Below are 230,686 nucleotides of genomic sequence, written 5' to 3'. Positions count from 1 at the left end.
ACGGAAAAGAGCGGGATCATGGTGCGGATACAACGACAATTGCGCGATGTCCGCTGGCCTCATCGAAGAAGCGAGCCGGGACGGCACAGGGCGTACGCCGCCATTCAGAACTGAAAGCGCAACGAGAAGCCAGACACATTGCCGAAGCCCCTTTAATCCCATGTGCAGCGATCCTGAGATGCTGCACAACAGTGGTTCAGATCACGCATTCCTCATCGTGCGGCGTCAGAAAGGCGTCTACATTGCACACGGTCAAATGTCACCCGCCGCCGGTCGCGATCGGCGTAGGTCACTATGGTTCGAAAAGATCCGACCTCTCACTCGCAGACCGGTGCAGCTCGGCGACGACCTGATCGAGATGGTCATGCATCGCTTTCGCAGCCGCGTCGGCCTTGCAGCTGCGAATGGCTTCGAAAATACCCTCGTGCTCCTCGAGCGTGTGCACAAGCCGCTCAGGACTCGCCAGCAATTGCCTGGCGCGATCCAGCGCGTTGCGCGACACCACAGCGATTTCCTTCACTCGCGGCAGGTTGATCGAGTCAAAGAGGATTTCGTGAAAGGCCAGATCCAGTACGTGAAATCTCAAGCGTTGGCCACTCGTGACCGCTTCGCGCTGCTGATCGAGATTGAGAGCCAAGGCCTCTAGCGTCGCACTATCACGCGAGAGCGCGACAGTGCGCACCGTTTCGACTTCGAGTGCACTGCGTATGAATAGATGCTGACGGATGTCCTCGAGGGAGATCGGTTTGACGCGCGTGCCGCGCTGCGGCAACACTTCGACGAGGCCCGCGTGCGCAAGCCTTGCCAACGCGGCCGAAACCGGAAAGCGCGATACCCCCATCCGTTCACAGACCGCCAGCTTGTCGATCATCATTCCGGGTTCCAGCACCAACGTCACGATCGCTTCTTTCAGCGCCTGTTCGACCGCGTCGGTCAGACTGCCTCGTTCGCCGCCCTTGATCTTTTGCAATGCACCATACGGGTTGCTGGCGGCACTCTCTACCACGGATGAAGAGTTCACGGCGCGCTTGATTTGCATTGAAGATGCTAGCATGCTAGGAAGTGGATTCAGCGTTGTCAACGCGGGCGAATACTTAGAGAGACGCCGGTATGTAAGCACATGTCGCAATCGCAAGTACGAGGCCAATCCGTCTTCGTTCGCAGGCGGAAGTCGATAATCATCGCCCGCGGAGGGTGCAAAGATGACCACGATCACAAGGCTGTCCGTCCGGGACATTCGCTTTCCCACCTCGCGTTCACTCGACGGCTCTGATGCGATGAACGCCGCGCCGGATTACTCCGCCACCTACGTGACGCTCGAAACCGATTCGTCGGAGGCGCTCACAGGCCATGGCCTTACCTTCACGATCGGGCGTGGCAATGAGATCTGCGTGAGTGCGGTACAGGCGCTCGCCCCGTTGATCGTTGGCAGGACCCTCGAGGATATCTCAGCGAACATGGGCGCTTTCTGGCGCGCGTTGACGTCAGACAGCCAGTTGCGCTGGATCGGTCCGGACAAGGGCGCGATTCATCTGGCGACGGCGGCCGTCGTGAATGCCACCTGGGACCTGTGGGCAAAAGCGGAAGGCAAACCGGTATGGAAGCTGCTCGTCGACATGAGTCCGGAAGAACTCGTGCGTTGTCTCGACTTCCGCTATGTGACCGATGCAATTACACCTCATGAAGCCATCGCGATGTTGCATCGCCATTGGCAGACCAGGCGCGAGCGCGAAGAGGAAATGCTCGCTCACGGCTATCCGGCCTACACAACCTCGGCGGGCTGGCTCGGCTACGATGACGACAAGATTCGCCGGCTCGCACGTGAAGGTGTCGCTCAGGGCTGGACGCACTTCAAACAGAAGGTGGGTGGCAATCTCGAAGAAGATGTGCGCCGAGCCCGCATCCTGCGTGAAGAACTCGGCGGAAACCTGAAACTGATGATGGATGCGAACCAGGTGTGGGATGTCGATGAAGCGGTCGCGAACATGCGGCGCCTCGCGGAATTTGATCCGTGGTGGATCGAGGAACCCACGAGCCCCGACGACATTCTCGGCCATGCGGCCATCCGGCAGCGGCTTCGACCCATTGGCGTCGCGACCGGCGAGCATTGCCATAACCGCGTGATGTTCAAGCAATTGCTGCAGGCACACGCAATCGACTTCTGTCAGGTGGATAGCTGCCGCCTGGGCGGTTTGAACGAGGTGATCGTCGTGCTGCTGATGGCGGCGAAATACGGCGTGCCGGTGTGTCCGCACGCGGGAGGCGTCGGCTTGTGCGAGTATGTCCAGCATATTTCGCTTTTCGACTATATCTGCGTGTCGGCTTCGCTGGAAAACCGCGTGCTCGAATATGTGGATCATCTGCACGAGCATTTCGTCGAGCCTGTTCTGATCCGCAACGGCCGTTACATGCCGCCGCAACGTCCCGGTTATAGCATCGAAATGCATGCGGCATCGCTTGATCAATATTGCTTTCCTGAGGGTCCGGTCTGGCGAAACTAAAGCAGTCCACAGCCGGAGTGCGGCCGTCGTGACCGGTCGGCGATGCGGGAGGCCTACTCGGCAGAAATCGCCAAGGTTCGAAAGGAGCGTCCCGGCATACGCGTCGTTGTCTTTGATCACTCATTCGAAGGCAAGCGCGCGTGGTTGCGCTTCGCGTTCAGCAGGTAGCAAGCGTTACGACATGGCGGACTGGCCTTCACGCTGTCTGCCAGGGTCAACGAGTTTGTATAACCTCATGGTCGAGACCATCGCCAAGGATTTCACGCCAATGCCCGCCTCCATCCGCAACTCGCTCGCGTGGATCTTCGAAGCGTTCGAGCGCGATTCCACCTACATTCACAAGCGGATGTTCGGCTGCGATGCCGCATATGTCGACGGCCTGTTGTGTCTGGTTGCCGCCGATCGCGGTGAGCCGTGGAACGGCTTGCTGGTGTGCACGTCGCAAGAGCGCCACGCCGCTCTCGTTGATGAAATGCCGGCTTTGCAGCCGCATCCCGTGCTCCGAAAATGGCTTTACGTACCGCAAGACGATCCGGCGTTTGAAACCATCGTGGAAAGGATGACGGCGCTCGTGCTCGCGCGCGATCGGCGCGTGGGTGTCGAGCCGAAGCCACGCGGACGTGGCGGAAAATCCGCGTTTTCAAGAAGATAGGGCGTCGCGGCCAGCAGTCCCGCCAAATGAAGTCCTGGCGCTCACCTGCCAACGCATATACTTTTATTTGAGACCGCAACAATGGAGATAAGGCGATGAACACTGTAAAGACCAAGGACGGCATCGACATTTTCTACAAAGACTGGGGCACCGGACAGCCAATTGTTTTCTCGCACGGCTGGCCACTGAGCGCTGACGATTGGGACGCGCAGATGATGTTCTTCCTGAATCATGGCTTTCGGGTCATTGCGCATGACCGCCGCGGTCACGGGCGCTCGACCCAGACTGCCGACGGCCACGATATGGATCACTATGCCGATGATCTCGCGGCTGTTACCGCGCATCTTGATTTGAAGAACGCCGTCCACGTTGGCCATTCCACAGGGGGCGGCGAGGTCGTGCGTTATCTGGCGCGTCACGGCGAGAGTCGCGTGGCGAAGGCCGTGCTGATCAGCGCCGTGCCACCGCTAATGGTCAAGACGGATGCGAATCCTAGGGGCCTTCCCAAGGAAGTCTTCGATGGTTTCCAGGCACAGGTAGCCAGCAACCGGTCGCAGTTTTATCGCGACGTCGCCGCGGGACCGTTCTACGGCTATAACCGGCCGGGCGCCAAAGCGTCCGAAGGGGTCATCCAGAACTGGTGGCGCCAAGGCATGGAAGGCGGCGCCAAGGCGCATTACGATGGCATCGTCGCCTTTTCCCAGACGGATTTTACCGAGGACCTGAAGAAGATCTCGGTCCCGACACTGGTCATGCATGGCGACGACGACCAGATCGTGCCCTATGCCGACTCAGGGCCGTTGAGCGCCAAACTGCTGCGCAATGGGATGTTGAAGACCTACAAAGGCTTCCCGCACGGCATGCCCACCACGGAAGCCGAAACGATCAACGCTGATCTACTGGCGTTCATCAAGTCCTAAGCCGTCGGGTATTCCTGCGCGGTCATACCGGCTGGCAGCAACGTCGGCAGTTTGCAGAGGGTAACCGCGTTTGCTCCCGCAACGCGGCCTTCCGTGAACCGCCCGCACGATTCGCGAACTTGCGCGAAACGGGGATTCGTGGAAATCCCTTTCCATAGCTTGTGTTTCGCCATCGCGCGAAAAGCCGCAAGCCGTTGCCGGCAGGCAATCCGGCCGATCATTTCGCTTCAGCAGGAGGTGTTCACGGCCCGTATGCCTCCGCTGGCTCGGCTTCCGGCAACTCGTCGACCGCTTCGTTGGTTACGCCTTCCGTGCTTTGGTGGGATCGTTCCGGCGCGTTGACCACTGGGCCGGGCATCTTTCCCATACCTTCGTCGATTCGCTGCTCGACATACGGAAAGAAGGGATTCGACGCGATCCGGAACATGGCGTCAAGCGTGAGAATCAACGCGCCGCGCTCCCCGCGCGCAGCGAGCGCCCCGAGATTCACGTTGAAATCTTCGTCGGTGCCGGGTGAAGTTCCGTAGAGCGCGTCGGTCACAGGGAATGGTAGGGCAATGTGTGATAACGAGAAAATATCCGGCGGATAGTCGATGCCCAACGGCCGCACGTGTTCTTTGACTTCGCTTGCCTCAATGGTGCGCTCGACGGTCTGTGCCGAGTCCGGGCCAGCGTTGGCGATGATCGTCGTCCGGTAGTTCTGCGGCCCGGCGCGTACAAGCCGGTCAAGCGCGCCGTAGGATGCCGTGCGTAGAAAGGTGCGGAATTTCACGCCGCGGTTTACGTCGAACAGCACAATCTCGCTGCCGTTCTCGGGTAGCTGATCATAGAGCCCCGACATCAGCGCGGGGGTACTAACGGTGGAATCGATGACAGACTGGAACGTCAGGACCGGTGGCAGTTCGACCAGCCGGTTCTCGCGGTGCAAACGCTGTATCTGATCCTGAAGTGCCTGGGTCAGCAGGAAAGACTGACGTGCACCGTTCACCGGAAAGGAATTGTATTTAAATGGGTTGAACTCGGGCACGACCCCCATCCAGGCGGCCCTGGCGAACGCCGGTAAAACCGCCGGAAGCCCGGCCAGTCCCGCGAAACGAGCGAATCGAGTCACTCCGATCATGGGCGAGATCAGCACAATTCGACTAGCGCGCGTCAGAGATTTATCGTCAATGGCGTCCAGCGAGTACTGCAGCGCGAGCGCTCCTCCATTTGAGTATCCGACCAGTTCCAGCGGCTTGTCCGGGCCGACGCGCCGGCGTGCTTCGCGTACCGCGAGCCGCGTCGCTGCCGCCCAGTCGCGCCACTCGACCTGGGTGAGCGCCCCTGGAACCGTTCCGTGTCCCGGCAGGCGGATGCCGATTGCGACAAAGCCATGATCACGGTAGTAGCGGGCGATGTGACGCAGGCTATAGGGCGAGTCAGTCAGGCCATGCAGCAGCACCACTGCACCGACAGGCTCGCCCTTCGGTTCGAGCACATAAGAGCGATTCCAGTTGTGCGCAAAGTGTTCCGGATAGATCGGCGAGCCCTCGTAATACCGGTTCGACGGGACGCGCGAGGCGGGGTCCAGTTTCTCGACGACATTGGTGCGAACCTCGTCGAATATCCGGGACTCCGCCGCCAGGTAGCCGTTCCAGTTGCTCGCGTCAATTTCCTTGACTGTCATTTCATGCGGTACGTAGGTATGCCAGACGGCGAGGCCCGGTCCGCGCTGCGAAGACCACACGCGAAAGCCCAGCGCGCCTATGATCAGCAGGACAACGATCAAGACGCTTATTCTTACCACTTTGAGTGCTGTGCGCCGCATTGTTGTCCTCTCATCGGGGTTGCGAAATTCCCGTCATATTCTGCACGGATCGGGGGGCCATCGCTCGTCCGCCGACTCAGATCGTCAAACTGCCGGTAGCGGGACCATAAAGCCATAGTTGTCCCTCATTCCGGCCGTGACCAGTCGCGACTGACGGCCACCTCGCGCGTCTCCCTCGATCGCGCGCCGACCAGGGATTCCCCAATCGGCACGACGACCCAGTGGTGACGGCAGATTCGAGCGAGGTGCACTGTGCAATTCGTTTGCCTCAGATACCCACGATTTTTTGCCGATTTATTGAGCATTATTTTCTGACTTTTTTTCGTCTACTTTGCAGCAGGTGGCAGTGCATGCATTGCATACGCAGAGCGAACCGGCTGTCATTGCCCCTTTCAGAATCGCGGCGAAGTCATTGAGGCGAAATCATGACGACACCCCTTGAAAGTCTCCATTTGCCTGCGGATGTGCAATCGCGCAGCGCTGATCGCCCAAGGTATCGGATCTGTGCCGCGTGCAAACGCACGCGAACATCGACATCGCGATTGGCGACGATTCGACGGACGACCGGACACAACGGCTCATCGACTCGCAATACCAGCATGACCCGCACATCCGCTACGTGAAAAACGAGCCGCCGCTCAGCCAGGCGCGCGAATGAGTGCAATACCCTGACGTTCAAGAGGTGTCTCGATGACAAGCACGCCCTCTCGTCTCAAATTCGTTGGACTAGTCGCCACGGTGATGTTTGCCGTTTCGACCGGCTCAGGCGCTCAGGCGCAGACCCCGGCGGCAACGGCGCCCGTACCCCTCGTGCCTCACAGTCATCCTGGACCTGCCTCAGGACCCGAGGTGCCGCCCGCGAGTGCACTCGATGGATCGCCTGTGAGCCAGCAGAATCTGGGCAGCGGCATGAATCCGGACAGCGTTCCGAGCGTGACGGGACCCGTGGTGGATGCGCCGCTTCTGGCTCCCGCGAATGCGAGTGCCGCGACGCGCGCACTGACACCAGGCGCTGCCGCTGCTCTTTCTTTCACCGCGACAGACTGGCCCACGTTCGGCATGAACGCCCAGCGGACCGGGAACAATCCCGTCGAGACCGTGCTTGCGACATCGAATGTGGCGAGTTTGCGGACCCACTGGACGACGGATCTCGGTGGCCCCATGCTGACCCAGCCGACACTGGCGGCAGGCGTAAGCATCAACGGGGTGCTGACCGATGTTGTCTATGCAGCGACGCTGCAGGGGGACATGTTCGCGCTGAACGCATCCACCGGGGCGATCATCTGGACGCAACACGTCACGCCCGTGCACACCACCTGCAGCGACTTTGCTGCATCAGGCGGCAACATCGGGTTCATCGGAACGCCTACTATCGACCGTACCAGGAACCAGCTGTACATCGTGAGCGGGGACGGTTTTCTGCACGCGTACAATCTGGCCACCGGCGCGGACCTGCCCGCGCTGCACGTGATGATCCCCGATGCAGCGAACGTGGCTCCGAAGACCTACGTCTACGGCAGCCCGACCCTCAGCGTCAGTACGCGATATGGCACCTCGCTGTACCTCACGACGGCCAGCACCTGTGATATGACGCCGTACCACGGACAGGTCGTGCGCGTATCGATCCCCGACGGAGCGATCCTGCAGCGCTGGTACCCGACCGGTGCAACCGGGCCAAATGGCGGTGGTATCTGGGGACCGGGAGGCGTATCGGTCGTGCGGGGCGGGTCAGCGGTCTACGCCCTGACGGGCAACGCATTCGCCAACCCGCAGAACGCCGCGTTTGCAGAACACGTGGTCCAGCTCACCAGCAGCCTCGCAGTGACCGCGTCAAACTCGCCGATGCCTCCGGCCACGCGAGACGCGGACTTCGGTGCGACGGCACCGCTGTTCCAGCCTCGTGGCTGCCCGCCAATGCTTGCAGCGTTCCAGAAGACTGGCAACCTGTTCATCTATAACCAGACCACCATCCAGTCCGGCCCGATACAAACGCTGAATATCAGTCAGCCCAGAGATTCTGGGACCAACATCGGTCTGCCAGCGTTTGACCCGGTGCTGAAACAGCTATATATGGCGGCTCCGTCCCATTCGCCCACCGGCTTCGATAACCACGGGCTCCTCGCTCTGGGCATCAGCGGCACCTGTTCCGTCAGCCTGGCCTGGCAGCAGCCGGTCGGCAAAGATTCGATTTCTGACAACCCGGCGATCTCCCCTGTGGTCGCAAACGGGGTGGTGTATTACGCCGACGGTATCTCGAAGCAGGTGTTCGCCGTCGACGCGAAGAGCGGACAGATACTCTGGAGCAGCGATAACCTCCCGGTTGCTGAGCGGCCTACGAGCGCCATCCTCACGTCGCCGACGGTCGTCAACGGACAGCTTTTCGTCGCGGGCATGGACCACATGCTTCGCGCCTTTGGTCTCTAGCCCGTCACATGGGCCGGGACCATAAGTGTGGGGATGTCATCGACAGTTCGATTACATGGAATCTAGTCCGACGCTGCGGTTACGCGTGCGACGGCTCCGACTGCCCCAGGAGTCCAGCGATAAACAACAATGCTGGACCCTTTGTAGTTGTCCTTCGTGATTACGTACTCCCCGGTCGATCGCAGGTATGACCTGAGGCCGTACACCGAATCCACGTCATTGCCGACGTCCACCCTGGCGGGGTTGGTATTGATCAATGTGATGTCCAGGCTACCTGTGTTGAGATTGAAGGCGTCGATGTTGGGCACGGTGTGTACGTATCCGACGAACAGATAGTTACCTGCTGCCGTGATTGACTTGGCGTTGGGGCTGGTGATGTTGATCACCGGATTCGGCGAGGTGTGGTTTCCTGCGCGCCAGCCGTGATACACCTCGACCCTCGCTCCTATCGACGTCCAGTCTGCGCTCCCGACAATGCCTTGCGCCAGGATCATGGTGTCGCTGTCCGCGAGGTAGATTATTCGCGTCATGGGTCTGATGGACCTCGGCGTGGGGTACTTCACTGCTGCTCCCCAAGTCGGCTTGCCGTTGGCATCAAAACCAGTCAGCGGGTAGTAGTAGATGTGGTTCGTCCTGTCGAGGCCAGCCCAAATGTTTCCGTTGCTGTCGAGGCAGAATCCGTCTGTGACCTGTGCAGTCGTATTGAACGCCGCACCCGGCAGCGACGCGTCCGGTATAGCGATGTAGCCATTGGCCGCATTGAAGTGGAAGAAGTGGAAGATGCCGGGATTCTGGCCGGCTGCCACAAGAATCCGGTTTGCGCCGACGGTGGCGATTTGCGCGAAGTGCTGGCCGCGCTGGCCATCATTGATGTCGATTCGTGGATCGGACGGATAGTCGAATGGATCGACGGTGTTGGCCACGAAAGTTCCGCCGGCGGTGCCGGTGTAGACGTTGAAGCCTCCGTAGAAGTACGCGCCGTCTGTACCGGGGTCCGGAGCGGCGTTGCCTTCAAAGTTGAGTGCCTGAAGCTTCCATCTCAGGTTGCCCGCGCTGTCGTAGGCGTGAATGTCGGTGTTGCCGTTGCGGCCGAGGTCCCAGGTTCCACCCCATGGGTTGTTGAGTACATACAGGTTGCCGGCGGCGTCTTTGCCGATGCCGGCAACGCGGGTGAACCGCTTGTCGCCGATCTGACCTTTGATTCCAGCGGTCGTGTCGAGATATCCGCCCTGAATGCCGAACGTGCCGACCTGCGTTGGTCCGCCCAGGATACTGTAGATCTTGATGTTCATGTCGGGCCCCTCGTCGCCAGCCATGAGCTGTCCTGTCGTCGCGTCGAAATACAGCGCGGACGGTCGAGAGGCAGCGGACATCTGAATTGTGTTCAGCGGGGATCCGGCCGGATTGAATTCGAGGATGGTGCCCGCGCTCTTCTGGGCAACCCAGATATTGCCGGCGCCGTCCACGGCGAGCGCGCCAGGGCCTGACACATTGATATCACGCTGCCAGACGCCGTCGGTACTGAAGACCCGGACGCGATTTCCAGGAAAGTCGCTCGCATAAAGGAGTGAGCCTGATGTCGCGAGTCCCGTGACGACGTCGGCACGCGCCTCAGTCGTTGTCGCGCTAACGGGAATCACCAGGTCGCGAGTTTGACTCGTCCGGTTGTATCGCCCCACCCTTCCACTGCCGTCCTTTCTGCCGAACTGCAAAGCAACGAAGATTGAAGTTGCATTACCCGTAATGGCGCTACCCTGAAAGTCGTTGTGCAGCCCCATGGAACCCACGCTCTGGCCGTTCCGGTACAGGGCGACTCCACCTTCGCTTTCATCCCACAACGAGGACGTATAGATGACGCCTTCAGGCGCTACCCACATGGAACGTGCGCCGTTACCGACGTGGGCGGCAATCGTCCCAAATGTGTTCGCCAGCCAGTCGGTGGTGTACTGCGCCTGACATGCCGGTGCAATCGTCGCGATCAGTACAACGGCAGCCAATACGGCACGGATGCGTTTCGTAATCATGGCGATGTTCTCCTGAATGGTCGGCGAGCCTCGAGGGACGACGCACGCAACGAAGCTTCCTGGAGCGATCTTCAAACGGCCTCGGCGCTTGATCGCTTCGAGCGCGGGCATTGAGCAGGGTCTTGTCGGGAGCGGGTATGCTGATTGAGGCTGGGTGAATGCCGGGACGAGAACGCTACGCGGGCTGTCGGGTGCAGTGATTTGAATGGCGCGAATTGCGGGCGTCTCTGCGGCGAGCCCATGCGGAGCAATGGAAGCTGACTCCGGATAAAGGGGAAGGACATCGGCGCTCGTATCCAACGGGCGATGTTTTCGCTTACGGTCGATGCAGTTTTGGAGCGCATATGTCTTTTGCCCGTTGCGCTTTTAAAAACGGCTGAATCCTCTCGAAAACCGTCCGATAGCAATTTTGTAGCCGCCGGGAGGAATAGCGGCGACAGTTGATCGTACATCGAAAATGTTCGGACACGCCGTCACATAAATAAACAATATAAGGCGAGCCTGAATCTGATGTCATGGGCGCGAATGTGTCACGGCCGCCTGGGTCGGACCCTGCGAAAACCGGACATGAGGTAGCGGTTAAACCATGCGGTAAGTCTTCCGCCTGTGTTTAAGATTCTATGGTTTTCGTCAACACGGGTTAGCGCCGGCGAAGTGTTGGGCGTCGAATGATTGTCCAGATTTGCAGGCCGCGAACGCGGTGCGCAGCAGCTTTCGCGAGAAGATATCCAGGGCTTGGGTCGTCGAGACTCCGCGCGCACGGAGAGCAGCATAGATCGACCGTCCAACTTTGGTCCGGCTCGCCGCAGACGCAGCCAGGTAAATTTGCCTGCGCATCAGACTGGATTAAGCGTGGAAAGACGTCACGGAGCCCCTTGCTGCGGCAGCAACGCCCACTCGATCCGCTCGTTATCCGGGCCGCCTCGAAGCGGGTCCGAGCGCAATGCCGTCGAGGATCATCGCCGCCGCCTTTTCCGCGACCATCATCGTCGGCGCATTCGTATTGCCCGACGTGATGTTCGGAAAGATCGAGGCATCCACCACCCGCAGGTTGGCCACACCATGAACCTGAAGCTGGTCGTTCACCACCGACTCCCGCGCATCGCTTCCCATCGCGCATGTGCCGCAAAGGTGATACACCGAGCCGCTCTGCTCTCGAACGAACTGCAGCATGCTGGCTTCATCGAAGACGGCTGCTGCCGGCCGGGTTTCCTCAGCAGTCACCTGCAAGAGTGCCTGAGTGGCCGCAAGACGACGCACCAGCCGGGCGCCGGCTACGGCTTCCTGACGGTCGTGCTCCGTGGACAGGTAGTTCGGATCGATGCGAGGGGGTTCGTGGATGTCGGCGCTCGTGAGCTGGACGCTACCCCGGCTGGTAGGCCGGCATGGGGAAAAGATTGCAGCAGCATGCCCCGTGAACGTTTGACCATCGTCTTTCTCCAGGCAAGGTCGCCCAAAGGTTGGCGGAAGAGATGGGATCGCTGCGATGCCCCCACAGCGCACGCGCTCCCCGGCATATTCTAGGCCGTCGTTCGCAGCCGGGGCGCCTGAACCGTGTTACAGGACGCGAAGAACAGAACATCAGTGGCGACCCAAACACGCAATGATTGCATCCAGGTCAACAGCGCGCGACATGGAGTTGGCCGCTATCGAACTAGGCGTCTTCCATTACGATTCAGGTTCGGATGGTGCTGGAGCACCATCCGGTCCGCCTGTTCACAAACTTCTGGCGAGCATTGTGCTGACTTCTTCTTTGTGTTTTCCGTGACTCCATTCACTCGAGAGCTGGAGTCTCCGGAAAACCGGGCGCGGTTTCATGCCTACGCTCCAGAGCCGGTCACGATGGCGAGGCTTGGGCAATAATGCGTTGCGCTCAAGTATGGCGCTTGCTGTGAGCGGACTCCAGCAGCGTTAGACGTGGGTGGGTCGATAAAAACTGACGCATTGTTCGATCCCTCGGGAGCGGCGAGGGTCATCGTCACTTTCCACCAGTTGCCCGATTTCACCGCGCTCAGCGAAGTTGGCTGTCCGGCGCCCCATGTCCCTCGCACTACAGTGCCCGTATTCGTATTGAGGACCCAGCCAAATTCGGTCCCGCTCGGGTCATCGGTCTGGATTGATCCGCCAGGAAAGACCGTCGCGCTAGCGGTAGCGAGAACGTAGTCAGTGAAACTATACGATTGACCGCCCTGAACCCTGATGATTTCGTGGATATTTGAGACTGACGAGCCGTTCGTGCTGGTAACCGTTGCCGCCCCCTTGTCCACGCCCGATATATCGGGCGCAGGCACAGCGGTGCCGCCATTCTGCTGCGACCATGCATCGGGTGTGGCGAGACTCAGCGGCGAATTGAACAGGTTGGTTGCATAGCAGGCGGCCACGGCCTTATCAGCCGGGGGTCCATAAAAGCTTGCAATGCTCGCCTGGATCGCGTTGTCGGTCGTGTCGGATGTCGCCTTGGTGATCACCGCTCCTTCGAAGAATTGAACGGGAGCAGCGCTACCGTCGCCGCCTTCGCCAAGCGACAGACCGCCTTGCCATTGCCCGTTAAATGCATGGCCCGCGTCGTTGCCAAAGTTCAAGGCTTCTGGGGGCGCCTGGTCATAGAGTGCTGTGAGTACACTTTGCGAGGCAGAGCCGCCTTTGACTACGAAGATATTTGACGCGGTCACCGGTGAGTATTTGGAAAGCACCGTGACGAACTTTTCTCTTGCAGGCTGCTGCGGGCCGTAGAGATAAACGCCCGCCTCTGCGTCCACGCCCGGCCAGTTAATATCGAGTGCGTTGCATACGGGGTCTTTTACGTTGGGTGCCTGGTTTGAGTCACCATCACAATAGCCAAAAACAGCCGCGTTGCCGTTTGAGAATGCCAACGCGAACATTTCGCCTTCGACTTCTCCATGTGCATAGGTGCTGGAGTTGGCGCTGCTTTCCATATTTCCGTATGTCCCGCAGCAAGTAGAGGACTGGCTATAGTGCGCCCCCGCCACCATATATTCGGCGATATCGCTGTCACCGATCGACTGGTTCACCGTGCCGAACCTGTTGCGGTACGCTTGTCCCGCCAAAGTACCCAAAGCCGGAATCTGGGCGCCTTGCAGCGACACGAAGCCCAGCTTTGCCGGTGTGCCAGAGAGCGCCGGCAAATCGTTCCCGATAGATAGCTGGAGGGTCGGTGACTGGTTGGTGAGCGCGGTGGGGGGCTGGAGCAGTTGAACGGTCAGTGTTCCACCGGTTCCTGGAAGCGTGATCGTCGCAAAGCCGTTGAGGACCGGAACAGTCATCGTTTTTTGCGACCCTGACCCGCTATCAGGAACGGTCAGTGACTCCGTTCCGTCCTGGTTGAGTGTGAGGGTGGCCGGCACATTGCCAAACGCTCCTCCTTTGAGGGATGCAACCAGGTCGATCTGATCGTAAATGTAAGTGACGGAACAGGTTGTATTGGTGCAGAACGCGTTTGCGCTTTTGACATTGGCTGAGCCAATCAGCGTGTGGTCACCGCCGTTCGGCAAGGTACTCGACGTATAGGGATAGATGTCCTGCGTTGCATTGTCAGACGCCCGTTGAACCTGGAATAACGGACCCCTGTAGTTCCTTGTTAGCAAGCGTGTCACGCTGTGAGCCGCGGAGCACGGCGTGTTGGCAGTCGCGGCGACGTCGCAAGGTAGCGAAACGTTCGTCTCTTGCGTTGATGCACTGAAATTTGACTGGGCTGCGGCATTCGTCGGTGACGAACTTACATTCGACACACCTGCCGCTTGAGATGCGGACGTGCCGCTACTCTCTCCATTACATGCGGCAAGCCCGACTGTCATCGCCAACAAAACAGCAATTGATCCAATTCCTCTGGACATCATGACCTCCTCCTATGAAACCGCGCTTCCGATTGGATTCACACAACTTAGTTATGCAAACTGAGTTACAAAGAATCGTCATTGGTCAAGCAGGTATTCCTCGGAACTGTCATTCATTCCCTGCGGGTTAGAAATTGCGCTGCCGAGTGACGCAACGCGCCGTCTCGGCCGGGCTGCGCCTTCATCGGACGCCAGGCGATCCCGCACAGGTGCGGCTCGTGGCCGAAAAAGGCTCTCTCGGCCGCGCTACGCCCGGAAATGAGGTTGATCGTTTGGCAGACTGCAAAGATGTCAGCATGCTGCGCGGCGGTCGGACTGTCGAACCGCACAGCCTGACCGTCAGGCGGAATCTCGCCGGCGGCTTGCGGCAGCATGGCGCTCCTCGCGTTCGCTGGTGCCGGTGGCTAGTACACGGGGTCAGCGGGCAGCATCGTCACCATCCCTTGCAGCACTCCGCGGCTCACCATGGTCGTCTCCATTGTCGTTGCATCGATTGTCTGCCCAGAGGGGCAGTATCAGATGAAGCGCGGCGGTACGGCGGCCTCACAAGGTGATAATATTAGTCAAGAATATCACTTCGCCGCCTCGGGACAATCCCTTATGTCTGCATAAGGAGATCAAGCAAGTGCGCCTAGATATTGCGGCAAGCACGCGTATAGCCGTGCGTTTTAGCAATATTATTGCTCATATTAAAACTAATAAACTGACCGGTCTGCCTTCTGCCGCTTGCCGCGCCTCCTGTTTTTCTGGACACAGATTTGGGGTAAAACGTGGGTCCCAAACTGGAGTTGTTGATGTTGAAGAAAACAGATGTAAACGGGGTTGCGCCAGAGGCGCTGGAAGGAGCGCGTAGCGCGACTGGAAGCGCCTCTGGCGCCGCCGAAGTCAAGCGTTGGTCGACCGGTCGCAAACGCGGCGTGGTGCTTCGGTTGCTGCGTGGCGAACCCGTCGACGCCGTGTCCCGTGAAGTCGGTGTGACGATCGCCGTGCTCGAGCAATGGCGTGAGCTGGCACTGGCCGGCATGGAGGCCGGCCTGAAGGCACGCACCAGCGATCCCCTGGAAGCCCGGCTCAATGACGCCGTGCGGCGCGTCGGCGAGTTGTCTATGGAAAACGAGATCCTGCGCAAGGAACGTGAACTGCAGGCCCGTCGCCCTTTGACCGCTCGGAGATCGTCGACATGAGCCGCGCGATCTCCGTTAGTGCGAACAAGCCCTTTGGATTGCAACGGGTTTGCCAGGTGCTCGGATTCCCCCGCTCGACGATCTATGCTGTCCGCGCGAGGACAGCGGACAACGTGGTGCCGATCATCCCGGGCCGCCGCGGCCCGAAACCGAAGATGCCCGATGCTGACCTGCTGAAGGCCATCCGCGACGATCTGGTGGCTTCCCCCTTCATCGGCGAGGGGCATCGCAAGGTCTGGGCGCGCTTGCGTATCCTGCACGACATCCGGGTCTCCCGGACCCGCGTGCTGCGACTGATGCGCGAGCACAGCCTGCTGTCGCCGCACCGGCAAGCGCGAGGCGAACCCAACCTTCACGATGGCCGGATCACAACCGATTGCCCGAATGAGATGTGGGGCACCGACGGCGTGCGCATCGCGACCGTGGACGACGGCATGGTGTGGATCTTCTCGGCCGTTGATCATTGCGACGGCATGTGTACCGGCATTCATGCCGCGAAGATTGGCGACCGCTTTGCTGCCCTCGAGCCGATCTCCCAGGGGCTGCTGGACGAATTCGGTTCCGTGCTCGCCGATGCGGGCCGCGGGCTGTCGCTGCGTATGGATCACGGTTCGCAGTACACGTCGGACGACTTCCGTAACCAGATCCGGTTCTGGGGCATCGCGCCGAGCTATGCCTTCGTCGCCGAACCCCAGACCAACGGCGTCGCCGAGCGATTCAACCGGACAATGAAGGAACAGGCTATTCATGGACGCATCTTCAAAAACCTGGAGGAAGTTCGTGCCGCCGCCATCGCGTTCAAGGATCGATACAATCGCGACTGGCGTCTTGAAAAGTTGGGCTTCAAATCACCCCTCGAAGCCCGTCAGGAACGGCTGATGAAGCTGGCCGCCTGAGCTGCAAAAGCGTGTCCAGACAACCGGAGCCGGTACATGCCTTCTGCCGCTATTGGCGACAAACTTGTGCCCGGAACCTATGCGATTTCTCGTATGGAATAACGTCTCCGTAATTTCGGGGCTGGTAGTGATGCTTGCCGGTTGCTCCGTGAGTAGCGACGACTCGAATACAACCGGAACACGGTATTCCGGTCAGCTACGTCACCTGCAAAATCAGGCGCGCGCGATCGTGTTGCCTCATCTCGATGACGCGGTGGCGAAAGCCATTGGAGAAAAGAATCCAGTCGGCTTATTGGGTCGTCTTACCGGTGCGCCTGCGCATCGTTCATTGCGAATGGCTTTCATCATGAAGACTTGCGGACCTTGCTTGCCCATTCGCAACGAACGCACGGTATCGCTTCGAATAAGGATTTAAACGCATTTCCCCCGACGCCCTGGGCTGTCCACGTTATGTGCGTCAGGCCACAGAACCGCCCCGCACAGCGACGTACATTGGAAGCGCCACAAAACGCGGCTGCGCGCGGCGAACACCCGTCTGCCACGCTCCGACGTCAAGTCATCGCACTCCCGCCAGACGGGTTGCGCCTCTGTCGAACGGTGACCAATAAAACAGTTCGTCGGGAGACTCGAAATGAACAGGTTGCTTGCCACTCTGCTCTTGATTCCCGCCGCCACTGCTTTTGCACAGGGAACGGGATTCCCCGACGGCGCCACCGCTCCCAGCGCGGTCGACATCCAGCAACGCCTCACAGGCAAGGCGTTCGATCTCAAACTCGCCGACGGCAGCATGTGGCATGTCCAGTACGGCAACAGCGGTGACTACGACTTCAAGTCGAGCAAGGGATTCGCCGATCACGGCGACTGGAAGGCGGAGGACGGCAGGATCTGCAGCAAGGGCATCAAGATGCCCTACTCTTGCAACGACGTGCGCATGAAAGGCGACGACCTGTACCTCAAGCGCGATAGCGGCGAGATCGTGGAGTTTGTCGAGGCGCATTGAACGCCACCGCGAAAGAAGCGATCGCCCGAACGGGCGGCGTCGAGACGGCTTCTCGGCCGAGTAATCGCACCCTTCACCTCGGACCTCCGCCGGTGACTTGCGGGAAACGAGAGTTTGTCAAAGACCAGTAAGGCGAGTCGAGACGTGATGAGCGTCGCAACGCATTGGTCGTGCCGCCCGTCATTCCAATCGATTCCGTCATGAACAAACGCATAGGGCTATTCCGTTTTAGTTACGCGACTCGGCCGCCAACGCGTTTATTGGCCTGGCTGCTGGCGATATCTTTGATCGCGCCTTGCTACCCGTCCCGCGCTCAATCACTCCCCAAGGTCGTCGACATCCCTACCCGCCCCGGAGTCACCCAGCGGTTTCTTTTCATTGCGCCGGATGCGCCAAAAGCCGCAGCGATTCTCTACGCCGGTGGGCACGGCGGCTTGCAGTTGGACCGGTATGGGACGTTCGGCTGGGGGGAAAACAACTTCCTCGTCCGTACCAGATTGTTGTTCGTCAACGATGGGATTGCTGTGGCCGTCATTGATGCACCGAGTGACCGGCAGTCAGCGCCGTACCTGAATGGCTTTCGACTCACGCTGGAACATGCCGAGGACGCTCGCGCCGTAATCGCCTGGCTGCGGGAGCAGTTGCACGTGCCGGTCTGGCTTGTCGGAACCAGTCGCGGCACACAATCTGTGGCTGCGATTGGAATTGCGCTTGCCGGCGGCGGGCCCGACGGCATTGTGTTGACCTCGACCATCTTACGGGACGACAAGGGAGGTGACCCGGTCACCAGTATGAATCTGGCTGCCCTCAAGATTCCCGTGCTGGTGGTGCACCATCAGGACGACGGTTGCAGGTATTGCCCCGTGTCCGAAGCGGATACGCTCATGCGCAAACTGACCGACTCACCCAGAGAGAACCTTATGATCGTGTCAGGGGGCTCTTCCCAGGGGGACCCATGCGAAGCGTTCCCGTATCACGGACGGCGTAGAGGGTGACGTGATCCATAGCATTTCGGCGTGGATGCTCGCACGTTGAACGCGCCACATGAAGAGTGGCGCCGAAAGCGGACATTGCCGCTGCGCGTAGATGAAGGGCAATCGAAGTTCGCTATCGGGCCGGGTTCCTTGGGTACATTGCGCTGACGAGGCAGCAAGATGCGACAACCCTGTTGGACGCGATCGATCAGATCGAAAACCTTCAAAGAGCGCTGGTGGAAAAACAGACGGAAGTCGACGTGCTTACCGAGGCACTCGACTACGCGCGGCATCGCCTCCTGAAGGCCGCCGATTAGCGGGTTTCATGGGTGGTGGCCCAGTCACCACCACGTCTCGCCGCAGTTTTACGGCGTGCTCTTCGCTGCGGGCATCGTCGGCATCATGATCACGAATCAGATCAACGCCAGACTGGCACCACGGTTCGGCAGTGATGCGCGCCGGCGCGCTCGGCGCGGCAATCGCGGGCGTGGTGCTGGCAATCAATGCGTGGACCGACTGGGGCGGACTACCGGGCCTTGTGATCCCCCTTTTCCTGTTCATCTCCGCGGCCGGCTTCATTGTCGCCAACTCGATCGCCGGTGCGCTCGGCACCTTCCCCGCGCGCGCCGGCGCCATGTCGGCGCTGATCGGCGCGATCCAGTACGGCACCGGCATCTTTGGATCGGCACTGGTCGGTTTTTTCGCCGACGGGACGCCCTGACCGATGGGCGGCGTGATCGCGCTGATGAGCATCATGAGTCTGCTTTGCGCAATGCTTCTCATACCGCCTCCCGTCGCGATATCCAGCGAAGCGACGGTGGCCAGATGAGCAACAGCGGGATCGCCGGATCAGACGATCCGCAGGGATGATTGCAACAACCACAGGAACATTGACGATGTCACAACGCACATGGTTTATCACGGGTGTCAGTAGCGGCTTTGGCCGCCAGCTCTCCGAACAGCTTCTCGAGCGCGGCGACCGCGTGATCGGAACCGTCCGCGACACAAGCAAGGTCCGCGACCTGCCCGCACGCTATCCGCAGACGTTCCACGCCGAAATACTGGACGTGACCAATACGGCGGCGGTCCGCGAAACGGTCAATCGTGCGTTCGACCAGCACCAGCGTATCGACGTCGTCATCAGCAACGCGGGCTATGGGCTGTTCGGCGCGGCCGAAGAACTGACCGACGAGCAGGTCGAGCATATGATCGCCACCAACCTGGTCGGCTCGATTCAACTAATCCGCGCGGCGCTGCCACACCTTCGCGTACAGGGTGGTGGACGCGTCATCCAGATCTCGTCTTACGGCGGATAGGTGGCCTTCCCGGGCAACTCGATGTACCACGCAACAAAATGGGGAATTGAAGGCTTCGTGGAGTCCGTGGCTCAGGAGGTCGAATCGTTCGGGATCGGTATGACGATCGTCGAACCGGGCGGTGCGCGCACCGAATTCCGCTGCGGCAGCGCACAGGTGGCGAAACTCATGCCCATTTACGACGCAACGCCCGCGCACAGTTTCCTCCGCATGCTCGATCCCGCGAGTGGTCTTGCGGCGGGCGATCCGGCTCGAATGGCGGCGTGCATCATCGAAAGCGTCGACATCGAGCCCGCGTCGTTGCGGATGATGCTCGGCTCCCAGGCGCTGGACAGCACCATCGCGACACTGCGCAAGCGAATCGCTGGCTTCGAAGCACAGTCAGAACTCGCAGCGTCCACCGACTTTCCTCCAGGTGAGTGAAGCGCATTTGCACCGCGCACCTGACGAAGAAGGAACTTTGCCTGTCGTTGCGCGGAACGACTGCGATATCGCTCCGGCAGGAATCCTTGCGTGTTTATAACGCCTTCCAACCCGTCCTGAAGATCAGGAATAGTTCATTGAACTGGGTGACCAGTTCAAAGGACAAAAGAAACGCCAGCATATAGGCAGGCCCCGGATAACCGTTCATCCATCGCAGGACCGGCCCAGCAAGACGTGTCCTGATAAAATCTCGCGTCGCGATACACGTGATGGCTACGCCGATGGCCGCTCCCGCGAGAACATCAGTCGGATAATGCAAACCAAGGTACACCCGCGGCAAGCATATGAAGATAGCTGTGTACAGCAGCGCGAGCGTACCGACGCGTCGTGAGACAAGAAAGATGCCCGTCGCAATCGACATCCATAGCATCGCATGGTCGCTAGGAAAGGAACTCCACGTGCGCACAACGGCGTCATGCAGGCCGACGGAGGGAAAGTCCAGGTGCAGTTCCGGGTTGTAGAGCGGCCGCTGCCGGAACGGCAAGCAATATGCGAGAAGTCTGCCGCTCGCAAGTGATAGAAGACCACTTGCGACGGTCGCGATGATCATCTCACGCTTCCATTCACTACGCGGACCCGGTTTGAACCACATCCACCACAACACGGGTATAAGGACGAGGCCCTTGAATATGACCTGGCCCGCTATCACCCTTATCGCGTGATTCATTGCCGCCGAGCGGAAGGCGTTGTGCGTCAGGAAGATCTGCACTGCTGTATCGAAACTGTTCATTGCGGCGCCGATATTTCGGTTCTCAGCAGTAGGTGCAACAGTCGGGGTAATGGATTGGAATTGGAACCGTCTTGAAGACTACCACGCCAGCATTCGGCTCGAGCAATAGATTCGTCAACGGAGCCGGAGCCGCGACGAGGCTATTTTCGCCAGCCGTGCCCGTAACCGCCGAAACCGATGCCGACATCGAGGGAAGGCGCTGCGTAGTACGCTGGCGCATATCCATAAGCAGGCGCAGGCGCATAACCGTACGGTGGAGCGACAATGCAGCCTGACAGGCTTGCCGCCAGCGCAACGACACACAAAAGTTTGATCATGTTTTTTCTCCGTGCGCGGATTTTAGATGGCGGAAGTATTCTGAATCGCAACGAAGTGTGTCCGAACGTAACCGGTCAGGCCCAGACCCTTGATCAGTTTGCCAAATGGCGTTTACGTGTTCGTCCGGTTGTGACGGTTTGCATTCGCCGTGAGCGCGACATGAACTGCCGTGGCGGGGTTGACGGCGTTCTCAGCAATGCGGAATGACGAGCAAGGTCTGGGCAACTGCCGTTCAGTTCGGGGCGGCGATTGGCCCCTTGTGTGGTGACGCCCGCAGACCGAATCGCGGAAGTTGAATCAACGAAGGTCATGGTGGACCGGTTCAATCTCAAGCCTGAAAGACTCATCGCCGAAACAGCGTATGGAGCGGCGCCGATGCCTAGCTGGCGTCGGAGAGGACTTTTTCGGATTCGGCGGAAGAGATCTTCTTCGTTGCATATCCTATTTTGACATCCTTATATGAACACGTCCGGCTCGTGTTCTGCGGTGGCACGGCGATGAGGTAGCCGCCATTCCACACCAGCTTGTAGTCCAGTTGGCGGCGGAACTCGAACCAGCCCTGATTGAGGATTGACTTGTTCAGGCCGGACTTGGCCCGAACGTTCTTGCCCGGTTGCCCGGTGTTGCCTGCCGCCGACCTGGACATGTTGCGCACCTGCAAGTCCTCGATACACACCATCGCGTGGTTTTGGCTGATCGTGATCGTGGCCTTGTGCAGGTAGTCGCGGCGAGCGTTGCCGATCCGGGAATGGATGCGCTGGACGCGGGCTTTCGCCTTCTTCCAGTTGCTGCTGAACTTTGTCTTGCGGCTCATGGCCCGCTGCGCGCGGCGCAGTCGGGCTTCGTGCCGCCTGAAGCTGTTGAGCGGCGCGAGGTCATTGCCGTCGCTCATCGTGGCAAAGCGGGTAATTCCCATGTCGATACCGACTGCGCTGGTGGCTTGCGGCAACGGCTGATCGACATCGCGCCCGGTCTGGATGCTTACATACCACTTGCCGCCGCTGGCCGACACCGTGACCTGCCTGAGCGTGCGGGGCACATCCCGGCTGTTGCGATAGCGCAGCCAGCCGAGCTTGGGCAGGAAGATGGGGCTGTTAGCCTGATCGAGCTTGACCTGCTTCGGGTCGGGGTAGCGAAAGCTGTCGCCTTGGCCCTTCTTCTTGAAGCGCGGGAAGTCGGCCCGTCTGGCAAAGAAGTTGGAATAGGCGCGCTCCAGATCCTCGAGCGTCTGCTGAAGCGGGTGTGTCGGCGCATCCCTGAGCCATGGCGTCTGCGGGCCATTACGCCATTCGGTGAGCAACCTGCACAGACCGGCATAGCCCAGCTTCTTCTCGCCCTGTTCGTAACGCTCCTTCAGCAACGCGAGCGCCTTGTTGAACACGAAGCGACACGCCCCGGCGAAGCGGAGCATGTCGCGCCGCTGTTCGCCGGTTGGCATGAGTTCGTATTTGAAGGCTTGGAGGCGATGCATGCGGATAGTATAGTTTGGTCTATGAGCACCGACAACGATATCCGGCGCGGAAGACACTGCGTTTTTCTGATGCATGTCCATTTGGTCTTCGTTACCAAATACCGCCGGGAAGTGTTCACCAGGGAAATGCTCGGCGACCTGCACAGCATCTTTTCCAGCGTCTGCGCCGACTTCGAGGCGGAACTGGTCGAGTTCGATGGCGAGGAAGATCACGTCCACCTGCTGGTGAACTACCCGCCGAAGGTGGCGGTCTCGGCGTTGGTGAACAGCCTGAAGGGCGTGTCCAGCCGGATGATCCGCAAAAGGAACTACCCGGGCATCCGCAAGAAGCTATGGGGCGGTGCGCTATGGTCGCCGTCCTACTTTGCCGGTAGCTGTGGAGGTGCGCCCATCGAAATCATCCGCCAATACATCGAACAGCAGCAGACGCCGCATTGACCGCTCAAAGGACGCCTATGGCGTCCGTGCTATCCTTCCCCGGCCTGAAGGCCTAGGCTTGCCGCGCACCGGGTCAATGCCGATCCAATTCGAGCGCTCAGCGCTCTTAATGTGTTGCGGGTGACGCTAGCCCCGCGACCTTGCGCTTAGGAGCAGCACATGACTACCGCCACGCTAGACGCTTATCGCCGGTTACAACAGCAGATTAGATCGGATATAAGTGCGCGCAAGGACGAACACAGGCGCCAGTTGAAAGACGCGCGAAAAAACGTTGCAGGGACGCTCGTACAACCGCTAAACCTGTTGGCGGACGGCGATTCGTGGTTCGACTATCCCGTGCCCTCGCTCGGGCACCTTCCTACCGACGTAATCGTATCGCTGACAGACCTGTTGAATCTCAATCCAAAGCCACTTAAGTTGGCGCATTACGCCGATGCTACAACCGCGTTACTCGGTACGTCGAAGCGCGACGTTTTGATTTCCACACTCAAGGATCCAGCGCACGCTCCTTTCGACGCGATTCTGTTTTCAGGCGGAGGCAACGATCTCGTCGGCGATGCGTTCAGGTTCTGGTTGAAGGACGCCGCGTCCGTCGGCGGAGATTTCACGCATGCCGTGAACTATGACGCACTGTCGGACATTGCCGATATCGTTCGGCGCGCATATCTAGACCTGATCGCCGTGCGCGATGCGTACGCTAACGGGTGCTATCTCGTCTTCCATCAATACGACTACGCTACGCCGACGAACGCATCCATTTGCGACGGACTCGTCGGACCATGGCTGCAACCCTCGTTCGTCGATCGAGGCTGGGCGTCCCCTCCCGTCGACGCGCAGTTCCTGGTGAACGGGCGTAGCGTCGTCGCGGAGATTCTTGGTTATTTTGCGAAGATGCTCGATGGCTTGTGTACTGCGACGAATAAGGTCGTGGTTGTGAAAACGCAGGGTACCTTGAATCCAGATACCGATTGGGCCAACGAATTGCATCCGGCGTACGACGGATTCGGGAAGATCGCCGGGAAGTTTCAGCAGGCGCTGCAGGCGGTGTTCGGGGAACGGGCGGCGGTGAACTAGGAAGCGTCGCGCGGGCGGCAGCGAAAGTTCGCTGTTGACGAAACCGAGGAACGCCCATACGCAGAATATCCCATTCCGGCTCCTCCATTCGCGCCACCGCGGCGGTCAGCCTCCAGACCGCTTACGACGTTTTGGCTGCAACTTCTGACCCTGCCAACTCTCTTCGTCGAGGAGACGGTCGAACAGCCTGTTGCGAGCCGAATCACCCAACGGCGACAGTCCCAACAGAGAGTGAAAGGCAAGGCCGCTGGCAGCAAAGTATCGCAACAACGACAGATCCAGGTCGGTCGCTTCATCTTGCAACGCCTTCATTTTCGCCGCGTCAGACGTCTTCATGTCTTCAAGCAAGGTTGGACTCTCGACAAGCGCTGCGAGAACTGCCCGTGCCACCGAATGCGGCTGATTGATGGATTCCCGATAAATTGCAATCTGGGCCGCGAGGTTCGGTTCGGCCTTCGATGCGCCTTCCTTCGCCATATAGTCACGGGCAATCTGCTCAAACTGCTGCCGCTGATATTCCAGCAGAGCGCAAAGCACCCCTTGCCTGGTGCGGAACTGATGTAGCAATCCGCCCTTGCTGATGCCACTTTCGCGCGACAACGAATCGAACGTAAGTCCACCGATTCCCTCCCGGGTCAGGATGATGAGGGCGGCATCAATTGCCTTCCTGCGGGAAATTTCCGAACGGGTCTGGTTATCCATTATCGATACTGATGACGTCGCGACGATTGCGGTGCTGGCCCGATGGCTGCCGCCTCGCTATGGTGTTTGGCAAGCAATTCGGTGCAGTGAATCTGCTTCGGCGAGCGGCCCCGCGGACCACCGGCGCAGGAGGCATTCGCTCTGAAGGGTGGAATTGTACCGCTTGTATCGCTCCGTGCGCAGCATAAACAATCCGGATAGACGGTTTACATCTGAATTCGGCGATGCTACTGTTCGGCCTCATTGGTTCTCGACTTACCTGGACGCCGCCCGGCACTCAATTTGTCTTTCAAGGAGCACAGAATGGTCATGAACAAACTCGTCCCGCGCCTTTTCATCGCCGCAGCGGTGTTGACCCTGTCGGGGTGCGCGGGTGTGCAGCCCGTCGCCTACACGGACATCGCATCGTCGTCGCAGCTGAAGCAGAACCGGGATGACGATTCGGGCAAGGAGCCCTACAAGTATGCCACCCCCGTGGTCTGGTCCCGATACACGCAGGTCATGCTGGACCCTGTTGTCGTGTATCAGGGCAACGACAACCAGTTCGGCGCCATGAAGGACGCCGACCGGGCCGCGCTTGCCGACTACATGGGAGAAACGTTCTCGAAGAAACTGGCGAAACGGTTCGACGTTGCCAAGCATGCCGGTCCCAACACCCTGCAGGTCAAGCTGACGCTAACCGGCGCCGAAACGACAACGCCGCTTGTCGGACAGTTCATGCATTTCGACCTCGCGGGCAATCTCTACAACGGTGTGCAGTCGATCCGCGGGGGCCAGGGGGCATTCAGCGGCTCGGTCTCCTACGCCGTGGAAGTCTATGACAGCGCCAGTGGCCAACTGCTGAAGGCATATGTTTCGAAGCAGTATCCGAACGCCATGAACCTGCCGGCGGCCTTCGGTTCCCTGAGTGCCGCAAAGACCGGCCTCGACAAGGGAGCCGATGCCCTTGTGTCACAGCTTCATTGACGGGATTGCTTTGCGTTGCATCGCTCGCGGTCCGAAGGTGATGCACGGCGGGCAACCGTCCCAACTTACCGGTCTGCGGAGCTCGGCACAGCGATAGGGCGGCTGGTTTGAATTACTGCGAGGTCTGTGCATGCACGCATTTGCCGACGTCGTTGTCTCATTCGCGCCCCCGCCTTTGATGGTCGCCATCGTGTTCTCGGTCGCATACCTGCTGGTAGGGATTCCGGTCCATTTCATGCGCGGCACAGCCGCAAGGGACGTATTCGGCACCCTGGCCGGGGTCTTCGCCGCCCTTGTCTATATCACGCTAGTCGTGGGCTTCTATCCCGATGTTCACACCGCTTCACGCTTGCGCCGCAGGTCTCTTCAGAAGGTTCGGACAATGCGCCCGCAGCATCAGGGAACCCTGCAAACCCGAGGTCAGACCAAGGCTTCCAGCCCGCAAAGTCTGAAGTACGAGGTTGTCGCGCGTCCGGACTCGATCGGCGGTGGCATCGCGCGCCGGATGAAACGCCTGCTGCGTTATCTGGGTACGGGCTACCTGCATGTTTGCCGGCTTGCGAGAGATGTATGCGACGTGGCCTCCGGAAGACTGTAAATGCGAAGTCGCCCGCTAACGTCAGCCCTGTGGCTTATCCCTCTTGCTGTCGCTTTGATCTGTCTTGCATTCCTCGCTCCCCTCCTCACACAACCGGGTCCTGAGGTCGCCGTCAGCTTTGTCACCGCCGAAGGGCTCGAGAGTGGCAAAACCCGCGTGCGCTACAAGGATGTTGAAATAGGCAAGCTGGCGGGACTGCAGCTGTCGGACGACCGGACACGCGTCCTCGCCGTCGTGCAACTCGAGGCGTCCGCCGAACGGTTCGCGATGTGCGGCACGCGATTCTGGGTAGTCCGTCCCCGGGTCGGCATGACGGGTGTCTCCGGGCTGGCCACAGTCATCTCAGGTCCATACATCGCAGTGGATGCTGGACGCTTTTCCACAAGATGCAGGGAGTTTGTCGGTTTGGAGACACCGCCTTCGGTTACCAGCGACCAGATCGGAGGAAGATTCGTTCTGCGCGCCGACTCCCTCGAATCGCTCAATGTGGGTTCGCCAATCTATTTTCGGCGCGTGCACGTGGGGCAGGTGCTCAACTATTCGTTAGCCAGAGACGGCACCGCGGTGGACGTCGATGTGTTCGTGAAGACACCATACGACCGTTACGTCACTTCGGGCACGCGATGGTGGCACGCGAGCGGAATCGACCTGCGATTCGATTCCAGCGGATTTAATCTGGACACCCAGTCCATAGCTACGCTCCTCTCCGGAGGCATTGCTTTCGACTTGCCTGAATCATCGGTTCCCGAGCGCCGCGCTACCGACGGCACCGTGTTCGCTCTTGCAGCAAGCAGGACCGAGGCCATGCACCGTGCCGACGATGGACCTGCCGCATCTGTGCGTATGAGGTTCAACGGCTCAGTGCGCGGATTATCAGTTGGCGCACCGGTCGACTTCGATGGCGTCGAATTGGGCGAGGTCACCGCAATCGACGTCGATTTCAATCCAACAGGTGTTCGCTTTGATATGGTTGTGACACTCAACCTGTACCCCTATCGTCTCGGGCGACGTTACAGGGAAGCACTCGGAAAAGGCTCAAGCGAGGCCGGCAAGGTGCTTCTGCACCAACTGGTTGCTCAAGGTCTGCGCGGGCAGTTGCGCACGGGGAGCCTCCTGACCGGCCAACGATATGTGGCGCTGGACTTTTTCCCGCACGCGCCGGCTGTCAGCATTGACACCCGGCGCACGCCGGTCGAACTGCCGACCGTGCCCAATACACTCGAGGAGCTTCAGGACAAACTCGCCAACATAGTGAACAGGCTCGACCGTGTCCCCTTCAAGGAGATCGCCATCAACCTCAACCAGAGTCTCGTGAACGCCAATTCCCTGTTCCGGCGAATCGACACGGAACTGGCTCCACAGGCACGCACAACACTGGCGGTTGCCGAGCAGTCGTTCAATGCTGCGAACGCCACGCTGCAGCAGAACTCTCCGATGCAGTCCGATATTCACGAGGCGTTAACTGAACTGCGCCGGACGCTTGCGAACCTGCATGCATTTTCGGATTACCTGGAACAGCATCCTGAATCTCTCATGTGGGGGAAATCGGCGGACACGCAGCGTTAGTCCACACCTTGACGGGTCGAGGTGGAATTGGCGAGAGTGCCCGGGCAGTATTCCTGCGTGAAGACGCCGGACGGGGCAAACAATGCGATTGCAGCTTCGGCATGAAGGAAGAACCAGGCCAGTTCACGGTCCGGTGCGGCCCTTCAAGCCCTCTGCAGAATGTCCACCGCCTTTTCGGCATCGTCCGACGAGTCGACCGCAAGATAGGCAATGAACTGTGTGCCAAGTACAGCGGCGGAAACGCCACGGAGGTTGATTCCTCCTTCTGCCAACATCTGGGTCAATTGCGCGATGATCCCCAGTTGGTCCAGACCCATTACACGGACGGAGTGGAGGCTCGGGGTAACGGCGAACCCCACCTGTGTCGCGGCACGGATCTCCCTCTCCCCCTGCAGCGGAGCGACAAACACGACCCCCTTTCCGGAAACTTCCGGCGTGCGACGTGCGACGACGAACTGCAAGTCAATGCCAGCATCCCGCAAAGCGCTTAATACTTGCGCAAGGCCACCCGGTTTGTCCTCGATGGTAGCCGCCCAAACATCGACGCGTTCTATGCTCAGTTCCATGGCAGTCCCTCCCGCCTGATGCACGTCCAAATCAAAATCTAGTTCACCAACGGTTCGCGAGCAAGGCCGGCAGCAGCAGCGACGCACGGGAATGCCGGGTTTCGCGCGCAATTGCAACGCAACTGACTTGGGCGACGGAGCAATCGAAAGATCGAAGCCCTTGAGCACGCTCGTCGGCCGAAGCTTTTCGTGATCGATCGTGCTTCCAGCAGGAAAGTCCGATAGTTCATTCCTGTCTCCTGCGTAGTTGTTGCGCTGCGCAATTCAGGTGTGTGGCTGGAGCCAGACCGCGTCTCAGCCTGCAGCGTTAGCATCGGCCTCGTTTCAAGGCTCGTTGCCGACACTTCACGATCGCTATGGCATCTCGACCTCGACGATGTCCGAAGCAATCAAGGGTTGGCTGTCTTGAGCCGAATGGAGTCTCGCCCAAGACGTCAAACTCAAGCGGCCGCGGCCTCGTCGTGGTATCGGCGATTGCTCAATCGATTGTCAGCCTGGAAGACGCCACACGCAATCCGCTTTCTCAGCAGCAACATGAGATTTACCCGGTAAAAGGCAAGCGTCTGCAGGGTAGGTATACGGGGCGCGCAAACTTGTGCGGCACCTTACAGACTACTTCGCGACCTGCGTGTGCCGCCCGGCCCGAACGTCCTGCACGCGCCGTTGTCTATGCACTCACAGCGCGGGACTTTTCGACCGAAGCCGATAAAGGAGACGATGACATGCGACATGCTGAACAACAACGCGTCTATGGTGTGCTGGTCGGCAGCGTGAAGGACGGCCAGATCGATCCAAGCGGACGAACACCGCACTACGAAATCTGGGTGCAGGGCAATGGCATGGACTATCGCGTCGCGGTCAACGTGATCTCTCAGGACGGGAGTGAGGTGATGGCCTATTTCGATCCCGACTACAGGTCGCCTGATCCGCATAAGCTCAATCTGGCGGCTCTCGCCAGTGGCACAGCAGGCTTTGCCCAACTGACAACGGGGCCTACCGGAACGGGCCTGGACTATCTGCGGGACAAGCTGTTTCCGCTCGACAAGATGTCGGTCATTCCGCCGGAGGGCGCCGGCGTCACGCTCAAGAACCTGCTCGATGGCCAGATCGAGCGCGCAAAAGCGGATACCGGCGCCGTCGCGATTGCCTTCGGTGAGTCGTTCCAGGATCCGACGCCCGATCAGACCTTCGGCTTTTCGCCCGAACGAGGTGTGCACGACATTCACCTGATGCAGGGCGACAGCGGCACGTTCGCCGGTGACGATCGCGTAAACGGCGACGGCGCCCTCTTCATCAGGTTCACTAGCGGAGAGACGGCGGCTTTATTCGTCCGTTTCAGTACACAGGATATTTCCGCTGCCGGCGGAGGAGCGGGAGGATCGTAGTCGCAGCGAAAATCACCCCTGCGGAGAAAGCATAAGCGCGTGGATGAATGCGGACATGACACGGCCAATCGAAATCCAGTCCGTCGCCATCGCAAAGCTTCGAACACCGACTGGAGTTAGACAGTGCTACCAGGCGAGGCTTTTCGCAGGGACCAGACAGCGACGACGAATGCGACCCACCCTGCCCGGATGGGTCGCTGCGTCGACGCGCGGCCCGATATTTTCGTGCCTTATCGACGGCGCGTGACAGTCACAAGTCGACCGTTTCTGCCGTTGATCAATTCCCCTCACAGACAGAGACCGGAGATGCGGCAACCTGATCAGGTGTTTTTGTCTCCGTCGGTGCCGTGCCGGATTCGCTACATAGCGTGCCTTGCTGCTGACTTTCGCGCATTCGCCGTAAGAGGTCCAGCGGGTCGAACGCTCAAACCCGAGCGAGCGTTTAACCCGCTATCAAGCAAAGGCAAGTCATCGCAATTTTGCATTGTCATTAATTTGCCTCGCTATTTAATAAGTTGAAACAAGGCACTCCGTAGACTAGAGTGGTCGGTAACTTCTATCTGCATACATATCCTAATCTCCAACACGAAAAGCGGATAACAGACTATCTCGTCACTGATCACGGTGACCCATGGTGGATCAGCTCTAACGTTGTGCCGGCCAGCAATCCGCACTAACCATGGCCGCTTTCCAATGCAAGCCAGCGCAATTTATCCTGATACAGATGCGCGAACGGGATATATAGCGATTTTTATTTTGCAAAAGACTCGACATTCTTTCGATCTGCGTGCCGCATATGAATTTATCGCGATTCGGGTTTTATTCCATGAAAGGGGATCACTATGCAATCCGCATACAAGGTGATTGGCAATGTGCGCTATGTTCGCCGCGCCCTGATTGTTTTCACTTTGGTCGCGGTCGCTGCATTCCAGCCTGCCGCAGGCCAAAGTCTCACCATCAAAGATCTCGGCGCGCTCCCCGGCGAATATAACTACAGCAACGCTCTCGGGATCAACGAGCGCGACCAGGTGGTCGGCTTCTCGATCACGGCGGGCGGGTACACGCACGCTTGTCTGTTTGAAAACGGGGTGGTGACCGACCTGGGCACGTTCCCCGGTGGCAGCTACAGCTCAGCTAACGCGATCAACAATCGCGGCCAGGTGGTCGGTTACTCGAGCACCGCACGCGGGGAAGACCACGCCTTTCTGTTCGAACACGGCGTAATGACCGATCTGGGTACGCTCCCCGGTGGCAACTTCAGCGTAGCTTCCGGGGTCAACGAGCACGGCCAGGTCGTCGGTTCCTCGTCCAACCTGCGCGGGTACGTTCACGCTGCCCTGTTTGAAAACGGAGTGGTGACCGATCTGGGTACGCTTCCCGGTGGCAGCGACAGCGGAGCTCTGGCGATCAACAATCGCGGCCAGGTGGTCGGCTATTCGTCCACCACAAGCGGGTACGCGCACGCATTTCTGTATGACCACGGGGTGATGACCGACCTCGGCACGCTCCAGGATACCGGACTCAGCCATGCTCAAGCGATCAACGATCGCAGCCAGGTGGTCGGCATATCGTCATCCGCAAGCGGGGACGTGCACGGTTTTCTGTATGAAAACGGGGTGATGACTGACCTGGGCACGCTCCCTGGTCGCAACAATAGTAACGCTTTCGGAATCAACAATCGTGGCCAGGTGGTCGGCGAGTCGGATGCCGGAACCAACCCGTACTTGCCGCACGCGTTTTTGTTTGAACACGGGGCGATGACCGACCTGGGCACGCTCCCTGGGGACAACTTCAGCGAAGGTGTCGGGATCACCGGGCGCGGCGACATCGCGGGCAACTCCACGTTGCACGCTATCCTGTGGACACGAGAAAAATGATTGCCGGTCTCTGGCTGCACAACTCTCGTCGTCTTCGAATTTGCTTTGAGCGTCGCGCCGACATTCACAAAGCATTCCTCAAACTCGGTTGCTTCCTCGCCTGCTGGAACATCTTCAGGCATACGGAGCAGTTTTTTGAAACGGTCTCAAGAGTCGGAACCGTCATGTGCGACCGTGTGGCGTCACAAAGCGGCGTTGGCCTGAACGGAAGCGGGTGCCGCTCTGGGCGACTGAAGCTTGCGTCTGCGATACAGGTGTGGCACCAGGCCACCGACGACGGCCCCAATAATCGCTGCGGTCAGGAGCAGCTTCGGCTGACTGAGTTTCGCGGCGAAATCCGGCGCCGATGCTTCCAGCAATGCAAACGTCATCCACTGTGCCGCGACGAATACCAAACACATTCCGGTGCTCTCTGCGGGACGCAACCATGCAGGAATGTTTTCTGGCGAGGCTGAGCGGTTATCGGCCGTCCAGGCAATTGCAACGGTTGCGATGAACGTCGTGACGAGCCATGGCGAACGCTGCACCGAAACTTCAAACGCCTTTCGAAATGCCCCAGGCGTCGAAATGGTCTGAAACAGATTTCCCGACTGGTCGAATACGAACCTGAACAACAGTGAAACGAAAAATGCCGCCACTACTGCTGCGAAAGCAGAAACGACATAGGCGGCGACGGGCCGGATCCCAACCTTGCCAATATCTGCGACGTTCCAGACAGCCTTCGGATATATCGCTGCGACGATGGCAATTCCATAGATGATGCTGACCAAAACGGCAGTACGGAAGTTCTGACCGAGCGGCGTAGGCTCGAAGAACCTTCTGGTAGCAAGCGTGATGAACATCATGGCGAGAAAGATCAGTCCTGTAATGAGCACGACCTCGTGCAATCCAAGCGCGTGTCTCGGCTTGTCAAGGTCTCTGAAGCCCATTTCAACAAGCCTCGCATAGCGTTGGCCGAACGACCATTCCGTCTCCAGCACGCCGGCGCTTACATAGTCGCAAAGCATTTCGTGCAAATCCTCGATGTCCTTGCGTACCTTCTTCTCCAGATGCCTGGCGAGCGGCGAGCCTCTCGCGTCATCGAGTTGAACGAGAACGCTCGCCTCGACGCTTTGCAGAGATTCAAAACGTCGCTCGATTTCAGCGAGCACATCTTTCCGGCTATCGGCAAAACGGAGAAAGCCCTTGGGCATCATGCCTGTCTTGATCGTCAAGTACAGCGCCGCTGTACACGCCCAGATTTGCGCGAGCGAGCCCAGCGGGGCATCGAGCCACTCAGGGTCGATGCCCTCCTCTTCCAGGTCGAGGCGCACTCTCACGAGGCGATCCTTGGACGGCTTGAACGCACTGCCCTTTAACCGCAGGCTTAACTCGCGGACTTCGAAGGGGATATTGCCGACGCGCTGAAACCACACCTTGATGATCTCGTCGACCCGTTGCAGGAATGGAGCGTTTGGCAGCAATGAGGTAAGAATCAGGGCGGCGAGCAGAGGACCAGGTGGCTGGTCGGCCATCCTGATTGCGGCACTGATCTGCAGTAAGTCGAAGATCTGTTTGGGAAGGTCGGTGCCCGCTCCCCCTAGCACGATGAAAAGAAGCAGCATGCTACCCGCGTAGCCCGTCTTCGCAAGCCAGTATTGCCAGAAGGTCGTTGTCGCGCGTGTAGGGCCGGGATTCTCGAAACGTCGGAATGCGTAAAAGCAGACGACGGCGCCGCCGAACAGCCATTGCAGCAGCAACCCTTGATCTGAAACCAGTTGCTCGTCCATGATTACTCTCCCCGATTCATTCCCGGGTCGCCAGGTGTCCTCTGACTGTATGACGGCCTTCTCAACGGACAAGACGACTTGTCAACGCGCCGTTTGAAATGATCCTGGCTTGAATTGCGAAAAATCACTGCGGGACAGGGATCCGGGACAAGCGCGGTCCCGTGGCTTACCGTGCCAGCGGCGCGATCGACCCCATTTCGATCGAATTCGGGCCGAAATCATAGTGACCTTTAATGAGTCTCTGATTATCGGAGAGCGGCGCAATGGTGCACGAGTTCGACAAGCTTTATGCGATCAGTGACCTGCATCTGGGAGGTGAGACCGGGCGCCGCGTATTTCCGGAAACTGATGCTGAGTTTTATTAATTAAAATGTCCGGCCGATTAAGATTAGCATGCTACCCCCTCCTTGCCGCAAGCCGGTCGATGGCCTTTTAGAAGGCCCGTTGCGCAAGCAAGCAGGCTCGGTGCGGTAAGCCGATCGGTTTGTAGCGCTGCGCGAGTGTTGATGCCTGTCAACGAATGAGGACGTTTGCCGATTGACGGCTCGTTGCCGCGCATCGACCATTTGATATTTCAACATCAGCGTCCCTTTGTGGCCGAACCCGGTCTGACATAAATCGGCCGGCGTGGTCGGGTCGTTGATCGGCTGCGACGGTCAGCAGCCGGACCCGTTGCTGTCACTCGACAGTTCACCTCGCCAACGCCCGCAACGAGGAGTAAATCGGACACTGCGCGACGGGCTACTCTAGAGCGGCCTTTGGGTCCGCACCATGCATTGGCGGCTCCCAACTCCTCGCTCACCGCCCCCGGTCCTTCAGTCTTCCGCCGAACTGGGGACGCTACACGCATTACCTTTGCCAGTCGCCCGAACTTGATGGCGCTGATGGTCAGTCATCTTCTTCCAGCGGCGGGTCTCTGATATCAGGTATGCAAGCCGCCGAAGCAGGGTCCGGTTCTGCCGTCGAAAGAGCACACTTCAATGCACGACGACTTGACGGCTATCGCTCAAGTCGCAATGCTGGTGCGCCGTGCTTCTGCAAGTGCATACATGCTCTAGCCGCTCTTCTGCAAGCCCTATACCACGTCAGCAGCGGTGAGGAAATCGCGTAATGAACTGACATTCGCAATGAATTTTTCATACATGTGTGGCTGCCGCGAACTAGTGTGTTTCTGTAGATGCATCTCTCGATGGGCGGCGGCGATTGGTGGTTTTGCGGTAGGGCCAGTCGTTTTCGAACATGGATCGACCGATCACAGCGCGAGAGTCATGGTGCCGGAGTTGTACAGCCGGTTGTAGCAAGGCGTTTTATTCTTTTCGTGAGGAACAAGAATGAAATCCGTTTCCAGACGCCTATCCCGTTTTGTTTCCCGGAATCTCGCAGGCAGCAGCGTCATCGCGCTCGCGTGCGCGATCGGCCCAGGCGCGCAAGCGCAAACGCTGGGATCGCTGGCCCAAGTGGCCGCGGGCGATCCGTTCAGCGCATGCACTGCCGACCAGCTTAACGCGCAGCAGTCCGCATTCGGGAGCGTCCTTTATCCAGCCACGTCAATCGAGCCCTGGGTGGCGGTCGATCCGACCGACACGTCGCGCCTCCTCGTCGGTCACCAGCAAGACCGCTGGGACGACGGTGGCGCACGCGGACTTGTCGGCGTTGCCTCCAATGATGCGGGGAGCACGTGGGCCAATACGATTCCGCCCGGCGTGACTGACTGCACCGGAGGGAAGTTCCGGCGCGCTTCCGATCCCTGGGTAGACTTCGCGCAAGACGGCACGGCCTTCTTCTTCTCGTTGGTGTTGGATCCCATGAAGCCGACGACCCCGTTTGGCGCGCGAAATAGCGGGATGCTGGTCAGCCGCTCTGTCGACCATGGCGCGACCTGGCAAGCACCGGTGACGCTGATCCGCACCAACTCGCCGCACGCGCTCAATGACAAGAACTCGCTCACCGCCGATCCGACGGCGAACGGTTACGTCTATGCGGTGTGGGACCAACTGAGCGTTTTCCCGCCAAGCCAGGCCGGCGATCAGTTGCTCGCGGGAAACGATGGTGTCGAAATCGCGCGTCAATTGCGTAACGCTGCAGCGGGTGGTGCCCCATCCTTCAAGTTCAATTTCACCGGCCCCAGCTTCTTCTCGCGATCCACCAACAACGGCGTGACCTGGAGCACGGCCGCCCCGATCTACCAACCGGGCACGAATGCACAGACGATCGACAACATCGTACGGGCGTTACCTGACGGGACCCTGCGCGACTTCTTCACCGCGATTAATGTCACACCGTCGGGTCTAAGCATCGGCTATATAACGTCCACGGATAAGGGCGCGAACTGGAGCGCGCCGGCGTTCATCAGCGATATTAAGGTGCGCGCAGCGGGAGTGGTCACCCCGGACACCGGCCAGCCGATACGCGATGCCTCCATTCTCTATAGTGTCGCTGTGAACCCGGTCACGGGGGCAATCTATCTCGCGTGGCAGGACAATCGCTTTTCTACAGCCACCTGCACCACGCCGGGTGCTGGGTCAATCGCGATCGGCGGGATCGTCTTCAGCGAGTCGGATAACGGCGGGGCCACCTGGTCGACGCCTGTAATGATCAACAAGACGCCGGCAAACAGCACAAACCCATGCCGTCAGCAAGCCTTCATCCCCGCAGTCGTGGCGTCGGGCGACGGCAAGACGGTCGTGGTGACCTACTACGACTTTCGTAACGACACGAACACACCTGTCGGCTTCGAGGGCACCGACTATTTCGCGCTCTTCTGCACCACAGGGTGTACGAACCCCGTCAACTGGGGCAATGAGCGGCAACTGACCACAGCCTCGTTCAACATACTGAATGCTCCGGTGGCGCGTGGCCATTTCCTCGGCGATTACATGGGCCTGGCTGCTAGCGGACACACGACCGTGTACCCGCTATTCGGTGTAGCTACGGGTCCCAACGTTACGGCCGAATACACCCGCCAAATCACATTGCCATGAGCGCAACGGGCGGCGAAGGGAGGTCGCCGCCCAGTACTCCGTGACGCGCCTTTTTTTATTCAAAAAAGGTCCGACCGCATTTGAATGCCAATCAGCCGTTTCAATGACCGCGCGCTAGCGCGAGCGAAGGACAGTTCCTGGCCGATCACTGCCTCACGCGTTCGACATAGATTGGCCGGCCCCTGCCGTTCTGCAATCGGCTGCAGTCAACCAAAAGGGGGCGCCGATGGCCTCGTCTCGACTGCTTCTCAGGGGAAGATCGGTGTCGTGGGCTCCGCGCCTTCGAGATCGGCCTTCGGAAAATGCTGCGCGACCATCTGCTCGATCTCTTGTTCTCGCGATCCAGGCACGTCGGCCATGATCAAGAGCTGGCCGTCACGTATGGCGCCACGAAAGCGCTCGAGTCGTGCATTCGGTTCGTCGACGCCGATCATCGTGGCCGTCCAGGCCCCGAAGCCGGCACCTGCCAACGTCAATGCCACGACGGCGCCGCCCGCAATTGCGAGCTCCGCGGGAGGAAACACCAGTGCCACGAGGCCGAGAAGCGCGCCGGTCGCACCGCCGAGCGCCACGCCGCGTTCGAGCGAGTGCACGACGTCGCTGCTTTGCAGCAAGGATGCCTCAGGTAGCTGTTCGAGTGCGACACTGTGATTCGCGAGGACATGGATATGTCGCCATGTGATCCGCGCCCGCAGCAAGTCGTCTACGATCGCCTTCGCCGTCGTCGTGTCAGGTACGAGGAAATAAAGACGTCTCATGTCGCTCTCCATCAATCAAGCACTCCCCCAACGGGTCCATACTGTTTTATCGTACGCCGATCGTGCTGGAATTCTTCTGGTCGACCATGGTGCTCAATGAAAGTCCGTGGCGACCGACCCACAAGATCGCGGCGATGGTGATGGGCCCGAGTGCGCTCGAACAGATGTCGCTCCTCAGCCGCTTTGCATTGCATCGCAGCAAGTGACTCCTCCATTCGCGCGATCCGTATATGGGGCGCGGTTCCCCCTTGCGCTGCCTTGCACGATGCAGAGGAGAGGACTACCTTTGCTATAGAGCCGCTTACAATGCTCAGCGAAGCGGTCCTGGCAGACGTGCCGGCGCAGACAGTACGAAGTACGGCAAGGCGGCACAACGATGCCAGGAGCCTTTTGTTAGCGGTTCCAGCGAGTGACACGCAGTGAGGTGGCCTATGGCGCTTGCGATTGCCCTGAGCCTGATCATCGTATTGGCGGTAGGGTTTCACTTTGCCAGTCCCTGGTGGATCACGCCGATCGCCTCGAACTGGGTGCGCATGGACGACATGCTGACGATCACGATCGTCATTACCGGCGCGCTCTTCATCGCGATCAACCTGTTCATCGTGATCGCACTGGTGCGCTACCGCCACCGCAGGGGTCATCGCGCTGCTTACGAGCCGCACAACAAGCGGCTGGAATGGTGGCTGATCGGCCTGACCTCTGTCGGCGTGGCAGCGTTGCTGGCACCGGGGCTCTTCGTCTACGCGGACTACGTACGGCCGCCGCCCAACGTGCTCCAGATGGAAGTGTTCGGCCAGCAATGGCAATGGCGCTTCCGCTTTGCCGGCCCCGGTGGCAAGCTGGGCACGACGGACGTGCGCTACATCAGCAACGACAACCCTTTCGGCCTGAACCCCGCCGACCCCAATGGCCGTGACAACTACCTGATCGAAACGCCCGAGGTGCACCTGCCGCTCAACCGGCCGATCCAGGTCCTGACACGGTCGCGCGACGTGCTGCACGACTTCTACGTACCGGCGTTCCGTGCGCGCATGAACATGGTGCCCGGCATGGTGACCACCTTCTGGTTCACGCCGACCAAGGCAGGGCGTTACGACATCCTGTGCGCGCAGCTTTGCGGTATCGGGCACTCCAACATGCGCGGCGTGGTGGTGGTGGAAGACGAAGCATCGTTCTCGCGCTGGCTGGCGCAGCAGAGCACGTTCGCGCAGCGGCAGCAGGCCACAGTGCAGGCCGCATCCGCCGCTGCAGGCGGCAGCGCCAAGGCGCTTGCCGACCAGGGCAAGACGCTCGCAGAGGGCAAGGGCTGCTTCGCCTGCCATACCGTGGACGGCAGTCCGCGCGTGGGCCCCACCTGGAAGGGCCTTTACGGCAAGACCGAAACGATGGCCGACGGCAGCACCGCGAAGGTGGACGAAGCCTATCTGCGCGCCTTCATCCGCAACCCGAAGGCCCGCGTCGTGAAGGGCTTCGCACCCATCATGCCGACCTTCGACCTGAGCGAGCAGGAGCTGACCGCGCTGGTGGCCTACATCGAATCGCAAGTCGGCCCGGCCGCCAGCAACGCAACCAATCCCTAGCGGAGCAGACGCAATGCCTTACGCGCACACTGACCACGCCCCACAAAGCTTCTGGACCCGCTATGTCTGGAGCCAGGACCACAAGGTCATCGCCGTGCAGTATTCGCTGACGGCCATCGCCATCGGCCTGGTCGGTCTTGTGTTGTCGGACCTGATGCGGTTGCAGCTCGGCTTTCCGGGCAAGTTCAGTTTCATCGACGCCAACCACTACTACCAGTTCGTCACCATGCACGGGATGATCATGGTGATTTACCTGCTGACGGCGCTGTTTCTGGGCGGCTTCGGCAACTACCTGATCCCGCTGATGTTGGGTGCGCGCGACATGGTGTTCCCGTTTCTCAACATGCTGAGCTACTGGGTCTACCTGCTGGCCGTGCTGGTGCTGGTGGCGAGCTTCTTCGTGCCAGGCGGGCCGACCGGCGCGGGCTGGACGCTGTATCCACCCCAGGCCATCCTGCCGGGCACGCCGGGCGTGGAATGGGGCATCGTGTTGATGCTGGTGTCGCTGGCGATCTTCATCGTCGCGGCAACGATGGGCGGCTTGAATTACGTCACCACCACGCTGCAGGCGCGCACGCGCGGCATGACGCTCATGCGCATGCCGCTCACGGTGTGGGGCATCTTCATCGCGACCATCCTGGCGCTGCTGGCGTTTCCGGCGCTGTTCGTCTCGGCGGTGATGATGCTGCTCGACAGGACGCTCGGCACCAGTTTCTTCATACCGGCCGTGGTGTCGATGGGGCAGACGCTCAAGCATGCCGGCGGCAGCCCGCTGCTGTTCCAGCACCTGTTCTGGTTCTTCGGGCATCCGGAGGTCTACATCGTCGCGCTGCCGGCTTTTGGCATCGCATCGGACCTCATCAGCACGCACGCGCGCAAGAGCATCTTCGGCTACAAGATGATGGTGTGGGCCATCATCGCAATCGGTGCGCTGAGCTTCGTGGTCTGGGCGCACCACATGTTCATCGCCGGCATGAATCCGTACTTCGGCTTCTTCTTTGCCACCACCACGCTCATCATCGCCATCCCGACCGCCCTCAAGGTCTACAACTGGGTGCTGACGCTGTGGCGCGGCGATATCCACCTGACCGTGCCGATGCTGTTTGCCATCGGCTTCATTAGCACCTTCGTCCTGGGTGGGCTGACCGGGCTCTATCTCGGCAACGTGAGCGTGGACATTCCACTGTCGAACACGTACTTCGTGGTCGCGCACTTCCATATGGTGATGGCCGTGTCGCCGATCCTGGTGGTGTTTGGCGGCATCTACCACTGGTATCCGAAGGTGACGGGCCGCATGCTCAACGACACGCTCGGGCGCGTGCACTTCTGGGTCACCTTCCTCGGCACCTATGCGATCTACTTCCCGATGCACTATCTCGGCATCCTGGGCATGCCGCGGCGGTATTACGCGTATGAAGGCTTCAGCTTCATTCCACAGTCGGCGCAGACGCTCAACACGTTCATCACCGTCGTTGCGCTGATCGTTGCAGTGGCGCAGTTGCTGTTCCTGTACAACCTGGCATGGAGCCTGGTGCGCGGCAAGCGTGCCGACAGCAACCCGTGGCGAGCCACCACGCTGGAATGGCAGACGCCGCAAACGCCGCCAGTGCATGGCAACTGGGGCGCCGCGCCGCCCGTCGTCTACCGCTGGGCGTACGAATACAGCCCGCCGGGGCAGCAGGAAGACTTCGTCCCGCAAAACCAGCCGCCTGAGACCGCGCCTGAACCGGCCCATCCGACGCTTCAACCTGGCGAGGCACGCGAATGACCACACTGCGCAGTTCCTTCGTGCCTGACGCGCCGCCTGTCGTGCCGAATGCGAGCCGCATCGGCCTGATCGTCTTCATGGCGGTGGCAACGACATTGTTTTCGCTGCTGCTGTTCGCCTATGCAATGCGTATGCGCGAGCCCGACTGGCAGCCGATCCCGCATCCGGCGCTGCTGTGGTGGAACACCGGCGCGCTGGTGTTGGCAAGCATTGCCATGCAGCGTGCCCGGCAGATTACCTTACACCGCGCGGCGTGGCTGGTGTCGGGCGGTGTGCTGGCGGCCGTGTTCGTAATCGGACAACTGGCCGCCTGGCGCATGCTGTCGGCGGCCGGGCAGACCGTCACCGTCAATCCTTCCAATAGCTTCCTCTACCTGCTCACCGGCCTGCACGGGTTGCATGTGCTGGGCGGGCTGGTGGCCTGGGCCGTGACGATCGCGCTTCTCCAGCGCGCGGACCCCTTCCGAACCCACCGCGCCATCGCGCTTTGCGCCATCTACTGGCATTTCCTGCTGGCTGTCTGGCTCGTGCTGCTGGCGGCGATGTGGTGGATCACCCCTGAGTTCGTCGCCGCCATCTGCGGGCCGGTGTATGGAGCCGCGCCATGACCACGCCCACGCTCCCCACCGAATCCGCTGGCACCACGCCCACCGACGCCGGGCCTGACGGCTGGCGCGGCATCGTCACGGACTGGTCGGCCGACCGCGAAGCCTTCAAGGTGCCGTGGGGCAAGGCGATGATGTGGATCTTCCTGCTATCGGACACCTTCATCTTCAGCAGCTTCCTGATCGGCTACATGACGGTACGCATGTCGACCACGGTGCCGTGGCCTGACACTTCCAAGGTGTTCGGGCTCACTGTGGGCGGCGTGGATGTGCCATTGCTGCTGATCGCCATCATGACGTTCATCCTGATCAGCAGCAGCGGCACCATGGCGATGGCTGTCAACTTTGGCTACCGGCGCAACGCAAAGCGCGCCGCCGCACTGTTGCTGGCGACCGCGCTGCTGGGCGCGACCTTCGTGTCGATGCAGGCCTTCGAATGGACCAAGCTGATCGTCCATGAAGGTATCCGCCCCTGGGGCAACCCGATGGGCGCGGCGCAGTTTGGCGCGTGCTTCTTCATGATTACCGGGTTCCACGGCTTTCACGTGACCTGCGGTGTGATCTACCTGCTGCTGATCGCACGCAAGGTCCTGCAGCCGGGGTTCACCGAGCACGGCAACTTCCAGATCGTTGAGATTGCCGGCTTGTACTGGCACTTCGTCGACCTGGTGTGGGTGTTCATCTTTGCGCTGTTCTATTTGTGGTGAGGCAGACCATGGACCACACCGATCCAGCCCATCGACCCGACGCCGCGCACGGCCAGCAGCATCCGATCGGCATCTACCTGAAGATCTGGGGCCTGCTGTTCGTACTGAGCACGATGTCGTACCTGGTGGATTACTTCCACGTGCAGGGCCTGCTGCGCTGGGTGCTGATCGTCGTGCTCATGATCGCCAAGGCCGGGCTGATCGTGTCGATTTTCATGCACATGATGTGGGAGCGGCTGGCGCTGGTGTACGCCATCCTGATGCCGCCCCTGGGCCTGCTGGTGCTAATGGTGCTGATGGCTGCCGAAGCGCATCACACCTTCGGCATGCGGGAACTCTTCTTCCACTGACCCCTGCGCCGACCGTACCTCAGGCGACGGCCGTTGCGTCCCTCGCTCCTCGAAGAGCTCGGCCTGAAGTCGTTCTGCAAAACGAGCGGCGGCAAGGGCCTGCCTGGAACGCACTGCTCTGAAAACAAAACGACCCGACAAATGCCGGGCCGTTTTTGTTTCCTGGCTCGCTGAAAATCTCAGCGAAAAACACCTTCGAATCAGGCGTGCTTCTCACTGAATTCGTTGAGCGGCACAGGCGGCTTGAGCGGATCGAAGTCGGCCCACCGCCCTTGTTGCCAGCGGCCGGTCGCGCGTTCGATTGCCGCGCCTCCCGCATCGCGCAGCACCCGTGCGGCGTCCAACTGGCTGTCCGGCGACACATGTACGGCCACCAGCACGCCGGAATCACGGGTTTCTTCGTCGCTGGCTTCACGCGTGCTCACGAGCGCGCCGACCAATGAACCGGCATACGCACTCACCCCGGCCGCGATCAGCAACACGATAGGCGGCGCCGAAAACACTGCGAAGATCCCGACGCCGACCATGGCGCCAACCACTGTGCCAATCGTGACGCCTATCCCGGCACCCTTCGGCGCCCCCCTCGCGTTTGCGTCGGTGATGGTCTCGAATCCGTGCTGGCCGCACGGATTGACGAAAAACAGCGTGACGTCCTCCTCGACGAAACCGGCATTGAAGAGCCGTTGCGCCGCGTCTTCAGCGGCGGGGAATGTCGTGAAGCGTGCTGCGACGATGAGTGACATGTGGCCTCCTTCCATCGTTGACTAGCGGTTGCAGACTATACCGCCCCATCTCACCCGCGCCGAGACAGAGGTGCATGCGGTGGCACGCGCCGGGACTATGCCGTGGTGCCGCGATCGGGTTCCATGCCGTCCACTCTGAACAGTCCGCTATGTAACACTACTCCTTGCCGCCGTTCTGGTCGATCGTTTCCGCGCAAACCGAACGGATACGATTGCGGCCGTTGTCGAAAGCAGCCATTAAGGCGGATTCCAGCGCGGAATGGGCGCCGAAATGATCTTCCAGCGCCTCGGCGGTAATTGCCGCATTCAACCGGCTCGCCGTCGACGCGCGCCGTAAAGCGCACTGTCAGATTCGCTCGCGAGCTGGAGGACTATGTTAGCGTCGGCGTCAAATTCGTCCAAAACGGACGGTTTGAAATTCACATTGATGAAGCGATAACGTGGTCGTGACGCGCTGGTTCTGCGCCACGGCTGACCTCGGGAATCTATCTGGTCAGAATGCGGCAACCACAAGGGAAATAAGGGAAAGGAGCGAAGAAAAACCAGGTTGTAGATAAACCGGACCCGAAGAAGACGAACCAGGAAAAGTCAGTTCCACGCAGTGAGTTTCACACCGTCGGGTTTTGACGACATTCAAGTTGCCGATGACAGACTAGAATGAATTATTCGAATCAATCGGGAGACAAATTGTGCAACTTCACATGGATTCCCATCATTTCACGCACGGCCAGCTCGACTGGCGGGCAGCCGTGCTGGCAGGCGTCATCGCAGGCGCTGTGTTCCTGGCGTTAGGGGTTATCCTGATGGCACTGATGGCGGGCGGAAGTCTGCTGGAGCCCCCACGCATGGTCGCCGCGATCATGCTGGGACGAGGCGCATTGCAATCGCCGCAAGCAGTCTCAATTGGCATCGTGCTCGCGGCCTTTGTGGTGCATTTTGCCCTTGCCATCGTATTGGCGCTTATCCTCGGTCTGATCATGACGTCATTCAACCTTGACTCGAGCGTGGGGATGGCTTCACTGGCGGGTGGCGCTTTCGCTGTAGCCGTTTACCTGATTAATTTCTACGGCATGACACGGCTTTTTCCGTGGTTCGCAGAAGCGCGCAACTGGGCCAGCCTGTTCAGTCACATCGTCTTCGGTATCGTGGCGGCGAACCTGTACATGAGACTGGAGCGCAACACATCCCGCAGGGTGGAGGCGGGCGGCCCGTCGTAGTCCGGTGCCGTGCTGATCGACCGGTCTCCAGAGCAGATAAGGCTCGCCGCGCAACAACATGAGCACCTCGTCGAGATCGTCATGCTCTACCACTCCGGTGAAAGCGCCGGTCGACATGTGCGAGGGCTTACGAACGCAGAGAGACAGAGCGGCACGCGCATTGCGCGTCACGGATGGCTCCACGACGCGGGACTTTCGATCATGTACGCATACTTCAGACGGTCGTACGGGCCTGGCCCTTTCGACGGCGAGGGAGGTGTGCCGAGCCGCGAGTGGCGCATCAAGCGCAACTGCTCCCTCACGCCGCGGCAGTCGCTCGCCGCGATCGCGTTCCTCATGGCGCTCGTCCTCGCGATCGGCGTGGCAGCGGCATTCGCATTCGGCGTGTGGCTCGCGCTGCCCTTCTCGATGCTTTGCACCGTGGCCGTCGGCATCGCCTTTATCGCCTACTCCAGGCACGCGACGGACGGCGAGGTGCTGACGTTAGCGCCCCCGTTCGTGATCGTCGAAGTACACGAGGGCGGACGCCGCACGATGCATCGGATGAATGCGGCCCGCGTGGCCGTGTCTCTCGGCGACAGCGATGGCGCCGTCTACCTTTGCGACGGCTGGCAGCGTATTCCCGTCGGACGGCAACTGCCTGCCGCCGCCCGCACGGAGTTCGCGCGTCAATTGCGCCGCTTTATCGTGGCCGACTGTTGACATGCCGGCCGATAATCGCCCGGCATGTCTGATCGGCCTCACACCAACACGCCGAGCGCACCGACGATGCCGATGCCGCACGCGATGCTCACTCCAATGATCGGCGCCACGCGAAATGCGCCGCGCACTTGCTCTGCAGCGGGCAACACAGTGCCGCTCGCCAGCGCGATCAGCCTTCCTGCAACCAACGGCAGCAGCAAAGCGTTGAGCACCTGGGTGGCGATGTTGAGCGACTGAACGTCCGGCACGCGCGCGACGAACACCGCACTGCCGGTCACCGTAGACCCCGTAGAACCATCGCGCCTTGAACGGATGCAAGGCCAGTGAACGGCGCTAGCCTGCGATTTCACCGAAGCCCCGCGCGAGGGCGAGGGGCGACACAGCGCAGCCACCATCGTGGCGCCGAGCGCGCCCATACAAAGACCGCCCCGCCCAGCAGCGCATAAAGCGCGTCGGCGATCTGTCCGACGTCATGCAGCGGCACATGCCCGGCGTTCTTCGCTCCGCTATCGTGACCAGCACGGCCGCGGTCAGCAACTGGGTCAGCACGGCACCGAGCGCGGTGTCGCGACGCTCGGCATCGCTGTCTGCGGCCGACAGGCCCTTCGACGACCGCCGACGCTGATAGGGGGCGCTTCAGAAGACGGAAAGGAAAGCACATTAGCGACAGGTGATTGTCGCAAAACGACCCTGAACGGTCATCGGTCGGCCGATTGTGACCGTCCGTTCCACAGTCGACAGAAGACGCACGCGGCAAACCGCAGAGCCATCTCCCTGAGGAGGGCTCGCATCGAAACTGCCGGTCTTGATCGGAACCAGGATGGAAGGGAAGCACATATCGGAACCGGGGGAACGTTCACACCTTCAACGTCTGGCAGCAATGTCCGTTTGCGTCGTCAGCCGTGCACACCCCCAAGGATTCGCGTCCTACATCCTTGCGGCTTACCAGGTATATTTCACGCCACCGCGCGCGGCGAACTGATAATAACTTTGCGCGCCCCATTCGCCGGACACATTGGCCCAGCCCGTCCAACGCTTGCCAAGGTCAACATTCAGGCCCAGCTTGAGCTCAAATCGGTTAGACGGATAGAGACTGCCAACCGCTACCTGATTGAACGAGATGCTGCTGTTTGCCGTCGTATGCCACCAGTTGACCGTTGCATAGGGCTGTATCTTCCGGCCGTCGTCGTGCTGAAACATCCGCTGGAACCGCACGCCCAGCCGCGTGATCAGTCCGTTCGAATCGGCTCCGGTCACGCGCGTGCCATTAGGCTCGCTGATGTCACCTTCGTTGTAGCTCACGTAAATGATTTGCCCTTGCGGCTCGATCACCCAGTCGTGGGGCAAGGGAATCGCATAGCCACCTTCACCGGAAATGGCCCATCCCTGAGCGTTGTAATTCACAGTGGGCAGTTCGTTCCCTTCGACCCGGTTGCTGAACCAGCCATACTGGAACCAAGTATCGACGTAGGCGCCAAGCTTGTTCCTGTCGTTCTGATACCACGTCCCATAGGCGCCGAGGCTGAAGCCTTCCACCGTGCCATGTGCACGCGCCGGATTTCCCGCGGCTTCAGCATTACTGCTGGAATAACCGTAGGTGCCCATCAGACCCACGTGAATCCGGTCAGCGTCAGTGGCGAACTTCCATTTCGCCAGTTCGGCCCCGCCCTGAAGCTGGAAGGTGTTGCTGTCGATCTGGAAGTTGCCATCCTGGCTGTGACTTCCCTCCCAGTTCCCGACCACCCGTACCCACGCCGATCGCGGCTTGTCCTGCTCAGGGTCGAAGCCCTGGCCTTCGACGTACTGGGACTCGCCCAGCCGGTCGTGCAGGCTGTGCACGAACATCTGGCCGGCCAGATTCTGGTTGGCCAGGTAAGCGGCAACCTCCGGACGGAAAAGCGCCTGCGGCTGCGGCTGCGGCTGCGACGGCGGCTGCGGCTGTGTGGAGCCGCTCGATCCTGAAGGGGGCAGGGGCTGCTCCGAGCGCAAATACCAGTTGTCGTCGGCCGGGTCCGGACTGGAACCTCTGAACAGCCGATACTCATACGCGCCCGCCACTGCCCGTCCATCCAGCGTAAAGGCCGTGGGTGCGGTTGTGCCGCCATTGACCGCATCCACCACCAGAATGCCATTACCCGTCGTGAATGCCCCCGCACCGCCCGCATTCGTGATGTGCAGCTTTGCACTGCCGGTGGCGGGACCCCCGTCGATCACAAGCCTGTCAGATGGGGAACCGTCTCCCGCCAGCACGGTATAAAGCCCGATCGTGCCGCCCTGGCCGACCCAGTTGCTGGCCGTCAGGGTTCGTCCCGCACTCAGGGGCAGCGCGGCAGGCGCGGCAAAATTGATGGCACCCACCAGATTGACGCTGTCGACCTGGGAACTGGCCGTCATGTTCCAGGTGCTGGTCGCGTCGATGCTGACGGCTGTCGGGTCAATCCAGCCAGTCAGGACCGCGCCGTTTTGCAGGCTCAGGCGGGTGCCGCTGGTGCCCGTGATATTGCTGGCCAACTGCGCACCACCCACCACGCCATCGAGCACGAGCTCACCGCCTTCCAGCCGGGTGGCGCCCGTCCAGCCAGTCTGCCCGGTCAGGCTCAGACGGCCGGCGCCGCCCTTGACGAACTCGCCGGCGCCGCCAATCGCATTGGCCAGGGTCCAGTCGGTCGTGGTGTCGACATTAAGGGTGCCGGCATTGCTGATCGCCGCCGTACCCAGGTTGCTGGCGCTCGAGACGCTCAGGCGGGTGCCCGCCGCCGTGTTCCAGTTGCCCGACAGGGTGTTGCTGCCCGTTGCCGTCACGTCGGCGCCCGTGGTCAGGTTGACCGCGCCCGTGCCGGCAATGGCGTTGCCCAGCGTGCCCGTAGCGCCATTGAGCACCAATGCGCCGTTATCCATGATCGTGCCGCTGCCCAGGCCGCCCACGTTGTTCAGACTGATGGTGGCGCCGCTGGCGATAGCAGTGCTGGCGCTCAGGCCCGTGTTGGCCCCTTGCACACCCAGCGTGCCGCCGCCGAGGTTCAACTGGCCCGCACCGGTCAGCGTGCCCGCTGAGGTGCCGCCGTTGCCCACGCCCAGCGTGCCGCCATGCAGGTCCAGGGTCGAACCCGCTGCGCCATTGAGCGAACCGACCGTCTGGGTCTTGCCGTTCAGGTCGAACCCGGTGGTGCCGGCCAGGTTGAGCGCGCTCGTCTGGCCCAGGGCCTGGTCGCTGTCCGCCCGCAGCGTGCCCGAACTAACGCTCGTCTGGCCGCTGTAGTCGTTGCCCGAGTTCGACAGGGACAACGACCCCGTGCCTGCATCGATGGCCAGACTGCCCGTGCCCGTGATCCTCGCCGACATGTCCGCCGCGGTGCCGGTCGCTCCGCTATCCTGGGCCAGCACCAGAGTCTGACCCGCTTGCAGTTCCAGTTGCTTGAGGCCGTAGTTCAGGTACAGGCCATCCGCCGCCGCGCCCGTGGTCAGCCGGTAGTCGTAGCTTCCCTTGGCCACCGTGTTGCCGTTCTGGCTGATGTCGATCTGGCGCCCGGCCGTGATGGCATTGCCATTCTGGTCCACAGGAACGAGTGCTCCGGCGCTGCCGGTCACCGTGCCCGCACTGACCAGTCGTACGCCAACATTCGCGTCATCCTGCATCAGCAGGTTGAGCGCATTGTTCGTGTCCGGGGGGCTGGCGACATAAGGCATGGGCAGATTGATGCCCACCGCGCCGGCATGACTGACGTCCAGCGAGCCAGCCGTGATCAGGCTGGCCGCCGACGCCTGATCGGGTGCCGTGACATTGAACTGCACCGTGCCGCCATTGATGTTCAGGCCACGAATCGCCTGATTGCCATCGCCCACCCTGGTCACGTTGCCCGTGCCCACCTCCAGCGCGGCACCCGTCACGGCCGTCGTGTTAGTGCCCGACAGGGCGAAAGTGTTGTTCGTCAGTCTGAGCGTGCCGGCGAAGCTGCCGCCTGCACCGGGGCCGAACGAGAACGCCTGGTTGCCGCTGGATGCGTTCAGCGTGCCGGCACCGGTCAGGGCGTTGGCGAAGCTGAAGGCGCCCGTCGTCTGCACATTGACGGTGCCGGCGACATTGACCCCGCCGGTGCCGAGGTTGGCGGTACTGGTCGTGGCCGTGTTCGACACGGCCAGGGTGCCCGTCGCGGTCACGTTCCACTGGCCCGTGTAGGCGGCGCTGGCGCCCGTGATCGTGGCCTGTGCCCCGCTCACCGTGGTCGCGCCCGCGCCCGCCAGCACGTTGCCGAAGGTGCCGGCCGATGTGAAGGCCAGCTCCAGGCCGGTCGTGCCGGCCGGCCTGGTGATGGTTACTCGGCCCGTGCCGGCGCTGCTGGCGTTGGTCAGCACGATCGAGCCGTTCGTGATCGTGCTGCCGCCGCTGTAGGTGCTGGCGCCGCTCAGCGTGACACGGTTGTTGGCGATCTGCTGCACCGAGCCGGGGCCGGAAATCGCGCCGGCGATGCTGATATTGCTGTTGGTGCCGGTGTTGAAGAGGACCGCGCTGCTGGTGTTGTTGATGAAGATATCGCCGGCGAACGTAGTCCCTGGCCCACCGTTGCCGATCCGCAGGGTGCCCGCGTCGATGAAGGTGCCGCCGGTGTAGGTATTGGCGCCCGACAGCGCGAGGGCGAAGCCGGCGTTCGTCAGGCGGAGCGAGCCGGCGCCGGAAATCGGGCCGAATCGGACGACGGCGCCAGTCCGGTTGTAGACCAGCGTGCCGTTGTCGACGATGGCGGCATTCGCGCCGCTGCCCAGCTGGCCTGTGGCGCCGCCATTGCCAACCTGCACGGTCGTACCGGCCGAGATCGTCGTCGCGCCCTGGTAGTTATTGTTGGCGGTCACCACCAGAGTGCCGGGGCCGCTGGCGGTGAGCGACGCGCCATCGCCCGCGCTAGCGCTTGTAATCAGGCCGCTGAAGGTGGCGGTGACGCCCGCTGCCACGTCGATGCCACCGCCGCCGCCCGTACCCGGACCCAGCAAGACGTTGCGGTTCGTCGTGAAGCCAGCGCCCGTGATCGCCAGCGTGCCCCTGCTCGTGGCGTCGCCCAGCTGCAGACCGTTGGCCGACGCTGTGGGCGCCGCACCCAGATTGCTGTCGCTCGCCACCCGCAGTGTGCTGCCCTGGGTGACGTTGGTGCTGCGGTAGGTGCTGGCGGTGAAGAAGTTGCCGTTGGTGGTGTTGGCGTAGGTGTTGACGCCGCCCAGCACCACGGTGCCGCCGCCGTTGACGATGAGGGGGTTGCCGGTGCCGGCGATGACCGGGTTGATCGTCGCGGTGTTGCCGCTGCCCACGCTGATCGTCCGGCCGACTGTTGCGGCCGATGCGCCGTTGTTGATCGTCCCGCCCGTGAGCGTATAGCCGCCGACACTGAAATTCAGGTTCTGCACTGTCACCGGGGTAAGCAGGTTCACGGTCCCCGCGGCACCGCCGAATGTGGCATTGCGTCCCGCCGCGTTAGTCCACGGCGCGAGCGTCACGCCGTTGTACCAGGAACTGCTGGTGAGATCCCAGTTCCCGCTCCCCCCGGAATTCGCCCCCGAGGGGGACCAGCTGAACGCCTGGGCGTGAGCCTGTCCACAGCAGGCCAGCGCGATCACCGGTGGCAGCAGGGCCGCGCCGCGGCCGGCCTTCTCCCGCGTCTTCCTGCCGCCCGCTTTTGCCAGTTCGGATACGACCACCCAGGCCTGCGTGGCAACGCTCCAGATGATCCTGTACAAGCGGTTCATTCCCCTCCCTGGCCTTGGCCCGCCTGGCCGCGAAGCGCGTGTAGCGCTGCGTAGTGGGCGTCGGCTAGCGTTGAAACTGATCCGCGAGCTGAGGATTTCTGAAGCGAGTCGGCTCGAGCGACCTGTTAGCTATCTTTACCGCCCACGATTCGCGCATCAGGTGGGAGGACCAGAGCGATGGCCTGGCGATTAACGATGTATGTGCGGGCCGCAGCATTACCTCAGCTAATCGCACTTGTTCCTGTTTTTCGAATTGCTGGTCCGCATCGGCTTGCCAAGGTAGTCCGCCACCCAGATCAGGCAGCACAACGACAACTCAATATGGGCAAGGGAATGTAAGGATCACGATACGTAAACCAGCGGCAGTTGGCAAGGCCAGAGCACCATGAGGCTAACCCTCCAGCGGAATATGAGCGGAAGGATGAATTCAGGAGGCGAATACATGGCGGCCAACTCAAACTCTCAGCGGACGGCAAAGCCATCCGCTGGGGCGACCGATTGAATCCACATCGGGGAGCCTTATGGATGACACTTACTCAACTCCGGAGTTCTGAAGCAGTCCCTCCATCGAGAGGATCTGCTCCTGCAGCCCGGCCCCACGTCAAACGTTGAGCATCTGTTTTTGGGTAGAGGGAGTGGGAGCGCGAAGGCCCGCTACAGCCCGGAGATCCGGTTCGCAAACCGCTATAGCAGTCGCTGGCCAGTACCTGTTGAGGCAATCTACGATCATCCGCTTGATTGCAGGCGGCAGCCCGGTTCGGCCGGTGATGCGCCGTGCGTCGTCGCTCCACGATCGGCTGATAGCTGAGTGAAACCGGCACTCGAATGTCCGACGTATGCCTGATGGCGACAAGTAGCAGCCGCCCCTAACCGGACTCAAGTGAGGCATCATCCAACGTCCGTTTGCCGTCGAATATCGGTAGTTTGCGCACCCACGAGAGTAGATGGACGATGCGCTCAGGGATGAGTTGAAAAATAGGCGCCAGATACTATTCTTTACCGTGGCATCGTGATTCCGAGCGTTCGCCCCTCGCGTCGGTGCAGGTCTTCCATGCGGACAGTTACCACGGAACTTGCGAGATGATAAAACGGTTGTCGCTCATTTCAGCTTCTGTCGCGCTGGGCTGTATTGCTACAATCCTGCCCGTGCTGACCAGCATCTATGTCGCAGACGAAGATGCCGAACGTCGCGAGCAGGACGATCTGCAGCAATTGGCCGCGAAAGCCGTGATGCGCACGGAGCTTGTCACCTACCAGGCATTCGCCGCGATCGCCGACATGGAGGCGGTACCCGGCGGACCCTGCTCGCCCGCCTACATCGCTCAGCTTGCCCGCGTGATTTTCAACTATCGCTACGTGCAGGATGCGGGCGCTTACGGCGGCGGACAATACCTGTGCTCGCCGCTTGTGGGAGACGTTCGGGCGCAGCATCTGACAATGCCGCCGCCCAGTTGGCGAAGCAACGACGGCTATCTGATCTGGTTCCGGCAGAAGAACCCGCTCAGTGATGTACGTCAGGACATTCAGATCGGTCGCAATGGAAACTATGTCTCGATCGATCCGCAGTCCTATGTTGATCTTATCGACCCCGCCCGAAGACCGATTGCCGCGATCAATTTCGAGACAAACACGATATTGGCCTTGTCGTCCGGCGCGGATGGCAACGACATGCTCAACGCATGGAAACTTGCCGGGCACGTGAACAGCGAACAATGGCATTACGCTGTCGCCCGTTCGGCGACCCGCCCGCTCGGCGTGGTAGTCAAATCCCCACGTAGTAGCCTTCTGGGCAACTGGACCGGTTTGCTTGTGATGTGGCTATCGGTTGGTGTCATCGTTGGAGGCTTGCTCGGTTGGCTTGCATTCAGGCGGATCTCGCGACAGATCTCCTTCCCCGCAACATTAGAATGGGCTATCTCACGAAGAAGGATTGACGTGTATTTTCAACCGATCGTGAGCCTCACGAGCGGCGAATGCGTGGGCGTCGAAGCACTGGTCAGATGGCAATTGAATGGGCATTACATCTCGCCAGAAATCTTTGTTGCAGTTGCCGAGCAGAACGGCCTCATTCAACCGTTGACGGACCTCGTACTGGACAAGACGATTGACGAACTGTCGAAGCTTTTGCGCGCGCGTCCTTCGTTCTATGTTTCTATCAATGTGAGCAGCGAAGACTTGCGAACGCGCCGCTTCCTCTACGTCCTCACTGCCCGGCTGAAGGGAACGGGCATCCACCCCGCGCAGATCAGAATCGAAGCGACGGAGCGAAGCTTCATGGACGCCGACGCAACGCGGGAAACAATAGCGGCGTTCAGGAATGCCGGTCACCCGATCTATATTGACGATTTTGGAACTGGATATTCCAGCCTTTCGTATCTGCAAACCTTCACGGTCGACGTCCTGAAAATCGACAAGTCATTTATCGACACCATCGCACAGGACGCAGCGTCGAGCGTCGTCGCGCCTCATATCATCGAGATGGCACACGAACTGGGTGTGGAAATCGTGGCCGAGGGCGTCGAGCGCGATGTCCAGGTCGAATATCTTGTACAGAGAGGCGTCCAGTATGGACAGGGCTGGCTGTTCGCGAAGGCAATGCGTGTGAACGAACTCATCCTCTGGCTTAGTGAAAGCAGATCGACGCTTCAGCCGACAAACTAATACCCCGCGTACGCAATGAAACAGTGCGGCGCCGCGTATGCCAATACACGTACGAACTTCAACTGGCTAACAACAGCATCGACTTGTCGAGGCGTCAAAAGCGATCGTCGTCTATGCGTCGAACTGCGGACGTCCGCGCAATTTGTCTGGATGTCCGGAGCTGGCCGGGAAGCGCCTGTCGCGCCTACGCGCGCAATTGCAGCAGCGGTCGGCCGTCCTGCCTGATTGAACGACGATCGTCCGTCCGAACTCAGCATCCCATCAGGTTCCCGGGCCTAATATGATTTTCCGCTACGGTCGAGCGGCTCTCATCACATGCCCGGATTGACATCGTCGATCGCCGGCATGACGCAGTGAGCCCGGGAGGATTTCCATGCGAACGATCTGCGTGGTGTTTGTGCTATCCGCCTATTGCGCCGTGCCGGGTGCGGGCGTCTCATATGGACAGGCGTCCGTGCCCGCCATGCCTCCTGGCCAGCGCCCGGCACCGGTCGAGAAGAATCCTCCAGGCGACATTCCCGACAACCAGGTTTTCGTGCTCTACCGGTCGCCGCTTGGATTCTCGATCAAGGTGCCGGAGGGGTGGGCCCGTCGCGAAACAACGGATTCGGTCACGTTCACGGACAAGTACAACGTCGTGGGGATCATGGTGTCGCCGCGCGCGCAACGGCCGACACTCGAAGACCTCCGGACCGGCCAGGTCAGGGAACTGCAGGTGACCGGTCGGGCGATCAGTGTGTCTGCGCTCAAGTCGGTTGGTTTGCCGTCGGGCCGTGTATTCGTCGTGTCCTACAGATCGAACTCCGAGCGCAATCCGGTCACCAACAAGGAGATCAGGCTCGACAACGAACGCTATTTCTTCTGGAAAGACGGCAGGCTGGCGACGCTCACAGTATCCGCCCCGTCCGGGGCGGATAACGCCGACCAATGGCAACTGATGGCGAAGAGCTTCGGGTGGCAGTGACATGGCGATCCTCATCGCTTCGGACCTGTACCGGTTCTTCCACACGCGAGAATTCGAGACGCTCGCTTTGCGCGGTGTCAGTCTCGCGCTGGAGGCCGGCGAACTGGTCGCCGTCACGGGGCCGTCCGGGAGCGGCAAGTCGACACTGCTGGCCTGCCTCGCCGGGCTCGATGAGCCGGACGGCGGACATGTCGAGGTGCTCGGCAAGCGTCTCACGCGGCAGCCGGAAGTTGACCGGGCGCGCATTCGGGCCGAGGCCGTCGGCATGCTGCTGCAGTGCGGCAACCTTTTTTCGACGCTCACCGTTGCCGAGAACATCCTGCTGCCGATGCGGCTGGCCCGCTGTATCGACCCCGTTCGAATTGCGGAACTGCTGTTCCATGTCGGGCTCACGGAGCGCCGCGACGCGCGACCGGGGCAGCTGTCCGGGGGCGAGCTTGCACGCGCCGGACTCGCCGTCGCGCTCGCCGCCAGACCGAAGGTGTTGCTGGCAGACGAACCGACCGGCGAAGTCGATGCAGGCACGGAAGCCCGCATACTCGAACTTTTGCGGCGGGAGTGCGACGCTGGCACCGCGGTCCTCATCGCGACCCACAGCCCCGGCATCAGCTCTTGCGCCGATCGCATCATAAGACTGCGGGATGGGAGGGTTGCCCATGCCTGATGTCTTGGTCCGTGGCATCGATGTCACGCGGCGCTTCCAGCACGGCAACGTCCGGGTCGATGCGCTTCAGCCGGCTTCGTTCGCCGTGCGAGGCGGTGACCGGATTGCGATCGTCGGGCCATCCGGCAGCGGCAAGTCGACACTACTGCATCTGATTGCCGATCTCGACCGGCCGAGCAGCGGTGAGCTCACGTGGCCGGCACTGGGACTCCCGGGAACGCTGCGCCCGGCATGTATCGGCATCGTGTTCCAGGCGCCGAGCCTGCTCCCGGCGTTGAGCGCCGTGGAGAATGTCGAGCTTCTGCTGCGGCTCACCGGCAGAATGTCATCCCCTCGCCGCACCGCCATGCGGGCGCTGCATGCGGTCGGACTCGGCACCGTCGCTGGCAAATATCCGGACGAATTGTCGGGCGGCCAGGCACAACGGATTGCGGTCGCCCGTGCGATTGTCCTGCAACCGAAGCTCGTTCTCGCCGACGAGCCGACTGGACAGCTGGACCAGCGGACCGCGCAGGAGACAGTCGATGCATTACTTGCGGCGGTCGAGGGAACCGGTACAGCCATGGTCCTCGCCACCCACGACCCATCGATTGCACAGCGTATGAGTCTCACGTGGCACATCGAGCACGGACGCCTGCGCACGCCGGACACCGACTGCGGGCCGGCAGCCCCGGGATCCGACCCGAACGCGTCAGTCAAGGTGCGGCGATGATGCTCTGGCTCAGGGCGATCTTCGCCGGACAGGCGGGCCGGGTGGCCGGCACGGTCAGCGGTCTGGCGTTGACTGTCGGCCTGCTGGGGACGCTCGGGGCGTTTGTTGTATCGTCATCGGAGCGCATGGCGCGCAATGCCACTGCCAGCCTACCGGTCGACTGGCAAGTCCTGCTGGCGCCGGGCGCGGATGCGTCGGCGCTGATTCCAGCCGTGGCGGCCGCCACGCCCTGGTCGGCACTGCAGGTGGTGCAATACGCGGACACCTCAGGGTTCACGGCGACAGCTGGCGGGACCACGCAGACTACCGGTCCTGGCAAGGCGCTCGGGGTGGAGCCGGGCTACGCAGCTCGATTCCCCGCGCAGATCCGCTTGCTGCTCGGCTCGCCGGACGGCGTGCTGGTCCTGGCACAGACAGCGGCCAATCTGCACGTGTCGCCGGGCGATACGATCACGATTACGCGGGTCGCTGCGCCGCCGGTTGACGTCAGGGTCTCCGGCATCGTCGCATTGCCCAACGAGGACGCGATGTTCCAGGCAATCGGCACGCCGAAAGGTCTTGCGCCTCAGGCGCCGCCGGACAACGTGCTGGTCATGCCGGGCGATCTCTGGCATCGCGTATTCGATCCGCAGCGCGTGGCGCGTCCCGACACTGCAGCAACACAACTGCACGTACGGATCTCGCACGGGCACATGGCGGCGGATCCCGACACCGCGTTCATCGACGCGCAGAGAACCGCCAACAACTTTGAGGTGCGTGCGGCAGGGCGAGCCACAGTCGCGAACAACCTCGCAGCCCGACTCGACGCCGTACGAGCCGACGCGCTCTACGCAAAGATGCTGTTCCTCCTCCTGGGTGTCCCCGGCGTGGCACTGGCATTGCTCGTGACATTGGCTGTAGCAGACGCTGGATCGCAGCGCCGGCTTCGAGAGCAGGCGCTGCTCCGCATCCGCGGTGCGTCGATTTTGCAGATATTGCGGCTTGCGTGGCTGGAGGCGGCTGTGATGGGCGTCATGGGCGTGATAGCGGGCCTTGCACTTGCCGCCGCGTTTGCAGCTGCAGGGTGGCGAGCGACTGACCCGCGACTCGTCATGCCATGGTTTGCAGGCGCCGCGCTGCTCGGTTTCGCGGCGGCAGTTGCGGCCTTCCTGTTGCCGGCATGGCGCCACGCGACCGGCTCGACAGTACTGGAGGCGCGAGCCGTCAGCGGCCCACGCGCGGCACCCCGGTGGCAGCGCCTCTACCTGGATGTCGCGCTGCTGGCGATCGGCATCGTCGTGTTTCGCAGCATTAGCGGTCCAGGCTACCAACTGGTGCTTGCGCCCGAGGGCGTGCCGCAGACGTCGATCCGCTACGAGGCATTTATCGGGCCGTTATGCCTGTGGGTCGGCTCCGGTCTGCTGTGGCTCCGGCTTGTTCGGCTCGTACTGGGTCGCGCGAAGCCTGGCGTCAGGGCGGTGGTGGCACCGTTCGCGCACGACCTGGCGCCGTTGATCGCGGCCTCTCTGTCACGCCAGCGTGACCGCATTGCCAAAGGCGTGGCGCTAGTCTCGCTGGCTTTCGCGTTCGCGGCGTCGACGGCGATCTTCAATACCACGTACAACGCGCAGTCCCGAGTCGACGCGGAGCTGACCAACGGCGCCGACGTGACCGTGACGGGCACCACGGTACGGCCTGCGGCCGCGCTCCTCTCGCGGTTGCGGGCGATCCGCGGCGTGGCCGATGCCGAGCCGCTGATGCATCGCTATGCCTACGTCGGTGCGGACCTGCAGGATCTGCTTGGTATCGATCCGTTGCGGATCAGCCGGGCGACAACGCTTTCGGATACGTATTTCGCGAATCACGATGCAGCGAAGACGCTGGAGCAGCTGGCGCACACGCCCGATGGCATTCTGGTGTCCGAGGAGACCGTCACCGACTACCAGCTCAAGCCTGGCGACCAGTTGAACCTGCGGCTGCAGAACGTCGTCGATCACCGGTACCATGCGGTCACGTTTCGTTTCGTCGGCGTCGCTCGCGAATTTCCGACTGCACCGAAGGACTCGTTTCTCGTTGCGAACGCGTCGTATGTTGCACGGCACACGGGTTCCGACGCCGCCGAAGTGGTGCTGGTCCGCGCGCCCGCAGATGTGGACGGCGTCGCTCGCGCGGCGCGTGACATGACTGCCGCGACGCCGGAGCTCAAGATCACGACGCTTGGCGAGATTCACGCCTTCGTCAGCTCGAGCCTGACCGCGATCGACCTGGCCGGCATCACGGTTCTCGAACTGGCGTTTTCGGTGCTGATGATCGCCGGCGCGACCGGCCTGGTGCTGGGCCTCGGCCTGGCAGAGCGGCGGCGCAGCTTCACGATCCTGTCCGCGCTTGGCGCGCGCCCGGCGCAACTGGGAGGCTTTCTATGGAGTGAGGGATTGTTTGTCATCGTCAGCGGCGCAGTGATGGGACTCGGCACGGGCGCAGGCATTGCGGGCGCGCTGGTCGCGATACTGGCCGGTGTGTTTGACCCGCCGCCCGAAACGCTTTCGGTACCGTGGGTTTATCTGACGTTGACCGCCGTCACCGGTGTGGCGTGCGGAACGGTTGCGGTCGGCCTCGTACATGCGCTGTCGACGAAGCCCGACCTCGAAGCGTTACGAAGCGGATAGCGGACTCATTTTGTCGCGTGGTCGAGCACCATGGGTATCTGTCTGTCTCGACTCGCTGCGATCGGTTGAGCGACGGGGCCTGGCGGGCCCGGCGCCGCGGTTGCGTCGGATGCAACTTTGGTTGCATGACGCGCAATGCGTCCCAGAAACCGCCGACGCTTCAGCCAGTCGGCGTCCGCGTACCAGGTTATCCACAGCCTTGTGAACAAATTCTGTGTATAACCTGACGCGACGAAGCGTTGTGTGCGGGGATGCCACATAGGCGTTATCGCCGTGTCTGCCAATAACTGCGAGCGTCAGAACGTCAGGCCGATGGCCGTCGTGCGCCCGCCGTCTCGTCATTTGGACCGGGACGTTTAAATTGGCCGTAAGCAGACTCGCGGTCACCTCAGCGCTCCATCAGCGCCGCCTGTTGCGGGTTAAGCTTGCGCTAAGAATACAAGCCTATCCTGAGTTCATCGAACGCCCTGATGCCATTTCCGCTCACGCGGGTCGCAGGTTGACCCGTCTCCGCAGCCGCGCTTATGTGCGGACCGCCCTGGACGTGATGGCAGGCGCAGCGCGTTCGCTTCTCACGTCCACGTGGATGGTCAGCGTCGCACGGTCAACAAGGCATTTCGGTGCCCAATTGGCCCGAGGCGACAGCCATCCCTTATAGGGCCCGACAGTACGTCCGGGTCCATTTTTTTGTCTGCATGGAAAGGAGATTGCAGTCTGAACGCCCGCCGACGGCTGGGTCTGTCTGTTGGCGATCGGCAGGACACGACCCTGAGCTGTCATCCGTTTTTCCTGAAAACGGACATCGGACGAACGGTCCGGGCCTGCTGATCAGCCGAAGAATTCCACCGCGCCCGTTCCAATGTTGTACATTGCACCGGTAATCTTGATCCTGCTTTGGGTTTCCAGTTCTGCGAGCACCGGGCTATCCCTGCGAATGTCCGCCACTGTCAGCTCGACGTTCTTGCGTGCCACGGCGTCCACGAAATCGTAGTTCGTCGCGGAACGATCACCTGTGTAGGTCGTAGCCTCCACCGCGGGTTTGATCCTGGCCAATAGTCCGGTGAGATTGCCTAGTTCAGCGTTGGCGATCGCACCCTTGACGGCGCCACACTTTGTGTGACCCATCACCAGGACGACCTTTGCCCCAGCCAGTTTGCATGCGAACTCCATGCTGCCAAGAATGTCGTTGTTTTCGACGTTGCCCGCGACACGGCAATTGAAGATATCACCGATACCGAGGTCCATGATCACTTCAGCTGGCGCGCGCGAGTCGATACAACTAAGCAGCACGGCTGCGGGGTACTGCCCACTGGCGCTCGCCCTCTGCTCGTTCAGGTAATTGCGTGGTTTCCTCTCGCCCCTCTGGAAGCGCGCGTTCCCCCGCTTCATTGCCTCGATGATCTGCTCTGGCGTCATGCTGTCGCGCTGTGCCTTGGTCAACGCATCGGCGTGTGTCGGCCCTGAGAAGAGCCCACCACCGACAAGCCCGAGCACCGTCGCGGTACTGGCCAGCTTGAGAAAATTCCGGCGACCTGAGCCGCCATAGTGTCGGGGATATTCATCTATGTCGCACATGATTTGGCTACCTATTTGACAATTGACATCTATCCAATTCATCAAGCCGGGTCCTGGCCGAACCGGTCGGTCGCAAGGTTAATTAGCCGAATATAGACGATCGCTGACAGCGTTCAAGCGAAATGTAACGGTCAGGGACCGCTTATGGCCGCGCAGAGACCTGCCTACCCGGAGTGCCTCCGATCGGCCTATTGTGAAGCGCGAGGGGGCATCTTCGCGCGTCGCTGGTAGTGACGGATCTATTCTCCGAGTTGCCACCCGGTGAATTAACAGAAGTAGTAATTACAGCAGCATGGCCGGCACGCGAAGTGAAAGCTCTGTCGCCGGAACGGTGAGACTTTTATCCGCCCCAAGGTTTGCCTTTTGGGAAGCGGCCTCTTGATGAAGTTCGTTCGTGGCTTGCTGGGCAACTGACTTCATCGCCTACACTATAAGCGACACGTAGACAGCACCGTCCGCCACAAAGATGCGCCCATCTGTTTCCGGGAACGGGATGCCCCCGGCTCCGCCAACGATCCCCCGTGTACGACTGCGTGTCCCTTTGGGAGGAAAAGATCATGACTACGGCATGGAAAATGAAGGGGGACTATCTCAAGAGCTGCAATTGCATCGCTACCTGCCCCTGCGACACGATGGGCGTGCCCTATCCAGACAAGGGCTGCGAGGGGATGGCGGGCATGCGTATCACTGAGGGCTATTTCGGCGACGTCCGCCTGGAAGGTCTCATCTGGGCCGCTACCTACCACTGGCCCGGCGCGCTGCACGAGGGTAACGGCACGATGCAGCCGCTGATCGATGAGCGCGCCACCCCGGAACAGCGCGACGCGCTTCTGCAGATTCTTGGCGGACAACACGGTGGTACCTTCTTCGAGATTCTGGCATCGATCGTCACGACCTTCCTCGACCCGCAGTTTGTTCCCATCACGTTCGAGTTTGACAAGGCTCGTCGCAAAGCGCACGTGATTGTGCCGGGCATTCTGGATACCGAGTCCGCACCGCTCATCGTGCCCGCCACCAGCGAAGAGCAGCGGGTCGTAGTACAACTTCCGAATGGGTTTGAATACCGGGAGATGGAAGTTGCCCAGACCGTGACCTTAAAGGGGACCGGCGCGATAAAGTTCAACCACGCCGGCACCCACAGCTCGCTGGCTCAGGTGGAGCACACGCCAACAGGCCTCGCCGGCTGATTTCGAAGCTGTCCATTGGGGAACTATGGCTGTGGCGAGAAACACGCCGCTGGAAGCGCAGCCGGCCACTGAGCGTCGGATCATGGGGTCGCGATGTCGGCAGTCAGTCCCACAAGGAGCAACAGATGGCAGGAGATGCCAATAGATCGCGTAGGACCTTGCTTGGAGCCGTGAAGGACAGATCTCGGCAGTGTGAACTTCCGGCATGAAACGCCAGCGAATACGAATACCGCAGATAAAGCCCCTGCCGACTCATCCGCTCGCGCCACGCCAAACACCTCTCGCGACAGAATTCGCACGGTTCGTCGCATGCTCCTCGAAAACAATCCGGCCTCCGGACAGACTCCAGCCATCGAGTCCGCTCATCCTGCCAGGGGGCCAGCATGTCTACCGCTATCGCCGTGCATATAGCCGCTGCAACCCTTTCTGTCATACTGGGAACGGCCGTGCTTCTGACCGACAAGGGAACCCCGCGGCACAAGTGGCTCGGCCGTCTCTGGGTGGCGGCGATGTTCGCCACTACGCTCAGTTCGTTCGACATCCGGGAATTGAATCCGGGGCATTTTTCCTGGGTGCACGGGCTGTCGTTACTGACGTTTGTAAGCCTCGGGCGAGCGATCTGGGCTATCCGGCAAGGCAACGTTCACGGTCACCAACTCGCCATGCGCGGATCGTTCATCGGCCTCGTCCTGGCCGGTATCGCCGCAGTGGCTACGCCGCACCGTTTGCTGAATATCGTCGTGACGGGATGGATCGCATGATTCCTGGCAGCAACGTCAGATTTCCCGATGCGTCCGCCGGACTGCCTGTCCCGGCGAAACAACTGCTGGCCGAGTTTGCCCGCGAGGCCGTGCTCGTCGTCATTGGCAACGCATTGATTGCGGCTGGCCTTACCGCAGTCGGCATCGGCAAAAGCCTCGGAGAAAACCTTGTCTTCAGCGAGGCGATCGGGCTGTCGATCATGCTGCTGCTCCACGTCGGCCGCTTTCATCTTCAGCGCAGGAACGCGCTCACTGCGCCCAGGCTTGCCATCGTGATGGTCGTCGCCATCATCGCAGGCGCCGCGATTGGGCGGGTCGTTGCGAGCGCGCTGCTCGGCCTCGACATCGGCAAGACGTTCGCCACCAAAGAAATTGCTACGACTGGCTGGATCGCGCTGGTCGCGACGCTGCTGGTGACCTGGTATGGCTGGTCGCGAGCCCGGATCGCCGGTCTGAGCGAGCAGGTGGCTCGCACTGCGTGGCTGCAGGAAGCCGCCGAAAAAACCGCGCTGCGTGCCCGTCTACAGGCATTGCAGGCGCAGATTGAGCCGCACTTTCTCTTCAACACGCTGGCGACCCTCGATAGCTTGATCGTGTCCGATCCGCAGCGCGCACGCGCACTGCTCGTGAGTCTCAACCGGTTTTTGCGGGCAACGCTGGAAGCGTCGAGAACCGAAAGCGAGACCCTGTCGGTTCAGTTTGCGGTGCTGGACTCGATGCTTGCCGTGCACGCGATGCGCCTTGGCCCGAGACTCGCGTATTCGCTCGATCTTCCGGTCGATTGCACAAATCTGGCGGTGCCGCCGATGCTGCTGCAACCTCTCGTCGAAAACGCACTGAAGCATGGTATCCAGGCCGCGGTGGCAGGCGGACGGATCGAGGTGCGGGCAAAGCGCGGCGAACAGGACGTCGAACTCACCGTCACCGACACGGGCCCCGGCTTCGGTGCCACGCCGGGTACGCACGGCACAGGCATCGGACTCGCAAACGTGCGGGACCGGCTTGTCGCGCTCTATGGCGAGCGCGCTTCGCTGACCCTCATAGAGAACGCACCGCACGGTATTGTTGCGAGAGTCCTGCTACCGGCGGACGATGCTCATCGACTGGAAGGGGTTGGGAGCGCATGAAGATCCGACAGCCACGCACCGCGGCACAGCATAACGACGGCAAGTTTCGTTCGCCGGAGGTGTCTCGCGCTCCCACTGCGCTGATCGCCGAGGACGAACCGCCGATTGCTGCCGCGCTTCAGCGGGAGCTGGCAGCGGCGTGGCCTGAGTTGCAGATCGTCGCGACGGTCGGCAACGGCCACGCTGCCATCGAGCAAATTGGCGCATTGCAACCGGACGTTGCGTTCCTCGACATCTCGATGCCGGGCGCGACCGGTCTCGATGTTGCGCGCGCGTGCGCGAATCTCGCGGCTCCGCCGCAGATCGTGTTCGTGACCGCGTACGACGAGTACGCGCTGGACGCGTTTGACGCCGCCGCCATCGACTATCTTCTGAAGCCTGTCGATGCCGCGCGGCTCGCGCGCACGGTCGACCGGTTACGGGTACAGCTTGCCCGTGCGCCAACGGATGGGGCGCCCGGCGCGCAGGTGCAGGCGGATCTGCAACGCCTGCTCGGTCAGTTGGAGCAGATCACGCGCGGCGTCCAACTAGGGAACCGCACGCAGGACACGGGACGCAATGCGCCGCTACGCTATCTGCGCGCATCCAGCGGACGTGACATCAGGATCGTGCCGGTGGAAGAGGTGTTGTACTTCGAGGCTGCCGACAAGTATGTCGTGATCACGACGCGCACTGGAGAACTGCTGATTCGCACGAGCCTCAAGGAACTGTGCGTGCAACTAGACCCGGCGCGCTTCTGGCAGGTGCACCGAAGCACTGTGGTGAATGTCGACCAGGTGGAAAGCGCATCCGTCAGCGCACTAGGGACAATGTCACTCAAGCTGCGCGGCCACAGTGGCGCGGTTACGGTTAGCAAACAATACGCCCATCTGTTCCGGCAGATGTGAAGCGGCAAGCGTTGACGGTGACGTGTTGAGTACGCACATGGCGCTTGCGCTTCAGTGGAGATCGGGAATCAAACGTGATGTGCGCGCGCAGTACGCGTCATACCGCGGCCGAACTGCGAGCACCGTGAGCAGTACACGCATATCTCTGCATCTTGTGCAAGACAGCGGGCTTGTGTGGGCTCGCGGCACGATGCGGGACCGCCAGACTTGCCCTCGCGTTGCGTCGCGCCTCGCGCGGGCACGCCCTTGGTCAAGCGAATCGCGACAGGCGCCTGCGAGCCGCCATCAGGCCATGGGATCGTGCTCGAGGTCCGTATGCCATTTTGTCAGGAGATCCCGGTACCAGGTCTGCCTGTCGTCATCCAGACGGATGACCAGCACCTGCCAGTCGCTCGAATCTCGGTCGAGATCGGCCAGGTTGAGCCTGTCATGAATGTTGCCGATCGGCTCGCTACTTCTCGACTCGCTGCTTTTCCGCTCTTCCTTTTCCACCACGAGGGATCTGGCCTCGGATGCCGTGCCCATGTAGACGTGCGATGACGGCATGACGTCCCTCGGCGGAGCGCTCCCGTGGGCAATTTCGTCCTTCAACCTCTGCAGCACGCCCTTGCAGCCGCGCTCGCGGCACTTGTTGAAGACGGTCGATTCCTGCACCCTGTCGCAAACGCTGCACTTCCAGGCCTTCTCGAGTTTTCCAACGCAACCGCGCTGGTTGCACTTGCCGCTGGTGGTCTTCTTCTGGATGGCATGACAGGTCTTGCAGATCCTCAGCATCGTGTTCTCAGATTGATTCGATATGCATGAGACTTCCCGCCTGGACGCGCGCCGCAAGATAGCAATCTTCGGGTGGTGTCGAGACACCCTCGCCCTTCCATTGCCGAGTCCGCTTTCGAGGAAGCGTCGCTCGTGCTTGCGGTTTAATGGCTATGGGCCATGCGAGCTTTACTACATCGTACGGTTCCTTATCAGTGTCGCTGTCAGTGAGGCGAAGATCCCACTGGATCTGTTATAGGCTAAATCCCCAGACGCGCAGTAGGAGAGGCTGGAACATTTCGAGAAAAGCGTGCCGCGCCTGCGTTGATCGAGTTTTTGCGCAGGACTGGCACGAACGATCCGCTTTCTGTCGACCCGGAAGATCAGTGGCCACCCAATGCGGGTGGCCATCGGCCGCGCAGGCATGGTCGATCGATCATCAACAGCTGCACTTCCATTGTGGCTGCTGCAGTGTCATGCCATGCTGCCCCTTGTACGCGGCGACGGGTGGCGACGCCCATCCATCCAGCATCTGCGGTGCAAGCCGGTATATCTCGATGCCGAGTGGTCGGCACACCTCCAGCGGATCGCGTGCGTCCGGCCCCCACATCGGCAACGAGAGATCGCCGCCCGGACAGGTCGACAGCGCGCACAGCAAGTCGATCTCGGCAAAGAATTCGAGGTAGTCCCCCTTCTTTGCTGGGCACGCTTTCATGAAATATTTGTCTTCGAGATTCAGGCCGGTGCACTGGAAGACGTTGAGCACATCATGGACGTCGTATTCGGTCAATCCGTACGGAGCGATCGCGCGTGTGAGGTTGGAGTGGCAATGGAAATGGAAATCTTCGCCGGTCAGCATCCGGTTTACATAGGGATCGCACCGCGTACCGAGCAGGTCGTGGACACGGCCACCATGCTCGTCGACGCCGTAGTCGGCCAGGCTGTCATCCGTGATCGTCACCATCGGGCGCAGGAACGGTAGCGTCGACCACAGACGGTCGAACGTGCTCACATGCGCCTGCTGCAACTGGCGCGTGCGCGAGGCCCACATGCGCTCGCGCGGGTTGTGCAGGCTCCACATATTGAGGTCCGCCACCTGCGGCCCTTCGATCGTCACGATGCGAAACACATGGCCGGCCGGCACGGTCCACGCCTGACCCGAGCGGATCGGCACGACGATCGATTCGACCAGCGTGCGGGTGTCGTGCTGTGAAGCGACGCGTTGATAGAACGCCTTATCGACGTCGAGTGCGGAACCCTTGGTGGATTGATAGGCGGCAGGGTAGTTCAACATGTTGAATGCTCCTAGATGAGACTAACGTGCAGTCCGCACCCGGTCAAGCGGTGACAAACGGGCGGCGGTGTTCGATGTCGGGTGAAATGAATCAAAGATAGTCGAACAACGCGTGCCATGGAGCAAAATATGTTCGGGTGCAAAATTTGTAGCTTGGATCCCGAACATTCATATCGATCAAGAACGCGCGCAACTGCTGGTGGCCCCTGCAGAACTGCGGAGGCGAGGTGAATCGTTGGTGCGGTATGCCTGACAGGTTTCCCCTCCCGGTTCCGACTGGATGGCCGCGGATCAGCACGAAAAACATCGTGCACTTTTTGGCCTGGAATCGGACATCACCCAATGCCGCCATGAACCAGTCGAAGAGGCATATATGTAATGGGAATTTATCTGTTGAAAAGCTACGAATCGATCGCCCGGAATGGCGAGCCCGATACGGTGACCATCGACAAAAGCGGCACCAATCGCGCCGCGCTCGAAACGATCAAGCGACGAACGCGACCAATGCCGGGGTTCAAAAGGTTCCGCTGTGGCAAACCTTCCGTCTTCTATTCCCCGCTATTTTCCTGACTGCATGCCATCCCCTCGCATCGCTCCGACAGCGCTTCGTCAAGAACGACCTCCAACCGGTTTGCAACCACCCGGACCGGGAAAGTCCTCAGGCGCAATCCGCCTGATCCCGGCATGCCGCCAGTTGTTACATCGAAACGCAAACCGTGTGCCGGGCAATGCAGCACCGTCCCCTCCAGCTGACCGTTCGCGAGCGAAGCTCCGTTGTGCGGACATGAGTTGTCGATGGCACTGACCGTGCCGTCGATATTGAACAGTGCGATGCTGCGGCCATCCGCGAACACCAGCTTGCGCTGGCCGGGCGCGAGCTCATCAATTGAGCCCGCTTGCAGGCAACGTGTCATGTCTAGTATTCCTTCGCCATTTTCGTCACTGACTCTCTGAGGGCACACATGATCGCGTGCAACATCGCCTCAGAAGATTGCGCCCCCGACAGTGAGAATCTGCCGTTGAACACGAAGTACGGAACGCCGTCCACACCGCGTTGAGCCTCGAGCGAGCGCCGCTCGGGCAGGCGACTCCCATCCGGCTGCTCCCGCAGGTGCAGAAGCCACGCATCGCGATCCAGACCGCATTCGGCACCGATCTGCGCGAGCACACCCGGATCGGAGATGTTCTCTCCATGCACGAAGTAGGCCGCAAACAGTCGCTCGACAACCGCGGCCTGCCCGGCGGCAATGCCCTGCGCGCGCGCCCAGGCGAAGAGTCTGTGCGCACCGGTTGTATTGGGCAGCAGTTCGATCCGGTCGAATGCAAACCTGACGCCGGCGGCGTCGCCGGCGCGTTGCACCTGGGCACGGCGCGCGGCGACGGCCTCGGGACTGCCAAGGCGAGCAACATAAAACGACTGGTAAGGAATACCGCTCGCGGGTGTATCGGGAAGAAGCTGGTGAGATATCCACGATACTTCGACGCGCACATCCGGCCGCACTTCGGCAAGCTGACGGATAGCCGCCTCCAGATTGCGTTTCCCAATCAGGCACCACGGGCAAATGAAATCGAAATAGACTTCGACCGTCAACCCGCGAGGTTCGCCAGCGGCAGCGCCCCGCTCCAAATCATCCAAGTTCACTGATCAACGTCTCCGCCTGCGGCCATGGGCCATAACCCGCTGCGGGGTTCAGGTGCCCAACTTCGCCAAGGTCGACGAGGCGGCTGCCCCAATCGGCGGCCATCGCCGCAACACGGTCAAACTGCGCGAGCGGATCGTTGCGGCTCGCCCCGACTATGCTCGGGAACGGCAACGGCAGACGCGGACATGGCAACCAACCGTTCGCGGCCAGCACCTCGTGCGTGGGGTAGCCGTCCGGCAGCGGCTGCTCCAAATCGGCAGGCGTAGCGAGCAGCGCACCTTGAATCGGCCGGTTGTGTCGTTGCGCCCAGTGCACCGTAATCATCACACCCGCGCTGTGTGCGACGAGAATCACCGGACCGGCGATCTTCGCGAGGGCTTCGTCCAGCGCGGCAACGCGAGCGGCACAACTGAGCTTGTCGTGTTCGAGCGGCGGCACCGACACCGCCTTCGGTAACTTCTGCTCGAGCAACGTCTGCCAGTGTTCAGCGACATGATCGCGCAGACCGGGCACGATAAGAACAACAGGTTTCGTGTCTAGCGTCATGCAGTTCATCCATTCAGATCAGTACGGCTTGTCGCCGATAATGCCCGCGCGCTCCATCTTGCGATGGCAAGGCGGATAGTCCATCACGGCGTAATGCTGCGTGCTGCGGTTATCCCAGATAGCAATGCTGTTGGGCTGCCAGCGCCAACGCACCTGGTACTCCGGGATGCTCGCCTGGCTGACGAGATAGCGCAGCAGGTCGGACGCGCCAGGGTTCGCATCCTGGCCGAAGCGCACCCGTTCCGGTGTGTGGTAGTTCGTGAAGTGCGTTGTGAACGCATTGACGAACAGCACCTTCTCGCCCGTCTCGGGGTGCGTGCGCACGACCGGATGTTCCGCATCAGGAAACTGCGCCTTGAGCGCGAGCCGCTTCTCGATCGGCATGACCGCGCCGAAACTGGCCTCGATACTGTGGCGCGCGCGCAGGTCCGCAATCTGGTTCTTGACGTGCTCGGGCAGGTTCTCGTACGCGAGGACCATGTTGGCCCACATTGTGTCGCCGCCTACCGGCGGACATTCGACACATCGCAGCACGGCACCGAATTGTGGCGCTTCGCGCCAGGTGGCGTCCGCGTGCCACGCGTTTTCGTAGCGGTCGTTGGGCTGGTCGGGTGTCTTGTAGATTCGCACGAGACCTGGATACTCCGGATCGCTGCCTGCGACGGGGTGATCTTCGAGTTCGCCAAAGCGCCGCGCGAAAGTGACGTGCTCCGATCGCGTGATGTTCTGATCGCGCAGGAACAGCACACGGTGCTTGAGCAGCGCGGAGCGGATTTCGCCGAACAGGCCGTCGTCATGGATCGCATCCGCGAGATTGACGCCAGTAATTTCAGCGCCGATCGCGTAGGTGACTTGTTCAATACGCATGGCGTGCCCCTCAGATGACGAAGACAGACGAGCCCGTCGTCTTGCGAGCTTCGAGATCGCGATGCGCTTGTGCCGCATCCTCGAGCGCATAGCGCTGGTTGATCTCGATCCGGATCCCGCCTGCTGCGACGTGCCCGAAAATTTCACCGGCCAGATCGGCCTTCTCGGCCGGGTCCGCAATGTAGTCGGCCAGCGCCGGACGCGTCAGGTACACCGAACCCTTCATGGCCAGCAACTGCGGATTGAATGGAGGGATCGGGCCGGACGCCGTGCCGACACAGACGACGAGGCCGCGTCGCTTGACGGAGTCGAGCGACGCCTCGAAGGTATCCTTGCCGACGCTGTCGAGCACCACGTTCACGCCGACGCCATCGGTCAACTCGCGAACGCGTTTGGCCACATCCTCACGCCCGTAGTAGATGATGTGATCGCAGCCGTGCGCGCGCGCGACTTCGCCCTTGGACTCGTTCGATACGGTCCCGATGACGGTCAGACCAAGCAGCTTCGCCCATTGCGACACGATCAGTCCGACGCCTCCGGCGGCCGCGTGCAGCAGGATCGTGTCGCCTGGCTTGTAGTCGTACACGCGGCGCATCAGATAGGCCGAGGTCAGGCCGCGCATCGTCATGCCAGCGGCCGTCTCGCATGAGATGCCGTCCGGCAACTTGATGAGCGGCGCTGCCGGGATCAGGCGTTCGGTGCTATAGGCGCCGAGTGTGTTCACAAAGCCGGTGTACGTGACGCGGTCGCCTACGGCAACGCTGGTCACGTCGGGACCGATGGCTTCGACCACACCCGCGGCCTCGACACCCATGCCGGAAGGCAGCGGCACCGGATACAGACCGGTGCGGAAGTATGTGTCGGCGAAGTTCAGGCCGACAGCCTCATGGCGCAAGCGGACCTGCCCAGGACCGGGCTCCCCTACTTCGACGCTCTCATAACGCAAGACCTCCGGACCACCGGTTTCATGGAAGCGAACAGCTTTCGCCATGGTTCATTCTCCAGTTGATTACTCAATTACAAAAAAGCCTCGTCTGCCCCAGGAATATCAGATCCCGTCAGCCGACGACAATGACGGGGGGCAGTGGCTCGAGGGCGCCCCGCGTTGCACGTCTGCGTACTGACGCGGGGCTCGAGCCGGCGACTGGCCGTGTTACGGTGCGGCCTGTTCCCGCAATGCGTTGACGCGTTCGAGGTCGCGGGCATAGTTGCGCCAGCCGACGAAAAACGCGATGGTTGCAATGAGGGGCGCCAGAGGCACGATCTGCATCGCACCAAGCAGGCCGATGCGATCGGCGATGATTCCCGTCAGCACAGCGGCGGGTGCGAGACCCAGCAGGTTGTTCGCCAACGTCAGCGTCGCGAATGCCGACGCATGAATCGACGGCGGCGTGAGATTGGCCACCACGGCACCCGAGGGGCCCGTGGCGCCAGCGCTGAAGAACATGCCAACACCAATCAGCACGAGTTGCAACGGGCCCACCGGCAGACGAAACGCCAGTCCCATCAAGACGAAGCACGCCAGACAGAACGCAATCGCCGTGAGCCACTTTCGTTGGGGCACCTTCCGGTTGAGACGATCGGCGAGGTTCCCGCAGACGATCATGCCAAGGCCAGTCACCAGCACGAACAAGGCCGCACACATGGCCGCCTTGCCAGGCGCCATGCCGTAATAGCGGTTCAGGAAGCTCGGCATCCACGCCCACACGGCCGCCGGGACGAGCAGATGGATACCGCTGCCCACATAGGCGCACACGACGGACCGGGTGGAGAACAGCCCCTTCATCACCGCACGCAAGCTCATGCGCACGCCAAGGCTGGTCGAGCGTCCGACGCCCGCGGGTTGCAGCGAAGCGAGCCTTTCTTCCGTCACGACGAAGCGGTAGAGGACAACCAGCGAGAAACCCAGACAGGCCATGGCGGCGAACGACCAGCGCCAGCCGAGGGTCGTCGCGACGGCGCCACCGAGCGCCATGCCCAGCACCGAACCGAATGCCCCACCCGCCATGAAGGCGCCTGTGAGCGTCGCGCGCAGCCGCACCGGGAAGATGCTCAGTACCACGGCAATGCCAACGCTGCCGTAAGCCGCCTCGCCAATACCGACGAAAGCGCGCGCGAGCAACATCTCGCCATAGTTGGTGGAGATGGCGCATGCCAGCGTCGCAAGACTCCACATCACCGCCATCAGCGTGATGCTCTTGACCCGGCCCCAACGGTCCGCAAGTACGGACAGCGGAAAGGTGAGCACACCGACCATAAGCGCAACGACGCTGCTGAGCGAGCCGAGGCGCGTATCGGAGAGACTCCACGCGGCCTTGAGAAACGGAAATACGGCATTCAGAACCTGCCGCGACATGTAGTCGGAAAGCAGCAGACCGACGGTCAGTGCAAAAACCACCCATGCGTACGGCCGCACATCCGATTTCGCGGCCAAAACTTCGCCCGTGGTGGGCTCGGCATGCTGCATAAGCATGATCATCTCCTTGGCGCCTAGCGCCGTGCGGTCCGCTTTGCCGAAATGGGCTATGCGGCCGTCTATTTTTTGTCTGTTACCCTACACCGAGGTAACCGGTTCCGTCGCCCGACACCGTGTGGCAACGCCACCCGGATGTCGGGCATCAGTGTGTTACGCCGCGCGCAACGGCAGGTTTCTGACACCCGTCGCACGATTCGGCGCCATGCCGTTGGCGGCGAGCGTCTCGTCGATCGTCTCGTACTGCACGTCGATACGATAGATCTTGCGCGCCTCCTTGCCGGTGGCGATCTCACGACCCAACTCGTGTGCCACGCGCACGCACTGTTCGATCTGCTGCACCGAGGTCATCCGTTTACCGTGCTGATCGACAATCGTATCCTCGATACCGCAGCGCGGGTGCAGGCCCATCGCCATCGCCATCATGTTGAACGGCAACACGTTCTTCAGCAGCGACTCCGCCGTCATCGTGCAGCCATCCGGCGCACGGTGCACGAAGTTAAAGAAGTTGAACGGATTCGGACCATCAAAGCCACCGCCGATGCCAATCCACGTCAGGTTCAACGGCCCCTTGTACGCGCCCTTGCGCACGAGACGATCGAGCGTCTCCAGCGCATGAATGCCCGTGAGCTGGAAGTGCGGCTGAACGTTCGCGGCCTGCAGGCGGCGCAGGTGCTCCTCTACCCACGCCGGACCAGCCGGTACGGTCATCTCGCTGTAGGCGGCCTGATACGCCGGGTGTGCGAGGGAAGTGCCTTCCAGATACTCGGGATAGAGCAACTCCATGATATTCATCTGCGTGGTGTTGATCGCCACCGTCACCTGGTCCGGCTTCGGATCGAGGTCGGCCAGCATGTGGCGCGTATCGTCCGACAGCCATTTTGCAGCCTGCCCTTCGTCTTCCGGCGCGAACGAGATCGAACCGCCCACCTGAATGATCATGTCAGGCACTGCGGCACGCACGCCAGCGATCAGTTCATTGAACTTCGACAGGCGCTTCGAGCCCTTGCCGTCCAGTTCACGCACGTGCAGATGCAGGACCGTCGCGCCCGCGTTGTAGCAGTCGACGGCCTTCTGGATCTGTTCTTCCATCGTCACGGGAATGTCTTCCGGGAAGTCTTCCGGCATCCATTCCGGGCCATACGGTGCGGCGGTGATGACGACTTTGTCCTGATTCTCAGGGTGCAGCGAATCGTCGAGAAATTGCATCTCATCCTCCAGAGGTGATTGATGACCTTCCCATCGGTCACGCGGATTCGCGTCAGGACCACGGGAAATATTGAACACGATGGAGTCACACAATACGGGAACGAGGCGCTACACTTTTCTTTTTACGCGCCACCGTTTTATGATTTCGCGCCAGTAAGTGTTAACACCGACCTCGACATATGCCCGTGAGCGTCATGTCGAGGTGCCTGCCACGTGTTCCTGAAGTGCCTACGAACATGGTTTGTCGAGATCTCAATTCGATCAGGCAGACGCAGGAGATCACTTACGATTTTCAGCATAGATCGTGTGTGAGTTAGCGAGCGGAGATACCTGATGCAAACAATGCTGAGGTCGGCGTCCATGAGTGGCTACTTTGACGTGACAAGACGACTCGGACTGAACCCGTTCGAGCTTGTCCAGCTGGTGGGACTCGATGCCGCAGCGCTCGCCAACCCCGACGACCACGTTCCCGTCTCCGCCGCCTGCCGCTTGCTGGAACTGACGGCACAAAAGGCAAAGTGTCCAACCCTGGGGCTGCGGATGGCAGAGACACGCCAGCAGTTCGGTACTGGCGTGGTCAACGTGTTGCTTGCACACAAGCGCACCTTGCGCGAGGTACTGTTTGCGGCCGCGCAGTATCGACACCTGCTCAACGAAGCGCTGGCTGTCTACGTCGAAACGACGGGCGATACGGTGACCATTCGGGAAGAAATCGTGGTTGAACCCGGCACGCCCACCACTCAGGCGATCGAACTGGCTATTGGCGTGCTGACGCGACATTCGAGCGCACTGTTGGGGGCACACTGGAATCCGTGGGGCGTCCATTTCACGCACCAGGCACCTAAGGACCTGACCTTTCATCGACGCTTTTTCGGCTGTCCACTGACCTTCGGCAGTGATTTCAATGGAGTGGTTTGCGCCGCAGCGGATCTGGACTACCCGAATCCAGGCGCCGACCCTGAACTGGTGCGTTATGCCGAAAGCCTGATCAATCCGCACAATGCCTCGAAGACCGATTCGATAGCACTTGACGTACGCCAGGCGATCTACCTGCTGCTCCCGCTCGAGCAGGCCACGGTCGAGCCAGTAGCCCGTCATTTGGGGCTAAGTGTGCGCACCATGCAGCGTCAACTCAAATCGGTGAACACCAGCTTCAGCGATCTTGTAGAGGACGTGCGCCATGATCTGGCCGAGCGATACATGAGCAACCCTGGTTATCCCATTGGACGGGTCGCTGCGTTATTGGGCTATACCCAACAGGGATCGTTCACGGCCTGGTTTGCCTCTCGCTTTCAAATGACACCTCGTGAGTGGCGAGTTCGTCACACGAAATGATTGCGTGCCGGCTCCTGCCGTTCCGCTTGCCGCCACCCGCGACCCGAAGTGTGCCAATCGCGAGGCGGATTTCTTTTTGCAGGGGCTTTCTCTCCCGGCGGCCCACGTCGTCCCCCGTACTGCGTTCGCGCCCATGTCAGACTCCTGGGAGGATTGCAAGGCATGCCAATGGCACGACCCAGTCAAGGCTCAGTCAAGGCACAGAAACGGGCCATGATTGTCCATCCAGTCGTAGTGTTCGCTTGCGGCAGTCCACGCCCAGCGTGGCGACGGCTGAAACGAGGCGCCACGTGTGCAATGTTTTTCGCCCGAATGGACGTCATGCTCCTGACCGTCATCAGGTGTTTCATCGGAGATTGCGGGTTTTGCCATGCCTGATTCGTAGCTCATCTTCACGCTCCAATTGAAAAAAGACGGGTGTCAGGCGCACGACACGCTGCACACCTGATTGCATTCCTGCATGGCCGATCGCTCGAACGGATACCCTGTACCCGACGGTCACCTCGCATCAGATTGAAGTCTTTCATCCCTCATGGACTTCGATGCATGGCCGATACCCGATGCCCGATAACTCAAGCTCGAGGCGAATATCCCGCAAAATCGACGTGCCAACCCCTCCCATTAATGGAGGGGAACCGGGAATCACACCTCAGCCACTGAACCTTCTTACGACTAGAGGCGGGTCGCAGTTCCGTCTCCTCTAGCGCGCCGACGAGGCGCGCTTGCAGCGTGTAGACATACTCTTGATATCGCCTTGCGGGTTCCCCTCTATCTCGCGGAACATATTTCCGCTGCTGTTTCTGGGCATGACTGAACGCCCACATACAAGCACATACACGCGGTCATTCATCTGGTATGCAGATCAAAACGGCACGCTTTGTCAATACAACGGCAGGTTTAGATACCGGAATCAAACGCCTTGACAGTACGATAGCCAATCCTGACGGACGGACGGATCGGACCCACTGGCCGATTCAGATTCGTCTGCGTACCACAAGATTGTCGAAGCGGGCAAACCCGGCCCCGGCATATGGAAGAACGATGAACGAGCTAAACGGATACGACTTTGAAGACCTGCAGCCTGGCATGAGCGCCCGCTTTGCCAAAACCATCACGGAAGCAGACATCCTGCTGTTCGCCGGGGCATCGGGAGACATCAACGCGGTTCACATCAACGAGCAATTTGCGCAAACGACGTGCTTCAAGGGACGCATTGCGCACGGCATGCTGACCGCGAGCATCATCTCCGCGACGATCGCCGGCCAGCTGCCGGGTCCTGGCACGATCTATCTTGGACAGAACCTGCGCTTCAAGGCGCCCGTTCGTCCAGGCGACACGGTTCAGGCAGAGGTGATCGTCAAGGAACTGATTCCCGAAAGGCGTCGCGTGGTGTTATCCACCATCTGCACGGTCGGCGGCAAGGTAGTCATCGATGGCGATGCCGTGGTCATGCCGTCTTCGCGTGGCGGTGAGGCCTGCGAGCGCACCGCTTCGGCGGCGAATAACGGGTAGTGGTGGGGTTCAGAATGAAAATGCTGTTCAGCGTGCCCGACGAGTTCGCCATGGGCTGGTTCAAGGCCGGATTCAATTTCTGGCGATCGCTTCCGCTAGCGGGTGGGCATGGCGATGCGGTACTCGACGCCGAAGGCAAGGAGATTTATCGTGCGTCATCTGGCGCGCAAAACGTCGTCATGCACGCGAGCGTCAATTTCTGGCGACAGCAAGCGGAGCTTTGGAGCAGCGCCCTGGCAGGTGCGATCGGCGCGCAGCCGGGCCTGAAGTCCGTGGCCGAACCCGAGCGCGGCGACCGGCGGTTTCACACGGAAGACTGGTCCGGCAATGGCTGGCACAATCTGCTGAAGCAAAACTACCTGATCAATGCCAGGATGCTTGAAGACGTGGTGGAAGCGAGCACGCTGGACGATAAGGAAAAGCACAAGCTCCGCTTTTTCACACGCCAGTTTATCGACCTGACGAGCCCTTCGAATTTTCCTGCCACCAACCCGGAAGTGATCCGGCATGCCCTCGACTCAGGGGGTAGCAGCCTGCTGGCAGGTCTGACGCATCTGCTGGAGGATATGAAGCAGGGCGCCATTTCAATCACGGATCAAAGCGCGTTCGAAGTGGGCCGGTCCGTCGCGGTATCCGATGGCGCGGTGGTATACGAGAACGAGCTGTTCCAGTTGATCCAGTATGCGCCGCTCACACCGAAGGTCGCGCACCGTCCGCTCGTGATCGTGCCGCCGTGCATCAACAAGTTCTACATCCTGGACCTCCAACCGGATAACTCCTTCGTGCGCTTTGCCTGCGAACAGGGGCTCACGGTCTTCCTGGTCTCCTGGCGCAATCCGGATGAAACGATGGCGCATACCGATTGGGATGCTTACCTCGGCCAAGGCGTCATGAAGGCGCTCGATGTGGCACGCGCAATCAGCGGTGCCGACAAGGTCAACGCATTGGGCTGGTGTGTCGGCGGCACGATGCTGTCGTCCGCACTCGCCGTGATGCGCGCAAACGGCGACGAGTCGGTGGCCAGTCTGACGTTGTTGACGGCGTTGCTCGACTTCAGCGAACCCGGTGATCTGGGTGTATTCATTGACGAGCTGGGGGTGTCGACGCGCGAGCAGACGATCGGCAGCGGGGGGCTCTACCCCGGGCGTGAACTCGGATTCGTATTTCAGTCGCTGCGCGCCAATGACCTGATCTGGCCGTACGTCATCAACAACTACCTGAAAGGCAAAACACCGGCCGCATTCGATCTGCTTTACTGGAACGCGGACACGACCAACCTGCCTGGTCCGATGTATAGCTGGTATCTGCGCAACATGTACCTCGAGAACAATCTCTGCGTGCCGCGCAAGCTGACCATGTGCGGCACCGAAGTGGATCTCGGATGCATCGATATGCCGAGCTACCTGCTTGCAACGGAGGAAGATCACATCGTTCCATGGCAATCGGCCTGGCGCTCGACGCATCTGTTGGGCGGCAAAACCGAATTCGTGCTGGGCGCAAGCGGTCATATCGCTGGCGTCATCAATCCGGCGTCGAAGAACAAGCGCAGCTACTGGGCGGGTGGGACTTCCGGAAGCAACGCAGAAGAATGGCGCACATCCGCCAGGAAACAGGCGGGTAGCTGGTGGAATCACTGGATTGGCTGGGTCAGGCAGCACGCAGGTGACGAAGTGGGAGCCCGCACGACGCTGGGCAGTTCAAGTCACATGCCGATCGAACCCGCGCCCGGCCGGTATGTGACAGTTCGCGCAGGCTGATTCCCGTCACGCCCCTCACAGCGGCTGGCACTTCCAGACAATCGAGTGAAGCGGCGAAAGCCGCTTCGCCGCTCTGGAAGCAGCGGCCGCGAACACGCCCTGCCCGACCTGCCTGAGGTTTAACCGGCAGCCTTGCACGCGCCCGAATACGCTAAAAGCTCACCGCTAACCCGAACGACACGCCATGCACATTGTGTCCAAATACATATCTCACGATTGCGCGCGTGCGGGTGATGATGATTGGATATTTGCTGCTGTCCAGTTCGAGCCCGACGCCCAACGACGTGAGGTCGTTGAACCCAAGCACCCCGGCACTGTCACCAAAATAGTGTGAGTAAGCGGTTTCGAGCACGTAGCGGATCGGTCGGTCAAGTGCGTGCCAACCCGTCGGCGCGCGCCAGCGCGCCCATACGCTGAACTGCTGCGCCATGGCCGAACCCTGCACAGCCTCGGAAGTCCCACCGAAACTACGCAGATAGATATCGGTCGCGCGCAATTCGACATCGATCTCATAGTTTTCACGGTAGTGCTCGTAATCGAGCATCAGCGATCCGCCATAGCCGTATGCGTCCAGCGATCCGTTGTCGAGAAACTGGAGATTGCTGTCCGTGACGTGATTGATGATCGACTGCCCCACCCTCAGATCGCTCGAGACGCGTCCAATGGTGCCATTCAGGATGGGGCGAAACACCAGCTCATCCGTGATGCGGAAATCCCAGCCAATCCCGATTGTGCTGCTGAAGGTGTTCCATCGGGTCGGCAATGGTCGCTGCTCGGCGCCATCCGTGGCGATGAAGGTCGGGTCATAACGACTGTACGCGAGCGTACCCTCCAAATACAACGGAAAGGACCTGCTGAGTGTGAAGCCGCCTCCGAGTTGCGTCTGGCCAAAGCCAGGATTGCCGGTGGAGCCGTTGTTGATCGACAGTGAGCTGGTGGTCACATCGGGGACCGTCGTATACGTCATGATGGACAGCACAGCATCAGCATGCTGCTTTACATTTCCTCCGATAACGGTACGGTTCGACAGGCCGTTCAACGTTACCTGCGCGTGCGACTGGACGGACAGCAAAGCCGCGACGAGGCCAGCGCACGCCACACATGACGCGCGACATGACCACGGCCAGAACATCCCCCGGCTTGTCAGACTACGTGGCCAACCTTCCAGCACTCGGCAGGCTGACTCCATGGTCCTGACGCGCATACACACTCCCATCAGTTGCGGTACCTTGCAGCCCTCCTTGAGCCGCCGGTCTTTCACTTCCCAGGGCGCGACGAAGTCAGTGCTGTGCGCCGGACCGGTGAGCGGCTTCCTGGACACCCCGGACTGCTGCGGCGGTGAGCAGGCCTGTCATGAGCATGCCGATCACGCCAAGCAATACCGCATCTATTCGCCCGAACGTCGTGGTGGGTACCACGTCGCCGTATCCGATTGTCAGCGCCGTGATAGCGCAAAAGTACACGGTCTGCCCCAACGGCGAGGGTGTTCGATTCACCGTCTCAACCGGACCACCGTAGTAGTACATTCCGAGCGTCAATAGAACACACAGCACCAGCAGGCCTGCGAGGATCAGACGCAGGAACCACAGGGTCACGCCAAATTCCCGCACGATCTCACGGGCCCGCACGGGGGCAGCCGCATCGCCTGTTGCCTTATTCATGGAGAATACCTCTCGGGACGTACTTAACTGCCTGAACGCGAATTGCCGAAACGCCGATTGCGCGTACTGTCGTCATTGACGCCGCACTCCATCCGGCGCGTCACTGTACTCGCCTGCGATACTCGAAAATCTGAAGCATCAGGCACGCGTAAACGGTCACAGCCACAAAGAGCCCCATACGCACCGCGAACGCCCTGTAGACGTCTTTGCCCGCCGCGCTGTCCTCTACGGATTGACCAAGCAGGATGATCATCGTGACCAGGCTGTTAAGCCAGAAACCCGGCGAATACCGGGTCGGGCTGATGCGATAGAGCTTGCGCCCAACCAGCAAGCCGAACAGCAACATCCACAGAAAAAACATCCAGAGATGAACGAAGAACCGGAGCGAAAACCAGAATGCGATCGCGAGCAGGCCGCCCGTCAGCGTGGAGCCGAGCAACTCGCGCGCGGCACCCCGGGCCGTCGTGCCGCAGCTTTGTCTGCCGAGGCTCACTGACTTCATGATGATCGGCATGTAGCCGGCTGGATCGCTCATGGCAAGCAGCCAGGCAGGCATGACGACAAGCGCAGCGCGCAGGGCGATCCGGCTCGCCGGATCGCCCTGCGCGTTGCGCGCCGCGGGCTCCGGCCGAGCATTCATGGGTTCGGGAAACAGCCAGTGCGTCAATGCCAGCATCAGCACCGCGAGCAACAGGCCTTTTACCAGCGCGCCGACGACGGTCATGGCCAGCTGGAAGTCAGCCGTACCTGCGGCGGAAATCATCGTCAGTCCCGCCACCAGAAAGGTCGCAACCAGGTTGTTCCCGCCGCGCAGGCCATAGCGGAACGCGAGGAACAGTGCGAGCCCGATCAGCAGCACACCAGCAGCCGGGTAATAGCGCAGCACCGGCACAAGCAGCAGGCCAGTGCCCGTCGTCAGCGCGACGACCAGCGCGAAAGCCACGCCTGTCTTGAACGACATCGGCCGGTTCTGCGTCGCGAGCAGAAACACGGCGAACACCGGCGCGACCACGGGAATGGGCAGGTCCAGCGCGAAACTGGTCGCGAGACACAGTGCCGTGCCGATTGCGAACCGTAGCGTACGGCGACTAAGGCGCTGCTGGAACTCCATCTGCATAATTCTCTCAGTAGAGGTACGAAAGCAGGCTCATCACATACAGGAACATTCGGCCGAGCGGATTGAGCGGATTGCCCTCCGTCGGAAACGCCATCACTTCAGCCTGCCCGCCCACCCGAATGTTGCGTAGTCGCGCATTTTCGCCTTTCGCGAACTCGACGATGACCGGAAAGCGTTGCGCTGGGCGCAGCCAGTCACGGCTGTTCTGGACAGTGGGCAGGGTTCCCGGCGGCGTGCTCTGGCCCACGCTCACACCGTATCCGATGCTGCGCAACCGCCCTTCGAATATCTCGCCGGGCAGCGCGTCCAGCGCGATGGCCACAGGCATGCCCGGCCGAAGGTGGCCAAGATTGTTTTCGGTCATATCCGCGCTGACCCAGACGTCGTGAATGGCGATCAGCGTCATGACCGGGTTGCCCGCCGCCGCGAACTGGCCGACTTCAGTGCGCAGATCCGTGATGACGCCAGCTGAGCGCGCCCTGATCCGGGTATTGGCAAGATCGAGCTCCGCTTTTTCCAGCGCAGCGGCGGCGCTGCGCAGCTGCGCATTCTCCGCGTCGGTGCCGCCTTGCTGTTCGCGCGCGCGCTCCACTTCGGCACGGGCGGCAGCAACCTGGCTCTGGGCCTGCTCGTGGGTCGCACGCGCGACTTCCAGGCGTCGCAGCGAAACCGTGCCCTCGTCTTCCCGGTAAAGCCGTTCGAGCCGGTCGCTGTCCTGACGCGCCTTGACCTCGTTCGCGATGGCCGCCCGCAACGAAGCGAGTGCCGAATCGATACCGGCCGTGCTCGCGCCGATCTGCCGGCGCGTCGACTCGAGGTCGGCCCGCGCGCGATCGACGGAGATGCGGTACTGCGTGTTATCGACCTCGAACAGCACGTCGCCCGCGTTGACTTCCTGGTTGTTGTGGACGAGCACACGTGTCACCCGTCCCGAAGCTTCCGCGGCGACGGGCACGACGTAGGCCTGAACGCGCGCCTGTTGCGTATAAGGCGTGAAGCGGTCGGCGAGCAGATACCAGATCAGGCTCACGACGATCAGGCCGACGACCCACTTCACGGCCTTGCCCGATGAGTCGGCGGCAGGCGCCGGCGAATCCGGCGGCGGGGTGGTGGTGGGCGTGGGCGTGTCGCTCATCGGGACGGACCTGCGGAAGGGCTGGCGGTGACGGACGGCGCATCCGGTTCGTTCAGCAAGTCGCCCCAGTCGGTGCGTTGCTGCATTTGCTGGCGGGTCGCCGGATCGACGAGCGGCCCCTCGCCGTACCAGCCTCCACCGACCGCCTTATAGAGCGCGATCAGACTGCCCACGGCGTTGCTGCGGTTGACGATGTAAGCATCCTGTTGAGCGAACAGCGCGCGCTGCGCATCGAGGACGCGCTGGAAGTCGGAGTACCCTTCCCGATATATCGTGTTGGCAAGGGTCAACGAGCGCCGCGCAGCGCCTTGCGCGTCACTTAGGATACTGTCGCGCTGCAACGCCGCGATGAGCGACGTCGCTGCGTCGTCGGCTTCGCGCGCGGCCTCGCGCACGGTGTTCTGATAGGCAACGATCAACTGCTGCAGGCGGGCATCCTGCACGCGCACGTTGTTCTTGATCTTGCCGTGATCGAACAGATTCCACGTGACGCTCGGGCCGCCCGCCACGCCGAGCGTGTTTGGTGAGCCCGAGAGCGAGCTGGCGCTCCATCCCAGAGAGCCCACCAACGATATGGACGGGTACAGGTCCGCCTTCGCCACGCCGATCAGCGCAGACTGCGCAGCCATCTGAAACTCGGCCGCGCGAACATCGGGGCGGCGCAGCAGCAGACTGGCCGGCACGTCCTGCAGCACGGCGCGATCGACTAGCGGAATCCAGCCTTCCTTGCCCGACTGCGCATCGAGCTCCGGCAATGGGCCCGGTGGCCGGCCAAGCAGCACGGACAGCGCATGACGCGCGAGCACGATCTGGCTCTCGAGGTCGGGGACGCTGGAGAGCGTGCCGAGATACTGCGTCTTCGCCTGCTGAAGATCGAGTTCGTCGCTTTCCCCGCTCTTGAAGAGCCGCTGCGTGATCTCATAACTGCGCTTTTGCAACTGGGCGTTCTCGCGCGCGATGCGTAGCCGCGCCTCTGCCGTGCGCAGTGTGTAATACGTATCGGCAACCTGCGCGTGCAGCAAGACCAATACGTCGTCGCGGTTGGCCTGGGAGGCGAAAAACGCGGCGTCGGCCGACTCGATCGCGCGGCTGAAACGCCCCCAGAAATCCAGCTCCCAACCAATGCTGAAACTCGCACCGTACTGCCAGTAGCCGCCGGAGCGAGGGTTGAATCCACCGGAGCGTTTGCGCGCGGAATAAAGCACGTCGGCGTTGGCCTGCTGTACCTGTGGGTAACGTCCTGCCTCTGCGATGCCCAATTGGGCGCGCGCCTCGATGACCCGCAGGCCGGCAATCTTCAGGTCGCCGTTGTGCTCATCTGCCTCGGCAATCAGACGGTCGAGATTCTGGTCCGCGAAAACCTGCCACCACTGCCGCGCGTCGGGTTGCGTTGCCTGCTCCGTGGTCTGCTCGATCGAGGCGCTGCTCCAGTGCTCGCTCCAGCTCTCGTGCTGCGGTTGAAAGTCCGGTCCCACGCGCATGCATCCACTCAGGCAGCCTGCCCCAAGCAGTACCGCCATCCCGTATGGACGCATGAAAGGGGACACGGAACCGTCTCCACAGCTTCAGGACTGCTTTTGTTCCTCGACGCTCTGGCGCTCCGGCTGGTCTCTCACCCAGCGCCAGAACAGCTGATAACCCACCGCGAGCATGACGGGACCGATGAAGAGGCCGATCACGCCACCCGTCACCATGCCGCCGAGCGCGCCGATCAGCACCACGGGCATCGGCACCGCGACGCCACGGCCGAGCAGCAAGGGTTTGAGCACGTTATCTGCCAGACCCGCGATGAAAACATAGACCGAGAAGACAATCGTCCCCGTGCTGACCCCCTCCGTGACGATCACGAAGATGATGACGGGAACCGTGATCAGCGTGGCGGGCAACTGCATGATGCCGATCAGCAGCACGGCGAGCGCGAGCAAACCCGCGCCGGGAATACCCATGACGATAAACGCGACGCCAATCAGCAACATCTGGATGAACGCAATACCGACCACGCCCTGGGCGACCGCGCGGATGGTGGACGTGCACAGATCGGCAATTTGCACGCCGTTCTCAGGACCGGAGATACGCGAGAAGATCTGCACCGCGCTGTTGTAGCCTGTCTCGCCATGTGCCATGAAAATGCCCGCGACGATCAGGGCGACGAAGAAAATCAGCAGCCCCGCGCTAAGGCCGGTGACAGTGCCGAGCAAGGCGAGGCCGAAGTCCTTGAGTTGCGGTGCAAACCGCTGCGCGAGACCGGTGAGATCCGTCGAGGCTTGCTGCCAGAAGTCATACACGCGATGACCGACCAGCGGCCAGCTGGCGATCGATTCGGCAGGCGGTGGAATACGGAAGCTGCCGCTCTTGAAGATCTCCATCCCTCTCTCGATCGAGTCGGCTACGGCGACGCCCAGCAAATACGTCGGCACGAGAATGATGACAAACGAGACAAGGATGATCAGGGTGGCGACCATACCTTCCTTGTTGGCGAATCGGCTTCGGAGTCTGACCTGCAACGGATAAAGCGTGATCGCGAGGATCAGCGCCCAGACCATCAGGTTGAGGAATGGTACGAAGACCCGGAAACAGAACACGGCCAGAACGGCAATCAGCCCTGCACGGATCAACGCGTCGAGCAAGTCTCGGGAAAGTGTCCTGGGGGCAGTCGGGGTGGGCAGCATCGGTTGTCTCCTCGCGGGTCGCCGCGAGGGGATCCCGACGGCAAACCAGGCTTGCCAGGAACCCGCGATGGCCTCGACTGAGCCACACCGCTGTTACCGGCGCTTTCGGGGTAAAACGTCACCAGAAACCATGTACAAGAAAAACCGTCCGTCGCGATCCGCTATTGAGGCGAGCCCGCCTGAATGACCGCGGCTATATCGTGGCTCACCGCACCAAGCGCCCTGTCGGCCGCCGACACCAGGGCGTCGTTGCCGTGCCCGTCCATCTGCTGGCGGACAAGCGACCTCCCGACGACGGGTACCGATTTGCCCGGCGCAACCAGTGCCCACAATGCCTCGATCGTCACCGCCTCACCGGGCGTCGCATCAAAACGCATCACGTCCACCCTTACGCGCCATGTATTGGCCGGATCCATGCCCGCATCGAATACCGATACGCGGTCCGATCCCAGCAACCTGGCGAGATCGCCGGCAATCGCACGCGCGATGTTTGCCTTGAGCGGTTCACCCCACCGGGCGAATTCGTCGAGCGCCACCTGGTTGTCGCCCACAAGGGTCACAATCTGGGGCCGATCGACCACGCCGGGGATGGTCACCGCACTGATCACGACCTGGACAGGCTTAGCCGGCGCCGTCGACACCATCGGCGCCAGTGCGGCATCGGACTTCAGCGTGTAGAAGCTCGCCGTCGGCGAACTGCCGCAGGCGCCCAGCAACACGCCTGAGAGCACGACGAGGATGACCAGAGCAGTGCGCGTCACGGTTTGTTCTCCGACTTGCCGCGTACGAGTGCCTCAGGATGTCGTTCGAGGTAGTCCGCCAGCGTGCGGACGGCGGCGGCCGTCTGCGCCAGTTGGCCCATAGCATCGGAAACGTTCTGCTGCAGTTCGGAATCCGGCTGCAGGGCACTGTTGGCCGAATTCATCACCCCATGTGCGGCATTCAGGGTGTCCTTCGCTGGAGGCACAATATCCTTGTCGACATGGGTGAGCAACGCATTGGCGCTCTGCAGGGCCTGTTGCGTGTTCTTGCCGATCGCGTCGAACGGAATCGTATTCAGTTTCGTCATCAGGCGCGACATGGAATCCTGAAGGGTTTGCAGTGTGCCTGGAACGGTCGGAAATTCAGCTGGATCCTTGCTCCAGTCGATTTTCGCTTTCGGCGCATCCGGGAAAAAGTCGATGGCAAGATAAAGCTGACCGGTCAGCAGGTTGCCGGTCCTCAATTGAAGGCGCATGCCCCTTGCGACCAGATAATCCGCAAATTCGTGCGCGTTCTCCGTCTCGACGGCCGGGCCGCCGGTCGGGCCGCTCTCATACCGGTTCGTGAAGCGTTCGGGATAGTATGCGACTTCAACCACGATACTCAGCTTCCTGGTTTCGCGGGAGAATCGGGTATAGATGCCGGTTACCTCGCCAACCGTGATTCCGCGAAAATCGAGCGGCGCGCCGATCGTCAATCCACGTACCGAATCGGTGAATTCCGCGACGTACCGGGTGACGATGCGGTCGTGGCGCTTCATGGCATCAACAAAGCGCCCGAACAACGTGAAGGTGGTCCCCACCGCGGCTGGCGGCTGGTCGATCGAATGATCCGGCGTGTCGAATGCGACGCCACCAATAAGGATCGACGCGATCGATTGCATGTTGACCCGCACGCCGTCGGTATCGAGCGCCACGTCCACCCCGCTCGCATGCCAGAAGCGCGTATCGGGTCTGACGAACCTGTCATAGGGCGCATTGATGAAGGCGTGCAACGTTACGCTCCTGCCGTCCGGATCGAGACTGAAGGACGTGATCTGTCCCACCTGCAGCCGGCGGTAAAAAATCGGCGTGCCGACATCCAGCGAGCCCATGTCCGGGCTTTTGAGCACGAAATCCCGGCCGGGTACATCGCTCGCAATCACAGGTGGAATCTCAAGGCCGGTGAATTTGTCGCGCGCCTTCGGCGAGGCTCCCGCGTCCATGCCGACGAACGAGCCGGACAGGAGTGTCCCGAGGCCTGACACCGTGCCGCCTGAGATGCGCGGACGCACGACCCAGAAATGCGTGTCGTCGACGAGCAGATCCGACGCATCCTTGACGACCTCCGCGGTTGCAACCACATGCTTGTGATCTTTCGAGAGGGTCACTCCCTTGATGACTCCGATATCGACGTCCTTGAACTTGATCTTCGTCTTGCCTGCCTCCAGTCCTTCTCCGGTCTTGAATGTAATGGTGATCGTCGGCCCCTGTTCGAGGACCGACTTGACGGCGAGCCACCCGCCGATCAGGACGGCGACGATCGGCACGAGCCATACCACCTGGAACCGCCAGCGCGCGCGTGGCGCGGGTATGGCTTCAGGGAGATCGGGCAGGTCAGGAGGTTTCCGGGGATCGGACATGATCTTGCTTCGCTGCGTCCCAGATGAGGCGCGGGTCGAACGACATGGCGGCGAACATCGTCAGCACGACGACGGCGCCGAACGCAATGGCGGCAGGACCCGCCTGGATGGTAGCCAGCGCCTTGAACTGGACGAGAGCGACCAGCATCGTAATGACGTAGATATCGAGCATCGACCAGCGCCCGACCAGTTCGACCACCCGGTAGATGCGCGTGCGCTGTTCGGGGCTCCAGGAGGAGTGAAGCCGGGTCGAGATCGCCAGGAAGGCGATGGCGATAATCTTCAGCATCGGGACCGCGATGCTCGCGATGAACACCACGAGCGCGAGTGGCCACGAACCGGACGTCCACAGGTAGACGACGCCGCTCAGGATCGTATCCTTCTGGGCGCCGAACAGCGAACTGGTGTACATCACCGGCAAGGCATTGGCCGGCACGTATAGCACCATCGCGGCGAACAGCAACGCCCACGTGCGCGTCAGGCTATCCGCCTTGCGGCGATGCATCGAGGCACCGCAGCGAGGACAGCGCAGTTCATGCGCGTGCGCGGGCACCTTCGCCAGCAAGCCGCAGTCATGACACTGAACCAGCCCGCACTCCGACGCGCTCACCCAGTCATGCAGCACAGGGCGCGCGTCGTGCGGCTGGCCACCGGTATGCTGCAGCGTAGCGATGCGCGCCCACAGTTCGCGTGAATCGAACGACGCAGCCGCGGCGGCGAGCACCAGCATCAGCGCGCCGAACGACCACAGTCCGACGTCGACCACGACGCTGGCGATGTGGGCCAGCTTGACGAGCGCAACCAGCAGGCCAAGGATCAGCACCTCGGTCATGCCCCACGGCTGGATGACGCGAGACAGCCGGAACACGGGCGCAGCCCCCCAGGGCACGCGGTTCAGCCGCAACGGCACCAGCATCCACAGGATCGACGCGGCCTGCAGAAAAGGGGTGAGCACCGTGGTGGCGAAGACGAGCCCCGCGAGCGGCCACATCCCGTCCTTGTAGAGCACGACTACTGCCCCAATCAGGGTCGTCTCGACCACCGTGCCGTTCACCGACAGCCCGACAATCGGATACGCGTTGGCGATCAGCAGCAGCACGCTCGCCCCCAGCGCAAGCGCAAACGCACGGTCGAGCGCGTTGGCGCGATTGCGGTAAAGCTCCCCATGACAGCGTCGACAACGCAGCACGCCCCCTTCGGGAACCTCTGCATCCAACTGCAGCAGGTCGCATTCATGGCATGCAAGAAGGCCGGCGCGGTTCATGGCTGAGCCTCCGATGCCGGCACACCCGCCACCGGCTGGGCAGGAGCCGGCGGCTGCGTCATCTCCTCCGCCTTGACGACCCAGCCGCCGCCCATCGCCTTGTACAGGCTAACGAATGACGTCAGCTCGGCACCCTGTGTCTGCGCATAGGTCAACTGCGCGTTAAACAGACTCCGCTCGGCGTCGAGCACCTCGATGTAGCTCGTATACCCGCCTTCGTAGCGCAGCCGCGCCAGGTGCGCGTAGGTTGTGAGCGAGGTCACCTGGTCGGCCTGCACGCTCAGTTGCTCGCGTGACTTCTGCAGGGTGATGAGCGCATCCGCGACTTCCTGGAACGCAACCTGGATCGCCTTCCGATAGGAGAAGAGCGCTTCCTGTTGACGCGCCTCCGCCTGGTGGACCTGCCCTGCGATGTTGCCGCCGGTGAAGATCGGCAGCGATACCGAACCGGCAAACGACCACACGCGAGCCGGCCCGGTGAAGAGCTTCGAGAATTCCGTGCTGACCGAGCCGAACAGCCCCGTCAGCGAGATCGACGGAAAATACAACGCACGCGCGGCACCGATCAGTGCGTTTTCCGCCACCAGGTTCTGCTCGGCCTGCAGCACGTCCGGACGGCGTTCGAGGAGATCGGACGGCAAACCGGCGGGAATCGTAGGCGCGGCTAGTGCATCCAGTTCCCGACCACGCACGATGGGCTCGGGGTTGCGTCCGAGCAGCACGGCAAGTGCGTCTTCCTGCACCGCGATCTGAGATTCGAGCTGCGGAATGGTGGCCAGCGCCGCCTGATATTCGGACTGGCTCTGCGCCAGTTCCATCTGCGATACTTCGCCGCCGTGGAAGCGCAGCGTGAACACGTGGACCGAATCGGCCCGGCTCTCAACGGTGGCTTTCGCGATTTCGAGCTGCCGGTCGAGGCTGCGCAGATTGATATAGGACGAAGCGACCGAAGCCACCAGCGTGAGGATCGTCCCGCGGCGGCCCTCTTCGCTCGCCAGCAGGTTCGCCCGCGCCGCTTCGGTCTCGCGCCGGATCCGACCGAACAGATCGATTTCCCACGATGCCGACACGGACGCGTCGAACAGGTTGTAGACCGGACTGACACCGGCCGGTATTGGCGTCGCCCCGACCTCCGTCGCGCGCTGACGTGAAGCATCGAAGTTCGCCCCGACCTGGGGAAACAACCCGGAACGGGTACTCACGAACTGGCCGCGAAATTCTTCGACGCGTGCGGCGGCAACCTTGACGTCGAGGTTATCGGCGAGCGCAGCGGCAATCAGGTCATTGAGGACGGGATCCTGAAACTGCTCCCACCACGCGGTGTTGGCGGTGTCGGTTGTCTCCTGAATGGTGAAGCGGAAGTTGGCCGGCACATCGACCTTGGGCCGCACGTAGTCCGGTCCGAGCAGACAGCCATTCAATGTGAGCACGAGGAGCGGTGCGAGAAGGCGCGCGAATGCCGTTGCACGCATGTCAGTCACCCTCATGCTGCGCAGACGGCGTGGCCTTCGGTGCGCCCGGACCGCCCGCTGGCGGCGTCGCGCCGCCCGGGGTGTCGGCACCCGGCCCTGGCTTCGTCTTCGGGCCGCCCTTGCGTGACGACAGGGACTCGAGCAGGAAGTAGAACATCGGGATGAAGAAGACCGCGATGACGGTCGCGCCGAGCATCCCGCCGATCACACCGGTCCCGATCGAGTGCCGGCTGTTCGCCGATGCGCCAACCGCGATGGCAAGCGGCACGCAGCCGAGAATGAAGGCGAGCGACGTCATCACAATCGGGCGTAGCCGCTCTTCGGACGCACGCACAGTCGCATCCAGCACCGACGCGCCCGCTTCGCGGTTGATGACGGCGAACTCGAAGATCAGAATCGCGTTCTTCGCGGCGAGCGCGACCAGCATGGTGAGGCCGATCTGGAAGTAGATGTCGTTGTTGAGACCGCGCATCATGATGGCGAGCAACGCGCCGAACAGCGCGAACGGTACCGCCATGATCACACCGATCGGCAACGACCACTTTTCGTACTGCGCAGCGAGGATCAGGAACACCATCACGAGCCCGAATACGAACACCGCGCCGGAGGTTCCGCCGGATTTTCGCGCTTCGTAGGCCTCACCGCTCCACGCGACGCCGTAGCCGGGCGGCATCGCGGTGGCAAGCTCTTCCAGCGTGCTGATCACCTGGCCCGAACTGTAGCCTGGCGCGGCATTCGCTGTAACGAGGACGGCCGGGAAATTGTTGAAACGGGTAATCAGATCGGGACCTGTGACATACCGGTACGTCGCGACCGCCCTGAGCGGGACCATCGCACCGGTCTTGCTGCGCACGAAGATCTGGTCAAGATCCTGAGGCTTGAGACGGTATGTCGGATCGGCTTGCAGGATCACCTGCCATAGCCGGCTCGAACGGTTGAACTGCGACACATAAAGCGAACCGAACATCGTCTGCATCGAGCTGTAGACATCCTCGATCGGCACCCCGAGCGTCTGCGCCCTCTCCCGATCGACCTCGACCAGCAACTGCTGCGACGAAGCATTGAAGGTCGTCGTGACGCGTGAGAGTTCGGGCCGCTTCCTCGCCTTCTCGATGAACTGCTGGACGACCCCGGCGAGCTGGGCAATCGTCGCGTCGCCCTGACTCTGGATCCACACTTCAGTGCCGCCCGTCGTGCCGAGGCCCGGGATGGACGGTGGATTGACCGGAACCACAATCCCGGCCGAGATCTGCGACAAGGTCTTGTAGGCGTCCAGCAGCACGGTTCTTGCGTTCTGCGTCGCGCGGTTCGCCCGCGTGTAGCGCTCGTCGAAACTCTTCAGGCCGACGAAGAAGGTGCTGGCGTTATTCTTGTTCTGCACGTCGAGCAGGCTGTATCCGTCGACCGTCGTGATGCTGCCGACGGCATCCTGTTTCATGAAGTACTCGGTGACCTGATCGGACACGGCCCCCGTGCGATCGAGACTCGCGGCATCCGGCATCTGGACCGCGCCAAGCAGATAGCCCTGGTCCTCTGGCGGAAGGAAAGCACCGGGGATCGACTTCATCATGACCACGGTCAGCACGATCATGCCGCCAATTAGCAGAAGAGCCAGCACGAAGCGCTTGATGACGAACTGGATCGCGCGCGAATAACTCGCCGTCAGCCGCGCGAACGAATTTTCAAACCAGCGGAAAAAGCCCTTCTTCTCCTTATGCGCGCTCTTGAGCAGCAGCGCGGCCAGCGACGGCGACAACGTCAATGCGACGATGCCCGAGATCACCACCGAAATCGCGATCGTGATCGCGAACTGCTTGTACAACTGCCCCGTAATGCCGCTCACGAACGCCACCGGCACAAACACCGCGCACAGCACGAGCACAATCGCGATCACCGGCCCCGCCACCTCGTCCATCGCCACTTTGGCCGCGTCCTTCGGATTGAGCTTGCGCACGGTCATCGTGCGCTCGACATTCTCGATCACCACGATCGCATCGTCGACCACGATGCCGATGGCGAGCACCATCCCGAACAGCGTCAGCATGTTGATCGAGAACCCCAGCAGCGCCATGCCCATGGCGGTGCCGACAATCGAAATAGGCACCGCCAGCACCGGGATCAAGGTCGCCCGCAAGCTTTGCAGGAAGACGAACACGACGATCACCACCAGCACCAGCGCTTCGAAGAACGTGTGGACCACGTCGGAGATGGACGCCCGCGTGAACTCGGTGGTGTCCATCGCAATTTCGTATTTGATCCCCTCCGGAAACGACTTGCCAAGTTCGGCGAGCGCGGCGCGCACCTGCTTCGAGACGTCGAGCGCGTTGGCGCCCGGTTGCTGGTAGACCGCGATGATCGTGGCGGGCTTGCCCTGAAAACGGCTGCGAATCGAGTAATCCTTCTGCCCCAGCTCGGCCCGGCCTACGTCCTTGAGCCGCACGATGGCCGACCCTTCGCTGGCGGCACGCAGGATGATGTTCTCGAACTGCGCCGGCTCCGCGAGACGGCCCGTGGTCGTGACCGCGAACGACTGTTCAACGGGTTCGCCCGTCGGCGACTGCCCGATGCGTCCGACCGCGAACTGCTGGTTCTGGTTCGCGACCGCGTTTTGCACATCGGTCGCCGTGATGGCGAGTTGCGCCATGCGGTCGGGCTTGAGCCAGATGCGCATCGCGTAATCAGGCGTACCGAAGATACTCGACTGGTTGGCGCCTGGAATCCGCTTGAGGGCATCGAGCACATAGATGTTCGCGTAGTTGGCGATGTACGTGCTGTCGAAGCGCTGGTCCGGCGAGTAGATCGCGATAACCATCATGAACGCCGACGACTTCTTCTGCACCTGCACGCCCTGCGCCTGAACGGACTGCGGCAGTTGCGGCAGCGCCAGGTTCACGCGGTTCTGCACGTCGACCTGCGCGAGTTGCGGATTGGTGCCGATTTCGAAGAACGCGTTGATCGTCAGATTGCCGGTGGATGAACTCGACGAGTTCATGTAGATCATGTTGTCCGCGCCGTTCACCTGTTGCTCGATTGGCGCAGCCACGTTGTTCGCGACAACGTCCGCACTCGCCCCCGGATAAGTGGTCGAAATTGTGATCTGCGGCGGCGTGATGTCCGGATACTGGGCGACGGGCAGCGCGAGCATCGTCAATGCACCGCCCAGGGTGATGACGATCGAGATCACGGACGCGAAGATCGGTCGGTCGATGCAGAAGTGGGAGATGCTCATCGCAGCCGTCCTTCACTGGGGCGCGCTGGCGCCGGAGGCTGGCGCCGGCGGGGCTTCGACTGACGGCGCGGCGGATGTCGCGGATGCGCCTGCCTGAGTGCCTGCCTGAGTGCCTGCCGGTTGCGCCGGGCCGCCCGAGCCCGACAGCCGCTGGACGATCTTGAGCTGCGTATCGGGCGTGACGCGGATCGCACCGTCAACCACGACGCGCTCGCCGGCCTTCAGTCCGTCGATGACGAACCAGTCATCGCCATGCCATTCGCCAACTTCGACGACCCGCTGATGGCCCTTCGACTCGTTGTCCACCACCCAGACAAAGTGACTTTTCGAGCCTTGCAGCACCGCGCGCTGAGGCACGAGAATCGCGTTCGGCCGGATCGCTCCGCCCACGCGCGCCCGCACGAACTGTCCCGGACGCAACACCGCTTTGGGATTGTCGAACACGGCTCGCACCAGAAAGGTCCCCGTTTCCGTGCTGAAAGCGGGATTGGCGAAGTCGATAGAGCCGCGTTCCGAATAGAGCGAGCCGTCCGCGAGGACGAGCGACACGGTGAACTCTTTATTCGGCGGGAAGCGCAGCAGTCCTGCGGCAATCTGGTCCCGGTATCTCAGCATTTCATTCTCGGAGATGCTGAAATTCACCCACATCGGATTGAGCTGATACACGGTGGTCAGCAACCCTGACTGGGTCGCCGTGACATAGCTGCCGTCCTGTTGCTTCGCAAAGCTCGACAGGCCGGTCAGAGGGGATTTGATGTTCGTATAGCTGAGATTCAGCTCGGCGGTCTCCACTTCGCCCTTGGCGGCGATGACGGCCGCGGCGGCCTGCGCCTCGCCGCCGATAGCATCATCGAGATCCTTCTTGCTCAACGCGTTCTGCGCGACCAGCGGTTGCACACGGGCGAGATTGGCCTTCGCCACCTGGTACCTCGCCTGCTGCTGGGCCAGTTGCCCTTTTGCCGTCTGCAACGCGGCCTCGAACGGCTTGGGGTCCATCAGAAACATGGTCTGGCCCACCTTCACCAGTGCCCCTTCGTCATACGTGCGCCGCTCGAGAAAGCCGTCCACGCGGGCGCGGATCTGGACTTCACGCGAACTCTCGGTCTGCGCGGTGAATTCGAATTCGACCGGTGTATCCCGCGGCGTGACCGTCATCACCGTGACCTCGGGCGCACTGGCTACCGGCGGCGCTTCCTTCTTGCCGCATCCGGCGACGAGCGTGAGCAGCGCGATAAGCAGCGTCAAGGCCACTGTGCCAGGCGGCATGGCCCTCCAACGCCACGGATGCGGGCTTCGAACGAGAAGAAGTAGCCGTGGGAGTAGCGGCACCGGCGTGCCGTGAACAGCAACCTGGCGCGCCCGCGTCGGATCGCTGGCCGCGCCAGCCAGTCTCTCAGGGGCCCGCGCCGGCCGCCCCGGCAGCGCGGCTGTAGCGGAGGCAGTATTCATCGCGTGATCCAACTGAGTGCGTCCGGGTTCTTCATATCCGTGTTCTCCGGATGGCGTCAGCGTGGCTGACGGCTGCGTGAATTCCAGTGTGGTCACCCCGTGAAGCCAGGACAATCAGACTTTGGTCCCATATGACCATGGCGTGCGCCGTCCCGCCCCATCGGAGCGAGGAGAAAATGGCGTCAGGGCGTGGGCGGGAGCCCCATCGCGCCCTGAACGATGCGAATCAGGACAGAACCGTTGAAGGGCTTGCGCAGGTAACCGACGGCGCCTGCCGCCAGTGCCTGCTCACGCGCGAGCGCGTCGTCGCCAGCCGTGATCATGATGACTGGCATCCCGCGGCCCACCAACTGGTGCTGAATCTCCAGGCCGTTGGTACCGGGCATCTGGATGTCGAGGATCACACAGTCCGGCTGGTACGAAGGCAGGGACGACAGCGTGTCCAGAAACGCCTCACCGCTGGTGAATACCTCCGCCTCTATGCCAACCGACCTCAACAGGCGCTTGATCGCCCTTCCGACAGATTCGTCATCGTCGACAACGGCCGCAGTTGGTTTGAGGTTACCCATAGGGGGCTTCCGGACCTTTCAGTCGGTCTCGCAAGGATAATCCTGCAGACCAAGCCTAGCGGACTCGCGTAAAAACGGGAATAGGACTTTGGTCCACCGCCCTCGATGGATCGCGTGTGACTACCGACGGTACCGGGCGCGACCGGACGCCGATGGGTATCCACGTGCGACAAGGGGTAGTCCGAAGGAAATGACGAGGAACACAGGCCTGATCCGCACAGGCACGCGGGCGCGATGCCTGGTTCAGACGACGCATGCTCGTGCCGCACTATTGGCCTGCGCCTTTCGTCGGTGCAAAGTCGGCCTTTTCGGCGAGACGAACCAGCTCGGCAAGCGAACCGGCTTTCATCTTTTCCATCACCCGTGCGCGATGAATCTTGATCGTCTTTTCTGCCGCGCCCAGCTCGCTTGCAACCTGCTTGTTCAAATAGCCCGCCACCACGAGCGTCATCACTTCGCGCTCGCGCGGCGTGAGATGATCGAGCCGGTTCTGAATGTCCGCCCGTTTCGCGCGCGACTCGAACATCTGCCGCGCCCGTTCGAGCGCCTGTTCGAGCACGTCGAGCAGGACGCTTTCACTGACCGGCTTTGGCAGAAAGTCTGTCGCGCCCGCCTTCATTGCATCGACAGCGGAATTCAGGTCGCTGTGCCCGGACATGAATATGATGGGCAGCCACTCATGCAATTGGCGTTGCAGCGCCAGTCCACTCAGACCCGGAAGTTGCAGGTCGAGCAGCAGACAGGCCGGGTGGCCCTCGAGATCGGCCCGTGCAATAAACGCCTCCGCGCTGTCGAACGTCTCCACGCGATACCCGGCTGAGCGAATCAGTCGTCCGAGGGCGATGCGCACGTGTTCGTCGTCATCGACGACGAACACCACTGAAGCGGGTCCGCTCACTGGGTCTGGCGCGTGTCCGGAGCCTTCAGCCGCGCTCGCTGATGGAAGCAGGACGTGGAACGTTGCGCCCCGGTCGCTGTTGCTTTCGGCCCACAGGCGTCCGTGGTGCATCGAGACGATCGAGCGGCTGATCGGCAGGCCAAGCCCCAGCCCTTGCGGCTTCGATGTGGTGAAAGGCTTGAATACCTCGCTGATCTGATCCGCAATCAGGCCAGGGCCGCGATCGCTCACCGTGATTTTGACCCCCTCTCCTTGCGGCGCGGCACTGATTTTCACCGACACCAGGCGATCCTCCGCACGGCATCCCTCTATTGCGTCGAACGCGTTCAGCAGCAGATTGATCATGACTTGCTGCAACTGGATGTTGTCGCCGCGCACCGTCGGCACATTCCTGGCGACATCCAGCGTCACGCGTACGCCCCGCATCACCGCATCGCGACGCAAGAGGTGCATCACCCCGCGGACGAGGTTGCCCAGATCGAGCGGCAGCGTCTCGGGAGTGCCCCTCTTGACGAAGTGCCGCAGCTTGCGGACGATTTCAGTGGCCCGCCAGCCATCGGCCACGATGTCCGCCAATGCTTCTCGCAAGTCGGAGAGATCGCTCGGGGTCGACTCCAGGAATCGCTGCGCAGACTGTGCGTTGCTCAGGATGGCGGTAAGAGGCTGGTTGACCTCATACGCAAGAACGGCCGCCATCTCGCCCAGCTCGGATAGGGACGCAAGATGCGCCCTTTGCAGGTCAGCATGACGGGCTTTCTCCTGCTCACACGGGTCGACCATCATCATCACGATCCACAGGGATGCGTCATCAGGTGCGTATCGCGTGCATTTCATGCTGACCGCACGTTCGCCTCCATCCTTGCACCTTGCGATGGCCGTTCGTAACTCACCGGAGTCTGCCAGGCCATCACACGGTGCGCCGGGTGCAAACGGTCCGGATCGGTCTTTCGCGTCATTGTCGGCCATGCGGGGAAACAATTGGGCGAAGGACATGCCGCCCAGCTCCTTCGATGTATAGCCGAAAAGCGCCACCGCACGTTCATTGACCAGTACTACCCTGAGAGCCTTGTCAATGACGATCACCGCACTGGGCACCATGTCGAGCAATGGCTTCAGGCCATCGGCTCCAGGGTGGAGTGTCGCTCCTTCGGGGCGACGGCCCGACCAGGGGTATCCAGCCAGCGTCGCAGACACCGGATAGTGCTCGCCCGGCCGGGCAGGCCATGAGTTCGTGAACCACCCAAAAGTTGACACGACTTCCGTCACTACATTGGCTTGATCCTGCGTGGGGATATTCATGACCGGACTCTCCGTGCTGTGCCTTGCGGTGTCGGGCAGCAACATTTTATTCGCAGCAGGCCTGCGGCTATTCATGCCGCATCGCCCCGAACACCTGACTGATCAATCCAGCAATGATCCCTGAACGGACCCGGTATTGAAGTGTCCGCCCACAACTGGCGTGAGCGTCACGCTTCCGCGTCTGTTAGTAATATATGAAATTTATTGGGACTATTGGAATTCAGCCCGTTATTCTGAAAAATCCTCTGCCTTGCCTTGTCTGGTGTGTCAGGTCAAAACAGTCGAGAAATCCGCTGTTTTCTCGGGACGCTTACTAACATCTTCCGCACGCTGTTCGAAAAGACACGGCCTCCCGGCAGAAGCCACGGGAAGCCGCGGAATACTTCAAATGGTGGATGTGCCGTTGAGATGCAGAAAATGCATGCACGGCACCCTCGAAGGTCAGGCGCAAAGCGAAACAGCCCGCCTGTTCTGAGTCGCGTGCGCAGCCGCTCTCAGAACTTCTCGGGCACGTACTTGTACGGGTAGTCTGGATCTTCATAGCCTCGCGATTTCTGTCGCGGCGGCAAGGAAACCTTCTCGCGTGGGACGGCTTGATAAGGAATCTGGCTCAGCAGATGAGTGATCAGATTCAGGCGCGCGCGCTTCTTGTCGTTCGACACCACGACATGCCACGGTGCGAATTCGGTATCCGTCATCACAAACATTTCATCGCGCGCGCGCGAGTAGTCGTACCAGTGGCGATAGGATTCGAGGTCCATTGGCGACAGCTTCCATATCTTCCGCTCGTCGTGCATCCGCGATTCGAGCCGCCGGGTCTGTTCTTCGGGGCTCACCTCCAGCCAGTACTTGATCAGGATGACACCTGACTGGATGACTGCATGTTCGACAAGCGGCACGACCCGCAGAAACTCCTGCACCTGATCGTTCGTGCAGAAGCCCATCACGCGCTCGACCCCCGCCCGGTTGTACCAACTGCGGTCGAACAGGATGATCTCGCCCGCCGCGGGCAGATGCGGCAAATAGCGCTGAATGTACATCTGGCTCTTTTCCCGCTCGGTCGGTGCCGGCAGCGCGACGACGCGGAAGATGCGCGGACTGACGCGTTCGGTGATCGCCTTGATCGTGCCGCCCTTGCCTGCGCCATCGCGCCCTTCGAATATCACGCAGACCTTCGCGCCGCTCTTCACCACCCACTCCTGAAGCTTGACCAGTTCGGCATGGAGCCGCGCCAGTTCCTTCAGATAGGTCTTGTTGTCGACCTTTTGTGCGTGCTTCGGGCCGTTTGTCTTCCCCTCATCTGCCGTTCTGGACATGATCTCGCCTCCCTGCCTTCTGGTCGCAGCCGGATTGCATACCTTGACGACTATTGTCGCCGGGTGGCCGGCGGGCAATAGGACCTTAGGCTGATGATGCCGTGCAGCCTGATCCTCTACCTATGGGATCTCGATCGCTTGCGCCAACATCAAGGAGACAAGCCATCGATACCGATCCGGTCAGGCGATCCTGCTGCATCGGGGCAAGCCGCTCGATCCCTCACAGGTTGAGCCGGGTGACCTTGGCGCCGTTCACTGACGCATCCGCCATCAGACCGGTATTGGTGAGCACAAGGGCCACCACCTGCGAGGAAGCGGAAGTCGTATCGATTGAACCGTTCGCGCCCACTTTCACAACCGATACCGCGACGTCGCCGCCGGCCGACCAGCCAGCCGAGCTCTGGAAGTTCGCAAGCGCATCGTGCGTCATGAAGAGGAAAATGATGGCGGTCGACTGGGCCCCGGCCTGGAATCCAAAGGACGCCGCCGCTGTGCTGTAGTAGCCAACCGTCTTGCCACCGACACGCAACGCGCCTTCGCCATACGCGGCGCCAACGATGAAGGCCGCCTTCTTCACATCCGGGAACACCAGGATCCCCTGGGCCTTCGCGGCGAGTTCGTGTGAACCGCCTACCTGCGCGAAAAGCCGTGACAAGGTGCCATCAACACTCGCGTCGATCGCCTGACGCTTCGAGGCATCGGTTTCAGGGCTCTTGCCGCTGCCTGAGGTCGCGGTGCAACCCGCAAGGGTCAAACTCGCAGCGGCTGTGGCCGCCGCGGTCTTCAGCACAAAGTTCCGTCTGTTCATTATCGTTCTCCATTGTGGTTCCGAGGCGAATCCCCGGCGTGTGGGCCTAACCACTGCATCCTTCGATCCGGTTCCAGCTTGCTGTCGGACAGTCGGGCGCAACAAGCTTCGTCGCGACTTCCGATAAGACGCGCTTCATGGATTCATCTGCTGTATGACGTAAGCTTGCACCGCGTGCCACTCCTGCTTCGGGCAACATGGGATGTTGTAACGGCGGGATAGGCATAGGCGCGGCAAGGGGCCATGATATGGGTCAAGGCTGTCCGGGTAGATGTTGGCTGACAAGCGCGGCGCGCGGCCTTTTCCCCGGGGTTCCTCCGGCAGAAACAGGCGGGATCGGACACCGGCCAGGTCACCCTTAGCGGACGCCTCGCGCGTGACACGCTGATGCCCAGACAACCCGTCACATCCCTCTCCCAGACGATGTCTCCATCTCGCGCCTCTCAGCCAGCGGCAGCCACGCGGAACATGCCGGACGGTCACGTTACCGGCGACTGCTGGTCTTCACCTGATTACATAATGGCATGCCGGCGGATTGCGGGAATCGGACTTTAGTCTTACGACCCTCGAATACCCGCGCCTCCGGCAGTCTATCGTCATCCTGATCAAATTGAAGACCTGTACATCGAGAGGGGTAACGGGAAATGCCACTGAAGATCCGAACGCTGCTCCACTTGTCAGGTTGAGCGGCGTGTCGGATCACGCGATTACGCACACGCCCGCTCACCGCAGCGTGCGCTCAACGCCTATTTAACTGTGTAACCGCGCCCCGACATGCAAGCGCCCCAGGCTCGATAAAAGGTATCCATTGCCCCTTGGGTCTGCGCCTGGCTATTAGCCGCGGCGGCCTGCTGATTGTTGCGAGCCCGCGCCCCGCCCACCATCGTGCCGCCCACCGCGCCAATCGCGGCACCCTTGCCTGCATCGCCCGCGATTGCACCGATCGCCGCGCCGCCGGCCGCGCCACGCGCGGCGCCCCTGAGGCGTTCACCGCCGCCCACCGTCGGGCCTGAAGGCGGCGGCGGGGTCGCGGCCACTGCCGCTGGATCGATGCCCGTGTTGCTCTTCGCCCACGAATAGCATGCGCCTTCATCCTGCTGCTGCTGGTTTTGGCTTTGCCCTTTGGCGGGATAGGCGACCGGCCTCGCGTGCACGACGGAGCCGAACAGCACGCCGTTCACGATGGCCGCGCAAATGCAGCATTTCCTGTAAGTGTTCACAGCAACTCCTCAATTGTGCGCGCGATGACCGCATCACATCGCGTGCTAGTGCCCCTCGTGCCATTCAACCGGCAACCTGTGTGCGGTGCCGTTGACGCATATCGTGCGGAGTGGCGCTGACGGCTTCGCCGCCACGCTGAAAGCCCGAAGTCTGTCAGCGATCCTCAGCGACCTGTGCAGCCCGCGTATACCCTGCCTGCCGCAAAACGCTTCCGCGCGCCCCGCCATGCGCGGAGCAAACCCGGAGAAACCACGGTTCTCCTTTCATGATTGCGTTCCGCCTCCAGCGAAGACAATGGGACCATGGTCTTATCCGCCAGACGAGGCACTGTCGGCGCCGCATCGAGTCAAGTATCGCTCGAATCTCGAGGCGATTACACAGCGGATCGTCAGAACCTGCAATCACCAAGGCCCGAAGAGAGCGACTGCAAGACAGGATCGCGGCTACTACAAGAGCGAGGCGATAATCGCTTGCCATGAGGCCGGAACAAGCGTGTTCGTTCCAAAGAAGTGACATCGAGCGCAACGGCTCGTGGCCGCTTCGGCATGGTCGGAGATCGCTTCTCAGGCGTCCACGGACGTCGATGCTGCATGCACCTGGACCAAAGTCCGATGTCCGCCCCCCCTCGCACGGGCTACGCTGGAACAGCGACATACGATTGTCGGCGTCAACGCGTCCGCGTCCGGACAAGGAGAGCTCAATGAAGAACGGAACAATTCTGGTCATCGCCGCCCTGGTGGCCATCACGCCAGCCGCATCGGCACAGGCGCAAACCACCATGGAAATGTCAAAAGCGATGGGTCAGGCCACCATCAAGGGCACCACCCGCGTGACGGCCACGGTGGAGAACATCGATCCCGCAACGAGAACTGTCGTGCTGAAAGGCAATAACGGCAAGATCGTCGAAGTGGAGGTTGGCGAAGAGGCGCGCAACTTCGACCAGCTCAAGGTGGGCGACGTCGTCACGGTCGTTTACCGGGAATCGCTCAGCCTGAGCCTCAAGAAAAACAGCGGCGCCCCGGCCTCAGTCGAAGAGCAGCCGTCGATGGAGCGCACGCCCGAGGGTGCCAAACCCGGCGGCACCCTGGGCCGCCAATTGACTATCGTCGCTGACGTCGTCGCGGTCCACCCCCAAAGCAGGATGGTCACGTTGAAAGGTCCCAAGGGCAACACGGTAGATCTGCATGTGGAAGACCCTGCGCAGTTCGCCAACATCAAGAAGGGTGATCAGGTGCAGGCGGTGTACACCGAAGCGCTCGCCATTTCCGTGGAGCCGGCCATGAAGAAGTAGCGGGCCCTCGCCGGCCCTGGCCATCGCGGGCGGCCGGTTCGAGGGTTCGGCATGGTTCGGCGTGCATCCGGTCTCCGATGCGGGCGTCGGCACAACCCTTGCCGGTTCGATCTGCCGCGCCGGCTACAGCGCCCGCATGGCCGCGTCGATATGCAATCCCGCCGGCAGCAACTCGGCGCGAGGATAGCGCACGAGTGCAAAGGCGCGCATTTGCGGCGGATTGCCGGGAAGGCGCGCGATGTCGAATTCAATCTCATGACCGCCTTGCGTGACGTTCTCCTGCACCACGTTCATCAGATCGATGCGTACCCGCTTCTTCGTTACGTAAAGGTGGGTGGACGGATCGGACAGCACCTTACAGACGCGCTCGAGTTCAAGTTCGATCAAGTCCGTCGGCACCCTGAGGGCCGCGAGATTGCTGGCGTTTTCTTCGATCCTCGCCTGCACGCGGGCCAGTTCCTCCGCATCGTCCTCCGGCTCTTCCCCCACCATCGAGCCCACGCCGACGCCGCCCTGGCTCTGTAGCAAGGCCAGCCGTTCACGCAGCAGTTCGCGGCCCTGCGCCACCAGTTCACGACGATCGGCATCCAGCATTTCCAGCCCTTCGAGCGCCAGCTGATCGACCAGCAGCCGTCGGATTTCCTGACGAAGCTCGGCCTCCGTGCGCCCGCAGATTCTCGCGCGATGGTCGCGGAAGCAAAGTGTGGTCTGCGCGACATCGCTGCGGATCGTATCGCCTTCGAGCGCGACACCCAGCACATGACGCTCGGTCATCGCCATCCCCAGCACCGCATACGCTTGCGCCGAATCAGGATACCGTTCGAAATGCGCGCGCAGCTCTCTTGAGCGGCTGAATGCGCGCGGTATATCGTCGGACGTCGCGAAGAAAGCGCGGATGCACGGATCCGACGACCAGGCCGAGACGCTCGCGTCGTGCGGCGCCGGCAAGCCCCCGACCAGGCTGTCTTCGTAGCGCACCGATATCGTCACCGCCTCGGCAAGTCGCTCGCGGTAGCGCTGCGCCATCTGCAACCGCGGATTGATCGCAAGGATGCGTTCGATCGCCTCCATGACCCGTTCGCTTTCCTGTTGCAAGGCCCGTTCTTCACCGCGATGAAGCAGCCAGTCGAGGATACCCATATGCCTCCCGTCAGGTCATTGCGTCGGACCGGCCGGTCATGACGTGCACCTCAGGATCATCCTGTCCGTCGCGGCGCGAGAAGCTGGTCACACTCGACGACTGTAGACGAGCGGCGCCGCATGGACAAGGAAGTAATCAGCGTGGACTGGCGCACGGGCTCAGAGAACACCCCGCACGAACCTGGGCGGTCAGACGCGGGGAGACATACGTTGACGACGTCGTCGTGTGTCATCACGCGCGGATCCTGGCGGGTTGTAAGACTAAAGTCCGATTCCCCCATTCCACCGCCATGCCATCATGTAATCCGTCGGAAACTGGGAGTCGCCGGCAACGTGACCGCCCGACATGGCCAGACTCACGCACCGCGGATTCGCCTCGGAACCACGACGGAGAACGATAATGAACAGACGGAACTTTGTGCTGAAGACCGCGGCGGCCACAGCCGCTGCGAGTTTGACCCTTGCGGGTTGCACCGCGACCACAGGCAGCGGCAAGAGCCCTGAAACCGATGCCGCGCGGCGTCAGGCGATCGACGCGAGTGTCGATGGCACCTTGTCACGGCTCTTCGCGCAGGTAGGCGGTTCACGCGAACTCGCCGCGAAGGCCCAGGGGATCCTGGTGTTCCCGGATGTGAAGAAGGCGGCCTTTATCGTTGGCGCCGAGTATGGCGAAGGCGCATTGCGTGTCGGTGGCAAGACGGTCGGCTACTACAGCACAACGGCGGCGTCCTTTGGATTCCAGGCCGGGGCCCAGTCGACCGCCGTCATTTTCCTCTTCATGACCCATGATGCGCTCACCAACTTCCAGAGCTCGTCTGGCTGGGCGGTGGGCGGTAACGTGACGGTATCGGTTGTGAAAGTGGGCGCGAACGGTGCAATCGACACGACCTCCGCCTCCTCGCAGGTGGTGGCCCTTGTGCTCACCAATACCGGTCTGATGGCGGATGCGTCAGTGAACGGCGCCAAGGTCACCCGGCTCAGCCTGTGACGGATTCAACAACGTCGAGATGGTCGCAGCCGGGAAGATCGGCATCGAGAAGATTCGATTGCTGCCAGTATTCATTTGATTTGATGCAGGTCTCGGGGCCTCGTCCATGGGAGATCACATCATGCCAGGAAGGACCCCTGGTTTTGCACCGTGGTAGCTGCGATGCTTCTGGCAACCTTGTCGGAAGCGTCCTGGGCTACGGAGCAGGCGCAACAACGCCGTGCCGGGCGTGACGTCCGCCAGGAGACGCGGCAGGGTTCACGACACACCAAGCAGGAATGCCGCGCCACCAACCAGCAAAGCAATTCACAGCGCCGGCAGGATAAAAGGCAAACCAGGCAGCAGGGGCGTCAGACGGCCCGGGATATCAAGTATTGAGCAGAGAGCGCTAAACAAGACGTGACGCCACAAAGGACAGGATCGCTGCCCTCCGCCGGGGGCCGCATACCGGGACAGGAATTTGTACGCTGCAGGGCGTCGCGTTCAGCCGAGGGAAACAGCGATGACTCTATGGGGCAAGCGACAATCTCACGCGGTCAGGGACAATGTCATTCGAGTCCGGTCCGTAACGGGCGAGGGTGTCGCCTTCCGGCGCCTCCTGCTCATCAGTGTCTGCGCCTCGTTGCTGCCACTGGCAGGATGCCCCTACTACGCGGTGCCTGCCGGAACCGTCGTCACCAGACCAGCCAGCTTCGACCGATCCTTCTCCGCCGCGTCGGGCGCAATGCACGACGAAGGGCTGGCGATTACGGTCCAGGACCCAGGCAGCGGCACCGTCGTCGGCGGAATAAACGGCAGCACCGTAACGGCGAGCGTACGCCAGCAAGCAGATGGCAGCGTTGTCGTGCAGTTCAACTCATCTGATGCACGCGATCCCACACTGCTCGATCGCATCTCACGCAGCTACGATCGGCGTATGGGACGCTGAACGCCCTTTTTTCCGGGGACGACCACGAATGAGGTAAATCGGTTGGGTATTTGCGTAACAAGAGCTGTCGGATGTTCTAACATCAAATCGGGTAGATCTTGCACGATCATGCATAGGATTCTGTCATTCGACGTCGTTCGCAGCAGGCCTGATTAGTTCAGGTACCTGTCAACCAGTCTGAAGGAGCGGCCATGTCCCAGTGGAATCACCGATGGGCCACAGCGCTATGCTTGTGGCTGCTTGTCGCGCTGACCGTGGGGGCGGGCGTTGCGCGTGCCCAAACCCAGCCGGAGTCGGCGCCCGAGCCGTTCAAGCCGGAAGAAATCGAGGCGCTGGTCGCGCCGATCGCCCTGTACCCCGACTCCGTGCTTTCGCAAGTCCTGATGGCGTCGACCTATCCGCTGGAAATCGTGCAGGCCGCGCGCTGGGTCAAGGCCAACCCGAACGTCAAAGGCGACGCGGCCGTAAAGGCCGTCGAAAACCAGTCATGGGACGTCAGCGTGAAATCGATGGTTGCTTTCCCGCAAATTCTCGAACCGATGAACGACAAGCTCGACTGGACCCAGAAGCTCGGCGACGCATTCCTGGCGCAGCAAAAAGACGTGTTCGCCGCCGTGCAGCGCTTGCGCGCCCGCGCCAAGGATTCGGGCAACCTCAAGTCGAACGAGCAGCAAAACGTGGTCGTCGAGCCAGCGCCCGCTGGCGGGCAGACCATCGTGAAAATCGAGCCGGCCAACCCGGAGGTCATCTACGTGCCGGCCTATAACCCGACCGTGGTGTACGGCGCGTGGCCTGCTCCCGCCTATCCGCCGACCTACTGGCCGCCGCCCCCGGCCTACTATCCGGGCGGGGCACTGATGACGGGATTCGCGTGGGGAGTCGGGCTGGCTGCCGCCGGTGCGATCTTCAGCAACTGCAACTGGGGCGGCGGCGACGTGAATATCAACGTCAACAAAGCCGCGAACATCTCTCGCAACTTCGACCGTTCCAAGGTACAGGGAGGGACCTGGAAGCACGACGGCAGCCATCGCCAGGGCGTCGCCTACCGCGACAATGCGACCCGCCAGCAGTACTCGCGCAACGTTTCGGGCGCTGAAGGACGGAACGATTTCCGTGGCCGCGATACCGGGGCGGGAGGACGCGCCAATACAGCCGACCGAGGCGCGGCCGCGGGCAATCTCGCGGGAACGGCGGACCGGTCGAATGCCGGTAATCGCGCAGCGACCGCGGACCGGTCGAATGCCGGGAATCGCGCGGCGACTGCGGACAGGTCGAACGCAGGCAATCGCGCAGCGACCGCGGACAGGTCGAATGCCGGGAACCTTGGCGGCGCGTCGAACCGCGCGGGCACCAACGACTTTTCACGTGCGAGCAGCCCCGCGGGCGGCGCGGGTGGCGGCGGCTTCAGTGGGGGTCGCGACAACGCATTTCAGGGCGTGGGCTCCGGCGGCGCGACACAACGCAGCGCCGACCGCGGACGCTCCAGCATGCAGGGCTCGAGCGTCAACCGACCGAGCGGCGGCGCCAGCATGCGGGGTGGTGGTGGTGGCGGCGGCGCACGCGCTGGAAGACGCTAGGGAGATCAGAACATGACATCACCGTCACGATTTCGTCCGGGTGCAATGACGGGTGCGCTACGCACCGTCGCCGTTGCGTGCGTGCTGGGTCTCGGCGTCCTGCCTGCGGCTCACGCCGAGAAAGACTTCAGTTCTCCAGATGCGGCGATGAACGCATTGGGCGAGGCCGTCACCAACAACGAAGAAGCCACGCTGCAATCCATTTTCGGCCATGACTTTCGCAACCTGATTCCACCCGCCGACGCTGAATTACGCGGCCGCTTCCTCGATGCATGGGGCAAGTCGCACGCAGTGGAACAGATCGACGACCACCATGCGCGTATTGCAGTCGGTGACGACGGCTGGACCCTCCCGATTCCGCTCGTGAAGAACGCCCATGGATGGCATTTCGACATGCAGGCGGGCGCCAAGGAAATGCGGCTGCGCCGCATCGGCCGCAATGAGCTCGCCGTCATAGAGACGATGCTGGCGGTCTACGACGCGCAGCGTGAATACGCGCAGACCGATCATGACGGCACTGGCCTGATTTCGTATGCGTCGAAGCTGTCGAGTTCGCCGGGGAAACAGGACGGCCTGTACTGGCCGACGCCGCCGGATGCACCACCGAGTCCCCTCGGGGCCGCCTTCATCCAGGAGACCACGCGTAACGCTGGAGCCGCCGGATACCACGGCTATCACTACAGGCTGCTCACGTCGCAGGGCCCGCACGCGCCAGGCGGCGCTTACGACTATCTCGCGCACGGCAAGCTGTTTGGCGGCTTTGCCGTCATTGCGTGGCCGGTGAAGTATGGGGACACCGGCATCAAGAGCTTCATGGTGAGTCACGCGGGCCAGGTCTACGAGCGCGACCTCGGCCCCGATAGCGAGGCGAAAGCGAAGGCCATGCCGTCGTTCGATCCCGGGCCGGGCTGGGCGAAGGTGCAGCCACAGCCTTAATATAGAGCATGGCGCTGGCCCGGCTGCCCGCTGGCAGCCGGAGCCCGCCATCGTCCGCCCATCCGGCCTGCAATAACCTGTCCGCCTCCGCCTTCCGACGAGGCAACTCCCTTTCTCTCCCCACGTTCACAGGGCCAACCGACGCATAGAGCGCTTCAGTACCGGGAGGCAACATGAAACGTTGCGCCTCTTGCCTTGCTACGCTGATCGTCACACTGGCGGCCGCGACGGCGGCCAGTTCCGCGATACGTCGTGATCCCGACTACGGTCCGCTGCCAGCCAATCCCGCCTTCGCGGCAGCACCGACCGACGCCCGACGGGAGGACCTGGGGGCCATCCTTTCCGGGAGTGGCATTGACCCGGACTCGAACAAGGCCCGCATTATTCTCGGATGGGTGCAGAAGATCCAGCGGGACCCCGTTATCGCCACGGGCATCTCAGGTGGAGCGCGGCGCATCGGACGGATCTTTCTCGATCCGGCAGCGCGCAACGAGCTCATGTCGAGCGGGATCGCGCGTCTTGCGCCCGCGGATCGTCTCGAGTACGTCAAGCTGATCGCGAAATTTCTCGACGAACTGGTCCCCGTCAACTGCTATGGCCTCGCTGACATGAGCGCCGTCATGAACCGCGTCTCGCTGCGCGAGATGTCGGAATCCGATGTCGACCAGTACTTCAGCCTGATCTACAAGATTCTGGTCAGCGATGCGTCGAATGCGCCTGTATCTTTCCCGACACCGCAGCAGTATGCCGCTGCGGTGCGTCAACTCACGCGCACGCTGATCGCCGAACTTCAGGGCGACCAGACGGACATCGAGCGATTCGCGCTCTATTCGTCCAATCCGTCGCTGGCAACGCCGTTGGATGTGTGCTGGACGACGCGAGTGACCTTGCACGCGATCATCGCGATGCCTGACCCCGAACGGGATCTTGTGCTGCTTCGGGCCATGGGGCCGCAAGGCGGGCGCGATCCCACTTCGGCGCGGCGCCTGGGAACACCGGGCGCAGCCGGGCCATTGCCTGCATCATCGAAGCCTGGCACGCTCAACGCGCCGTAGCGCGTGCGCATCGACGGCCCCTTCTCGCTGTCTCTGCAAGCGCTCGCTCAGCGAGCGTGCCCGACAGCGCTACGAAACCGGATAAAACCGGATTCCGGGCTCACGCACGCTGATCCTCGTACCCGCGGTGCCTTGCGTGATCGCGACGATGTCCGGAAGCGCGCCGATCACGGCGTCCTTGCCGGTCTTTCGCGCGAATTCGTTGGCCGCCTGCACCTTGGGTCCCATCGAACCCGCCGCAAAGCCCAGTTTTTCGAGTTCGTCGGGATGCGCCGCGGCAATGGCTTTTTGCGTCGGCTTGCCCCAGTCGACATAGGCTGCGTTGACATCGGTCGCGATAACCAGCAGGTCGGCCTCGAGCTCCTGTGCAAGCAACGCGGAGCACAGGTCCTTGTCGATCACAGCCTCCACACCGTGCAGCTTGCGATTCTCGTCGTAGCAGGTCGGGATACCACCGCCGCCTGCACAAATGACCACTGTGCCTTTTTCGAGCAGCCATTTGACCGGACGAATTTCGAAGATCCGCTGTGGCCGCGGGCTCGCGACAACACGACGATACTTGTCGCCGTCCTCTGCGATGCTCCACCCCTTTCCCTGCACGAGCCGCTGCGCATCTTCCTTCGAATACACCGGCCCGATCGGCTTGGTTGGATGCTGGAACGCGGGGTCGGCGGAATCGACTTCGACCTGGGTCAGGATCGTCGCAAACGGGACTTCGAATGGCAGAAGATTGCCCAGTTCCTGCTCGATCATGTAGCCGATCATTCCTTCCGTCTCGGCACCGAGCACGTCGAGTGGATACGGCGAAACTTCCTTATATGCCGCGCCTTGCAGCGCCAGCAACCCAACCTGCGGACCATTGCCATGCGCGATGACCAGTTCGTTGCCCGTTGCCACCTGGGCAATCTGCCCGACGGCAACCTTGACGTTCTCGCGCTGCTGGCTATCCGTCATGGGCTGACCGCGCTGCAACAGCGCGTTTCCGCCCAGCGCAATGACGAGGCGCATGATGTACCCTCCTGCACAACGCGTCGCTGCAGCACGCGTGTGCCACAGCGACGAACATGGGCCGAAGCCGATACGCTCAGATATCAGCCAGCGTCGAAACGAGGATCGCCTTGATCGTATGCATGCGGTTCTCCGCCTGCTCGAATGCAATGTTGTAATCCGACTCGAAAACGTCATCCGTCACTTCGATGCCATTCGCCAGATCAGGATGGCGCTCCGCAATCTGCTGACCGACCTTGGTTTCGCAATTGTGGAACGCGGGCAAGCAGTGCATGAACTTCGTTCGCGGGTTGCCTGTCGCCTCGAGAAGCGCCCGGTTCACCTGATACGGCAGTAACGCCTTGATTCTTTCGTCCCAGGCTTCGACCGGCTCGCCCATCGACACCCACACATCGGTGTGGATGAAATCGACCATCTTCACTGCTTCCTTCGGATCCTCGGTGAGCGCCATGCGGGCCCCGCTCTCCTTCGCAAACTGCTGACACGCGGCAATGTGCTCCTCGTTCGGCCATAGCGACTTCGGCGCCGCAATACGCACGTCCATGCCGAGCTTCGCGCCGATCAGCAGCAGGGAATTCCCCATGTTATTGCGCGCATCGCCGAGATAGGCATAGCTGATGTCGTGCAGCGGCTTGTCGGCGTATTCGCGCATCGTCAGGACATCGGCGAGCATTTGCGTCGGATGGTATTCGTCCGTCAGGCCGTTGAAGACGGGCACGCCCGCGTAACGTGCGAGTTCCTCAACGATTTCCTGACTGAAGCCACGGTATTCGATCGCGTCGAACATCCGGCCCAGCACGCGCGCCGTATCCTTCATGCTCTCCTTGTGGCCGATCTGGGACGACGTCGGATCGATATAGGTCACGTGCGCCCCCTGATCATGCGCCGCGACTTCAAACGCGCAGCGGGTACGGGTGGATGTCTTCTCGAAGATCAGCGCAATGTTCTTCTGCTGCAAATGCTGCTGCTCCGTGCCCGAGTATTTCGCACGTTTGAGATCGCGTGACAGATCCAGCAGATAGCGCAGTTCACGGCCACTGTGATGCATCAGGCTGAGAAAGCTGCGGTTTCGCAAATTGAAAGCCATGAATTGTCTCCGTCTATTGGACGGCCGCGCCGATTCCGCGGCGCAGCACAACTACCTCAGTAATCGACAGCATCGCGCGAGATCGGGCAGGTCATGCAATGCCCGCCGCCGCGTCCGCGCCCAAGCTCGCTGGCGGCGATCGTGATCACTTCGATCCCGGCTTTGCGCAGAAGCGTATTCGTGAACGTATTCCGGTCATAGCCGACAACGACGCCGGGTTCGACACAGACCATGTTGTTGCCGTCGTCCCACTGCTCCCGCTCTGCAGCAAACCGGTTCCCTCCGGTTTCGACGACACGGAGTTCCTTGAGACCCAAAGCATCCCCGACGGCTTTGACGAAGGGTTTGTCCTCACGCTGGATGCTCATCCCATAGCGCGTTGTATCGTCGGGCCGGATCGTGAACGTGACGATCTGGCCGACCACTTCCGGGAAAATCGTCACGAGATCACGGTCACAGAAGCTGAACACCGTGTCGAGATGCATCGCCGCCCTTGACTTTGGCATGCCCGCGACCAGCACTTGCTGCGCCGCACCTTTCTCGAACAGCGATCGTGCAAGTTGACCGATCGCCTGACGCGAGGTGCGTTCGCCCATACCGACCAGCACAACGCCTTTACCAATTGGCATCACGTCGCCGCCTTCGAGCGTCGATGCGCCGTGATCCTTGTCAGGATCGCCATACCAGATCTCGAAGCTTGCGTTGGCGAATGTCGGGTGAAACTTGTAGATCGCTGCTTCGAGCAGCGTTTCTTGCCGCCGCGCGGGCCAATACATCGGATTGAGCGTCACGCCGCCGTAGATCCAGCAGGTCGTATCGCGCGTAAAAACCATGTTCGGCAACGGCGCGAGCAGGAAGTTGGAGTAATTCATGTACTCGCGAAACAGCTTCATAACAGGCGCATCGCTGCCAGGGATGTCCTCGATCGACACGCCGCCGATCAGAAATTCGGCGAGCTTGCGCGAGTCCAGTTCGTTCATCCAGGCACGCACTTCATCAGTCAGGCCTATGCCCACGCTGTCGTCGCTGATCCTACGATCCAGCACCCATTTACGGGCTTCCGGATTGTCCATCGTCTGCGCCAGAAGGTTGTGCACATCCAGCACTTCCACCCCGCGATCACGCATCTTGCTCACAAAATCAAAATGATCGCGCTTTGCCTGGTTCACCCAGATCACATCATCGAACAGCAGCTCGTCGCAATTGCTAGGCGTCAATCGTTGATGGGCAAGCCCTGGCGCGGAAACCATCACCATGCGCAGCTTGCCAACCTCGGAGTACGCTCCGAGCCTCGTGACTTCCGTATTCATCGTGTTCTCCCAAATTCAAATCAGAGCGTGAGGTATCCGATGTAGGGATCGACGGCTGCCGCTTTTGCTGCGATCGACACAGCGGCAAGCGGCAAAATCAGCAACAAGTACGTGATAGAGGCTTAAACCCGGAAATTTCGCGCTGCGTCATGGAACGAACCCTTAGCATATGTGCCTCGGTCGATTCAAAGCGGGGAGATTCCGTTTGCTTCCGTTTTCTTTCGTTCGCATTTGCGACGAGATCCCCTAACATACCGTGGGTATGCGTTAAGCCCGTTTTTATTTATGCAGTTGCATGTCAATACGCCGCGGCATTCTATCGAATGCTGACGAAAGACCTGTCATTTAAATATTCTGCTAAGTAGTACTTTTTATGTAACCAGCACATCATATGCAAAAAATTATCGTTTATAAAAACCCATTGTTCAAGATGCCTGCTTGTTTCGCCTTTCATTCGTTCTGCACCCATTGATTCTACCTATACGTCATCACTGGCCGTCATCACCGTGTCCGTCAGCATCAGTCTGGAAAATTACACGGTCTTTTCCGGATTTCGCTCTCCATATGGGTGCGCTTGTCCAAGTACAACTTCCGGACAGCGACAGGATGCGAAGCGAATGTCACGATGGCGCAACGGATAACGGAAAATGTGAGCGTGCCTGCACCAGCGTGCGATGACAGAAACATGACATGAGGCCGCCTGCATAGAGAAATGACGGCTTGTTTAGACGACATGTTGCGCCGCCACACGTGCACCGCATATTAGAAACGGCGCGAAGAGCCGATACGCATACACCCCTCGTAGCTTGCGATTCGCATAAGGGGATTAACCGGAAAATCCATTAATTGGTGTCAATACCTGAGATCGCGATCATTCGGCGGTCGGTAGCAACTGCGAATGATAATCAAACACCTTTGATCGCCATACTCAGACGATATCTGCAACACACTTTCGTCATCCGAACCTTATAGGACAAGTCTGAAGTATCAACATAACCTTATCCTGACGGATGAACCGTTTGTAACTGCGCGAGCGACCCGCGTCACGCTTTTTGCACACGTTTTTCTATAAGACCTCATTTTCAAAAACTTGCATTTAGCCAAAAGCTCGCCAACTATATATAAGTAGTACATGAGATGCCCGGTACATCAACGCACCTTTGGTGGTCCGCTACCGGACATCGACAAAATGCGAGAGACCCGCCCAAAGGTATCGACATGCCGCGCGCTGCCACGTGTGATCCACCCTCCCATCACTCTTCGGCCGAGAAATAGCATGCACGCGCTGCCGAATGCTGCCGCCGTATGAGCCTGTGCCCGTGGTCTGGTTGTGAGCAACCCGCCTCGGCTATGGACCAATCTGACTCGCGAATCTCGCTGACGAAGGAGTAGTCATGGTCTCTGGACATATGAAGGCGCCGATCATCCCGATACCCTTTCACAATCTCCTGAAGGTGGTCGCGATCGTGGACCGAAACGACGCGCAGACCAGCGAGTTGCTGGAACACATCACAGCGGAGCATTTCCGCGTCGAAGTCACTGAAAGCCTGACACGGGACGTCAACGAAGACGCCGACGTAGGCGCCTACATCGTGTTGATCGATGGCCCCCGCCTCGAAGCAGCGCGCAAGCTTGCCGCCTCCGTGCGCTCGCTGGGGTTCCGCACGCCACTCTGGGCGCTTGCGAACTCGCACCGTCTGTCGAATCTCGCGGTAACGGGCCGATTGGGCGAAGTTGATGGCTATATCTATCTCGGACAACAGACACCTGCTTTCTACGCGAAGCAGGTCATGGCAAGCCTCGTCAAATACGGACTGAGCCTGCTGCCACCTTTCTTCGGCGGCCTCGTCGCCTACGACGCCGAAGCTAATATCGCATTCGATTGCCCGGGACATCAGGGTGGCCAGTTCTATCGGAAATCGCCCGCCGGACAATTGTTCTTTAAGCATTTTGGCGAAAACATTTTTCGTAACGACCTTTGCAATGCCGACGTCGATCTGGGCGACCTGCTGATTCACGAAGGGGCGGCCGCAGATGCGCAGCGTCATGCCGCAGAGATCTTTGGCGCAGACCAGACGTACTTCGTTCTGAATGGCACCAGCACCTCCAACAAGATTGTGACGGGCGCCGTGCTCAAGCGCGGCGACCTCGTTCTGTTCGACCGGAACAATCACAAGTCGCTGCATCAAGGCGCGCTTGTCCAGGCGGGCGCCATTCCCGTCTTCCTGCCCACTGCGCGCAATGCTTTCGGCATGATCGGCGCCGTCGACTGGTCGGCATGGGATGAGAACGCCCTGCGCGAGCAGATCCGCAACCACCCGCTCGTGAAGGATCCGGCGCGCAGCACTGCGGAGCGCCCATTCCGGCTCGCCTGCATTCAGCTCGCCACCTACGACGGAACGATCTACAACGTCCGCAAGGTACTGGAAAAGATCGGCCACCTTTGTGATTACGTGCTGTGGGATGAAGCGTGGATCGGCTACAACGCATTCCATCCGCTGTTCGACGATCACAGTCCGATGCGACTGAAAGATCTGACGCCGCAGATGCCCGGGCTTTTTTCGACCCAGTCGGTTCATAAGCAGGGGGCCGGTTTCTCTCAGGCCTCGCAGATTCACAAGCGGGATGACCACATCCGCGGACAAAAACGCTTTATCGAGCACAAGCGCTTCAACGAATCCTTCCTGATTCATGCAAGCACGTCGCCGTTCTATCCGCTGTTCGCCTCCCTCGACGTCAACGCAAAGGTGCACGAGGGAAAGGCGGGCGAAATGCTGTGGGACGGCTGCATCGAACTGGGCATCGAAGCGCGCAAGAAATTCCGCGAGTTCGCCCGCCACTATGAAACGACGGGCAAGACGGCGCAGGAACAATGGTTCTTCGATCCTTTCGTGCCCGACGTTGTCGACATCAAGGACTCGAAGTTCATGCCCGACGCGTCGAATGTCGCGTGGGAAGATATTCCGACAGACGTCATCAAGCGCGAGCAGCAGTGCTGGGAATTCCGTCCGGAAGCCGCGTGGCACGGCTATACGGGTTATGCCGACGGTTACGTGATGGTCGACCCGAACAAGCTGAATCTGCTGACACCCGGCATCAACCGGACCACGGGCGACTACTTGGACTTCGGCGTGCCCGCGACGGTCGTGGCGAACTACCTGCGCGAGGAAGGGATCATCCCCGAAAAATGTGACCTGAACAGCATCCTCTTTCTGATGACGCCCGCGGAAGACGAGAGCAAGCTGAACACGCTGATTGCCCGGTTCGTCAAATTCAAGAACCTGTGGGACCGCGACGCTCAGCTTGCGGAGGTGCTGCCGACGCTGTGCGCCGCGCACAGCGAGCGCTACGAAGGCTACACGCTGCGCCAGGTCTGCAACGAAATGCACAGCTTCTATCGCGTGGCCAACGTCAAGAATCTGCAGCGGCTGTGCTTCCGCGCGTCAAGCTTCCCGGAACTCGCGATGTCGCCGGAAGAAGCGTATGAGGCACTCGTCGCGAACAGGGTCGAGTATGTCCCGCTCGACCAGGTCAAAAACCGCGTCTCCGCCACCCTCGCGCTGATCTATCCGCCGGGAATCGGTGTCGTGCTACCGGGCGAACGTTGGGATGACCGTGCCCAACCGATGCTGGATTATTTCATGGCGTTCCAGGAATCCTTCAATCGTTTCCCCGGATTCAATTACGAAGTTCAGGGCGTATTCCAGGAACGCGAAGACGGTCGTATCCGGTTTTATACCTATGTGGTCAGTGAATAAGCGATAGCGAAAGCCACTAAGGAGTGTGCGCCATGGCTGATCAACCCAAGAAGATGAACGTCGTCCAACTGACGTTCATCGTTACCGTGAACATGATGGGGTCGGGCATCATCATGCTGCCGACCAATATGGCGAAGGTCGGGGCCATCTCGCTGCTGTCGTGGGTGGTGACGGCACTGGGCTCGATGGCAATTGCCTACGGCTTCGCACAGGCCGGCATTCTCAACCAGCGCGCGGGCGGTATGGCTGCATACGCCGAAGACGCGTATGGGAAGCCCGGATATTTTCAGGTGTTCTTCCTGTACTTCCTTTCGCTGGCCATTGCGAATGTCGCGGTCGCCAGTTCAGCGCTCGGCTATCTCGCTGCGTTCTTCCCGGTCCTGACGTCGTCGCCGATCGCGACCTGCATCGGTGTGATCGCGCTGCTGTGGATCACCACGGTCGCGAACTTCGGCGGTCCGAAGCTGACGGGACGCATCGGCTCCGTGACGGTCTGGGGCGTCATTCTGCCCGTGGGTTTCATGTCCTTCGTCGGCTGGTTCTGGTTCCACCCCAGCATCTTCGCGGCTGCCTGGAACCCGCAGGGGCTGCGACTGATAGAAGGCATGGGCTCCAGCATCTCGCTAACCCTGTGGGCATTTCTGGGGATGGAATCAGCCGTGCAGAACTCGTCGGCCGTCGAGAATCCGAAACGTGACGTGCCGCTTGCGTGCCTGTTCGGCACGCTGGGCGCGGCAGTCGTCTACGTTCTGTCGACAACCGTAATCCAGGGCATCGTACCCAATGCGGATCTCGCGAAATCGACGGGGCCATTTGGACTCGCCTTTGCGCATATGTTCAACCCGGCGGTCGGTTCCATCGTGATGGGGCTCGCGGCGATGGCGTGCGTCGGATCATTGCTCGGCTGGCAGTTCACGCTTGCCCAGACCGCGAAGGACGCCGCGGACAGCAACATGTTCCCTGCAATTTTCAGCAAAGCGAGTCATGCGGGCGCGCCGATAGCCGGCATGATCATCATGGGCATCGTCCAGTCGTTGATGGCCCTGTCGACGATGTCGCCCAACCTCTCCGAACAGTTCGCGGCGCTGGTCAATCTCGCGGTGGTCACCAATGTGGTGCCTTACATCGTCTCGCTTTCCGCGCTGTTCGTGATGATGCGCGAAGCGGGCACCGAAGCCGCCGCATACCGACGCAATGCGGTCATTGCTGTGATTGCGATGGCGTATTCGGTCTACGCGCTTTATGCGTCGGGCAAAGACGCGGTGATGGGCGGCATGCTGGTCATGGCAATCGGCTACATGATCTATGGCTTCGTCGCGTCACGCCGTGGTCTGCGGGGTGCCAAAGCGGGCAAACCCGCCATCGCAGCGGCCAGCATCATTGCCTTTCTGGTCCTGTGCGCGCCCGCTCCTCGTCCGGCGCACGCAGCCGAAGCAGGGGGCGCCACGCCGGCAGCCACGGCAGGTGCGCTCGCAAGGATCAAGCAGTCCGGCAAGATGAACATCGGCTATCTCAACGGCGCCAGCCCGTTTGTGTACCAGGACAATTCAGGCCATGCCGCAGGCTATCTCGCCGGGCTGTGCCAGAACATTGCCGATCAGGTCAAAAGCGAACTGGGGCTTCCTTCGTTGGCCGTGAACTGGACACTGGTCGGGGTTGATGACCGCTTTCGCGCGCTGCAGGAACATCGGATCGACATGCTGTGCGGCGGCGCTGAAACGCTGACCGGCCGCAGGTACATCAGCTACTCGCTTCCCGTCTATCCCGGCGGCGTTGGCGCGCTGATGCGTTCCGACGCGTCACCCGCACTCAGGGAGGTGCTAAGCGGCAACACGCAGCCGCAGCGGCCCGTATGGCGTGGATCGCCGGCCCAACTCCTGAATGCACAGACGTTCTCGACCGTAAAGGGCTCGCCCACGGAGCGCTGGCTGGCAGACCGGATCAACCAGTTCCAGCTGACAGCGAACGTCGTCAACGTGTCGAGCTATGACGAAGGCGTGCGGCGGGTGCTCGACCGGAAAACCAACGTCTTCTTCGCGGAGCGCCAGGTCTTGCAAGACGCCGTCAAGCGTAGCCCCGCGTCGGACGACCTGTATGTCATGCAGCGCCGTTTTACAGACGTGCCGGTTTCGCTGGGCGTCGCGCGAGACGATGAGGACATGCGTCTTTTCGTCGACCGCGTACTGAGCAGGATATTTTCTTCGGGTGCGTATCGCGGACTCTATGTGAAGTGGTTTGGAGAGCCAGACGAAGACACGAAGAATTTCTACCGCCTCACCGTGTTGCCTGAATAGGGACTCAAGCGTGGGCGAGGCGCCCGGATACGCTGTGCGCCTCGCCGCCTGCCGTCACCGCGTCAATCCCGGGGGAAATGCACATGCCCGCCTCGTCCAAATCCGTCTATCGCCGCCTCGGCATGAAAGCGCTGCTGGTTCATCACGAAGTCGATGCCCGCACGGCAAGCGGGCGCGCCGCCCAGTCGCTCAGCGCCGAGCTGGAAGAACGGCAGGTGCGGGTCTTGACCGCGACCTCGGCTGACGATGCCGTGTCGGTGATCAAATCCGATCCGTTGGTTCAGTGTCTGCTGCTGAGCTGGGAACTCGAGAACGATGATAGCCACGAGCAGGCGCAGCGCGTGCTCGATGCGCAACGGGTGCGCAGCGCGACTGTGCCGATCTTTCTGCTGGCGAGTCGCACGAGCGTCGCAACGGTGCCCGTCGACGCCATGCAGAAAGCGGACGACTTCATCTGGATGCTGGAAGACACCACCGCCTTCATCGCCGGACGGATCATCGCGTCGATCGAGCGTTACCGCGAGACCGTGCTGCCGCCGATGTTCGCTGCGCTGGCGCGCTTCTCGCGCGTATACGAATATTCGTGGCATACACCCGGGCATACGGGCGGCACCGCCTTCATGAAGTCGACAGTGGGGCAGGCATTCTTCGAGTTTTTCGGGGAGCAACTGTTTCGCTCGGACTTGTCCATTTCGGTCGGCGAACTCGGCTCACTGCTGGACCACAGTGGGCCGATAGGCGAAAGCGAGCGTTATGCGGCGCGGGTGTTCGGCTCGCATCGCACCTATCACGTGACAAACGGTTCATCGATGTCGAACCGCGTGATCCTGATGGCGAGCGTGACGCGCAACCAGATCGCGCTGTGCGATCGCAACTGCCACAAGTCGGCCGAGCACGCGATGACCATGTCCGGCGCCATACCGACGTATCTTATTCCGTCGCGCAACCGCTATGGCATCATCGGGCCGATCATGCCCGAGCGGCTCACGGCCGCGGCGATCCGTCTCCTGATCGAGCAGAATCCCCTCGTCAAGAATCGCCCAGGCGTGGAACCCAGGGCCGTTCATGCGCTCGTCACGAACTCGACGTACGACGGACTCTGCTACAACGTGACGCGCCTGGAGGAATTGCTTGGAGAAAGCGTCGACCGTCTACATTTCGACGAAGCCTGGTACGGCTATGCCCGCTTCAATCCGCTGTACAAGGATCGTTTCGCGATGCATGGCGATCCCGCCGACCATGACGCGTCGAAGCCGACGGTATTCGCAACGCACTCGACCCACAAGCTGCTCGCAGCATTGTCGCAGGCATCGTTCATCCATATTCGTGACGGACGCAACCCGATCGACCATGCGCGCTTTAACGAGTCGTACATGATGCACGCATCGACCTCGCCACAGTACGCGATCATCGCCTCCAATGATGTGAGCGCCGCGATGATGGACGGAGCCGGCGGCGAGGCACTCACGGGCGATGCGATTCGCGAAGCGATCGCGTTTCGTCAGATGCTCGCCAGACTGCACGCACAGTTCGATGAGCAAAGCGACTGGTTCTTCAATGGCTGGCAGCCCGATGTCGTCCTCAATCGCACTACCGGCCGGCGAACACCGTTCCACGAAGCCGATGAGGAACTGCTGGCGACCGATCCATCCTGCTGGGTTCTGCACGCCAACGATACATGGCACGGTTTCGGCGAAATCGAAGACGGCTACTGCATGCTGGACCCGATCAAGGTGTCGATCCTGACGCCAGGCGTCGCGCCACAAGGCGGGCTGACGTCGGTCGGCATTCCGGCCTGTGTCGTGACGGCGTACCTCGATCGACATGGCATCGTCGTCGAGAAGACTACTGATTTCACGATTCTGCTGCTGTTTTCCATCGGCATCACGAAAGGCAAATGGGGGACGCTCGTCAATACGCTGCTCGACTTCAAGAGAGATTACGACACCAATCTTCCGCTCGATCAGGCGTTGCCGAATCTGGTGTCGCGATATCCGGAACGGTATAGCCGCCTGGGTCTGCGCGAGCTTTGCGACCTCATGTTCCAGGCGATGGGCGATCTGAAAACAACCGAGATGATGTCTCGCGGCTTCTCGACGCTCCCTGATCCGGACTACAGCCCTCAGGAGGCGTTCGAGTTGCTGGTGCACAACCAGGTGGAAACGCTGGATCTGTCGCAAATGGAGGGGCGCACGGTGGCCAACGCCGTGGTGCCCTACCCGCCCGGCATCCCGTTACTGATGCCGGGTGAAAACGCGGGTCCTTCGGACGGCCCACTGCTCGGCTACCTGAAGGCGCTCGAACAGTACGACCTGCGGTTCCCCGGCTTCACTCACGATACGCACGGAGTCGAAGTCGAGGACGGCGTCTATCGCATCGCCTGCATCAGGAAACAGTAGGCAGGCGCGGCGTGCTAACGGCAATTCTCCTACTGGGAGGATTGCCGCACCGTTGATCAATTCGCTAGAACCTGCCGCGCAGGCTGGGATCGCGTGCCGGGTCAGGCGCCTTCTGTGTTTGTCGCAGGATGCCCTGATCGTCGAAGTAAAAGTGGAACAGCATGTGCTGGATGTTGTTTTCCTGATAGCGATACGACCACACCTCCCGTTTCATCAGCGGGAAGTAGGACGTCTCGAAGGGACGCCCGAAGTTCATGAGAACATCATCGTGCGTCCACTTGCCGACCTCGGCACGATAAAACTCGTTTTCCTGAAGCACCTGACGCGAACTCACCACCTTGCCGGAAGCATCGATGTCGACAGCTATCGTCGTGCTTCCCATGGGCTGTGTCGGCCACATCAACCGCTTGCCGCCACCCGGCAGGTTGTATGTTTCCTTTGGAGGTCCGAGGTGCGCAACGACTGCCGCCTGATCCGAACCAGTCTCGATCTTCTGATACGGTTGGACGCAGCCAACGAATACCAATACCGACAAACATACCAATACAAGTTGGGCCCGGTGATCCATGATCCTTCTCCGGCGATGACGTCTGGTCGTGGATGGCGTGACTGAGGCACATCGCAAAGGACAGCTTCCCGTGACGACAAGGAGCCACCTGGGTAATGCATGAATGAGTTATAGACCTTATTGATTGAGCGGTCAGGTTTCCGACACACACGTGAGATGGAATGCGGTTGAAGATGCGCTCGACCGTCGCGACCACCCCTAGCTAAACTGAACGGTCAACCGCACCGACTCGAGCAGATCATCGAGACCGAGCCAGATGATCTGAATTCCAATGCAGAACAGCACAAACGCGAAGAGGCGCATCGCAACAAGCGTACCGATCGGACCCAGTAGCCTCTGGACATTTACGGCGAAGCGCACGCATACGTAGATGCTGCCGCACAGTAAAACCATCGCGATGGCCACGCCGATCACGTTGACCAGGGAAATCCCGGCACGGGGCCTACCCGTACCCAGTGCGATTGCAACGGCGATTGAGCCGGGACCCACCGTGACGGGTAACGTGAGGGGATAGAAGGCCTTCGCCTGCAGTGTGGCCTTGCGGGCTGCGTCCGACACCGCCCTGTGCTCCGCGCCGCGATCAGCGTCGGCCGGCTTGTTCAGCAGAGTCCAACCGGCGAACGCGATGACCAATCCGCCTGCGACCCGTAAGACCGGTATCGAAATCCCGAAGAACGACAGCACGTACGCGCCGATTACAAGAGAGACAAGCAGGATAATCAGGCTGTTGATCGAAATGGCTCTCGCCAGATAGGCCCGTTCCTCCGGTGTTGCATGTGGCACGAGGCTGAGCACGATAAATCCGGCCGCTGGCGGATTGACGACCGGAAACAGCCCAGCAACGACGAGTAGAATCGTATCGGCAAGTTGATTCAGCATCTGCTATACCTCTCGAAGGCTCGTTACCTGGAATATCAAGTTGCCGGGCGCATTTCTCGCAGGCCAGTTAAGCCAGGATCAGAAATGAGGAGTACGTTAGCTGTCGAGTCCAACGCAGGGTAACTCAGGTAGCGACGACTTACACCGGCTGCTAGAGTTTTTTAGCGTCTGGGTATATGCGGGTCAGTCCTCGATTGTCTTCATCGCACGCGGCGGTGTGGATGACAGCAGCCGCCCACTACCACTGACGATGGTCCGGGAGTCGACCATGGCACGCCTTGCACAATGCGGCGTAGCGGTTCTGGCAGCCTGCTTTGTTTTTCTGTGGGCCGTGGCAACCGATGCGTGCGCGGCCGCCGGTGATACGCTCGCCCAGATACGCGAGCGGGGCATTTTGCGCTGCGGTGTCAGCGAAGGTGTCCAGGGGTTTTCCATCAAAGACAGCGCCGGACACTGGTCCGGAATCGATGTCGATTTCTGTCGCGCGGTGGCCGCCGCGGCGTTGGGCGATCCTTCCAAAGTGGCTTATGTGCCGCTCAGGGCATCTGAGCGCTTCCCCGTTCTCGAGGAAGGTATGGTCGACCTTCTCGCCCGCAACACGACGTGGACGCTGCTTCGCGAAGCGGCACTCAAGGCGCAGTTTGCAGGCGTCATCTTTTACGACATGCAGGCATTTCTGGTGCGCAGACCAGGCGGGGCACAGACAGCAGGCGACCTCAAAGGCGCAACGGTATGCGTTGAAAAAGGTACGTCCACACAGGTGCATCTGCGTGAATACTCCGCTGACAATCAGCTGGGCATCAAGCCATTGGTGATCGACTCTGCCATCGAAGCGCGCGAAGCTTTTTACGCCGGACGTTGCAGCGCCTATGCCGCAGATGCATCGCATCTCGCCGCCGTGCGCCTCCAGGCGCCAGGCGGACCGCAGATGGCCGAAATCCTGCCTGAGCGAATTGCCCAGGAACCGCTCAGCCCCGTCGTGCGTGGTGGTGACCAGAGCTGGCTCACGCTCGTGCGCTGGGTCCTTTTTGCCCTTGTGATTGCGGAAGAGCTCGGTGTGAACCGCGACAACGTGCAAGCGCGACTGAGCGATCCTGCTGTAAAGCGCGCACTTGCCAGTGACGATGAAACCGATCGCAGTCTCGGAGTCGAACGAGGATGGATGGTTCGTGCCGTGCGGAGCGTCGGCAATTACGCGGAAATGTTCGATCGGAACCTTGGGCCTCGTACGCCGCTGAAACTGGAGCGCGGCCTGAACCGGCTGTGGACGCAGGGTGGTCTCATGTATGCACCGCCTGTCCGTTAAAAGAACAAGGCGGTGAAATGAGCCAATTGCAGATCTATATCACGGTCGCTGTGTTCGCAGCGGTCATTCTGCTGATCGCGTTCAACCTGCTCGATATGGCTATCGCGGCCTTGACGGGCACATGCATCCTGATCGCGCTCGGCATACTGGACGAGCAGGACCTTCTGGGTGCGACGCGTGCGGCTGCCGGGCCGCTCGGCTTGCTGTTCGGCGGAATGGTCGTGGCGCGGATCCTCGCGACCACCGGCCTTTTCGACGTCATCGGAGACGTCTATCTGCGCGCGACGGGCGGAAGCGGAGCACGCTTTCTGCTCATGCTGATTGCGCTGGTCGCACCGGTATGCGCGCTTCTGCCCAATGCGACCACCGTCATTCTTTTGGCGCCAGTCATCGTTCGCGTGTGCATTGCGCTCGAGGCGGACTTCGTCAGACCCATGCTGCTCGCAGCAATTATCAGCAACTCGGCCGGTTTGCTGACGATAGTGGGCGACCCGGCGACCTTTCTCGTCGGCAGCACCATAGGCATGACCTTCGGAGAGTACCTGCGGCGCGTGTCGCTCGGCGGACTGGTCGCGGTTCTTGTCATCGTGCCGCTTCTGCCGGTTCTGATGCGAGACCTGTGGACGCTCAAGCGCACCTTGCCGCCGCGCGCACCAGCAAAACGCATCGAACGACCGGTGTATGCCGCGCTCGCGGGCGTCGTTCTGTTCGTGATGATGGCGCTGTTCGTGTTTGGCGAGGATCTGCCAACGCACATCGTGCCTCCCGCTGTCGCGATGATCGCAAGTGCGCTGGCGCTCCTGGTCGGATTTGCCGCCAGAGTCGAGCCAACTGACAATGTGCTGCGGGACGTCGACTGGAAGACACTGGTCTTTCTTGCGAGCATCTTCTGTTTGGTGCAGGCGGTGGTCAAGACAGGACTGCTTCAGTTGCTGGCGGTGCAGCTTTATCAGGTGTTTGGCGGACAGCTGACCCTCGTTGCGTTGATGCTGCTCGCGGGCGTCGGGCTGCTGTCGAGCCTGCTTGCCAATGTGCCCGTAGCTGCCGCGTCGATCATCATGGTCAAAGGTTACCTTGTCATGGCCGAAGTGGTGCCCGACACGGCGCTTTCGTCAGGGTTTTCCGAATGGCCGACCGTTTCCATTCCCGTCTTCATCGGACTGATGTTCGGTGCAACCCTCGGGGGAAATGCAACGCTCGTCGGCGCGGCGGCCAACATCGTCGCCGCGGGAGTTTGCGCACGCCAGGGAACGCCCATCACGTTTGGCACGTTCCTTCGATACGGGCTGCCCATCACGGTGGTGCAGCTTGCAGCGTCGGCTGTGTACGTGCTCGCCGTGACCCGCCTGTTGCACTGAAGTACGGCTGGATGTATCGCGCCGAGCGCCTGTTTGCCGTAGATGTGTCAGGGACGCTGTGCGCGAATGCCTCGAAAGCGGCACCTCGAGGCTCCAACCATTTCACGCCGCGGAACCCGCCGCTGGGGGGTCGTCGAAACCCGCTGCGATTGCAGCCCAGTCGGCCTCGCACAGATAGCGTCGCGCCGCGGGCAGAACGACACCCTCCTCTCTGCCCATACGCTCCCAGACGAATTGCGCGTAGGCGCGCACCGCCTGTTCGAGGTGGTCACACGACAACGCGAGTTGCGTTTCGTCTTCGACCATGCCGGCCAGTTCGTCGAGGATCTGGCCGGCGTACTGGTCTTGCCGTTCGAGTTCGTCGAGTTCCGCATCAGCTGCGGAACTAGATTGGCGCAGCAGGGCGAACAGTGATGCATTGTCTCCCCGACGATATCGCTGGGTCTGAAGTTCATGCAGGCGTCCCACGATCTGACGCATCACCTGTCGCCCGGGTGCAGTGCCGCGAGCGCGAGCGGCACGGATGACGGCCAGCCACCCGTGCAGCGTGTCCGCAATCGACCGATGCTGATCGAGGAGCCGGCCGGTTGCACGCGTGACCACAGGCCGCCTGTCCCTTGCACAAACCAGCACAGGGACGTCCGCCGCGCCGACGACGCTGTCTGCCGGCCCGCGGGAATCTCCGGCGTTCATCTCATACTGGTGCCGCCCGATGCAGATCAGGTCGCAGCCATGCTCACGCGCGGCATTGACGATGGCGACGGCCGACGATGCACTGCTCATGCCGGCGGACAGACACGGCACGCCTTGAGCGCGAGCGGCAGCACTGGCCCGCGCCACCAGTTCCGAGGCGCATTCCTCGTCGGGGTACGCGCATGGCACGTCATCCATGTCTGCGAAAGACTCGCCGGCATGCCAGCGCAGCAAGGGCAAGAACGTCACGCGCGCGCCAATCGACTGAGCAAGTTCAAGCGCTTGACCCATCGATTCAACGCCCGGGAAGCTCCCGTCGAAGGGGATGAGAAGATGGCGATACATCCCGCCCTTACCCGACGCTCGATGGTCGCGCGGTCATGGTGGCCATGGTGGCCGTGGCGGCCTGGGTCGATGTCATGCTTGTCTCCTCACGTCGGACTTCCATTGCAGTCATCGTAGTGCTGCGGTCCTTGCGGCACCCCTCTCTGCGCGGGAGGGGGTTGACGCGCGCCGCCGGTTCGACCCATCCTGTATGTTCGTTCTCTTCCGCAGCCACGCCGTACAGGCGGCTACGGCACACCGATCTTGCCAGATGGCCTCCATCGCTCCAGGCGCGGACATCGCCGGCACTGAAATTGTCCTGAAGACCATCGCTCCCCGCGCGCCGCAGCATCTGCTGGCGCGAACCCGGCTTGGCGCCGCCGAAGCAGACTTTCGCGACCGGCAGATCGTGCTCGTGCAGGCACCGGCCGGCTATGGCAAGACCTCGCTACTCGCCCAATGGCGCCGCGAACACCTGGCGCGCGGCGGTGCGGTCGCGTGGCTGCGGGCGGACGAGCGCGATGAGGCCGGGCGGTTCCTGCTCGGCCTCGTGCACGCGGTAAAAAGCGGCTGCGCGCGTCCTGCGTTTGGGCGTCTGCTGCTGGACGGCGCCATTGCGTCCGTAAGCGAACTGGACGGCGCGACGGCATGGCTTGCAGAAGTCGCACAGCTTTCGCTCGATATTCTTTTGATCGTCGACGAAGTGGAACGGCTGCCCGCTGCCGGCGCAAAGGTGCTCGCATATCTGCTGCACAACGCGCCCCAGAATCTGCGCTTCATGATGGCCGGGCGACGCGGTCTCGAAGCGCCCGTCGCCGATCTGCTCGCCTATGGACAAGGCGTGCTGATCGGCCCCGAGTTGCTGCGCTTTCGCCTCGACGAAACGATTGCTCTCGTTGGCGAGCGTTTCGGCTCGCGCATCGGTACGGACGTGTGCGCGCGGCTTTTCGAAGCCACTGACGGCTGGCCGCTCGGCCTGCAGCTTGCACTCGCCGCGATGACGCACGCGACGGACCCTCGCCAGGCTGCCGTGGCGCTGGCCTCGGGCCCGGCCAGTCTGCGTGATCATCTGGTCGGCGCGCTCTTCGCGAAGCTCTCGCCAGAAGACGATTCATTTCTGACCCGCATCAGCGTGGTGGACCTCCTGCATCCGGACCTGTGTCATGCGCTGACGGGCGACCCGCACGCTCCGGAGCAACTCGCCCGCCTCGTGCGCGAGACGCCGGTATTCGTCACCGCCGAGGCCAGCACATGGTGCCGCCTGCACGCGCTGGCGCGCGACGTCCTGCGCACCCGTCTCGCGGGTCTTCCCGCGCCCGTACAGGCTGAATTGCATGGACGCGCCGCGACCTGGCTGGCCGGGCAAGGCATGCTCGAGGAAGCCGCGCGCCACGCGCACGCGGCCGGCCAGCATCAAACCGCCTACGAACTTGCCGAACGCAGCCTGCATGATGCGGTGCAACAGGGGCACCTGAGCGCCGTGCTCGACTGGCTCGACCTGATTCCCGACGCCGAACTGGAGAAGCGCCCGCGGCTGCGGCTGGCCGCGGCGTGGGCGCTCGCGCTCGGGCAGCGTCATGAAGAAGCCGGCCGCCAGGTCAAGCGCATTCTCGATAGTCCTGGCGCCGACGACACTGAACTGCGCTACGAATGCGCGATGATTCTGAGCGCAGCCGCGTACTTCGCGGACGAACCCGACCGCTTCCTCGAGATCTTCGAGCCATGGGCCGCGTGGACGCCAGGCGGCGAATCCTGGCTTGCCCAGAGCCACGCGAACCGGCTTGCAGCACGGGCGATGCTGCTCGGAGAGCCGGCCCAGGTCCGTCGTTGCCAGCAACTCGTACCCCGCGCCGAAGTGGGCAAGGGACTGGGCTATCTGGTGCGCTGGGGTGACCATATTGTCGGTCTGAGTTACCTCGCGGAGGGCCAGCTGCGACTCGCGGAGGAGGTCCTGCTGCCTGCGCTCGCCAGCGCCGAAGCCGATCTCGGCCGGCGTCACCCGCTCGCCTGCATGTTCGCTGCCACGTGCGCGGCGATCGCCTATGAGGACGATCGTATCGACGAGGCCGCCGCGTTGCTCGCAAACCGGCTGGATATGCTGGAGCGGTCCGCGATACCAGAAACGCTGAGCGTCGCTTACTGCACGGCCGCCCGGATCGCCGCCCTTCAGGGCATCGAGCACCGCGCACTCGACCTGCTCGAAGCGATGTACGCGATGGGCGTGACCCGGCGTCTGCCGCGCCTGTGTATTGCCAGCCTGACGGAGCAGGTGCGCATGCACGCTGGCCGCTATCGGGCGCAGACATGCGAGGCGCTGGTGCACCGCATCGACGACATCGTTGCGCAGGAAACCGTGCTTCACGGGCCGTTGTGGCTGCGGACGGTGACGCTGCTGCAGTCGTTGTCGCACGCAGGCGCGGCCATCGCGGCGCGCCGCTGGCAGCAGGCGCTCGACGCGCTCGCGAGCGCCGGCGAAATCGCCGAATCGATGAAGATGGGCCGCTACCGCATCGAAATCATGGCCTTGCGGGCTTTGGCGCTGGACCAGTCCGGTGGCGAAGGCCGCGCACTGCTCATCGAAGCGATCAATCTCGCGCAGACGTTCAATCTCACGCGCCTGCTCGCCGATGCGCATCCCGCCCTCGCGGAGTGGGCGAGGCAGGTGAGCGAGCAGGAGGCGCAGAAGAATCCGGGCATTCCCGCGATGGCGGCGCCGCACATCGTGCGCGCGGACGCGCGCTCGGCGTCGGGCGGGCTGCGCGCGCTGCCGAGCGTCGTGCTCACGCCCAAGGAACGGGAGATTCTCGAACTGCTCGCGCAAAACCTGTCAAACAAGGAAATTGCGGTTGCCGCGACGGTCGGAGAAGGCACGGTCAAATGGCACTTGAAGAACCTGTTCGGCAAGCTGGACGCAAGTTCGCGTAAACACGCAGTACGCCGCGCGCTCGCCCTCGGACTGCTGGAAGGCACACAATAAGTAAGCAGGCCAAGGCTTTTGCCTTAGCCGCGGCACGTCACCCTGTTCCCACGCCCCCCTCCTTTGTGAGTCTCCCCTCCCACCACGAGGGGGGACTCGATGCGCCGCTTTCCCTATTCTTGCATGCACGACGCGACACAACGCCTCGAAGAATTCCGTGCAGGAGAGCTGGTCAGTGCAAACCCGATATCTATCCGACAACCTGATTGCCGCTACGCCATCGGCGTATGTCTATCCGCTGCTCGTCAAACAGCTGCTGGTGAACTCGCTGAGTCTCAGTGCAGATCAGGAGATTACCTACCGCGGCGAGCTGCGCTACACCTACGCGGACCTGCGCGAACGCATCGGCCGCCTGGCCAGCATGCTCGCCTCGCAAGGCGTGCGTACCGGCTCGACGGTGGCGATCATGGACTGGGACAGCCATCGGTATCTGGAAAGCTACTTCGCGATTCCGATGATGGGCGCGACGATGTTCACCGTGAACGTGCGCATCGCTGCGCAACAGATCGCCTACACGCTGAACGATTCGGGTGCGGAGCACCTCATCGTCCACCCTGATTTTCTGCCCGTTGTGGAGTCGATCCGCGGCGATCTGACAAGCGTTCGCACGGTGATCGTCGCAAGCGACGACAGCATGCCGGTGACTTCGCCGCTGGCGTTCGCCGGTGACTATGAACAACTGCTCGCGGCGGCGTCGCCGGACTTCCCGTTTCAGGATTTCGACGAGAACACACGCGCCGCCCTCTTTTATACGACGGGTACCACCGGCGATCCAAAGGGCGTTTGCTATAGCCATCGCCAGATCGTGCTCCACACGCTCGCCACCGCTGCATCACTTGGAACGCCGCGCGAAGGCCAGCGCATTCATCGCGAAGACGTGTACATGCCTGTGACGCCGATGTTCCACGTGCTCGCCTGGGGCATGCCGTACCTCGCCGTGATGCTGGGACTGAAAGTCGTGCTGCCGGGCCGCTACCTGCCTGAAGTCCTGCTGAGACTCAGACGTACCGAGAAGGTCACGTTCTCTCATTGCGTGCCCACGATCCTGCAGATGCTGCTCAGTGCCGCGAAAGAGGACGGCCTGGACCTGTCGGGCTGGAAGATGATCATCGGCGGGTCGGCGCTCCCGGCCGCGCTGTGCCGTGCAGCGGTCGAGCAAGGCATCGACGTTTTCGCGGGGTATGGCATGTCCGAGACGGGGCCGGTCGTCGCACTTTCACAGTTTGCGCCAGGTGCGACGCCCACGGACATGGACGAGAACATCAAGAAGCGCTGCATGACTGGCCGCCCCGTGCCGCTCGTCGAGCTGCGCGTGGTCGACACGGACATGAAAGACGTCCCGCGCGACGGCTGCACCCCTGGCGAAGTCGTGCTCCGGGCGCCCTTTCTCACACTCGGCTATCACAACAAGCCGGGGGCCTCCGAAGAACTCTGGGCCGGCGGATATCTGCATACGCAGGACATCGCCGTGATGACATCCGACGGTTACCTGAACATTGTCGATCGCGTCAAGGACGTGATCAAGACTGGCGGCGAATGGGTCTCGTCCCTCGAGGTCGAAGGGCTCATTCTCGACGTTCCGGGTGTCGCGGAATGCGCCGTGATCGGTGTGGAAGACAAGAAATGGGGCGAACGTCCGCTCGCTTTTATCGTGAAGCAGCCCGACTCGCCGGTTGCCGTTCAGGATGTGCTCGACCACCTGTTCCGGCATGTGGAGACCAACCGGATCAGCCGATACGCCGTGCCGGACCCCGCCCGCGTCGTATTTGCGGACGACATCCCCAAGACCAGTGTCGGGAAGATCGACAAGAAGGCACTGCGCCAACGAATCGTATGAAGCGATGCGGGACCCCGGCCGCTTGCACGCGGCCGGAAAGAACATAAATGTGGAGACTAAAATGAAGTTGAAGTTGAAATTGACTGGAATGGCCGCACTCTTCGCTTTCGCAAGCGCGGCACAAGCAGAATCGTCGGTGACACTCTATGGCACCCTCGATGCAGGACTGCTGTATCAAAGCACCTCCGCGGCATCATTTGCGCCGAAGGCGCCCAATACCGGGTCGGTCTTTCGCTACAAGGATGGCGGAATCTATTCGAGCCTTTGGGGAATCAAGGGAAGCGAAGACCTCGGGGGGGGCTACAAGGCCAACTTCAAGCTTCAGAGCAGCTTCGATAGCGGCACGGGCAAGTTCGGGCTGAGCGACACACCGGGTACGGTTGCAATGTTCAACCAGTTTGCGACTATCGGTGTATCCGGTCCGTTCGGCACGTTCGACGCCGGTCGTCAGATCGTGCCGATGATCTACGCGATGTACGACACCGATGTGCGCGGCGCGCAATATTTCGGCAGCATTCTCACCGCGTGGCTCGGCATGAACCAGGCTGCCGGCTGGTCGGGTACCAGCACGAACGCCCCGATCGGCGCGCTGTACGACAGCAACGCGCTGGTTTACCGGTCGCCTAGCTTCCACGGTGCATCGGTCGCGCTCGAGTATGCGCCAGGCGGCGTCGCGGGCCAGCTGCAAGGCGGCACACGCGAGTCGGCGGTGCTCAAGTACTCGAACTACGGCCTCAATCTGTCCGCCATCTACTACAACGGACATGACACGAATCCCGCACCCGGTGCCGTGTCGACGGGCCTCAACAATAACCGCTTTTACTATCTCGGCGCGCTGTACACGTTCCACGCTTTCTCGGTGTCCGGCTCGTACAGTATCGGCAAAAACCCCGCGAACAGCACTCACTCCGACTTTGAGATGTATTCGGCTGGCCTCGGGTACCAGTTCAACCCGGTCCTCAAGGTCACTTCAGGTTTCTATTACCTGAAGGACCGGAACAATTCGAGCAACCACTCGAGCGAAGTCGCGGTCGGTACCGAATACAACATCTCCAAACGCACACTGGCGTATGCGCAGGTGGGATACGTCGACAACAAGGGAACCATGAATCAGACGATCGTATACGGTCAGCCTGTTGCGCCGGGCCGATCCACTACGGCAGCGATGGTCGGCATACGACATAGCTTCTGATCAAGTGACTCATAACAACTGGAGAATCCAATGAAGACAGTCAATGCACTCAGACTGACAACGGGCATATTGATCGCAGTGGCGTCCATTAACGCGTGGTGCCAGGCCAGCGAAGCCAGCGGCGGGCAAACCGGAGCCGCCGCGACGGCGGCGAGCGGCGGAACGACTCAAACCGCCCGACAGGCGAATCGCGCGCTGCGCAAACAGATCTACGCCGCCATCGCGCAGCACAGGGAGATAAACGCTGGGAACATCAGCGTCGTAGCAAAGTCCGGCGCGGTGACATTGAACGGGACGGTACGTGACAGCGCACAGATAGATGCCGTTGCCGAGATAACGAAGGGAGTGCCCGGCGTGACATCGGTGAAAAGCAATCTCACGGTTCGCCGGCAATTCAATTAATAACCGCTCTTAACGCGCCGCTGCGTCAGCATGCGGCGCGCAGTGTAGACAACCATCGGATTCGAGCGGATCAGCAGGATATCCAATGAATTCGGATCGGGTTACGGTGCAGATGCCGGCACACTGTCGGAAGCCGGGTGACCCGCTGCTTTTTCCTTTTGGGTCCTGGCTGACTTACGCGCCTTCTCCTGGGCTTTTCGTTGGGTGTCCTGGAAGTGCATTGTCCCGGGCGTGCCTGTCTGCGCCTTGACTTCCGGCACCGACACGAATGAAATAGCCATACTTGTGACGATGGCCATGGCGATCGGGTAATGTCTGGTCATGATGGTCTCCGGAGACACGAGAGGCGAATCCTTGTCGATGACACACTGCTTCGCATCGCTGGATTTGTTCTTGCACTCGCTCAGATCGGTTCGCCTGCTGCTCTTATGCGCTGCCCGCTGGAATACCAACAGGCATCTCAGAGAATCATAGACCACCTGGACCGAAGTTCCGTTTTCCCTGCTGGCGAAAACACGCTGGTTCGGACGTCGCGAGGCGAACATGAGACATTTTCTGCTTGGCACACTATTGGGCATCTCATGTGCATGCTTCGCCGCGGAGACTTGCGACGAAATAAAGCAGCGCTGCGCGGAGGCTTATAAGCTGAATCTTGAGAGATGCGGACCTTCAGCTGACCGGCGCGCGGGGATTTGCCGGGGTGACGCGCAGAATAAATATGTCGAATGCGTCAGGGCGGGTGGCTGCAAAGAGTGATCGCAATGGCCATGCACGTGCAAAGGCCGTGGCGGCTGCGACAAATAGCCTTGAACTGAAACGACTCTTCGTATCGATCGTGCCCGGCTTTCGGTTTGGGGTGCGTCTGAATTTTCTGAGAGCAACCAGCAAAGAAGGGCTGCCCTTCCGTTGGAATCAGCGCGCGCCGGGCATGGCGTCGTCAACGCGCTCTACAGAATCGAGCGCGGCCTTGGGAAGATACACCTCATACTGAATCGCCAGGCGCGATAGCGGGCCCGGCGCGACGATGCGACTCAGTCTTCGCGTTCCGGCGGCATGACCTGGACGTTGATCGTGCGGTTCCTCCAGAAGAGATTGTGGACTCGCGGCTGCAGCAGGCGCAGCGCCTCTTCACTGGCCTCGCTGAAGGTCAGGATCACGGCGGGCCGCTCCCCTGTTCCCGGCACGTACTGGATTCTGTCGAACGGCGGAAATCCATACCTGCCCAGGAATTCCTTGATCTCGTCTTCTGAGGTGTCTGCTTCGACGTTTGCCAACCATAGATCAGCCATGATCTCTCTCCCCATACGAAACGCCAAAAGCCTGTTCACGCCGATGACAGGCCCTACGCCATAATGTTGACGCCGCCGTCGATATACAGCGTCTCCCCCGAGACGCGCCTCGCGTACGGCGTCGCGAGGAACGCACACGTGTAGCCGACGTCCATGATGTCCACCAGCTCGCCGAGCGGCGCGCGCTCTGCCGCTTCGTTGAGCATGAGGTCGAAGTCCTTCAGCCCAGAGGCCGCGCGCGTCTTCAACGGCCCCGGGGAGACCGCGTGCACGCGGATGTGCTGCGGCCCGAGCTCGTACGCGAGATAGCGCGCGCAGGCTTCGAGCGCTGCCTTCACCGGCCCCATCACATTGTAGTTCGGCACCACCTTGTTCGCTCCGTAGTAACTCATCGTCAGCATCGTGCCGCCGCCCTTCATCAGCGGCGCGGCCAGACGCGCCATCCGCACGAACGAGTGGCAGGAGATGTCCATCGCGACGCCGAAGCCATGGCTCGAGCAGTTGAGCAGACCGCCCTGCAGGTCCTCCTTCGGCGCCCACGCAATCGAGTGGAGCATGACGTCGAGGCGGCCCCACTCTTTCTCGATCCGCTCGAAGAGCGCTTCGAGCTCCGTCTCGCTCGCGGCGTCGAACGGCATGAAGATCGGCGCGTCGAGCGCCTTCGCGAGCGGCTCGACATACGACTTCGTCTTCTCGTTCGCGTAGGTGATGGCGAGATCCGCGCCGACCTCCCGGAACGCCTTTGCGCAGCCGTAGGCGATCGAATTCTCGTTGGCGATGCCTGTCACGAGCGCTTTCGCGCCCGCAAGGATCGGTCCGGGTTGCTCGACTGTCATGGTTTCACTCCTTCAACACAGCGCGTGTGTGACGCGCGATCATCAGTTCCTCGTCGGTCGGGATCGCCCATACCGGCACCCGGCTCGACGCCGCGCTGATCCGCGGGCCGCCCGCCGCGTTGGCGGCGGAGTCGAGTTCGGCGCCCAGCCAGGCCGCGGCGCGCACGACGCGCTCGCGGATCGCACTCGCATGCTCGCCGATACCGGCTGTGAACACGAGCGCATCGATGCCCTGCATCGCCGCCGCGAGCGAGCCGAGCTCGCGGGCGATCCGGTAGGTGTACAGGTCGAGCGCGAAATGGGCGCGCGCGTCGTCGCTCGCGAGGAGCGCGCGCATGTCGCTCGACACGCCCGAGACGCCAAGAAGGCCCGACTGCTTGTAGATCAGGTCCTCGATCTCGCGGGCGTCCATCTTCAGCTCGTCGAGCAGATAGAGGATCACGCCCGGATCCAGGCTGCCGCACCGCGTGCCCATCGGCAGCCCGTCGACGGCCGTGAAGCCCATCGTGCTCGCGACGCTCTTGCCCGCGACGATCGCGCACATGCTGGCCCCGTTGCCGAGGTGCGCGACGACGGTGCGCCCGGCGGCCGCGGCCGCGTCGAACTGCGGCAACACGCTCGCGATGTATTCATACGACAAGCCGTGAAAGCCATAGCGGCGCACGCCCCGATCCGTGATGGAGGCCGGCAGCGCATAGGCCTGCGCGACCTCGGGCTGGGCGCGGTGAAACGCGGTATCAAAGCAGGCGACCTGCGGGATCTCGGGGCGCCGCTCACTGAGAATGCGGATCGGCTTCAGGTTGTGCGGCTGATGGAGCGGCGCGAGCGGGACCAGCGTTTCGAGCTCGTCGATGACGGCGGGCGTCACGAGGACGGGCTCCGGGAATGTCTGTCCGCCATGCACGACGCGATGCCCGACTGCGACGAGCCGATGGCCCTCGCGGTGGCTGCGCAGGAACTCGCCGATATACTCGATCGCGCCTTCATGTCCGAGCGCGACGCCCTCGCCCCACTCCTTCGAGGCGCGCTCCCCGCCGCTGCCGGTGGCGACGAAGCGCGGCGCGGTGTAGAGCCCCTCGACCTGTCCCTGCACGATCAGATTCAGGTCGGAGCCGTTTTCGTCGAACACGCGGAACTTGAGACTCGACGAACCGGCGTTCAGAACCAGGGTGACGTCGGTCATCGCATCACCCGATCGCCTTGCCGCTCTCGCGGCGAGCGCGGGCGACGAGCGCCGCCACCGCGCAGGACGCGAGCCGCGTCATCAGCGAATCAGCGCGGCTCGTGAGGATGATCGGCACGCGTGCGCCGAGTACGATACCGGCCGCATCCGCCCCGGCGAGAAACGACAGGCTCTTCGCGAGCATATTGCCCGCCTCGAGGTCGGGGACCAGCAGCACGTTTGCGTGCCCGGCGACAGGCGAATCGATCTGCTTGATCCGCGCGGCTTCGAGGTTGATCGCGTTGTCGAGCGCGAGCGGGCCGTCGACGAGCGCCCCGGTGATCTGGTGGCGGTCCACCATCTTGCACAGCGCGGCGGCCTCGATTGTGGACGGCACCTTCGGATTGACCGTTTCCATCGCCGACAGGATCGCGACCCGCACCTCGGCAATCCCTAGCGCGTGCCCGAGATCGATCGCGTTCTGCAGGATGTCCACTTTCTCCTCGAGCGTCGGCGCGATATTGATCGCGGCATCGGTGATGATGAGCGGCTGCTCATGCCCCGGCACGTCCATCACGAAGCAGTGCGAGAGGCGCCGCGCCGTGCGCAGCCCCGCGTCGCGCTTCACGACCGCGCCCATCAGCTCATCGGTGTGCAGGCTGCCCTTCATCAGTGCCTCGGCGGTGCTTTCGCGCACGAGTTGCACGGCCGCCGCCGCAGATGCCTGACTGTAAGGCGCATCGACGATCGTATAGCCGGCGATCGCGAGGCCGTGCTCCTCGGCCACCGCCTCGATGCGCGCTTTCGGGCCGACCAGGATCGGCTCGATCAGCCCCATCTGTGCGGCGTCGATGGCGCCTGCGAGCGAGCTCTGGTCGCACGGGTGCGCGACAGCGGTTGGCATCGGCGGCAACGCCTTGCAGGCCTCGATCAGCCGCTGATACTTCGCATGCTTCCCTTCCATGGGCATCTCCTGTCGACCAGAGTTGACGCTTTAGTAACTAAAAAGTTAAGTCTTCGCGATTTGTGAGAAGACTTCAGTGTGCTGCGGCCAGAATTGGAACGATGTTGAAACGGGTGAGAGAACAGGCAGCAGCGATGGCGGCGCGGCCCAGACGCGTGAGGTAGTAGCGGTAGGTATGGGCCACCTTCTTGATCAAGCCGAGTGTGCGCAGTCGCGAGAGCTGTCGGGACAGCACCGGGGCGCTCATGTCCACATGCCTGGCCAGATCGGCACGGCGCAGGCCATGCACGTTGAACTCGCCGCGCTGCAAGGCACGCAGCAGTGCTTGCTCGCCGCCGTTGAAGAAGTTGAGTCCTTTGACCCTGCGCTCATTACTGCCCACGCGGGACTGGCTCAAACGTTGAAGGTCGCGCTCACCTGCGCTGGGGTCATCCAGACTCGACAAAAACGCGAGGTAGCGCTGGTTGCAGCCCAGCATGATCTCGCGCAGGTCGAACAGGCTGTAGATGGTTTTCCTCAACGCTGCGAGTTCGTAGGTGCTTTGGCCATTCCTGTGTTCCACCTTGCGGTGGTGTTTGAAGAAGCTCACGTCGTTGATGGTGGTTTCTATCCGCAACACATGGGAGAACTTGTCGTAAACCTTGACGCTGGCAACGCCCATATGGTGCTTGATGCAGCGTCCCTCGATGCGGGTGGACAGCCGCGAGCCGATCTCCTGCGCCAATTGCGGCGTGACCTTCTTGCCCAGGAAGCCGGCTACTTTCCCGGCGTGCGCGGCCAGCACCGCCTGACGCGACAGCACGTCGTACAGCGGCACCAGCGTCTGTTGGCTGCGGAACATCAGGTCAGTGGAATACTCGGCCTGCCGCAGGCTCCAGTGGTAGGTCTGGCCGAACACGTCGAGCACCGGGCACAGCCACTGCGCGTAGCGGTCCAGTCGCTCATGCAGCATATCGGGGCTCAGCGCGTCGGCGATGGCCTGTGCACGGTCCATATCGGCAATGCGCAAAAAGGCGTTGTCGGCCTGCACGAACCCGATGCCCTCGCGCTTGAGCGCACGGGCCACGGCGCCGTGGCCATTGCAGTAGAACTGCAAGCCGAACGGTGCCCAGGTCGGGACCCTGAGGTAGCACAGCCCGAGTTCGTCATCGATGAAGTAGAAGTAGTAGTGCAGACACTTGCCCGTCTCGGGGCGCAGGTAGGTCTTGCCGCTGCTCTTGTCGTGCCACGGCTTGTAGCTCGGGCAGGCCTCCATCGCCGAGATGACGTGCACCAGCCCGGGTGCATCGCCACGCCCCTGCAGCACGCGTGCCACCAGATCTTCCTTGCGGATGTGGCTCTTGTTGACGTGCTCAATCTCGATGCCGGCGGCAGCGCAGACCTCTTGCGCGCGCACACGGATGCGTTCGCGCAGCGGTTCGGCGAACCTGGCGTAGTCGAATAGGCGAATGCCGTTGGCGTTCAGAAAACTCGTCATGCCCGCTGCGTAGCACGCGCCAGGCAGCGTGCCCGTGATCAGGATTCGGTCAAAGCACGACAGCACGCCGTGCAAATTCGCCGCGTAACGCTCAATCAGATCGGCCTTCATGGTTCACTTCGGCATCGGCTGGCTATATGGCTACGCATCGTACTACCTGTTTGGTTCCGGCTCGTCCGGCTTAGGGTCTTACTCTGGTCCCATGCAACTTGTTTGCTTTCGACGCAGCGGGCCTGTTCAAGCCAGCAACAGGGTTGTGGACATGCCTTGCCGCGGCTATGAACGCGCCAGCGCCGGGGTGGCAGGCTGCTCGTGAGCGGGCTTTGGCGCGAGAACGGCGCGGATCCGCTCGAGCATCGCCAGTTGCGCTTCGGTCGGCTTCGTGCTTTGTACACGCTCGTCGGCGAGCAGCTTGTCGAGCAGTGTGAGCAGCCGCTTGCGGTCGGCACGGTTGGCAAGCAGCACCGGCAGCGTCGCGATGGCCTGTTCCGGCTCGTAGCTCGCGATCATCTCCTGCTCGCCGCGAATGCGCCGCCACTGATCGGCTGGCAGCGACGTCGGCAGATAGTCGGCGTAGACCTTCACCAACTCGTCGCGCAGCATGAGGCGCGCGAGCGGCAGCGGCTCGCCCTTGCGCGCGAGCAGGAACGCGGCACGCGCGAGCGCTTCCGTGTAGCCGCCTTCCGCGATCGACGCGAGCGCTGCCTGGACAAACGGCTGGGCGCGCGCGTCCACTGCCCGCGACGCCGCGCTCGCGCGCTCGCTGTGCCGGTCCGAGAGATACATCGAGAACAGGTTCGCGTAGATGCCGAAGAAGGTGGCTTCCGTTCCGGCATCGCGCATCGCGCGGTAGTAGTCGAGCGATGCGCTCACGAGATCCGACCCCGTCTGCTCGAGCTTGCGCCACGGGTCGTCTGCCCCGACGGCCTGCCGGTTGGCCGTGACCGCCTCGGCCGCCGGTTTCAGCCAACCGAGCCACGGGTTGAGGTCCGAAAAGGCCCAGCGCTGGAAGCGCAGCGGATGAAACTCGCGCAACGTCTTCGCCGTCACCTCGTTCGACATCGACTTCACGAACGGCTGCATGAACAGTTCATAGGCATGCTGGTTGAAGTCCGAGATCTCGGCGACCGCCTCGAACGGCTTCTCGTCCTCGCGCTTGAAGCGGTTGAATTGCTCGGCGATGTCTTCGAGCCTGTGCTCGCGGAACTCGACTTCGTACTCGATGGCGCCGTCGGCACCCTTGCGCTCGTTGATCTCCATGCCGTAGAGGCCGGCCGGGAGCCCCTCGATCGATTCCAGCACGGAGACGATCTGCGCATGCTCCTTCTTCGCCACCTTGCCCGAGACGAATATGCCCAGATGGCCGATGTCCTGGTGCATGAGGCCGACGATGACCTGCCCGCGCGCCTTGATCTCGTCAGTGCTGCCGTAGATATCCGCGACCCAGTTGAACGCCTGTTGCGGCGGCGTGATATTGTCGCCGAGCGACGCGAACAGGATCATCGGCGAGCGCAGTTCGCGCAGGTCGAAGGCCTTGCCGCCCGGCCCCTTGACCTCTCCCGCCCAGAGCTTGTTGCCGACGAACAGGTTACGCGTGATCCACTCGATCTCCTCGCGATTCATCAGGTAATAGCCGCCCCACCAGCGTTCGAACTCCAGAAAGCGCGGCGGCTCCGTATCGATGTTCGCGTACAGGTGGCGGTACTTGTCCCAGAACGTGTTGGCGGGGTTCAGGTTCTCGAAGTTCTCCACCAGATACGCGCCGTCGAACTTGCCATTGCCGAGGTCGGCCGTCAGCGACGCGAGCCACGTGCCGCCCAGGATGCCGCCCGCATAGCGCATCGGATTGTCGCCCTCGCCCTCGCTCCACGCGCCGCTCCAGTACGACATCGGCGCGCCGTTGATGACGATCGGGCCCGTATCCTCGGGGTCCGACGTCGCGACCATCATCGCGGCCCAGCCGCCCTGACAGTTGCCGACGATGGCCGGCTTCGGGCTGTCCGGGTGCAGCGAGCGGACCTTCTTCACGAACTGCTGCTCGGCCACGCAGACGTCGAGGAGCGTCTGCCCCGGCTCGGGATCGCGAAAGAACACGACGAAGTAGACCGGGTGCCCCGCCCGCAACGCGACGCCGACCTGAGAGTCGTCCTTGAAGCCGCCGATGCCGGGACCGTGGCCTGCGCGTGGGTCGATGATCAGATAGGGGCGTTTCTTCGCGTCGACCACGACCCCTTCTGGCGGCGTGATCTCGAGCAGCGCGTAGTTGACCGGCCGCTCGAACTTGCGGCCGTCGAGCACGACTTTGTAGTCGAAGTGCAGCACCGGCTTGAGCCCCTCAGCGCTGCGTTCGACGAACTCGTTGCCGCGCTCGCGCAGCGCGTCCCAGAACAGGACCGTGCGCTGCGCGGCGTCGACGGCATAGTTCCAGGCGTTCCACGGCGTGAGCGACGCCATCAGAGCGGGAAGCGCCGCCGCGCCGCCAGGCCCCCCGTTCAGTGCGGTCTTCGCCCGCTCGGTGAAGTGCTCCTGGGCGCCCTTAGTGCGCTTCTGGAGGACCCGGGTGATCTTCTCGCCGATTTCCCTGCTGCGTGCAAGCTGAGTTCCTGCGTCCATGAAGTCGACCTCAAAGTCAGAATGGATGGGCAGTCGGAGGACGTGATAGCGGCGCCTCTCGCTACCAGGCCAGTTACCGGATGAATGAACCGATTGTCACCGCGTTGTGTGTAGAGTGCATGTCGGGCTCAAGGATCCCCAATTCGTACGACGGTTGGTTTGACGAGAATCAAGTATGTTGGAGGTTGTGCACCTGCACAATTGGACTAAAGGCCTATTTCGGGGGCGCGAAACGGCTGATAGTTTTAGGAGTTGGGGCGCAAGGGCGGAGACTGGTACGTCACGAGGCGCGGCAGAATGAAGTGAACGAAGAAAAGCGCACCCGATCCGGCCACGGTCAGGGCGCTGAAGCGGTTGCGCACCGGCGTAACGACAGCACATGGATTACGGCTGCTGCGGATCGGAACGGGGCTCATCCAGAGTGGTACCGGTTTCTTTGAGGTAAGCGTCGACCGAACTGCCCACAGTGGGATGGAAGCGCATGTCACCAATAATGTCCATCAACTCGAAGCGCTTGAGCTTGTCGCGAACAGGATCCTTCATTTCGGCGAAATGCAACGTGATTCCGCGCTCCCCCAGAACCCGGCTCAGCTCCCGTAGCATGTCAGCGGAGGTGACGTCGACGCTGGTCACAGGCTCGGCTGCCACCACGACCCTTTGAACCGGCGTTGGAGAATCCTCTACAGCTTCCAGCAGACGATCCTGAAACAGCTCGGCGTTTGCAAAGAAGAGGGGGGCATCCCAGCGAAATAGCACGAGCCCCGGGATCCGTGCGGCATGCGGATAGCGCTGGATGTCATGGTATCCACGCAAACCTTCTACGTGACCAAGAATTGCGTAATGAGGTCGCCAGCCGTCCCACAGGAATTCGATGACCGCGATGACTATCGCCAGACAGATGCCGGGAATCGCACCGAATACTGCGACACCGGCAAAACACGCGAGCGAGAGCCAGAACTCCCACTGCTGGATACGGTATATCCGCTTGAGGTCTGCGAATTCGAACAGGCCAAGGGCTGCGGCGATGACGACCGCAGCCAGTGCACTGTTGGGCAGGTACCGCATCAGGTTCGGTGCCAACAACAAAAGCGCCGCCACGGCCAAGGCACCCACGACACCTGTCAATTGGGTTTTCGCGCCTGCCGCTTCGGCTACCGGCGTGCGCGACGAACTGCTGCTGATCGGAAAACCCAGGAAAAACCCTGCCGCCAGATTGGCTGCACCTAATCCCACCATCTCCTGGTTAGGGTCGACGCGACTATGGAAACGTGCTGCGAAGGTTCGTGACAGCACGCTGGTGTCCGCGAAAGAGATCAGCGCTACGGCACAGCCGCCGAGCAGTATCTCGACCAGGTCAGCGCCGCTTGCCCATGGCAACACAAAAGCTGGCAAACCTTGAGGGATCTTGCCGAGCACTTTCACGCCAACGCTATCGAGGTTGAACACGCTGACGCAGAGGGTCGCCACGATCACTGCGACAAGAATGCCGGGTACCTTCTCGAAACGCTTGAGGAACAGGATCAGGGCAAGACTCCCCGCGCCCACCGCAAAGCTGTACCAGTTGGCTTGCCCGGCGGCGATGGCTTTGGCGAGGCTCCACACGTCCCTCAGGGGGCCCGCGTCATCGAAGGAGATGGCGAAGAGCTTCGGCAACTGGCTGATCAGAACGGTGAGCGCGATGCCATTCATGTACCCGTATCGAATGGGCTTGGACAGCAATTCGGTTATGAAGCCCAAACGCAATAGCCCCATGACGATGCAGAACAGACCCGAGACGACGGCCATCATGCTGGCCACCGCAATGGCACGCGATGGGTCGCCCGCGGCGATAGGCGCGACCACTGCCAGGATCGGTGCCGCGAGGGCGGAGTCCGGCCCCAGGACAAGGATCCGGCTGGGACCAAACACGGCATAGACAAGCAGCGGAATGATCGTCGCGTAGAGGCCGTAGACGCCGGGGACGCCGGAGGCCGCGGCATAGGCAATGCCGACGGGCACCAGCATGGTCGTCAGGACGAGCCCGGCCGCCACATCCTTCGGTAGCCAGCTGACTTGATACTCCCTCAGCATCACAAGGCCAGGCAGCCAGCGCAACCATCCTTGCGTCCTGTTCGCCGAATGCTCGTCGTGGGAAATGGACCTGTCGGATTGCATGGGTGGAATGTTTATCGTGAAATCAAGGTCACGCGGATGAAAGGGTGGATACGCCCTAATGGAAAGAATAGGTCAGACGTGCCAAAGACAATAGGGAACGATCCCGTCTTCTTCATCCCGACATCCTGGCCGGCCGGCTCGCGAACGTGACAATGCCATCCGTGGGCTTACTCACATGCACTTTAAGGACGTTCGGTATCACCGCCGGAGGAAGGGGTCGACGATCTGGAACCTGTCTGGACCGCGGGTGGCTGCGTCGTGGGCGGCTCCTTGAGCACCCGCAGTTCCACTGGCACGGTAGTAGCCGGTCTGCGTGGAGCCTCACTGTGCGCGTCGTTCGCTTGTCCGCTCTCGTCCTGGGCGCCATCGTCAGGCTGCGACCATGCGTTGGGCCCGTTCGCCGGGGTGTGAAGCCGCATATGCGGTACCGGAATCTCGATACCCGCCTCATCCATCTTGCGCTTGAGTCGAGCGTTAAAAGCGCGCGCCACGCTCCACTGCTGCAGCGGCCGCGTCTTGATCTGCCCTTTCACAACCATCCAGTTGGCTTCAAAGCGGTCGAGTCCCCACACTTCGACGGGCGCAAGTATTTCGTTACGCAGGCGAAAATCTTCCTGCAGATCGGCGCCCACTTCCACAATCATGCGCGTGACGTCGTCGAGGTCGACGGAGAACGGCACTCGTACCTCGAACATCGCGTTGGCGAAGTCGCGCGACAGGTTCTTCACGATCTTGATCTGCGAGAAGGGAATGGTGTGAACCGCGCCTTGTCCGTCACGTAACCGGACCGTCCGGATCGTCAGGTCCATAACGGTGCCAGCATGGCTGCCGTCGATCTCGATCCAGTCACCGACAGAGATCGTCTCCTCGACAATGATGAAGAGCCCCGTGATCAGATCGGTGACGAGCGCCTTCGCACCGAATCCGAGTGCAAGACCGATCACGCCCGCACCGGCAAGGAGAGGTGTCAGATTGACGCCCAGAGTGGCGGCGGCGACGATGGCGGCGAGGGTCGCAACCGTCACGAAAACTGCGTTGCGCACGAGCGGCAACATCGTGCGTGCGCGCACGCCGGGATCGAGGGCCTTGTTGCGCGAACGGCTCGGGCCCAGCGCGTTGAGAATTGCGGTGTCGCAAAGTATCCATATGAACCAGGCGCCGAAGACCGTCGCGATGACTGTAACCAGCGCATGCTTGAAACTGGGTGTCATCGCACTGTGCTTGATCATCCGCGCGATCGGACCGCTCCACAGATCCAGTTCAAAATGAATGTACGCGAACCACATCAGGAGGACGAGCAGCGTGCTGGCGAAGCGCAATAGTCGCATCAGGTGCGGTGAGCGGCGGTGTGCGCGCGTGTCCCTTCGACGCGTCACGTGCATCAGCAGCGCCGACACAAACAGCGTGAGCACGAGAAGCAGCGCACTGAGAAGCGACGGCTGTAATACGTTCTCTTCCGAACCGCGCGCATCGATGATCGCAACGACCGACGCGATCGCGATTAGAAGGATCGGGATATGCCACAGCGATGCGAGAATATCGAGCGCTTCTGTGGCGAGTTTGTGATCACGCCTTTGCGCATACGGGCGATTGCGTATCAGATGGGTGACGGGGCGCCGGTAAGCGAGTGCGAAATAACCGATCGTGACGGCAGCCGCCACGTTTGCGGATGCCGACACGAGCCCGGCGAGATTCACGCCGAGCAGGCCTGTGACGTGCGGGTTCGCTGTCGCGTCGCCTAGCGCGCCACATGCACCAATCGCGAAAAGCGGCCAGCGGCTTTGCATGAGCAACTGATGTACTGCGACACGGCGGTGTGCCGTGTTGAACGCCGAGAACACGATCAGGCAGATCGCCGAGAAAAACAAACCCGCGACTGTGGCATAGACGATCACGAGCCCCAGCGTGCTGCCGAGCGCATCGGGCATTCCGCGCATGAACAGCGCCACCGCAACGAATGCAACGATCCATGGCGCTGTCCGCCAAAATGCGAAACTCAAGAGTTCGAACGACGTTGGATTCGGCTCCAGCGCGACCTTCCAGCCATAACGCGCACAGATGCGCCGCCGCACATAGATCAACAGGCCAGCGCACCCGCCCCAGCCCGCAAGCGTCGCGATCATGCCAAGCAGGACGTGGCCGAACGACTCCCCGCTCCCGCCTCTGAGAATGGTCCCAAGTTCGTCGGCCGCCGCGCTCGAACGGGCCGCCCAATAGTGCACGGGTGTGCGGCCCTCGCTCAGATCTGTCTCGACAGAGGCAATGCCTGACGCAATCGCGCCGAGCAGATCGCTCTTGCCCTCTGCGGACGATGCCGGCACCGCGGGTGCGGAAGCCTGGATACCTGCGCGAAGCCCCTTCAACTGAGCGAGCAGCGCTTTGCGTTTTGGATCGCTCTCGAGCGTGCCGATCAGGCTGTCCAGCGAACGCGCCAGTTCGGCCTGACTCGCGGGCGTTGGTGCCGATGCAGCCTGCGCCGCTGAGGCTGGCGGCGCGGAGCCACCCGTCACATTGTCGATGAGGTTTTGCAGCCCGGCCGGCAACGCGGCTGCCGCCGGATTGATGGCCGCCATCGACAGCACGAGGAAGCTGGTCACGGCCAGCCATAAGCAGGCGCACAAAATGGCGCGCCACACGCCTGCATGTAAAACAGCGCGAGCCGGCAGTCTGACAAAGACCATCGGACGGCTGGATTCACACTGCATAGATGCGGTCATGGAGATCCCTTCCGAAAGGTCACCCCTTTTGTGAGAGCCGGGTCGCCCGACTGACGCTCTTGCGAAAGCCCTGCCGCGCCCGATCTGTGTTTCGTGCCGGGACTATGAGTTAGAGCTTACATCACCACGAACCCGCGCCCTTTCGGAACGCCACCAGCTGGTGGTAACGCCCCGCGTCGTGCGGCTCCACGGTAAAGCGACTGCCGCTCACGACACAGCACCGCCACTTAGACCTGCAAGAACTTCGGCGGACCCGGCTGGATCGACGAATCGCAGTCAGCCGGAGCCAGCACGGTATCCCGACCGTAGCAACGTGGAAGCATCAGTGGAGGGGAAGCCGAACTACGGCGTGAAGCGTTTATCTGTATATCTATACAGTACCGTAGATATACGCAGCGATTGGGTAGATCTCGAGAAAACCACGCGGGTCGACCGGCCGACAGCACATTCCATGGTTACTGGCCAACGAATCGGCAAAACGCCTATAATGTATGGGCATATTGCCGAAGGGAGGCCCCATGACGATCGTTTCGTTTAAACCGACTGGCGCGGCCGATCCGCGACGGGCCGAGTTCAACGTGCTGGAGCAACTGCTCGACGCCCGGATTCAGTCCGGTGCAGATCTCGCGGAGATAGCGAATGCTCGTGTCGACGTTGCCGTGATCGACCGGCTGTCAGAGCGTGGCCTGAAGGTGGACGAGCTCTCGTTCATCATCCCGCGACGCACTCTGACACATCGGCGCCAGCATCACGAGCGGCTATCAGCTGACGAGTCGGACAAGGCGATTCGGCTCGCCAGGATTCTCGCTCAAGCCACGTCGACCTTTGGTGACCCGAACAAGGCAATGGCCTGGCTCAGGACCGATCAGGCGCGCTTTGGCAGAAAGTCGGCACTCGATATGGTTAGCACCGAGCATGGGGCACGTCTCGTAGAGGAAGCCCTTGTCCAGATCGACGAAGGTTACTTCGCCTGATGGTCCTTTGGAGAATAAGCAACTATGCGGATCTGAGAGGTATAGGTGGGCTCCGCGCTCCGGGGCGATGGCATTTTGCGGGACAGCCTGTCGTCTATCTGGCGGAACACCCGGCGCTGGCCCTCCTTGAGATTCTTGTCCACATGGAGATCGCCAGCGTCGGCCAGTTGCCTGACGGCTATCAACTGTTGCGCGTCGAGGTCGGCGATGACGTTCCAGTTGCTGAGATCGCGGACGCCGACGTCCCCGACGACTGGCGGCAAAACCACGACTGGTCGCGCGGCGCGGGCACGGAGTGGCTGCAGACAGAAACGAGCGCTGTGTTGAAGGTGCCGAGCGCGGTCGTTCCCTTCGCCCACAACTTCCTTCTCAACCCAGTCCATCCCGCCGCTGACGCCGTGCGGATTGTCGACGCACTCCATGTAAAGCACGACGACCGGATCCTTAAGCTTCTGACCCGGAGCTGAAGGCTCTGATGGATCTCGCTCGCCCCTCGATTCTTACCACCGACCCCAAACACGTCACGCCGACGGCCTCAAGCTAAAAGACCGCCGGCGCTTTCGCTGCCGTCACTCCGAACGGGCACCAGGATCGTCATCTCCAGTGGTCTCGAGGCCTGGAAGGACCTGGGTGCCTTCACGCTTAACGGCCACCAACTTGTGTGGGTCGAGGCCGAGCGCCTTCAGGATGGTCGGCGCCACTTGCGTGTTCGTCACCGGCATATCGACGACCTTCTTTTCCAGCTTCGGATTGGAGACCACCAACAGCGTGTTCGTATCGTCAGTGGCGAGGCCGCCGTGCTCGGCCAGCTTTGCCGCGCTCTTGCTGTAAATCGTCCCCGGTATCGGCTGGATGATGAGATCAGGGACACGGCCCTTCGTGGGATCGCCCCAGATCGACTTCAAGGTTGTGCCGTCATAGAGGGTCTGGATGTGGGTGGAATTGACGCTCGCCTGGTCAGCGCCGAGGATCGATACTGCCTTAGCCATATCACCGTGGCTTTTGAGCCATATGAGCGACACGTCGTCGGACGTTTCCCATGCGACCGGTACGCCGCCATTGGTGAGCAGGTCGGCGGGGTCGCTCACGTCAGCGGTGGCATAGGCGTTCGTCGAGCCGCTCCGCATGTGAAGCTTCTTGATGTCGATCGGCGATTGGCCATGCTTGGCTCCGACGATGAACAGCGTCGAATGCAGGAGATCGCTCGCTTTGAGCGCATCGTACATCTGGCCCAAAGAGGCATCGACGAAGTCTAGCGATTGCTCCAACGGCAGTGTCGGGGTCGCGGCTGCGTCGAGATAGCCGCCACGGGTCGTGGAGGCGCCTTCCATGGCCACCGTGACCTTTTGTCCGACGCTGACAGCCTGAAAGTTCATGCCGAAGATCGCGGGTACACCGACCCGCTTCGTCCCGGACTGATCCAGCCCATGGATCCAGTTCAGGACGACCTTGACCTTGAAGCCGTCATAGGTCCGGGTATAGGTCGGGTCGGTGGTCCAATCGGCGCTCGCGGGCGCGGTCGGATAGCCATTGGCTTGCAGGGAGGTCGAGTTGATCTCGGGTGCGTAGAGTTCGTCCAGCCCCTGCCCAGACGGCCCGTTGACGATCTCGTAGGCCGGGTGCTTGTCCGACCATGCGGTTCGTAAGCCAGCCTCATGGATGATCTCAAAGATCGTGTTCGTCCCGTTCTTGAGATATAGATGCGGCCAGACCTTCTCGCAGCCGCTGGCGGTCTTGCGCAGCGGGAGCATCGCGGGATTGATGTGCGGATTTCGTGGATCGAACGCCGCGCCGGCTGGTGGCGATCCGCCGTCCAACTTGCTGAGATCCCAGTCGAGCGCTTCGAAGTTGGTCACTTCCGTGCCGGGCGTGCCGGTGCAATTACTGCCCGGTTTGAACAGGGTAGCGTCGTAAGTATCGTCATAGAAGACGCCGTGGCTAAGGGGGCTACCGCCGGTTGCAAAGGCCAGAAGCCCGGGATACGAGTCCGAGGGCCTGGAGGTTGAAGCATGGGTGTACTCGACGCCATGTTTGACCAGTTTCGCGAAGGTGGATCCCGGGTGTGTCTTGATGTAATTGACCAGGTCGGCCTCATGCATCCCGTCCACACTGATCAGCAAGACGTGCCTGTACTGCTGGTGGTGATCGTCATCCTGCGCTGTCGCGGCCATGCTCGCGAAAGCCAGCACGCTCGCGCTGAATATTGCGCCGACTCCAACCCACTTCCTGATCTCGTCCATTCTTCACCTCGTAAGTTGATTGGGAGGGACCGTTTCCCAAGGAGAGATAAGTATGAGAATGAGAAAGTCCTGTGACGGGTTGCTTTCGGTTGTCTTCCGGCGGGAACCGGGAGGCCCACGGGGCGGGCGTTTGAGAGAATGCAACAATTTGTATCAGCGGAATGCAGCCACTGCCGTCTCCTGTTGCGTGGAGTCATCGGCCTGGTCCTCGAAAGCGCGCAACCTCATCCTGCATGCATACGCGCCAACGAAAGCAGCAACAGGACAAGAAGGATGAACGCGGTTGTCTGCCAGAACACCAGCGGGTTCCGCTCGATCAAAGACGCGGGACGGGAAGGCGCAACATCCCCCGTCCCCCCCGCAAAACGCTCGAGGTCGGCGCACATCTCGAGCACGTCCTGATAGCGGCGCTTCGGATCAGGTTGCAATGCCTTTTCAACGACGAGGTCCAGCCATTCCGGCAGGTCTGGCCTGTGATGATGCAGCGGCACGCGCCCGTTGAAGCCGTAAGGTAGCCGCCCGGCACTGAACGTGCGGTAGAGCGTCACGCCAAATGCAAACACCTCGGAACGCGCATCGCCCTGCGCGCCTTTCATGAGCTCGGGCGCCATATAGGCGGGGGTCCCCGGTGCGGTTTCCGGCCCCGGTGCCAGCAAGCCCGGCATATACGCGAAACCGAGGTCAAGAAGCCTGATCCCACCATCGCCCATGACAAGCACGTTCTCCGGCTTGATGTCGCGATGGAAAATATTCCGACGGTTCAGTGCGTAGATCGCACGACCGAGCTGTTGCGCGATCTCCAGCCCTCGGATAAGCGAAACAGGAACCGGGGTGATGAGCGTCTCCAGGGTCAGGCCATCGCAAAACGGCATGACGACGTAAAGCCGGGTCTGGCGCGTCTGGTCGATTGCCAGCGGCGCGAGAATACCCTCGTCACCAATCTTGCCTGCCAGCCAGCGCTCGCGCACGACAGCATGCCGGACGTTCGCATCCTGCTCGACTCGCGGCTTGGGAAACTTCAGGGCCAGCCGCGTCTGTGGGTCGGCAAGATCGTGACCAAGGAAGATGCGTGAGTAATAACCGTCATTGAGGATGGTGGTCAGGAGATAACCGTCGACCACGTCGCCGCAGGCAGGAACGGCAGGAATCGGCAATTTGCCAATGACACGCTCGAGGTAACCGAAGTCGAGTGCGGGGATGTTGCTGACGTCGACGACGGCGACGGAAACGTCGTCCCTCGACCCGCGCTCCCGCGCCGCCTGGACAAGCCGGTTCGCCACAACAGCCGGCGGCGTCCAGGCTGATAGCGCGGCCTGCAATTCGCGAGCGGCGAGGCGACGATAAAGCCCGTCGCTGCACAGCAGCAGACGATCACCGTCCTGTAGTGCCCAGCTCTCGACCCGAGTCACGAGGCTGGCATGCAGGCCCACGGCCTGGGCAACGAACGCGCCGAAAGTCACGTGTACGAGGTCGTCTTCATCAAGTTGCGAGAGCTGCCCGTCGCGCAGCATGTAAAGCCGCACGTCGCCCGCCGCAATCATCCAGGCAGCACCGCCGCGCACTATGAGGGCCGCGAACGAGGCCGCCATGAGGCTGAGTTCAGCATCGGTACGACCGATCTGATGCAGCCAGCGATGGATGGCATCCAGCGCGCGTGATGCCGCCGTTTCGGGCGCGAGCGTCTCAGGCAGCGCGTAGTAGGCGTCGATAAAGCTCCGCACCGAAAGCTCGGCAGCCACGCGTCCGCCCTTGCCGCCGCTCATGCCGTCAGCGATGGCGACCACGCTGCCTCTAATCGAACGTTGCCCGAAGTCGCCGAGCATCACGCCCACATAGTCCTCGTTGGTGCTGTCGCGGCCCGGCGTCGACGCGAAGGCTATCTCGAGCTCCGGGCATTCGCCGCGCTCGGGCAGCAGCCGCACGCAGCCTTCCACTGCAGAGCGGCCCGCCGCGATGCTGGACCGCACGGTCTCCCCCGCTCCCTTCTGCGCGGTCCGTGTGGGACGCGCGTCAGGGTCAGGCACGATGTGCGCGGGGGAAGTGGGGATCATTTCTTTCCGAAAATCGCCGACTCGCTCGATTCGAGGTCGTGCTCGATCTTATCGAGAACCTGAGGCGAGCGCTTCTTCAACATGGCAAGCCAGATCAGACCAAAGACCATGTAGCCGATAAAAAGATACGGGAGGATATTGTAGGGATAGGCCGGAATGGGATAGACGCTGCCAAAGAATCCACCGATCATCGAAAGCGCACCGACCACGCCGACAATCGCGTTGGCGAGCTTGAGTTGCCCCTGCTTTTTCAGGTAGATCGGAGCCGACACCGAAATCAGGAAATAAGCCACGATGAAACCGAAGGTCGCAAAGGTGCTCGTGTAGCCGAACGTATTCAGGACCCCGGTACCCATCAGCGCAAAGTTGACCACCAGCGTGAGAATCGAGGCGAAGGCCACCGCGTAGTGCGGCGTCTGGTGCCGCGTGTGCACCATGCCCATCGAACGGTGTACGAACTGGTAACGTCCCATCGAAAACAGCAGGCGGCTCGCGGCATTGATCGAAGCCAGCACGCAGGCAAATGCGCTCACCGAGGCGATCAGGTAGAACACAGGACCGAGGCCTGGCATGCCGAGCCCGTTCAACAGGGTCAAGAGCGGCGCCGTGTCGTTACCGAGCTTGTTCACGTCGCCGTTATAGGCGACCACCATCGCATAGGCGACAAAGGTGAAGAAGGCGCCGGCAAGGATCATGCTCCAGATCACCGCGCGAGGAATGGCACGCAACGGGTCCTTCGTCTCCTTGCCGAGCGACGCTGCGCTCTCGAATCCAACGAAAGAAAAGATGCCCAGCACCATGGCCTCGGCGAGCCCCTTCGGCGTGGTGCCCTGCAATGTGAGCTGGGTATGATCGACAATGCGGTTCGGATGCTGGTAGAAAACCACCAACAGCACACCGCCGACGATGACGATCGAGGCGGCCTCGATCGCGAGACTCAGGCGTGACGACAGCTTGATGTCGCGCGAGGCGAGAAACCAGACCAGCCCGCCGCTGACCACATAGATCAGCCACGTCGGCACGTTGATGCCCCACGGCGCGAAGGCGTTCTGCACAAAAATCGCCTCGCCGGCAAGCACCCCCATGGCCGTCCCGGTGTAGGCCGCAATCAGCCCCCAACCGGCGATGCCACCTGCCATCGGGCCGAGCGCACGCGAGATGAAAATGAAGAACGACCCGGCCGCCGCGAAGCGGCTCGCGAGCACCACGATATTCAGGCTGACGAACAGGAGCCCCAGCGTCGAGAGCCCGTAGACCAGCCAACTGCCCGCGCCTGCCAGTGCTGCCACGGCGACGACGTTAATCGACGGCGTCAGCGTCGGCGAAATATTCGCCAGAGACTGACCAATGGTCTCCATGAAACCGAGACTCGACGAGCGAAGGTCTGCAGACTTCGGTGAAATGGGTGCGGCTTGCTGCGTCGCGCTCATGCTGGATTCTCCTGTCGATCGATGCGAATGAAAATACGTTGAGCCAGAAACGGGAAACAAAGACGCTCAATAAGGGGTGTGCCCGGGAATCCACGACGTACCGGCAAGCGGAATGCGGGCCATCGCCGCCGCTTCAACGGTCAGCGCAACCAGATCCTCCGGTTCGAGGTGATGCACGTTCTGCTTGCCACACGCGCGAGCGATCGTCGTCAATTCCATGTTCAAGGTCTTGAGATAGTTGCGCACACGACGCGAACCCTCCTCCGCCTGCACGCGCTGTTCAAGCACGGGATCCTGGGTCGTCACGCCGACCGGACACTTGCCGGTATGGCAGTGGTGGCAAAATCCCGGGGACGTGTTGAGCGTGGCGTAATCTGCGGCGGCCGAATGCAGCGCACCGTTCTGGGAATACGTATTGCTGTTGCACCCCAGAGCCATCAGAATGCCTTGACCAATCGCAACAGCGTCGGCACCCATTGCAAGTGCCTTGGCCACGTCGGCGCCGGTGCGAATGCCGCCTGACACGATCAGCTGCACGGTGCCCTTCATGTTGAGGTCTTCGAGCGCATCGACAGCCTGGCGCACTGCTGCAAGCGTCGGAATGCCGACGTTCTCGATAAAGCAGGTCTGCGTGGCCGCCGTACCGCCCTGCATGCCATCGATAACCACAACGTCGGCGCCCGCATGCACGGCCAGCTTGACGTCGTTGAAGGTTCGCGTCGCGCCGACCTTTACGTAGATGGGCTTTTCCCAATCGGTAATTTCGCGCAACTCCTTGATCTTGATCGCGAGATCGTCGGGGCCGGTCCAGTCCGGATGGCGACTGGCCGAGCGCTGATCGACACCCGCTGGCAATGTGCGCATTGCGGCGACGCGCGGGTTCACCTTCTGGCCCAGCAGCATGCCGCCGCCGCCCGGCTTCGCGCCCTGTCCGATCACGATCTCGATAGCATCCGCGCGGCGCACGTCGTCTGGATTGAAACCGTAACGCGACGGCAGACATTGATACACAAGCGTCTTCGATGAACGGCGCTCCTCCTGCGTCATGCCGCCGTCGCCGGTCGTGGTCGAGGTGCCCATCGACGTCGCCGCCTGGCCCAACGCTTCCTTCACGGAAGCCGACAATGCGCCGAAGCTCATCCCCGCAATCGTGATGGGGATGTCGAGCACGACGGGCTTCGTTGCGAAGCGCGTACCGAGCACCGTCTGGGTCACGCACTTCTCGCGATAGCCCTCAAGCGGGTAACGCGAGAGCGACGCGCCGAGAAACAGCAGATCGTCGAAGTGCGGCACGCGGCGCTTCGCGCCGAGGCCGCGGATTTCATAAAGACCACGCTGGGCGGCCGCGTGAATGTAGTCGATCGTCTTGCGGTCGTAGCCTTGCGACTCTTCTTGCTGCAAGCGTGCGAAGTGAACAGGTTTGGCTTCCATGGGGACCTTCTCGATGAGCGTGGTGTTCAGTATTCCTGGTTCGCGTCGGCGTTCCAGTGGTAGAGCGTGCGCGCCGAAGCGATGCGCCTGAAAGACCTGGGGTCGTGGTTCAACCCGGCCGCGCGAAGCAGGTCGCCCACCGCGGCAACGTCCGTCTCGGTCATCGGCTCGAACTGCGCGTCTGCACCCAGCGACTTCACTTCGCCTCGCACATACAGCACGGCCTCGTAGAGCGAATCGCCGAGCGCGTCACCGGCGTCGCCGCAGATCACCATGCGGCCGGCTTGCGCCATAAAGGCCGAAAAGCTACCCACTGAACCGCCCACCACGATGTCGCCGCCCTTCAGGGAGATGCCGCAGCGCAAACCAGCGTCGGCGTCGATCACCAGCAGGCCGCCGTGAGCGGAAGCGCCCGCCCCGTTCGACGCAAAGCCCTTGACGTGCACCTTGCCGCTCATCATGTTTTCGGCGACACCCGTTCCGGCGCTCCCTTGGATCACGATCGTCGCGTGTTTGTTCATGCCGCCAGCGTAGTAGCCGGCGTGCCCCTCAACCGTGACCTGAACATGCGCGTCCACGCCAACCGCGATGTTGTGTGCGCCGTCGGGCGTGGCGACTGTCACCTGAAGGCCTTCGAGTTCTTCGGCCTTGCCGTGCAGGAACTGGTTGAGTTCCCGTACCGATGAGCGCTCAAGGTCAAACGTCATGCTTTCCATACATACATCTCCTCGGGTGCGGGTTCGAATACCTTCGCGTTCCTGATGTCCGGCAGGTGGGCGAGCGAGCGGAACTCGGATGCGATCGCCACGTAGTCGTCGTTCTCCGCGACGACCGCAGGCTTGCAGGCGAACGGATCGCGGATCAGGGCAAGCTCAGTCGGCGTGCCCATCAGGAAGGTATAAAAGCCATCGAGCTCTTCGAAACCCTTTTGCAGTGCGACCGGCAACTCGTCGCCTTCACGCAGGCGCCATTCCAGAAAGCGGCATGCCGCTTCCGTGTCGTTGTCCGTGTCGAAATGAATGCCTTGGGGCTCGAGCTTGCGGCGCACACCGTGTGCATTCGACAACGAGCCGTTGTGCACGAGGCAAAAGTCTTCCCCGGCCGTGAACGGATGCGCGCGGTCCGGCGTCACGGCCGATTCGGTCGCCATGCGGGTATGGCCAACCAGATGCGAGCCCTTCAGGTCCGAGAATTCGTAGCGTTGCGCCACTTCGGCCGGCGACCCAATGTCCTTGTAAAGATCGATCGAGCGCCCCGTCGACAGCAGATAGAGCTTCGGATAGTTTTCGCGCAGCCACTGCTTCACGACCTCAGGATCGCCCTGCACCGTTAGAACGGCGTGATTCGCTTTGGCTTCGATGCGCGCCGTGACGTCCATCGCTGCATTGAGCGTCGACAACAGCCGCTGCCAGTCGAACCGGCTCCCTTCGTCGGTGAAGCCTGAATACACACTCAGCTTGCGCTGGCTTGCTTCGATGGACTGGCCGAACACCGCGAGTCCGGCCGAATCCGGTCCTCGCTCTGTCATGCCGATCAGCATTGGCACCATCAGTTGGCCGAGGCGCTCGCGTAGTGCCGGGGTCTTCACCAGCAGACCTACGATTCCGCACATGTTGATTCTCCTTAGAAAAATTCCAGGTAACTCTTCAGTTCCCAATCCGATACGTGACGCATGTATTCGAGCCACTCCATCCTCTTGAGCTTGAGGAACTCGTCGGCAACGGGGCCCAGCGCGTCGCAGATCAAGCGGTCGCTCTCCAGCGCGTCCAGCGCCTGTTCCAGGTTTTGCGGCAACACGCCAATGCCGTGTTCCTTCAGCTTGTCCTGCGACCACTCGTAGAGGTTCTCGTTGGCCGGTTCGCCCGCCGACAGTTCGCGATCGATGCCGTCGAGTCCCGCGGCGATGACCGCAGCGGTGGCCAGATACGGATTGCATGAACCATCGGGCAACCTCAATTCGATGCGCTCGCCCGGCACTCGAACCATGGTCGAGCGGTTGTTGTCGCCATAACTGATGTAGGCAGGCGCCCACGTTGCCCCGGTCAGCGAACGGCCCACGACGAGCCGCTTGTAGGAGTTCACTGTCGGATTGCAAAGCGCGGTCAGCGCGGGCGCGTGCGCAAGCAGACCCGCCGTGAAGTGATAGGCCATCTTCGATAGCCCCATGCCGGTCGGATCGCTCCGGTCCGAGAACAGATTGCGCTCGCCGTCGCCGATCGACATATGCATATGCATGCCGTTACCCGGGCGATTCGCGAAGGGCTTCGGCATGAACGAGCAGATAAGGCCCAGGTCGCTGGCAATCTCCGAGGCCGCCATCTTGAAGAACACGTAGTGATCGCAGGACGTCAGGCAATCGGTGTACGTGTAGTTGATTTCGAACTGTCCGTTCGCGTCTTCATGGTCGATCTGATAGACATCGATGCCCACGGCGCGCATCGATTCAGTCAGCTTCTCGAGGAAAGCGCGGGTGCGCGACAGGCCCTTGTAGTCATAGCAGGGTTTCGCCAGCGTATCGGTCGGATCGCACGGCTCGATGCTGCCGGACACCGAGCGCCTGAGCAACGAGAATTCCGGCTCGAGTCCTGTGAACAGCGTCCAGCCACGTTCGGTCAGCCGGGTCACCTGTTTTTTCAGCGTGACGCGCGAATCGAACGCCCAGGGTTTGCCTTGAACATGTCCATCGCAAACGATCCGCGCGATGCCGGGTTGCCATGGCACCGGCGTCAACGTCGACAGATCGCCCACTGCCATATAGTCGGGCCCGTTCGGCTCGATCCCGACACCCCAGATCGCAAACCCCGCAAAGCCCGCGCCTGCCTTCAGCACGCCCTTGAGATGCGCCACCGGCACCGACTTCGCTTTCGCAACACCGTGAATATCGACGAATTGCGCGAGCACGTACTTCACGCCCTGCTGTGTCAAGTAGTCCTGCGCCTCTTCCGCCGAACTGAATCGGGGCACGCTTCCAAGCTCATTGAGCGGTAGCTTGTTCGCATCGTTCAGGTTCATCAATACTCCTTGCAACACCATCTTTCGCTGGTTTTGAGAAGCCATGCGCTGTCGCATGGCCCCGCTCACGACAACCTCAAGCAGCCGGCTCCGGCGTGCTTCAAGCTTGTCTGCGGCATGTAGGCGAATTTATTGTTATGCAACAATGATTCCCTACATGCAACTTTCTGCGCGCACCTGCGCAGATGCAATCTGATACCCTCCCATCTTTAACGAGGCCGATCATGCAGAACGGGGACGACAGCAAAACTCCACTCGAACGCTACCTGGGCGCTACCATCCGCGAACTTCGCCAGCGCCATGGATTGACCATCGCGCAGGTTTCGGAACAGGCCGGAATCAGCCGCGGCATGCTCTCGAAGATCGAGAACGCACAAACCTCTACCGGGCTCGACGTCCTCAACCGAATTGCGCAGGCGCTGGGCGTTTCACTCTCCACTCTGTTTCGCAACTTCGACGTGCCCCAGGGCGGCGCCCAGCTGGTCAAGAAAGGCGCCGGCATGGAGGTGGTCCGCAAAGGCACCAAACGCGGCCATACCTACCACCTGCTTGCCTATGACCAGGGTCCGAGAAAAGTCTTCGAACCGTTTCTGATCACGATGGAGGACGAGGCCGAACGCTTTCCTGTATTCGAGCATCCAGGCACCGAATTCATCCACATGCTCAAAGGCGTGATCGAATATCGGCACGGCCAGCAAACCTACATCCTCCACCCCGGCGACACCCTGACCTTCCAGGGAGAAATTCCGCATGGACCGGAGCGCCTGATCAAAACACCCATCCAGTTCCTGTCGATCTTCGTCTACCCGCAGACGGCTCCCGACTGAAAATGAAAACGGCTGGGCACGCGACAGCAATACTTATGCAACCTCCGTGCCATGTTTATCCAAATGAATCAAATGTTCCTGCAGATAAACACTTTGGGCGCATGTCAGGCACCTGTTTTTTGCGCCAATACCAGGGTGCTGCTTTCCCGAGGTGCGCTTACATCGTTCATCTGGTGCGGCACTGCACTGAAACGGCAACAGCGGTTATGAATAACAATTAGCGGGACTTATGACCCTTTCGAACATTACAGCGCGGCTAATGCACTCAACGAGCCTTCCAGCACGCGTCGCATGCGTTGGCTGAATAGAGGCTTTCGTCGACGACTGAACGGCATTATCGAAGTGCGTCTTCTGGCAGCTGCGGCAGCGCTCGACGCAACGCAGGTTGAATGGAATGATCCAGCACGCCGCGTGTGAGATTGACGATCTCGCCAGCAAAATCGTCCCACTCGCCCTGCCGGTGCAGCATGAAGAAATCGCGTCGCCCAAGCCGGCTCGGCGGCAACGGAAGTACCGCAATCTCGTCGAGATAATGGCGTGCCTGCCACAGGCATAGCGGTGTCGAGATGGCGAAGCCGAGCTTCGCTGCCACGAGGCTGAGAAGTGGATCGGTTGCGTCGAATTCGTAGCGCCGCGCGCTGTTGATGCCGAGGTGACGTGCAAAGCGCTCGACCTGCTGGCCGATGACCGAACGCGCGGTGTATCGGATCATCGGCATTTCGAGAGTCAGCGTGCGCCAGTCGAGGTTCTTGCGTTCCTTCAAGAGACTGCGTGCCACCACGACGACGAAGGCCTCGGAGAAGAGCGGCACCTCGACAATCCGCGCATCGCTCAACACGGTCTGCGTGCACACGGCCACATCGATCTCACGGTCATGCAACTGCTTGCTCAAGCCCGGCGTAAGCCCGGACCACAATGAAATCTGCCGTGCCGATCCCGACACCGCGCGAATCAGCTCAGGCCCGACGGTCGCCGCAAACGAATCGACGCAGCCGAGCCGTACCGGCAGCTTGCCGGCATGCGACGCATCGCCGATCCGCGTGCTGACCATCTGCGCGTGCTCGATAAGCGGCCCGGCCAGTTCCAGTAGTGCACGTCCCGCGATATTCGGGCGTGGCGGACGGCTGTCACGATCGAACAGCGCCACGCCCTGGTCCCGCTCAAGCGCGGAGACAGACTGGCTGATCGCGCTCTGGCTCACGCCCAGCTGCTTCGCCGCGCCTGTCATCGAGCCGGTTTCGCACACGGCGACGAAGGCCTGCAGCGCGCGCAAGTCGATTGGTGTCTGGGTTCGTCTCATCGGTGCTCCACTCCCGTCGTCCGTTACGCAAGTCAGCCAGCGACGACGCCACATAGTGCGCGTCCTCGCGTCGCCAGCGCTCAGAATGAGCGATTGCGGCCGCTCTCCATAAGTTTGCCTAATACAAAATTGATGTGTGATCTGGTTTCCTAGAATCAGCTCCATCGCCTGTACCAAGGCCCACCCACAAGGTTCACCCCAGAGGTCTTCATGAGCCACTACGACTTCGTCGTGATCGGCGCCGGTGTCATCGGTGCGTCGGTCGCCCACCACCTCGCCGCATCCGGTGCCACCAGCGTGCTCGTTCTCGAACAGGGCACGATCGGCGCGGGCACCACGTCGCAGTCGTCCGGGCTGCTGCGCACACACTACTCCGTGCGCCAGAACGTAGAACTCGCCAGGTCGTCCTGGTGGGCGTTCAACAACTTCGCGGAATATGTCGGCGACGACGAGGCATCGTGCGGTCTCGTCAAGTGTGGCTACATGATCTGCGCTCCGGAAGGCGACAAGCTCGAGCCGCTGCGAGCGTCACTGGCCGCCCAGCAGGACATGGACATCGAGGTCCAGCTGCTCGACAGGGGAGAGGCGCGTGAACGCCTGCCGATCGCACAGTTCGACGACACGGCCCTGATCGGCTTCGAGCCGGAAGCTGGCTTTGCCGACGCTTACCTGGTCGCGACCAGCTTTGCCCGCTCGGCCCGCCGACGCGGCGTGAAGATCATGGAAGGCGTCACGGTCACTGGGCTCGTCCGGGAAGGCCGCAAGATCGTCGGCGTGAACACGAGCGCCGGCTCGTTCAGCTGCGGCACGCTGATCAGCACGCAGAACATCTGGACGCCGGAACTGGCCGGATGGATTGACATCCCGCTACCGGTCAAGCCCGAGCGGCACACCGTGCTCGCACTCGAGTGCGAAGCGGCCTACACGTTCAAGATGCCCGCGTTCAAGGATCTGGGCTCCGCCGGCATGCTGTATTACCGCAGCTACGGTGGCAGTCAGATGCTGGTGTCCGAAGGCGTGGTCGGCGAAACCCTCAATACGCCCGAAACCGAACAGGGCGATATCTCGCTCGACTACGTCGGCGAAGTGGGCGCGCAGGTTGCCGAGCGCTTTCCAGCTTACGAAACCGCCGGTCTGGCATCGTCATGGACCGGGGTCTACGACGTGACCCCCGACTGGAATCCGGTTCTCGGCAAGGTCGGTGACATCGCAGGACTGGTGGTCGGCTTCGGCTTTTCGGGTCACGGTTTCAAGCTGTCGCCCGGGATCGGCAAGATCCTCGCTCAGCATGCGCTCGGGCTGCCGACCGATGTCTCGCTCGCGCCGTACGCACTCGACCGGTTCGCCAGCGGCGCGTTACTGGTCGGCAAATATGGCCTTGGCGCCGTGTCCTGATAGAAGGAGACCCATCCCATGACCATCAATATTCTGGTTCCCGTGAAGCGCGTCGTCGATGCGAATGTGCGCGTGCGGGTCAACGCGAACGGCGCGATCGACACAGCCGGACTGAAGATGTCGCTCAATCCGTTTGACGAATGTGCGGTCGAAAAGGCACTGCAACTGAAGGAGTCCGGCGTCGCATCGCGTGTCACGGTCGTCACCTGTGGACTGGCGACGAGTCAGGACGTGCTGCGCACCGCGCTCGCCATGGGTGCGGATGATGCGATCCTGATCGATACCGGCGCGGCCACGGCGACACTCGATTCGCTCGCCGTCGCGCGCCTGCTTTGCGCGCATCTGGCGACGCACGAATACGGTCTTGTCCTGTGCGGCAAGCAGGCGATCGACGATGACATCGGAGGTGTCGCAGCAATGCTCGCCGCCCTGCTTGGCTGGCCCCAGGCACTCAACGCGAGCGCGCTGAGCGCAGACGGCGCGCGCTGGCAGGTCACCTGCGGCGACGACGCCGGCACCTCGATCTGGCAACTGGACGGACCGGCTGTCGTCAGCGCCGACCTGCGTCTCGCCGAGCCGCGCCGCGTCACGCTGCCGAGCATCGTCAAAGCAAAGCAGAAGCCGCTCACAACCATCGATGCCGGGTCGTTCGGCGTCGACCTTGCGCCTCGCACGCGGATTGTCGACCTGACCGATCCGCCGACCCGCCAGGCGGGCGTCAAGGTGCCGGATACCGCCGCGTTGATCGCCGCGCTGGCGCAGCAACGTCTGTTCGATAACGCGGCAGCACATCCCGGAGCAAATTCATGAGAAGCCTCGTATTAGGTGAATGGGACAGCGCCCACGGTGTGATCGCGGAATCGACGTTGCGGGTTGTCGCCGCCGTCTCACAGCGCGGCCTCCCGGTTGACATCCTTGTTCATGATGCGGCGGTCGCAGAAGCAGCAGCGCGGATCAGTGGAATCGAGCGCGTGCTCCTCGCTGCCTGCGACCCGGCCGAAGCACTGCTGCCCGAAACGGTCGCCTTGCAGCTGCAGGTTGTCGCGCACCAGTATTCCCTGATCGGCGCCAGTCACCGCACGCTCGGGCGATGTGCGCTGCCGCGCGCGGCAGCGCTCGCGGGCTGCGCTTTCCTCGCCGATATCACTGGCGTCGTCGATCAAAACCGCTTCCTGCGACCGCTCTATGCAGGCAGTGTGATCGCCACGGTCACCAGCTCGAGCATCGAGACGTTCGCCACGTTTCGCGCCTCGTCGTTCGCCCCCGTCGCCAGCAGCGGTGGCGCCGCCTCAATCGTCGCGCTCGAGCCAGTTGCGGGCTTTGCGAAGACGAGGCTGATTGAACGGCAAACCACCGAACAGACGGGACGTGACCTTGCCAACGCTCGCGTCGTGGTCTCCGGCGGCCGGGGCCTTGCGTCGAAGGAGAATATGAACCGGCTCAACCGGCTCGCCGGACAGATGGGCGCCGCGCTAGGCGCTTCGCGCGCTGCGGTGGACGCGGGCTATGCGTCGAACGCTGCACAGGTCGGGCAGACCGGCAAGACAGTCGCGCCGGACGTCTATTTCGCGTTTGGCATCTCCGGCGCGATCCAGCATCTGGCCGGGATGAAGGACTCGAAAATCATCGTCGCAGCAAACAAGGATCCGGACGCGCCCATCTTCTCGGTTGCGGATTTCGGCATCGTTTGCGACCTGTTCGACGTCATGCAGGACCTTGAAATCCATACCAGCGCGGGACCGGCGGCGCCATGACGACAACACTTTCTGGCGCCTCATCGAACGCTGAGCGTTGCTGCGCTTCGCCCCGTCGAGCCATGGCCTTGCAACCGCAAGCGTCTGTCCGATTCATCGACTGTGCGGCGCTGCCGCCCGAGCCGTGGGCGAATGGCAACGGTACGACGCGCACAATCGCTCGCGGCCCGTCGAACCGTACCGACGTGGGATGGCGCGTCAGCCTCGTGACGCTCAACGGCGCGGCAAAGTTCTCGCAGTTTTCCGGCTTCAATCGCACGCTACTGCTGCTCGACGAAGGGTCAGTCGATTTGCATTCGCAAGATGGTCAACTGGTTGCCCGCACGGGGCAGCCCGTGCATTTCTCCGGCGACCTGCATGTCTGGGTCAGCATGATGACGAACGCCGTGAACGTGCTGAACGTCATCACGCAACGCGACAACTATCGCGCGGCAGTCAGTATCGCGTCGAACTCGCTGCGGATCACGCCAGCGCAGACCCATCTGTTGATCTGCCTTGCCGGGCAATGGACCGTTTCCAGTTCGGTGTTGCGCGACGTTTTGCTCACACCGATGAAGGGCATCTGGACGGAAGGACGACAGGAAGACCTGGACCTTCGCCCGTTCGGCCCGGGAGCACAACTCGTTTCAATCGCGATCGAAACGGTTGAACGCCTTGCGGCAAGCAACTGACGAAGCCTCCCATGCAAAGCGACACGCTCATTGAGCAATACGGCCCGCGCGAGTCGATGGAATACGACGTCGTGATCGTCGGCGGCGGCCCGGCTGGCCTGTCCGCGGCGATCCGTCTGAAGCAGCGCGCGCAGGAGAAAGGCGTCGAGTTCGGCGTCTGCGTACTGGAAAAAGGCTCGGAGATCGGCGCGCACATCCTCTCCGGCGCGGTGATGGACCCGCGCGCACTCAACGAACTGATCCCGGACTGGAAGGAAAAAGGCGCGCCGCTCGATGTGCCGGTGACCGAAGACCGCTTCCTGTTCCTGTCGGCGACCGGCGCGAAGAGCGTGCCGCACTGGCTGCTGCCGGATAACTTCAGGAATGAAGGTAACTACGTCATCAGCCTCGCGAACGTCACGCGCTGGCTGGGCCAGCAGGCCGAGGCGCTCGGCGTCGAGATCTTTCCGGGTTTTCCCGCCGCCGAAGTGCTGTACAACGATGACGGCTCGGTCAAAGGCGTGGCGACCGGCAATCTGGGCATCGGCAAGGACGGCGAGCCGACCGAAAACTTCCAGCTCGGCATGGAGCTGCGCGCCAGATACACGCTGTTCTGCGAAGGCGCGCGCGGCCATCTGGGCCGCCAGCTGCATGACAGATTCAAACTGCGCGACGGTGTCGATCCGCAGGTCTACGGCATCGGCATCAAGGAGTTGTGGGAAATCGATCCGGCGAAGCACAGGCCGGGGCTGGTGATCCACACCGCCGGCTGGCCGCTGGAAAGCGACACCTACGGCGGCTCGTTCCTCTATCACATCGACAACAACCAGGTGATGGTGGGCTTTGTCGTCGGGCTCGGGTATTCCAATCCGTACCTGTCGCCGTTCGAGGAATTCCAGCGCTACAAGACGCATCCGTCGATCCGCACGTTCCTCGAAGGCGGCAAGCGGGTGTCGTACGGGGCGCGGGCCATTACCGCCGGTGGCCTGATGTCGCTGCCCAAGCTCGTGTTCCCGGGCGGGGCGCTCGTGGGTGACGATGCGGGGTTCCTGAACGCCTCGCGCATCAAGGGCAGTCACGCCGCGATCAAAACCGGCATGCTGGTCGCCGATGCGGCCTTCGACGCGGTCCAGGCCGGCCGTCAGGCGGACGAACTGGCCGCCTATCCGCAAGCGTTCAAACAGTCGTGGCTGCACACCGAGCTGTACCGCGCGCGCAACTTCAAGCAGTGGATGAGCAAGGGCCTGTATCTAGGCACCGTGATGGTCGGACTGGAGCAGAAGCTGCTGGGCGGCAACGTGCCGTGGACGCTGCATCACCAGCACTGGGATCACGAGATGCTCAGGCCCGCTTCGCAGTGCAAGCCGATCGACTATCCGAAGCCGGACGGCAAGCTGACGTTCGACCGGCTGTCGTCGGTGTTCATCTCGAACACGAATCATGAAGAGAACCAGCCGGCGCACCTGACGCTGAAAGACGCCTCAGTGCCGGTGAACGTGAACCTGCAGACGTACGCAGGACCGGAAAGCCGCTACTGCCCGGCAGCCGTGTACGAGTTCGTGAAGAACGAGGACAGCAGCGAACGCCTCGTGATCAACGCGCAGAACTGCGTGCACTGCAAGACCTGTGACATCAAGGACCCGACGCAGAATATCGTGTGGGTCACGCCGGAAGGCGGCGGCGGACCGAACTATTCGAATATGTAGCTTCACGGTTTTCACCGCAACCGAATCACGCGGAAGATGCATCATCCACACACGTCTCTCGCCGGGCTCGACGAGCCTGTTCGAGATCACAACCATCAAGCAAGGCTAAACGCGCGATGTGGCGGCTGTTACGACCGAAGCCGCCACATCGTTCACGCATTTGAAACAAGCGACTGTACAGTGCCCGTTTCGACATCGCCGACATAGATGCCGAACGCGTCCTCGGTGCGTTCCTTCACATAACGGCGCAGCATGGACTGAACGGCCGGATCGCGAATCTCGTCCCACGGTATGGCGTTGAGCGGCACATAGCAAACATCTGTGCCCACGGGGCCATCGTCCACTACGCGCCCGCGATAATAAATGTTCGTTACGCCTTTCGCTTCAAACACCGCGAACAGAAAATCCAGATTCGCGTTCAGGTGACAGCCACCGAGCACACCGCGCAGACTCCCCGCGTCGGAAAGCGGTTCGAGCCGCGTGCCGGTCGGCAATTGCAACCCTGCCGCCGTTCTGATCAAAACGAGTCCCTCCGGATGCTCGAGAATCGCGCCAACCTGCGCACGCTGCCCGGTTGCAGCCAGGGCGTCCTGCGACAGGCTGAAGTCCACATACGCGCCACGGCAATAACCGAGCGGTGTGGCACTGGAGTGCGCGAAGTCCACGACCCGGCCAAGCAGGATGATGTGGTCTCCTGCATCCACCACCTGATGGGTCTCGCAGTCGAAGCTCGCAGCGGCGCCATCCATCACCGGGCTGCCGGTGCGACGGACATGCCACGCAACCTGCGCGAACTTGTCGGCGGCCTTCGACGCGAACACGCCCGACACGGGCCGCTGATCTTCCGCAAGCACGCTGACCGCGAAGCGCTGGGTCTGGGAAAACACCGGATGGCTCGACGCCGTCTTCGCAATGCAAACGAGGATCAGCGCCGGGTCGAGCGACACTGAGGTAAACGAGTTGGCGGTAAAGCCACGCGGTGAACCGTCAGGTTGAATCGTCGTCACGACGGTCACGCCCGTGACGAACGCGCCCAGCGCGCGGCGAAATTCAACGACATCGAAAGCGGATTCGGACATGTTGCTGCTCCTCAGGACTGGCGGCTCACGTCATGGATAAAATGCAGAAGCCGCTGGTTCACGATCGCGGGCGCCGTGATGTTCATCATGTGCCGTTCATTGGGAATGATCTCAGCGCGCGCCCCCGGGGCTGCTGCCGCCATCGAAAGCGACATGGCGGGGCTGGAATTCGGATCGCACTCACCCGTCATGAAAAGCGCCGGTACGGCAAGTTGCGGTAGGCGGCCCACATGGGCCTGATCCGAACTCGCAAAAAGCCGGTAGGTCCGCGCATAGCCCTCGGGATTCACCGTTTCCAGCAATGAACGCACGAGCTCCGCAACGTCGGCGAGATGGCCCGGCACCGGGTCGTCGAACCAGCGCGCGATCGTCGCATCGATACCGGGCTGCTCGAGGCTGCCTCCGAGCGACGCAGCACGCTGCATCACGGCCGCCCGCTGCGTCGGCGTTCGGTCGTACACCGCGTTGAGCGCCGTCACACTCGACACGCGCGCGGGATAACGCAACGCGAATTCGAGAGCGATCAGCGAGCCCATCGAATGGCCGACCACATGTGCGATCTCGATCTCGAAGTGGTTCAGCAGGGACAGCAACTGCGCGGCGTATTCGTCCAGTTGCGGAGAGATTGCCGGCAAGCGACTCGCGCCGTGCCCGAGCATGTCGTAGGTGATGACCCGAAAGTGCGCCTGCAACGCCTCCACTTGCGGCGCCCAGACGCGGCGATTCATTCCCACGCCGTGGATGAGGACGAGCGCTTCGCCGTTGCCCGCAATGCTGTATGCCGTGCCGTCGAACTCACCGTTCATCGACATACGGCCCATGACGGCTTCATGCTTCATGGGTCCCCAGCTCCTTCAGATCCTGATAGCGGTCGCCGATACGGTGATGCGGCCGGCCCCCGATCGACGCACCCAGCGCGATGACAAGCTCGTCAGGCGCAGGCGCATCCACGATCGAGAACTGGATGGTGAGGTAGTGCGAGCGCATGCCTTCGTCGCCCTTGTGCATCAACGGAATCGTGACGGGGGTGTTCGGGCCACCGCGCAGGTTCGTAAAGCTCAGATAGCTCTTCGCGCCAACCGCTTCGCGGAACTTGTTGCCGAAGCGAAGCGTGTGGATCAGCGCTGACGCGTGTTCGACTTCGCCCGCCGTGCCGACAATCGCCGCTTTACCGTAACCCTCCACGGCTTCGCCCGACCCGGCAATATTGAGGATTGCGCTCGTCAGCACTTCACCCAGTTGCGGCGCCAGCCCGTGAATCTCCGGCCGCAGGTCCTCGACGAAACCGCGCCCGGCCCACGGATTGCGCAGCACCGCAGCCGCAGCAAACAGTTTCAGGGGTCGCGGCGCGACCTTGCCGCCCTCGATGAACGTGTCTTCCACATAGGTAACCAGCTTGCGAATCTCGAGCTTCATAAGACTTCCCCTCCAGACAATGCGCCGCAGCCTCATGCGACGGCGCCTTCTATGTATTATGGTATTCCATATTAGCGTATGCAAGATTTTTCAGCCGACGGAGGGGTTTACGAGAACGAGCTGAAACGCAGGCACGAAAAAAAACCGCCGGAATCGGCGGTTTTTTTCGGGGTGAAGACTGAAGGTCAGGCGCTTTCTTCGGAGACCTTTTCAGCGAGCGCAGCCATCGCAATGACTGACGTGCGCCTCACGTGTTCGAGTGAAGCCGCGGCAGCGGCTTCGCCGTCTTTCTTTGCGATGGCCGAGAGCAGCTTGTTCATCTCGCGATTCGAATCTGTGCCGCGCCCCGGCGACGAGATCGTGACAGCGCGCAGCAGGTTGATGCGGCCATTCAGCGACTTGACCACCTGATGCATCATCGGCTTTCGTGCACCGGCAAACATCGCCTCGTAGAAGCGCTCGGTGTACGCCAGTACGCGCTTGAAGTCCGATTGATCGAAGGCATCTTCGATCTCCTTGCGAATTTCGCGCAGCTGCTTGACGAGGGCTGGCGTGGCATGTTCGGCACACGCGCGCGCAGCCTCCGACTCGAGCAACGCGCGAATCTCATAGATTTCCTGAACCTGCTCCGGGTCGAGCCGCGCGACCACCGGCCCGGAATGCGTCACCGTTTCGACGAGACCCTCAGTCTCGAGATGGCGCAGCACTTCGCGCACCACCGTGCGGCTCACGCCGAGTTGATCGCACAGCGTGCGTTCGATCAAACGGTCGCCAGGACGATAAAAACCCTGCGAAATCGCGTCGCGCAACTTCTCCAGTGTCAGCTCGCGCAGGGTCGGCGCACTGCGGTCGACACGCATTTGATCCATCATGGTCAGCTCTCCGGGCAATACTCGAACCGGTTGGTATTTGGAATCCCATAGTATCGCACAGGAAATACCTCAAACCACCCGCACCTACACTCACCCCGGAAAAACCCGCGCGCTGACCCTGTCCCAGTCGAGCCATGCCTGGGCCCCCACACTGAGATTCGCTTCGCGCTGCCCCGCCGAGGTGCGCACGGCGATCTCCTGTTGCCAGGGTGTCGCGACGGAATAGTGCATGGTGTCGCCCAGATACGTGACGTCGCGGATCACGACCGGCAAACCGATGTCCGCCGCCTGAGCAGGCTGTGCCCGGATGCGGATCTGTTCCGGACGCAGCATGAGCGCAGCATCATCGCCCGCGCTGAGAACAGGGTCGAAACTTCCCAGCGGGACGGGCCTGCCGTTTGGAAAAACCGCATGTGAATCGCCCTTGCCGCCTGCCAGCGTAACCGGAAGAAAGTTCGAGTTGCCAATGAAGCTCGCCACGAAGCGCGATGCCGGCGCGCCGTACAACTCCTCGCCCGTGCCGACCTGTTCGATGCGCCCTTTGTTGAATACCGCGATGCGATCGGACAGACGCAGCGCCTCCTCCTGATCATGCGTCACGTACAGGATCGTCACGCCGGTCTCCTGGTGGATCCTGCGCAGTTCGGTTTGCAGCTCTTCTCGCAGCTTCTTGTCGAGCGCGGAAAGCGGCTCATCCATCAGCAAAACCGGCGGATCGTAGGCGAGCGCGCGGGCAATCGCCACGCGCTGCTGCATCCCGCCCGACAATTGGCCGGGCATCCGGTCGCGGCAGTCGGCAAGATGCACGAGCTTCAGCATCTGCTCGACTTTCGCGCGCACTTTCGCGTCTGGCAAGCGCCTCACGCGCAGTGGAAACGCGACGTTCTCACCGACGGTGAGATGCGGAAACAGCGTGTAGCGCTGAAAAACCATGCCGATGTTGCGACGGTTCGGCGCGACGGAAAGCAGCGACTTGCCGTCCAGCAGCACGCGTCCTTCAGTGGGCGACTGGAATCCAGCGACGATGTACAGCGTCGTGCTCTTGCCCGAGCCAGATGGCCCGAGAAACGTCATGAACTCGCCCTTCCTGATATCGAGCGAGACGTGGTCGATGGCCACGACCTGATCGTAGGTCTTGCGAAGACGTTGGATCTGCAAAAACGGTGAGCTCACGATTTATCCCTCTTGAGAACAAGTCCCAGCAACATCAGCACGACAGTCAGTCCGACCAGCAGCGACGAGGCGGCCGCGATGACTGGCGTCAGGTCTTGCCGCAACGTACTCCAGATTCGCACAGGCAGCGTCTGCAGCAACGGGCTCGACATGAAGATCGAGACCACCACCTCGTCCCACGAAGCCAGAAACGAGAAGATCGCAGCGGCGAACAGCCCCAGACGGATGGCCGGCAACGTGACTCGCCATTTCACTTCGAACGGGCCAGCGCCGCAGATCAGCGCGGCATCTTCCAGCGACGTATCGAACCCCTCCAGCGAATTGCTGATTGCGATGATCGAGAATGGCAACGCGATGATGAGATGCCCGATTACGAAGCCGACCAGGGTCCCGGTCAACCCAATACGCAGGAAAAACCCGTACAAGGCCACGGCGAGCACGACGACAGGCAGCACCATCGGCGTAAGAAAAAACGCTTTGAGCAGCGCGCGGCCGCGAAAATTGCCGCGCGTCAACGCGAGCGATGCAAAGAGGCCAAGCGTGACCGAGAGCACCATCACGACGAGTCCGAGTTCGAGGCTCGTCATCAGCGAATCGAGCCAGCCCGGGTCGGAAAACAGCTCGCTATACCACTGCAGCGTCCAGCCTGGCGGCGGAAACATGAGCCACTGGGAATTGCCGAACGAGAGCGCGACGATGAATAGCACCGGCAGCAGCAGGAACAGCGACACCGCCGTGCCTACGCCAAGCAACATCCAGCGCAAGGGTCCGAGACGATCGAAATCGAGCAGCATGTCAGTGGGCTCCTGTAGTATCCGCGGCACGGCCCGAAAAACGCAGCTGCACGGCGTACAGCGACAGCGTGACGAGCAGCAGGACGAACGCGGCGGCGCCGGCAAGCCCCCAGTTCAACAACTGCTGCACGAGTTGCGCGATCAGTTCAGCCAGCATCATGTATTCAGGGCCGCCGAGCAGCGCGGGCGTGACGAAATACCCGAGCGCCATCACGAACACCATCAGCGCGCCACTGGCGATACCCGGCATGGCGAGTGGTACCAGCACCCGCCAGAATGCCTGCCAGCGGCTTGCACCGCAGATGGCGGCCGCCCGCAGCGTAGTGGGATCGATGGCACGCAACGTCGCATGCAGCGGCATCACGAGGAACGGCAGCATGATGTAGGTCATCCCGATCGTCACGCCGGTCAGGTTATTGACCAGCGTGAGCGGTTCGTGAATCACACCGAGCCACATCAGCAGGCGGTTGATCGGCCCGGTCTGCTGCAGGAGCACCATCCAGGCGAAGGTGCGCGCAAGCAGATTGGTCCACATCGACAGCAGCAGGATGGCGAACACCAGCCTGCCGATCCAGCGTGGTGCAATAGCGAGCACCCATGCAGTCGGAAAGCCGATGACAAGCGTCACCGCCGTCACGACCGACGCCACGAAGAAGGTATTGCCGAACACGCGCAGATAGGTCGTCGAGCCGAAGAGCTGCGCATAGTTCTGCAACCCGGGCGTGGGCTCCAGTACGCTGCGCAAAAGGAGCGAGATCACCGGCAACAGGAAGAACACCACCAGCAGCAGCACCGCTGGCAAAAAGAGCCGGGCCTTCCTGAAACCGGCGCTCGCCTTCGATGCCACCACCGGAGGCTCCGCGACGGTACTCAAAGCATTCGACATGACCACTCCTTCGCTGTGTCTAACCCCGCATGCGCCTTATTTCGACTGCCACGCATACCAGCGCTTCGCGATCTCGTCGCGATGATCGGCCCAGTACTTCATGTCGAGATTGATCTGCGTCGCCTTGTACTGGTCCGGCTGGGTCTTCGCGACATCGGCAGGCAGCAGCGCAGCCGACCTCAGATTGACCGGCGCGTAGCCCGTCTGGGCGGCAAAGTTGGCCTGCGCCTGAGCACCGGTCGCGGTGGCGAGAAACTTCATCGCCTCGGCCTTGTGTTTGGAACCCTTCGGCACAACCAGCATGTCGGCGGCGGTCAGATTCTGGCTCCACGATATGCCGACGTCGACGCCGGTTTGCTGCAACGCATGGAGCCGGCCATTCCAGAACACACCGATCGGAGCTTCGCCCGAAGCCAGCAGCTGTTGCGACTGCGCGCCGCCGCTCCACCAGACGATCTGGCTCTTGATCGTGTCGAGCTTTTTGAAGGCGCGATCGAGGTCGAGCGGATAGAGCTTGTCGGGGGCGACGCCGTCGGCGAGCAGCGCGACTTCCAGCACACCCGGCGCAGACCACTTGTAGAACGTGCGTTTGCCGGGAAAGCGCTTCGTGTCGAAGAGATCGGCGTAACTGGCAGGGCCGCCGTTCTTGAACGAAGCCTTGTTGTAGCCCAGCACGAACGAATAATAGAAACTGCCCACTGCGCCCGGCGACATGAAGCGCGGATCAAGCTGACTCTTGTTCACGACCGAATAATCGATCGGCTCGACCAGCCCGTCGCGCAGTGCGGCGTAAGCGAAATCACCTTCGACGTCGACCACGTCCCATTGCACGTTGCCGCTATCGACCATGGCCTTGAGCTTGCCGTAATCGGTCGGGCCGTCCATCAGCACCTGGATGCCCGAACTCTGCGTGAACGGTTGAGCCCACTCTTTCTGCTGGGCCGACTGGGTTGTACCGCCCCAGCTGGCAAACACGATCGGCGCGTTCTGCGCGAACACCGGCGCGGTAACCAGAACGGCTACGGTGATGGTCACTGCGCGCGCGAGGGCGCGCAAGGGTAGCGCTTGCTTCATGACAACAGCTCCTTGAAAGGAAACGGCTTACTCCGGAAGGGGGCCTGCCGGCGGCTTGCTTACTTGAGTGGTGAGAACGCGGCGGGCTTCATGATCTTGCTTTCCATGGTTTCCAGCAGCGCCTGGATCTTCGGCGCGAATGCCTGCCACGCGGGATCTTCAGCGAGACGCTGACGGCGCGCCTCGCGTTCATCCAGACCGGGGTAGGCCCAGATATGGACGATCTGATTTAACGGTCCGATCTCCGAGAAGAAGTAGCCGACGAGTTCGCCGAGATGACGCTTCTGCAACTCGATGCCTTCTTCCTCGACCAGTTTCAGGTACGCCGGGACCGCGCCGGTCTTGATCTTATAAGTACGGACTTCGTAATACATCGCGGCCTCTTCAACGCATGACGAACGGATCGGCGATTGGCTCGTCGGAGGTACGGATCCAGACGGATTTGGTGCGCGTGTAGTCGAGCACCGCATCGAGCCCGCCTTCGCGTCCCAGACCGCTCAGCCCATATCCGCCGAAGGGGACGATCGGCGAGACAGCGCGGTAGGTGTTGACCCAGACGATGCCGGCGCGAAGCATGCGCGTCATCCGGTGGGCTCGGGTCAGATCGCGTGTGAACACACCTGAGGCAAGACCGTATTGCGTGTCGTTGGCTAGCTTCAGCGCTTCGGCTTCCGTGTCGAAGGACATCACGCTCAGCACCGGCCCGAATAGCTCTTGCGCGACGCTTGGCACGTTGGCCGTGGGGCACTCCACGATCGTCGGCTCAAAGAAAAAGCCTTCACCACGCCCTTCCGGACGGCCGCCACCGGTCAAGAGCGTCGCGCCAGCATCGAGACTCGCGGCGAGCACGGCTTCGATGTGATCGCGCTGCCTGAGCGTCGCGAGCGGTCCCATTTCCGTAGCCAGATCCTGCGGGTCGCCGATCCTGATAGCCTTTGCCTTCTCGATGAGCCTGGCAAGCAGGCGCTCGCGAATACCACGCTGTACGAGCAGACGGGAGCCGGCAACGCAACTCTGGCCCGTCGCGGCAAAGATGCCTGCTATCACGGCATTGCTGACGCTCTCTACGCTGGCATCGTCGAAGACGAGCACGGGCGATTTGCCGCCCAGTTCGAGCGAGGTAGCCGCGAGGTTCTCGGCCGAATTGCGCACGATATGACGCGCCGTTTCCGGGCCACCCGTGAACGCAATCTTCGCGACAAGCGGATGGCTCGTGAGCGCGCGGCCGCAGACCCCGCCGAAACCGGTCAGGATGTTCACCACGCCCGCCGGAAAGCCTGCCTCGTGGACCAACCGGGCAAAGGCAAGCAGCGGCGCGGGCCCTTCCTCCGATGCCTTGATGACGATGGTGCAGCCCGCTGCGAGCGCCGGTCCGATCTTCACCGCCGACAGGAACAGTTGCGAGTTCCACGGTACGATGCCCGCCACCACGCCCACCGGCTCACGTCGCAATGTGACGTCCATGTCGGGCTTGTCGACCGCGAGGCAGGCACCCTGAATCTTGTCCGCCACGCCCGCGTAATAGCGGTAGTACTCGGCCACGTAGCCTATCTGGCTGCGCGTCTCGCGGATGATCTTGCCCGTGTCTGCCGTTTCGAGTTCAGCCAGTTCCTGCGCGTTTGCCGCGACGAGATCTGCGAGCCGATACAGCAGCTTGCCGCGCTGGCTTGCAGTCAGCCCGGCCCATTCAGGCGAGAATAACGCACGGTCCGCCGCCTTGACGGCGCGGTCCACATCCGTCGCACTGGCGGCGGGCATGGTTGCCCACGCAGCGCCCGTGGCCGGATTGATACTCTCGAAGCGATCGGCGGCATCGCTGAACTCACCGTCGATGTAATGCTGAAACGACTTCAACATGGGTCTGCTCCTGTTTGCCTGGCGTCAGCTGAATGGACATTCACCATTAGCCACGCGCAGCGAACGCAGGCATCACGTCCGAGATAAACAACTTGAGCGAGCGGCGCTTGCGCTCAAAGCTCATGTTGCTGTCGAGCCAGAAACTGTATTGATCGAAGCCGAGTTCCTCATACTGTTTAAGCCGGCTGATCACGGCCGACGGCCGGCCAATGACGAGATTCTTGCGGATCTGCTCGGGGGCGTACTGCGGAAATGAATCGATATCGGCTTGCGTAAGCGGTTCAATAAAGCCCTGCGTCACAGGCCTCTCGTTCTTGAACCATTTGCTGAAATAGCAGTAGAAGCGCGAAAGGTCGTTGACAGCGGCATCGACTTCGGCGGTATCAGCGCCCACGAAGGTATGCATCAGCATCATGATCTGCGGACGCGGCACGTCAGGGTTTGCTTTGCAGGCCGCGTTGAAACGCTCCATCAGGCTCACCACTTCGCCGTCGCCGGCTGCGAGCGAGGTCACCTGCACATTGCAGCCATGCCGGACCGCGAACTCGTGCGAGTTCGGATCGCGCGCAGCAAGCCAGAGCGGCGGCCCAGGTTGCTGGATGGGACGAGGTACGGGTGTAGTCGAGGGCCACGACCAGAATTCGCCCTGATGCGCGTAGTCGCCCTTGAACAACTGCGACAACGCCGGAACAAGCTCGCGCATCCGTGCTCCCGCGCCAAACGCATCGAGGCCTGGCAACAGGCGCTCGTATTCGAACGAGTACGCGCCGCGCGCGATACCCAGGTCAAGCCGCCCATTGCTCGCAACATCGACCATGCCGGCTTCACCCGCGAGGCGGATGGGGTGCCAGAACGGTGCGATCACCGTTCCCGTGCCGAGTCGAATCCTGTCGGTTCGGGCCGCGAGATACGAAAGGTTGACGAAGGGATTCGGCGCGATCGTGAACTCCATCGCGTGGTGCTCGCCAATCCAGGCAGTCTCGAAGCCACCCTTTTCGGCAATCTGGACAAGCTGCGTGAGTTCATCAAAGAGTTGACGGTGCGGCGTCGCGGACTCGTACCGCTCCATGTGCAGAAACAACGAGAATTTCATGATCGACCTGTATGCAGAAAGCGGGAAGTCAGTCTTGCCGCGAGTTGGCCCACTGGAGATTGCCCCTCGCACCGTGTCGACCGCATCGTTGTGCGGTTGGTATTACGGTATTCCAACCAAGGGCCGAGATCAAGCGTTTCAATATTATGGAATACCATAATATTCCCGTGCGATCGGGGACTGGCAATCCGGCAGGACTTCGCAAAGCGAAGCCGGGCTGGCTGAGCTATCTGCAAGGGGTTTGCTGGGGGCGCCTTCGATGTGCGGCTGATTTGTCTGCGGAAAACCTGGTTGGCGCACAGCCATCAAGTAAGGTGCCGAAGGCACTCTTCAGTTGGACTCGTCGGCGGCAACGTGTGTCTCGAGACTGGCACTAGCGCGCTGGCGAAGAACTCGATCTCGCACGATCGAGTTGTGGGTTGTCAACCAGCATCGAGCGAGAGGACGAGACCGCACGCGCTGGCGGTCGCGATAGTTTCCAGGGCGTTCCGCAATGCAGCTCGAAGACCAACCGATTCGACGAAAAGGTGCCGAGCTCAGTCGAGCTGGGCGAAATGGATGTCGCCACCTCGAATCTCTCACGGGCAATGGCTCAGCAGGCCGACAACACGTTTAAGGAAACAGACTCGGCGTTGCCGGGCATCGTCGAGCGCGTGCAGCACGACGGAACCGGCCCGGCCGCTCTTAAGCGACTGCACGATCTTCTGGTGATGCGCGAACAGGAACTCGCCCGGCTTACCGGTCTATTTTGTATATGAGGAAAACGGAACCTGGATCGTCAACTCCACGTCAACGCCACTCAATCGATTCAACAACTCTGATCATTCGACCTTGGAACGCATGACGTCGCAACATCTTGGATACGACGTGGATTTGCTTGTGATCGAGAATCTCGCGCAGTTGTTCGCGTACTGGCTGATCAGCACCTCGAGATCGGTCAGTTGCGCGAGATTCGGCTTGTCAGCATCTTTGAACAGCGACCAGCGCATGCCCTTCCGTGCGGGATCGCTCTTCTGCTGCTCGCGGCGCACGCCATCGAGGGCTTTCGAGGCATGCGCCACGACATGAAACTTGTGTGGCATGGGCTAGAGGCCCGCGTGAGACGCAGCGGTATGGCAACGCAATAGGCATCCGGCTGTGGGTATCACCGCGGGCTAGACCGCTAGTCGCAGATTTTCTTGGCCCTGTTCAATGTCTTCTGCCCAGTTCCAATTTGCGCGGGGTTTATCGGAGATCGCCGGTCGAAGCGAAGAGTCGTTGACCGGTACTCGTTCCTGCAATTCAGGCAATTTCCCGGACCGAATTCACGCGTCCGAACACAAATTGTCCCAGGTACCAAACCAGTTCCGAATTCGCGAGGATTTCCTCCTCTGTCACAGTCGGGGCCTCGAACTTCATCCGTCGCAGCATGAGCTTGCCTTCTCTCGACGCAACCCACAGGCGGACCAGCTCTTTGCGGGTTTTGGCGTCGGACGCGTTGAAGTGTTCACGGCCCCTACGCGACTCCTCGTTCATGCGCGCACGTGCTTCTTCATCACGCGAGGCCATGCTGCGCGCGACTGAAGTCTGGGTCTCGGATTTTGCAACCTTCGCTTCCGTCTCTTCGGTAATCAGCTTCGACTGAACCTCAACCATCTTCCGCTCGGCTTCAGACATCTTCCAGTTATCGCGCAGGGCGCGCATCAGGTAGCCAGCGGGACTCTTTTTCACCTGTCCACGATTGAGCTTAAATCGCGTGTATTCGACAGCCTGCAGAATGTGTGCATCGGTCCAGACCTCGCGGTTCTCGGAGATGTCGCTGAATTGCTTGGTCGAGAGGTTGAATTCGTCCTTGAGAATCTTGTACAGGTGGCTAGCGTCGGCCAGGCTGGCCAGGGCAGCGTCGGCAGTATCTTTGCGTTTGAGCAGGAACCTGATCCGGTCAATTTTTTTCGACGTGGTGGACTCGGTCCTGGTCTCATACGACAACTCGATGTCCGACACCTCATTGATTTCGCGCACGGCGGGTTCGAGCCAGTCGCGCTTGAAGTATTTGAAGATGGCCGCGTTCGCGCCCATCCTGCCGGGCCAGTTTCGCATGTCTTCAAGCCGTATCCATTCGGTTCGGCCGTCCGGGACATTCGGTAGTACCTGGTCATATATCGCGCGCGCCAGGCTGCGCGTGAATGCCGTCGAGATGCGCAGGCTCAGCCAGTGGGACTTCTTTGGGTCGCGGATGTGCGGCACCAGGCGAGGATGCACGTCGAATCGAATGCGTCCTCTGTGAAAGCCCACCATCCCCATCAGCTGGACGGAGACCCATAGGTCGTCTTCATTGGGGTTCCGGTCGAGCGGTGTATCGGTGACCTGGATTTTCGCGTCCTGGGCTTCCTCCGCGATAGTGCGCAAGTGCTTGAGGTTGCGACTGTCATAGCGCATCAGCCACTTGAAGTAGTTCAACTCGACGTCGTACTGGTCCCGTGCTTCCTGTTCTTGTGCGACGATAAAATACGCGGCGTCAAGAAAACGCCGCGCGGGCAGCCCCATGTTGACGATTTGGGTGAAGAAGTTGTTGCGCTGGTAACCGATTTCACGATTGGCCTCGGTGATGGGGATGCCAAGGTCGAACATGTCCTCGAACAGTGCGAGTGCCATCTGCCGAGATGTCACCCTCGATTTGCCGTCTTCCGAGTTGTCCTCCGCCATGTTTTCGTCCGTTCTTCATTTTCGCTCTGGGGAATGTAGGCATGCGTGAGTGAGCTGTCAACACACACAACCTCACCTTCAGCAGACGGCAGAGGCTACCAGCGGCCTACCCTCTCCTTTCCGGCACAACCAACCTCACCATTGCACAATGAACCTCACCACAACGAATCCGCTTTCCCCGTCGAACCCTTATCGGTAGAGGCTGACAGCTGCGGTCGGCACAACCAACCTCACTTCGATATGATCCAGCTTTTTGTGCACATCAGACCTCACCTTTGTGTGGGACGGACCTCACCTTCCCCACACAAGGAAACTCACCCTCGTGCACAGCAAACCTCACCTTTAGCACAACAGACCTCACCTTTCTCGGGTTAAGTTGTTGAACATCAACGATGTTGTACTCGCCTGTTGGTAGGTCGGTATGTTTCGGTCTTTTAAAAAAAACAAACCAACCGTGGCCAGGCAGTATGTATCTGGTCTGCGGCTATGGTGAGGTTCATTGTGCGAATTGGGTGCAGCGCTCACATGGTGAGGTTCATTGTGTTGGAATCATGGAAGGGGAATTGTGCAGAGCAGCAGCTTCAGCACACGCTGACGCCCCTTTTCACATGAATGCGTTTTTGAGGTAAGGAACGTCCGGGTGAAGGTGAGATTCATTGTGCTGATTTGCTTATGGGTATTCGTCCGTGTGCCTTCCAAGGCCCCGCGAAACCCGTAGATTGCGAGTGAAGGTGAGGTTCATTGTGCAGCTTCAGCGAGGTCGGACGTCGCAGACGTATTTACAGCACAACTGACCTCACCATGTGCTTTCCTTTTGTACGCTTCCCCGTTTACACCGCGACATCGGACTCAAAAGCAGCACAAGCGACCTCACCTTGATGGTTCTGCCGGCTAGACACATTACCTTGACTTGCGACATTTCGGGCGGGTGACGGATCGTTCCCACAAAAACTACCTATAATAAACAGCAATTTATAGAGCTATTTTCAAGTGTTTCCTGTATTCTGAGCTTTGTCGAAATTTCAGGAAAAACCTCAGAATGGTGAAAACAAGCCAACTTCCTGCTGTAGACCGAACTGTTCCACTTGAGCAAATTAGCCAGTTTGCTGAAAAGGTCTCAATTTTCACAGATGAGCTTCGTGACACCATTCTTGCACCCCGGCCACGGAAGGCGCCGCCTGTGTTCAAGACAGGGGAGATTGCGGAGATGTGCAACATTTCTCACTCGCAGGTGCAATACCTCGCCACTAAGAGCGATGGTGCGTTGCCGTCGGGAATCGCCGCAGGGACCGGCCGCACTCGCACCTTCACGCTGGAAGATGCGCGCATCTGGGTTCAGAAAGTATCTGACATTTATCAAACCCCTCTCGTCACCGGTACACGCGAGCCGGAGGGGAAAATCGTCATAACAGCCCAACTGAAGGGCGGGTCGGCGAAAACCACCACCACCATGTGCCTTGCCCAAGGGCTTACGTTGCGCGGCCGCAAAGTACTGGTGGTCGACCTTGACCCGCAGGCATCGCTTTCGGAATTGTGCGGCTTGTACGCAGAAAAAGATGTGACCCCGGAGGACACCGTGCTCCCGTACATATATGACCAGGAGGTCGAGGGCGGCCTGGAGGAAAGGGTTCAGTCGACGTACTGGGACGGCCTTGACGTGATTCCGGCACACACTGAATTGATTGGTGCCGAGTTCCATCTGCCTGCCATGCAGAAGATGAGGCCAGGGTTTCGGTTCTGGACGGTGCTACGTCAAGGTCTCGAGCCGCTACGCAAGCGCTACGACTACATCTTGATGGATACGTCGCCGTCCCTGTCTTACCTCAACCTGAATGCTCTGCTGGCGGCAGATGCGATGGTCATGCCGATGGTTCCTGAGAATCTGGACTTCATAAGCTCACTGTCGTTCTGGAGACTGTTTTCGGATGTGTCCAAGAGTTTCATCAAGTACGAGCAGGACAAGAAATACGACTTTATCTCGCTGATGCTTTCGAAGGTCGATTATGGCCGCACCTCGTCCGCGCCTATCGTTCGCGCATGGGCACAAAGCGCCTATGAGAATTGGCTGCATTCGATTGAAGTGCCGGCGAGTTCCGTAATGAGCACAGGAGCACTGGCATTCTCAACTGTTTTCGACGTCAGCAGTACACACACCGCTGCCAAGTCGTTGCAACGCGTAAAGCAGCCGCTTGTCGACTACTGCCGATGGTTGGATGAAATCTATGCAGAAAAATGGAGGAACGCGCAATGAGCAACATGCGTGAACAGTTGCTGGCTAAGACGGCCGGAATCCGGGCGACTTCTTCGATCAAGGAAGATGAGGTTAAACGCAGCAACCGAACGCAGACGGCACCTGGTCTCGCGGGCGCGTTGGCGGTAGCGCAACTCCGGGTGCAGGAACTGGAGTCAACTGGCGCGGCGTCGCAATTGTCGGTGTCCGACATGGTGCCCAACCCCTGGCAGCCTCGGAGAATATTCAACGAGGCGAAGCTGTCGGAGCTGGCCGAGTCTATTCGTGAAGTCGGACTGATGCAGCCGATCGTCGTCCGCCGCTCCGAGGATATCTATCAGATTGTGGCGGGCGAACGTCGGTGGCGCGCGCACAAGATGGTCGGACTCGACACCATCAAGGCTGTGGTTGTGGAGTGCTCCGACGAGGACATGGCTGTGCTGGCCCTGGTCGAAAATATCAGTCGCGACGACTTGTCCGACTATGAAGTCGCCTTGTCTATCCGGCAGACAGAAAAGGAATTTCCGGACCGCAAACGGATGGCTGAGGCGCTCGGCATGTCCAGAACCGGGCTGTACCAGTTTCTCTCGTTCGAAAAACTGCCTGACTTCGTCCAGAAAGACCTCGATCTGCACCCGCGCCTGCTTGGCGGGAACGCAGCAGATTCTATCGTTGCTGCTATCCGAAAACATGGCGAGGCAGGTCTTGATGCAGCCAGGGAAATCTGGCCGCTCGTCGTTGCGGGCAACATGGACCAAGGGAAGGTAGCCTCTGCTATTAAGGCGCTGGCGACACGTCGCGTTACGACGAACTCAGCAAGCGAGCGCAGCATCGACAAGTTTTTCGCGGGCAAAGAGCATGCGGGCTCCATCACGAAGGATGTCAACAGCTTTACCTTGAAAATCAAGGCGGGTGTGCTGACTGAAGCACAGGAGACGCAGATTCGGGAGCTAATGAGCCAGATGTTCCGCCCGCAGCCAAACTGAAGCTGCAGCGCTCTGCAACAACAGCCCGCCGCGAGCGGGCTTTCTTTTGCGGTTGCCACGCTGAGATCGCTGGCCGAATCTGCGAGGTCGTGTCCATACTATGGACGCGGTGAAAATTCGCTCGCATGCCTTGCGATGACAAACAATGGAGTCGCCGCCGGACTCTCGTGCCCATACGATGTACACGGGGACTGAGTTCATAACAGCTGCATCGCATCACTTTAATCGGTTGCGCAAGCTCGGCGTGTACATAGTATGGACACCGTCTTTGAGGGTTTGGCCCGCCGGATTCAGCGTGGCATCGCCGCGTCTCATTGAGCAGCTGGAGCCAGCTGTACCCTTCAACTTCAAATCGCGGCCTCACGTAAAGCATGTACAAAGTGTGGGCCGGCCGCCAACATTAGACCGAAGGAGCTGCTCGCCTCCTGTGTCCATAGTATGTACACAGGAGGCGAGCAGTCCCGATAAGCCGGTCGCCGGAGCGCCACGTAATCACCAACATGCAAACAGCGCGGCAGAGTCCGGAGTACGTCAACGGTCTGAAACACTGGCGTCGAGTACTTGTGGAGACCTGCGGTCCCCGACTTTATGCTGGCGAGAACGACTTGTCGCCAGCAAGAAATAAACGCTCCTCGCCCTAACTCCGTCGCGGAAATCGCGGATCTCTCAGCAAAGCCACCTCTCCGATCTGGATCTGCCCCGTATGGCCGCCGTTCATCCGCTTCCCAGATGTGCGTGCCGACAGACCAGACAAGGCGTGCCTTGGTTCGCGAGCAACAACGCGCATTCGATCAAATGACCGACTATGAATATCCAGCTCACACCCGTCTGACTCAATCGGGCCGGAGGCCCGCCCCGCGGCAACTCCCCAAATAGCGACGAACCAGATAGCAGTAGTCACCTCCGTTGACTGATATCAAGGCTGTGTCGGCCTCCTACTCCCTGATGTGTTCTCGCGCGCTGTGGCTTGCTACAGGTGATGGCGCAAGGGCTCCTCGGTTACATTTTTGGTCATGGCATTTCACTTGCAATTTTGACCCTCGTCTCATTGCCATGACCCGGACAGCGCGCCCGTTCATACTTCCCAGGACTCGGTATGCGTCGCGATAGAGCTTGTCCGCTTCCTCGATGATGCGAGCACGTTCGTCGACCGTCTTGATGGTGGTGGTCTGCAGCGATGCGTCGCTTCAAACGCGTTCCAGAACGTTGCCCGGGAGCGTCGTCGCAATCGCGCTGCTTCGCGTGCGGTGCATCATCGTGCAACAGGTAGCGCCCCCACTCTTTGAGCGGCAGGTACTCATCTGCGGCGATGCCTGGCAGCGACGGTGTCACGAGCTGTACAGCTTGTCGAGAGAAAAGCCGTTGCGGTCCGCTTGGGGACACTACCTCCAACGAATAGATGCCAATCCTTGGCGATTCTCGCGAATGGGATCAAGAGCGGAGACTGTAGGGCAGTTTCGCCCTTTGGGTCGTCAAAATCGTGACTGCAGTTGGCACAGTCCGTGCGCGACGCGTCGATGACATGTCGCGGAAGGAATCATGTGTGACGCTTGCACAGAATAGCGACACTTCCAGAGGCGCTCCGCGTCGCTGTCCCCCCCGGGCATCAGCCGGAGTCTTGCCCCGCGTGAGGCAGGCTGCCTCCTCGCGCCGCATCTCGGTGAAGCATACGGGGAGAGGATTGGGTACCAGCGCGAGCCGATACTATGCGGCCGCCGCTTGTCGTTTCCGCACCCTCCGGATGCGGGCCACGCGTCGGCACACCCGGGCGCCGCCCGGTGCCGGAAATTCTGCGGGGTAAAGGTCGAGCAGATCTACTTCGCCATAGAATCCGTCAGGATCGACCTGGGCGAGGAACGTCTGCAGGTCGGGCGATTCAGCTTCAGGGCGCGTGGGTTCTTCCTGACCACCCCGACGCAGGCTGCTCGGACGCATGCGCAGCAGGTGCGCCGCACCGGTGCCTTGGGTGCTCCGCCAAATATTTGGCGTCAGGAAGCAAAAATCCAAACGTTCGGCGGCTTGAATAGAGGCTGGAGCGAAGCACCCCGGCGCAGGTGATCTATCTCTATTATTACAAATTGCTTTCCAATTTCGTTGGAAATCACGATGAATGGAAAAGCCCTAAAGTAGCGTGCCGCCGGCGTTGCTGACGTTCGATACTGAGAATCAGGTCGGCGGCGTTAAGTGGCCAATGTGCCGCGGCAGAAATTCGAAATCTAGTGCGAGAAGATCTGAAGTAGGGGAGGGTCTAATCTCCCAGACGTGTCGTGCAGCGGTGAAACTCCCAGATCTGCAAGGGAAACTCTGAAAGAGCGGCCTGTTTCCGTACGCGGCTGACGCGTGACCGCTTTTTGCTGACTCGCTGGCATACAAAGGATTTTTGAGTGTTGTACCGTTAGTTGCGTAGTCAGGCGCACGACAAATTCGATTCGCAGTCCCTGGACTTTGGATATCGAGACACAGTTGCTGTCCTGAGTTATCGGCCAGGGATCGGTGTGCCTACAAGAATCCGACCGCCATCGCTCAGCATGCAGCCATTTCTGGTGCGACGGGTGGAAAGACGCGTGACCCAAGCGGCGCTGAAGCAAACTAAAGCGTTGTCGAGCAATCAGTTAGATTAGATTCCGTGAAACAACTTTAAGAAAACCCCCTATTCCTATAAACCTTTACGATGCAATCGGTTACGCCATTTATACGCGAAATGTTTCACGGGCATTCAACGGAGACTCGCATTTTTTTGCGAAAATCCTACACCTCTGCAAATCTCGATCCTCCGGCAGCCGCGTGTGACGTTTGGTACGTATTTTGTGATGACCGTTACGAACTGCTCAAGGCGGTTGACGGTGCTGTATGTAGCATCCGGCCTTAGATCACTCACCTCGCTGCTGTTCAAAATTCGTCCAAAACCATCGTCCAGCCTTTGTCGTCCGGGCCAGGACGAGACGCGTCAATGGCAGGATCGCTGCCTCGCTCCGGACTACTGCGAGACCTCCTGTCGCCTGGGATGCAGCGGATCGTGAAGCTCGCTTTCGGACCAGCCGCCCCCGAGGTCGCCGATCAGCGATGCCGCGTCAAGCAGCCGCTGTTGCTGCACATTCAATGCCGTCTGCTGAACGGACAATTGAGCCGTCTGCGCCGTCGAGACGGTCGTGTAGTCCACAGTGCCGGCCTGGTATTCATTGAGTGCGATCTCCGTGCCGCGCGTCGCGTCGCGTACGGCGCGCTCCAGCACATCGGCCTGCTGCGCCAGGACGCGCAAGCCGGCGAGGTCGTTCTCCACCCCCTCGAAGGCCGTCAATACGGTGCCGCGATAGTTGGCCACGGCTCCGTCGTACTTTGCCTGGGCTGCGGCAATCTGTGCATTGCGCGCGCCACCATCGAATATTGTCTCGCTGGCCGAGGCGCCCAGAGACCAGACGCGATTGGCGATATGCAGCAGGCCCGACAATGGCGATTGCGTGAAGCCGTCCAGCGCCGACAGCGAAATCGTCGGGTAATACGCCGCCACAGCGACGCCGATGGCGGCGTTCTGCGCGGCCATCTGGCGTTCGGCCGTGGCAATGTCTGGCCGGCGCTGCAGCAGCGTCGACGGTACCCCGACCGGAATCGACGGCAGCGTCGGCAGCGTCGGATCGTGTGGCAGGTCCAGGTCTTCGGGATTCTTGCCGACCAGTACGGCGATCGCGTGGGCATTCTGGGCGCGGGCGACGCCAAGCGCGATCAGGCTCGACTGCGCTGTATCCAACTGGGTCTGCGCGGTCACAAGATCGGACGGCGGCACGGTGCCGGCCCTGTCCTGCTCGGAAACGACGCGCAGCGCCTGCCGGAACGCCTCAACGGTGTGGGTCAGAAGGTCAATGTTCGCGTCCGTCACCCGCAGATCGATGACCGCGTTCGCCAGCGCGATCTGCTCGGACAACGTCGCATTGGCAAGCGTCGCTTCACTGGCCTGAGCGGTGGCGGAACTCGATTCAATGTTGCGACGCACCTCTCCCCACAGGTCGGGCGCCCAACTCGCATTGGCCTCGAGCGAACCGGCGTTGTTGACAGTATGGAAGGTGCCCGCACTGCTGCTGACCGAACTACTCGTCGCCAGGCGCTCGCGGGTCACCGAACCCGTGACGCCGATTGTCGGAAACAGCGCACTGCGCGCGAGCCGCACCTCGGCCAGCGCCTCCTGATAGTTCGCGTAGTCCTGGCGCACGGTCTGGTTCGACACCGACACCAGCGGTTCGAGGTCATTGAGCAGCGGGTCGTTGAACGCAGTCCACCAGTCGCCCTTCGGGCCCTCGGCGGCGGGCTCCGCCTCGGTCCAGCCGGGCAGTTCTTTCCACGTGGCGGGCATAGGCACGGCTGGGCGGTGATAGTCGGGGCCAACCATGCATCCGGCCGTGAGTGAGGTAAGCAACGCCAGCGAAGCGGTGGCCAGCGTGGTGCGGGAAATCGTCATCATCATGCGTTTGCATCCGGTGCTTCGGGGCGGCGATTCCACGGCAGGCGAGCGGACCACTTGACGAGTCGCGCGCGGAGCCGGTCGAGATACAGATAGATCACCGGCGTCGTGTAAAGCGTAAAAACCTGGCTCAGGATCAGCCCGCCCACTACGGTCACGCCAAGCGGCTGCCGCAGCGACGCGCCCTGGCCGATGCCGATCGCGAGCGGCACCGCGCCCAGCACAGCGCCGAAGGTGGTCATCATGATCGGGCGCAGCCGCACCATGGCGGCCTCGTGGATTGCCTCGCGGGCGTTCCTGCCTTCATGGCGTTGCAACTGGATCGCGACATCGACCATCATGATGCCGTTTTTCTTGACGATCCCGATCAGCAGAATAATGCCGATCAACGCGATCACCGAGAACGGCGTGCCGAAAATCAGCAGCGCGAGCGTCGCGCCAATGCCTGCCGAGGGCAGCGTCGACAGGATCGTGAGCGGGTGGATCGTGTTCTCGTACAGCACGCCGAGCACGATATAGACGACCACCAGCGCGGCGAGGATCAGGAGCGGCACGGTCCCCATCGACTGCGCATAGGCCTGCGCCGCACCCGCAAACGCGCCGTGCACGGAAGCCGGCATGCCGATGTCGCGCCCGGCCTGCTCGATGAGCTTGCCGGCCTGGCTGAGCGAACCGCCGGCCGGCAGGTTGAATGAGATCGTGCCAGCGACGAGGCCGCTCTGGTGGTTCACCTGGGTCGCGGTGTGGCTGTTCGAGAACGTCATCATGGCGGGCAGCGGCACCATCGTTTCGGCCGCCGTGCTGTCCGCGCTGCCGCTGGAGTTGCCGCCCTTGCTGTTCGTGATGCTGTTGGTCTGCTGGTTCGCTTCGGCGTCGGCATTCAGCGAGTTCGTATGTGCGCTGGTACCCGACGCGCTGCTCACGGCGGCTCGCTGCGTGACCGGCGAGACGGTGCCGCCGGGCATGCGCGTCTGCTGCGTGCCGCTCGGGTTGCCGGCTGCCGTGCTCAGGAATACCTGGTTAAGTGACTGCGGAAATTGCCAGTAAGGGGGCGCGACTTCCATCACAACAAAGTACTGGTTCAGCGCGTTATAGATCGTCGACACAGTGCGCTGGCCGAATGCGTCGTACAGCACGTTATCGATCTGGTTGGGCTGGAAGCTGTAGCGCATCGCAGTCGCGCGGCTGATGTTCACGTAGGACTGCAAGCCGTTTTGCTGCAGATCCGAGTTCACGTCTTCCAGTTGGCCGCGATATTTGCCGAGTTCGGTTACGAGCTTCGGCACCCACTTGAAGAGCGTGCTCGCATCGTCGCTCGTCAGCGTGTACTGGTATTCGGAGGCGGCCTGGCGACCGCCGATCTGCAGATCCTGCTGCGCCTGCATGAAGAGGCGCGCGCCAGAGACGGCGTTGAGTTTGGGACGCAGGCGGTTGACCACCTCGGTGGCCGACAGGTGGCGTTCCGCAAGCGGCTTGAGTTCGATAAACACGCTGGCCGCGTTGAGCGCGCGGCCGCCGGTGAAACCGGCGACCGACGCCACCGCCGGGTCTTTCTGCACGATCGACTGCAGTTGCGCGAGCTTCTTCTCCATCGCTGTGAACGAGATGCTCTGGTCGGCGATGATCTGCCCGATCAGGATGCCGGTGTCCTGCTCCGGAAAGAACGTCGCGGATAACAACCGGAACAGGAACACGTTGAGCACGAGCAGGCCGATCAGCAAGAGGACGATCGCGAGCGCATGGTCGAGCACGGCGGTCAGCGAACGCGAGTACGCATTCCTGAACCGTTCGAACTGTGCTTCGATCCATCTCGCCCTGCGTCCCTTCGCATGCTGGGCGTGCCCGCGCTTCAACACGTATGCGCACATGGTCGGCGTGACTGTGAGCGAGATCAGCAACGACAGCAGGATCGCGATCGACAGGGTGACGGCGAACTCATGAAACAGCAGCCCGACGATCCCGGGCATCAGCAGGATCGGCAGGAACACCGCGATCAGCGACAGGCTCATCGAGATCACCGTGAAGCTGACTTCGGCGCTGCCGCGCAGCGCGGCTTCTTTCGGGTCGAGGCCGGCCTCGAGATGGCGCATGATGTTCTCCAGCACCACCACGGCATCGTCGACGACGAAACCGGTGCCGATCGTCAACGCCATCAGCGAGAGGTTGTCGATGCTGTAGCCGAGCAGATACATCGGTCCGAACGTGCCGACGATCGACAGCGGCAGCGCGACCGCCGGGATCAGTGTCGCGCGCGGCGACAGCAGGAACACGAACACCACACCCACCACCAGCAGCACCGCGATGAACAGCGTGCGCTCGGTATCGGCAACCGACGAACGCACCGACTCGGAACGATCGATCGCGACGTTCACGTGGATCGCGCTCGGCAGCGCCGCTTCGATGATCGGCAGACGCGCCTGGATCTGGCCGACGGTTTTCACCACGTTGCTGCCCGGCGTCGGATAGACAATCACGAGCACCGCAGACTTGCCGTTATAGAGCCCGGCGTTGCGGATGTTCTCGTTCGAGTCGCGCACCTGCGCGACGTCGCGCAACAGCACCGGCGCTCCGTCGCGATACGCGATGACGACGTCGCGATATGGCGCGGCCCTGCTGATCTGGTCGTTCGAGAGGATCTCGTAGCGCTGGTCGCCCTGGTCGATGTGGCCTTTCGCGCTGTCGGCGTTCGCCGCGCCGATTGCCGCGCGCACGTCTTCGAGGCCGATGCCGTAACTGTTCAGCTTGCCCGGCTCCAGTTCGACGCGCACCGACGGCAACGCACCGCCGCCGAGCGTGATCTGCCCGACACCGTTGACCTGCGACAACTGCTGCTGGATCACCGAATTGGCGGAGTCGTAGAGCTGGGCTTTGGTGAGCGTGTCGGAGGTCAGCGCGAGCACCATGATCGGTGCGCCGGCCGGATTGTACTGGCGATACGTGGGGTTGCTGCGCAGCGTGGTCGGCAGATCGGTGCGCGCGGCCTGGATCGCCGCTTCGACGTCGCGCGCCGCGCCATTGATGTCGCGGTTAAGCCCGAACACGACAACGATCAATGACGTACCCACATAGCTGATCGACGTGAGCTGGTTTACGTCGGCGATGGTCCCGAGGCGCCGTTCCAGCGGCGCGGCGACGGTCGCTGCCATGGTTTCGGGGCTCGCGCCCGCCATGTTGGCCTGCAGCGCGATCACCGGAAAGGCAATGTTCGGCAGCGGGGCAACCGCCAGACGGAAATACGCGAGCATCCCGGAAAGCGCAATCGCGACCGCGAGCAGCGTGGTCGCGACCGGGCGCCGGATGAACACCGCGGAGATGTTCACGGCGCGCTCCCCGGCGGCGCGGCGGCGTCTCCACGCCGCGCCCGGCGCCGCGCGTTCACGCGTTGCGCGAGCCGGTCGAAGAACAGATAGATGACCGGCGTCGTGAACAGCGTCAGCATCTGGCTAAGCGTGAGGCCGCCGATGATCGCGAGGCCCAGCGGGCGGCGCAGTTCCGAGCCGGTGCCCGTGCCGAGCAGCATCGGCAACGCCCCGAGCATGGCGGCAAGCGTCGTCATCAGGATCGGCCGGAAGCGCAGCAGCGACGCTTCGAAGATCGCTTCGCGCGGTGGCTTGCCGTGCACGCGTTCTGCTTCGAGCGCGAAATCGACCATCATGATGGCGTTCTTCTTGACGATGCCGATCAGGAGCACGATGCCGATGATGCCGATCACGTCGAGATCGCTGCCGGCGATCATCAGGGCCAGCAGCGCGCCGATGCCGGCCGAGGGCAGCGTCGAGAGGATCGTCACCGGGTGAATGTAGCTCTCATACAGCACGCCGAGCACGATGTACACGGCGACGAGCGCGGCGACGAGCAGATACACCTCGCTCGACAGTGAGTCTTCGAATGCCTGCGCTGCGCCCTGGAACGTAGACGTGATCGACGGCGGCAGGTTCACCGCGCGCTCGGCGTCGCGGATCTGCCGCACGGCTGAACTGAGCGACGCGTCCGGCGCGAGGTTGAACGAGATCGTCACTGACGGGAACTGCGCGAGATGGCTGATCATCAGCGGCGAGTGCGTGATGTGGATCGTCGCGATGCCCGACAGCGGCACCTGGCCGCTGCTGCTCGTCTGGCTCGGCAGATACAGGTTGCCGAGCGACTGCACGGTGGGCACCGCTTCAGGTTTGGCGACGAGGATCACGCGGTACTGATCGGACTGCTGGAAGATGGTCGACACGATGCGCTGGCCAAGCGCGTCGTACAGCGCGTTGTCGATCGTGGCCGCCGTGATCCCGTAGCGTGCCGCCAGCTGCCGGTTGACTTCGACGTAGACGCTCAGGCCATCAGTGTTCAGGTCGCTCGTGACGTCGGTGATCGCGGGAATCTGCTTCATCCGGGCGATGAGCGCCGGCACGTATTGGTCGAACGCATGCTGGTTCGGCCCGCGCAGCACGAAGTTGTATTGATTGCGCGAGATTGACGTGTCGAGCGTCAGGTCCTGCTCCGGTTGCAGATACAGACGGATGCCGGGCACGTTTGCGACTTCCTGCTGGATGCGGCGGCCGATTTCCTCGGCGTTCAGCGAGCGGTCGTCGCGCGGGCGGAGATTGATCAGGAAGCGGCCGTTGTTGAGCGTCGGATTGGTCCCGTCGATGCCGACGTACGATGTGATCGAAACGACGTCGGGGTCTCTCAGGATCGCGTCGGCAAGCGCAGCTTGACGCCGGACCATCGCCGGGTACGACACCGAGGTGTCAGCGACGCTGATGCCCTGGATGACGCCGACGTCCTGCACCGGGAACAGGCCCTTTGGGATCACGATATACAGGATCGCCGTGAGGGCCACCGTGCCGAGCGTGACCAGCAGCGTCAGTGTCTGGTGATCGAGCACCCAGCGCAGGCCGCGCTCGTAGGCGGCGAGCGTCTTGTTGAAGATCCCTTCGCTGAAGCGCTCGAAGCGGCTCGGATGGCGTTGCGCCTGCGCGCGCAGAATGCGCGCGCAGAGCATCGGCACGACCGTCAGCGAGACGACCGCCGAGATCACGATCGTCACCGCGAGCGTGATCGCGAACTCGCTGAAGAGCCGGCCGATCACGCCGCCCATGAACAGCAGCGGAATCAGCACCGCGATCAGCGATATGGTCAGTGACAGGATCGTGAAGCCAATCTGCCCGGCGCCTTCGAGCGCCGCTTCGAGCGGCGTCCTGCCTTCCTCCAGGTAGCGGACGATGTTCTCGATCATCACGATCGAATCGTCGACGACGAAACCCGTTGCGATGATCAACGCCATCAGCGAGAGGTTGTCGATCGAATAGTTGAGCTGGTACATCACGGCGAGCGTGCCGATCAGGGATACCGGCACCGAGATGCTCGGGATGACGGTGGCCGGCACGTTGCGCAGGAACATGAAGATGACCAGCACGACCAGCACGACCGCGAGCACCAGTTCGAACGCGGCGTCCGATACCGACGAGCGGATCACGCCGGTGCTGTTCGATACCACCGTGATCTGCATGCCTGCCGGCAGTGTCGATTCGAGCGTCGGCAGCTGCTTCGTGATCTGGTTCACGGTCGCGATCACGTTCGCGCCCGGTTGACGCTGCACGTTCAGCACGATCGCGGGCGTGTGGTTGTACCACGCACCGCGCTCGACGTCCTGCGCCGCCTGGCTCACGTGAGCGACATCGCGCATATACACCGGCGCTCCGTTTTGATACGCAATGACGGTGTCCAGATAGTCTTTGGGGTCGACGATCTGGTCGTTTGCATTGATCGTGTAGTCGAGTTCCGGGCCGTCGAAATTGCCCTTCGGCTGACTGACGTTGACGTTCGCGAGCAGCGTGCGCAGATCGTCGATGTTCAGGCCGTAGGCGGCGAGCTTCTGCGGATCGGCTTCGACGCGCACGGCTGGCACGTTGCCGCCGGCTGTGGTCACGAGACCGACGCCGGGCACTTCCGAGATCTTCGTCGCGAGGCGGTTGTTGGCCGCGTCCTGCAACTGGACGAGCGACATCGACTTCGACGTGACCGCGAGCGTGAGGATCGGCTGGTCAGCCGGATTGATCTTGGCGTAGGTCGGCGGCGCAGGCAGGCCGCTCGGCAGAAAGCTGTTGGCCGCGTTGATCGCCTGCTGGACGTTTTGCTCGGCGATGTCGAGATTCAGCGAGAGATCGAACTGCAGCGTGATGACCGACGCACCTTCCGAACTGTACGAGACCATCTGCTGCAGACCCGGAATCCCGCCGAGCTGCACTTCGAGCGGCGCGGTGACCGTCGTCGCCATGACGTCCGGACTCGCGCCAGGGTAGAAGGTCTGCACCTGGATGGTCGGGTAGTCGACGGCGGGCAACGATGAAACCGGCAGGAAGCGCACCGCGACCAGCCCCACGAGCACGAGCGCGATCATCAGCAACGAGGTCGCCACTGGCCTCAGGATGAACAGGCGGGAGATGTTCATCGAGGGGTGGTCCGCACGCTATGACGCCTGTGACGCCGCGTCTGACGCGTGCGCGTGAGGGGAGTGGCTCGTGCCTGAGGCGGGCGGCTGGGCAGGTGCTTCGGAAGCGGTTGGGCGCGACGCCGCGGCTGCGCCGCTGGCGGCAGCCGGCCGGGCCGCGGACGCCGTGATCTTCACGCCATCGCTCAGCCTGTCCATGCCGTCGGTGACGACCACGTTGCCCGCGGACAGTCCCGTCGTGATCACCGTGTGCTGGCCGTCGCCCGGTCCCAGCGTGACCTTGCGGACTGAAACGGTGTTGTCCGCGTTGACGAGATACACGTAGTCGCCCGGCGCGCCGCTTTGCACGGCGGGCGTCGGCACCAGCACCGCGTTTTGCAGCGTGTCGACCAGCAGCTTCACGTTGACGAATTCGTTCGGGAAGAGCGCCTCGTCTTCATTGGGAAAGGTCGCACGCAACGTGACCGTGCCGGTGGCGGTCGCCATCTGGTTATTGATCGCGTACAGCGTGCCGGTGGCGATTTTGCGGGCGTTGTCGCTGCGGTACACCGTCACCGGTAGCTGCGCACCTGAATTGACGCGCTGCAGCACATTGCCAAGGTCGTTTTGCGGCACCGTGAACTGGACTGTGGTCGGCTTCATCGTCGTGATCACGACGATGCCTGGCTGGCTCGATGCCGTCACGTAGTTGCCCGGATCGACGAGGCGCAGCCCGACCCGCCCCGACACCGGCGCTGTGATGTGGCAGTAGGCGAGGTCGAGGGCGAATTGTGCGATGTTGGCCTCGTCGACCTTGACTGCGGCTTCGTCCTGCTTGACGAGGAACTGCTGGTCGACGTAGGTCTGCTCGGCGATCGATTTGCGCTCGTTCAGCTGCGTGAAGCGCGCGAGGTCGGAGCGGGCCTGCGCAAGTGCGGCTTTATCCTTCGCCAACTGTGCTTCGGCCTGCTGTTTGCTGATTTCGTACTGGCGTGGATCTATCTGCGCGAGGAATTGCCCCTTCTGGACCTCCTGGCCTTCCTGATAGCCGACCGCGGTCAGGTAGCCGCTCAGTTGCGGCAGCACGGTCACAGTGGCGACGGGGGTGACGGTGCCCAGCTCGCTCAATACTACCGGCATCGGGCCTATCGTTGCGGCGGCAACCGTCACCACTTGCGGCGCCGCACCGGGCTTCGGCGCCGTTGAGCGGAGCAGGTGCACGATCACGATTACGACCAGCGCCAGCGCCACAACCGCGAGCACGATGAGGCCCCGCCGCGGGCTCTTGACATGGTTTGGCGACACTTCGCTCATGGCTGCCTCCCGTTGCGCCTGCCGCTCTCGACGTGCACCATCCGCAGACGGCGCGGGCAGGGCGCGTCGAGCCGGGCGCGCTCACTGGCCCTTCTTTGACGGGCAGCGGCGCCACGAGTCGATGACGCCGGTTGCAGCTCGCGAGCAGGGGGCGACCGTCTGGCGTGCAGACGGCCCGGCCGGTTGCTGTCGAAGAGCCGCATAGAAACTCCCAGGATTGGCCGTCGCAGACGGTAAGAATCGGGATATTCAGCAAGCGAAGTCTATCCGACTGCAGGGCGATCTTTGCAGCATTGCATCGTCGGGAAATTCCGATTTGTTACGAAGGTGTGTGCGTTGCGCCGCATACGGCACTCGATCAGTATCTCGTGCAGCGGCGACTTCCGGTCTCGCCGACGCGCTGGGATCCGAAAACGCGGCTCGTCGCGAACCTCGAGCAAGACAGCCCCACGGGCATTACCGGAACCCGCCTGTGGAACGTGATGCGGCGCTTCTTTAATCGGGCCGCCGATGTCATCGGCGCCGATCATCCGACAGCCGCGGAAAAGCTGCGACGCGCCAGCCCGTCGCGACCACCTCGATTTACCCGCAAAGCGACGAGGTCAAACGCGCCCGACAGAATCAGGCTTTCGCCGCGCGATAGCTTGAATGCCTGTAAATAAAACGTCCTCGACGCCTTAGGCGGGCCCGACTTTTTCGTGCTCGACACTGTCCTCGCCCAATTCGCGTCGCCTGCTCAAGACGCGATTGCCGGCTGCTGACGAATCTCTGCCGCCCGGCATTTGTTGGTCACGGTAAGGTATCACGCGAGTTCGGGGTGGCGGAGCGCCGTCGCGTGCGGCTGTTGCGCACACATCTGCCAGCGCGGTGAAGGAGGATGCCCTTAGCGTCCTTGATGGCGACCGTGGCTCGTCACGAGTGTCGGCATCTGTACCCGGGTCTAACACCAACGTGGTGTCTGGCGCACGCTCGTGCACCCGACGTAGCAGATTTCGCAGGTAGTTGGGACACTCCGTAGCGTCGAGCGATACCACGCAGATAATGGATATTCTTGTCATATCTGCCTGACTTACACGTCCTCTGGAAAAATCTTCATATGCCGCCAGACCGGCGTCCAGTCCGCGCTTTCCCAGCAGTTGCAGCGCGATGGCGGCAGCAACGTCGTCGAAATCTCCGCGACCGCTTATGCAGAGCACCAACGGGACGTCCCTGTGGGTTGATGCATGGAAGCGCATTGAGGGCACATCGCCTTCTTCCGGGATTTTCCTCACCAGATCGGCAGTACCTGAACTGGCGGGCTTCGACGCTCCGTCCTCGACGTCCGCGATGTTTTCGAGACCCTCGACAACATCAAAAAAGGCATCATGCATGCGCGCCAGCTGTTCGATGCTGACGACGCCGCGCAGCACGTCGTTGCGCGCCAGCCGCAATCCTTCTCGCGCCACTTCGTCGTAGTAGGCCTTGAGCGAAAGCTCTTTCAAAATTGCTTCGGCCTGCACGAGCGCCTCATTCGGATCGCCAGCCAGCATGCGTTGGTAGAAAGTTTGCGCTGGCGATAGCGCGGGCCGGTCGCTGAACAGTACGTCGAGAAACGCAAGTCCCTCCACGTACCGGCCGAGGATCACGAGGCATAGCGTGAGCGGGGTGGACAGCACGAGCCCGAGTGGGCCCCACACCCAGGTCCAGAAAATCGCTGCGACAATGACTGCGAGCGGGGAAAGCCCTGTGTTATGGCCATAAAGCAATGGCTCTGCGACCTGGCCGGCAACCACATCGATTACGCCAAAGAGAACGATCGTCCAGACCACCATCGTCCATCCTGGGCTGACCGCGGCAGCCAGAACGACAGCCGTCAGCGCTGCGATCCACGTCCCGATGTAGGGGACGAAACGCAGGAGCGCGGTAAGCACGCCGAACAGCAGTGCGCCGGGCATGCCGATTATTGCGAGCCCGATTGTCACGACGATCCCCGCGCCGACATTAATGCACAACTGTCCGGCAAAGTATCGGCTCAGGCGGCTGGCGGCCTCATCAATTGCAGTCGTCGCGCGATGAAGGTCGCGGGAGCCAAACAGATGGATCAGGCGGTCACGCACATTTTCGCGCTGCAAAAGGATGGCGATGGTCACCACCAGTACGATAAGGGTTGTCTCGAGCGGACTCACGATCGGCGAGACAAAGCGCTGCGCCAGTTCGATCGATGATGGCAACGGCTCATGCACCTCGACCGGCATCGGCGCACGTGCCGTCGCCGCAGGCTGGCTCCCGGTTCGCGCTGCTGCGGTCTCGTGACCCGGCGACGCACGCTGCAGCATGTCGGATGCTTTCGCGAGAAAGGCGTCGGCGTGAGCGATCGTGTTCTGCTGGACCGTCTCGATTTTGCGTTCGATGGCAGCCTGATACTGCGGCAGCGCATCGGCCAGTTGTCCGACCTGCGCAGCCATCAGGGCGCCAATCGCCAAAATGGCCATCACCGCTGCCAACACCGCGACAATGGTTGAGGGAAGCTGGCCGAACTTCAGCCTTCTCAACAATGTGACGAAAGGCGCAACCAGAAAGCTCAGCAGCACCGATAGCGTGAACGGGATCAGGACTGCCCGCCCGAAGTACAGCGCGCAAATCACCACCGCCGCCGTAACGAGGGAGGTAAGCCCCCGGCTGGCAGGGATGGTGGATGGCGACGCCCTCGGCGTCGCTGGTCGATTGGTCGGCAAGATTACCTCTCGGGCCTCCGGCGCATAGCGACAGCGCGCGGGCACGTACGGCATCGGGGCCACGGCGGCCGACGGCTCGCGCCGTCAGATCTAGTGGAAAATCAAATATAGGATGACCAGAACAACGACCGGTACACCCAGCAACCAACCTAGTAAATACGGCATATCCATTGCCCTTCGCGACCTCCCGAAGCCCGACAGGGCATCCGTGGATGCAGTGCGTACCCCCTAGGACGGAAAATACATGCCGTCCGCCTTTCGCGCGCCAGCGGCGCTCTACAGGGCGCGCGTCGGGCGTTCAGGCTGCCGTCTCACGCGGCGTATCATGACCTTGATGAAAACACGTGGCGAAACTGGCTCGACCCCGTGACTGGCTCTCAACGCCCCGATATACCGGACGCACGCAACCGAGAGCGCGGCGGGAAAGTAGCAGGCATCTGATCCGGCTGCGCCCCAAGCACCACTGCGATGGTGGCCGGCCCGGTTGTCATCCGAGGGCTAAGTACGATCGCCCGTGCCAGTCGCCAGCTTCTGCTGCAATTGCGTTTTCCGCTTTGCCAGTCGCTCCCCCAAGGCTGTCAGGTCGATTCCAGACTGGCGGAGCGCTGGGAAAAGCTCTGATTCCTCTTCCTCGACATGGTGTTTCACGTTTTCGGCCATCACCTTGAACGTCGCTTCGAAGCCGTCCGCTCCCGGCTTGAGTGTCGCAAACTTCTCGATAAGCGTCTTCACCTGGAAATGCTCGACATACGCCTCATCGACCTCTTTTTTCTCGTCTTCAGGCAGTACGCCGCGCGCTGCAGGATACAGAATCTCTTCCTCCACCATTGCATGGATCGTCAGCGCCTCGCATGCACGTTGCACTAATGTGCCCCTGCCATCGAGATCGTCGTCACGGGTCTCGTCAAACGCAGCAAATAGCTTCTCGACAGCACGATGATCGCCTTCGAGTAATGCGATCGCATCTCTTGCGGGCTCGGTGTTGGCTTTCGGCGCGCCAGGGGCGCTGTCTTTACGATCGGTGCGTTGGGTTGTCATGATCACTCCTTGTGGGGAACGGGGAACGGGCGATCCCTTTCAGCAAGCATCGCGCCCGGATCCGCTGCGGATTCGCGAGACCCTGACCACTGGCACGGTTTCCGCGTTACCCGGTATTCGACACCAGGTCTCGCGTCGATTCGGAGGACAGTCATGCCGCAGAAAAAATCAACCGTGTCGCGCTATCCGGACCCGGGCGCGCGGCAGCCGCGCCTCGCCGAAATACGAAATAGCAAGATGGCGACGTCGGCACATGCGTATGTTCGCGGTAACGCCCGACACTTTTACACATGGCTCGCCAGGCTGCATGCCGGCTCACTGCCGGAGGGGCCGGGTGTATGGATCTGTGGAGACTGTCATATCGGCAACCTGGGCCCGGTCGCGGACGCAGACGGAGACGTCGCCATCCAGATCCGGGACCTCGATCAGACCGTCATTGGCAACCCCGCACACGATCTGATTCGCCTCGGGCTGTCACTGGCCACCGCCGCGCGCAGTTCCGATCTGCCAGGCGTCATTACGGCCCGGATGATGGCAGCGCTTATCGACGGGTACGAACAGGCTTTCGACCCGCATCAGAGTGACCAGATGCGCAAGGCGCAACGCCCGGCAGTTGTCCGCGTGGCGATGAAAGAAGCGGTGCATCGTTCCTGGCGAAAACTGGCGAGACAAAGTATTGCAGGCACTGATCCGTCGATTCCGCTGGGCAAGCGTTTCTGGCCGCTGTCGACGAAGGAGCGGAAAGAGATCCACGCCCTTTTCGAAACCGGAACAGGATCGGCACTCGCAACCGTGCTTCGTCCGGCGCAAGCGGGTGCGAAGGTCAAGGTGCTGGATGCCGCATACTGGGTCAAGGGATGCAGTTCGCTCGGCCGTCTGCGCTACGCGGTCCTGGTTGATATTGGCCACGCCTGCGCGGATGGCGGTGCACCATGCCTCGTCGACATCAAGGAAGCCATCGCAGTCAGCGCGCCCAGATACCCGCGCGTTCGCATGCCGCGCGACAACGCGCAACGGGTGGTCGAAGGCGCACGGCACCTGTCACCGTTCCTTGGAGACCGGATGAACGCAGCGCGACTCGATGGTCGCGCTGTAGTGCTTCGCGAACTGTTGCCACAGGATCTGAAGCTGGATGCGGAAAAGCTTGGCGAGGCCGATGCAGTAAAGGCCGCGCATTTCCTGGCGCTTGTTGTTGGCAGGGCTCATGCGAGCCAGATGGATGGCGCAACCCGGAAGTCGTGGCTAGCGGAACTCCGGCGAAGCCGGGAGAGGTCGCGTGATACACCGTCGTGGTTGTGGCTCAGCGTAGTCGAGCTGATCAGCATTCACGAGGCGGCCTATCTGGAACATTGCAGGGGCTTTGCGGCGGAAAAACCCATCGAGTGAGCACCACGTGTCCCGCCGTATGGCTCCATTAGCGTGTTTTCCCGGAACGGCGGCTGTTCGATCGGGCCGCCGCCGACGGCTCCGAGTTTTCCCCATGATGCGCTGGTGGCGTAAGGGCAGACTGACGATGGCCGCGAGCCCCCATCGTCAGTTCATTCCGTTCACGACCGGAAAGGCAACGCGGCAGGCTCACGATCCCGCAGTGAGCAGGAGCATGGCCGCTGCGGCGACTGTGGTCAGGCATCTCCATGCGCTCGGCCAGCCTCGTTGAACCCGCTTTCTTACCGGTGCATTGCAATATTTCCCGCGAAGTGCGATTGAGCCTGGTTATCGGCTCGATCATATATTCCGGTACCCGAACGAGCCGGGCCGGGTCGGGTCGGTGATTGGCCGGGTGACTATCTGGCGAACGCACTGTGTAGCAGCAGCGGAAAATTTCCAGCCCTGGCGGTACCGGAACCTGTCGACCGTTTTCATCAGACCGATGTTGCCCTCCTGGATCAGAGCCAGGAATTGCATGCCGCGATTCGCGTACTTTTTCACAATCGAGATTGCCAGCCGCAAGCCAGTCGCACCTTGCGGATGCGCCGACTGCTGATCGGGGCAGGCGAGGCCGATGCGCCGATTCCGCGCCTTGACACAGCGACCGACAACGCGCCGTTATAGAGGAGCCTTGCGCTCTCTATCTACGGCGCACTGGACTGCGGCTTCGCTTGCCTTGCCATGTGTCGCTGCTCGCTCTACCGCGACGCGGAGCTTTCTACCAGACGCTCAACGCTGCGTACCAGGTACAGCAGTTGCGTGCCCGTCACGTGTGGACTTTCCGAGGAGGACATGATGACCACTCTTGACCCGAAAATGAACCCGGCGGGCACGGGCGCTACTATCGTTGGCGAAGGTATCGGCGACGGCCCTGGGCCCTACGTCATGGCCGCTGCGACACTCGACGGCGACAAGGTTATTTCCGCCGATGGAGAACATGTCGGGAAAATATCCGACATCATGCTCGATGTTCGCGGCGGCCGGATTGCGTATGCGGTGCTGTCCGAGGGCGGCTTCCTCGGCATGGGCACGGCGTTGCACGCGATACCGTGGAGTGCGCTGACGCTCGACACCGACGAAAAGTGCTTCCGCGTCGACATTACAGCGGAGCGCATCAAGAACGAGCCCGGCTTTGACAAGGACCATTGGCCGTCGATGGCTGATACGCAGTGGGCAACCACTGTCCATCAATATTACAACCGCGAACCGTACTGGACAGTTTCACGCGACCGGTATGGCAGCGGCCTGACCGACGTTTAACCGAGGCAACTTCCGCGGGGGAGCAGCGAGCGTCGCTGCTCCGGGACCGCTTCGAAGTATCAGCCCGGAACGGCGTGCCAGCAGCGCACAATCCTCGACGATCAGTTTTCCCCAAGCACACGGCGCAAATGCGATGGCGGGAAGCAACTCAGATCGCATCGCATCGACGTGCTCGAACCCTCGGACCCGAGAGAAATATTCTCCAGCGCCCCCTAAAGCCTGGTGGTCAGGAGGCAGCGTATTTGAACTCCGGAAAGGACTTCAACGAATCCTTGCTTGCGCCTGGGAGACGTATCTGGTTATCAACTGTCTACAGGCTGCTGAACGGAATCGCAATGAGATGCTTGCCCAGCCCGAGAAATCCGCCCACGAGAGGATCGCATACGCGGCGCCATCCTTCGAATTGATGATCAGATCGTCGATCGTGCCGATTGCGTCCTTGTCTTCGTTGTAGACCGTCGCACCGATAATCTTCGATGCGCGATATCGGGCATCAAGGGCGGCATACCCCACTACGGAGAACCTGGACCTCCGAGGTAGAAACACGAACGAGGAAGAGAAAATGGACATGCTTGTCACATTGTTCGGCGAGGGCAAAGAACTGAATTCCATGCAAATGGCAGCGCGCGCCACTGTAGTCTTCTTTGGCGCCCTTATTCTTATCCGCATATCGGGTCGACGTTCCTTCGGTCATCGCTCGCCATTCGACTATGTGGTGGCCATTTTGCTGGGCGCGACTCTGAGCCGTGTGATAGTCGGCGCCTCACCTGCGATTCCTACTTTTGTGGCGTCGTTAGTCATCGTGCTCATACATCGCGCGCTCGCGTGGGCATGCGTCCGGTCGCGGCCGCTGGAATCCCTGGTAGCTGGTGTCGAGAGAGAGGTCTATCGGGATGGCCATTTCGACGACGACCAGATGTATGCAGCACTCATCACACGAGCGGACGTATTCGAAACGGCACGGCAAGTTCTTAGTTCACTAGACCTCGAGAACGTCCAGGCCGCTATTCTCGAGCGCAATGGGGAAGTCAGTCTGATTCGCAAATCGCAGCCTGAGCATCGCCAGTGACCCCTTTACGAGCTCACAACGCAAAATGCTCCGCCGTGACGGACGGCATCTTACCCGGCCAGTGCCCGCATGAGGCGGGCTGTCTAATTCAGAACGATACGGTGTTGGCGGCCTCTCTTTCACCATCCCTGAGCATGCCGCTGACCACGCGCTCTCATCGAGCTTGTCGCTCGCTACGCGAAAGGCTGGCCGACCTTTTCAACACGACCAAGGTCTTCCTCTGAAGCGTCGTCGATGCCGATGGGCTGATTATTCGCCGCGCGGTGCGAAGCGAGTAACACATTCAGTGTCAGATGCCATCGCCTGTGGCATGACAATGGGTGGCGCGGCCGGGAGTACAGTCGTCACTGGGACGGCGACTAACGAGGGTAGCGCCTGCGCTGACCAGCACCGCGAACAATGGTTTTAACCCATAAAGCTGGTGAAGCAAAAGCCCGGGTGCCTCGCACGTTAAGGCCAATCGGTCCGATCTAGCTCCGCCCTGGCAAGGAGCTAGACCGCTGAAGATTGGACGGCTGACAGCTGCCGAAGCGCAAGGTCAGTAGGCCTTTTTCAATCCGCTGCCGTCCGAGGCAGGGGCATCCATTCCTCCCTTCTTCTGCTTCATCTGCTTGTTCGACATGTCGCCCGACTTTCCCATGGTGTTTGCACCCGACGCGCCAGACGTTGACTCTGTAGTGCTGTTTGCATTTGGGGTTCCCATTCCAGTCCCACCCTGACCTGCACCAGCCGCCCCACCGCCGCCAGCGCCCGCACCCTGCGCGTACGCGGCGCCAGACAAACTTATAACCAATACTGAAAGCACGATTTCCTTCGTGGTAGCTCGCATGACGGTCTCCTTCGTTCACAAAGCGACTGGGCGCAACCTGAGCGGGTGCAAATCCGCCCTCCACGATTCGCAATTCCTGTGCCGCAGCCGGTCCAAGGGTATGCGCGGCTTCAGTGAATCTGGTTGAACGGGCATGGTCGTTGCGTGCGAGAGGCTCAGAACAGACTGGACTGGACGTATTACGCCTTCAGTTCCGAAGTGAGCGCGATTTGACAGTGTCGCGGGCGTAGCACGTATCCGGTGGTGACGGATGGAGGGAGACATGCCACAAGTCGTCGTTGGACTTTTCACCTCATATCGCGACGGCCATGAGGCGCTTCGCGCGCTGCAAGCACTGGGGCTAACACGGGACCAGGGACACTTATACCAGGCAGGCAAGCGCCACATGGATTCGACTTTTATTGAGGATGGCTCTGGCACCGATTGGGGCGGCCCGGAGTGCGCGGAGTATGCCGCCCATGGCGAGCATTTGGGCGTCGCAGGCACGGCAAACCGATGCCGCAGTTCGGAGAAAGGATATTCGCAGCCTGCTGCCGAACCGAGCGCCGAGACGCCGATGCGCACGCTTCTGGTTGTCGAAGACATACGCGAGCTGCGACCTGCCGCCACTTGCGAGGTGTTGTACGAACACGGCGCGATCGCAGTGAAGGACCCTACCGGTCACTGGCGCTTCTCACCTTACCGAGGAGTCTGCCGCAGCCAGGAGTAGAGAAGGAGTTCGCGCGGAACGCCGGAAGGAACTGGTGGATGGGCCAGACGCATATTCGGGTCACGGGCGACTGGAAGTATGTATTGGTACCCGACGGCCGGCGGCGACCGCAACACATCGATTCGCTGTTTCGCGCCAGCCGGGACAGGTTGCAGCCCACCGTTACTTCGAGAAGGCGATTTCCCAGAGGGGTGCGGCTGAGGCGGTGGTCATTGATAAAGGCACCAATCCGGCCAGGCTGCATCCGATCAACGTCGGGCGCAAAACGCCCATCAGGATTCGCCCGGTCATGGATCTGAACAATATCGTCGACCCCGACCACCGGGGCCGGAACTTTCCATCACGCCACCCTAACGCGACAAAGCCTGGTATCGCGGTGCTGATGATCTACTCTGCGCTGGTGGGGAGTCTATAGTAAACAAAGCCGCCACGCGTCTATTGCCCAGAATCCGGTGGTTCGAGCGGACGAGACTGGCGGTGCCGCGGCTCGGATCCGGCGTCAGGACTGACCGTGGAACAATTGTGAAGGAGGAGTTTCATCATGCTACAAGCTAGTGAAATCCAGAAGCGTTTCACCCATCTGGAGCGAACCATCGAGAAAGCTTCACAGGCCTGTCACGCGGATACCTCGCTGCCGAAGGAACTGATGGAGTGCGTCGATCAACTCGATAAAAAAGCCGAAGGCGCAAAAAAAATAATGGAGTCAAAAGACGAAAATCGCATGCGTCAATGGGTAGACGACCTTGAACAAGTCGGCGACCGTGCAGAGCAAGCGTGTCAACGCGCGACCAATGTTAATGCGAAAGTGAAAAGTGCCGTCACTTCAGTACACGCCGAGCTTTCCGATTTGAAGAAACAGTTACATTGATTTATCCAGAAAGAGCAGCGGCCCTGCCGTGGGCACGCGCGAAGGTCGCCCGATCTCGTCATGCACGGATTCGCCGGCCTTCGCGAAAAACGCGCTGCGTCGCGCGAAAACACAACGCCTTTCGATTACTCGTGGTAACTCACGGGTCAGTGCGGGCAGTTCGTTTCAGACACGCGAGGATGCTGCCGCGTTGGGAGCGCGGCGGAAGAAATACCGCAGGTCGCCCAGACTGGGATGACAGCGTCAGCGCGCTCCACGGAATCGCATGGAGATTCACACCCATGCCAAGCAAGCCACCTTCGGAAAGCACAACGTACGCAATGCGACCGCTGCGCACGTCGAGCATGATGTCAGATATCCGGGAAATAGCTTTGCTCGCCGATAAGTTCGTAAATCCCGAAATGCTTCAGACTATCCTTTACGGGCCCTTTCAGCTCCGCGAAACACAGCGCCACGTTCAGCTCGAGCAGTTCGCCACGCAGCCGCGCGAACATGTCGGCGGCAGTGAGATCGATGTCGGTGACCGGTTCGCCGCGATCACGATCCATCCGGTTTTCGTCGGTGCCTCGCGCACCGCCTGCAGCACACGTTCGCGAAAAATCTCCGCGTTCGCGAAGAAGAAGGGCGCATCCCAGCGCAAATCGACTGCGCGAATTCGCTCGGTCTCAGCCGGTAAAGGCGCCACACGCCGCGGACTTCGAGCAACCGCAGACAGGCGGCAATGACGACTCGCTGCGAGTGCGGCCTGCGGCGTATTTTGCAGCGCCTGTGGCGCGAGCAGCAGCAACCCGGCGACAGTCAGCGCGGCGGCTACGCCCGTGGCCTGTGTCTTCACACCCGCGGCTTCCGCGACCGGTGTGCGCGAGCCGCTTGCCGCGACAGAGAAGCCCTGAAACAGGCCGGCAGCCGCATTCGCAATCCCGAGTGCGACGAACTCGCGATTGCGGTCAACCGGGGCGCCGCTGCGCAGCCCATAGATCTGCGACAGCATGCTGATGTCGGTGAACGAGACGAGCGCGATGGCGGCCGCGCTCATCGACAGCGCAAGCCATTCGTTTGCAGCAAGCACCGGAAAGGCCGGCACGAAACATCACACGCGCGGCCCGTCGCTGCGGCCAGGCAACTGCAATATCTACACGTCTGCATGGGAATCTTTTCAAACGCGTTCCGCTTCGTGGATCTCTGCCGCGGGCGCAAACGTATCGTGAGGAGCGCACGTTGTTCGAGCAGCCGTTGCGCTCCCTCGGAGTTGTCAAATACACACTCAGTGGAGCGTCGAAAACCAAAAGGTGAACGGCCGGTTGCCCTTCTTTTCCGTTGGGCACGGCGTCGTAGCGCCACCGGGGTATAGGTAGGCGCTAATCGGACGGGCATGCCGGAGTGTAGGGTGCCGGCGGGATTGGGAACGTGGTAAGTCAGAGTGACTTTCCGTGAGGCAGAGGCTGGCCTGCCATATGGAATGAGACGCGGGTCAGCATTGCTGCCAGCGCCGCACGGGCGCGGACTGTGCTGCGCCCCGATGACTTCCTGGTCATTAGTCAGCATACGCAACGATAGCGGTGTTATGCCGGACTGGGGGCCGGTCTCGACGCCGTCCATGTCGCGCATCATCACGTCATACCGGTTCTCGCGTATGAGCGCAATCGGCACCTTGCCATCAAGACACACATACCTGTCTCAACGGCAGGGACGTGCCAGAAGACGCAACGAACAATCGCAGGATTATCCGATACGCCCACTTCAATCATCATCGCATGCAGCGCGCCTATTCGCGACCCCCGAGCAGGTCCGCCATATCGTCGGCGTGCTCCTCTTCAACCGCGAGAATTGCCTCGAACAGACGGCGCGTCGTCGTGTCGTTGTCCCCGAGGTAGCGAATGAACTCGCGATACGTATCGATCGCGATGCGCTCGGCGATCAAGTTTTCGCGAATCATGTCAACGAGATTCGCGCCTTCCTTGTACTCGGAATGAGCGCGCGACGTCAGGCGGTCCGGTGCGAAGTCTGGCGCACCGCCGAGTTGCACAATGCGCTGCGCGATCATGTCGGCGTGCCCCTGCTCTTCGACTGCGTGCTGGGCGAATTCGTCGGCAACGGCATCCGAATTGATTCCTTTTGCCATAAAATAGTGGCGCTTATAGCGCAGCGTGCAAATGATCTCAGTCGCGAGGGCATCATTGAGCAGCTTCACGACGGTCTCCCGGTCGGCGCCATAGGTTTCGGTGACAGGACCGTCTGACATGTGCTTGCGCGCGTGTTCGCGGATTTTCTGCACATCCATCACGAACGGATCCGGGGATTTCGACGCTGCGCCCTGCGTAACGGATGACTTCGACATTTTGCAACTCCTTTCTGAAATTGAAGTGGACGCGCCGCGACACCGTTGCGCGGCATCGTGCCATCTCGCTTAAGAGGGACGTGGCGGCTACGGTCGGAAGGCCGTGGCCCGCTGACCCTGCCGATCCGCGCGCTGACCAGTTGGATCGCAACCATCAGCGGATAGGTCAGCAGCGTGGTCCAGAGGACGTTATAGCCAAACGCGGCGCCTGCCTGCGAGTACGTCGCAATACCGCTCGGATCATCGTCCGCCGCGCCGGTGACCAGACCGGGCCCTAACTTTTCCAGCCACGGATTGGCTGACCCCACTGGCGTAGTTGGTGGCTCAATGTCGGTTGTCATGGGTGTTCCAGACGCGGCCCAAAGGGATACTCAAGGCCAGGACGATGCAGCATGCCTGGCCGCGTCGGAAGCAGCATGACGCAATGATGGAGGAGCAAATCTTGCGCCTCCTATCGCCCTATCTGGATGCCCAGCCTTTGAACGACGTAGAACGTGCCGAGGGAAACGCCATCATTGGACGAAGTTTCGATGGAATCGGGTGGGCAAATGACGCGAAACGCAAAGGCAAAGGACCTGATCTCGCCGTCCCGCTTGACCAGGCCAATTGCGTAGCGGGACGCCAGTCAGGCCCGTCTGCCGAACGGCGGATGTCGGCGACGACGACCGGTTCAACTCGACCCGACCCGATACCGTCACTGGCGTTCACCGAAAGCGGCCACCCGCAAACTTGGTCAGGAATTCCGAACTGCGGGTGGCACGAACATGACGGGCCACTGCAAAAGCCTTTGCCGCGCGAAGACGAATGATAGGTAGGTACCTTAGCGCTTGCTAACGGCCGTCTGGAACATTGGCGCATTGCGCATTGAGAGCGCTACTGGCCACGTGGCAGACGCACTGAGAACACGGTTTCGCTCGCGTCGGACCGCGCTTCAGTCTCGCCATTGTGAGCGATGGCGATTTCGCTCGCGATATACAGACCGAGTCCGAGACTACGTCCCGCATCGTATGTGTCGTCGAGACCTTCGCCGCGCCTGAGGGGATCAAAAATACGCTCCAGCACCGATTGTTCAATAACTGGCCCACTGTTCCTGACCTCAAAGCGAACCTCGGCGTCTTCTCCTGTCACCGAAACACGGACCGGCGCGTCGGGTGCTCCGTACTTGATCGCATTCAGGACGAGATTGCCAAGCAGTTGCTGAAGACGTTGGCCATCCCAAACGCCCTGAGTATTGCCCAGTACATCCAGATCGACCCTGCGGTCCGGGTGAGCCGCCCGCAACTGGTCCACCTCATCGGCAAACACAGCCTCCAGGTCGACGTTGCTCGGGACGATGTTGATGCCCAAACCCAGCCTGGTCCTGTTGTAATCGCTCAGATCATCGACCAACGCCTGCATACGGGCGCCGCTTCTGATCAGACGCGCTGCGGCTTCCGTGACCTTCTCCCCTGCATTGAGGGCTGCCAGATATGAAGCCGTCATCTGGATGGTCTGGAGTGGGCTGCGCATATCGTGCCCGAGCATTCCGAGTAACAGGTTGCGAGCCTGGTCGACATGCGCGCTGAAAGACCCGACTGATTCGGCAACTGCCTGATCGATGGCCTCGTTGAAGCGGATCATGTCATCCATATTAGGGACAGTCGGTTGACATTCATCAATCCACAGGCGAAGAACACTAGCGCGTAGCGCGCGGTACTCGGCGGCCAACTGCTTGATGTTGAAGCCGCCTCGTGCCCGGAGAAATGCATGCGTTTGTGCAGCGGTCTCGTGAGCATCGATCAGTCTGGGGGCTCGCCCCATTGACTTCTCGGCCTGGGCTTCCCTGGTCTGGGATGTCGACAAATCCTTTGCTATGGCCTCCAGAATCTGCTGCGCGTGATCGCGCAATGCCAGCGATTTCACGCCCGCCGCAGCCGGCAACAAAGTGGCAGCAAACGCTTCCCACTGCGCCAGGATAGCCTCCGTGTCACGTAAGATAAAGTCGGCCAGTCGCATGTCTGTCCCAGAAGGAGGAGGGCGGAAATTGCCCGTGGGGTATATGGTGCACCCATATTACTTCTAAATCTTCCAAGGGTTTCTACAGGGCACCGACATTGCTTCCGGTGATCATTAAAGCGCTATCTGGAACGGCGAGATGTCCACATCGGAAACGGCGCGCCTGCTTATCGCGGACGACGACCCTAATGTCCTGGCAGCATACGTGCTGTTCTTCGAAGCTCACGGCTACGACATTCGAACCGTCGGAGATGGAGTGGCCGCGTTGGTCGAATACTGCGCCTGGCACCCTGAAGCGGTTGTCCTCGATATCGATATGCCCCGTCTTGACGGTCGGGCGGTGGCGAGGGAAATCCGGCGCATCAAAGCTCAACCTGCGCCGCTGCTGGTGGCGGTGACGGCTCTTGCCTCGCAAGTAGAGCAGGTCGAATCAATCAGATCGGGGTTCGATCATCACTTTGTAAAACCTGCCCCACTGCCGGTAATTCTCACTGTGATAGCGTCCCGCGTAGGTCCTGGCAACGCGAATGCGCCCCGACATTGAGATCGTCTTGACTGACTGCGCTCGGGGTCCACCAGTGAGCGGACGGTTATGGCTGGTCTTTGCCTGTCGCCGATCGGCAGCGCGCGTAAAGGGTTGTTCGATGCCTGCCATCGTCCGCAGGACTGTGAGTGCGCCACCGGGCGAGCTGGCAGGCGCAGAACGAGCCTCGATGGAGGAAACCGCGCAGTGGTGCGTTCCACCAGACCGCGCACGCCGCCGATGTATCGCGTCTCGCTCGTCGACGGATCGCGGGTGGAGGAAAAGCCAACCTTGTCGCTCGCGATCGTCGCCAGATAGGCTTTCATTGCAAGGCGTCCCGCCGTGCCGTAACCGTAGGCGTTCATCCCGCCAGCACGGTAGGCCACTTTGAAAGCGGCGGTCTGTGGCTGACCGTCAACGGCGAGACGAAGCAGAAGAGCGATGTGTCGCATCTGATCTGGTCAGTGGCCGAAACCGTTTCAGACCTGTCGAAGTTCTTCCGCCTCGAACCGGGTGATGTGATCTTCACGGGCACGCCTGAAGGCGTTGGCTCAGTGAAGACGGGCGACACGATGAAAGCCGGCGTCGAGCGTTTGGGCGAAGTGACGGTACACGTGGCCTGACACACGTAATCTGCATTGGACGGAGGTCTACTCGTGCAACTCCATAGCTTCTTCAACAGCTCGGCGTCGTACCGCGTGCGTATTGCGCTCGCGCTCAAAGGTCTCGCGTACGACACGCTGCCCGTCAATATCCGCGTCGGCGAGCATCGCGCAGCGGATTACGTGGCGAACGTGAATCCATCGGCGTTGGTACCCGCGTTGATCGACGGCGATTTCAAGCTCGGCCAGTCACTCGCGATCATCGACTATCTCGACCAGACGCATCCCGAGCCGCGCATGATTCCGCTCGGACCGGAACTGCGGGCGCGGGTGCTCGAACTTTTGATGCTGATTGCCTGCGACATCCATCCCGTCAACAACCTGCGCGTGCTGCGCTATCTGGAGACGGAACTGGAGGTTGCGCCGCAGCAAAAAACCGCGTGGTATCGGCACTGGATCGCTCAAGGGATGGCGGGCGTCGAGCGCATGCTCGAACGCAGCAACGAAGGCCCGTGGTGCTTCGGCGCGCAACCGACGCTCGCCGACCTGTCTCTCGTGCCGCAGGTCGCCAACGCCCTGCGCATGGACTGTGATTTGAGCGCCTATCCTCGCAGCCTCGCCGTGTATGAACACGCGTTGAAACACCCCGCATTCGGTGTCGCACAGCCGCCGCATCAGCCCGATTACATCGCTTGATCGCATGAGAGCGGAGTAAGCGCTAAAGCGCTAACCGGTCGACATACATGTTGCATGGGACCAGAGTAAGCGCTAAAGCGCTAACTCTGGTCGACATACATGTTGCATGGGACCAGAGTAAGCGCTAAAGCGCTAACTCTGGTCGACATAGGAGACAACTATGAGTGGGACAGACAAAGGGCGGCGCGTGCTCGTGATCGGCGGCGGCATTGGTGGCCTCGCCGCTGCGCTGGCGCTCGCACGGCAGGGCATTCGAGTGCAACTGCTCGAGCAGGCTCCGGAAATCAAGGAGATAGGCGCGGGCATCCAGCTGGCCGCGAACGCGTTCAACGCGCTCGATGCGTTGGGTGTCGGCGAGGCGGCGCGCGGCCGGGCCGTGTTCACCGACTACCTCAGCCTGAGGGATGCGCTCGATGCGAAGGAAATGGTGCGCATCGACGTCGGCGCGCCATATCGCACGCGCTTCGGCAATCCGTATGCAGTGATTCACCGGGCGGACATCCATCTGTCGATTCTCGAAGCCGTCAGGGATCATCCGTTGATCCAGTTCCGCACAAACACGCAGGTCTGCGCGCTCGATCAGGATGCCGACGGTGTGACCGTCACCTACCAGCATGGCGCGCGGTACAGCGCAGACGCGGTGATTGGTTGTGACGGCGTGAAGTCGGCGATTCGCAAGGCGCTGATCGGTGACGAGCAGCGCGTGACAGGGCATGTTGTGTATCGCGCGGTCGTCGATGTCGAGAACATGCCCAAGGACCTGCAAATCAATGCGCCTGTCGTGTGGGCGGGTCCGCATTGTCACCTTGTGCATTACCCATTGCGCGGCGGCCGGCAGTACAACCTCGTCGTCACGTTTCATAGCCGCGAAAAGGAAGAATGGGGCGTTCGCGAAGAAAGCAAGGAGGAAGTGCTGTCGTACTTTGAGGGCATCCATCCGTTGCCGCAACAGATGCTCGACCGGCCGACTTCATGGAAGCGCTGGGCCACGGCGGACCGCGATCCCGTGGAACGCTGGAGCGATGGGCGCGCCACCGTGCTCGGCGACGCTGCACACCCGATGACCCAGTACCTCGCGCAGGGTGCCTGTCAGGCGCTCGAAGATGCGGTCACGCTCGGCGCGGCCGTTGCCGCGACCGATGGCGATTTCGAGGCCGCGTTCAAGCTGTACGAGTCGGCGCGTATTCCGCGCACGGCCCGCGTGCTGTATTCGGCACGCGAAATGGGCCGCATCTATCACGCGAAGGGTGTCGAGCGTCTGGTGCGTAATTCGCTTTGGGTCGGCCGCACGCAGGAGCAGTTCTACGACGCGTTGGCGTGGTTGCATGGCTGGCGCGCCGAAGACTGTCTGAATTGCGCCGTCTAACGCTAACGCTATAGGCACCAACGCATTGGGCCGCCTGCTCAAAAGAGCTTGAATGCTTTGAGCAATCGCGCGAGTTCCATGCTGCAGTGACAAGTTGCTGGTCTTGACCGGGCGGCGGCCGCGATTCGGCCGCTGCAACCTGGAAGGTCGCACGCTTGGCGTGCATCATCGCATCCACTCATTAAACGTCCTGGCCCGCAACGACGGGCCACCGCGCTGCTGTATCGTGAATTGGCGCATACGCTGTTGTGACGGTTTCAGTCCGGCCATGAAGAGACGCCCGACATAGCTCCGCGCGACCGTAGTTCGGGCAGCAAGAGCCGCCGGAACAGCGATCAACCGGACCTGACAGGCAAAATGCACGGTCCCTGCCGGCTTACGAAGCAGCCCTTTTTAGTGCAACAACCTCGCGTCGCGGTGGCGCCCCGAACATGCGCGAGTATTCCCGACTGAATTGCGAAGGGCTTTCATAACCGACCTGAAACGCGGCGGTTTCGACGTTAGCAGTATCAGTTGTCATCAAGCGGCGCGCCTCCAGCAAGCGAAGCTGCTTCTGGTACTGCAGCGGCGTCATCGACGTCAGCGCCTTGAACTCTCGATGGAACGCCGAAGGGCTCATCTGGGCAGTGCGCGCCAGATCCTCGATGCGCACCGGTTCTGCAAAGCGTTCACGCAACGCATGGATTGCACTGATCACGCGTTGTGAACGACTGCTGGACAGCGCCAGCCCCGCGATCTCGCCGCCTCGTGGCCCGGTCAAGAGCCAGTAGCTGATCTCACGCATGAGCAGCGGATAGATCATTGGGATTGCGTTGGGCGTATCGAGCAGGCGAACCATACGCAGCGCACAGTCGCCCAGCGGTCCATCGAAATTCGTAACGAAGACCCCCGAACGGGCGTCACCGCTGGATTTCGGAAGCGTATCCAACGCTTCCATCACTTCACGCATGGTTGCCAGATCGAATTCGATGATGACGCCAAGAAACGGCTTCTCGGGACTCGCTTCGACGACCCGGCCGAACGCTGGCGTCTCCACACTGACGACCAGCGCCTGTCCCGCCCTGTAGTCGAACCGCCTGTCGCCGAACGTCGTCCATTTTGCGCCTTGGACGACGATACAAAGCGCCGGCTTGTGAATCAGGTGATTGGGCCGGGTCTCCTGGTTCGAACGGAGAATCGTAAGTCCTTCAACCGCCGTTACAAACGGGCTTTCCCCCGTTTGCGCATCCGTGTAGCGGGTCACTGCGTCTATCAGCGCATCGGACATATCCAGGTCTCTCGGTGTCGGTGTTCCCGGACGTTATAGTCGGCCGAGCAGGATTAGGCAAGAAACTGGTGAGTTCCGGCATTCAACCGATCTGACGGCAGGGCTATCGTTACCCCCACGCCAAACTACAGGAGCGCGCAATGCCCACCGAAATCACCTCTACTTCAAGTCCACGGATTGCGATCGTTACCGGCGGCAGCCGCGGTATTGGCCGAAATACGGTGCTCAGTCTCGCCAGACGTGGCGTCGATTCGATTTTTACCTACCACTCGAATCGCGCAGAAGCCGGGCACGTGGTTGCCGCGGTCCAGGAAACAGGGCGTCGCGCCATTGCGCTGCGACTCGACACCGGCGACGTTAGTTCGTTCGACCCGTTCGTGCAGGATGTTCAGCAAGCACTGGCCAGCCTGCGAGCCAAGCGTTTTGACTACCTCGTCAACAATGCGGGAACCTCGCTGCACAATGCATTCGATCAGACGACCGAGGACGAACTGGACCATGTCTACCGCATCCATTTCAAAGGCGTGTTCTTCCTTACGCAAAAACTTCTGCCATTCATCAACGACAACGGGCGGATCGTGAACATCTCTTCGGGGTTGGCCCGCGTAACGCTCCCCGGCTCTTCCGCGTATGCGTCAATGAAGGGGGCTGTCGAAGTGCTGACCCGCTATATGGCGAAAGAACTCGGTGCACGCTGGATTGCCGTCAACACCGTCGCCCCGGGCGCAGTCGCGACCGACTTCAGTGGTGGCATGGTGCGCGACAATCCCGAAGTGAACAAACGCGTGGCGGACATGACCGCGCTCGGCCGCGTCGGCGAACCCGAGGACATTGGCCCGATGATCGCGGCGCTGCTTTCGGATGACAACCGCTGGATAAACGGGCAGCGCATCGAGGTCTCAGGCGGCATGGTCCTCTAACGCCCAGGCAGGGACGTTCTGGGTCAAACGTCCCTCCAGCTAAGGCGCGGTGGCCATACGAGCCATCGCTTTTCCGACATGTTCGGCCAACGCTTTTTTGCGTCGTCGCCGGCCGCTGAGGACAGGGGCGTTCCGCTAGTTGATCGTATCGGCGGCGACCTTACACACAGAAGCGTCCTGATCGCCTGTCCCGCCACTACAGCCGATAGCGCCCACAAGCTTTCCTCCTTGTACGAGCGGGAACCCTCCCGGCGATGCCACTAGCCCCGCATCCAGGGTGCTCACGTATGCATGTCCGGTCTCAAACTGGTTGTAGAAGGCCCGGGTCTCACGACGGAATCTTGCCGACGTGCGGGCTTTGTTCTGCGATATTGCGATCGACGCGTACTGCGCACCGTCCATGCGTTCGAACGCGAGGAGTTCGCCATGCGTGTCGACGACAGCAATGTTCATTTTCCAGTTGTGTTTCTTCGCTTCGGCTTCTGCAATTGCGAGCAAGCTTTTCGCGGTGTCCAGACCGATCGCATTGCCATAGGGAATGTCGAACGGGATCTTGTCGGGTGTCCCGCCCGCAGAGGGTTGTGAGGCTGGGGTTTGCGCCGTCGCAGCGGTTGCTACGACGAGGCAGGCTGCGCACGCGATCTGGATGAGGTTTTGCATCGCACCACTTCCCATTGGCTGGCCGAATTGTTGCCAACGTAACGCGAGAGGGAGCGGTACGCAAGGGGCATGAGCTCATCACGGGCGCAAGCGCATTTACCCTACAGCTCGAACAGGCAACGGGCCTTCGTGCACCGGCCAGGCCTGTTGCATCGCCGGCCATCCCGCCGCTCGAGGAGTATCTCGGTGTCGAGCTGTTTCGGCGCCTGACGCGCCGTATTGTCCTGACCGACGAGGGAGCCGAATTCCTGGCGGCCGTCAGCCGTTTGCTGGGCGAACTCACGAGGGAGGCCGAACGCATCCGCGCGCAAGACAGCGTGACGCGCCTGACGATCAGCACGAGCGTGTCGTTTGCGAGCAAGTGGCTGGCGCCACGTCTGTACCGGCTGAAGGCACGCTATCCGGAACTGGACGTTCATCTGGACGTTACGGATATTAACGTCGACCTGAGCGACGGACAGGCCGATGCGGCCGTCCGCTACGGCGGCGGCCGTTACCCTGGGGTCGTGGCCGAGCGGATAATGAAAGAAACTGTGACGCCGGTTTGCAGCCCGGCCTACCGGGCTGCGATGGGCGGTTCTCATCCATTGCGAGCATGGCGGGCTGCATGTTGCTGCATGAGGACCGCATGCGAGCCAACTGGAAGCAATGGTTCGCGCTGGCCGGGGTAGACATCCTCCGCAGCAGCCGTGGTCCGGCTTACGGTCACGGCAGCATGGCCGTTGAAGCGGCCATCCGGGGAGAAGGCGTGGCGCTCGGCTACGATCTGGTGTATCGCGCGGGTAACGAACGTCACCCGAAGGTGTGTGTGCTGCGGGAGTGGCTGGCCGACGAAATCCGGATGCTTTTTGCAGGCAACCAGTAACAGGTGTCCCTGCTCACTGCTCTGCATTGATGGAGCGCCGCAGCTTGATAGCCTTTCGTGTCCGTGCTTTCGACTTTAGGGAGATGGATAGCGCCGGGCGGGTTCCCCGGAATGCCTAGCGCCACTGCCCAGATATTTCGTCGGCAAGCGAGAGCTTCTCGCGGATAACCTTCGCCACGCCTGTCTGCGAATCATGCGAACCGTCGATTTGCGACAGCAGGAACTTTTGCGCCGAAAAATTAATGGACCGTATCAATCGACCGTCTATTCCCTTTATCCGCGTCGCGCATCGCTTCGTCTCGTCGACCAGGTCTCGCGCGCCACTAAAATCTGGCGTCACGTTGGCCTGCGCACGAAACTGTGCGCGCAGTTCGGAGGCGTACGCAGGAGACTGCCCGACCCGATCCATGTCGATTAACAGATCCGCACCGTCTACTATTCGCGAAGCGCAGAGAATCCACAACGCCACAAACGCCCGGTATGCATTGCTACTTTCGGCCGTACGCGCATACTGTTCGCAAAGTGCCGCATACTCTTCGACCGAAGCGCAAGCAAACGACGGCAAGCTCACTCCACACGTCTCGATGACCTGCTTTACAACGGGTTCGGCCTGGTTGAGACCCAAGACGCGAAATGGTGCAGCAACAAAGAACGGGTTGTTCCATTCCTGCCTTAACAGCCACCCAGATGCGAACTGCGATGCGGGGTTTCGCAAGACAACTGCGTGCACCGCTTGCGGAAACGCGCTCTTGAGCCACGGCAAACGACCCTGAGAGCGACAAAACTTGAAGACTGGCATTTTGCCTTGATCGATCGACCGGTCGCAGAGATTTTGCAAATAGGCTCGCAGTGCCGGAAATTCGTCGTCCGGCACGCATCCAAAACGATCGATACCGAAGCGCTTCCGGTACCCGACCACACCGCGCCCGCGCTCCTGCATGAACGACCGGTATTCTTCGTAGTAAGGCGTACCGAGTGGCGGGTGACCGGAGGCCGACGTAGGCCGTATGGCGGGAATATCGGCGAGGCTGAGGTCGCCGAGCAGGTTGCTCAATGGTTCATAAAAAGCCCTCACCGACTCCAGAGCCCGGAAGCGCGACCATACCCAGGTTCCCGCGCTCCTCCAGCCGGTGTGTAAAAAAATCCCATGCGCCCGCTCCCTTCCCTGCGTGACGGGGCTCCGCTCGCTGGCGGGATCCGTTGACATGCCCGCCGGGTCGGTTGCATGGCATGATGTAATTCCACGTATCGGCATCATCGGTCCTCTTTTCAAAATTTGCCGCTGCCATGTCATTAGTACCGTTAGTTATAAGCTAACGATCAGCAACGGGCTCCGCCGAGGACGCGAAGCCTCTCAGAGAAAGCAAGGCTAGTGTAGATCGCCTGGATCCGGATTGCGTTTCGAGCTGGAGGAGGATTGCAGTCCCATTCGGGTTGGAAGGCGCGTCCTGCGTTTGGCAGAATCCAGCCACGTACCAGGACGAATTCGTCATCGGCCATATTGTCAAAGCAACGTTGCTGGAGTTCACACCATTATGAAGCCCTTTTGCTTCGCAGCGGCCCTCGTCGTGCTCACCGCCGGCTGCTCCTCGACATTGTCGCCCGCGAACAATCAGACCGCCCGGCCAGGTCCGGCCGAAACGGATACCTACATTCTGCACGCTACCGACGGTACGACGCCCGGTGACTCCACCTCAAAGCCACCGAGGCTCAGCGTCGGTGTCAGCTATCCCGATACGCAATTGATTCTGCCGTGGTTCCTCAATGACATCATCAACTTTGTTAACTATCGCTAGCCTGACAGGGAGGTGTGCCAGAACTGTGCACCCCACGGCCGAGGCGCAATCCGCAACGTTCGCCACAGCGTCGTACGCTCGCAGAGTCGTTGCGCTGTGGCGATCACTTCCTGGTCAGCATCCGGAGGATTTTCTGCACGATGAGCTCATGCTGCTCCAGCGCCTCATCGACCGTCCGTGCTCCGTAGCTCTGGTTGTCTCGCGCTTCCATTCCGGCGACGCGTGTCACGAACAGCGAAGCCTCCCCGGTTTTCGGTTCGGACACACCGCGGAAGCGGGTCGTGACCGTCACACCGGATTCGTCCAGCAGTGTGCGGCGGAAGATCAGTTCGTTCTCAGTCATCCAGCGCGACCACTCGCCGCGGTCGAACACCTCGACAGGTCTGTTCTTCGCATCGAGGATATAGAAGCGTTCCCTGCTGGACGGGACAGAGCGTGATTTCATATTTCAATGCGGAGGTGTGAGCAGGAAGCCGATCGCCTCCCGCCACCAGGTTTCGTCGACGCGGCCAATCCAGTCGTTATGTTCAGCCGCCTTCACCACCATCAGTTGTCTCGGTTCGGCCAGCGAGTTGTAGAGCGCTTCGCCGAAGCGCGGGGGGACGATGCTGTCGCGTTCCGCAACCACGACGAGAACAGGGCGGCCGAACGACGCCAGGTGGGTCACGCTGTCGTATCGGTCGCGCAGCAGCCACTTTACGGGCAGCCACGGATAGTGCCAGGCGGCGACGTGCTCGAGCCGATCCCATGGCGTGATGAGCAGCAAGCCAGCTATCTTGTCGCGTTCACGCGAGCCGGCCGCGGCCGCCACGCCGGCCCCGAGCGATTCGCCGATGAGCAGCAGCGGCGCGCCATAGAGGCGATGCGCCAGCGCGATGGTCTGTTGGGCATCAGCGACCAGGCTCTTTTCGCCCAGCATGCCGTCGCGCGGCCCGTAGCCTGGATATTCGGCGAGGATCACGCGCAGCCCGAGCCGGGTGAGCGCTTCGGCATAGAACGAGCGGTGTCCGGCATGCCCCGCGTTGCCATGAAAGACGATGGCAGTGGCGCGCGCGGATCCGGCTGGCTCGGCCACGAGGCCCCGGAACGCCTCAGATGTCGGCCAGGCGCGAAGTCCGCCGGAAGCGACGTCCCCGATTGCCGCCTTCTCAGGAAAGTAGATAAAACGATCCTGCAAGATGGCGACTCCTGCGAAGACAATCAGGCACGCAACGGCGAGACGCAACATCAACCTGGTGAATTTCATCGCCTTGAGCCCGATCCACCGATCTTTTCCGTAGCTCAGCCAGTTTAGCTGCATTCGCCACCGCTTGTGTCCATGCGTGTCGTCGCGAGCTTCGCGCTGACGGCGCCCGGGACGGCTGCAAGGCAACAGGCAAGTGGCAATGACGCCCCGCGCTTGCACAGCGAACCGTGGATCATCCTTTGTGCTGCATACTTCACTGAATCACACCACCGAGAGCATCGACATGGCTGCTCACCTTGCACACTCCTGGTTGACCTGCAGCGAGCCTGTAGCTGCTGCACAGGCCGCCGGCCGCCCGCTCGTGGCGCTGGAATCGACTATCATCGCCCACGGCATGCCCTACCCAGAGAACGTTCGCACGGCGCGCGAAGTGGAGGCCTTGATCCGCGAGGTGGGAGCGGAGCCCGCGACCATCGCGCTGATCGGAGGGCGAATCCACATCGGTCTCTCCGACGACGAGCTGGAACTGCTCGGCCGCTCGGACCAGGTACACAAGGTCAGCCGCCGCGACCTGCCGGCCGTGCTGGCCGGCGGCAGGCTCGGCGCCACGACAGTGGCTGGCACGATGATATGTGCCGCGCTGGCCGGCATTGAGGTCTTCGTTACTGGAGGCATTGGCGGCGTGCACCGGGGCGCGCAGGAAACTTTTGACATCTCAGCCGACCTGCAGGAACTGGCGAAGACGTCGGTGGCGGTGGTCTGCGCCGGTGCGAAGTCCATCCTGGACATCGGGCTCACACTTGAATACCTGGAAACGCACGGTGTGCCGGTGCTCAGTTGCGAGCAAGACAATTTCGCTGCGTTCTACACGCGCGACAGCGGCTTTCGCGCGGACTTCAGGCTGGACGACGCGGCGGAGCAGGCACGCTTCATCCGCACCAAGTGGGACCTGGGCCTCAAGGGCGGTGTACTGGTGAGCACTCCGGTGCCGGAAGCGGCAGCGATGACGTTCGAAGAGACCGACGCGCTGATTCAGCAGGCGCTTGCCGAGGCCACTGCGCAAGCAATCACCGGTAAGGCCGTGACACCCTTCCTGCTGGCTCGCATCAAGGCGCTGACGGGTGGACGTAGCCTCGCGACAAACATCGCGCTCGTGAAACACAATGCCGAGGTCGGGGCACGGCTGGCGCTGGCGTTGGCACACGCAGAGAGCGGGACAGGCGCGGCATAGCCACCGGAACGACCGTTCTCTACCAGACTTCGCGTCAGCTTCCAGCGACCGTTTTTTGACAGCCGCCCACCCTCGAGCATCCTGCCTGCAGTTGATGTGTGGACTGAGCCTGACGGGAGCGTCCTGCCGCGCATGGCTGCCAACGCCAGTTACCGGGTCTGGTCGGGGTTCACCAGACGCCTGACGTGCATGCGGCCCGGCGGTTCGAAATGCGTCCCGAAACGGACCAGCCCTGCCTTCCGGAGGTGGCAGATCATGATGAAGCTCACCAGCAGACCCGGATCCGGCCTCTCGTCAATCTCGATTTCGACCGCACGCAGGCGCGGCTCGAATTTCAGCAGGGTGCTCTCCATCTGGTTGCGCAGATCGTGAACCGATGCGGGCAGATTTCTGTATATCTCGGTGAGGTCGGGCAGCCCATAGTCGGGGACGTGCTTGAGCGCGCCTGCGCGCGTGTTGAGGATGCGCCGGATGTTGGCCTGAACGCTCAGGATCTCCAGTGTCTTGTCGTCGTAGTTCCCAAGCGGCTCACCGTCAATCTGGCCGAGCAGCATGTCATAGAGGGATGGTCCTGCGGGCATGTCGATCCCCGTTCAGTCAACCGACAATCCGGCCGCTGGAGCTTGCGCAGCAGTGTCACCACGATCGATGAAGTCGATCGTCAGATTGCCGTCAGGCGAGCTGGACAAAGCGATCTTTGCGGGCGCAGCACCGTTTGCCATGCGTGTGAGCAGCTCGCGCGAGACTGTGGGCAGAACACGCTGGTTGAGGAACGCGTCCACATTGCGCGCGCCGAATTCGCGCGCAAGGCACAGCTCGGCCATCGCCCCGATGAGCGAGTCGTCGCAGACCAGCTCAACATCATGCTGCCGGCGCAGGCGTTCGGCGACCTTTCCAAGCTTCAGGCGCACGATGGCGGCGAGAGCGGCCACATCGAGCGGCCGGTAAACCAGCGTCTGGAAACGCGCGAGGAGCGCTGGCTGGAAGTGCGCCACAAGCTGCGGATGGATCGCTTCGAGGAGTGCTGTCTGCGCGATCGCCGGGTTGTCCGTCGTGGCGTCGTCGATCTGGGCGCTGCCGAGATTGGACGTCATCAGGATCACGCAGTTGCGGAAATCGATTTCGCGACCTTCGCCATCGCGCATGCTGCCGCGGTCAAACACCTGGTAGAAGATGTCCAGCACGTCGCGGTGAGCTTTCTCGATCTCGTCGAGCAGGATGACGCTGTATGGTCGTTGGCGCACCGCCTCGGTCAGGACGCCGCCCCGACCATAGCCAACGTAGCCTGGCGGAGAACCCTTGAGCTGTGAAACCGTGTGCGACTCTTGATACTCCGACATGTTGATCGTCGTGAGTGCAGCTTCGCCCCCAAAGAGCAGGTCCGCGAGCGCGAGCGCGGTCTCCGTTTTGCCGACCCCCGAAGGGCCCGCGAGCAGGAATACGCCGAGCGGTGCATGTTCGTTCTTCAGGCCCGCCTTCGCGGTGCGCAGGCTTTCCGCGAGGGCAGCCAGCGCCTCGTCCTGCGCCACGATCCGCTTCGCGAGCGTTTCCTCGATTGTGAGCAGGCTCCGGAGTTCGTCTTCGACCAGACTGCCGACCGGCACGCCGGTCCACTCGGCGACCACGCGTGCGATCGCCTGCGCGTCGACGTCGACGAAAACCAGCGGCGACTTGCCTTGTGCAGTGGCGAGCAGCTGTCTGGCTTTGTCAAGTTTCGGTCGATCAACGACGCTAGCTCCGCCGTCATCAGAAGGTCCGCAGTCGTGGATCCGATGCACCAGTTCGAGTTCGCAGACGTAACGTGCCTGCAGGCTCGTCAGTTCGTTGTGTGCCTCTTCGAACGCAGCGTTCAGGCTGTCACGCCGTGCCTTGACGGTATCAACGCCAGTCCGCTCGTCCGAGGCGAGCGTCGCGCGCTCAAGCTCGAGCGCTGAGACTGCGGCACGGGCGCGCTGCAGTTCCGCCGGCGGCGATTCGAGGCCCATGCGCACGCGCGCTGCTGCCGTGTCGATCAGGTCGACAGCCTTATCCGGCAACTGCCGTGCAGGGATGTAGCGGCGCGAGAGCTTGACTGCTGCCACCAGCGCTTCGTCACGGATGTGCACGGTGTGATACTTCGCATAGCGGTCCTTCAGGCCCCGCAGCATCAGGCACGCCGCTTCGTCGTCCGGTTCGTCGACCTTGATCAACTGGAAGCGGCGCTCGAGCGCCGCATCGCGCTCGAAATATTCCTTGTATTCCGACCAGGTGGTCGCGGCGATCGTGCGCAGTTCGCCGCGCGCGAGCGCGGGTTTGAGCAGGTTGGCCGCGTCGGCGCCGCCGGCGGCGTTGCCCGCGCCGATCAGCGTGTGCGCTTCGTCGATGAAGAGCAGGATCGGCTCGGGCGAGGCCTGCACCTCGTCAACCACGTTTTTCAGGCGCTGCTCGAACTCGCCCTTCACGCCCGCGCCTGCTTGCAGCAGCCCGAGATCAAGCGTGAGGATGCGCACGTCGCGGATTACGTTGGGCACGGTGCCTTCGGCCACACGTAGCGCGAGGCCCTCGACGAGCGCGGTTTTGCCCACGCCCGGCTCACCCACGAGGATAGGGTTGTTCTTGCGGCGGCGCGCGAGCACGTCGACCATCTGCTGCATCTCGCGATCGCGGCCAAAGACAGGGTCGATTTCGCCGCGACTTGCCTTCTCCGTCAGGTCGATTGCGAAACGGCCGAGGGCATCGCCTTCTACGTTGCGCTGGGACGTCCGTACTTTCTTCGAGTCTGGCGCGGCCGACGCTACACCAGTTTGCGTTGCTGCTGCCGCTTCTCCCTGCACCGCTGCTGGCTCTTCAGGCTGGTCCTCACATGAACGCTGCCCCAGGCGCGGCAGCAGACGCTGGATCTGTGCGCTGCTGACCGTCAGCAGCTGCCATGCCTTGGGCGTGCGAAGGACTTGCGGCGCATCAACAATCGCCTGCAGGACATGCCCGGAACGGATTGCCGAATCCCCTGCATCGGAAGACGAATGAAACCAGGCTTCCTGCAGGACGTGCGCGAGTTGCTGGGAGAGGCTGGGGCGGCCACGCAGGTTACGCGGGGTGTGCTCGATGGCCGCGAGCAGGGCATCCCATACCGCGTCCACGTCGAGATCATAGTGGTTCAGTATCGCTGGGATATCACCGTCTCCGGCCTCGATCAGCTTGAGCAGCCAGTGCTCGACCGAAATCTCGTCCGCGAGCCGTGTCTGGCACAGGCTCGCGGACGCTTCAAGCGCCTTCGCGCAGTGTGGATTGAGCCGGCGCAGAAGCTGGCTGGTGTCCCGGGGAGATGTGCTTCGGTCGTTGTGCAGGGTCATGTTCGGGCTGCTCGCGCAGGAGCGCAAGGAAAGAGAGGAGTGACCGCTGGAAGTGGCCACTCCTTGCAGCAAAAAAGCCAGTCCGCGAAAGCGGACTGGCATAGGAGGCCGCCGGGGATGACAACCTCCAGACCACGGGTAACAAGGATCAGGAACGCTCGTTCCAGGTATCCTTGTGGATGATGTTGCCGTCCTTGTACGACCAGGTGATCGTCTCGTAGCGCAGCTCGACTTCCTCGAGGTGATTGTGCTTCTCGTAGTCCGGGATCTTGATGTCGAGCATCTTCGGATTGACCGCGACGATCTTCACGTTGTCGAGCTTCGTGTTGAAGTATTCCTTCTCCTTGCCCGCGTCGTCGATCTTGTACCACTTGATCTCGACCGACTTCAGCGTCTGGCCGCTCGTCACCGCCTTGTACAGGTACGGCGTCGACGCATCGGTTTCCTTGGTCAACTTGATCGGCTTGTGCACGCGCGTTCCGGTCAGCTTGCCGCTATTCCCGTCGGTCGGGATGTTCACGCCATGCTCGAACTCAGTAAGTTCGACGCTGCCTTCACGGCCCTGAACCGTCACCGAGCCCTTGATGTCGGCGCCGCCGTCGTCCTTGAGCCACATGTATGCCGGAATTGCCATTTTTACTCCCTTCTTTGTACTGCGACGATTGCCCGGAGCCAGCCCCCGAGCCTTGAGTTCCCGAAGCGGATGCTCCGGGGGCGAAATTGATCGAGCGTCAACCATGAGGCGCATCTGGAACCAGCGTGATCTCCACACGGCGGTTTTTCGCGCGACCCGCTTCGGTGTCGTTCCCGGTAATGGGACGCGTGTCACCGTAACCTTGTATCGCGAACTGTGTGGCAGGAATGCCGGAGGCCTCGATCAGCCAGTCGCGTACAGCCTCTGCACGCGCCGTCGAGAGCTTCAGGTTGCGCTCCGGATTGCCCACATTGTCGGTGTAGCCGGCGACCAGAATCCGTTTGTCCGGGTGTGCCTTGATCATCTCGAGTGCGTCGACCATCACGCGCGTCGAGCCATCCTTGAGCTGTGCGCGGCCACTGTCGAACAGCGACATGCTGTTAAGCGTCACAACAGCCGGAGGCGGAGGGGGCGGAGGAGGCGGCACATACGAAGCGATCGCGTCGTTGAGCGCCGGGATCGCCCGCCCACCCCGGTACATGCCGAACGATAGACTGAGTGGAACACCGACCCGCCCGTAGCGGTCAAGTTCATCCCGGTCAGCCACCAGCGCCTGCAGGGCGTCACGCCGTGCGGCGTCATGCGCGGCCGGGATCATCGAATAGCGGTCGAGATCCGCACCAATGCGCGTGAGCAGCGTCTGGTTGTTCCTGCCGGAAAAGAAGAGCGCGAACGCGGCCGCGCAGGCAAACAACGCAAGCGCATGGGCGAGGGCGGCCAGACGCGGCGACATCCAGCGGCGCTGTGGCATGGCCGCGATCAGCGGTTGAGGCAGTGGCCACGGCGTGGGCGAAGCCGCGGCCGGGGCTCGCAGGACGCGGGTCTGCATTTCGACATCGCGCGCCCACGGATTGCCCGGTCCACCCCCCGGCCCGCAGTCGATCCAGCCGGCGCCAAACAGTGCCCATAGCGTGGCGGGCTGCTGCCGGTCCGTGAGGGCGTGGATCACAACCCGCTGCGTCCAGCCAGCGATCGACGCAAGGCCGGCAGCGCGTGCGACCGCCACGCGACCGTTCGCCACTAGCTGAGCCTCGCTTTCGGCCGCGCGGATCAAGGACTCGAAGCGCTGCGCACCGGTCATGCGCTGCGAGGAAGAAACGCCGTACCACTGTGGCGTCGCGATGTCAGCCGGTGCAGTCGTCAGTCGTTGATAGATTGCGACGTATCCCGGCAAGGGACCTGAGCCGAGCATGCGCGCGGCGTCCGCGACGGCCTGACGTACCACACGCAGTGACTGCGTCAGCAAGTCGGCGTCCGTGTACCGGGCCGGTACCGCCGACAGCAGGACCCCATCCGGGGCACGGCCATCGCGCCACTGCCTGACGGCAACCGCCAGGCGCGGCAGGTCCTGCGGCCGGTCTACCCGCACCCAGATCGCGCCGTCGCCAACATGCGCAAAGCGTTCCCCATCGTGCCGGTTGAAGAGCGCGGGCAGATCGTCGCCCGTGACGAGCACGAGTGGCATGCGTGTGCGTAGCCTGACCGGAATGTCCCCGGTTGCTTCGCCGAGCGCGGCCAGCACGTGGGCGCCCTGGCCCCGCGCACGCCAGAGCATCCGGGTGCGCAGGTAGATGAGCAGGAGGGCTGCGATCACAATCAGGCCCGTGAGCATCCAGGCCATCCCCCGCTCCGGCTGTGCCACGAGCCCGATGACCGTGAGGGCCAACGCACACGCCAGCACGACCATCAGCCGAACCGGGTAGCCCAGCCCTTCGTGGCCTGAATCCGGTGCGCGGGTTGTCGCTGCAGTCAGAATGGGCAGATCAGATTTCACTGACGGCTGACCTTCGCGGACGTGATGTGCGCGAGCTGTGCGTCGAGGGCCACGTTCCACCCTCCCCACACGGTCACTGCGGCCACACAGGCTAGACCTGCAATGGCCCACGGCGAAAGCCGGTAGAACCAGTCGGACAGGCGCCGCCCCGCGTGGTCCGCGATAAACGGCTGCTCGACAGCGGGACGAAGCTTTTGCAGCCGCGTATTGAGCGCGGCAACCAGCTCGGCGCGCTTCGCGTCACCATCGCGGGCATAACGGCCCATGAACCCCATGCCGAGGATTGCTGAATAGCACTCGAGCAGGTCGGCGTTGGGCGATGCCTCACGCAGACGCACTTCGAGGCAATCGATGACGCGCTCGCCCGCATCGTGCAGCTTGAAATGCTCGACCTGCAACGGCTTCAGCCCCCATCCTGAACCTCAGGATCACCCACATTTTTCGTGAGCCAACTTATTCGTCTTGCCTGAAGATGCGATACATCTCGGTGATCTCGTGCAGGACGAGAAATCCACGCCACATGACGGTGGGACCGGGTGGGTGGTCATGCTTGCGGTTCAGGTACCCACCGAGTTTTGCAATCCACAGCACGACCTCACCGAGTGAAGGTATTGCAGTCGGTGGTTTTGACGTGCGATGGGTGCGGCTATGAAGCGCGCGCCATTCGTCTGGTTGCAGAAGGACTTCGCACGACAGGTCCGGATCGGCACGACCCAGCAACGTCGCGTACATGATGCGCCAGCTGATCACCGCAAATAGCGCGGTCGACCGTACGAACCGCTCAAGGTTGCCGAACTGACGCTTTTCAATGCTGCAGCCACTCTTCAGTACGCGGTGCCACGACTCAATCGTCCATCGGCGGGCATACCAGCCGAGTCGTTCAAGGGTGTCCTCAAACGTGATCGTCGGCACGGAACTGAGCAGCATCCATTCGAGCGGCTCGATGTCCGCCGGCGGCGTGGTTTCAAGGGCGTGGATCGCATAGACTGTGACCTCGGCGAGCCGGGATGAAGGCCGTTGCGGAGGCCTCAGTCGCACTGGCGTACACCGCAGTGTCAGACGGGCGACGCGCCTGGGTTGATTACCCACTGGCGGGACCTGTAACTCCGTTTCGCCCAGCGGGGCGGTCGCGGCAACGGCCTCCCAGAGGGAGTGCTCGGGGTTGACGGTCTTGCGATCCGACTTGGCTCGGATCAGCCACTCAACGCCTCGCGGACGCTCGGCCGTGAACACTTCGTAGAGGTCGCTTTCCCGGTCACCGATTCCAATCACCAGGGTCTCGGGACAGCGTGCCTTGAGGGCGCCCAGATGCGCGATGCCTTCGAGCCACTTGACGCTCTCCTTGTCTGCAACCGGAAGGTGCTTTCTCTGCTGCTTCTTGCCTAATTGCGCGTCGGGTCGCACCCAGGTCTTCATACCCAGCACACCCAGCGGCAAACCTTCTGGCGTGACGGCCAGCAGGCTGTGCAGCATGAAGCCGCGCGAAGCGTTGCCCGTGCCGTAGCCCAGTCCTTCGGTCGCTTTGAGGTGGCTCAGGTTGAATTCGGTCGTGTCCTGCACCGCAAGCACGACCGGTATGCGGGTCATGCGCCGCAGGGTCTGTTCAATGTGCGGAGCAAGTACGCCATCCGTATCGACCTGTTCGTTGTCGAAAAAACGATAGGCTGCCTTGAGCTCGGCGGCATTGAGCGAGCGCGGGAATGGGCAATCAGGACTACTTGCCAACCGTCGCGCCAGCGCGACCAGTCGGCTCGTCAAACGGGCATCGCCCAGATTGGCCGCACCGAATTCGGTATCGGCCCAGTCAGCGTTATCGTCTATGGAAGGCAACGGCGTGTCGTTTTACAGGCAATACACGCAAGTTAACATCGCCTGACTCAGTTTACAAGCGCGATTCAGCGAAAAGATGTGGGCGATCCTGAGATCCTGAACGGGCTTCGTCACCCAGCTCCCGCAGCGCCGTTTCGTCAAGCAGTCCGCACTGCGCAACCATCGCTTCCAGCCGTACGTCCTCGGGGTAACCTCGGTGCGTGAGCGAGTCCGAAAAATTTCCGATGAGCTGCCGGCACCGGTCGCGAAACGCCGCGGCGTCCGTTACCGTTCCACCCGGCGCGAGTGACGTGACAAGCAGTGCCGTGTCTCGCAGCAGATCGCGTATTCCAGCACTGCTGACGCGGTCGGCGGCCGGCGCGCTACCCATCAGGGCTGGCCCACTATCGCCGGAATGGCGGGAAGTCAGGATTGTCATGAGCGCAGCACCGCATACAGTTCGAGGGTGGCGTCGGGCACGGATGCCGGGAGGTAGACCTGACAGGCCCGGGCAGCGAGCATCTTCGCGTGCACAGTACTCGTGGAGTCGAGTGCGAAGTACTGATTGTCCAGTCGCACCGGAATGGCGCCGGGCACCCGTTGCACGGCCTTGAGCGGAATACCCAGCAGTGCCGAATTGATGATGTGCTCGACATCATCGGGTGCACCGATCTTGCACAATCGCGGGAACTGTTCGACGAGTTCGAATACCGGCATCGGCGCATTGACCGAGAGGTACCAGTCCGCGGCCCCTGCGGTGATGCGCTCGTCAAGAAACTGGCCCGTCCAGGTTGTCGGGCCTTTGCGCGTGAGGCCGATCGACACTACACGCGACGGAATGATCGCATCCAGCAGTTCGCGGATCTTCGACTCGAGCTTCGCGAATACCTCGTCAGCCCGTGCATGGTCATATGCCGGGATATCAATGAGCCGGGCCCCGGTGGAGAACGTCATCAGTGCACTGGCGAGTTCGGCGAGCGTGATATATAGGTGCTCAGGCGGGCGGGCCGGATGCGAGGCATAAAGCCGCAGATGCGGCCACGCCGCGTGAATGCAGTGCAGCAGCCAGAAGAGCTGGGCATCGGCGACACCGTATTCCGCGACCTGCTCGATGCGCTCGCTGCGGCGCGAGCCCAGTGCGAGACTTTTTGCCTGCAGAATGTCTGCAAGGCGGTTGATCCGCTCGATATGGAGCGGGTGACTGGCGAGCGTCAGGCAGGGGGGCACGAACCGGTGATCGACCTGGAACTGGCCGTTGGTCGCGCGCGTGAGCCGTGCGATGGCGCATACCGTGTCATCGGCATGCGGCTCAAAATCGAAGAGCAGCCGGATCGCGTGACGCTCTGTCGCAATTTCAACCTCATTCGTGCCGTTCAGGTCCATGACCTTCGCAAATTCACGATACGAACGCCGCGGACGCGCGAGTGAGGTCTCATCAAGGCGGCAGTTGTTGCCGTTGGCATCCAGGAGTGCAAGCGCGGCGAACACGACAACGCTTTGGCGGTCGGCGGGAATGCCCTGGCCGAGGTCACGCACTCCCGGGAGCGCGTCAGCCACCGTCGTGTCGAAAGGCGTGCCGTCGGGGAAACGCCCCTTGAGGCGGGTAAGTTTCAGCCGTCCCGTCGCGAGTGCTTCCTCGTCGACTTCGACCCGGAGCGTTCCCCATGGGTCGGCAAAAGCCGCGGCAACGAGCTGCTGCAGGGCAAATTCCGTCCACCGGTCCTGTTGCTGGAAGTGCTGCTGCGAGAGGATGAGGCCGTCGTGCCAGAGTGGTTTGTCGATTCGCATGTGTTGGTCGTCTGCGCATTTTGTACTGCTTTCAATCGGCGGATTCTAAACGCGATATCGGATATCTGTATACCCCATGCATATATTTTTATGGAAATAAGATTTGTTAAATCCAATTAACGTTTTTACCATTAATATGCGCGCGGCATTACAGAGAAAGTGCGTTAGTAAACCTAACTGGGTCTTGGTGGAAGCCAAGAATATACCCAAAAATCAGCAGCGTTGGACGTCACGCGCACTTCGAGGCACGAGTAGATTCACGTTCATAAAAATTCAAACATTGTGAAAAATTGATGCCTTATCTTATTAATATCGATCCGATTTGTAATTCCGTCGCGAATTCTCTTTGACGCCTTGGCGATAATCCGTTCTAATACGCTGCGGTAAACCAAGCCGCATGAATGGAGACCGCACAATGGGGTGCAGTCAGCATGGTTATGTAGTTGCGGTTGCAACTGATGATCGAAGGAGCGTCACACCAGATACCCTATCGCTGCGGGCGAATTCAGCGGGGATCGCGAACGTCACTTCATAAGGAGTCTTAATGGACAGTTTTCAGCGAGAAATCCCGAAAAGTCGCGTATCAATTACGCTAGACCTTCATACGGGAGGGGCACAGAAGAAGGTCGAACTGCCGCTCAAGCTGCTCGTCGCGGGTGACTTCAGCGCGGGCCGTGAGCACGCGCCACTGGCCGAGCGCAAGAAAGTCAATATCGACAAGAACAACTTCGATGCCGTGCTGGCCGACTATGCACCGGACCTGAAGTTTGCGGCCGAAAATACGCTGGCCAGCGACGGCACCGAACTGCCGGTGAACCTGTCGTTTCGTTCGATGAAGGATTTCGAGCCGGAGCAGGTCGCGCGCCAGATTCCGGAACTTCAGGCGCTGCTCGCGATGCGTCACCTGCTGCGCGACCTGAAATCGAACCTGCTCGACAACGGTACCTTCCGTCGCGAGTTCGAGAAGATTCTGAAGGACAAGCGGCTGTCTGACAAGCTGCGCGGCGAACTGGGGCAGATCGCCACGGCCGCTACGCAACCGGAAGGGCATGCCTGAGCGCCGACGGCCCAAGACGGCCTTCACCGCCTTTCGCAACCAGGTTGCGCCACAAACGCAGACAGGACGAACAATGAACCAGAATCAATCCAGCCCGGGCGCAACAGAAACTGTTGTCCTCGAACACGACAGCGTCTATGCCTCGCTGTGCGACAAGATCAACCTGAAGCCCATCGCCCAGGCGCGCCCGCTCGAAGCGTTTCGCGACAGCGACATGCTCGCCGAGGCATCGGCCGACGAGCGCATTGCGCGCGGCATGAGCGCGTTCCTCGAGCTTGTGTCGAAATCGAGCCAGACGGTCGACCGCCTTGACAAGTCGCTGCTCGATTTCCATATCGGCCAGCTTGACCGGCAGATCGGTCGTCAGCTCGACGCCGTGATGCACACGCCGGAATTCCAGGCGCTCGAAGGCCGCTGGCGTGGCCTCAAGATGCTCGTCTCGCGCACCGACTTCCGTCGCAACGCGCGCATCGAAGTGCTTGACGTGTCGAAGGACGCGCTGCAGCGCGATTTCGAGGATACGCCGGAGCTGATCCAGAGCGGCCTGTATCGCCTCACGTACATCGAGGAATACGACACGCCGGGTGGCCAGCCGATCAGCGCCATGATCAGCGACTTCGAATTCGCGAACTCGCCGATGGATATCGCACTGCTGCGTAATATCTCGAAGGTGGCGGCAGCCGCACACATGCCGTTCATCGGCTCGGTGGGCGCGGCATTCTTCGGCAAGCAGTCGATGGAAGAAGTGGCGGCTATTCAGGATATCGGCAACTACTTCGACCGCGCCGAGTACATCAAGTGGAAGAGCTTCCGCGACACCGACGATGCGCGCTACGTTGGTCTCACGATGCCGCGTGTACTGGGCCGTCTGCCGTACGGCAAGGACACGACACCCGTGCGGGCCTTCAACTATGAAGAAGCGGTGAAGGGCCCGGACCACAACCGGTACGACCCAACCTATTTGACGCTTAAAGGCGGTAAGCTCGTTATCGATACAAGCAAAGGCATAGTGAAGCAAAACGACTCGGACCATACCGTGCATCCTGTTTCGGCTCGTGACCGGATGCGTCTGAAGCAGTTATCAGACGCACTGCGCCAGTGGCGTCCACAACCGTAGAGAAACGACGATGCTAACGCGGCGCATTGATCGGGCTAACTTGAACAGGAAGTGGGTGGACTTTCAGCCCTTGGACGCCGCGCACGATCCGACGCATACGATGTTCGCGACCACGCAAGGGTTCGTCGACTATTCGGTCGGTGCGGATGTGCCGAACCCGGGTTCGCTGGACAAGCTCAGCCCGCTCATGACGTCGATTTACCAGGTGTTGCATCTGGCAGGCGACCAGACACAAGCGGCCGATGACCTGTGCAACGCGGCGAAAGACCCGTGGAATGCGCTGCGTATGTCGAGGCTGATCATTCAGCACGAGAGCGAGTGGGCTAATTCCGACAAATGGAAGCAGTTGATTGCCCGCGATCGAGGCACGCACGGGCCTCGGGCCGAACACGCCGAGGAACAGAAACGGATCGAAAAAGCTGGTCTGGTGGGATGAGGTCAAGGCTGGCTTGACTGGCTTCCCCGCGTCGAATGTATTTCATATCCATCCGATCGGATTGGTGGGGAACTTTGCTTGCGAACAGCAATTGATAACGCTCGACATGCTTGTTGCTGTAGAACCAGCTAATTCAGTTGAACACTATACAAGCATGCTGCCGCATTTGAACAAATACGCTAAAGCGTATTCCGTAAACACGTCGAAAAGAATCGCACATTTCTTGTCGCACTGCGCTCACGAAACACATTTTCGGGTTACCGAAGAAGGATTGAACTATAACCCTCGGAATATGCGAAAACTTTCGGATGCAAAGGGGGTAAGAATAACTACAATGCTTCCTGTGACGACTGTGCGCACGGTAGATTGCGAGACAAACTGTGGAGCCATGAATCATATTACGCTAACAACGTAGAGCATCTAGCGAACTATGTCTACGCAGGCAGAATGGGAAACGGCGATGAGTCAAGCGGTGATGGATACAAGTATCGCGGACGAGGGTTTATTCAAATAACTGGTAAGAGTGGGTATCAGTCTTTCCAGGATGAGCATAATCGCCGAGTGCCAGATGACCAAAAGGACTTCATTGCGCATCCCGAACTTGTCGTGTCAAACGTGGAGTACGGCGTCGAGTCTGCATATGTCTTCTGGTCACGTAGTAATTTGAATCGAACATCAGACACCGGAACTGTTAGGGACGTCACTCAGATTGGTGAATGGCGGACAGAATGGCTATGCTGATCGCCTTAGTCGGTACAATAAGGTGGCTCCTATTTTGGGTCTTTCGACGGAATGAAATCGTGAAAATATTTACCCCGTATTTTTTTTGGCAATTATTTTTAATTTTACAACAGCGGCACACGCAGAAGGCATGTGTTGGAGCCGAAAGAAGAAGCTGTATTTAAATTGCGAAATTGAACAGGACTACTGCCTCTCTATGTGAAATGAAAGATACTGGCGTTTTGACGTATCGCAATGAACAATGAAGAAAATTGACATTGGAGGTTTCAGATTAGCGGCTCGAACAAAGGTAACATTTTTATTTTAGTAATGTCCCTTACGCTGGCGGTGGCGAACACATATTAGATTCTCGAGGCTGGATATACCTATTATCTCTATGACAAGACCGTGAAGACGGATGATGGTCCAGAATTTTCGGCTGGAATAATTGTGTATCGCGGCAACAAGAAAATTTCTCGGAAAATTTGCAGTAACGATGCCTCGATTCATCAGGCGGCCTACAGCGACATTACGAAAAGGGTATAAGGATATTGAATCCAAATAGGTAGGTGCGGACATAGGCCATACGAAGAAGCGCGCAAGTGCAAATTTTCAGGTGATTTCAAAAGGCGCGTCAACCTATGCGTGCGGCATATGAAAGCGCGCTGCTGGCTTTGCTAGCAAGTTGATCATCGCATTCATCAAATTAGCTTGAACATGGATATTAAAATGAAGAAATTAGCGTACGAAGGTGATAGTACGAGTCACGGCGGAAAGGTCCTTACCGGTTCAGACCGGATCAAGGTTAAAGGTCGCCGCGCAGCGCGCGTGGGCGACCTTGTGTCCTGTCCGATTCACGGCGACAACGAAATCGTGGAAGGGGGGCGGCATCAGGGATGCTGGCACGCCGCTTTCGCGTGATGGAGACAAGACCCAGTGCGGGAGTGTCCTCATCGCTGTGTCTGATGGGCGACGGTCCGATAGCCAGATGCCGATTGACTTTGCTCGCATACCGCCGCGGATTTCCGGTACCTGCGCCGCCGCAGCTCTCGAAACCCGTTTGGCTTGTGCTCCTCGGCGTCGTCCAGTGCCTGGGTGCCGCGCTGACGATTTTTCTGTGGCCGAAAGGCCGACCGACAAACACTGTTTGGTTCTGGTTCTGTGTCGTCGGCTTATCCGATGCTTGCATGGGCGTTTTTGCTGTGCTGCGCCTTGGATATTTATACGCACGACGGAGTGGAGCAATCGCGCAAATCGCGTCAGCGACCACGAAACC

At 61.2% G+C, this 230,686-nt stretch carries 186 protein-coding genes and 16 pseudogenes (1 of these 202 cut by a window edge); 90 read left to right on the top strand and 112 right to left on the bottom strand.

All coding sequences use genetic code 11. The annotated features are described in order from the left end of the window. Positions 1-20, bottom strand: partial view of a sugar ABC transporter ATP-binding protein gene (locus B0G77_RS42370; RefSeq protein ID WP_133667813.1) — the 5' portion only. It extends 1,492 nt beyond the left edge of the window; 20 of the gene's 1,512 nt are visible here — the first part of the coding sequence; its start codon is at positions 18-20; the stop codon falls past the left edge of the window. A gap of 272 nt (positions 21-292) precedes the next feature. After that, positions 293-1,054: a GntR family transcriptional regulator gene (locus B0G77_RS42365; protein ID WP_133667812.1), complete on the bottom strand. Its 762-nt coding sequence runs from the start codon at positions 1,052-1,054 to the stop codon at positions 293-295. 148 nt (positions 1,055-1,202) lie between these two features. On the opposite strand from B0G77_RS42365, the gene B0G77_RS42360 reads away from it, so the two are divergent. From B0G77_RS42360 to B0G77_RS42350, 3 genes are all read left to right on the top strand, one after another. Further along, a complete protein-coding gene (locus B0G77_RS42360) occupies positions 1,203-2,501 on the top strand; it encodes an L-fuconate dehydratase (RefSeq protein WP_133667811.1) in 1,299 nt (432 codons plus the stop codon). Between the two features lie 268 nt (positions 2,502-2,769). After that, positions 2,770-3,153, top strand: a complete 384-nt coding sequence (locus B0G77_RS42355) for a hypothetical protein (RefSeq protein WP_133667929.1) — start codon at positions 2,770-2,772, stop codon at positions 3,151-3,153. A gap of 95 nt (positions 3,154-3,248) precedes the next feature. Next, positions 3,249-4,073, top strand: a complete 825-nt coding sequence (locus tag B0G77_RS42350; RefSeq protein ID WP_133667810.1) for an alpha/beta hydrolase — start codon at positions 3,249-3,251, stop codon at positions 4,071-4,073. A 241-nt stretch (positions 4,074-4,314) separates the two neighbouring features. Here the strand turns inward: B0G77_RS42350 and B0G77_RS42345 are convergent, their stop codons facing one another. Continuing rightward, entirely contained in the window at positions 4,315-5,880 is a 1,566-nt protein-coding gene (locus B0G77_RS42345) for an alpha/beta hydrolase (RefSeq protein ID WP_133667809.1), read from the bottom strand. 511 nt (positions 5,881-6,391) lie between these two features. Here B0G77_RS42345 and B0G77_RS43745 point away from each other — a divergent pair. Together B0G77_RS43745 and B0G77_RS42340 are read left to right on the top strand one after the other, a co-directional pair. Further along, complete coding sequence (locus B0G77_RS43745; RefSeq protein ID WP_166656407.1) at positions 6,392-6,538, top strand: glycosyltransferase family 2 protein; 147 nt, start codon at positions 6,392-6,394, stop codon at positions 6,536-6,538. A 224-nt stretch (positions 6,539-6,762) separates the two neighbouring features. Then, positions 6,763-8,304, top strand: a complete 1,542-nt coding sequence (locus B0G77_RS42340) for a PQQ-binding-like beta-propeller repeat protein (protein ID WP_243751531.1) — start codon at positions 6,763-6,765, stop codon at positions 8,302-8,304. Between the two features lie 62 nt (positions 8,305-8,366). Here B0G77_RS42340 and B0G77_RS42335 read toward each other — a convergent pair whose 3' ends face one another. The 4 genes from B0G77_RS42335 to B0G77_RS42320 all read right to left on the bottom strand — a co-directional run bounded on the left by B0G77_RS42335 (position 8,367) and on the right by B0G77_RS42320 (position 14,556). Continuing rightward, positions 8,367-10,328, bottom strand: coding sequence for an SMP-30/gluconolactonase/LRE family protein (locus tag B0G77_RS42335; protein WP_133667928.1), 1,962 nt, complete (start codon positions 10,326-10,328; stop codon positions 8,367-8,369). Positions 10,329-11,237: 909 nt separating this feature from the next. Further along, positions 11,238-11,831 carry a GMC oxidoreductase gene (locus tag B0G77_RS42330; protein ID WP_133667807.1) on the bottom strand — a complete coding sequence of 198 codons (594 nt, stop codon included), beginning with the start codon at positions 11,829-11,831 and terminating at the stop codon, positions 11,238-11,240. Positions 11,832-12,148: 317 nt separating this feature from the next. Continuing rightward, positions 12,149-14,185, bottom strand: a complete 2,037-nt coding sequence (locus B0G77_RS42325) for an arabinofuranosidase catalytic domain-containing protein (protein WP_133667806.1) — start codon at positions 14,183-14,185, stop codon at positions 12,149-12,151. 110 nt (positions 14,186-14,295) lie between these two features. Continuing rightward, positions 14,296-14,556, bottom strand: a complete 261-nt coding sequence (locus tag B0G77_RS42320) for a hypothetical protein (protein ID WP_133667805.1) — start codon at positions 14,554-14,556, stop codon at positions 14,296-14,298. Positions 14,557-14,976: 420 nt separating this feature from the next. Between B0G77_RS42320 and B0G77_RS42315 the strand changes: the two genes are divergently transcribed. The 7 genes and pseudogenes from B0G77_RS42315 (at position 14,977) to B0G77_RS42290 (ending at position 19,975) form a co-directional block, all read left to right on the top strand. Continuing rightward, entirely contained in the window at positions 14,977-15,366 is a 390-nt protein-coding gene (locus tag B0G77_RS42315; RefSeq protein ID WP_133661086.1) for a transposase, read from the top strand. After that, positions 15,363-16,262, top strand: a complete 900-nt coding sequence (locus B0G77_RS42310) for an integrase core domain-containing protein (protein WP_133661607.1) — start codon at positions 15,363-15,365, stop codon at positions 16,260-16,262. Before B0G77_RS42315 ends, B0G77_RS42310 begins: the two co-directional genes overlap by 4 nt. A gap of 631 nt (positions 16,263-16,893) precedes the next feature. Continuing rightward, on the top strand, positions 16,894-17,262 hold the full coding sequence (locus B0G77_RS42305; protein WP_133667804.1) for a hypothetical protein: 369 nt from the start codon (positions 16,894-16,896) through the stop codon (positions 17,260-17,262). Between the two features lie 200 nt (positions 17,263-17,462). Continuing rightward, positions 17,463-18,257 (top strand): alpha/beta hydrolase, encoded by a 795-nt coding sequence (locus tag B0G77_RS42300; RefSeq protein ID WP_243751530.1) that lies wholly within the window; start codon positions 17,463-17,465, stop codon positions 18,255-18,257. Between the two features lie 173 nt (positions 18,258-18,430). Further along, positions 18,431-18,553, top strand: a complete 123-nt coding sequence (locus tag B0G77_RS45450) for a hypothetical protein (RefSeq protein WP_279571400.1) — start codon at positions 18,431-18,433, stop codon at positions 18,551-18,553. A 22-nt stretch (positions 18,554-18,575) separates the two neighbouring features. Beyond that, positions 18,576-19,065 (top strand): annotated as a pseudogene (locus B0G77_RS42295) (Bcr/CflA family drug resistance efflux transporter); the annotation flags it as partial. Between the two features lie 37 nt (positions 19,066-19,102). Then, positions 19,103-19,975: pseudogene (locus B0G77_RS42290) on the top strand (SDR family oxidoreductase). Between the two features lie 94 nt (positions 19,976-20,069). Here B0G77_RS42290 and B0G77_RS42285 read toward each other — a convergent pair. After that, positions 20,070-20,765: a phosphatase PAP2 family protein gene (locus tag B0G77_RS42285; protein ID WP_133667803.1), complete on the bottom strand. Its 696-nt coding sequence runs from the start codon at positions 20,763-20,765 to the stop codon at positions 20,070-20,072. 140 nt (positions 20,766-20,905) lie between these two features. Next, a complete protein-coding gene (locus B0G77_RS43740; protein WP_166656406.1) occupies positions 20,906-21,082 on the bottom strand; it encodes a hypothetical protein in 177 nt (58 codons plus the stop codon). Between B0G77_RS43740 and B0G77_RS42280 the strand changes: the two genes are divergently transcribed. Next, positions 21,081-21,290, top strand: coding sequence for a hypothetical protein (locus B0G77_RS42280; RefSeq protein ID WP_133667802.1), 210 nt, complete (start codon positions 21,081-21,083; stop codon positions 21,288-21,290). The two genes, B0G77_RS43740 and B0G77_RS42280, sit on opposite strands and share 2 nt — an antisense overlap. Positions 21,291-21,462: 172 nt before the next feature. On the opposite strand, the gene B0G77_RS42270 is transcribed toward B0G77_RS42280, so the two are convergent. After that, complete coding sequence (locus B0G77_RS42270) at positions 21,463-22,554, bottom strand: transposase (protein ID WP_243751549.1); 1,092 nt, start codon at positions 22,552-22,554, stop codon at positions 21,463-21,465. A 21-nt stretch (positions 22,555-22,575) separates the two neighbouring features. Between B0G77_RS42270 and tnpA the strand changes: the two genes are divergently transcribed. After that, positions 22,576-22,992 (top strand): IS200/IS605 family transposase, encoded by a 417-nt coding sequence (gene tnpA / locus B0G77_RS42265; RefSeq protein WP_133667800.1) that lies wholly within the window; start codon positions 22,576-22,578, stop codon positions 22,990-22,992. 159 nt (positions 22,993-23,151) lie between these two features. Further along, a complete protein-coding gene (locus B0G77_RS42260) occupies positions 23,152-24,066 on the top strand; it encodes a hypothetical protein (protein WP_133667799.1) in 915 nt (304 codons plus the stop codon). 105 nt (positions 24,067-24,171) lie between these two features. Here B0G77_RS42260 and B0G77_RS42255 read toward each other — a convergent pair whose 3' ends face one another. Continuing rightward, the gene (locus B0G77_RS42255; protein ID WP_133667798.1) at positions 24,172-24,768 is read right to left on the bottom strand and encodes a TetR family transcriptional regulator; all 597 of its coding nucleotides are present in this window, start codon (positions 24,766-24,768) and stop codon (positions 24,172-24,174) included. 303 nt (positions 24,769-25,071) lie between these two features. Between B0G77_RS42255 and B0G77_RS42250 the strand changes: the two genes are divergently transcribed. The 3 genes from B0G77_RS42250 to B0G77_RS42240 all read left to right on the top strand — a co-directional run bounded on the left by B0G77_RS42250 (position 25,072) and on the right by B0G77_RS42240 (position 27,898). Next, positions 25,072-25,734: a DUF3313 domain-containing protein gene (locus B0G77_RS42250; RefSeq protein ID WP_133667797.1), complete on the top strand. Its 663-nt coding sequence runs from the start codon at positions 25,072-25,074 to the stop codon at positions 25,732-25,734. 130 nt (positions 25,735-25,864) lie between these two features. Beyond that, a complete protein-coding gene (locus B0G77_RS45155) occupies positions 25,865-26,332 on the top strand; it encodes a hypothetical protein (RefSeq protein WP_243751529.1) in 468 nt (155 codons plus the stop codon). Beyond that, on the top strand, positions 26,333-27,898 hold the full coding sequence (locus tag B0G77_RS42240) for an MlaD family protein (protein WP_133667796.1): 1,566 nt from the start codon (positions 26,333-26,335) through the stop codon (positions 27,896-27,898). A 143-nt stretch (positions 27,899-28,041) separates the two neighbouring features. Here the strand turns inward: B0G77_RS42240 and B0G77_RS42235 are convergent, their stop codons facing one another. Continuing rightward, positions 28,042-28,464, bottom strand: coding sequence for an ACT domain-containing protein (locus B0G77_RS42235; protein ID WP_133667795.1), 423 nt, complete (start codon positions 28,462-28,464; stop codon positions 28,042-28,044). Between the two features lie 722 nt (positions 28,465-29,186). Between B0G77_RS42235 and B0G77_RS43735 the strand changes: the two genes are divergently transcribed. The 3 genes and pseudogenes from B0G77_RS43735 to B0G77_RS42220 all read left to right on the top strand — a co-directional run. Then, a complete protein-coding gene (locus tag B0G77_RS43735) occupies positions 29,187-29,849 on the top strand; it encodes a DUF2278 family protein (RefSeq protein ID WP_166656405.1) in 663 nt (220 codons plus the stop codon). Positions 29,850-30,691: 842 nt separating this feature from the next. After that, a complete protein-coding gene (locus B0G77_RS42225; RefSeq protein WP_243751527.1) occupies positions 30,692-31,726 on the top strand; it encodes an HAF repeat-containing protein in 1,035 nt (344 codons plus the stop codon). Between the two features lie 11 nt (positions 31,727-31,737). Next, positions 31,738-31,845 (top strand): annotated as a pseudogene (locus B0G77_RS42220) (IS5/IS1182 family transposase); the annotation flags it as partial. A gap of 63 nt (positions 31,846-31,908) precedes the next feature. Here the strand turns inward: B0G77_RS42220 and B0G77_RS42215 are convergent. After that, complete coding sequence (locus B0G77_RS42215; protein ID WP_166656404.1) at positions 31,909-33,567, bottom strand: hypothetical protein; 1,659 nt, start codon at positions 33,565-33,567, stop codon at positions 31,909-31,911. 743 nt (positions 33,568-34,310) lie between these two features. Continuing rightward, positions 34,311-34,498, bottom strand: a pseudogene (locus B0G77_RS45150) (DUF1289 domain-containing protein). 559 nt (positions 34,499-35,057) lie between these two features. On the opposite strand from B0G77_RS45150, the gene B0G77_RS42205 reads away from it, so the two are divergent. After that, positions 35,058-36,476, top strand: coding sequence for a sialidase family protein (locus tag B0G77_RS42205; protein ID WP_243751526.1), 1,419 nt, complete (start codon positions 35,058-35,060; stop codon positions 36,474-36,476). A gap of 248 nt (positions 36,477-36,724) precedes the next feature. On the opposite strand, the gene B0G77_RS42200 is transcribed toward B0G77_RS42205, so the two are convergent. Continuing rightward, positions 36,725-37,234, bottom strand: a complete 510-nt coding sequence (locus B0G77_RS42200) for a DUF1269 domain-containing protein (protein WP_133667571.1) — start codon at positions 37,232-37,234, stop codon at positions 36,725-36,727. 62 nt (positions 37,235-37,296) lie between these two features. Between B0G77_RS42200 and B0G77_RS43730 the strand changes: the two genes are divergently transcribed. The 6 genes from B0G77_RS43730 (at position 37,297) to B0G77_RS42175 (ending at position 42,244) form a co-directional block, all read left to right on the top strand. Further along, positions 37,297-37,440: a hypothetical protein gene (locus B0G77_RS43730; protein WP_208116605.1), complete on the top strand. Its 144-nt coding sequence runs from the start codon at positions 37,297-37,299 to the stop codon at positions 37,438-37,440. A 225-nt stretch (positions 37,441-37,665) separates the two neighbouring features. Beyond that, positions 37,666-38,814, top strand: a complete 1,149-nt coding sequence (locus tag B0G77_RS42195; protein ID WP_133667791.1) for a c-type cytochrome — start codon at positions 37,666-37,668, stop codon at positions 38,812-38,814. Positions 38,815-38,827: 13 nt separating this feature from the next. Continuing rightward, a complete protein-coding gene (ctaD, locus tag B0G77_RS42190) occupies positions 38,828-40,582 on the top strand; it encodes a cytochrome c oxidase subunit I (RefSeq protein ID WP_133667790.1) in 1,755 nt (584 codons plus the stop codon). After that, positions 40,579-41,190 carry a cytochrome c oxidase subunit 3 gene (locus B0G77_RS42185; protein ID WP_133667789.1) on the top strand — a complete coding sequence of 204 codons (612 nt, stop codon included), beginning with the start codon at positions 40,579-40,581 and terminating at the stop codon, positions 41,188-41,190. The genes ctaD and B0G77_RS42185 overlap by 4 nt, the downstream gene beginning before the upstream one ends. After that, complete coding sequence (locus B0G77_RS42180; protein WP_133667788.1) at positions 41,187-41,894, top strand: heme-copper oxidase subunit III family protein; 708 nt, start codon at positions 41,187-41,189, stop codon at positions 41,892-41,894. The genes B0G77_RS42185 and B0G77_RS42180 overlap by 4 nt, the downstream gene beginning before the upstream one ends. An 8-nt stretch (positions 41,895-41,902) precedes the next feature. Next, the gene (locus B0G77_RS42175) at positions 41,903-42,244 is read left to right on the top strand and encodes a cytochrome C oxidase subunit IV family protein (protein ID WP_133667787.1); all 342 of its coding nucleotides are present in this window, start codon (positions 41,903-41,905) and stop codon (positions 42,242-42,244) included. 200 nt (positions 42,245-42,444) lie between these two features. Here B0G77_RS42175 and B0G77_RS42170 read toward each other — a convergent pair whose 3' ends face one another. Both B0G77_RS42170 and B0G77_RS42165 read right to left on the bottom strand, forming a co-directional pair. Further along, positions 42,445-42,987 carry a hypothetical protein gene (locus tag B0G77_RS42170; RefSeq protein WP_133667786.1) on the bottom strand — a complete coding sequence of 181 codons (543 nt, stop codon included), beginning with the start codon at positions 42,985-42,987 and terminating at the stop codon, positions 42,445-42,447. Positions 42,988-43,082: 95 nt separating this feature from the next. Then, positions 43,083-43,337: pseudogene (locus B0G77_RS42165) on the bottom strand (DUF1488 domain-containing protein). A gap of 351 nt (positions 43,338-43,688) precedes the next feature. On the opposite strand from B0G77_RS42165, the gene B0G77_RS42160 reads away from it, so the two are divergent. Beyond that, a complete protein-coding gene (locus B0G77_RS42160) occupies positions 43,689-44,204 on the top strand; it encodes a hypothetical protein (RefSeq protein WP_208116604.1) in 516 nt (171 codons plus the stop codon). 81 nt (positions 44,205-44,285) lie between these two features. Beyond that, entirely contained in the window at positions 44,286-44,906 is a 621-nt protein-coding gene (locus tag B0G77_RS42155; RefSeq protein WP_133667784.1) for a DUF2244 domain-containing protein, read from the top strand. A 38-nt stretch (positions 44,907-44,944) separates the two neighbouring features. Here the strand turns inward: B0G77_RS42155 and B0G77_RS42150 are convergent, their stop codons facing one another. Together B0G77_RS42150 and B0G77_RS42145 are read right to left on the bottom strand one after the other, a co-directional pair. Continuing rightward, entirely contained in the window at positions 44,945-45,169 is a 225-nt protein-coding gene (locus B0G77_RS42150) for a hypothetical protein (RefSeq protein WP_133667783.1), read from the bottom strand. A gap of 679 nt (positions 45,170-45,848) precedes the next feature. Continuing rightward, positions 45,849-50,639 (bottom strand): autotransporter outer membrane beta-barrel domain-containing protein, encoded by a 4,791-nt coding sequence (locus B0G77_RS42145; RefSeq protein WP_133667782.1) that lies wholly within the window; start codon positions 50,637-50,639, stop codon positions 45,849-45,851. Between the two features lie 1,092 nt (positions 50,640-51,731). Between B0G77_RS42145 and B0G77_RS42140 the strand changes: the two genes are divergently transcribed. From B0G77_RS42140 to B0G77_RS42120, 5 genes are all read left to right on the top strand, one after another. After that, positions 51,732-53,300, top strand: a complete 1,569-nt coding sequence (locus tag B0G77_RS42140; protein ID WP_243751525.1) for an EAL domain-containing protein — start codon at positions 51,732-51,734, stop codon at positions 53,298-53,300. A 373-nt stretch (positions 53,301-53,673) separates the two neighbouring features. Then, the gene (locus tag B0G77_RS42135; protein WP_133667780.1) at positions 53,674-54,264 is read left to right on the top strand and encodes a hypothetical protein; all 591 of its coding nucleotides are present in this window, start codon (positions 53,674-53,676) and stop codon (positions 54,262-54,264) included. Between the two features lies 1 nt (position 54,265). Then, on the top strand, positions 54,266-54,928 hold the full coding sequence (locus B0G77_RS42130) for an ABC transporter ATP-binding protein (RefSeq protein ID WP_133667779.1): 663 nt from the start codon (positions 54,266-54,268) through the stop codon (positions 54,926-54,928). Beyond that, complete coding sequence (locus B0G77_RS42125) at positions 54,921-55,640, top strand: ATP-binding cassette domain-containing protein (RefSeq protein ID WP_133667778.1); 720 nt, start codon at positions 54,921-54,923, stop codon at positions 55,638-55,640. The genes B0G77_RS42130 and B0G77_RS42125 overlap by 8 nt, the downstream gene beginning before the upstream one ends. Continuing rightward, positions 55,637-58,285 carry an ABC transporter permease gene (locus B0G77_RS42120; RefSeq protein ID WP_133667777.1) on the top strand — a complete coding sequence of 883 codons (2,649 nt, stop codon included), beginning with the start codon at positions 55,637-55,639 and terminating at the stop codon, positions 58,283-58,285. The genes B0G77_RS42125 and B0G77_RS42120 overlap by 4 nt, the downstream gene beginning before the upstream one ends. An 828-nt stretch (positions 58,286-59,113) precedes the next feature. On the opposite strand, the gene B0G77_RS42115 is transcribed toward B0G77_RS42120, so the two are convergent. Next, positions 59,114-59,860, bottom strand: coding sequence for a carbonic anhydrase family protein (locus B0G77_RS42115; RefSeq protein ID WP_133667776.1), 747 nt, complete (start codon positions 59,858-59,860; stop codon positions 59,114-59,116). Positions 59,861-60,417: 557 nt separating this feature from the next. Here B0G77_RS42115 and B0G77_RS42110 point away from each other — a divergent pair. The 4 genes from B0G77_RS42110 (at position 60,418) to B0G77_RS42095 (ending at position 63,822) form a co-directional block, all read left to right on the top strand. Further along, positions 60,418-61,047, top strand: a complete 630-nt coding sequence (locus B0G77_RS42110; RefSeq protein ID WP_133667775.1) for a DUF1326 domain-containing protein — start codon at positions 60,418-60,420, stop codon at positions 61,045-61,047. A 383-nt stretch (positions 61,048-61,430) separates the two neighbouring features. After that, positions 61,431-61,808: a DUF2306 domain-containing protein gene (locus B0G77_RS42105; protein WP_133667774.1), complete on the top strand. Its 378-nt coding sequence runs from the start codon at positions 61,431-61,433 to the stop codon at positions 61,806-61,808. Next, a complete protein-coding gene (locus B0G77_RS42100) occupies positions 61,796-62,935 on the top strand; it encodes a histidine kinase (protein ID WP_133667773.1) in 1,140 nt (379 codons plus the stop codon). The genes B0G77_RS42105 and B0G77_RS42100 overlap by 13 nt, the downstream gene beginning before the upstream one ends. Beyond that, positions 62,932-63,822: a LytTR family DNA-binding domain-containing protein gene (locus B0G77_RS42095; protein ID WP_133667772.1), complete on the top strand. Its 891-nt coding sequence runs from the start codon at positions 62,932-62,934 to the stop codon at positions 63,820-63,822. The genes B0G77_RS42100 and B0G77_RS42095 overlap by 4 nt, the downstream gene beginning before the upstream one ends. Before the next feature lie 285 nt (positions 63,823-64,107). Here the strand turns inward: B0G77_RS42095 and B0G77_RS42090 are convergent, their stop codons facing one another. Together B0G77_RS42090 and B0G77_RS42085 are read right to left on the bottom strand one after the other, a co-directional pair. Further along, positions 64,108-64,596 (bottom strand): hypothetical protein, encoded by a 489-nt coding sequence (locus tag B0G77_RS42090; protein ID WP_133667771.1) that lies wholly within the window; start codon positions 64,594-64,596, stop codon positions 64,108-64,110. A gap of 418 nt (positions 64,597-65,014) precedes the next feature. Continuing rightward, complete coding sequence (locus B0G77_RS42085; protein ID WP_133667770.1) at positions 65,015-65,869, bottom strand: DUF1989 domain-containing protein; 855 nt, start codon at positions 65,867-65,869, stop codon at positions 65,015-65,017. A 408-nt stretch (positions 65,870-66,277) separates the two neighbouring features. Between B0G77_RS42085 and B0G77_RS42080 the strand changes: the two are divergent. Next, positions 66,278-66,406: pseudogene (locus tag B0G77_RS42080) on the top strand (IS6 family transposase); the annotation flags it as partial. Between the two features lie 11 nt (positions 66,407-66,417). On the opposite strand, the gene B0G77_RS42075 reads toward B0G77_RS42080, so the two are convergent. The 7 genes from B0G77_RS42075 to B0G77_RS42045 all read right to left on the bottom strand — a co-directional run bounded on the left by B0G77_RS42075 (position 66,418) and on the right by B0G77_RS42045 (position 72,607). After that, on the bottom strand, positions 66,418-66,783 hold the full coding sequence (locus B0G77_RS42075) for a Rieske 2Fe-2S domain-containing protein (protein WP_133667769.1): 366 nt from the start codon (positions 66,781-66,783) through the stop codon (positions 66,418-66,420). A gap of 2 nt (positions 66,784-66,785) precedes the next feature. Next, a complete protein-coding gene (locus B0G77_RS42070; protein ID WP_243751524.1) occupies positions 66,786-67,511 on the bottom strand; it encodes a DsbA family oxidoreductase in 726 nt (241 codons plus the stop codon). Beyond that, positions 67,498-68,058 carry an alpha/beta hydrolase gene (locus B0G77_RS42065; RefSeq protein WP_133667768.1) on the bottom strand — a complete coding sequence of 187 codons (561 nt, stop codon included), beginning with the start codon at positions 68,056-68,058 and terminating at the stop codon, positions 67,498-67,500. Before B0G77_RS42065 ends, B0G77_RS42070 begins: the two co-directional genes overlap by 14 nt. Positions 68,059-68,076: 18 nt before the next feature. Then, positions 68,077-68,925, bottom strand: coding sequence for a TauD/TfdA family dioxygenase (locus B0G77_RS42060; RefSeq protein WP_133667767.1), 849 nt, complete (start codon positions 68,923-68,925; stop codon positions 68,077-68,079). Between the two features lie 10 nt (positions 68,926-68,935). Beyond that, complete coding sequence (locus B0G77_RS42055) at positions 68,936-69,916, bottom strand: quinone oxidoreductase (protein WP_133667766.1); 981 nt, start codon at positions 69,914-69,916, stop codon at positions 68,936-68,938. Positions 69,917-70,078: 162 nt separating this feature from the next. Next, a complete protein-coding gene (locus B0G77_RS42050; RefSeq protein WP_133667765.1) occupies positions 70,079-71,398 on the bottom strand; it encodes an MFS transporter in 1,320 nt (439 codons plus the stop codon). 153 nt (positions 71,399-71,551) lie between these two features. After that, entirely contained in the window at positions 71,552-72,607 is a 1,056-nt protein-coding gene (locus tag B0G77_RS42045; protein ID WP_133667764.1) for a 3-keto-5-aminohexanoate cleavage protein, read from the bottom strand. A gap of 333 nt (positions 72,608-72,940) precedes the next feature. On the opposite strand from B0G77_RS42045, the gene B0G77_RS42040 reads away from it, so the two are divergent. Then, entirely contained in the window at positions 72,941-73,942 is a 1,002-nt protein-coding gene (locus B0G77_RS42040; protein ID WP_133667763.1) for an AraC family transcriptional regulator, read from the top strand. 189 nt (positions 73,943-74,131) lie between these two features. On the opposite strand, the gene B0G77_RS42035 is transcribed toward B0G77_RS42040, so the two are convergent. Continuing rightward, complete coding sequence (locus B0G77_RS42035) at positions 74,132-74,332, bottom strand: hypothetical protein (RefSeq protein ID WP_133667762.1); 201 nt, start codon at positions 74,330-74,332, stop codon at positions 74,132-74,134. Between the two features lie 651 nt (positions 74,333-74,983). Here B0G77_RS42035 and B0G77_RS42030 point away from each other — a divergent pair. Together B0G77_RS42030 and phaC are read left to right on the top strand one after the other, a co-directional pair. Then, positions 74,984-75,454 (top strand): MaoC family dehydratase, encoded by a 471-nt coding sequence (locus B0G77_RS42030; RefSeq protein WP_133667761.1) that lies wholly within the window; start codon positions 74,984-74,986, stop codon positions 75,452-75,454. 14 nt (positions 75,455-75,468) lie between these two features. Then, complete coding sequence (phaC, locus tag B0G77_RS42025) at positions 75,469-77,211, top strand: class I poly(R)-hydroxyalkanoic acid synthase (protein WP_133667760.1); 1,743 nt, start codon at positions 75,469-75,471, stop codon at positions 77,209-77,211. A 151-nt stretch (positions 77,212-77,362) separates the two neighbouring features. Here the strand turns inward: phaC and B0G77_RS42020 are convergent, their stop codons facing one another. From B0G77_RS42020 to B0G77_RS45665, 14 genes are all read right to left on the bottom strand, one after another. Beyond that, on the bottom strand, positions 77,363-78,343 hold the full coding sequence (locus tag B0G77_RS42020) for a hypothetical protein (protein ID WP_133667925.1): 981 nt from the start codon (positions 78,341-78,343) through the stop codon (positions 77,363-77,365). A gap of 148 nt (positions 78,344-78,491) precedes the next feature. Next, positions 78,492-78,872 carry a potassium channel family protein gene (locus B0G77_RS42015; protein WP_133667759.1) on the bottom strand — a complete coding sequence of 127 codons (381 nt, stop codon included), beginning with the start codon at positions 78,870-78,872 and terminating at the stop codon, positions 78,492-78,494. Positions 78,873-78,972: 100 nt separating this feature from the next. Beyond that, positions 78,973-79,983: a DUF2955 domain-containing protein gene (locus B0G77_RS42010; RefSeq protein ID WP_133667924.1), complete on the bottom strand. Its 1,011-nt coding sequence runs from the start codon at positions 79,981-79,983 to the stop codon at positions 78,973-78,975. A 13-nt stretch (positions 79,984-79,996) separates the two neighbouring features. Then, positions 79,997-81,124, bottom strand: a complete 1,128-nt coding sequence (locus tag B0G77_RS42005; RefSeq protein ID WP_133667758.1) for an HlyD family secretion protein — start codon at positions 81,122-81,124, stop codon at positions 79,997-79,999. Then, positions 81,121-82,659 (bottom strand): TolC family protein, encoded by a 1,539-nt coding sequence (locus B0G77_RS42000; RefSeq protein WP_208116611.1) that lies wholly within the window; start codon positions 82,657-82,659, stop codon positions 81,121-81,123. Before B0G77_RS42000 ends, B0G77_RS42005 begins: the two co-directional genes overlap by 4 nt. Positions 82,660-82,689: 30 nt before the next feature. Further along, positions 82,690-83,793 carry an AI-2E family transporter gene (locus B0G77_RS41995; protein WP_133667756.1) on the bottom strand — a complete coding sequence of 368 codons (1,104 nt, stop codon included), beginning with the start codon at positions 83,791-83,793 and terminating at the stop codon, positions 82,690-82,692. A 161-nt stretch (positions 83,794-83,954) separates the two neighbouring features. Continuing rightward, on the bottom strand, positions 83,955-84,554 hold the full coding sequence (locus B0G77_RS41990; RefSeq protein WP_133667755.1) for a PqiC family protein: 600 nt from the start codon (positions 84,552-84,554) through the stop codon (positions 83,955-83,957). After that, positions 84,551-86,176 (bottom strand): MlaD family protein, encoded by a 1,626-nt coding sequence (locus B0G77_RS41985; RefSeq protein ID WP_133667754.1) that lies wholly within the window; start codon positions 86,174-86,176, stop codon positions 84,551-84,553. Before B0G77_RS41985 ends, B0G77_RS41990 begins: the two co-directional genes overlap by 4 nt. Next, the gene (locus B0G77_RS41980) at positions 86,151-87,440 is read right to left on the bottom strand and encodes a paraquat-inducible protein A (RefSeq protein WP_133667753.1); all 1,290 of its coding nucleotides are present in this window, start codon (positions 87,438-87,440) and stop codon (positions 86,151-86,153) included. Before B0G77_RS41980 ends, B0G77_RS41985 begins: the two co-directional genes overlap by 26 nt. Next, positions 87,437-88,912, bottom strand: coding sequence for an efflux transporter outer membrane subunit (locus B0G77_RS41975; RefSeq protein ID WP_133667752.1), 1,476 nt, complete (start codon positions 88,910-88,912; stop codon positions 87,437-87,439). The genes B0G77_RS41980 and B0G77_RS41975 overlap by 4 nt, the downstream gene beginning before the upstream one ends. Before the next feature lies 1 nt (position 88,913). Beyond that, entirely contained in the window at positions 88,914-92,141 is a 3,228-nt protein-coding gene (locus B0G77_RS41970) for a multidrug efflux RND transporter permease subunit (protein ID WP_133667751.1), read from the bottom strand. Between the two features lie 12 nt (positions 92,142-92,153). After that, positions 92,154-93,407 (bottom strand): efflux RND transporter periplasmic adaptor subunit, encoded by a 1,254-nt coding sequence (locus B0G77_RS41965; RefSeq protein WP_133667750.1) that lies wholly within the window; start codon positions 93,405-93,407, stop codon positions 92,154-92,156. Positions 93,408-93,772: 365 nt separating this feature from the next. After that, positions 93,773-94,159 (bottom strand): response regulator, encoded by a 387-nt coding sequence (locus tag B0G77_RS41960; protein WP_133667749.1) that lies wholly within the window; start codon positions 94,157-94,159, stop codon positions 93,773-93,775. A gap of 268 nt (positions 94,160-94,427) precedes the next feature. Beyond that, positions 94,428-96,356, bottom strand: coding sequence for a response regulator (locus tag B0G77_RS45665; RefSeq protein WP_347814225.1), 1,929 nt, complete (start codon positions 96,354-96,356; stop codon positions 94,428-94,430). Here B0G77_RS45665 and B0G77_RS45445 point away from each other — a divergent pair. Further along, positions 96,355-96,480 (top strand): hypothetical protein, encoded by a 126-nt coding sequence (locus tag B0G77_RS45445; protein WP_279571398.1) that lies wholly within the window; start codon positions 96,355-96,357, stop codon positions 96,478-96,480. The two genes, B0G77_RS45665 and B0G77_RS45445, sit on opposite strands and share 2 nt — an antisense overlap. A gap of 370 nt (positions 96,481-96,850) precedes the next feature. On the opposite strand, the gene ppk2 is transcribed toward B0G77_RS45445, so the two are convergent. From ppk2 to B0G77_RS41935, 3 genes are all read right to left on the bottom strand, one after another. Further along, entirely contained in the window at positions 96,851-97,672 is an 822-nt protein-coding gene (gene ppk2, locus B0G77_RS41945; protein ID WP_133667748.1) for a polyphosphate kinase 2, read from the bottom strand. A 220-nt stretch (positions 97,673-97,892) separates the two neighbouring features. Continuing rightward, entirely contained in the window at positions 97,893-98,480 is a 588-nt protein-coding gene (locus B0G77_RS41940) for a YSC84-related protein (RefSeq protein ID WP_133667747.1), read from the bottom strand. A gap of 746 nt (positions 98,481-99,226) precedes the next feature. After that, entirely contained in the window at positions 99,227-99,676 is a 450-nt protein-coding gene (locus B0G77_RS41935) for a YMGG-like glycine zipper-containing protein (RefSeq protein ID WP_243751548.1), read from the bottom strand. A 725-nt stretch (positions 99,677-100,401) separates the two neighbouring features. Between B0G77_RS41935 and B0G77_RS41930 the strand changes: the two genes are divergently transcribed. Continuing rightward, on the top strand, positions 100,402-100,992 hold the full coding sequence (locus B0G77_RS41930) for a hypothetical protein (protein WP_133667745.1): 591 nt from the start codon (positions 100,402-100,404) through the stop codon (positions 100,990-100,992). Between the two features lie 123 nt (positions 100,993-101,115). Here the strand turns inward: B0G77_RS41930 and B0G77_RS41925 are convergent, their stop codons facing one another. Further along, positions 101,116-102,132 (bottom strand): hypothetical protein, encoded by a 1,017-nt coding sequence (locus B0G77_RS41925; RefSeq protein ID WP_133667744.1) that lies wholly within the window; start codon positions 102,130-102,132, stop codon positions 101,116-101,118. A gap of 400 nt (positions 102,133-102,532) precedes the next feature. Between B0G77_RS41925 and B0G77_RS41920 the strand changes: the two genes are divergently transcribed. From B0G77_RS41920 to B0G77_RS41895, 6 genes are all read left to right on the top strand, one after another. Continuing rightward, positions 102,533-103,120, top strand: coding sequence for a YSC84-related protein (locus B0G77_RS41920; RefSeq protein ID WP_133667743.1), 588 nt, complete (start codon positions 102,533-102,535; stop codon positions 103,118-103,120). 162 nt (positions 103,121-103,282) lie between these two features. Then, entirely contained in the window at positions 103,283-103,498 is a 216-nt protein-coding gene (locus B0G77_RS45145; protein WP_133667742.1) for a hypothetical protein, read from the top strand. Between the two features lie 124 nt (positions 103,499-103,622). Further along, positions 103,623-104,048: a hypothetical protein gene (locus B0G77_RS41910; RefSeq protein ID WP_243751523.1), complete on the top strand. Its 426-nt coding sequence runs from the start codon at positions 103,623-103,625 to the stop codon at positions 104,046-104,048. A 191-nt stretch (positions 104,049-104,239) separates the two neighbouring features. Further along, positions 104,240-105,625: a DUF3300 domain-containing protein gene (locus B0G77_RS41905; protein WP_133667741.1), complete on the top strand. Its 1,386-nt coding sequence runs from the start codon at positions 104,240-104,242 to the stop codon at positions 105,623-105,625. Between the two features lie 12 nt (positions 105,626-105,637). After that, positions 105,638-106,561 carry a DUF2950 domain-containing protein gene (locus B0G77_RS41900; RefSeq protein WP_133667740.1) on the top strand — a complete coding sequence of 308 codons (924 nt, stop codon included), beginning with the start codon at positions 105,638-105,640 and terminating at the stop codon, positions 106,559-106,561. A gap of 173 nt (positions 106,562-106,734) precedes the next feature. After that, positions 106,735-107,616 carry a hypothetical protein gene (locus B0G77_RS41895; protein ID WP_133667739.1) on the top strand — a complete coding sequence of 294 codons (882 nt, stop codon included), beginning with the start codon at positions 106,735-106,737 and terminating at the stop codon, positions 107,614-107,616. Between the two features lie 69 nt (positions 107,617-107,685). On the opposite strand, the gene arcC is transcribed toward B0G77_RS41895, so the two are convergent. The 3 genes from arcC to arcA all read right to left on the bottom strand — a co-directional run bounded on the left by arcC (position 107,686) and on the right by arcA (position 111,021). Further along, the gene (gene arcC, locus B0G77_RS41890) at positions 107,686-108,624 is read right to left on the bottom strand and encodes a carbamate kinase (protein WP_133667738.1); all 939 of its coding nucleotides are present in this window, start codon (positions 108,622-108,624) and stop codon (positions 107,686-107,688) included. 76 nt (positions 108,625-108,700) lie between these two features. Continuing rightward, entirely contained in the window at positions 108,701-109,711 is a 1,011-nt protein-coding gene (locus tag B0G77_RS41885) for an ornithine carbamoyltransferase (protein WP_133667737.1), read from the bottom strand. 56 nt (positions 109,712-109,767) lie between these two features. Then, on the bottom strand, positions 109,768-111,021 hold the full coding sequence (gene arcA, locus B0G77_RS41880) for an arginine deiminase (RefSeq protein WP_133667736.1): 1,254 nt from the start codon (positions 111,019-111,021) through the stop codon (positions 109,768-109,770). A gap of 1,394 nt (positions 111,022-112,415) precedes the next feature. Here arcA and speC point away from each other — a divergent pair. The 3 genes from speC to B0G77_RS41865 all read left to right on the top strand — a co-directional run bounded on the left by speC (position 112,416) and on the right by B0G77_RS41865 (position 119,472). Then, a complete protein-coding gene (gene speC / locus B0G77_RS41875) occupies positions 112,416-114,779 on the top strand; it encodes an ornithine decarboxylase (protein WP_133667735.1) in 2,364 nt (787 codons plus the stop codon). Positions 114,780-114,811: 32 nt separating this feature from the next. After that, positions 114,812-117,073 carry a putrescine-ornithine antiporter gene (potE, locus tag B0G77_RS41870; protein ID WP_133667734.1) on the top strand — a complete coding sequence of 754 codons (2,262 nt, stop codon included), beginning with the start codon at positions 114,812-114,814 and terminating at the stop codon, positions 117,071-117,073. 83 nt (positions 117,074-117,156) lie between these two features. After that, positions 117,157-119,472 (top strand): Orn/Lys/Arg decarboxylase N-terminal domain-containing protein, encoded by a 2,316-nt coding sequence (locus B0G77_RS41865; protein ID WP_133667733.1) that lies wholly within the window; start codon positions 117,157-117,159, stop codon positions 119,470-119,472. A 64-nt stretch (positions 119,473-119,536) separates the two neighbouring features. On the opposite strand, the gene B0G77_RS41860 is transcribed toward B0G77_RS41865, so the two are convergent. Both B0G77_RS41860 and B0G77_RS41855 read right to left on the bottom strand, forming a co-directional pair. Continuing rightward, positions 119,537-120,040, bottom strand: a complete 504-nt coding sequence (locus tag B0G77_RS41860; RefSeq protein WP_133667732.1) for a hypothetical protein — start codon at positions 120,038-120,040, stop codon at positions 119,537-119,539. 198 nt (positions 120,041-120,238) lie between these two features. Beyond that, positions 120,239-120,919 carry a MarC family protein gene (locus B0G77_RS41855; protein ID WP_133667731.1) on the bottom strand — a complete coding sequence of 227 codons (681 nt, stop codon included), beginning with the start codon at positions 120,917-120,919 and terminating at the stop codon, positions 120,239-120,241. Between the two features lie 268 nt (positions 120,920-121,187). Here B0G77_RS41855 and B0G77_RS41850 point away from each other — a divergent pair, with 268 nt between their 5' ends. Together B0G77_RS41850 and B0G77_RS41845 are read left to right on the top strand one after the other, a co-directional pair. Further along, positions 121,188-122,225 carry an amino acid ABC transporter substrate-binding protein gene (locus B0G77_RS41850; protein ID WP_133667730.1) on the top strand — a complete coding sequence of 346 codons (1,038 nt, stop codon included), beginning with the start codon at positions 121,188-121,190 and terminating at the stop codon, positions 122,223-122,225. 17 nt (positions 122,226-122,242) lie between these two features. Further along, positions 122,243-123,583 (top strand): SLC13 family permease, encoded by a 1,341-nt coding sequence (locus B0G77_RS41845; RefSeq protein ID WP_133667729.1) that lies wholly within the window; start codon positions 122,243-122,245, stop codon positions 123,581-123,583. 102 nt (positions 123,584-123,685) lie between these two features. Here B0G77_RS41845 and B0G77_RS41840 read toward each other — a convergent pair whose 3' ends face one another. After that, positions 123,686-124,621 (bottom strand): universal stress protein, encoded by a 936-nt coding sequence (locus B0G77_RS41840; RefSeq protein ID WP_133667728.1) that lies wholly within the window; start codon positions 124,619-124,621, stop codon positions 123,686-123,688. A 250-nt stretch (positions 124,622-124,871) separates the two neighbouring features. On the opposite strand from B0G77_RS41840, the gene B0G77_RS41835 reads away from it, so the two are divergent. The 4 genes from B0G77_RS41835 (at position 124,872) to B0G77_RS41820 (ending at position 131,008) form a co-directional block, all read left to right on the top strand. Continuing rightward, a complete protein-coding gene (locus B0G77_RS41835) occupies positions 124,872-127,577 on the top strand; it encodes a LuxR C-terminal-related transcriptional regulator (protein ID WP_133667727.1) in 2,706 nt (901 codons plus the stop codon). Positions 127,578-127,752: 175 nt separating this feature from the next. Further along, entirely contained in the window at positions 127,753-129,414 is a 1,662-nt protein-coding gene (locus B0G77_RS41830; protein ID WP_133667726.1) for a fatty acid--CoA ligase, read from the top strand. 61 nt (positions 129,415-129,475) lie between these two features. Then, entirely contained in the window at positions 129,476-130,606 is a 1,131-nt protein-coding gene (locus B0G77_RS41825) for a porin (protein WP_208116603.1), read from the top strand. Between the two features lie 30 nt (positions 130,607-130,636). Beyond that, on the top strand, positions 130,637-131,008 hold the full coding sequence (locus tag B0G77_RS41820) for a BON domain-containing protein (protein ID WP_133667725.1): 372 nt from the start codon (positions 130,637-130,639) through the stop codon (positions 131,006-131,008). A gap of 101 nt (positions 131,009-131,109) precedes the next feature. Here the strand turns inward: B0G77_RS41820 and B0G77_RS41815 are convergent, their stop codons facing one another. The 9 genes from B0G77_RS41815 to B0G77_RS41775 all read right to left on the bottom strand — a co-directional run bounded on the left by B0G77_RS41815 (position 131,110) and on the right by B0G77_RS41775 (position 144,184). Then, on the bottom strand, positions 131,110-131,553 hold the full coding sequence (locus B0G77_RS41815) for a hypothetical protein (RefSeq protein WP_133667724.1): 444 nt from the start codon (positions 131,551-131,553) through the stop codon (positions 131,110-131,112). A 486-nt stretch (positions 131,554-132,039) separates the two neighbouring features. Further along, positions 132,040-132,297: an RNA-binding protein gene (locus tag B0G77_RS41810; RefSeq protein ID WP_133667723.1), complete on the bottom strand. Its 258-nt coding sequence runs from the start codon at positions 132,295-132,297 to the stop codon at positions 132,040-132,042. 53 nt (positions 132,298-132,350) lie between these two features. Further along, positions 132,351-133,133 (bottom strand): enoyl-ACP reductase FabI, encoded by a 783-nt coding sequence (fabI, locus tag B0G77_RS41805; protein WP_133667722.1) that lies wholly within the window; start codon positions 133,131-133,133, stop codon positions 132,351-132,353. Between the two features lie 4 nt (positions 133,134-133,137). Further along, positions 133,138-134,316 (bottom strand): acetate/propionate family kinase, encoded by a 1,179-nt coding sequence (locus B0G77_RS41800; RefSeq protein WP_133667721.1) that lies wholly within the window; start codon positions 134,314-134,316, stop codon positions 133,138-133,140. Positions 134,317-134,320: 4 nt separating this feature from the next. Then, on the bottom strand, positions 134,321-135,259 hold the full coding sequence (locus tag B0G77_RS41795; protein ID WP_133667720.1) for a phosphate acetyltransferase: 939 nt from the start codon (positions 135,257-135,259) through the stop codon (positions 134,321-134,323). A gap of 73 nt (positions 135,260-135,332) precedes the next feature. After that, entirely contained in the window at positions 135,333-136,847 is a 1,515-nt protein-coding gene (locus tag B0G77_RS41790) for a winged helix-turn-helix domain-containing protein (protein WP_133660315.1), read from the bottom strand. Between the two features lie 165 nt (positions 136,848-137,012). Further along, positions 137,013-139,349 (bottom strand): DUF3141 domain-containing protein, encoded by a 2,337-nt coding sequence (locus B0G77_RS41785; protein ID WP_133667719.1) that lies wholly within the window; start codon positions 139,347-139,349, stop codon positions 137,013-137,015. Between the two features lie 384 nt (positions 139,350-139,733). Next, positions 139,734-141,503, bottom strand: a complete 1,770-nt coding sequence (gene sulP / locus B0G77_RS41780) for a sulfate permease (RefSeq protein WP_133667718.1) — start codon at positions 141,501-141,503, stop codon at positions 139,734-139,736. Positions 141,504-141,685: 182 nt separating this feature from the next. Beyond that, entirely contained in the window at positions 141,686-144,184 is a 2,499-nt protein-coding gene (locus B0G77_RS41775; RefSeq protein ID WP_243751547.1) for a mechanosensitive ion channel family protein, read from the bottom strand. 554 nt (positions 144,185-144,738) lie between these two features. On the opposite strand from B0G77_RS41775, the gene B0G77_RS41770 reads away from it, so the two are divergent. Then, positions 144,739-145,194 carry an antitoxin Xre/MbcA/ParS toxin-binding domain-containing protein gene (locus tag B0G77_RS41770; protein WP_133667716.1) on the top strand — a complete coding sequence of 152 codons (456 nt, stop codon included), beginning with the start codon at positions 144,739-144,741 and terminating at the stop codon, positions 145,192-145,194. Further along, positions 145,191-145,661 carry an RES family NAD+ phosphorylase gene (locus tag B0G77_RS41765; RefSeq protein ID WP_133667715.1) on the top strand — a complete coding sequence of 157 codons (471 nt, stop codon included), beginning with the start codon at positions 145,191-145,193 and terminating at the stop codon, positions 145,659-145,661. Before B0G77_RS41770 ends, B0G77_RS41765 begins: the two co-directional genes overlap by 4 nt. A 102-nt stretch (positions 145,662-145,763) precedes the next feature. Here B0G77_RS41765 and B0G77_RS41760 read toward each other — a convergent pair whose 3' ends face one another. From B0G77_RS41760 to glnT, 7 genes are all read right to left on the bottom strand, one after another. Beyond that, positions 145,764-147,434 carry an alkaline phosphatase family protein gene (locus B0G77_RS41760; protein ID WP_133667714.1) on the bottom strand — a complete coding sequence of 557 codons (1,671 nt, stop codon included), beginning with the start codon at positions 147,432-147,434 and terminating at the stop codon, positions 145,764-145,766. Positions 147,435-147,658: 224 nt separating this feature from the next. Beyond that, the gene (locus tag B0G77_RS41755) at positions 147,659-149,485 is read right to left on the bottom strand and encodes a bifunctional protein-serine/threonine kinase/phosphatase (protein WP_133667713.1); all 1,827 of its coding nucleotides are present in this window, start codon (positions 149,483-149,485) and stop codon (positions 147,659-147,661) included. Further along, on the bottom strand, positions 149,482-150,915 hold the full coding sequence (locus B0G77_RS41750; RefSeq protein WP_133667712.1) for an APC family permease: 1,434 nt from the start codon (positions 150,913-150,915) through the stop codon (positions 149,482-149,484). The genes B0G77_RS41755 and B0G77_RS41750 overlap by 4 nt, the downstream gene beginning before the upstream one ends. 66 nt (positions 150,916-150,981) lie before the next feature. Continuing rightward, positions 150,982-152,346, bottom strand: coding sequence for an FMN-binding glutamate synthase family protein (locus tag B0G77_RS41745; protein ID WP_133667711.1), 1,365 nt, complete (start codon positions 152,344-152,346; stop codon positions 150,982-150,984). 26 nt (positions 152,347-152,372) lie between these two features. After that, complete coding sequence (locus B0G77_RS41740) at positions 152,373-153,062, bottom strand: protein glxC (protein ID WP_133667710.1); 690 nt, start codon at positions 153,060-153,062, stop codon at positions 152,373-152,375. After that, a complete protein-coding gene (locus tag B0G77_RS41735; RefSeq protein WP_133667709.1) occupies positions 153,050-153,958 on the bottom strand; it encodes a glutamine amidotransferase family protein in 909 nt (302 codons plus the stop codon). Before B0G77_RS41735 ends, B0G77_RS41740 begins: the two co-directional genes overlap by 13 nt. An 11-nt stretch (positions 153,959-153,969) precedes the next feature. After that, the gene (gene glnT / locus B0G77_RS41730; RefSeq protein WP_243751521.1) at positions 153,970-155,358 is read right to left on the bottom strand and encodes a type III glutamate--ammonia ligase; all 1,389 of its coding nucleotides are present in this window, start codon (positions 155,356-155,358) and stop codon (positions 153,970-153,972) included. Positions 155,359-155,582: 224 nt separating this feature from the next. Here glnT and B0G77_RS41725 point away from each other — a divergent pair, with 224 nt between their 5' ends. Next, positions 155,583-156,185 carry an XRE family transcriptional regulator gene (locus tag B0G77_RS41725; RefSeq protein ID WP_133667708.1) on the top strand — a complete coding sequence of 201 codons (603 nt, stop codon included), beginning with the start codon at positions 155,583-155,585 and terminating at the stop codon, positions 156,183-156,185. A gap of 334 nt (positions 156,186-156,519) precedes the next feature. On the opposite strand, the gene B0G77_RS41720 is transcribed toward B0G77_RS41725, so the two are convergent. After that, positions 156,520-157,485: a LysR family transcriptional regulator gene (locus tag B0G77_RS41720; RefSeq protein ID WP_133667707.1), complete on the bottom strand. Its 966-nt coding sequence runs from the start codon at positions 157,483-157,485 to the stop codon at positions 156,520-156,522. Positions 157,486-157,695: 210 nt separating this feature from the next. Here B0G77_RS41720 and B0G77_RS41715 point away from each other — a divergent pair, with 210 nt between their 5' ends. The 5 genes from B0G77_RS41715 (at position 157,696) to B0G77_RS41695 (ending at position 162,990) form a co-directional block, all read left to right on the top strand. After that, positions 157,696-158,880: an FAD-binding oxidoreductase gene (locus B0G77_RS41715; protein ID WP_133667706.1), complete on the top strand. Its 1,185-nt coding sequence runs from the start codon at positions 157,696-157,698 to the stop codon at positions 158,878-158,880. Between the two features lie 24 nt (positions 158,881-158,904). Further along, positions 158,905-159,690 carry an electron transfer flavoprotein subunit beta/FixA family protein gene (locus tag B0G77_RS41710; RefSeq protein ID WP_166656412.1) on the top strand — a complete coding sequence of 262 codons (786 nt, stop codon included), beginning with the start codon at positions 158,905-158,907 and terminating at the stop codon, positions 159,688-159,690. Continuing rightward, on the top strand, positions 159,687-160,634 hold the full coding sequence (locus tag B0G77_RS41705; protein WP_133667704.1) for an FAD-binding protein: 948 nt from the start codon (positions 159,687-159,689) through the stop codon (positions 160,632-160,634). Before B0G77_RS41710 ends, B0G77_RS41705 begins: the two co-directional genes overlap by 4 nt. A 68-nt stretch (positions 160,635-160,702) precedes the next feature. After that, positions 160,703-161,305: a HutD family protein gene (locus B0G77_RS41700; protein ID WP_166656402.1), complete on the top strand. Its 603-nt coding sequence runs from the start codon at positions 160,703-160,705 to the stop codon at positions 161,303-161,305. Positions 161,306-161,316: 11 nt separating this feature from the next. Next, positions 161,317-162,990, top strand: coding sequence for an electron transfer flavoprotein-ubiquinone oxidoreductase (locus tag B0G77_RS41695; protein WP_133667702.1), 1,674 nt, complete (start codon positions 161,317-161,319; stop codon positions 162,988-162,990). A 152-nt stretch (positions 162,991-163,142) separates the two neighbouring features. On the opposite strand, the gene B0G77_RS41690 is transcribed toward B0G77_RS41695, so the two are convergent. The 11 genes from B0G77_RS41690 to B0G77_RS41640 all read right to left on the bottom strand — a co-directional run bounded on the left by B0G77_RS41690 (position 163,143) and on the right by B0G77_RS41640 (position 173,234). Continuing rightward, complete coding sequence (locus B0G77_RS41690) at positions 163,143-164,069, bottom strand: flavin reductase family protein (protein ID WP_133667701.1); 927 nt, start codon at positions 164,067-164,069, stop codon at positions 163,143-163,145. 11 nt (positions 164,070-164,080) lie between these two features. Then, the gene (locus B0G77_RS41685; protein WP_133667700.1) at positions 164,081-164,908 is read right to left on the bottom strand and encodes an alpha/beta fold hydrolase; all 828 of its coding nucleotides are present in this window, start codon (positions 164,906-164,908) and stop codon (positions 164,081-164,083) included. Further along, positions 164,898-165,485, bottom strand: a complete 588-nt coding sequence (locus B0G77_RS41680) for an amino acid synthesis family protein (protein ID WP_133667699.1) — start codon at positions 165,483-165,485, stop codon at positions 164,898-164,900. The genes B0G77_RS41685 and B0G77_RS41680 overlap by 11 nt, the downstream gene beginning before the upstream one ends. 185 nt (positions 165,486-165,670) lie before the next feature. Next, positions 165,671-166,354 (bottom strand): GntR family transcriptional regulator, encoded by a 684-nt coding sequence (locus B0G77_RS41675; protein WP_133667919.1) that lies wholly within the window; start codon positions 166,352-166,354, stop codon positions 165,671-165,673. A 93-nt stretch (positions 166,355-166,447) separates the two neighbouring features. Next, positions 166,448-167,530, bottom strand: coding sequence for an ABC transporter ATP-binding protein (locus B0G77_RS41670; protein WP_133667698.1), 1,083 nt, complete (start codon positions 167,528-167,530; stop codon positions 166,448-166,450). Continuing rightward, positions 167,527-168,324: an ABC transporter permease gene (locus B0G77_RS41665; protein ID WP_133667697.1), complete on the bottom strand. Its 798-nt coding sequence runs from the start codon at positions 168,322-168,324 to the stop codon at positions 167,527-167,529. Before B0G77_RS41665 ends, B0G77_RS41670 begins: the two co-directional genes overlap by 4 nt. A gap of 1 nt (position 168,325) precedes the next feature. Beyond that, on the bottom strand, positions 168,326-169,210 hold the full coding sequence (locus tag B0G77_RS41660) for an ABC transporter permease (protein ID WP_133667696.1): 885 nt from the start codon (positions 169,208-169,210) through the stop codon (positions 168,326-168,328). A gap of 36 nt (positions 169,211-169,246) precedes the next feature. Continuing rightward, positions 169,247-170,284: an ABC transporter substrate-binding protein gene (locus B0G77_RS41655; RefSeq protein ID WP_133667695.1), complete on the bottom strand. Its 1,038-nt coding sequence runs from the start codon at positions 170,282-170,284 to the stop codon at positions 169,247-169,249. Between the two features lie 59 nt (positions 170,285-170,343). Further along, positions 170,344-170,658: an NIPSNAP family protein gene (locus B0G77_RS41650; RefSeq protein WP_133667694.1), complete on the bottom strand. Its 315-nt coding sequence runs from the start codon at positions 170,656-170,658 to the stop codon at positions 170,344-170,346. A gap of 10 nt (positions 170,659-170,668) precedes the next feature. Then, a complete protein-coding gene (locus B0G77_RS41645; RefSeq protein WP_133667693.1) occupies positions 170,669-172,141 on the bottom strand; it encodes an aldehyde dehydrogenase in 1,473 nt (490 codons plus the stop codon). Between the two features lie 46 nt (positions 172,142-172,187). Further along, entirely contained in the window at positions 172,188-173,234 is a 1,047-nt protein-coding gene (locus tag B0G77_RS41640) for an LLM class flavin-dependent oxidoreductase (RefSeq protein WP_133667692.1), read from the bottom strand. A gap of 554 nt (positions 173,235-173,788) precedes the next feature. On the opposite strand from B0G77_RS41640, the gene B0G77_RS41635 reads away from it, so the two are divergent. Next, a complete protein-coding gene (locus B0G77_RS41635) occupies positions 173,789-173,992 on the top strand; it encodes a hypothetical protein (protein WP_133667691.1) in 204 nt (67 codons plus the stop codon). 66 nt (positions 173,993-174,058) lie between these two features. Here the strand turns inward: B0G77_RS41635 and B0G77_RS41630 are convergent. Continuing rightward, a pseudogene (locus tag B0G77_RS41630) lies at positions 174,059-174,307 on the bottom strand (transposase); the annotation flags it as partial. 208 nt (positions 174,308-174,515) lie between these two features. Further along, a complete protein-coding gene (locus B0G77_RS41625) occupies positions 174,516-175,919 on the bottom strand; it encodes a replication initiation protein (RefSeq protein WP_133667690.1) in 1,404 nt (467 codons plus the stop codon). A gap of 1,039 nt (positions 175,920-176,958) precedes the next feature. On the opposite strand from B0G77_RS41625, the gene B0G77_RS41620 reads away from it, so the two are divergent. Both B0G77_RS41620 and B0G77_RS41615 read left to right on the top strand, forming a co-directional pair. Continuing rightward, positions 176,959-178,170: an AAA family ATPase gene (locus tag B0G77_RS41620; protein WP_166656401.1), complete on the top strand. Its 1,212-nt coding sequence runs from the start codon at positions 176,959-176,961 to the stop codon at positions 178,168-178,170. Further along, a complete protein-coding gene (locus B0G77_RS41615) occupies positions 178,167-179,135 on the top strand; it encodes a ParB/RepB/Spo0J family partition protein (protein ID WP_133667689.1) in 969 nt (322 codons plus the stop codon). Before B0G77_RS41620 ends, B0G77_RS41615 begins: the two co-directional genes overlap by 4 nt. A gap of 2,977 nt (positions 179,136-182,112) precedes the next feature. On the opposite strand, the gene B0G77_RS41610 is transcribed toward B0G77_RS41615, so the two are convergent. The 4 genes from B0G77_RS41610 to B0G77_RS41595 are packed head-to-tail and all read right to left on the bottom strand — an operon-like array spanning position 182,113 to position 191,323. Beyond that, positions 182,113-183,591, bottom strand: coding sequence for an efflux transporter outer membrane subunit (locus tag B0G77_RS41610; RefSeq protein WP_133667688.1), 1,479 nt, complete (start codon positions 183,589-183,591; stop codon positions 182,113-182,115). Next, the gene (locus B0G77_RS41605; protein ID WP_133667687.1) at positions 183,588-186,908 is read right to left on the bottom strand and encodes an efflux RND transporter permease subunit; all 3,321 of its coding nucleotides are present in this window, start codon (positions 186,906-186,908) and stop codon (positions 183,588-183,590) included. The genes B0G77_RS41610 and B0G77_RS41605 overlap by 4 nt, the downstream gene beginning before the upstream one ends. Next, positions 186,905-190,030, bottom strand: coding sequence for an efflux RND transporter permease subunit (locus B0G77_RS41600; RefSeq protein ID WP_133667686.1), 3,126 nt, complete (start codon positions 190,028-190,030; stop codon positions 186,905-186,907). The genes B0G77_RS41605 and B0G77_RS41600 overlap by 4 nt, the downstream gene beginning before the upstream one ends. Before the next feature lie 18 nt (positions 190,031-190,048). Beyond that, positions 190,049-191,323 carry an efflux RND transporter periplasmic adaptor subunit gene (locus B0G77_RS41595; protein ID WP_133667685.1) on the bottom strand — a complete coding sequence of 425 codons (1,275 nt, stop codon included), beginning with the start codon at positions 191,321-191,323 and terminating at the stop codon, positions 190,049-190,051. Positions 191,324-191,670: 347 nt separating this feature from the next. Here B0G77_RS41595 and B0G77_RS45140 point away from each other — a divergent pair. Then, positions 191,671-191,966 (top strand): annotated as a pseudogene (locus B0G77_RS45140) (integrase); the annotation flags it as partial. Positions 191,967-192,000: 34 nt separating this feature from the next. Here the strand turns inward: B0G77_RS45140 and B0G77_RS41590 are convergent. After that, positions 192,001-193,947, bottom strand: a complete 1,947-nt coding sequence (locus tag B0G77_RS41590; RefSeq protein ID WP_243751546.1) for an AI-2E family transporter — start codon at positions 193,945-193,947, stop codon at positions 192,001-192,003. A gap of 588 nt (positions 193,948-194,535) precedes the next feature. Then, positions 194,536-195,075 carry a hemerythrin domain-containing protein gene (locus tag B0G77_RS41585; RefSeq protein ID WP_133667683.1) on the bottom strand — a complete coding sequence of 180 codons (540 nt, stop codon included), beginning with the start codon at positions 195,073-195,075 and terminating at the stop codon, positions 194,536-194,538. A gap of 153 nt (positions 195,076-195,228) precedes the next feature. Here B0G77_RS41585 and B0G77_RS41580 point away from each other — a divergent pair, with 153 nt between their 5' ends. Continuing rightward, the gene (locus B0G77_RS41580; protein ID WP_133667682.1) at positions 195,229-196,461 is read left to right on the top strand and encodes a DUF2252 family protein; all 1,233 of its coding nucleotides are present in this window, start codon (positions 195,229-195,231) and stop codon (positions 196,459-196,461) included. Positions 196,462-196,696: 235 nt separating this feature from the next. Here B0G77_RS41580 and B0G77_RS45135 read toward each other — a convergent pair. Next, positions 196,697-197,025, bottom strand: a pseudogene (locus B0G77_RS45135) (sigma factor); the annotation flags it as partial. 273 nt (positions 197,026-197,298) lie between these two features. On the opposite strand from B0G77_RS45135, the gene B0G77_RS41570 reads away from it, so the two are divergent. Further along, positions 197,299-197,763, top strand: coding sequence for a PRC-barrel domain-containing protein (locus tag B0G77_RS41570; protein ID WP_133667681.1), 465 nt, complete (start codon positions 197,299-197,301; stop codon positions 197,761-197,763). Positions 197,764-198,024: 261 nt separating this feature from the next. On the opposite strand, the gene B0G77_RS41565 is transcribed toward B0G77_RS41570, so the two are convergent. Beyond that, a complete protein-coding gene (locus B0G77_RS41565; protein WP_166656400.1) occupies positions 198,025-198,333 on the bottom strand; it encodes a PRC-barrel domain-containing protein in 309 nt (102 codons plus the stop codon). Here B0G77_RS41565 and B0G77_RS41560 point away from each other — a divergent pair. After that, positions 198,326-198,832, top strand: coding sequence for a YetF domain-containing protein (locus tag B0G77_RS41560; RefSeq protein ID WP_133667679.1), 507 nt, complete (start codon positions 198,326-198,328; stop codon positions 198,830-198,832). The two genes, B0G77_RS41565 and B0G77_RS41560, sit on opposite strands and share 8 nt — an antisense overlap. A 200-nt stretch (positions 198,833-199,032) precedes the next feature. Here the strand turns inward: B0G77_RS41560 and B0G77_RS45130 are convergent. Next, positions 199,033-199,128: pseudogene (locus B0G77_RS45130) on the bottom strand (low affinity iron permease family protein); the annotation flags it as partial. Positions 199,129-199,370: 242 nt separating this feature from the next. Continuing rightward, the gene (locus B0G77_RS41550) at positions 199,371-199,661 is read right to left on the bottom strand and encodes a hypothetical protein (protein ID WP_133667678.1); all 291 of its coding nucleotides are present in this window, start codon (positions 199,659-199,661) and stop codon (positions 199,371-199,373) included. A 262-nt stretch (positions 199,662-199,923) separates the two neighbouring features. On the opposite strand from B0G77_RS41550, the gene B0G77_RS41545 reads away from it, so the two are divergent. Both B0G77_RS41545 and B0G77_RS41540 read left to right on the top strand, forming a co-directional pair. Beyond that, positions 199,924-200,370, top strand: a complete 447-nt coding sequence (locus tag B0G77_RS41545; protein ID WP_133667677.1) for a hypothetical protein — start codon at positions 199,924-199,926, stop codon at positions 200,368-200,370. Positions 200,371-200,911: 541 nt separating this feature from the next. Continuing rightward, positions 200,912-201,238, top strand: a complete 327-nt coding sequence (locus B0G77_RS41540) for a hypothetical protein (RefSeq protein WP_133667676.1) — start codon at positions 200,912-200,914, stop codon at positions 201,236-201,238. Between the two features lie 232 nt (positions 201,239-201,470). Here B0G77_RS41540 and B0G77_RS45125 read toward each other — a convergent pair. From B0G77_RS45125 to B0G77_RS41515, 5 genes and pseudogenes are all read right to left on the bottom strand, one after another. Further along, positions 201,471-201,641 (bottom strand): annotated as a pseudogene (locus tag B0G77_RS45125) (PRC-barrel domain-containing protein); the annotation flags it as partial. Continuing rightward, positions 201,613-202,322, bottom strand: a pseudogene (locus B0G77_RS41530) (SulP family inorganic anion transporter); the annotation flags it as partial. The pseudogenes B0G77_RS41530 and B0G77_RS45125, both read right to left, overlap by 29 nt. 681 nt (positions 202,323-203,003) lie before the next feature. After that, positions 203,004-203,576: a ferritin-like domain-containing protein gene (locus B0G77_RS41525; protein ID WP_133667674.1), complete on the bottom strand. Its 573-nt coding sequence runs from the start codon at positions 203,574-203,576 to the stop codon at positions 203,004-203,006. A gap of 107 nt (positions 203,577-203,683) precedes the next feature. Continuing rightward, positions 203,684-203,917, bottom strand: a pseudogene (locus B0G77_RS41520) (divalent metal cation transporter); the annotation flags it as partial. Positions 203,918-204,449: 532 nt separating this feature from the next. Then, entirely contained in the window at positions 204,450-205,571 is a 1,122-nt protein-coding gene (locus B0G77_RS41515; RefSeq protein WP_133667673.1) for a sensor histidine kinase, read from the bottom strand. Between the two features lie 139 nt (positions 205,572-205,710). On the opposite strand from B0G77_RS41515, the gene B0G77_RS41510 reads away from it, so the two are divergent. The 4 genes and pseudogenes from B0G77_RS41510 to B0G77_RS41495 all read left to right on the top strand — a co-directional run bounded on the left by B0G77_RS41510 (position 205,711) and on the right by B0G77_RS41495 (position 208,758). Continuing rightward, positions 205,711-206,115 (top strand): response regulator, encoded by a 405-nt coding sequence (locus tag B0G77_RS41510; protein WP_133667672.1) that lies wholly within the window; start codon positions 205,711-205,713, stop codon positions 206,113-206,115. Positions 206,116-206,405: 290 nt separating this feature from the next. Next, positions 206,406-206,717, top strand: a pseudogene (locus B0G77_RS41505) (fumarylacetoacetate hydrolase family protein); the annotation flags it as partial. A gap of 33 nt (positions 206,718-206,750) precedes the next feature. Then, entirely contained in the window at positions 206,751-207,392 is a 642-nt protein-coding gene (gene maiA / locus B0G77_RS41500; protein ID WP_133667671.1) for a maleylacetoacetate isomerase, read from the top strand. A gap of 160 nt (positions 207,393-207,552) precedes the next feature. Next, positions 207,553-208,758, top strand: a complete 1,206-nt coding sequence (locus tag B0G77_RS41495; RefSeq protein WP_133667670.1) for a 3-hydroxybenzoate 6-monooxygenase — start codon at positions 207,553-207,555, stop codon at positions 208,756-208,758. Between the two features lie 376 nt (positions 208,759-209,134). Here B0G77_RS41495 and B0G77_RS41490 read toward each other — a convergent pair whose 3' ends face one another. After that, the gene (locus B0G77_RS41490; RefSeq protein ID WP_133667669.1) at positions 209,135-210,025 is read right to left on the bottom strand and encodes an AraC family transcriptional regulator; all 891 of its coding nucleotides are present in this window, start codon (positions 210,023-210,025) and stop codon (positions 209,135-209,137) included. Between the two features lie 140 nt (positions 210,026-210,165). Here B0G77_RS41490 and B0G77_RS41485 point away from each other — a divergent pair, with 140 nt between their 5' ends. Continuing rightward, positions 210,166-210,945 carry an SDR family oxidoreductase gene (locus B0G77_RS41485; protein WP_133667668.1) on the top strand — a complete coding sequence of 260 codons (780 nt, stop codon included), beginning with the start codon at positions 210,166-210,168 and terminating at the stop codon, positions 210,943-210,945. 135 nt (positions 210,946-211,080) lie between these two features. Here the strand turns inward: B0G77_RS41485 and B0G77_RS41480 are convergent, their stop codons facing one another. Continuing rightward, on the bottom strand, positions 211,081-211,605 hold the full coding sequence (locus tag B0G77_RS41480; RefSeq protein ID WP_133667667.1) for a heme-binding protein: 525 nt from the start codon (positions 211,603-211,605) through the stop codon (positions 211,081-211,083). Between the two features lie 14 nt (positions 211,606-211,619). Here B0G77_RS41480 and B0G77_RS41475 point away from each other — a divergent pair, with 14 nt between their 5' ends. Continuing rightward, positions 211,620-212,276, top strand: a complete 657-nt coding sequence (locus tag B0G77_RS41475; protein ID WP_243751520.1) for a LysR substrate-binding domain-containing protein — start codon at positions 211,620-211,622, stop codon at positions 212,274-212,276. Further along, complete coding sequence (locus B0G77_RS45120; protein WP_243751519.1) at positions 212,234-212,470, top strand: hypothetical protein; 237 nt, start codon at positions 212,234-212,236, stop codon at positions 212,468-212,470. The genes B0G77_RS41475 and B0G77_RS45120 overlap by 43 nt, the downstream gene beginning before the upstream one ends. Positions 212,471-212,585: 115 nt before the next feature. Here B0G77_RS45120 and B0G77_RS41470 read toward each other — a convergent pair whose 3' ends face one another. After that, a complete protein-coding gene (locus tag B0G77_RS41470) occupies positions 212,586-213,545 on the bottom strand; it encodes a hypothetical protein (RefSeq protein WP_347814224.1) in 960 nt (319 codons plus the stop codon). Between the two features lie 460 nt (positions 213,546-214,005). Here B0G77_RS41470 and B0G77_RS41465 point away from each other — a divergent pair, with 460 nt between their 5' ends. Continuing rightward, entirely contained in the window at positions 214,006-214,266 is a 261-nt protein-coding gene (locus B0G77_RS41465; protein WP_133667666.1) for a hypothetical protein, read from the top strand. Positions 214,267-214,369: 103 nt separating this feature from the next. Here the strand turns inward: B0G77_RS41465 and B0G77_RS41460 are convergent, their stop codons facing one another. Further along, the gene (locus B0G77_RS41460; RefSeq protein WP_133667665.1) at positions 214,370-214,711 is read right to left on the bottom strand and encodes a hypothetical protein; all 342 of its coding nucleotides are present in this window, start codon (positions 214,709-214,711) and stop codon (positions 214,370-214,372) included. Between the two features lie 3 nt (positions 214,712-214,714). Beyond that, positions 214,715-215,512: an alpha/beta hydrolase gene (locus B0G77_RS41455; protein ID WP_133667664.1), complete on the bottom strand. Its 798-nt coding sequence runs from the start codon at positions 215,510-215,512 to the stop codon at positions 214,715-214,717. 223 nt (positions 215,513-215,735) lie between these two features. On the opposite strand from B0G77_RS41455, the gene B0G77_RS41450 reads away from it, so the two are divergent. Further along, complete coding sequence (locus B0G77_RS41450) at positions 215,736-216,683, top strand: pseudouridine-5'-phosphate glycosidase (protein WP_133667663.1); 948 nt, start codon at positions 215,736-215,738, stop codon at positions 216,681-216,683. A gap of 149 nt (positions 216,684-216,832) precedes the next feature. Here B0G77_RS41450 and tssE read toward each other — a convergent pair whose 3' ends face one another. The 8 genes and pseudogenes from tssE to tssK form a co-directional block, all read right to left on the bottom strand. Further along, the gene (gene tssE, locus B0G77_RS41445) at positions 216,833-217,264 is read right to left on the bottom strand and encodes a type VI secretion system baseplate subunit TssE (protein WP_133667662.1); all 432 of its coding nucleotides are present in this window, start codon (positions 217,262-217,264) and stop codon (positions 216,833-216,835) included. Positions 217,265-217,276: 12 nt separating this feature from the next. After that, positions 217,277-220,015: a type VI secretion system ATPase TssH gene (gene tssH, locus B0G77_RS41440; RefSeq protein ID WP_133667661.1), complete on the bottom strand. Its 2,739-nt coding sequence runs from the start codon at positions 220,013-220,015 to the stop codon at positions 217,277-217,279. A 148-nt stretch (positions 220,016-220,163) separates the two neighbouring features. Next, positions 220,164-220,649, bottom strand: coding sequence for an Hcp family type VI secretion system effector (locus tag B0G77_RS41435; RefSeq protein ID WP_133667660.1), 486 nt, complete (start codon positions 220,647-220,649; stop codon positions 220,164-220,166). A gap of 97 nt (positions 220,650-220,746) precedes the next feature. Next, positions 220,747-222,483 (bottom strand): OmpA family protein, encoded by a 1,737-nt coding sequence (locus B0G77_RS41430; RefSeq protein ID WP_133667659.1) that lies wholly within the window; start codon positions 222,481-222,483, stop codon positions 220,747-220,749. Continuing rightward, positions 222,480-222,902, bottom strand: a pseudogene (locus B0G77_RS41425) (DotU family type IV/VI secretion system protein); the annotation flags it as partial. The gene B0G77_RS41430 and the pseudogene B0G77_RS41425, both read right to left, overlap by 4 nt. A gap of 34 nt (positions 222,903-222,936) precedes the next feature. Further along, positions 222,937-224,313: an IS4 family transposase gene (locus B0G77_RS41420; RefSeq protein ID WP_133662695.1), complete on the bottom strand. Its 1,377-nt coding sequence runs from the start codon at positions 224,311-224,313 to the stop codon at positions 222,937-222,939. 52 nt (positions 224,314-224,365) lie between these two features. Continuing rightward, positions 224,366-224,731: a DotU family type IV/VI secretion system protein gene (locus B0G77_RS41415; RefSeq protein WP_243751504.1), complete on the bottom strand. Its 366-nt coding sequence runs from the start codon at positions 224,729-224,731 to the stop codon at positions 224,366-224,368. Then, a complete protein-coding gene (tssK, locus tag B0G77_RS41410) occupies positions 224,728-226,080 on the bottom strand; it encodes a type VI secretion system baseplate subunit TssK (RefSeq protein ID WP_133667657.1) in 1,353 nt (450 codons plus the stop codon). Before tssK ends, B0G77_RS41415 begins: the two co-directional genes overlap by 4 nt. A gap of 544 nt (positions 226,081-226,624) precedes the next feature. On the opposite strand from tssK, the gene tssB reads away from it, so the two are divergent. The 4 genes and pseudogenes from tssB to B0G77_RS41385 all read left to right on the top strand — a co-directional run bounded on the left by tssB (position 226,625) and on the right by B0G77_RS41385 (position 230,331). Then, positions 226,625-227,137: a type VI secretion system contractile sheath small subunit gene (tssB, locus tag B0G77_RS41405; protein ID WP_133667599.1), complete on the top strand. Its 513-nt coding sequence runs from the start codon at positions 226,625-226,627 to the stop codon at positions 227,135-227,137. 73 nt (positions 227,138-227,210) lie between these two features. After that, a pseudogene (gene tssC, locus B0G77_RS41400) lies at positions 227,211-228,086 on the top strand (type VI secretion system contractile sheath large subunit); the annotation flags it as partial. A gap of 223 nt (positions 228,087-228,309) precedes the next feature. Continuing rightward, a complete protein-coding gene (locus B0G77_RS41395; protein WP_133667656.1) occupies positions 228,310-228,690 on the top strand; it encodes a hypothetical protein in 381 nt (126 codons plus the stop codon). A gap of 1,437 nt (positions 228,691-230,127) precedes the next feature. Further along, positions 230,128-230,331: a PAAR domain-containing protein gene (locus B0G77_RS41385; RefSeq protein WP_347814226.1), complete on the top strand. Its 204-nt coding sequence runs from the start codon at positions 230,128-230,130 to the stop codon at positions 230,329-230,331. Positions 230,332-230,686: the final 355 nt, after the last annotated feature.

Source organism: Paraburkholderia sp. BL10I2N1, assembly GCF_004361815.1.
Lineage (GTDB): Bacteria > Pseudomonadota > Gammaproteobacteria > Burkholderiales > Burkholderiaceae > Paraburkholderia.
Note: the sequence above shows the minus strand (reverse complement) of the source record. Positions and strands in the feature narration are given on the sequence as shown.

Excerpts from the sequence above, each read along its gene's own strand:
- B0G77_RS42365 (WP_133667812.1), bottom strand. The coding sequence starts at position 1,054 with ATGCTAGCATCTTCAATGCAAATCAAGCGCGCCGTGAACTCTTCATCC.
- B0G77_RS42360 (WP_133667811.1), top strand. The coding sequence starts at position 1,203 with ATGACCACGATCACAAGGCTGTCCGTCCGGGACATTCGCTTTCCCACC.
- B0G77_RS42355 (WP_133667929.1), top strand. The coding sequence starts at position 2,770 with ATGCCCGCCTCCATCCGCAACTCGCTCGCGTGGATCTTCGAAGCGTTC.
- B0G77_RS42350 (WP_133667810.1), top strand. The coding sequence starts at position 3,249 with ATGAACACTGTAAAGACCAAGGACGGCATCGACATTTTCTACAAAGAC.
- B0G77_RS42345 (WP_133667809.1), bottom strand. The coding sequence starts at position 5,880 with ATGCGGCGCACAGCACTCAAAGTGGTAAGAATAAGCGTCTTGATCGTT.
- B0G77_RS42335 (WP_133667928.1), bottom strand. The coding sequence starts at position 10,328 with ATGATTACGAAACGCATCCGTGCCGTATTGGCTGCCGTTGTACTGATC.
- B0G77_RS42325 (WP_133667806.1), bottom strand. The coding sequence starts at position 14,185 with ATGATGTCCAGAGGAATTGGATCAATTGCTGTTTTGTTGGCGATGACA.
- B0G77_RS42320 (WP_133667805.1), bottom strand. The coding sequence starts at position 14,556 with ATGCTGCCGCAAGCCGCCGGCGAGATTCCGCCTGACGGTCAGGCTGTG.
- B0G77_RS42315 (WP_133661086.1), top strand. The coding sequence starts at position 14,977 with ATGTTGAAGAAAACAGATGTAAACGGGGTTGCGCCAGAGGCGCTGGAA.
- B0G77_RS42310 (WP_133661607.1), top strand. The coding sequence starts at position 15,363 with ATGAGCCGCGCGATCTCCGTTAGTGCGAACAAGCCCTTTGGATTGCAA.
- B0G77_RS42305 (WP_133667804.1), top strand. The coding sequence starts at position 16,894 with ATGAACAGGTTGCTTGCCACTCTGCTCTTGATTCCCGCCGCCACTGCT.
- B0G77_RS42300 (WP_243751530.1), top strand. The coding sequence starts at position 17,463 with ATGAACAAACGCATAGGGCTATTCCGTTTTAGTTACGCGACTCGGCCG.
- B0G77_RS42285 (WP_133667803.1), bottom strand. The coding sequence starts at position 20,765 with ATGAACAGTTTCGATACAGCAGTGCAGATCTTCCTGACGCACAACGCC.
- B0G77_RS42280 (WP_133667802.1), top strand. The coding sequence starts at position 21,081 with ATGTTTTTTCTCCGTGCGCGGATTTTAGATGGCGGAAGTATTCTGAAT.
- B0G77_RS43740 (WP_166656406.1), bottom strand. The coding sequence starts at position 21,082 with ATGATCAAACTTTTGTGTGTCGTTGCGCTGGCGGCAAGCCTGTCAGGC.
- B0G77_RS42270 (WP_243751549.1), bottom strand. The coding sequence starts at position 22,554 with ATGCATCGCCTCCAAGCCTTCAAATACGAACTCATGCCAACCGGCGAA.
- tnpA (WP_133667800.1), top strand. The coding sequence starts at position 22,576 with ATGAGCACCGACAACGATATCCGGCGCGGAAGACACTGCGTTTTTCTG.
- B0G77_RS42260 (WP_133667799.1), top strand. The coding sequence starts at position 23,152 with ATGACTACCGCCACGCTAGACGCTTATCGCCGGTTACAACAGCAGATT.
- B0G77_RS42255 (WP_133667798.1), bottom strand. The coding sequence starts at position 24,768 with ATGGATAACCAGACCCGTTCGGAAATTTCCCGCAGGAAGGCAATTGAT.
- B0G77_RS42250 (WP_133667797.1), top strand. The coding sequence starts at position 25,072 with ATGGTCATGAACAAACTCGTCCCGCGCCTTTTCATCGCCGCAGCGGTG.
- B0G77_RS45155 (WP_243751529.1), top strand. The coding sequence starts at position 25,865 with ATGCACGCATTTGCCGACGTCGTTGTCTCATTCGCGCCCCCGCCTTTG.
- B0G77_RS42240 (WP_133667796.1), top strand. The coding sequence starts at position 26,333 with ATGCGAAGTCGCCCGCTAACGTCAGCCCTGTGGCTTATCCCTCTTGCT.
- B0G77_RS42235 (WP_133667795.1), bottom strand. The coding sequence starts at position 28,464 with ATGGAACTGAGCATAGAACGCGTCGATGTTTGGGCGGCTACCATCGAG.
- B0G77_RS43735 (WP_166656405.1), top strand. The coding sequence starts at position 29,187 with ATGCGACATGCTGAACAACAACGCGTCTATGGTGTGCTGGTCGGCAGC.
- B0G77_RS42225 (WP_243751527.1), top strand. The coding sequence starts at position 30,692 with ATGCAATCCGCATACAAGGTGATTGGCAATGTGCGCTATGTTCGCCGC.
- B0G77_RS42200 (WP_133667571.1), bottom strand. The coding sequence starts at position 37,234 with ATGAGACGTCTTTATTTCCTCGTACCTGACACGACGACGGCGAAGGCG.
- B0G77_RS42195 (WP_133667791.1), top strand. The coding sequence starts at position 37,666 with ATGGCGCTTGCGATTGCCCTGAGCCTGATCATCGTATTGGCGGTAGGG.
- ctaD (WP_133667790.1), top strand. The coding sequence starts at position 38,828 with ATGCCTTACGCGCACACTGACCACGCCCCACAAAGCTTCTGGACCCGC.
- B0G77_RS42185 (WP_133667789.1), top strand. The coding sequence starts at position 40,579 with ATGACCACACTGCGCAGTTCCTTCGTGCCTGACGCGCCGCCTGTCGTG.
- B0G77_RS42180 (WP_133667788.1), top strand. The coding sequence starts at position 41,187 with ATGACCACGCCCACGCTCCCCACCGAATCCGCTGGCACCACGCCCACC.
- B0G77_RS42175 (WP_133667787.1), top strand. The coding sequence starts at position 41,903 with ATGGACCACACCGATCCAGCCCATCGACCCGACGCCGCGCACGGCCAG.
- B0G77_RS42170 (WP_133667786.1), bottom strand. The coding sequence starts at position 42,987 with ATGTCACTCATCGTCGCAGCACGCTTCACGACATTCCCCGCCGCTGAA.
- B0G77_RS42160 (WP_208116604.1), top strand. The coding sequence starts at position 43,689 with ATGGATTCCCATCATTTCACGCACGGCCAGCTCGACTGGCGGGCAGCC.
- B0G77_RS42155 (WP_133667784.1), top strand. The coding sequence starts at position 44,286 with ATGCTCTACCACTCCGGTGAAAGCGCCGGTCGACATGTGCGAGGGCTT.
- B0G77_RS42145 (WP_133667782.1), bottom strand. The coding sequence starts at position 50,639 with ATGAACCGCTTGTACAGGATCATCTGGAGCGTTGCCACGCAGGCCTGG.
- B0G77_RS42135 (WP_133667780.1), top strand. The coding sequence starts at position 53,674 with ATGCGAACGATCTGCGTGGTGTTTGTGCTATCCGCCTATTGCGCCGTG.
- B0G77_RS42130 (WP_133667779.1), top strand. The coding sequence starts at position 54,266 with ATGGCGATCCTCATCGCTTCGGACCTGTACCGGTTCTTCCACACGCGA.
- B0G77_RS42125 (WP_133667778.1), top strand. The coding sequence starts at position 54,921 with ATGCCTGATGTCTTGGTCCGTGGCATCGATGTCACGCGGCGCTTCCAG.
- B0G77_RS42120 (WP_133667777.1), top strand. The coding sequence starts at position 55,637 with ATGATGCTCTGGCTCAGGGCGATCTTCGCCGGACAGGCGGGCCGGGTG.
- B0G77_RS42115 (WP_133667776.1), bottom strand. The coding sequence starts at position 59,860 with ATGTGCGACATAGATGAATATCCCCGACACTATGGCGGCTCAGGTCGC.
- B0G77_RS42110 (WP_133667775.1), top strand. The coding sequence starts at position 60,418 with ATGACTACGGCATGGAAAATGAAGGGGGACTATCTCAAGAGCTGCAAT.
- B0G77_RS42105 (WP_133667774.1), top strand. The coding sequence starts at position 61,431 with ATGTCTACCGCTATCGCCGTGCATATAGCCGCTGCAACCCTTTCTGTC.
- B0G77_RS42100 (WP_133667773.1), top strand. The coding sequence starts at position 61,796 with ATGGATCGCATGATTCCTGGCAGCAACGTCAGATTTCCCGATGCGTCC.
- B0G77_RS42095 (WP_133667772.1), top strand. The coding sequence starts at position 62,932 with ATGAAGATCCGACAGCCACGCACCGCGGCACAGCATAACGACGGCAAG.
- B0G77_RS42090 (WP_133667771.1), bottom strand. The coding sequence starts at position 64,596 with ATGCTGAGGATCTGCAAGACCTGTCATGCCATCCAGAAGAAGACCACC.
- B0G77_RS42085 (WP_133667770.1), bottom strand. The coding sequence starts at position 65,869 with ATGTTGAACTACCCTGCCGCCTATCAATCCACCAAGGGTTCCGCACTC.
- B0G77_RS42075 (WP_133667769.1), bottom strand. The coding sequence starts at position 66,783 with ATGACACGTTGCCTGCAAGCGGGCTCAATTGATGAGCTCGCGCCCGGC.
- B0G77_RS42065 (WP_133667768.1), bottom strand. The coding sequence starts at position 68,058 with ATGACGCTAGACACGAAACCTGTTGTTCTTATCGTGCCCGGTCTGCGC.
- B0G77_RS42060 (WP_133667767.1), bottom strand. The coding sequence starts at position 68,925 with ATGCGTATTGAACAAGTCACCTACGCGATCGGCGCTGAAATTACTGGC.
- B0G77_RS42055 (WP_133667766.1), bottom strand. The coding sequence starts at position 69,916 with ATGGCGAAAGCTGTTCGCTTCCATGAAACCGGTGGTCCGGAGGTCTTG.
- B0G77_RS42050 (WP_133667765.1), bottom strand. The coding sequence starts at position 71,398 with ATGCTTATGCAGCATGCCGAGCCCACCACGGGCGAAGTTTTGGCCGCG.
- B0G77_RS42045 (WP_133667764.1), bottom strand. The coding sequence starts at position 72,607 with ATGCAATTTCTCGACGATTCGCTGCACCCTGAGAATCAGGACAAAGTC.
- B0G77_RS42040 (WP_133667763.1), top strand. The coding sequence starts at position 72,941 with ATGCAAACAATGCTGAGGTCGGCGTCCATGAGTGGCTACTTTGACGTG.
- B0G77_RS42035 (WP_133667762.1), bottom strand. The coding sequence starts at position 74,332 with ATGAGCTACGAATCAGGCATGGCAAAACCCGCAATCTCCGATGAAACA.
- B0G77_RS42030 (WP_133667761.1), top strand. The coding sequence starts at position 74,984 with ATGAACGAGCTAAACGGATACGACTTTGAAGACCTGCAGCCTGGCATG.
- phaC (WP_133667760.1), top strand. The coding sequence starts at position 75,469 with ATGAAAATGCTGTTCAGCGTGCCCGACGAGTTCGCCATGGGCTGGTTC.
- B0G77_RS42020 (WP_133667925.1), bottom strand. The coding sequence starts at position 78,343 with ATGTTCTGGCCGTGGTCATGTCGCGCGTCATGTGTGGCGTGCGCTGGC.
- B0G77_RS42015 (WP_133667759.1), bottom strand. The coding sequence starts at position 78,872 with ATGAATAAGGCAACAGGCGATGCGGCTGCCCCCGTGCGGGCCCGTGAG.
- B0G77_RS42010 (WP_133667924.1), bottom strand. The coding sequence starts at position 79,983 with ATGGAGTTCCAGCAGCGCCTTAGTCGCCGTACGCTACGGTTCGCAATC.
- B0G77_RS42005 (WP_133667758.1), bottom strand. The coding sequence starts at position 81,124 with ATGAGCGACACGCCCACGCCCACCACCACCCCGCCGCCGGATTCGCCG.
- B0G77_RS42000 (WP_208116611.1), bottom strand. The coding sequence starts at position 82,659 with ATGCGTCCATACGGGATGGCGGTACTGCTTGGGGCAGGCTGCCTGAGT.
- B0G77_RS41995 (WP_133667756.1), bottom strand. The coding sequence starts at position 83,793 with ATGCTGCCCACCCCGACTGCCCCCAGGACACTTTCCCGAGACTTGCTC.
- B0G77_RS41985 (WP_133667754.1), bottom strand. The coding sequence starts at position 86,176 with ATGTCCGATCCCCGGAAACCTCCTGACCTGCCCGATCTCCCTGAAGCC.
- B0G77_RS41980 (WP_133667753.1), bottom strand. The coding sequence starts at position 87,440 with ATGAACCGCGCCGGCCTTCTTGCATGCCATGAATGCGACCTGCTGCAG.
- B0G77_RS41975 (WP_133667752.1), bottom strand. The coding sequence starts at position 88,912 with ATGCGTGCAACGGCATTCGCGCGCCTTCTCGCACCGCTCCTCGTGCTC.
- B0G77_RS41970 (WP_133667751.1), bottom strand. The coding sequence starts at position 92,141 with ATGAGCATCTCCCACTTCTGCATCGACCGACCGATCTTCGCGTCCGTG.
- B0G77_RS41965 (WP_133667750.1), bottom strand. The coding sequence starts at position 93,407 with ATGCCGCCTGGCACAGTGGCCTTGACGCTGCTTATCGCGCTGCTCACG.
- B0G77_RS41960 (WP_133667749.1), bottom strand. The coding sequence starts at position 94,159 with ATGGGTAACCTCAAACCAACTGCGGCCGTTGTCGACGATGACGAATCT.
- B0G77_RS45445 (WP_279571398.1), top strand. The coding sequence starts at position 96,355 with ATGACCGGACTCTCCGTGCTGTGCCTTGCGGTGTCGGGCAGCAACATT.
- B0G77_RS45665 (WP_347814225.1), bottom strand. The coding sequence starts at position 96,356 with ATGAATATCCCCACGCAGGATCAAGCCAATGTAGTGACGGAAGTCGTG.
- ppk2 (WP_133667748.1), bottom strand. The coding sequence starts at position 97,672 with ATGTCCAGAACGGCAGATGAGGGGAAGACAAACGGCCCGAAGCACGCA.
- B0G77_RS41940 (WP_133667747.1), bottom strand. The coding sequence starts at position 98,480 with ATGAACAGACGGAACTTTGTGCTGAAGACCGCGGCGGCCACAGCCGCT.
- B0G77_RS41930 (WP_133667745.1), top strand. The coding sequence starts at position 100,402 with ATGAAGAACGGAACAATTCTGGTCATCGCCGCCCTGGTGGCCATCACG.
- B0G77_RS41925 (WP_133667744.1), bottom strand. The coding sequence starts at position 102,132 with ATGGGTATCCTCGACTGGCTGCTTCATCGCGGTGAAGAACGGGCCTTG.
- B0G77_RS41920 (WP_133667743.1), top strand. The coding sequence starts at position 102,533 with ATGAACAGACGGAACTTTGTGCTGAAGACCGCGGCGGCCACAGCCGCT.
- B0G77_RS45145 (WP_133667742.1), top strand. The coding sequence starts at position 103,283 with ATGCTTCTGGCAACCTTGTCGGAAGCGTCCTGGGCTACGGAGCAGGCG.
- B0G77_RS41910 (WP_243751523.1), top strand. The coding sequence starts at position 103,623 with ATGACTCTATGGGGCAAGCGACAATCTCACGCGGTCAGGGACAATGTC.
- B0G77_RS41905 (WP_133667741.1), top strand. The coding sequence starts at position 104,240 with ATGTCCCAGTGGAATCACCGATGGGCCACAGCGCTATGCTTGTGGCTG.
- B0G77_RS41900 (WP_133667740.1), top strand. The coding sequence starts at position 105,638 with ATGACATCACCGTCACGATTTCGTCCGGGTGCAATGACGGGTGCGCTA.
- B0G77_RS41895 (WP_133667739.1), top strand. The coding sequence starts at position 106,735 with ATGAAACGTTGCGCCTCTTGCCTTGCTACGCTGATCGTCACACTGGCG.
- arcC (WP_133667738.1), bottom strand. The coding sequence starts at position 108,624 with ATGCGCCTCGTCATTGCGCTGGGCGGAAACGCGCTGTTGCAGCGCGGT.
- B0G77_RS41885 (WP_133667737.1), bottom strand. The coding sequence starts at position 109,711 with ATGGCTTTCAATTTGCGAAACCGCAGCTTTCTCAGCCTGATGCATCAC.
- arcA (WP_133667736.1), bottom strand. The coding sequence starts at position 111,021 with ATGAATACGGAAGTCACGAGGCTCGGAGCGTACTCCGAGGTTGGCAAG.
- speC (WP_133667735.1), top strand. The coding sequence starts at position 112,416 with ATGGTCTCTGGACATATGAAGGCGCCGATCATCCCGATACCCTTTCAC.
- potE (WP_133667734.1), top strand. The coding sequence starts at position 114,812 with ATGGCTGATCAACCCAAGAAGATGAACGTCGTCCAACTGACGTTCATC.
- B0G77_RS41865 (WP_133667733.1), top strand. The coding sequence starts at position 117,157 with ATGCCCGCCTCGTCCAAATCCGTCTATCGCCGCCTCGGCATGAAAGCG.
- B0G77_RS41860 (WP_133667732.1), bottom strand. The coding sequence starts at position 120,040 with ATGGATCACCGGGCCCAACTTGTATTGGTATGTTTGTCGGTATTGGTA.
- B0G77_RS41855 (WP_133667731.1), bottom strand. The coding sequence starts at position 120,919 with ATGCTGAATCAACTTGCCGATACGATTCTACTCGTCGTTGCTGGGCTG.
- B0G77_RS41850 (WP_133667730.1), top strand. The coding sequence starts at position 121,188 with ATGGCACGCCTTGCACAATGCGGCGTAGCGGTTCTGGCAGCCTGCTTT.
- B0G77_RS41845 (WP_133667729.1), top strand. The coding sequence starts at position 122,243 with ATGAGCCAATTGCAGATCTATATCACGGTCGCTGTGTTCGCAGCGGTC.
- B0G77_RS41840 (WP_133667728.1), bottom strand. The coding sequence starts at position 124,621 with ATGTATCGCCATCTTCTCATCCCCTTCGACGGGAGCTTCCCGGGCGTT.
- B0G77_RS41835 (WP_133667727.1), top strand. The coding sequence starts at position 124,872 with ATGGCCTCCATCGCTCCAGGCGCGGACATCGCCGGCACTGAAATTGTC.
- B0G77_RS41825 (WP_208116603.1), top strand. The coding sequence starts at position 129,476 with ATGAAGTTGAAGTTGAAATTGACTGGAATGGCCGCACTCTTCGCTTTC.
- B0G77_RS41820 (WP_133667725.1), top strand. The coding sequence starts at position 130,637 with ATGAAGACAGTCAATGCACTCAGACTGACAACGGGCATATTGATCGCA.
- B0G77_RS41815 (WP_133667724.1), bottom strand. The coding sequence starts at position 131,553 with ATGTTCGCCTCGCGACGTCCGAACCAGCGTGTTTTCGCCAGCAGGGAA.
- B0G77_RS41810 (WP_133667723.1), bottom strand. The coding sequence starts at position 132,297 with ATGGCTGATCTATGGTTGGCAAACGTCGAAGCAGACACCTCAGAAGAC.
- fabI (WP_133667722.1), bottom strand. The coding sequence starts at position 133,133 with ATGACAGTCGAGCAACCCGGACCGATCCTTGCGGGCGCGAAAGCGCTC.
- B0G77_RS41800 (WP_133667721.1), bottom strand. The coding sequence starts at position 134,316 with ATGACCGACGTCACCCTGGTTCTGAACGCCGGTTCGTCGAGTCTCAAG.
- B0G77_RS41795 (WP_133667720.1), bottom strand. The coding sequence starts at position 135,259 with ATGGAAGGGAAGCATGCGAAGTATCAGCGGCTGATCGAGGCCTGCAAG.
- B0G77_RS41790 (WP_133660315.1), bottom strand. The coding sequence starts at position 136,847 with ATGAAGGCCGATCTGATTGAGCGTTACGCGGCGAATTTGCACGGCGTG.
- B0G77_RS41785 (WP_133667719.1), bottom strand. The coding sequence starts at position 139,349 with ATGGACGCAGGAACTCAGCTTGCACGCAGCAGGGAAATCGGCGAGAAG.
- sulP (WP_133667718.1), bottom strand. The coding sequence starts at position 141,503 with ATGCAATCCGACAGGTCCATTTCCCACGACGAGCATTCGGCGAACAGG.
- B0G77_RS41775 (WP_243751547.1), bottom strand. The coding sequence starts at position 144,184 with ATGGTCTTTGTCAGACTGCCGGCTCGCGCTGTTTTACATGCAGGCGTG.
- B0G77_RS41770 (WP_133667716.1), top strand. The coding sequence starts at position 144,739 with ATGACGATCGTTTCGTTTAAACCGACTGGCGCGGCCGATCCGCGACGG.
- B0G77_RS41760 (WP_133667714.1), bottom strand. The coding sequence starts at position 147,434 with ATGGACGAGATCAGGAAGTGGGTTGGAGTCGGCGCAATATTCAGCGCG.
- B0G77_RS41755 (WP_133667713.1), bottom strand. The coding sequence starts at position 149,485 with ATGATCCCCACTTCCCCCGCGCACATCGTGCCTGACCCTGACGCGCGT.
- B0G77_RS41750 (WP_133667712.1), bottom strand. The coding sequence starts at position 150,915 with ATGAGCGCGACGCAGCAAGCCGCACCCATTTCACCGAAGTCTGCAGAC.
- B0G77_RS41745 (WP_133667711.1), bottom strand. The coding sequence starts at position 152,346 with ATGGAAGCCAAACCTGTTCACTTCGCACGCTTGCAGCAAGAAGAGTCG.
- B0G77_RS41740 (WP_133667710.1), bottom strand. The coding sequence starts at position 153,062 with ATGGAAAGCATGACGTTTGACCTTGAGCGCTCATCGGTACGGGAACTC.
- B0G77_RS41735 (WP_133667709.1), bottom strand. The coding sequence starts at position 153,958 with ATGTGCGGAATCGTAGGTCTGCTGGTGAAGACCCCGGCACTACGCGAG.
- glnT (WP_243751521.1), bottom strand. The coding sequence starts at position 155,358 with ATGAACCTGAACGATGCGAACAAGCTACCGCTCAATGAGCTTGGAAGC.
- B0G77_RS41725 (WP_133667708.1), top strand. The coding sequence starts at position 155,583 with ATGCAGAACGGGGACGACAGCAAAACTCCACTCGAACGCTACCTGGGC.
- B0G77_RS41720 (WP_133667707.1), bottom strand. The coding sequence starts at position 157,485 with ATGAGACGAACCCAGACACCAATCGACTTGCGCGCGCTGCAGGCCTTC.
- B0G77_RS41715 (WP_133667706.1), top strand. The coding sequence starts at position 157,696 with ATGAGCCACTACGACTTCGTCGTGATCGGCGCCGGTGTCATCGGTGCG.
- B0G77_RS41705 (WP_133667704.1), top strand. The coding sequence starts at position 159,687 with ATGAGAAGCCTCGTATTAGGTGAATGGGACAGCGCCCACGGTGTGATC.
- B0G77_RS41695 (WP_133667702.1), top strand. The coding sequence starts at position 161,317 with ATGCAAAGCGACACGCTCATTGAGCAATACGGCCCGCGCGAGTCGATG.
- B0G77_RS41690 (WP_133667701.1), bottom strand. The coding sequence starts at position 164,069 with ATGTCCGAATCCGCTTTCGATGTCGTTGAATTTCGCCGCGCGCTGGGC.
- B0G77_RS41685 (WP_133667700.1), bottom strand. The coding sequence starts at position 164,908 with ATGAAGCATGAAGCCGTCATGGGCCGTATGTCGATGAACGGTGAGTTC.
- B0G77_RS41680 (WP_133667699.1), bottom strand. The coding sequence starts at position 165,485 with ATGAAGCTCGAGATTCGCAAGCTGGTTACCTATGTGGAAGACACGTTC.
- B0G77_RS41675 (WP_133667919.1), bottom strand. The coding sequence starts at position 166,354 with ATGGATCAAATGCGTGTCGACCGCAGTGCGCCGACCCTGCGCGAGCTG.
- B0G77_RS41665 (WP_133667697.1), bottom strand. The coding sequence starts at position 168,324 with ATGCTGCTCGATTTCGATCGTCTCGGACCCTTGCGCTGGATGTTGCTT.
- B0G77_RS41660 (WP_133667696.1), bottom strand. The coding sequence starts at position 169,210 with ATGTCGAATGCTTTGAGTACCGTCGCGGAGCCTCCGGTGGTGGCATCG.
- B0G77_RS41655 (WP_133667695.1), bottom strand. The coding sequence starts at position 170,284 with ATGAAGCAAGCGCTACCCTTGCGCGCCCTCGCGCGCGCAGTGACCATC.
- B0G77_RS41650 (WP_133667694.1), bottom strand. The coding sequence starts at position 170,658 with ATGTATTACGAAGTCCGTACTTATAAGATCAAGACCGGCGCGGTCCCG.
- B0G77_RS41645 (WP_133667693.1), bottom strand. The coding sequence starts at position 172,141 with ATGTTGAAGTCGTTTCAGCATTACATCGACGGTGAGTTCAGCGATGCC.
- B0G77_RS41640 (WP_133667692.1), bottom strand. The coding sequence starts at position 173,234 with ATGAAATTCTCGTTGTTTCTGCACATGGAGCGGTACGAGTCCGCGACG.
- B0G77_RS41635 (WP_133667691.1), top strand. The coding sequence starts at position 173,789 with ATGGATGTCGCCACCTCGAATCTCTCACGGGCAATGGCTCAGCAGGCC.
- B0G77_RS41625 (WP_133667690.1), bottom strand. The coding sequence starts at position 175,919 with ATGGCGGAGGACAACTCGGAAGACGGCAAATCGAGGGTGACATCTCGG.
- B0G77_RS41620 (WP_166656401.1), top strand. The coding sequence starts at position 176,959 with ATGGTGAAAACAAGCCAACTTCCTGCTGTAGACCGAACTGTTCCACTT.
- B0G77_RS41615 (WP_133667689.1), top strand. The coding sequence starts at position 178,167 with ATGAGCAACATGCGTGAACAGTTGCTGGCTAAGACGGCCGGAATCCGG.
- B0G77_RS41610 (WP_133667688.1), bottom strand. The coding sequence starts at position 183,591 with ATGATGATGACGATTTCCCGCACCACGCTGGCCACCGCTTCGCTGGCG.
- B0G77_RS41600 (WP_133667686.1), bottom strand. The coding sequence starts at position 190,030 with ATGAACATCTCCCGCCTGTTCATCCTGAGGCCAGTGGCGACCTCGTTG.
- B0G77_RS41595 (WP_133667685.1), bottom strand. The coding sequence starts at position 191,323 with ATGAGCGAAGTGTCGCCAAACCATGTCAAGAGCCCGCGGCGGGGCCTC.
- B0G77_RS41585 (WP_133667683.1), bottom strand. The coding sequence starts at position 195,075 with ATGACAACCCAACGCACCGATCGTAAAGACAGCGCCCCTGGCGCGCCG.
- B0G77_RS41580 (WP_133667682.1), top strand. The coding sequence starts at position 195,229 with ATGCCGCAGAAAAAATCAACCGTGTCGCGCTATCCGGACCCGGGCGCG.
- B0G77_RS41570 (WP_133667681.1), top strand. The coding sequence starts at position 197,299 with ATGACCACTCTTGACCCGAAAATGAACCCGGCGGGCACGGGCGCTACT.
- B0G77_RS41560 (WP_133667679.1), top strand. The coding sequence starts at position 198,326 with ATGGACATGCTTGTCACATTGTTCGGCGAGGGCAAAGAACTGAATTCC.
- B0G77_RS41565 (WP_166656400.1), bottom strand. The coding sequence starts at position 198,333 with ATGTCCATTTTCTCTTCCTCGTTCGTGTTTCTACCTCGGAGGTCCAGG.
- B0G77_RS41550 (WP_133667678.1), bottom strand. The coding sequence starts at position 199,661 with ATGCGAGCTACCACGAAGGAAATCGTGCTTTCAGTATTGGTTATAAGT.
- B0G77_RS41545 (WP_133667677.1), top strand. The coding sequence starts at position 199,924 with ATGCCACAAGTCGTCGTTGGACTTTTCACCTCATATCGCGACGGCCAT.
- B0G77_RS41540 (WP_133667676.1), top strand. The coding sequence starts at position 200,912 with ATGCTACAAGCTAGTGAAATCCAGAAGCGTTTCACCCATCTGGAGCGA.
- B0G77_RS41525 (WP_133667674.1), bottom strand. The coding sequence starts at position 203,576 with ATGTCGAAGTCATCCGTTACGCAGGGCGCAGCGTCGAAATCCCCGGAT.
- B0G77_RS41515 (WP_133667673.1), bottom strand. The coding sequence starts at position 205,571 with ATGCGACTGGCCGACTTTATCTTACGTGACACGGAGGCTATCCTGGCG.
- B0G77_RS41510 (WP_133667672.1), top strand. The coding sequence starts at position 205,711 with ATGTCCACATCGGAAACGGCGCGCCTGCTTATCGCGGACGACGACCCT.
- B0G77_RS41495 (WP_133667670.1), top strand. The coding sequence starts at position 207,553 with ATGAGTGGGACAGACAAAGGGCGGCGCGTGCTCGTGATCGGCGGCGGC.
- B0G77_RS41490 (WP_133667669.1), bottom strand. The coding sequence starts at position 210,025 with ATGTCCGATGCGCTGATAGACGCAGTGACCCGCTACACGGATGCGCAA.
- B0G77_RS41485 (WP_133667668.1), top strand. The coding sequence starts at position 210,166 with ATGCCCACCGAAATCACCTCTACTTCAAGTCCACGGATTGCGATCGTT.
- B0G77_RS41480 (WP_133667667.1), bottom strand. The coding sequence starts at position 211,605 with ATGCAAAACCTCATCCAGATCGCGTGCGCAGCCTGCCTCGTCGTAGCA.
- B0G77_RS45120 (WP_243751519.1), top strand. The coding sequence starts at position 212,234 with ATGCGAGCCAACTGGAAGCAATGGTTCGCGCTGGCCGGGGTAGACATC.
- B0G77_RS41465 (WP_133667666.1), top strand. The coding sequence starts at position 214,006 with ATGAAGCCCTTTTGCTTCGCAGCGGCCCTCGTCGTGCTCACCGCCGGC.
- B0G77_RS41460 (WP_133667665.1), bottom strand. The coding sequence starts at position 214,711 with ATGAAATCACGCTCTGTCCCGTCCAGCAGGGAACGCTTCTATATCCTC.
- B0G77_RS41455 (WP_133667664.1), bottom strand. The coding sequence starts at position 215,512 with ATGAAATTCACCAGGTTGATGTTGCGTCTCGCCGTTGCGTGCCTGATT.
- B0G77_RS41450 (WP_133667663.1), top strand. The coding sequence starts at position 215,736 with ATGGCTGCTCACCTTGCACACTCCTGGTTGACCTGCAGCGAGCCTGTA.
- tssE (WP_133667662.1), bottom strand. The coding sequence starts at position 217,264 with ATGCCCGCAGGACCATCCCTCTATGACATGCTGCTCGGCCAGATTGAC.
- tssH (WP_133667661.1), bottom strand. The coding sequence starts at position 220,015 with ATGACCCTGCACAACGACCGAAGCACATCTCCCCGGGACACCAGCCAG.
- B0G77_RS41435 (WP_133667660.1), bottom strand. The coding sequence starts at position 220,649 with ATGGCAATTCCGGCATACATGTGGCTCAAGGACGACGGCGGCGCCGAC.
- B0G77_RS41415 (WP_243751504.1), bottom strand. The coding sequence starts at position 224,731 with ATGACAATCCTGACTTCCCGCCATTCCGGCGATAGTGGGCCAGCCCTG.
- tssK (WP_133667657.1), bottom strand. The coding sequence starts at position 226,080 with ATGCGAATCGACAAACCACTCTGGCACGACGGCCTCATCCTCTCGCAG.
- tssB (WP_133667599.1), top strand. The coding sequence starts at position 226,625 with ATGGACAGTTTTCAGCGAGAAATCCCGAAAAGTCGCGTATCAATTACG.
- B0G77_RS41385 (WP_347814226.1), top strand. The coding sequence starts at position 230,128 with ATGGATATTAAAATGAAGAAATTAGCGTACGAAGGTGATAGTACGAGT.